The organism is Serratia sp. DD3 (assembly GCF_000496755.2).
The window spans coordinates 1-230,686 of the sequence record NZ_AYKS02000071.1 but is presented as its reverse complement, the minus strand read 5'-3'; the positions used below and the strand labels follow the sequence as shown (position 1 = coordinate 230,686).

At 48.2% G+C, this 230,686-nt stretch carries 207 protein-coding genes, 1 rRNA gene, 12 pseudogenes and 1 other annotated feature (1 of these 221 cut by a window edge); of the genes and pseudogenes, 117 read left to right on the top strand and 103 right to left on the bottom strand.

Going from position 1 to position 230,686, the window contains the following annotated elements; all coding sequences use genetic code 11:
• The 8 genes from pheT to IO95_RS13460 all read right to left on the bottom strand — a co-directional run.
• Positions 1–1,009: the beginning of a phenylalanine--tRNA ligase subunit beta gene (gene pheT, locus IO95_RS13495; RefSeq protein WP_023490321.1), read on the bottom strand. The gene continues 1,379 nt to the left of window position 1, outside the view; only the first 1,009 of its 2,388 coding nucleotides appear in the window; it begins with the start codon at positions 1,007–1,009; the stop codon falls past the left edge of the window.
• Positions 1,010–1,023: 14 nt separating this feature from the next.
• The gene (gene pheS / locus IO95_RS13490; RefSeq protein ID WP_023490322.1) at positions 1,024–2,007 is read right to left on the bottom strand and encodes a phenylalanine--tRNA ligase subunit alpha; all 984 of its coding nucleotides are present in this window, start codon (positions 2,005–2,007) and stop codon (positions 1,024–1,026) included.
• Between the two features lie 67 nt (positions 2,008–2,074).
• Positions 2,075–2,199 (bottom strand) — a sequence feature (Phe leader region).
• Between the two features lie 107 nt (positions 2,200–2,306).
• The gene (rplT, locus tag IO95_RS13485) at positions 2,307–2,663 is read right to left on the bottom strand and encodes a 50S ribosomal protein L20 (protein WP_004963673.1); all 357 of its coding nucleotides are present in this window, start codon (positions 2,661–2,663) and stop codon (positions 2,307–2,309) included.
• 44 nt (positions 2,664–2,707) lie between these two features.
• Positions 2,708–2,905 carry a 50S ribosomal protein L35 gene (gene rpmI / locus IO95_RS13480; RefSeq protein ID WP_023490323.1) on the bottom strand — a complete coding sequence of 66 codons (198 nt, stop codon included), beginning with the start codon at positions 2,903–2,905 and terminating at the stop codon, positions 2,708–2,710.
• A 98-nt stretch (positions 2,906–3,003) separates the two neighbouring features.
• Positions 3,004–3,555, bottom strand: coding sequence for a translation initiation factor IF-3 (gene infC / locus IO95_RS24180; protein WP_072011676.1), 552 nt, complete (start codon positions 3,553–3,555; stop codon positions 3,004–3,006).
• Between the two features lie 3 nt (positions 3,556–3,558).
• Complete coding sequence (gene thrS / locus IO95_RS13470) at positions 3,559–5,487, bottom strand: threonine--tRNA ligase (RefSeq protein ID WP_023490325.1); 1,929 nt, start codon at positions 5,485–5,487, stop codon at positions 3,559–3,561.
• A gap of 349 nt (positions 5,488–5,836) precedes the next feature.
• A complete protein-coding gene (locus IO95_RS13465) occupies positions 5,837–6,721 on the bottom strand; it encodes a PHP domain-containing protein (protein ID WP_023490326.1) in 885 nt (294 codons plus the stop codon).
• A gap of 70 nt (positions 6,722–6,791) precedes the next feature.
• On the bottom strand, positions 6,792–7,448 hold the full coding sequence (locus tag IO95_RS13460; RefSeq protein ID WP_023490327.1) for a transglycosylase SLT domain-containing protein: 657 nt from the start codon (positions 7,446–7,448) through the stop codon (positions 6,792–6,794).
• A gap of 712 nt (positions 7,449–8,160) precedes the next feature.
• Between IO95_RS13460 and IO95_RS13455 the strand changes: the two genes are divergently transcribed.
• Complete coding sequence (locus IO95_RS13455) at positions 8,161–9,030, top strand: fructosamine kinase family protein (RefSeq protein WP_023489301.1); 870 nt, start codon at positions 8,161–8,163, stop codon at positions 9,028–9,030.
• Between the two features lie 91 nt (positions 9,031–9,121).
• Here the strand turns inward: IO95_RS13455 and IO95_RS13450 are convergent, their stop codons facing one another.
• Complete coding sequence (locus IO95_RS13450) at positions 9,122–9,682, bottom strand: YniB family protein (RefSeq protein ID WP_023489302.1); 561 nt, start codon at positions 9,680–9,682, stop codon at positions 9,122–9,124.
• Between the two features lie 326 nt (positions 9,683–10,008).
• Here IO95_RS13450 and hxpB point away from each other — a divergent pair, with 326 nt between their 5' ends.
• From hxpB to IO95_RS13430, 4 genes are all read left to right on the top strand, one after another.
• Entirely contained in the window at positions 10,009–10,674 is a 666-nt protein-coding gene (gene hxpB, locus IO95_RS13445; RefSeq protein ID WP_023489303.1) for a hexitol phosphatase HxpB, read from the top strand.
• Between the two features lie 212 nt (positions 10,675–10,886).
• Complete coding sequence (locus IO95_RS13440) at positions 10,887–11,435, top strand: metal-dependent hydrolase (protein ID WP_023489304.1); 549 nt, start codon at positions 10,887–10,889, stop codon at positions 11,433–11,435.
• 370 nt (positions 11,436–11,805) lie between these two features.
• Entirely contained in the window at positions 11,806–13,197 is a 1,392-nt protein-coding gene (locus IO95_RS13435) for an L-cystine transporter (RefSeq protein WP_037385762.1), read from the top strand.
• 707 nt (positions 13,198–13,904) lie between these two features.
• Entirely contained in the window at positions 13,905–15,605 is a 1,701-nt protein-coding gene (locus IO95_RS13430) for an alpha-keto acid decarboxylase family protein (RefSeq protein WP_037385642.1), read from the top strand.
• A 131-nt stretch (positions 15,606–15,736) separates the two neighbouring features.
• On the opposite strand, the gene kdgR is transcribed toward IO95_RS13430, so the two are convergent.
• Positions 15,737–16,528: a DNA-binding transcriptional regulator KdgR gene (gene kdgR / locus IO95_RS13425; RefSeq protein ID WP_023492755.1), complete on the bottom strand. Its 792-nt coding sequence runs from the start codon at positions 16,526–16,528 to the stop codon at positions 15,737–15,739.
• A gap of 366 nt (positions 16,529–16,894) precedes the next feature.
• Between kdgR and IO95_RS13420 the strand changes: the two genes are divergently transcribed.
• The gene (locus IO95_RS13420; RefSeq protein WP_037385759.1) at positions 16,895–18,283 is read left to right on the top strand and encodes an MFS transporter; all 1,389 of its coding nucleotides are present in this window, start codon (positions 16,895–16,897) and stop codon (positions 18,281–18,283) included.
• Between the two features lie 135 nt (positions 18,284–18,418).
• Here the strand turns inward: IO95_RS13420 and htpX are convergent, their stop codons facing one another.
• From htpX to IO95_RS13400, 4 genes are all read right to left on the bottom strand, one after another.
• A complete protein-coding gene (htpX, locus tag IO95_RS13415; protein ID WP_023489683.1) occupies positions 18,419–19,297 on the bottom strand; it encodes a protease HtpX in 879 nt (292 codons plus the stop codon).
• Between the two features lie 428 nt (positions 19,298–19,725).
• On the bottom strand, positions 19,726–21,774 hold the full coding sequence (gene prc / locus IO95_RS13410) for a carboxy terminal-processing peptidase (RefSeq protein WP_023489682.1): 2,049 nt from the start codon (positions 21,772–21,774) through the stop codon (positions 19,726–19,728).
• Between the two features lie 19 nt (positions 21,775–21,793).
• Entirely contained in the window at positions 21,794–22,552 is a 759-nt protein-coding gene (gene proQ / locus IO95_RS13405) for an RNA chaperone ProQ (RefSeq protein WP_023489681.1), read from the bottom strand.
• A 109-nt stretch (positions 22,553–22,661) separates the two neighbouring features.
• Positions 22,662–23,159, bottom strand: a complete 498-nt coding sequence (locus tag IO95_RS13400) for a GAF domain-containing protein (RefSeq protein WP_023489680.1) — start codon at positions 23,157–23,159, stop codon at positions 22,662–22,664.
• 141 nt (positions 23,160–23,300) lie between these two features.
• Here IO95_RS13400 and rsmF point away from each other — a divergent pair, with 141 nt between their 5' ends.
• Positions 23,301–24,737: a 16S rRNA (cytosine(1407)-C(5))-methyltransferase RsmF gene (rsmF, locus tag IO95_RS13395; protein WP_023489679.1), complete on the top strand. Its 1,437-nt coding sequence runs from the start codon at positions 23,301–23,303 to the stop codon at positions 24,735–24,737.
• Between the two features lie 50 nt (positions 24,738–24,787).
• Here rsmF and IO95_RS13390 read toward each other — a convergent pair whose 3' ends face one another.
• From IO95_RS13390 to IO95_RS13380, 3 genes are all read right to left on the bottom strand, one after another.
• Positions 24,788–25,174 carry an ASCH domain-containing protein gene (locus IO95_RS13390; RefSeq protein ID WP_023489678.1) on the bottom strand — a complete coding sequence of 129 codons (387 nt, stop codon included), beginning with the start codon at positions 25,172–25,174 and terminating at the stop codon, positions 24,788–24,790.
• A gap of 157 nt (positions 25,175–25,331) precedes the next feature.
• On the bottom strand, positions 25,332–25,916 hold the full coding sequence (locus tag IO95_RS13385; protein WP_023489677.1) for a HutD family protein: 585 nt from the start codon (positions 25,914–25,916) through the stop codon (positions 25,332–25,334).
• Complete coding sequence (locus tag IO95_RS13380; protein ID WP_023489676.1) at positions 25,916–27,283, bottom strand: formimidoylglutamate deiminase; 1,368 nt, start codon at positions 27,281–27,283, stop codon at positions 25,916–25,918. The genes IO95_RS13385 and IO95_RS13380 overlap by 1 nt, the downstream gene beginning before the upstream one ends.
• Before the next feature lie 176 nt (positions 27,284–27,459).
• Between IO95_RS13380 and hutC the strand changes: the two genes are divergently transcribed.
• The 3 genes from hutC (at position 27,460) to hutG (ending at position 30,391) form a co-directional block, all read left to right on the top strand.
• Positions 27,460–28,215, top strand: a complete 756-nt coding sequence (gene hutC / locus IO95_RS13375; protein WP_023489675.1) for a histidine utilization repressor — start codon at positions 27,460–27,462, stop codon at positions 28,213–28,215.
• Positions 28,216–28,364: 149 nt separating this feature from the next.
• Positions 28,365–29,585 carry an imidazolonepropionase gene (gene hutI, locus IO95_RS13370; RefSeq protein WP_023489674.1) on the top strand — a complete coding sequence of 407 codons (1,221 nt, stop codon included), beginning with the start codon at positions 28,365–28,367 and terminating at the stop codon, positions 29,583–29,585.
• Positions 29,582–30,391: an N-formylglutamate deformylase gene (hutG, locus tag IO95_RS13365; protein WP_023489673.1), complete on the top strand. Its 810-nt coding sequence runs from the start codon at positions 29,582–29,584 to the stop codon at positions 30,389–30,391. Before hutI ends, hutG begins: the two co-directional genes overlap by 4 nt.
• A 91-nt stretch (positions 30,392–30,482) precedes the next feature.
• On the opposite strand, the gene yddG is transcribed toward hutG, so the two are convergent.
• The 4 genes from yddG to IO95_RS26490 form a co-directional block, all read right to left on the bottom strand.
• Positions 30,483–31,379 (bottom strand): aromatic amino acid DMT transporter YddG, encoded by an 897-nt coding sequence (gene yddG, locus IO95_RS13360; protein WP_235186769.1) that lies wholly within the window; start codon positions 31,377–31,379, stop codon positions 30,483–30,485.
• A gap of 397 nt (positions 31,380–31,776) precedes the next feature.
• Positions 31,777–33,744 (bottom strand): gamma-glutamyltransferase family protein, encoded by a 1,968-nt coding sequence (locus tag IO95_RS13355; protein WP_023489671.1) that lies wholly within the window; start codon positions 33,742–33,744, stop codon positions 31,777–31,779.
• Positions 33,745–33,794: 50 nt separating this feature from the next.
• The gene (locus IO95_RS26495) at positions 33,795–33,950 is read right to left on the bottom strand and encodes a phage holin family protein (protein WP_369794354.1); all 156 of its coding nucleotides are present in this window, start codon (positions 33,948–33,950) and stop codon (positions 33,795–33,797) included.
• Positions 33,941–34,195, bottom strand: a complete 255-nt coding sequence (locus IO95_RS26490) for a putative holin (protein WP_072011675.1) — start codon at positions 34,193–34,195, stop codon at positions 33,941–33,943. The genes IO95_RS26495 and IO95_RS26490 overlap by 10 nt, the downstream gene beginning before the upstream one ends.
• 959 nt (positions 34,196–35,154) lie before the next feature.
• On the opposite strand from IO95_RS26490, the gene IO95_RS13345 reads away from it, so the two are divergent.
• The 3 genes from IO95_RS13345 (at position 35,155) to IO95_RS13340 (ending at position 37,917) form a co-directional block, all read left to right on the top strand.
• Positions 35,155–36,438, top strand: coding sequence for a hypothetical protein (locus IO95_RS13345; protein WP_037385637.1), 1,284 nt, complete (start codon positions 35,155–35,157; stop codon positions 36,436–36,438).
• 10 nt (positions 36,439–36,448) lie between these two features.
• On the top strand, positions 36,449–36,586 hold the full coding sequence (locus tag IO95_RS25630) for a hypothetical protein (protein WP_023492884.1): 138 nt from the start codon (positions 36,449–36,451) through the stop codon (positions 36,584–36,586).
• Between the two features lie 326 nt (positions 36,587–36,912).
• On the top strand, positions 36,913–37,917 hold the full coding sequence (locus IO95_RS13340; protein WP_037385634.1) for a hypothetical protein: 1,005 nt from the start codon (positions 36,913–36,915) through the stop codon (positions 37,915–37,917).
• Positions 37,918–38,127: 210 nt separating this feature from the next.
• On the opposite strand, the gene IO95_RS13335 is transcribed toward IO95_RS13340, so the two are convergent.
• The 3 genes and pseudogenes from IO95_RS13335 to IO95_RS13325 form a co-directional block, all read right to left on the bottom strand.
• Positions 38,128–38,490, bottom strand: a complete 363-nt coding sequence (locus IO95_RS13335; RefSeq protein WP_023492476.1) for an antiterminator Q family protein — start codon at positions 38,488–38,490, stop codon at positions 38,128–38,130.
• On the bottom strand, positions 38,487–38,774 hold the full coding sequence (locus tag IO95_RS13330; protein WP_037385750.1) for a DUF1364 domain-containing protein: 288 nt from the start codon (positions 38,772–38,774) through the stop codon (positions 38,487–38,489). Before IO95_RS13330 ends, IO95_RS13335 begins: the two co-directional genes overlap by 4 nt.
• A pseudogene (locus IO95_RS13325) lies at positions 38,774–38,995 on the bottom strand (DUF1367 family protein); the annotation flags it as partial. The gene IO95_RS13330 and the pseudogene IO95_RS13325, both read right to left, overlap by 1 nt.
• Positions 38,996–39,095: 100 nt before the next feature.
• On the opposite strand from IO95_RS13325, the gene IO95_RS26485 reads away from it, so the two are divergent.
• Entirely contained in the window at positions 39,096–39,344 is a 249-nt protein-coding gene (locus IO95_RS26485; RefSeq protein WP_023492473.1) for a tyrosine-type recombinase/integrase, read from the top strand.
• A gap of 146 nt (positions 39,345–39,490) precedes the next feature.
• Here IO95_RS26485 and icd read toward each other — a convergent pair whose 3' ends face one another.
• Complete coding sequence (icd, locus tag IO95_RS13315) at positions 39,491–40,744, bottom strand: NADP-dependent isocitrate dehydrogenase (protein ID WP_023492472.1); 1,254 nt, start codon at positions 40,742–40,744, stop codon at positions 39,491–39,493.
• A 277-nt stretch (positions 40,745–41,021) separates the two neighbouring features.
• Between icd and IO95_RS13310 the strand changes: the two genes are divergently transcribed.
• The 4 genes from IO95_RS13310 (at position 41,022) to purB (ending at position 44,704) form a co-directional block, all read left to right on the top strand.
• Positions 41,022–41,468, top strand: a complete 447-nt coding sequence (locus tag IO95_RS13310) for an NUDIX hydrolase (protein WP_023492471.1) — start codon at positions 41,022–41,024, stop codon at positions 41,466–41,468.
• A gap of 111 nt (positions 41,469–41,579) precedes the next feature.
• The gene (gene mnmA / locus IO95_RS13305; protein ID WP_023492470.1) at positions 41,580–42,683 is read left to right on the top strand and encodes a tRNA 2-thiouridine(34) synthase MnmA; all 1,104 of its coding nucleotides are present in this window, start codon (positions 41,580–41,582) and stop codon (positions 42,681–42,683) included.
• A 2-nt stretch (positions 42,684–42,685) separates the two neighbouring features.
• Complete coding sequence (gene hflD, locus IO95_RS13300) at positions 42,686–43,312, top strand: high frequency lysogenization protein HflD (RefSeq protein WP_023492469.1); 627 nt, start codon at positions 42,686–42,688, stop codon at positions 43,310–43,312.
• A gap of 21 nt (positions 43,313–43,333) precedes the next feature.
• Positions 43,334–44,704, top strand: a complete 1,371-nt coding sequence (gene purB / locus IO95_RS13295) for an adenylosuccinate lyase (RefSeq protein ID WP_023492468.1) — start codon at positions 43,334–43,336, stop codon at positions 44,702–44,704.
• Between the two features lie 186 nt (positions 44,705–44,890).
• Here the strand turns inward: purB and IO95_RS13290 are convergent, their stop codons facing one another.
• On the bottom strand, positions 44,891–45,598 hold the full coding sequence (locus tag IO95_RS13290) for a GNAT family N-acetyltransferase (RefSeq protein WP_023492466.1): 708 nt from the start codon (positions 45,596–45,598) through the stop codon (positions 44,891–44,893).
• A gap of 254 nt (positions 45,599–45,852) precedes the next feature.
• On the opposite strand from IO95_RS13290, the gene IO95_RS13285 reads away from it, so the two are divergent.
• The gene (locus IO95_RS13285; RefSeq protein WP_023492464.1) at positions 45,853–46,974 is read left to right on the top strand and encodes a cupin domain-containing protein; all 1,122 of its coding nucleotides are present in this window, start codon (positions 45,853–45,855) and stop codon (positions 46,972–46,974) included.
• 57 nt (positions 46,975–47,031) lie between these two features.
• Here the strand turns inward: IO95_RS13285 and pepT are convergent, their stop codons facing one another.
• Complete coding sequence (pepT, locus tag IO95_RS13280; protein WP_023492462.1) at positions 47,032–48,264, bottom strand: peptidase T; 1,233 nt, start codon at positions 48,262–48,264, stop codon at positions 47,032–47,034.
• Between the two features lie 609 nt (positions 48,265–48,873).
• Here pepT and IO95_RS13275 point away from each other — a divergent pair.
• The 6 genes and pseudogenes from IO95_RS13275 (at position 48,874) to IO95_RS13250 (ending at position 53,377) form a co-directional block, all read left to right on the top strand.
• Positions 48,874–49,185, top strand: a complete 312-nt coding sequence (locus IO95_RS13275) for a hypothetical protein (protein ID WP_023492460.1) — start codon at positions 48,874–48,876, stop codon at positions 49,183–49,185.
• 81 nt (positions 49,186–49,266) lie between these two features.
• Positions 49,267–49,548, top strand: a complete 282-nt coding sequence (locus tag IO95_RS13270; protein ID WP_023492905.1) for a hypothetical protein — start codon at positions 49,267–49,269, stop codon at positions 49,546–49,548.
• Positions 49,542–49,877 (top strand): IS66 family insertion sequence element accessory protein TnpB, encoded by a 336-nt coding sequence (gene tnpB / locus IO95_RS13265; RefSeq protein WP_023492906.1) that lies wholly within the window; start codon positions 49,542–49,544, stop codon positions 49,875–49,877. Before IO95_RS13270 ends, tnpB begins: the two co-directional genes overlap by 7 nt.
• Before the next feature lie 54 nt (positions 49,878–49,931).
• Complete coding sequence (locus tag IO95_RS13260) at positions 49,932–51,425, top strand: IS66 family transposase (RefSeq protein ID WP_051791232.1); 1,494 nt, start codon at positions 49,932–49,934, stop codon at positions 51,423–51,425.
• Positions 51,426–51,487: 62 nt separating this feature from the next.
• Positions 51,488–52,114: pseudogene (locus IO95_RS13255) on the top strand (phospholipase D-like domain-containing protein); the annotation flags it as partial.
• A 282-nt stretch (positions 52,115–52,396) separates the two neighbouring features.
• Positions 52,397–53,377: a toll/interleukin-1 receptor domain-containing protein gene (locus tag IO95_RS13250; protein ID WP_023492581.1), complete on the top strand. Its 981-nt coding sequence runs from the start codon at positions 52,397–52,399 to the stop codon at positions 53,375–53,377.
• A 254-nt stretch (positions 53,378–53,631) separates the two neighbouring features.
• Here IO95_RS13250 and IO95_RS13245 read toward each other — a convergent pair whose 3' ends face one another.
• Positions 53,632–54,129 carry a hypothetical protein gene (locus IO95_RS13245; RefSeq protein WP_037384781.1) on the bottom strand — a complete coding sequence of 166 codons (498 nt, stop codon included), beginning with the start codon at positions 54,127–54,129 and terminating at the stop codon, positions 53,632–53,634.
• 9 nt (positions 54,130–54,138) lie between these two features.
• On the opposite strand from IO95_RS13245, the pseudogene IO95_RS24165 reads away from it, so the two are divergent.
• The 3 genes and pseudogenes from IO95_RS24165 to IO95_RS13235 all read left to right on the top strand — a co-directional run.
• A pseudogene (locus IO95_RS24165) lies at positions 54,139–54,285 on the top strand (TA system toxin CbtA family protein); the annotation flags it as partial.
• Positions 54,282–54,647 carry a DUF5983 family protein gene (locus tag IO95_RS26330; protein ID WP_037384783.1) on the top strand — a complete coding sequence of 122 codons (366 nt, stop codon included), beginning with the start codon at positions 54,282–54,284 and terminating at the stop codon, positions 54,645–54,647. The pseudogene IO95_RS24165 and the gene IO95_RS26330, both read left to right, overlap by 4 nt.
• A gap of 83 nt (positions 54,648–54,730) precedes the next feature.
• Positions 54,731–55,582 (top strand): annotated as a pseudogene (locus IO95_RS13235) (DUF4942 domain-containing protein).
• A 157-nt stretch (positions 55,583–55,739) separates the two neighbouring features.
• Here IO95_RS13235 and IO95_RS25225 read toward each other — a convergent pair.
• From IO95_RS25225 to IO95_RS13205, 7 genes and pseudogenes are all read right to left on the bottom strand, one after another.
• Positions 55,740–55,868, bottom strand: a pseudogene (locus IO95_RS25225) (IS630 family transposase); the annotation flags it as partial.
• Positions 55,869–55,930: 62 nt separating this feature from the next.
• Complete coding sequence (gene zinT, locus IO95_RS13225; RefSeq protein WP_037384785.1) at positions 55,931–56,578, bottom strand: metal-binding protein ZinT; 648 nt, start codon at positions 56,576–56,578, stop codon at positions 55,931–55,933.
• 204 nt (positions 56,579–56,782) lie between these two features.
• On the bottom strand, positions 56,783–58,006 hold the full coding sequence (gene zigA / locus IO95_RS13220) for a zinc metallochaperone GTPase ZigA (RefSeq protein WP_023492827.1): 1,224 nt from the start codon (positions 58,004–58,006) through the stop codon (positions 56,783–56,785).
• A 266-nt stretch (positions 58,007–58,272) separates the two neighbouring features.
• Positions 58,273–58,493: pseudogene (locus IO95_RS24155) on the bottom strand (transposase); the annotation flags it as partial.
• 295 nt (positions 58,494–58,788) lie between these two features.
• On the bottom strand, positions 58,789–59,505 hold the full coding sequence (locus IO95_RS13215; protein ID WP_037384788.1) for a hypothetical protein: 717 nt from the start codon (positions 59,503–59,505) through the stop codon (positions 58,789–58,791).
• 240 nt (positions 59,506–59,745) lie between these two features.
• The gene (locus IO95_RS13210; protein WP_369794339.1) at positions 59,746–61,740 is read right to left on the bottom strand and encodes a TonB-dependent receptor domain-containing protein; all 1,995 of its coding nucleotides are present in this window, start codon (positions 61,738–61,740) and stop codon (positions 59,746–59,748) included.
• Between the two features lie 290 nt (positions 61,741–62,030).
• Positions 62,031–62,519 carry a DUF2946 domain-containing protein gene (locus IO95_RS13205; RefSeq protein ID WP_152554915.1) on the bottom strand — a complete coding sequence of 163 codons (489 nt, stop codon included), beginning with the start codon at positions 62,517–62,519 and terminating at the stop codon, positions 62,031–62,033.
• A gap of 270 nt (positions 62,520–62,789) precedes the next feature.
• Between IO95_RS13205 and IO95_RS13200 the strand changes: the two genes are divergently transcribed.
• A complete protein-coding gene (locus IO95_RS13200) occupies positions 62,790–63,806 on the top strand; it encodes a nickel/cobalt transporter (protein ID WP_037384791.1) in 1,017 nt (338 codons plus the stop codon).
• 63 nt (positions 63,807–63,869) lie between these two features.
• Here the strand turns inward: IO95_RS13200 and IO95_RS26480 are convergent.
• Positions 63,870–64,031: pseudogene (locus IO95_RS26480) on the bottom strand (transposase domain-containing protein); the annotation flags it as partial.
• A 414-nt stretch (positions 64,032–64,445) separates the two neighbouring features.
• On the opposite strand from IO95_RS26480, the gene IO95_RS13190 reads away from it, so the two are divergent.
• The 3 genes from IO95_RS13190 (at position 64,446) to IO95_RS13180 (ending at position 66,477) form a co-directional block, all read left to right on the top strand.
• Positions 64,446–64,694: an AbrB/MazE/SpoVT family DNA-binding domain-containing protein gene (locus IO95_RS13190; RefSeq protein WP_023492664.1), complete on the top strand. Its 249-nt coding sequence runs from the start codon at positions 64,446–64,448 to the stop codon at positions 64,692–64,694.
• Complete coding sequence (gene mazF / locus IO95_RS13185) at positions 64,695–65,027, top strand: endoribonuclease MazF (RefSeq protein ID WP_023492663.1); 333 nt, start codon at positions 64,695–64,697, stop codon at positions 65,025–65,027.
• A 415-nt stretch (positions 65,028–65,442) separates the two neighbouring features.
• On the top strand, positions 65,443–66,477 hold the full coding sequence (locus IO95_RS13180) for a virulence RhuM family protein (protein WP_023492662.1): 1,035 nt from the start codon (positions 65,443–65,445) through the stop codon (positions 66,475–66,477).
• 442 nt (positions 66,478–66,919) lie between these two features.
• Here IO95_RS13180 and IO95_RS13175 read toward each other — a convergent pair whose 3' ends face one another.
• Complete coding sequence (locus IO95_RS13175; protein WP_023492661.1) at positions 66,920–67,387, bottom strand: DUF6795 domain-containing protein; 468 nt, start codon at positions 67,385–67,387, stop codon at positions 66,920–66,922.
• Between the two features lie 65 nt (positions 67,388–67,452).
• On the opposite strand from IO95_RS13175, the gene IO95_RS26475 reads away from it, so the two are divergent.
• The 6 genes from IO95_RS26475 to IO95_RS13145 all read left to right on the top strand — a co-directional run bounded on the left by IO95_RS26475 (position 67,453) and on the right by IO95_RS13145 (position 81,478).
• Positions 67,453–67,632, top strand: a complete 180-nt coding sequence (locus tag IO95_RS26475) for a hypothetical protein (RefSeq protein ID WP_037384798.1) — start codon at positions 67,453–67,455, stop codon at positions 67,630–67,632.
• A 153-nt stretch (positions 67,633–67,785) separates the two neighbouring features.
• A complete protein-coding gene (locus IO95_RS13165) occupies positions 67,786–77,142 on the top strand; it encodes an autotransporter outer membrane beta-barrel domain-containing protein (RefSeq protein ID WP_037384801.1) in 9,357 nt (3,118 codons plus the stop codon).
• A gap of 491 nt (positions 77,143–77,633) precedes the next feature.
• Complete coding sequence (locus tag IO95_RS13160) at positions 77,634–78,566, top strand: ABC transporter substrate-binding protein (protein ID WP_023491190.1); 933 nt, start codon at positions 77,634–77,636, stop codon at positions 78,564–78,566.
• A gap of 46 nt (positions 78,567–78,612) precedes the next feature.
• Positions 78,613–79,773, top strand: a complete 1,161-nt coding sequence (locus tag IO95_RS13155) for an ABC transporter permease (RefSeq protein WP_023491191.1) — start codon at positions 78,613–78,615, stop codon at positions 79,771–79,773.
• Positions 79,770–80,705 carry an ABC transporter ATP-binding protein gene (locus IO95_RS13150; protein ID WP_037384803.1) on the top strand — a complete coding sequence of 312 codons (936 nt, stop codon included), beginning with the start codon at positions 79,770–79,772 and terminating at the stop codon, positions 80,703–80,705. The genes IO95_RS13155 and IO95_RS13150 overlap by 4 nt, the downstream gene beginning before the upstream one ends.
• The gene (locus tag IO95_RS13145; protein WP_023491890.1) at positions 80,702–81,478 is read left to right on the top strand and encodes an ABC transporter permease; all 777 of its coding nucleotides are present in this window, start codon (positions 80,702–80,704) and stop codon (positions 81,476–81,478) included. Before IO95_RS13150 ends, IO95_RS13145 begins: the two co-directional genes overlap by 4 nt.
• A gap of 129 nt (positions 81,479–81,607) precedes the next feature.
• Here the strand turns inward: IO95_RS13145 and IO95_RS13140 are convergent, their stop codons facing one another.
• Positions 81,608–83,053 (bottom strand): DASS family sodium-coupled anion symporter, encoded by a 1,446-nt coding sequence (locus IO95_RS13140; RefSeq protein ID WP_037384806.1) that lies wholly within the window; start codon positions 83,051–83,053, stop codon positions 81,608–81,610.
• A 574-nt stretch (positions 83,054–83,627) separates the two neighbouring features.
• On the opposite strand from IO95_RS13140, the gene IO95_RS13135 reads away from it, so the two are divergent.
• The 5 genes and pseudogenes from IO95_RS13135 to IO95_RS13120 all read left to right on the top strand — a co-directional run bounded on the left by IO95_RS13135 (position 83,628) and on the right by IO95_RS13120 (position 87,496).
• Positions 83,628–84,167 carry a DUF2058 domain-containing protein gene (locus IO95_RS13135; protein ID WP_023492844.1) on the top strand — a complete coding sequence of 180 codons (540 nt, stop codon included), beginning with the start codon at positions 83,628–83,630 and terminating at the stop codon, positions 84,165–84,167.
• Between the two features lie 594 nt (positions 84,168–84,761).
• Positions 84,762–84,938 carry a hypothetical protein gene (locus IO95_RS25625; protein ID WP_023492934.1) on the top strand — a complete coding sequence of 59 codons (177 nt, stop codon included), beginning with the start codon at positions 84,762–84,764 and terminating at the stop codon, positions 84,936–84,938.
• 138 nt (positions 84,939–85,076) lie between these two features.
• Positions 85,077–86,582, top strand: coding sequence for an anti-phage dCTP deaminase (locus IO95_RS13130; protein ID WP_023492933.1), 1,506 nt, complete (start codon positions 85,077–85,079; stop codon positions 86,580–86,582).
• A 362-nt stretch (positions 86,583–86,944) separates the two neighbouring features.
• Positions 86,945–87,200 (top strand): annotated as a pseudogene (locus IO95_RS13125) (type II toxin-antitoxin system RelB/DinJ family antitoxin).
• Positions 87,201–87,238: 38 nt separating this feature from the next.
• Positions 87,239–87,496, top strand: coding sequence for an antitoxin (locus tag IO95_RS13120; protein ID WP_037384810.1), 258 nt, complete (start codon positions 87,239–87,241; stop codon positions 87,494–87,496).
• 124 nt (positions 87,497–87,620) lie between these two features.
• On the opposite strand, the gene phnX is transcribed toward IO95_RS13120, so the two are convergent.
• The 3 genes from phnX to phnW are packed head-to-tail and all read right to left on the bottom strand — an operon-like array spanning position 87,621 to position 90,956.
• Positions 87,621–88,430 carry a phosphonoacetaldehyde hydrolase gene (phnX, locus tag IO95_RS13115; RefSeq protein ID WP_023492341.1) on the bottom strand — a complete coding sequence of 270 codons (810 nt, stop codon included), beginning with the start codon at positions 88,428–88,430 and terminating at the stop codon, positions 87,621–87,623.
• On the bottom strand, positions 88,423–89,817 hold the full coding sequence (locus IO95_RS13110) for an aspartate aminotransferase family protein (protein ID WP_023492342.1): 1,395 nt from the start codon (positions 89,815–89,817) through the stop codon (positions 88,423–88,425). The genes phnX and IO95_RS13110 overlap by 8 nt, the downstream gene beginning before the upstream one ends.
• Complete coding sequence (gene phnW, locus IO95_RS13105) at positions 89,814–90,956, bottom strand: 2-aminoethylphosphonate--pyruvate transaminase (RefSeq protein WP_037384979.1); 1,143 nt, start codon at positions 90,954–90,956, stop codon at positions 89,814–89,816. Before phnW ends, IO95_RS13110 begins: the two co-directional genes overlap by 4 nt.
• A gap of 178 nt (positions 90,957–91,134) precedes the next feature.
• Here phnW and phnR point away from each other — a divergent pair, with 178 nt between their 5' ends.
• The 5 genes from phnR to IO95_RS13080 all read left to right on the top strand — a co-directional run bounded on the left by phnR (position 91,135) and on the right by IO95_RS13080 (position 97,015).
• Positions 91,135–91,842 (top strand): phosphonate utilization transcriptional regulator PhnR, encoded by a 708-nt coding sequence (gene phnR / locus IO95_RS13100; RefSeq protein ID WP_023492344.1) that lies wholly within the window; start codon positions 91,135–91,137, stop codon positions 91,840–91,842.
• 99 nt (positions 91,843–91,941) lie between these two features.
• On the top strand, positions 91,942–92,961 hold the full coding sequence (locus IO95_RS13095) for a putative 2-aminoethylphosphonate ABC transporter substrate-binding protein (protein WP_023492346.1): 1,020 nt from the start codon (positions 91,942–91,944) through the stop codon (positions 92,959–92,961).
• A 156-nt stretch (positions 92,962–93,117) separates the two neighbouring features.
• Positions 93,118–94,182, top strand: coding sequence for a putative 2-aminoethylphosphonate ABC transporter ATP-binding protein (locus IO95_RS13090; protein WP_023492348.1), 1,065 nt, complete (start codon positions 93,118–93,120; stop codon positions 94,180–94,182).
• On the top strand, positions 94,179–95,897 hold the full coding sequence (locus IO95_RS13085; RefSeq protein WP_023492350.1) for a putative 2-aminoethylphosphonate ABC transporter permease subunit: 1,719 nt from the start codon (positions 94,179–94,181) through the stop codon (positions 95,895–95,897). Before IO95_RS13090 ends, IO95_RS13085 begins: the two co-directional genes overlap by 4 nt.
• Positions 95,898–96,184: 287 nt before the next feature.
• Positions 96,185–97,015: an alpha/beta hydrolase gene (locus IO95_RS13080; RefSeq protein WP_037384812.1), complete on the top strand. Its 831-nt coding sequence runs from the start codon at positions 96,185–96,187 to the stop codon at positions 97,013–97,015.
• A 124-nt stretch (positions 97,016–97,139) separates the two neighbouring features.
• Here IO95_RS13080 and cpxP read toward each other — a convergent pair whose 3' ends face one another.
• Entirely contained in the window at positions 97,140–97,601 is a 462-nt protein-coding gene (cpxP, locus tag IO95_RS13075) for a cell-envelope stress modulator CpxP (RefSeq protein WP_023491255.1), read from the bottom strand.
• A 148-nt stretch (positions 97,602–97,749) separates the two neighbouring features.
• Here cpxP and cpxR point away from each other — a divergent pair, with 148 nt between their 5' ends.
• The 3 genes from cpxR to trmL are packed head-to-tail and all read left to right on the top strand — an operon-like array spanning position 97,750 to position 100,346.
• Complete coding sequence (gene cpxR / locus IO95_RS13070) at positions 97,750–98,448, top strand: envelope stress response regulator transcription factor CpxR (RefSeq protein WP_023491254.1); 699 nt, start codon at positions 97,750–97,752, stop codon at positions 98,446–98,448.
• Positions 98,445–99,815: an envelope stress sensor histidine kinase CpxA gene (gene cpxA, locus IO95_RS13065; RefSeq protein ID WP_023491253.1), complete on the top strand. Its 1,371-nt coding sequence runs from the start codon at positions 98,445–98,447 to the stop codon at positions 99,813–99,815. The genes cpxR and cpxA overlap by 4 nt, the downstream gene beginning before the upstream one ends.
• Positions 99,816–99,872: 57 nt before the next feature.
• Positions 99,873–100,346 carry a tRNA (uridine(34)/cytosine(34)/5-carboxymethylaminomethyluridine(34)-2'-O)-methyltransferase TrmL gene (gene trmL / locus IO95_RS13060; protein ID WP_023491252.1) on the top strand — a complete coding sequence of 158 codons (474 nt, stop codon included), beginning with the start codon at positions 99,873–99,875 and terminating at the stop codon, positions 100,344–100,346.
• Between the two features lie 254 nt (positions 100,347–100,600).
• Here the strand turns inward: trmL and cysE are convergent, their stop codons facing one another.
• From cysE to IO95_RS13040, 4 genes are all read right to left on the bottom strand, one after another.
• Positions 100,601–101,422: a serine O-acetyltransferase gene (gene cysE / locus IO95_RS13055; protein ID WP_023491251.1), complete on the bottom strand. Its 822-nt coding sequence runs from the start codon at positions 101,420–101,422 to the stop codon at positions 100,601–100,603.
• A gap of 68 nt (positions 101,423–101,490) precedes the next feature.
• On the bottom strand, positions 101,491–102,510 hold the full coding sequence (gene gpsA, locus IO95_RS13050) for an NAD(P)H-dependent glycerol-3-phosphate dehydrogenase (RefSeq protein ID WP_023491250.1): 1,020 nt from the start codon (positions 102,508–102,510) through the stop codon (positions 101,491–101,493).
• Complete coding sequence (secB, locus tag IO95_RS13045) at positions 102,510–102,992, bottom strand: protein-export chaperone SecB (RefSeq protein WP_037384815.1); 483 nt, start codon at positions 102,990–102,992, stop codon at positions 102,510–102,512. Before secB ends, gpsA begins: the two co-directional genes overlap by 1 nt.
• 112 nt (positions 102,993–103,104) lie before the next feature.
• Complete coding sequence (locus IO95_RS13040) at positions 103,105–103,539, bottom strand: rhodanese-like domain-containing protein (RefSeq protein WP_023490537.1); 435 nt, start codon at positions 103,537–103,539, stop codon at positions 103,105–103,107.
• 356 nt (positions 103,540–103,895) lie between these two features.
• On the opposite strand from IO95_RS13040, the gene gpmM reads away from it, so the two are divergent.
• From gpmM to IO95_RS13025, 3 genes are all read left to right on the top strand, one after another.
• Positions 103,896–105,440: a 2,3-bisphosphoglycerate-independent phosphoglycerate mutase gene (gene gpmM, locus IO95_RS13035; protein WP_023490538.1), complete on the top strand. Its 1,545-nt coding sequence runs from the start codon at positions 103,896–103,898 to the stop codon at positions 105,438–105,440.
• Between the two features lie 9 nt (positions 105,441–105,449).
• Entirely contained in the window at positions 105,450–106,781 is a 1,332-nt protein-coding gene (envC, locus tag IO95_RS13030) for a murein hydrolase activator EnvC (RefSeq protein ID WP_023490539.1), read from the top strand.
• 155 nt (positions 106,782–106,936) lie between these two features.
• On the top strand, positions 106,937–107,872 hold the full coding sequence (locus tag IO95_RS13025; RefSeq protein ID WP_023490540.1) for a divergent polysaccharide deacetylase family protein: 936 nt from the start codon (positions 106,937–106,939) through the stop codon (positions 107,870–107,872).
• A 33-nt stretch (positions 107,873–107,905) separates the two neighbouring features.
• Here the strand turns inward: IO95_RS13025 and tdh are convergent, their stop codons facing one another.
• Both tdh and IO95_RS13015 read right to left on the bottom strand, forming a co-directional pair.
• Entirely contained in the window at positions 107,906–108,931 is a 1,026-nt protein-coding gene (gene tdh / locus IO95_RS13020) for an L-threonine 3-dehydrogenase (RefSeq protein ID WP_023490541.1), read from the bottom strand.
• A 9-nt stretch (positions 108,932–108,940) separates the two neighbouring features.
• The gene (locus IO95_RS13015) at positions 108,941–110,137 is read right to left on the bottom strand and encodes a glycine C-acetyltransferase (RefSeq protein WP_023490542.1); all 1,197 of its coding nucleotides are present in this window, start codon (positions 110,135–110,137) and stop codon (positions 108,941–108,943) included.
• Between the two features lie 239 nt (positions 110,138–110,376).
• Between IO95_RS13015 and rfaD the strand changes: the two genes are divergently transcribed.
• From rfaD to IO95_RS12985, 6 genes are read left to right on the top strand one after another with little or no spacing between them, the layout of a single operon-like run.
• On the top strand, positions 110,377–111,309 hold the full coding sequence (gene rfaD, locus IO95_RS13010) for an ADP-glyceromanno-heptose 6-epimerase (RefSeq protein WP_037384818.1): 933 nt from the start codon (positions 110,377–110,379) through the stop codon (positions 111,307–111,309).
• Positions 111,310–111,331: 22 nt separating this feature from the next.
• Positions 111,332–112,378: an ADP-heptose--LPS heptosyltransferase RfaF gene (gene rfaF, locus IO95_RS13005; protein WP_023488971.1), complete on the top strand. Its 1,047-nt coding sequence runs from the start codon at positions 111,332–111,334 to the stop codon at positions 112,376–112,378.
• A 2-nt stretch (positions 112,379–112,380) separates the two neighbouring features.
• Positions 112,381–113,343, top strand: a complete 963-nt coding sequence (rfaC, locus tag IO95_RS13000) for a lipopolysaccharide heptosyltransferase RfaC (protein WP_023488970.1) — start codon at positions 112,381–112,383, stop codon at positions 113,341–113,343.
• Positions 113,343–114,512 carry a glycosyltransferase gene (locus IO95_RS12995; protein ID WP_037384821.1) on the top strand — a complete coding sequence of 390 codons (1,170 nt, stop codon included), beginning with the start codon at positions 113,343–113,345 and terminating at the stop codon, positions 114,510–114,512. The genes rfaC and IO95_RS12995 overlap by 1 nt, the downstream gene beginning before the upstream one ends.
• Before the next feature lie 21 nt (positions 114,513–114,533).
• Positions 114,534–115,766: an O-antigen ligase gene (locus tag IO95_RS12990; RefSeq protein WP_037384823.1), complete on the top strand. Its 1,233-nt coding sequence runs from the start codon at positions 114,534–114,536 to the stop codon at positions 115,764–115,766.
• Positions 115,763–116,761: a glycosyltransferase family 2 protein gene (locus tag IO95_RS12985; protein ID WP_037384826.1), complete on the top strand. Its 999-nt coding sequence runs from the start codon at positions 115,763–115,765 to the stop codon at positions 116,759–116,761. Before IO95_RS12990 ends, IO95_RS12985 begins: the two co-directional genes overlap by 4 nt.
• Before the next feature lie 7 nt (positions 116,762–116,768).
• Here IO95_RS12985 and IO95_RS12980 read toward each other — a convergent pair whose 3' ends face one another.
• Both IO95_RS12980 and IO95_RS12975 read right to left on the bottom strand, forming a co-directional pair.
• Positions 116,769–117,866 (bottom strand): glycosyltransferase family 9 protein, encoded by a 1,098-nt coding sequence (locus tag IO95_RS12980; RefSeq protein ID WP_037384828.1) that lies wholly within the window; start codon positions 117,864–117,866, stop codon positions 116,769–116,771.
• Between the two features lies 1 nt (position 117,867).
• Complete coding sequence (locus IO95_RS12975; protein WP_037384831.1) at positions 117,868–118,824, bottom strand: polysaccharide deacetylase family protein; 957 nt, start codon at positions 118,822–118,824, stop codon at positions 117,868–117,870.
• 214 nt (positions 118,825–119,038) lie between these two features.
• Between IO95_RS12975 and rfaQ the strand changes: the two genes are divergently transcribed.
• The 3 genes from rfaQ to IO95_RS12960 are packed head-to-tail and all read left to right on the top strand — an operon-like array spanning position 119,039 to position 122,345.
• Entirely contained in the window at positions 119,039–120,121 is a 1,083-nt protein-coding gene (rfaQ, locus tag IO95_RS12970) for a putative lipopolysaccharide heptosyltransferase III (protein ID WP_023492585.1), read from the top strand.
• On the top strand, positions 120,118–121,245 hold the full coding sequence (locus tag IO95_RS12965; protein ID WP_023492584.1) for a glycosyltransferase family 4 protein: 1,128 nt from the start codon (positions 120,118–120,120) through the stop codon (positions 121,243–121,245). The genes rfaQ and IO95_RS12965 overlap by 4 nt, the downstream gene beginning before the upstream one ends.
• Before the next feature lie 2 nt (positions 121,246–121,247).
• Positions 121,248–122,345 (top strand): glycosyltransferase, encoded by a 1,098-nt coding sequence (locus tag IO95_RS12960; RefSeq protein WP_023492583.1) that lies wholly within the window; start codon positions 121,248–121,250, stop codon positions 122,343–122,345.
• 33 nt (positions 122,346–122,378) lie between these two features.
• Here IO95_RS12960 and IO95_RS12955 read toward each other — a convergent pair whose 3' ends face one another.
• Positions 122,379–123,395, bottom strand: coding sequence for a glycosyltransferase family 9 protein (locus tag IO95_RS12955; protein ID WP_037384833.1), 1,017 nt, complete (start codon positions 123,393–123,395; stop codon positions 122,379–122,381).
• Positions 123,396–123,518: 123 nt separating this feature from the next.
• Here IO95_RS12955 and waaA point away from each other — a divergent pair, with 123 nt between their 5' ends.
• The 3 genes from waaA (at position 123,519) to coaD (ending at position 126,115) form a co-directional block, all read left to right on the top strand.
• Positions 123,519–124,796: a lipid IV(A) 3-deoxy-D-manno-octulosonic acid transferase gene (gene waaA / locus IO95_RS12950; RefSeq protein ID WP_023490035.1), complete on the top strand. Its 1,278-nt coding sequence runs from the start codon at positions 123,519–123,521 to the stop codon at positions 124,794–124,796.
• On the top strand, positions 124,797–125,567 hold the full coding sequence (locus IO95_RS12945) for a glycosyltransferase family 2 protein (protein ID WP_023490034.1): 771 nt from the start codon (positions 124,797–124,799) through the stop codon (positions 125,565–125,567).
• Positions 125,568–125,629: 62 nt separating this feature from the next.
• A complete protein-coding gene (gene coaD, locus IO95_RS12940; protein ID WP_023490033.1) occupies positions 125,630–126,115 on the top strand; it encodes a pantetheine-phosphate adenylyltransferase in 486 nt (161 codons plus the stop codon).
• Here the strand turns inward: coaD and mutM are convergent, their stop codons facing one another.
• The 4 genes from mutM to radC form a co-directional block, all read right to left on the bottom strand.
• On the bottom strand, positions 126,116–126,925 hold the full coding sequence (gene mutM, locus IO95_RS12935) for a bifunctional DNA-formamidopyrimidine glycosylase/DNA-(apurinic or apyrimidinic site) lyase (RefSeq protein WP_023490032.1): 810 nt from the start codon (positions 126,923–126,925) through the stop codon (positions 126,116–126,118).
• Positions 126,926–127,052: 127 nt separating this feature from the next.
• Positions 127,053–127,220, bottom strand: coding sequence for a 50S ribosomal protein L33 (rpmG, locus tag IO95_RS12930; RefSeq protein ID WP_002208990.1), 168 nt, complete (start codon positions 127,218–127,220; stop codon positions 127,053–127,055).
• An 11-nt stretch (positions 127,221–127,231) separates the two neighbouring features.
• Positions 127,232–127,468: a 50S ribosomal protein L28 gene (rpmB, locus tag IO95_RS12925; protein WP_004931195.1), complete on the bottom strand. Its 237-nt coding sequence runs from the start codon at positions 127,466–127,468 to the stop codon at positions 127,232–127,234.
• A 262-nt stretch (positions 127,469–127,730) separates the two neighbouring features.
• Positions 127,731–128,399, bottom strand: a complete 669-nt coding sequence (radC, locus tag IO95_RS12920; protein WP_200874164.1) for a DNA repair protein RadC — start codon at positions 128,397–128,399, stop codon at positions 127,731–127,733.
• Positions 128,400–128,595: 196 nt separating this feature from the next.
• Here radC and coaBC point away from each other — a divergent pair, with 196 nt between their 5' ends.
• The 3 genes from coaBC to slmA all read left to right on the top strand — a co-directional run bounded on the left by coaBC (position 128,596) and on the right by slmA (position 131,065).
• Positions 128,596–129,813, top strand: a complete 1,218-nt coding sequence (gene coaBC / locus IO95_RS12915) for a bifunctional phosphopantothenoylcysteine decarboxylase/phosphopantothenate--cysteine ligase CoaBC (protein ID WP_023490030.1) — start codon at positions 128,596–128,598, stop codon at positions 129,811–129,813.
• Positions 129,791–130,249: a dUTP diphosphatase gene (gene dut, locus IO95_RS12910; RefSeq protein ID WP_023490029.1), complete on the top strand. Its 459-nt coding sequence runs from the start codon at positions 129,791–129,793 to the stop codon at positions 130,247–130,249. The genes coaBC and dut overlap by 23 nt, the downstream gene beginning before the upstream one ends.
• Positions 130,250–130,468: 219 nt before the next feature.
• On the top strand, positions 130,469–131,065 hold the full coding sequence (gene slmA, locus IO95_RS12905) for a nucleoid occlusion factor SlmA (protein ID WP_023490028.1): 597 nt from the start codon (positions 130,469–130,471) through the stop codon (positions 131,063–131,065).
• Positions 131,066–131,130: 65 nt separating this feature from the next.
• Here slmA and pyrE read toward each other — a convergent pair whose 3' ends face one another.
• Positions 131,131–131,772 (bottom strand): orotate phosphoribosyltransferase, encoded by a 642-nt coding sequence (gene pyrE / locus IO95_RS12900; RefSeq protein ID WP_023490027.1) that lies wholly within the window; start codon positions 131,770–131,772, stop codon positions 131,131–131,133.
• Between the two features lie 88 nt (positions 131,773–131,860).
• On the bottom strand, positions 131,861–132,577 hold the full coding sequence (gene rph / locus IO95_RS12895) for a ribonuclease PH (RefSeq protein WP_023490026.1): 717 nt from the start codon (positions 132,575–132,577) through the stop codon (positions 131,861–131,863).
• 130 nt (positions 132,578–132,707) lie between these two features.
• On the opposite strand from rph, the gene IO95_RS12890 reads away from it, so the two are divergent.
• Positions 132,708–133,571, top strand: a complete 864-nt coding sequence (locus tag IO95_RS12890) for a YicC/YloC family endoribonuclease (protein WP_023490025.1) — start codon at positions 132,708–132,710, stop codon at positions 133,569–133,571.
• 249 nt (positions 133,572–133,820) lie between these two features.
• On the opposite strand, the gene IO95_RS25220 is transcribed toward IO95_RS12890, so the two are convergent.
• Positions 133,821–134,084, bottom strand: a complete 264-nt coding sequence (locus IO95_RS25220; RefSeq protein ID WP_152554916.1) for a hypothetical protein — start codon at positions 134,082–134,084, stop codon at positions 133,821–133,823.
• A gap of 304 nt (positions 134,085–134,388) precedes the next feature.
• On the opposite strand from IO95_RS25220, the gene IO95_RS12880 reads away from it, so the two are divergent.
• Both IO95_RS12880 and dinD read left to right on the top strand, forming a co-directional pair.
• On the top strand, positions 134,389–136,422 hold the full coding sequence (locus tag IO95_RS12880) for an RNA-binding domain-containing protein (protein ID WP_051791157.1): 2,034 nt from the start codon (positions 134,389–134,391) through the stop codon (positions 136,420–136,422).
• Positions 136,423–136,703: 281 nt separating this feature from the next.
• Positions 136,704–136,799, top strand: a pseudogene (gene dinD, locus IO95_RS26080) (DNA damage-inducible protein D); the annotation flags it as partial.
• 1 nt (position 136,800) lies between these two features.
• Here dinD and IO95_RS12875 read toward each other — a convergent pair.
• From IO95_RS12875 to glyQ, 8 genes are all read right to left on the bottom strand, one after another.
• Positions 136,801–137,358 carry an MltR family transcriptional regulator gene (locus IO95_RS12875; protein WP_023491294.1) on the bottom strand — a complete coding sequence of 186 codons (558 nt, stop codon included), beginning with the start codon at positions 137,356–137,358 and terminating at the stop codon, positions 136,801–136,803.
• Positions 137,359–137,501: 143 nt separating this feature from the next.
• The gene (locus IO95_RS12870) at positions 137,502–138,656 is read right to left on the bottom strand and encodes a mannitol-1-phosphate 5-dehydrogenase (RefSeq protein ID WP_023491295.1); all 1,155 of its coding nucleotides are present in this window, start codon (positions 138,654–138,656) and stop codon (positions 137,502–137,504) included.
• A gap of 65 nt (positions 138,657–138,721) precedes the next feature.
• A complete protein-coding gene (locus IO95_RS12865; protein ID WP_037384843.1) occupies positions 138,722–140,638 on the bottom strand; it encodes a PTS mannitol transporter subunit IICBA in 1,917 nt (638 codons plus the stop codon).
• Positions 140,639–140,812: 174 nt separating this feature from the next.
• Complete coding sequence (locus tag IO95_RS12860; RefSeq protein WP_037384846.1) at positions 140,813–141,079, bottom strand: hypothetical protein; 267 nt, start codon at positions 141,077–141,079, stop codon at positions 140,813–140,815.
• Positions 141,063–141,974: a cation transporter gene (locus tag IO95_RS12855; protein ID WP_037384984.1), complete on the bottom strand. Its 912-nt coding sequence runs from the start codon at positions 141,972–141,974 to the stop codon at positions 141,063–141,065. The genes IO95_RS12860 and IO95_RS12855 overlap by 17 nt, the downstream gene beginning before the upstream one ends.
• A 293-nt stretch (positions 141,975–142,267) precedes the next feature.
• A complete protein-coding gene (locus IO95_RS12850; protein ID WP_037384849.1) occupies positions 142,268–142,987 on the bottom strand; it encodes a DUF3053 domain-containing protein in 720 nt (239 codons plus the stop codon).
• A 189-nt stretch (positions 142,988–143,176) separates the two neighbouring features.
• Positions 143,177–145,246 (bottom strand): glycine--tRNA ligase subunit beta, encoded by a 2,070-nt coding sequence (gene glyS, locus IO95_RS12845; RefSeq protein ID WP_023491269.1) that lies wholly within the window; start codon positions 145,244–145,246, stop codon positions 143,177–143,179.
• A gap of 9 nt (positions 145,247–145,255) precedes the next feature.
• Entirely contained in the window at positions 145,256–146,164 is a 909-nt protein-coding gene (gene glyQ, locus IO95_RS12840) for a glycine--tRNA ligase subunit alpha (RefSeq protein ID WP_023491270.1), read from the bottom strand.
• Between the two features lie 366 nt (positions 146,165–146,530).
• Between glyQ and IO95_RS12830 the strand changes: the two genes are divergently transcribed.
• The 5 genes from IO95_RS12830 to IO95_RS12810 all read left to right on the top strand — a co-directional run bounded on the left by IO95_RS12830 (position 146,531) and on the right by IO95_RS12810 (position 151,718).
• Positions 146,531–147,292 (top strand): LuxR family transcriptional regulator, encoded by a 762-nt coding sequence (locus tag IO95_RS12830; RefSeq protein WP_051791159.1) that lies wholly within the window; start codon positions 146,531–146,533, stop codon positions 147,290–147,292.
• A gap of 498 nt (positions 147,293–147,790) precedes the next feature.
• Positions 147,791–148,390, top strand: coding sequence for a DNA-3-methyladenine glycosylase I (locus tag IO95_RS12825; RefSeq protein WP_023492868.1), 600 nt, complete (start codon positions 147,791–147,793; stop codon positions 148,388–148,390).
• Positions 148,359–148,790 (top strand): N-acetyltransferase, encoded by a 432-nt coding sequence (locus IO95_RS12820; RefSeq protein ID WP_037384854.1) that lies wholly within the window; start codon positions 148,359–148,361, stop codon positions 148,788–148,790. Before IO95_RS12825 ends, IO95_RS12820 begins: the two co-directional genes overlap by 32 nt.
• Positions 148,791–149,280: 490 nt before the next feature.
• Positions 149,281–150,264, top strand: a complete 984-nt coding sequence (ghrB, locus tag IO95_RS12815) for a glyoxylate/hydroxypyruvate reductase GhrB (RefSeq protein ID WP_023489186.1) — start codon at positions 149,281–149,283, stop codon at positions 150,262–150,264.
• 200 nt (positions 150,265–150,464) lie between these two features.
• A complete protein-coding gene (locus tag IO95_RS12810; RefSeq protein WP_023489187.1) occupies positions 150,465–151,718 on the top strand; it encodes a valine--pyruvate transaminase in 1,254 nt (417 codons plus the stop codon).
• Between the two features lie 75 nt (positions 151,719–151,793).
• On the opposite strand, the gene IO95_RS12805 is transcribed toward IO95_RS12810, so the two are convergent.
• From IO95_RS12805 to ibpA, 3 genes are all read right to left on the bottom strand, one after another.
• Entirely contained in the window at positions 151,794–153,452 is a 1,659-nt protein-coding gene (locus IO95_RS12805; RefSeq protein WP_023489188.1) for a putative transporter, read from the bottom strand.
• 186 nt (positions 153,453–153,638) lie between these two features.
• Positions 153,639–154,067 carry a small heat shock chaperone IbpB gene (gene ibpB, locus IO95_RS12800; protein ID WP_023489189.1) on the bottom strand — a complete coding sequence of 143 codons (429 nt, stop codon included), beginning with the start codon at positions 154,065–154,067 and terminating at the stop codon, positions 153,639–153,641.
• Between the two features lie 92 nt (positions 154,068–154,159).
• Positions 154,160–154,573, bottom strand: a complete 414-nt coding sequence (ibpA, locus tag IO95_RS12795) for a small heat shock chaperone IbpA (protein ID WP_023489190.1) — start codon at positions 154,571–154,573, stop codon at positions 154,160–154,162.
• Between the two features lie 338 nt (positions 154,574–154,911).
• Here ibpA and IO95_RS12790 point away from each other — a divergent pair, with 338 nt between their 5' ends.
• Genes IO95_RS12790 through IO95_RS12780 form a run of 3 tightly spaced genes read left to right on the top strand, consistent with a single transcriptional unit; the run spans position 154,912 to position 157,198 of the window.
• Complete coding sequence (locus IO95_RS12790; RefSeq protein WP_023489191.1) at positions 154,912–155,271, top strand: YceK/YidQ family lipoprotein; 360 nt, start codon at positions 154,912–154,914, stop codon at positions 155,269–155,271.
• Positions 155,272–155,304: 33 nt separating this feature from the next.
• Complete coding sequence (locus IO95_RS12785) at positions 155,305–156,270, top strand: threonine/serine dehydratase (protein ID WP_023489192.1); 966 nt, start codon at positions 155,305–155,307, stop codon at positions 156,268–156,270.
• A complete protein-coding gene (locus tag IO95_RS12780) occupies positions 156,257–157,198 on the top strand; it encodes an ornithine cyclodeaminase family protein (protein WP_023489193.1) in 942 nt (313 codons plus the stop codon). Before IO95_RS12785 ends, IO95_RS12780 begins: the two co-directional genes overlap by 14 nt.
• On the opposite strand, the gene yidA is transcribed toward IO95_RS12780, so the two are convergent.
• The 5 genes from yidA to dnaA all read right to left on the bottom strand — a co-directional run bounded on the left by yidA (position 157,193) and on the right by dnaA (position 164,337).
• Positions 157,193–158,002 carry a sugar-phosphatase gene (gene yidA, locus IO95_RS12775; RefSeq protein ID WP_023489194.1) on the bottom strand — a complete coding sequence of 270 codons (810 nt, stop codon included), beginning with the start codon at positions 158,000–158,002 and terminating at the stop codon, positions 157,193–157,195. The genes IO95_RS12780 and yidA overlap by 6 nt on opposite strands.
• Positions 158,003–158,161: 159 nt before the next feature.
• A complete protein-coding gene (gene gyrB, locus IO95_RS12770) occupies positions 158,162–160,576 on the bottom strand; it encodes a DNA topoisomerase (ATP-hydrolyzing) subunit B (protein WP_023489195.1) in 2,415 nt (804 codons plus the stop codon).
• A gap of 18 nt (positions 160,577–160,594) precedes the next feature.
• Entirely contained in the window at positions 160,595–161,680 is a 1,086-nt protein-coding gene (recF, locus tag IO95_RS12765) for a DNA replication/repair protein RecF (RefSeq protein ID WP_023489196.1), read from the bottom strand.
• A 156-nt stretch (positions 161,681–161,836) separates the two neighbouring features.
• Positions 161,837–162,937, bottom strand: a complete 1,101-nt coding sequence (gene dnaN / locus IO95_RS12760) for a DNA polymerase III subunit beta (RefSeq protein ID WP_023489197.1) — start codon at positions 162,935–162,937, stop codon at positions 161,837–161,839.
• A gap of 5 nt (positions 162,938–162,942) precedes the next feature.
• Positions 162,943–164,337 (bottom strand): chromosomal replication initiator protein DnaA, encoded by a 1,395-nt coding sequence (dnaA, locus tag IO95_RS12755; RefSeq protein ID WP_023489198.1) that lies wholly within the window; start codon positions 164,335–164,337, stop codon positions 162,943–162,945.
• A gap of 852 nt (positions 164,338–165,189) precedes the next feature.
• Between dnaA and rpmH the strand changes: the two genes are divergently transcribed.
• The 9 genes from rpmH to IO95_RS12710 all read left to right on the top strand — a co-directional run bounded on the left by rpmH (position 165,190) and on the right by IO95_RS12710 (position 171,835).
• Positions 165,190–165,330, top strand: a complete 141-nt coding sequence (gene rpmH / locus IO95_RS12750) for a 50S ribosomal protein L34 (RefSeq protein WP_004093983.1) — start codon at positions 165,190–165,192, stop codon at positions 165,328–165,330.
• A gap of 18 nt (positions 165,331–165,348) precedes the next feature.
• Positions 165,349–165,708: a ribonuclease P protein component gene (gene rnpA, locus IO95_RS12745; protein ID WP_072011659.1), complete on the top strand. Its 360-nt coding sequence runs from the start codon at positions 165,349–165,351 to the stop codon at positions 165,706–165,708.
• Positions 165,672–165,929, top strand: a complete 258-nt coding sequence (gene yidD, locus IO95_RS24145) for a membrane protein insertion efficiency factor YidD (protein ID WP_023492504.1) — start codon at positions 165,672–165,674, stop codon at positions 165,927–165,929. The genes rnpA and yidD overlap by 37 nt, the downstream gene beginning before the upstream one ends.
• A 2-nt stretch (positions 165,930–165,931) precedes the next feature.
• Complete coding sequence (gene yidC, locus IO95_RS12740) at positions 165,932–167,569, top strand: membrane protein insertase YidC (protein WP_023492505.1); 1,638 nt, start codon at positions 165,932–165,934, stop codon at positions 167,567–167,569.
• Between the two features lie 139 nt (positions 167,570–167,708).
• A complete protein-coding gene (mnmE, locus tag IO95_RS12735; protein ID WP_023492506.1) occupies positions 167,709–169,073 on the top strand; it encodes a tRNA uridine-5-carboxymethylaminomethyl(34) synthesis GTPase MnmE in 1,365 nt (454 codons plus the stop codon).
• A 406-nt stretch (positions 169,074–169,479) separates the two neighbouring features.
• Positions 169,480–170,478 carry a type IV toxin-antitoxin system AbiEi family antitoxin gene (locus IO95_RS12730; RefSeq protein ID WP_023492507.1) on the top strand — a complete coding sequence of 333 codons (999 nt, stop codon included), beginning with the start codon at positions 169,480–169,482 and terminating at the stop codon, positions 170,476–170,478.
• A 135-nt stretch (positions 170,479–170,613) separates the two neighbouring features.
• Entirely contained in the window at positions 170,614–171,054 is a 441-nt protein-coding gene (locus IO95_RS24140; protein WP_235186755.1) for a hypothetical protein, read from the top strand.
• 215 nt (positions 171,055–171,269) lie between these two features.
• Positions 171,270–171,521 carry an antitoxin ParD gene (locus IO95_RS12715; RefSeq protein WP_023491419.1) on the top strand — a complete coding sequence of 84 codons (252 nt, stop codon included), beginning with the start codon at positions 171,270–171,272 and terminating at the stop codon, positions 171,519–171,521.
• Entirely contained in the window at positions 171,518–171,835 is a 318-nt protein-coding gene (locus IO95_RS12710; protein ID WP_023491418.1) for a type II toxin-antitoxin system RelE/ParE family toxin, read from the top strand. The genes IO95_RS12715 and IO95_RS12710 overlap by 4 nt, the downstream gene beginning before the upstream one ends.
• A 513-nt stretch (positions 171,836–172,348) precedes the next feature.
• Here the strand turns inward: IO95_RS12710 and IO95_RS12705 are convergent.
• Complete coding sequence (locus IO95_RS12705; protein WP_023491416.1) at positions 172,349–172,897, bottom strand: GNAT family N-acetyltransferase; 549 nt, start codon at positions 172,895–172,897, stop codon at positions 172,349–172,351.
• A 74-nt stretch (positions 172,898–172,971) separates the two neighbouring features.
• Between IO95_RS12705 and IO95_RS26075 the strand changes: the two genes are divergently transcribed.
• The 3 genes from IO95_RS26075 to IO95_RS12695 all read left to right on the top strand — a co-directional run bounded on the left by IO95_RS26075 (position 172,972) and on the right by IO95_RS12695 (position 176,004).
• The gene (locus IO95_RS26075; RefSeq protein WP_235186756.1) at positions 172,972–173,184 is read left to right on the top strand and encodes a hypothetical protein; all 213 of its coding nucleotides are present in this window, start codon (positions 172,972–172,974) and stop codon (positions 173,182–173,184) included.
• A gap of 272 nt (positions 173,185–173,456) precedes the next feature.
• Entirely contained in the window at positions 173,457–174,491 is a 1,035-nt protein-coding gene (locus IO95_RS12700) for a virulence RhuM family protein (protein ID WP_023489080.1), read from the top strand.
• 460 nt (positions 174,492–174,951) lie between these two features.
• Complete coding sequence (locus IO95_RS12695; RefSeq protein WP_037384997.1) at positions 174,952–176,004, top strand: hypothetical protein; 1,053 nt, start codon at positions 174,952–174,954, stop codon at positions 176,002–176,004.
• A gap of 79 nt (positions 176,005–176,083) precedes the next feature.
• Here the strand turns inward: IO95_RS12695 and IO95_RS12690 are convergent, their stop codons facing one another.
• Positions 176,084–177,421, bottom strand: a complete 1,338-nt coding sequence (locus IO95_RS12690) for an NCS2 family permease (RefSeq protein WP_023489082.1) — start codon at positions 177,419–177,421, stop codon at positions 176,084–176,086.
• Positions 177,422–177,694: 273 nt separating this feature from the next.
• On the opposite strand from IO95_RS12690, the gene yieH reads away from it, so the two are divergent.
• A complete protein-coding gene (gene yieH / locus IO95_RS12685) occupies positions 177,695–178,360 on the top strand; it encodes a 6-phosphogluconate phosphatase (protein ID WP_023489083.1) in 666 nt (221 codons plus the stop codon).
• Here the strand turns inward: yieH and IO95_RS12680 are convergent.
• Positions 178,350–179,252, bottom strand: coding sequence for a LysR substrate-binding domain-containing protein (locus tag IO95_RS12680; RefSeq protein ID WP_023489084.1), 903 nt, complete (start codon positions 179,250–179,252; stop codon positions 178,350–178,352). The two genes, yieH and IO95_RS12680, sit on opposite strands and share 11 nt — an antisense overlap.
• Before the next feature lie 347 nt (positions 179,253–179,599).
• Here IO95_RS12680 and IO95_RS12675 point away from each other — a divergent pair, with 347 nt between their 5' ends.
• The 4 genes from IO95_RS12675 to IO95_RS12660 are packed head-to-tail and all read left to right on the top strand — an operon-like array spanning position 179,600 to position 183,992.
• Positions 179,600–180,961: an MFS transporter gene (locus tag IO95_RS12675; RefSeq protein WP_023491296.1), complete on the top strand. Its 1,362-nt coding sequence runs from the start codon at positions 179,600–179,602 to the stop codon at positions 180,959–180,961.
• Positions 180,962–180,989: 28 nt separating this feature from the next.
• Positions 180,990–181,493: a formaldehyde-activating enzyme gene (fae, locus tag IO95_RS12670; RefSeq protein WP_023491297.1), complete on the top strand. Its 504-nt coding sequence runs from the start codon at positions 180,990–180,992 to the stop codon at positions 181,491–181,493.
• Between the two features lie 10 nt (positions 181,494–181,503).
• Complete coding sequence (locus IO95_RS12665; RefSeq protein ID WP_023491298.1) at positions 181,504–182,550, top strand: aldo/keto reductase; 1,047 nt, start codon at positions 181,504–181,506, stop codon at positions 182,548–182,550.
• Positions 182,547–183,992 carry an NAD-dependent succinate-semialdehyde dehydrogenase gene (locus tag IO95_RS12660; protein ID WP_023491300.1) on the top strand — a complete coding sequence of 482 codons (1,446 nt, stop codon included), beginning with the start codon at positions 182,547–182,549 and terminating at the stop codon, positions 183,990–183,992. Before IO95_RS12665 ends, IO95_RS12660 begins: the two co-directional genes overlap by 4 nt.
• A gap of 80 nt (positions 183,993–184,072) precedes the next feature.
• On the opposite strand, the gene phoU is transcribed toward IO95_RS12660, so the two are convergent.
• The 5 genes from phoU to pstS form a co-directional block, all read right to left on the bottom strand.
• On the bottom strand, positions 184,073–184,804 hold the full coding sequence (phoU, locus tag IO95_RS12655; protein ID WP_023491302.1) for a phosphate signaling complex protein PhoU: 732 nt from the start codon (positions 184,802–184,804) through the stop codon (positions 184,073–184,075).
• A 12-nt stretch (positions 184,805–184,816) separates the two neighbouring features.
• Positions 184,817–185,587, bottom strand: coding sequence for a phosphate ABC transporter ATP-binding protein PstB (gene pstB / locus IO95_RS12650; protein ID WP_369794340.1), 771 nt, complete (start codon positions 185,585–185,587; stop codon positions 184,817–184,819).
• A gap of 53 nt (positions 185,588–185,640) precedes the next feature.
• Complete coding sequence (gene pstA / locus IO95_RS12645) at positions 185,641–186,516, bottom strand: phosphate ABC transporter permease PstA (RefSeq protein WP_037385002.1); 876 nt, start codon at positions 186,514–186,516, stop codon at positions 185,641–185,643.
• Between the two features lie 7 nt (positions 186,517–186,523).
• Positions 186,524–187,480 carry a phosphate ABC transporter permease PstC gene (gene pstC / locus IO95_RS12640; protein ID WP_023490510.1) on the bottom strand — a complete coding sequence of 319 codons (957 nt, stop codon included), beginning with the start codon at positions 187,478–187,480 and terminating at the stop codon, positions 186,524–186,526.
• Positions 187,481–187,568: 88 nt separating this feature from the next.
• A complete protein-coding gene (pstS, locus tag IO95_RS12635) occupies positions 187,569–188,609 on the bottom strand; it encodes a phosphate ABC transporter substrate-binding protein PstS (RefSeq protein ID WP_023490509.1) in 1,041 nt (346 codons plus the stop codon).
• 303 nt (positions 188,610–188,912) lie between these two features.
• Here pstS and IO95_RS12630 point away from each other — a divergent pair.
• A pseudogene (locus IO95_RS12630) lies at positions 188,913–190,010 on the top strand (ISAs1 family transposase).
• A 188-nt stretch (positions 190,011–190,198) separates the two neighbouring features.
• Here IO95_RS12630 and dld read toward each other — a convergent pair.
• The 3 genes and pseudogenes from dld to IO95_RS12620 all read right to left on the bottom strand — a co-directional run bounded on the left by dld (position 190,199) and on the right by IO95_RS12620 (position 193,430).
• Positions 190,199–191,893: a D-lactate dehydrogenase gene (dld, locus tag IO95_RS12625; protein WP_037384866.1), complete on the bottom strand. Its 1,695-nt coding sequence runs from the start codon at positions 191,891–191,893 to the stop codon at positions 190,199–190,201.
• A gap of 200 nt (positions 191,894–192,093) precedes the next feature.
• A complete protein-coding gene (locus IO95_RS25620) occupies positions 192,094–192,267 on the bottom strand; it encodes a hypothetical protein (protein ID WP_160165614.1) in 174 nt (57 codons plus the stop codon).
• A 332-nt stretch (positions 192,268–192,599) separates the two neighbouring features.
• Positions 192,600–193,430: pseudogene (locus tag IO95_RS12620) on the bottom strand (IS982 family transposase).
• Between the two features lie 133 nt (positions 193,431–193,563).
• On the opposite strand from IO95_RS12620, the gene IO95_RS12615 reads away from it, so the two are divergent.
• The 8 genes from IO95_RS12615 (at position 193,564) to IO95_RS12580 (ending at position 201,704) form a co-directional block, all read left to right on the top strand.
• Positions 193,564–194,325: an IS5 family transposase gene (locus tag IO95_RS12615; protein ID WP_037384869.1), complete on the top strand. Its 762-nt coding sequence runs from the start codon at positions 193,564–193,566 to the stop codon at positions 194,323–194,325.
• Positions 194,326–194,565: 240 nt separating this feature from the next.
• A complete protein-coding gene (locus IO95_RS12610) occupies positions 194,566–195,168 on the top strand; it encodes a CDP-alcohol phosphatidyltransferase family protein (RefSeq protein ID WP_023491148.1) in 603 nt (200 codons plus the stop codon).
• On the top strand, positions 195,168–196,082 hold the full coding sequence (locus IO95_RS12605; protein WP_023491147.1) for a phosphatidate cytidylyltransferase: 915 nt from the start codon (positions 195,168–195,170) through the stop codon (positions 196,080–196,082). The genes IO95_RS12610 and IO95_RS12605 overlap by 1 nt, the downstream gene beginning before the upstream one ends.
• A 4-nt stretch (positions 196,083–196,086) precedes the next feature.
• Complete coding sequence (locus IO95_RS12600; protein WP_023491146.1) at positions 196,087–196,728, top strand: 1-acyl-sn-glycerol-3-phosphate acyltransferase; 642 nt, start codon at positions 196,087–196,089, stop codon at positions 196,726–196,728.
• Positions 196,721–198,475, top strand: a complete 1,755-nt coding sequence (locus tag IO95_RS12595; RefSeq protein WP_037384872.1) for a bifunctional alpha/beta hydrolase/class I SAM-dependent methyltransferase — start codon at positions 196,721–196,723, stop codon at positions 198,473–198,475. Before IO95_RS12600 ends, IO95_RS12595 begins: the two co-directional genes overlap by 8 nt.
• A 2-nt stretch (positions 198,476–198,477) precedes the next feature.
• Positions 198,478–199,773 carry a phosphatase PAP2/dual specificity phosphatase family protein gene (locus IO95_RS12590; protein ID WP_023491144.1) on the top strand — a complete coding sequence of 432 codons (1,296 nt, stop codon included), beginning with the start codon at positions 198,478–198,480 and terminating at the stop codon, positions 199,771–199,773.
• Complete coding sequence (locus IO95_RS12585; RefSeq protein WP_037384875.1) at positions 199,749–200,156, top strand: hypothetical protein; 408 nt, start codon at positions 199,749–199,751, stop codon at positions 200,154–200,156. The genes IO95_RS12590 and IO95_RS12585 overlap by 25 nt, the downstream gene beginning before the upstream one ends.
• A gap of 210 nt (positions 200,157–200,366) precedes the next feature.
• Positions 200,367–201,704, top strand: a complete 1,338-nt coding sequence (locus tag IO95_RS12580; RefSeq protein ID WP_037384878.1) for an FKBP-type peptidyl-prolyl cis-trans isomerase N-terminal domain-containing protein — start codon at positions 200,367–200,369, stop codon at positions 201,702–201,704.
• 99 nt (positions 201,705–201,803) lie between these two features.
• Here IO95_RS12580 and IO95_RS12575 read toward each other — a convergent pair whose 3' ends face one another.
• The 17 genes from IO95_RS12575 to asnC form a co-directional block, all read right to left on the bottom strand.
• Positions 201,804–202,106 (bottom strand): monooxygenase, encoded by a 303-nt coding sequence (locus IO95_RS12575; RefSeq protein WP_023492580.1) that lies wholly within the window; start codon positions 202,104–202,106, stop codon positions 201,804–201,806.
• A gap of 152 nt (positions 202,107–202,258) precedes the next feature.
• Positions 202,259–204,088, bottom strand: coding sequence for a glutamine--fructose-6-phosphate transaminase (isomerizing) (gene glmS, locus IO95_RS12570; protein WP_023492579.1), 1,830 nt, complete (start codon positions 204,086–204,088; stop codon positions 202,259–202,261).
• Between the two features lie 252 nt (positions 204,089–204,340).
• On the bottom strand, positions 204,341–205,711 hold the full coding sequence (gene glmU, locus IO95_RS12565; RefSeq protein WP_037384881.1) for a bifunctional UDP-N-acetylglucosamine diphosphorylase/glucosamine-1-phosphate N-acetyltransferase GlmU: 1,371 nt from the start codon (positions 205,709–205,711) through the stop codon (positions 204,341–204,343).
• 287 nt (positions 205,712–205,998) lie between these two features.
• Entirely contained in the window at positions 205,999–206,418 is a 420-nt protein-coding gene (locus tag IO95_RS12560) for a F0F1 ATP synthase subunit epsilon (protein WP_023488961.1), read from the bottom strand.
• A gap of 20 nt (positions 206,419–206,438) precedes the next feature.
• Positions 206,439–207,821: a F0F1 ATP synthase subunit beta gene (gene atpD, locus IO95_RS12555; protein ID WP_023488960.1), complete on the bottom strand. Its 1,383-nt coding sequence runs from the start codon at positions 207,819–207,821 to the stop codon at positions 206,439–206,441.
• 31 nt (positions 207,822–207,852) lie between these two features.
• Positions 207,853–208,716, bottom strand: coding sequence for a F0F1 ATP synthase subunit gamma (atpG, locus tag IO95_RS12550; RefSeq protein ID WP_023488959.1), 864 nt, complete (start codon positions 208,714–208,716; stop codon positions 207,853–207,855).
• Between the two features lie 57 nt (positions 208,717–208,773).
• Complete coding sequence (atpA, locus tag IO95_RS12545; protein WP_023488958.1) at positions 208,774–210,315, bottom strand: F0F1 ATP synthase subunit alpha; 1,542 nt, start codon at positions 210,313–210,315, stop codon at positions 208,774–208,776.
• Positions 210,316–210,327: 12 nt separating this feature from the next.
• On the bottom strand, positions 210,328–210,861 hold the full coding sequence (gene atpH / locus IO95_RS12540) for a F0F1 ATP synthase subunit delta (RefSeq protein WP_023488957.1): 534 nt from the start codon (positions 210,859–210,861) through the stop codon (positions 210,328–210,330).
• A 14-nt stretch (positions 210,862–210,875) separates the two neighbouring features.
• Entirely contained in the window at positions 210,876–211,346 is a 471-nt protein-coding gene (gene atpF, locus IO95_RS12535) for a F0F1 ATP synthase subunit B (RefSeq protein WP_023488956.1), read from the bottom strand.
• Positions 211,347–211,404: 58 nt separating this feature from the next.
• On the bottom strand, positions 211,405–211,644 hold the full coding sequence (atpE, locus tag IO95_RS12530; RefSeq protein ID WP_000429386.1) for a F0F1 ATP synthase subunit C: 240 nt from the start codon (positions 211,642–211,644) through the stop codon (positions 211,405–211,407).
• 51 nt (positions 211,645–211,695) lie between these two features.
• Entirely contained in the window at positions 211,696–212,469 is a 774-nt protein-coding gene (gene atpB, locus IO95_RS12525; protein ID WP_037384894.1) for a F0F1 ATP synthase subunit A, read from the bottom strand.
• A 22-nt stretch (positions 212,470–212,491) separates the two neighbouring features.
• Positions 212,492–212,875: a F0F1 ATP synthase subunit I gene (gene atpI / locus IO95_RS12520; RefSeq protein WP_037384896.1), complete on the bottom strand. Its 384-nt coding sequence runs from the start codon at positions 212,873–212,875 to the stop codon at positions 212,492–212,494.
• Between the two features lie 634 nt (positions 212,876–213,509).
• Positions 213,510–214,457 carry a glycosyltransferase family 9 protein gene (locus IO95_RS12515; RefSeq protein ID WP_235186757.1) on the bottom strand — a complete coding sequence of 316 codons (948 nt, stop codon included), beginning with the start codon at positions 214,455–214,457 and terminating at the stop codon, positions 213,510–213,512.
• 120 nt (positions 214,458–214,577) lie between these two features.
• Positions 214,578–215,201, bottom strand: a complete 624-nt coding sequence (gene rsmG, locus IO95_RS12510; RefSeq protein ID WP_037385004.1) for a 16S rRNA (guanine(527)-N(7))-methyltransferase RsmG — start codon at positions 215,199–215,201, stop codon at positions 214,578–214,580.
• A gap of 134 nt (positions 215,202–215,335) precedes the next feature.
• Complete coding sequence (gene mnmG / locus IO95_RS12505) at positions 215,336–217,225, bottom strand: tRNA uridine-5-carboxymethylaminomethyl(34) synthesis enzyme MnmG (RefSeq protein WP_037384900.1); 1,890 nt, start codon at positions 217,223–217,225, stop codon at positions 215,336–215,338.
• Positions 217,226–217,606: 381 nt separating this feature from the next.
• Positions 217,607–218,047, bottom strand: coding sequence for an FMN-binding protein MioC (mioC, locus tag IO95_RS12500; protein WP_037384903.1), 441 nt, complete (start codon positions 218,045–218,047; stop codon positions 217,607–217,609).
• Positions 218,048–218,193: 146 nt separating this feature from the next.
• Positions 218,194–218,655, bottom strand: a complete 462-nt coding sequence (gene asnC, locus IO95_RS12495; protein ID WP_037384906.1) for a transcriptional regulator AsnC — start codon at positions 218,653–218,655, stop codon at positions 218,194–218,196.
• A 155-nt stretch (positions 218,656–218,810) separates the two neighbouring features.
• On the opposite strand from asnC, the gene asnA reads away from it, so the two are divergent.
• The 10 genes and pseudogenes from asnA to rbsR all read left to right on the top strand — a co-directional run bounded on the left by asnA (position 218,811) and on the right by rbsR (position 229,266).
• On the top strand, positions 218,811–219,803 hold the full coding sequence (asnA, locus tag IO95_RS12490) for an aspartate--ammonia ligase (protein ID WP_037384909.1): 993 nt from the start codon (positions 218,811–218,813) through the stop codon (positions 219,801–219,803).
• Between the two features lie 4 nt (positions 219,804–219,807).
• A pseudogene (locus IO95_RS24130) lies at positions 219,808–220,098 on the top strand (zinc ribbon domain-containing protein); the annotation flags it as partial.
• A gap of 59 nt (positions 220,099–220,157) precedes the next feature.
• Positions 220,158–221,183: an ATP-binding protein gene (locus IO95_RS12485; protein ID WP_023492807.1), complete on the top strand. Its 1,026-nt coding sequence runs from the start codon at positions 220,158–220,160 to the stop codon at positions 221,181–221,183.
• 189 nt (positions 221,184–221,372) lie between these two features.
• Positions 221,373–223,241: a low affinity potassium transporter Kup gene (gene kup, locus IO95_RS12480; protein ID WP_037384911.1), complete on the top strand. Its 1,869-nt coding sequence runs from the start codon at positions 221,373–221,375 to the stop codon at positions 223,239–223,241.
• A 208-nt stretch (positions 223,242–223,449) separates the two neighbouring features.
• Complete coding sequence (gene rbsD / locus IO95_RS12475) at positions 223,450–223,869, top strand: D-ribose pyranase (RefSeq protein WP_023490699.1); 420 nt, start codon at positions 223,450–223,452, stop codon at positions 223,867–223,869.
• 7 nt (positions 223,870–223,876) lie between these two features.
• On the top strand, positions 223,877–225,382 hold the full coding sequence (gene rbsA, locus IO95_RS12470) for a ribose ABC transporter ATP-binding protein RbsA (RefSeq protein WP_023490700.1): 1,506 nt from the start codon (positions 223,877–223,879) through the stop codon (positions 225,380–225,382).
• Positions 225,383–225,388: 6 nt separating this feature from the next.
• Positions 225,389–226,357, top strand: a complete 969-nt coding sequence (gene rbsC, locus IO95_RS12465) for a ribose ABC transporter permease (RefSeq protein WP_023490701.1) — start codon at positions 225,389–225,391, stop codon at positions 226,355–226,357.
• A 25-nt stretch (positions 226,358–226,382) separates the two neighbouring features.
• Positions 226,383–227,270: a ribose ABC transporter substrate-binding protein RbsB gene (rbsB, locus tag IO95_RS12460; protein WP_037384913.1), complete on the top strand. Its 888-nt coding sequence runs from the start codon at positions 226,383–226,385 to the stop codon at positions 227,268–227,270.
• A 61-nt stretch (positions 227,271–227,331) separates the two neighbouring features.
• The gene (gene rbsK / locus IO95_RS12455) at positions 227,332–228,261 is read left to right on the top strand and encodes a ribokinase (protein WP_023489579.1); all 930 of its coding nucleotides are present in this window, start codon (positions 227,332–227,334) and stop codon (positions 228,259–228,261) included.
• Positions 228,262–228,264: 3 nt separating this feature from the next.
• Positions 228,265–229,266 carry a ribose operon transcriptional repressor RbsR gene (gene rbsR / locus IO95_RS12450; protein ID WP_037384916.1) on the top strand — a complete coding sequence of 334 codons (1,002 nt, stop codon included), beginning with the start codon at positions 228,265–228,267 and terminating at the stop codon, positions 229,264–229,266.
• Between the two features lie 83 nt (positions 229,267–229,349).
• Here rbsR and IO95_RS12445 read toward each other — a convergent pair whose 3' ends face one another.
• A complete protein-coding gene (locus IO95_RS12445; protein WP_023489581.1) occupies positions 229,350–230,039 on the bottom strand; it encodes a FadR/GntR family transcriptional regulator in 690 nt (229 codons plus the stop codon).
• A 499-nt stretch (positions 230,040–230,538) separates the two neighbouring features.
• Between IO95_RS12445 and IO95_RS12440 the strand changes: the two genes are divergently transcribed.
• Positions 230,539–230,686: ribosomal RNA gene (locus tag IO95_RS12440) — 16S ribosomal RNA — on the top strand; the annotation flags it as partial.

Genomic DNA, 230,686 nt, shown 5'->3' with positions numbered 1-230,686 from the left:
AAGCACACTCCAGCAATACATCCTGCGTTTCATCATTCACACCAGAATGTTCGCCACCAAAGATACCGCCCATTGCCAGGGCTTTTTGATGATCGGCAATCACTAAGGTATCTGCGCTTAATTTGGCCTCGTTACCATCCAGCAGGCGCAAGGTTTCCCCAACACTTGCCATACGCACCACAATGCCACCTTCAATGCGATTCAAATCGAAGGCGTGCATCGGCTGACCTAACTCCATCAGTACATAGTTGGTAACATCCACCACTGCATCAATAGAACGAATACCACTGCGGCGCAGTTTTTCACGCATCCAAAGCGGTGAAGGTGCCTTTACGTTGATGCCCTTCACTACTCGACCGAGATAACGTGGACACGCCTGTGGCGCTTCTACACGGATTGGCAGCGTATCAGAAATTGTCGCAACCACCGGGCTCATCTCTGGCTCATTCAGCGGCAGTTGGTTCAATACGGCAACATCCCGCGCGACACCAATAATACCCAGGCAATCGGCACGATTTGGCGTCACACTGATTTCGATTGCGTTGTCATTCAGCTTTAAGTAATCACGAATATCCGTACCAATTGGCGCATCTTGCGGCAATTCAATGATGCCATCATGATCATCGGAGATCGCTAATTCGGAAAATGAACACAACATACCTTCAGACGGTTCGCCCCGTAACTTGGCGGCCTTGATTTTGAAATCACCTGGCAGCACCGCGCCCACGGTAGCCACCGCGACTTTAAGGCCAGTACGGCAATTAGGTGCCCCACAAACGATATCCAGCAGGCGTTCACCCCCGACATCCACTTTAGTGACACGCAGTTTATCGGCATTAGGATGCTGCCCGCACTCCACGACATGCCCCACCACCACACCATCAAAAACACCGGCAACGGCTTCAACGCCATCTACCTCAAGGCCTGCCATGGTGATCTGAGTGGATAATGCTTCGCTGCTGATGGCTGGGTTTACCCACTCACGCAACCAGAGTTCACTGAATTTCATGTGATATTCCCGCCTTACTTAAACTGTTTGAGGAAACGCAGGTCATTTTCGAAAAATGCACGCAAATCGGTGACACCGTAACGCAACATAGTCAAGCGCTCCATGCCCATACCGAAGGCGAAGCCAGAATAGATCTCTGGATCGATGCCAACATTACGTAGCACGTTCGGGTGCACCATGCCGCAACCTAACACTTCCAGCCATTTGCCATTTTTCCCCATCACATCCACTTCCGCTGAAGGTTCGGTAAACGGGAAATAAGAAGGACGGAAGCGGATCTGCAAATGTTCTTCAAAGAAGTTATTAAGGAATTCGTGCAGCGTTCCTTTCAGATTGGTAAAGCTGATATTTTTGTCAACGATCAAGCCTTCCATCTGATGGAACATTGGCGTATGTGTCTGATCGTAGTCATTGCGGTACACACGACCCGGCGCAATAATACGAATTGGCGGTTGCTGGTTCTTCATGGTGCGGATCTGCACACCGGAAGTCTGAGTACGCAGCAGGCGTGTCGCATCAAACCAGAAGGTGTCATGGTCGGCCCGTGCCGGGTGGTGCCCTGGAATATTCAAGGCATCAAAGTTGTGATAGTCATCTTCAATTTCAGGCCCAGTTTCTACTGAAAAGCCCAGCTCACCAAAAAAGGTTTCAATACGTTCAATGGTGCGGCTAACCGGATGCAAACCACCATTCTCCAGGCGACGACCAGGCAAAGAGACATCGATGGTCTCTGCGGCCAAGCGCGCATTCAATACGGCTGATTCCAACGCATTCTTACGTGTATTCAGTGCATCCTGAACATCCTGTTTAGCCTGGTTAATTACTGCACCAGCGGCCGGGCGCTCATCTGCGGGGACATCCCGTAGTGACTGCATCTGCAAGGTAAAATGACCTTTTTTGCCTAAATATTCGACGCGTACCAAATCCAACGCGGCAACATCCTGGGCATCTTCTATGGCTGCTATTGCCTTAGCAACCAGCTCTGCGAGATGTGGCATTATGTTCCTCTTCCTCTGGCCGATATGGCCCTAAGTCATGACTGATAATTTATGTTCTATGACCAAAAGCAAAAAAGCCTCCATGAGGGAGGCTTGAGCGCTATTTTTCGTTTCTTTTCTTACGCGCAAAGCCCCCTGTAATCAGGCGCTAAAGGAAAAAAAGAAACGGAACATAGCAGTGTGCATACTTGCATTACCTTGTTAAATAAAAATCGGCCTGTCTTATGCTACGGCCAACAAATGTCAATTTACTCTCTGAAACAAGGATAAAAGAGGGAGCAAGCTCCCTCTTCTTATTCTTACGCCAGAGCTGCTTTCGCTTTTTCAACTAGTGCGCCAAAGGCCACTTTGTCAAATACAGCGATATCAGCCAGGATCTTACGGTCAATTTCAATAGAGGCTTTTTTCAGGCCATTAATGAACTTGCTGTAAGACAGGCCGTTCTGACGAGCAGCTGCGTTAATACGTGCAATCCACAGCTGACGGAATTGACGCTTACGTTGACGACGGTCACGGTAAGCATACTGTCCTGCTTTGATTACTGCCTGGAAGGCAACACGATATACGCGCGAACGGGCACCGTAGTAACCTTTCGCCTGCTTTAAAATCTTCTTGTGACGTGCGCGTGCAATTACACCACGTTTTACGCGAGCCATATGCTCTCTCCTAAAGTCTTATTCTTGATTCAAAAAAAAGCGGCTTATGCGTACGGCAAGCACGCAATTACCAGGACCAGATCGTTCTTAGACACCATGCCTTTCGGACGCAGATGACGTTTACGCTTGGTTGATTTTTTGGTCAGAATATGACGCAGGTTAGCATGTTTACGCTTAAAACCACCGCTCCCGGTTTTTTTGAAGCGCTTGGCTGCACCACGTACAGTTTTAATCTTTGGCATGTTAATTAAATCCACTTCGCATTGTTAAACAACGAATCAATAAGGCGAATAAAACCTGCACAACGCAAGCGCAGCGCAGGTTAAATTACTTGGAAGCCTTACTGTTTCTTCTTAGGTGCGAGCACCATGATCATCTGACGGCCTTCGATCTTCGTAGGGAAGGATTCGACCACTGCCAGATCAATATCATCACACAGGTCTTTACGGACGCGGTTAAGCACTTCCATACCGATCTGCTGGTGCGCCATTTCACGCCCACGGAAACGCAGGGTGATTTTGGCTTTATCGCCATCTTCCAGAAAGCGAATCAGGTTGCGTAGTTTGACCTGATAGTCGCCATCATCGGTACCAGGACGGAATTTGATTTCCTTCACCTGGATAACTTTTTGTTTCTTCTTCTGTTCTTTAGTCGACTTACTCTTCTCGTAAAGGAACTTGCCGTAATCCATGATTCGGCAAACTGGCGGTTCGGCATTTGGGCTGATTTCTACTAAATCAACACCTGCTTCCTCAGCTTTTTCAAGAGCTTCATTCAGACTGACAATACCAATCTGCTCGCCATCGACGCCTGTTAGGCGAACTTCTTGCGCGCGAATCTCTCTGTTAATCCGATTTGGACGCGCCGGTTGAACTCGTTTTCCGCCTTTAATACTTTATTCCTCCAGTTGATGAAGACTACGGCTGCGGATCTCTTTTTGCAGCTTGTCTATAACGTCACTCACATCCAGGCTTCCCAGGTCTTTGCCGCGGCGAGTACGAACGGCAACTTTGCCTGTTTCGACTTCTTTATCACCGCACACCAACATGTAAGGAACCCGACGTAAAGTATGTTCGCGAATTTTAAAGCCAATCTTCTCGTTTCTCAAGTCCGCTTTTGCTCTAATGCCTGCATCTTGCAGTTTTTTTGTCAATTGCTGGACATAATCAGACTGACTATCGGTGATATTCATCACCACTACCTGCACTGGAGCAATCCAGGTTGGGTAGAAACCGGCATATTCTTCGGTAAGGATACCAATGAAACGTTCCATGGAACCCAAGATAGCACGGTGAATCATTACCGGAACCAGACGTTCGTTGTTTTCGCCGACATACGATGCGCCTAAACGGCCTGGTAAGAAGAAATCGAGTTGCACGGTACCACATTGCCATGCGCGATCCAAACAATCATGCAAGGTAAATTCAATTTTTGGTCCGTAAAAGGCCCCTTCACCTGGCTGAAACTCAAACGGAATACCGTTTTCAGTCAGCGCAGCGGCCAGATCGTCCTCAGCGCGGGTCCACATCTCATCCGTACCGATACGTTTCTCTGGACGCGTAGAGAGTTTCACTGCGATTTTTTCAAAACCGAAGGTACCGTACATATCATAGACCATCTTGATACAGTCATTCACCTCTGAACGAACCTGATCTTCGGTACAAAAGATATGAGCATCATCCTGAGTGAAACCACGGACACGCATCAAGCCATGCAGCGAACCGGATGGTTCATTACGATGGCAACTACCAAACTCACCCATACGCAGCGGCAAATCACGGTAAGACTTCAACCCTTGATTAAAGATTTGCACATGACCCGGGCAGTTCATCGGTTTAATGCAATATTCACGGTTTTCTGACGATGTGGTAAACATCGCTTCTTTATAGTTTTCCCAGTGCCCAGTTTTCTCCCAAAGGACACGGTCCATCATAAACGGCCCTTTCACTTCCTGATACTGGTACTCTTTAAGCTTCATACGGACAAAAGCTTCCAGCTCACGGAAAATGGTCCAGCCATCGTTATGCCAAAACACCATACCCGGTGCTTCTTCCTGCATATGGTAAAGGTCGAGCTGTTTACCAATTTTGCGGTGGTCACGTTTAGCGGCTTCTTCCAGGCGCTGCAAATAGGCGTTCAACTGCTTTTTATCTGCCCAGGCAGTACCATAAATACGTTGCAGCATTTTGTTCTTGCTGTCACCACGCCAGTAAGCCCCTGAGGTCTTCTGCAGTTTGAAATGGTGGCAAAAGCGCATATTCGGCACGTGCGGACCACGGCACATGTCGATATATTCTTCATGATGATAAAGGCCCGGATGGTCATCACGGCTGACATTCTCATCCAAAATCGCCACTTTATAGCTTTCACCACGGGCAGCAAAAGTGTCACGCGCTTCCTGCCAACTCACCTTTTTCTTGATGACGTCATAATCTTTGTCAGCCAATTCATGCATCCGCTTTTCCAGCAGATCAATATCTTCCTGCGTCAGAGTATGGTCGAGATCAACGTCATAATAAAAACCATTATCGATCACTGGCCCAATGGCCATTTTAGTATTTGGCCACAGTTGTTTGATGGCATGACCCAGCAAATGCGCACAAGAGTGACGCATGATTTCTACGCCTTCATCATCTTTTATCGTGATGATAGCCAACTGAGCATCGGATTCGATCAAATCGCTGGCATCGGTCAATTCACCATTTACGCGGCCAGCAATACAGGCTTTAGCCAGACCAGGACCAATATCACGAGCAACATCCATTGGAGAAACGGCATGATCATAATGACGCTGACTTCCGTCAGGAAGAGTAATAACGGGCATTAATAATTCCTTATCTACAGTGGTGACCCTCACGACAGATCACATGTAGTACAGATATTTGATTAGTAATTAATAAGTTATATGTCATATCTCGCCCACAATTGCCAGATTGGCACATAACCTGGTAGGCCGCTAACGGCAGGCTTTCAATAATTAATAAAAGCAGCATGAATAATAACACTAAATTTGTCTACGCGTCACAGAACAACTTAGCCGAATACAGGCAACATCGGTTCATTCCGATGAGGTTCTCATCAAGAGTTTTGGGAGGCTTAACAAGCTATTGATATCAGATAATGACGGTACTGTTCTTAAGCGCTTTTATTGTACCGAGCCGAACAGAAGGGATTCATGCGCTGGCAGCAGAAACAAAACGTTTTATTTCAGCAAGATGCTGCGGGCCATAGGCACATTGTCCAACTTCGATTTTAGGTTTGTTACGCCCGTGGAAATCACTGCCACAAGTTACAAATGCCGAGCGGCCAACAGTAAATTGATACAGTTGCTCCGCCAACTCTGGTGAATGATAACTTGAGAATACCTCCACCCCCATCACCCCGATCTTGAGCACATCGTCAATCACCTGGCTATGGTGGGATTTAACGTTAGCACCAATATGTGCCAAAATCGGTATCCCGCCATTGTGACGGATCACCTCCACCATCGTGCTCATTGCAGGATAAGTCACCGGAAGATAACACACCTTTCCTGGACCAAAAAAATCCCAGTAGAAGTTGATCAGCGGCATATCCGACCTGCTGCCACCGGCACGGTAAGGTAATAACAGAGGGTGATCCGCATTGCGCTGATCCTCCAGGATCACCTCCCCCATCTGTTCCTCTTGTGGGATTGCACCGCCACAGACCTGTTCCAGCCGTTGCTCATCAAGATAAAAATTTAATTCACGCAGTTTTTCAAACTTTTTGGGCGTCTGTTCCCGTTGGATACCATTAAAATGCTTATGGATCGTGACGAAGTCGTCACTGGGAGTAAACCCATATCCCAACAGATGGAAGTTACGACCTTCAAAGGTACAATCGATCTCAATGCCGGAGAGTATATTCAGACTGGGGGAAGCAAATGTTTTGGCTTTCAGCACCGAGTAAGCGCTATTGTGGTCGGTTATCGCTAACGTACTGATGCCATTGGCTTGGCAGCGAGCGATAACGGTTTCAACCGGAAAATCTGCATCATCACTGTAGCTGGAGTGCATATGTAGGTCGATCTTGTCCATCAATAGTCACTCCCCAGTCTGCTAAAACAAAACTGGCCACTTAATCGTGACCAGTTATGTTAATAGGTAGTTACTCTACCATCGTCTTATAAGCCGTGGTCACTTTCCATAAATAACGCTGTGCTTGCGGTGCCGGGTGTCTCTTCTGGATATGCTGGTAAAATTCATCCGGACTCATCTGATTGATGCGGTTTACTGCCACACGTTTATCCTGCGAAAACGTCCGTAACATTGCGCCAGCACCGTTAACATAAGAGACAATAGTGGCATAGTGCAGCGTTTGCGGATTGGTGATCCCGGCAAGTTGTTGGCTTTGAATAATATTGATATAGGCTGTTCCCAGATCAATATTGACTGCCGGGTCCTTCAACTCACGTGAACTTGGCTGCCCATCTTTCCCCTTCAAACGATAGACATCGCGCCCAGCAGTTGACGATTTTAGTTGCATTAACCCCACGGCATTAGAAGTACTGACCGCATTCGGGTTAAACCCAGATTCTACCTTAATGATCGCCTTAATTAACGCCTCATCCACGCCGTAATTGCTGGCAGCCTGGCGAATATAATCGTTATAAGCGACCGGTGTTCCTGTTCGATTATTGGGCATCTGCGTAGGAGGCTTCAACCAACCACCGGGACTGCTTGTTATGTTGCTGGTTGTTTGCGGTGTTTTTGCGCAACCGACCAATAATATGATCGCCGTTAGGCAGGCAATTTTTGTTTTCACAGAAAGAATCCCCCACTCCTTGTAATAAGTTGCTTCGTAGATACAACTGGTTAAGGATGCTTGGTTCTATTATCAGGGTACCCATATACCAAGAGGTGATTGATGAGTCAATCTTAAAGCTCACATTTCGTGCAGGTATTCAACCTATCCAAATGGATAATTGGCCATAGCTAGGACATCAATACCAATAGCTATTCCTTAATAATTTTATCAATGCCGCCAATATACAAAGGGCTTGTTGAGGTCTTAAATTCACATCAAAAATTAAATATAATATATAAATCAACAGGATAATTGACAGTATCACTAAAGAGAATCGGTGATTGATAAAGCTAAAATCTGAGGTAATACCCTTGGACTACTATGACGATTATAACGATATAACGCGGTTACATATTGATACATAAAAACTTACCACTACAAGTCGGTACTATTATTTCCAGTGCCTATGCTTACTTGCCCTATTTTGCTCTGATTACCCTTAATAACATTGATATTGTTAATTATTATTTGAGTAAATAACATTATCCCTCTCCCTGACTCATGTTGTTGCCAACCTACTGTAGTCGCTGGCATGCCGATGGTATATAGTCTGTTAAACATATGATGATATTTACGCCAGCAGAGTGAGTTGCTGTGCGCCACATCGTGTTTTCACAGCAGAAAAAGCGTTAAGCTAATGAAATCGTAGGTAACACAAAAGGGGATTACTATGTGGCAAGCCGTTAGCCGTCTATTAAGTGAACACCTTGGTAACGCAGAAATCCGCGAAAAGAAAGAACTACCTGGAGGAGAAATTCATCCGGCATGGTACCTACGCTTTGGTAATAACGACGTGTTTGTAAAATGCGATACCCGTGAAATGTTACCCATATTCAGCGCAGAAGCTGACCAGCTAACGCTACTGGCTCGCAGTAAAACTGTGCGGGTACCCGAAGTCTATGGTGTTGGTAGTGATCGTAATAACAGTTTTTTACTACTCGAATACCAACCACTAAAAATGCTCGATGCTCATGGGGCCTATTGTCTAGGTCAACAACTCGCCCGTCTACACCAATGGAGCGAACAGCCTCAGTTTGGTCTCGACTTTGATAACGAGCTCTCCACCACGCCACAACCCAATACCTGGCGACGCCGTTGGGGTGAGTTCTTTGCTGAACAACGCATCGGCTGGCAGTTACAATTGGCGGCAGAGAAAGGCATCACTTTCGGTGATATCGACATCATTATTGACCTCGTCTACCAGCGGCTACAACATCATCAGCCACAACCTTCTCTGTTACATGGCGATCTCTGGCCAGCTAACTGTGCACAAGCTGTCGATGGGCCAATTATGTTTGACCCTGCCTGCTATTGGGGTGATCGGGAGTGTGATTTGTCGATGCTACCGCTTTACCCTGAATTACCCCCGCAAATTTATGATGGCTACCAAAGCGTATGGCCTTTGGAAGCCGGTTTTATTGAACGCCAACCCCTGTATCAACTTTACTATCTGCTTAACCGCTGCAACCTGTTTGGTGGTCAGCATCTGGTTACCGCGCAACGAGCGGTGGAAGCGTTGTTACAATCAAAAAAACCATAAACCATCAGGCAAAAACACCATAAACCATCAGGCAAAAAAACCATAAACCATCAGGGCGCCCACCGCGCCCGATTTCCTATCCTGTAAGGTATTAAGACGCCCCTGCCATTTGCCCCAATAACTTGAATAGAAAGTAAGCCACCACCGCAATCATTATTGGTAAAATATACAACGGGAAATACTGCAAAAAAATGGTATGGTGCGGCAAAATGACCTTCGCCTCTAACTGTTCCCGAGTCTGCCCTTCGTCTCCCTTAGCGCGTTCTAAAATCATCTGATCTTCAAGACCTTCACGGATAAACTTCACCTGCCGCGACATCCTCGCACCCGAGGCTTGCAATGCCAGACCGACAAAGATCAGAAAGTAGATAATGATAAACATCAAGTTTGCACCAGCAAACAAGCTGTTAGCCGCATCAGGAACTGGCGAGTTGTACCAAAAGACATTTAAAAATGGTGAGTTCAGCCGTGCCATATCCAACATAACATGCGCAAAATCCAACATAACGGCATTAAGTCCTGCGGATTTTTCACTGTGCTGATAGACAAAATTCAATAAAGAAATCAGTGTCGAAACCAACGCGGGGATAAAAATAACCCATCCAAAAATACGCTTAAGTATGGCAACGCGCCCGGCCTGTTGATACGTCATGAGTTCCCCTTATAAGGACGTAACTATTCATTGCGCTATACCCATCACCGATAAACGACAACCTTGTTGCATCAATGGAGGATTGACCCTCCTAGGATATGGCTACATTTGAATAAACTTGATTACCAGTTTACCCGCAGTTCATCAAACTCGCCCACCGTTTTCTTACCTGTCGTTATCCAGCGATACCGAGATTGGCCATATGCGATGTTCACATAGCTTGCTCTGCCACTTGATGCTGTGCAAGCCGCCGATGAGTAAAAATGGTAGAGTGATGAAAACATCAAACTATGGGTATCTACCAGCACTGTAGGAGTGAATATTTAATGGCATATTTTCAACCAATAACAACGGCTATCTTCGACATGGATGGTTTACTGATCGACTCCGAGCCATTGTGGCTTCAGGCGGAACTGGATATTTTTGGCGCATTGGGTCTGGATCTGTCAGATCGCCATAATTTGCCAGATACACTGGGGTTAAGGATCGATCAAGTAGTCAGAATGTGGTATCAGGCCATGCCGTGGCAAGGTGTTTCCCAAGAGGAAGTTGCCCAGCGCATTATTGAACGGGCCATCGAACTGGTACAAGAAAAGCGCCCACTGTTACCCGGGGTACAACAATCACTGGAGCTTTGCCGGTCCCTTGATTTAAACATTGGCCTGGCTTCTGCCTCCCCGCTGCACATGCAGCAACAAGTGTTGAAAATGTTTAATCTGGAAAGTTATTTTGACCAACTGGTTTCCGCCGAATACTTACCTTACAGTAAACCCCACCCGGAAGTTTATTTGATCGCCGCTGAGCGTCTGAACAGTGATCCACAATGCTGCATTACCTTGGAAGATTCCATCAATGGCATGATTGCTACCAAAGCAGCCCGTATGCGCTCAATAGTTATCCCCCCGGCAGAATATCGCCAAGACCCCCGTTGGGCCTTAGCTGACTATCAACTGCAAAGTCTGAAACAATTAACCTCAGAACACCTTAGCTGACCTGCTAGCACTGGCTTGTGCCAGTGCCCATTCTTACTCTGCCCATCACCATTGATGCGGTTGGACTGCTGGCAACACTCGCTGTAAACCCGAATGCACTTAAAGTATGAAAGAGCAATACTAACAAATAGTTACACTGAAAGCGCTTTCCTGACAGTCAGAAAATCAATATACTGGATAAATTAACAGTAAATTGCACAGGATGTAAAAGTATGACCGCGGAAGGCCACCTCATCTTCTCCGTTGCTTGTATCATTTTCGCCAAGAAAACAGCGGTAACAGACACACTTGCCCATGGTGACTGGTGGCACATCATTCCCGCCGCCCTGCTGACTTCATTATTACCTGATATTGATCATCCCAAGTCATTATTGGGTCAGCGTCTGCGCTGGATTGCGATCCCTATCGCACGCATTTTTGGTCACCGGGGTTTTACTCATAGCCTGCTGGCTATCGTCGGCGGTATGTTGTTATTACAATTAGATGTGTATGGACGTTGGCTCATTCCTGCCGATGTATTGCATGCCATGATTATTGGTTATTTTAGTCACCTGCTAGCAGATGCCCTTACCCCGGCGGGCGTCCCCTTGCTGTGGCCCTGCCGCTGGCGTTTCTGCCTGCCATTACTCAATTCCCAAAAGGGCAACCAGTTAGAACGGGTTCTGTGCCTGTGCCTAGTGGCATTTTCCCTTTACTGGCCAGGCAATGACAGCATGCCTATAGGGTCATATTGGCAACAAATTAAAAATTTCCGCTTATAGCCATTGGGTCTGAGCAACGTGAAATTGCCCTAGGCAGGTACAGCTCCGTTGTGGTTCGCGTCACAGGGTTATGGCGTACCACAGAGGTAAACTTGGCTAGATATCCTTTTTGCTGGCAATAAAGCCACTGATTCTGTATAAAAAGTTATATCAAATTCTACTTGGGTATAAGTGAGTTGATTAGCAAACTGTTACGATATTTGCCTTGTTGTCAGCCAGTTCCGTTGAATTGTACACAGGTAATAACCGCGCAAAGCCTGACGATGGCCGAGTCACCAAACCGCCCCATGCAACTTGAATAGGCATGGGGGTGCCTGTCTGTGCGTAACCACTTTTACAACCAAAAAAGATAATTGGAGAAATAATGGGGATGAACCTACCTCTCGTAATAAACGTGATGGTTTTTGCCGCCCTTCTATTGCTGTTGGCACAATCCCGCCATAAGCAATGGAGTCTGGCTAAAAAAGTGTTGGCTGGCCTGGTACTTGGGGTCGTATTTGGGTTAGGGCTGCAACTGGTTTACGGCTCAGATAATCCGCTGCTGAAAGAGTCTATCAGTTGGTTTAACATCGTTGGTAATGGTTATGTGCAATTGCTGCAAATGATCATCATGCCATTGGTTTTCGTTTCTATTCTCAGTGCAGTGGCAAAACTGCATAATGCCGCTGCTTTAGGCACTATCAGTTTACTGACAATTGGTACCCTATTGTTCACCACCTTGATTGCCGCATTGGTGGGTGTGTTCATCACCAATCTGTTTGGTTTGACGGCATCAGGTTTGGTGCAAGGTGCCCAGGAAACGGCACGTTTGTCCGCTATCGAAACCAACTATGCCGGCAAAGTGGCTGATCTTAGCGTCCCACAGTTGATTTTGTCATTTATACCGAAAAATCCGTTTGCTGACCTGACGGGAGCCAACCCTACATCCATCATCAGTGTGGTTATTTTCGCCGCCTTCTTGGGTGTAGCATCGTTACAGTTGCTGAAAGATGATCATTCCAAGGGGGTTAGTGTTCTGGCAGCAATCGATACTTTGCAAGCCTGGGTAATGAAGTTGGTGCGTTTAGTGATGAAACTCACCCCTTACGGTGTCTTGGCATTGATGACCAAAGTGGTTGCTGGGTCCAATTTCCATGACATCGTTAAGTTAGGCAGTTTTGTCGTCGCCTCTTACATTGGCTTGGCTATTATGTTTGTGGTTCATGGCCTACTGCTAAGTTTTACCGGTGTGAACCCACTGAAATTCTTTCGTAAAGTATGGCCAGTGCTCACTTTTGCCTTTACCAGTCGCTCAAGTGCAGCCACTATTCCGCTCAACGTGGAAGCACAGACTCGCCGTCTGGGTGTACCAGAATCAATCGCCAGTTTTTCTGCCTCCTTTGGTGCCACCATCGGTCAAAACGGCTGTGCAGGCCTCTACCCGGCAATGCTGGCCGTGATGGTTGCCCCAACGGTGGGAATCAATCCGCTAGACCCTCTGTGGATAGCTACGCTAGTTGGCATCGTTACCATCAGTTCCGCAGGTGTGGCTGGTGTGGGTGGTGGTGCAACTTTTGCTGCACTGATCGTTCTGCCTGCAATGGGCTTACCTGTTACCCTGGTAGCCTTATTGATTTCGGTTGAACCGCTGATCGATATGGGAAGAACGGCACTGAATGTCAGTGGCTCCATGACGGCGGGAACGGTGACCAGTCAATTAATGAAACAAACAGACAAAGGCATTATGGATAGTGAAGATGAGAAAGAATTAACCCAACAATAGGGTATTTTGATCATTGTACGACATGACTATCGTTAGAAGGCCACAACGGTCTAATGGTGATAGATAGACAAACTCTGCTGTCTGAATGGCGACAGAGTTTGTTACATATTAAGCTTAATTTCAACCAGATATAGCCAATACCCTGAGCAGGATACCCTAAATAACTAGAGTTGCTCGAAACTTTTGTTGAGTTCAAGATACCCGGGGCAATCGCCCAGATGATCGTTCCTGTGCTTCACGCTGTTCTGCCCCCTTCAGCACGCTTCCCTCATAACAGGTTTGCTCGAGTGTCTTCAAGTACTCGGATATATACCCGTCATACTTAGTATAAAATTTAATCACTGTAACGAATTTTAACAATTTATACGGCTACCATGAGGATTAGTGAGCCTCACTAGAATGATATATTAGTAAGTGCTGTTAATGATTTAAGTTGCTTGATAAAACGCACAGCGTTTCCAACAACGCTGAACCCAAAGGAGCGAGGTCCAAATGGCCGAGTCACGCGGCAAGCTGTGGACACCCTTGGATCATAGACAGCTATGTGACTGGGGTGACAAGTCTGCTTAGAGTGGATTTGAACGCTGCTTGCAGCGATCCTACAGGGATGAGGCAAGTAGCCATAGCCAATACTCAAGTAACTTGAAGTATAACACGCATATGCAAATGAAATTTTGTACAATTAAATAGTTTAAAAGGAAAAAAACATGGAAATGGCAATTGGAGAGTTCCTTATTCGGCGTTTGGCAGAGTGTGGCATTGATAAAATGTTTGGTGTGCCGGGTGACTTTAATCTTTCCCTCCTGAATCAAGTCACACAGCAGAAAGAGATAACTTGGATTGGCAATTGCAATGAGTTGAATGCAGCCTATGCGGCAGATGGTTATGCACGGATGCACGGCATGGGGGCAATCTTAACAACATATGCCGTCGGTGATCTTAGTGCACTGAATGGCATTGCGGGTTGTTATGCAGAATATGTTCCAGTTGTGCATGTTTCCGGTGCCTTGCCTATCCATGCACAGTATAATCGGACTATGACACATCACACTTTACTTGATGGTGGAGTACGTAACATACAACGTGCAGTCTCTGAGTTTACAGTAGCTCAAGCAGAGTTAACGCCAGAGAATGCAGTGCGTGAAATTGATAGAGTTTTATTGGAGTGTTACCAACAACTTAAGCCCGTACATATTTTTATACCCTCTGATATAACGCATTTAAAAATTGAAGTGCCGGAAGAAAAAATCAAACTGAGTAAACCCTATCAGAATGTCGAAATGCTTCAAGCGGCAACTGCACATATTGCTGCTTGTATTGATAAAGCAAAGAACCCCGCTATATTGATTGATTTGCCTGCGTTACGTTGGAATGCTATTAATACAATTTTAGCTTGTGCAGAAAAACATAATATTCCTGTTGCATATACAACGGCAGTTGCTGGAAATATTCTTAATGATCATCCGATGGTGGTGGGCCTTTATTGTGGTAGTTGGGGTGATAATGGTGTACAGGAAATAATTGAAAGCTCAGATTGTTTACTCGGTTTTGGCCTACGTAACTCAGATGATACGACTGGTTATTTTAGCGGTCAACTGCCACCAGTTACAAAACAAATTCAGATCCAACCCTTCTGGGTTCGTTGTGGCAATCCTGGAGGTAAGGTATTCAATGCAACCCATATGGTGGACTTGATGCAAGCCTTAACATCAGCATCTATCAGTCGGAAGTCATTTACCAAACCATTACCAACAGTTAAGCAAACTCTGTCAGCAGATCCGGCCTCACATATTTTTGAGGCGGCATTATGGCAAAGAATTGAAGGTATGTTGCGCCAAGGTGACATATTGGTTGCAGAAACAGGCACATCAAACGCCAATCTAAGTAGTATCACCTTTCCTAAAAATACCACTTATGTGACTCAGTTACATTGGGGTTCAATTGGCTATGCCTTACCGGCTGCTCTGGGATGTGCTTTAGGTGCACCAGACCGGCATGTTATCCTATCGCAGGGCGATGGCTCACATCAGTTAACAGCCCAAGAGTTAAGTACCATCATGCGAAATAAAGTGAATATGACCATGTTCCTGCTGAATAATAATGGTTATACCATTGAACGTTCAATTATGGGTGCGACCTGTGAATATAATGACGTTAATGACTGGGATTATGCTGGCTTGACGAAAGTGTTAGATAAAAATAATGGCGGAACAGGTGTTGTAGTAGAAACCATAGCAGAATTGGATGCTGCTATTGAAAAAGCACGTACTATAAAAGGTCTATTTTTGATTGAAGTGAAATTAAAAGAAACAGATATGAGTGAAGGTATGGTTCGTTCAGGCCGTGCAACAATGAATTTTGATTATGGTGTTGTTCATCCTTCAAATGATTTAGTTGTTAAGCATTAGTAACGTCATCGCAAAGTACCCATCGACAACCTTAATCGCTACCTCGGCAGCGATTAAGGTTCCCGACCATTAGCCTATATCATGGGGTACTCTGGATTTAACGGATACCCCCTCCTGATTAGCTAATGGGTTTAAAATGGATAATCGTGATAGCCCATCTGTACTGAAATCAACCGGGCTGCGGTATGTAACTGTTGTACATAAGTATCTTTAGCGTCTTCGGAGAAACGGATCGTCGGGAACGAGATACTCAGCCCCGCAATAACCACACCAAAGCGGTCAAACACTGGCACCGCGATGCAGCGCAGCCCCTCTTCCTGCTCTTCAATATCCTCGCCAAAACCCTGTTCACGCACTTTATCCAGCAATGGCAACAAATCTGCAGCACAACTGATGGTGTAAGGAGTACTACGCGTAAATTCAATCTGGGAGAGGATCTCAGCAACTTCTGTACGATCACGCCATGCCAATAGCACCTTACCGATAGCAGTACTGTGTAACGGGTTACGGCGGCCAATACGCGAATACATCCGTAAATTATACATTGAGTCAATCTTGTGAATGTAAACAATGCTGTCCTCATCCAATGCACCCAAGTGGATGGTTTCACGGGTTTGCTTTGATAATTCACGCATCTGAACATCGGCACTGCGGATTAAATCAACGTGTTGAAGTGATTTAGCCCCCAGTTCAAACAGTTTTATCGTGAGTGAATATTTCTCAGACTCCCCTTCCTGGGATACGTATCCCAGTGATTTCATGGTCTGTAAAAAACGATAAACCGTGCTTTTTGACATCATTACCCGCTGAGAAAGCTCGGTAATACCAATCTCACGTTCATCACCCAGTGCCTGCAGGATACCAAACACCTTTAATACTGATGAAACCGAGTCTGGTTGCTTGTCTAGATCGATACTAGCCATAGTAAATACCTTACTTAGCTGCTTTTGTTTTAGGAAATTTGAATAAGAGTTTCAATATACTCTATCTGAAGGTAGTGAGTATAAGCGGAACAATTTATTCCATGCAATGAAAGTTGCCGAAAAATAGCCAGCAATGAAGCAATTATACCCAAAATAGTCCGATTTTCTTGTAGGCAGCAAGTCCGAGAGTCACCAGGAGCATAGATTGGTATGAACGGATGCCGCTAACACCCAAGCAACTTGAAGTATGAAGGGTACAGCACCATTTCCTCACCATTTTTACAATTAGCACAGAAACTGAGGGTGCATTCAGTATCGAATATGATTAGCATGTTAATACTTCCTAAGTTGATTAACAGCCTGGCTATGACGCACTCCGATTCCGACGGTTTACCCATTCCACAACGCTATGGTGCGATCCTGGCTATTGCCCTCGGCATCACCGTTTCTGTGCTTGATGGTGCCATCGCCAATGTGGCTTTGCCCACTATCGCCACCGACCTGCAGGCTAGCCCTGCCAGTTCGATCTGGATCGTCAACGCCTATCAATTGGCCATCACCATTTCATTGCTGTCTCTGGCTTCACTGGGTGACCTGATTGGTTATCGCCGTGTTTATCAGGCTGGGTTATTGCTATTCAGTATTACTTCCTTGTTCTGTGCACTTGCTGATTCGCTGTTAACCCTGACTATCGCCCGCGTGCTGCAAGGGTTTGGGGCTGCAGCCATTATGAGCGTCAATACGGCATTGATCCGTATCATCTATCCACAACGGATCCTGGGGCGAGGTATCGGTATCAACTCATTGATTGTTGCTTTCTCTTCAGCAGCTGGCCCTACCGTTGCCGCCGCGATTCTATCAGTCGCCTCTTGGCAATGGCTTTTTGCCATTAACTTACCTATCGGCATCGTCGCGCTACTCTTGGGAATGAAATTTCTCCCCGCCAATAGTCAGAAAAGTAACAACCAGCGTTTTGACCTACTCAGTGCTCTGATGAATGCGTTAACCTTCGGTCTATTGATCATCAGTATCAGTGGCTTTGCTCAAGGGCAAAGCCTGCCATTGATTGCTGCAGAGGTTGCCGCCCTGCTGGTAATCGGTTATTTCTTTGTCCGCCGTCAGTTACATCAAGAATCACCACTATTGCCGGTAGACCTGTTACGCATCCCTATTTTCGCCTTGTCGATGGGCACCTCTGTCTGCTCCTTTGCCGCTCAGATGCTGGCCATGGTATCACTCCCCTTCTTTCTGCAGACTCATTTAGGGCGTGATGTAGTCGCCACCGGATTGCTATTAACCCCCTGGCCGTTAGCCATCATCGTGATGGCCCCCATTGCAGGTCGACTGGTGGAGCGTATTCATGCGGGTTTACTGGGGGGAATTGGCCTCGCTATCTTCGCGCTGGGGTTATTTTTGCTGGCATTACTCCCCAGCGACCCGACCGACCTCGATATTATCTGGCGTATGGTGCTTTGTGGCGCCGGGTTTGGGTTATTCCAATCCCCGAATAACCACACTATTATCTCATCTGCGCCTCGGCACCGCAGTGGTGGGGCCAGTGGTATGCTGGGCACAGCTCGTCTGTTAGGGCAAACCACCGGGGCTGCGCTGGTGGCATTGATGTTTAACTGGTTCCCGTCTAACGGAACGCATATCTCATTAGTGCTGGCGGGATCATTTGCCAGTCTGGCTGCCTTAGTCAGTTGCCTGCGTATGACGCAGCCACGCTTAGTCACCGCTGATAAAAACCAATAGCTCACTTCACAAACAACAAGCCCCGGATTATTACCGGGGCTTGTTGTTGCAAAGATACTACAAACTTCTAAACGCCTTTACCTGAACACGAAATGCACTACAGCAGCTCAGGATGATAGGGTTATCATCTGATCTTTACTTCAGATATTGCCCAGCACGCAATGCTTCAATCCGCTTGTCTAGCGGTGGGTGCGACATAAACAGTTCGCTGAGTGATTTGGATTTGCCATTGATGCAAAACGCCATCATGCTGCCAGCTTCCTGTGGTTCATAGCTGGTTTTCAATCGTTGCAGTGCAGCAATCATCTTCTCACGGCCCACCAATTTGGCAGACCCTGCATCAGCATGGAACTCACGATGGCGCGAAAACCACATGGTGATAATGCTGGCCAAGATGCCAAAGACCAATTCCAACACCATGGACACCCCAAAATAAATCATCGGGTTACCATTACCTTCCCCTTCACCATCACGGTTTCCGAGGAAGCCAGCAGCCGCCTGTGCAATCAAACGCGATATAAAGATCACAAAGGTATTTACTACCCCCTGAACCAACGTCATGGTGACCATATCACCATTGGCAACGTGACTGATTTCATGAGCGATAACGGCTTCAGCTTCATCACGGCTCATGTTTTGCAGCAGGCCTGTACTCACCGCCACCAGTGAGGCATTACGACGGGCCCCGGTGGCAAAAGCATTAATGTCTGGAGCATGGTAAATAGCCACCTGTGGCATGGCAATACCTACTTGCTGTGACTGACGCTTGACGGTTTCCAGTAGCCAACGCTCGGTTTCATTACGCGGTTGTTCGATCACTTCCCCGCCGACGGAACGCAGCGCCATCCATTTCGACATCAGCAGCGAAACAAACGCACCACCAAAACCAAACAGACCCGCCATCAACATCAAGCCTTGAACGCTACTAGACTGAATCCCTGTCAGGCTAAGTACTAACCCGAAAACTAACATCACCGCCAGGTTGGTGAGCAGAAACAGAGCTATACGCATCATAAAATGTTTACTTCCTCATTAGTGTTAACACAAAACGATCTCAGATAGCCAAATCGTATGGGCATAAGTTGTAGTTTCAAGCGTTGCGAATCATTAACCTACTAAAAATACGAAACTTTACAATACAGAGTACACACAACAATCTTACAAAAGATAAACACTTTTTATTATAGCGGGGGAGTTGTAAAAGTTAAGAAATTCGGTTCACCCCAACTCTGTGATAAACCAGATAACCTCACAACACATCTTTTCGTAGACGTTAAATCGTTGGAGAAACTTAGTCCCCACACCCGTTAAAATGGTTAAATTTTATACTCATCACTTATTATAGCTAACGCCCTATTGCTACCCTGATACCGCTCAACTCATTGACTATTTAGACAAAAAAAGCGCCCTAAAAGGACGCTTTCTGTTTTATACCCGCTGACTTACTTGGTGCCAGTCATCTGTTGTGAGGGTTTCTGTTTTTCCAGATTGGCAAGATCAAGAGCAATCCTCACCGCTTCATCCAGATAGGGATCGGGATCTTTGTAATCCTTCGGTAGGTCTTCCAAAGATTTCAACGGCTTCTTACCTTCACGCTGCAAGCGCTCATTAATACGCTGAAGGCGGATGGCATCATCGTCATGGTTCTCTTTCTCACGGGTGGCCAGATTAAGAGAGATGATATTGCGTTTTTCCTTCAATGCCTTGTAACGAGCAATGTCCTGGGCAATATATTGGAAATCAGCATCCTTGGCGATACGCTGAGCATGGCCTTTCAGCAACTCGCCTTCTAGCGGTTTCATATTGCCAGTTTTAGTATAATTGGCCGCATTGATGCTATCCCATGGCATAGCATTATCTTCAAAGCTCTCGCCGGTTTCTGCCGGGTCAACGCCGGTAGGCATCAGAATATCAGGGGTCACCCCTTTGCGCTGAGTACTGCCCCCATCAACACGATAGAACTTCTGAATGGTGTACTGTACCGAACCCAACGCTGGCCATTCCGGGCGCAGCATCTGATCGTAAATACGATTCAACGAGCGATATTGCTGAACTGTACCTTTGCCGAAGGTAGGTTCGCCAACAATCAATGCGCGCCCATAATCCTGCATCGCTGCAGCAAAAATTTCAGAAGCGGAGGCACTGAAGCGGTCAACCAGCACCACTAGCGGGCCTTTATAGTAAATAACATCATCGCCATCCGCATCTTCACGGATCTTGCCGTTATTATCACGTACCTGCACCACTGGGCCGCTTGGAATAAACAAGCCAGAAAGCGACACCGCTTCGGTCAGTGCACCGCCGCCATTAGAACGCAGATCAATAATCAGGCTATCTACATTCAGTTTGGCCATTTTCTGCAATTGAACTTTAACATCGTCAGTCAGGCCGACATAAAAGCCCGGAATATCCATCACAGCAACCTTCTGGTTGCCAACGGTTTTGATGGTCATCTTCACCGCGCGATCTTCCAGGCGGATACGCTCACGGGTTAATGTAACAATACGGGTTTTTGTCCCCTTACCGGCAGGCAGGATCTCCAGGCGCACCTTGCTGCCCTTCGGCCCTTTAATCTGCGAAACGACATCATCCAGACGCCAGCCAATAACATCGACCATCGGCTTGCCGGTCTGCCCAACACCAACAATACGGTCACCCACGGTAATCGCTTTGCTCTTGGCTGCAGGGCCACCCGGTACCATGGAGTTAATGACGGTATAATCATCATCCATCTGCAATACGGCACCGATCCCTTCCAAAGAGAGGCTCATTTCGGTATTGAACTGTTCAGTATTGCGTGGAGAGAGGTAATTAGTGTGGGGATCAATCTCGCGCGCGAAAGCGGTCATGATCAGTGAGAATACGTCGTCACTATTGGTTTGCGTCAGGCGCTTAATCGCAAGCTGATAACGTTTGGTCAGCGTATTGCGGATCTCCTGGTCGGTTTTACCCGCCAGCTTGAGGCTCAACTGATCATATTTAACCTTGGCATCCCACAAGCGATCCAGTTCAGCTTTATCTTTCGCCCAAGCAGCCTTGCTACGATCAAGCTCAATCGTATCATTACCCGTAAAGTTCATCGGCTTATCCAGTAGCGATAATGCATACTGGAAGCGCTCAAAACGACGTTTCTGCGCTAGATTGAATAGCGCATAGGGGGTCACTAAGTTGCCGGATTTTAATTCATTCCCCAAGGTACTGCGCTTATCGGCGAATTGTGCCACGTCGGAAGCCAGTAACACATTGTGGCTATAATCCAACAAATTCAGATAACGATCAAAGACCTTGCCTGAAAAGTCCGCATCCAAAGCAAACTGGCGATAATGAGAACGTAAAAACCGCGAAGTGACACGCTCACTGACGGTAGTATGCTGCACTTCCTGCTCGAGCTGCGGTAACTGATCGATGCGAATGTTGGCAGTATCCGCACCATAACTGACACCCGCCCACAACAACATCACTGCGGCGGTGAATCTGAAAAATTTGTTCATGCCTTGGTTGGCCTCCGTATCAGAACTGCAGGTGTTCTGCGCGTACAATCATTGCTAAGCCAGATGATAGCTGCACACGCACACCATCTTTAGCAATCTCCAGTACTGTCGCATCCATCGCACTCTGACCTGCCCTGACTTTGATTCCCTGGCCGATTTGCAGCTTGGAAATATCGGTAACTGGCACAGCACGCGGTTGGGTTGCCTCTTTTACTGCTTGAGGCTCACGCTCTTTCTGTGGGCGTGTTCTTTGTGGACCAGAGGTTGGTGAACCAGAGCTTTGAGGACCAGCAGTTTGTGGACGTGGTCTACGATTCTCTGAGGCGGTGCCATTTTCACGGCGAACCTGTGGTTTTTTGCCTGCAGGACGTGGACGACGAGGTTCAGTAGCTGCCGCTTCACCCTCAGTTTCACGCTTTTTGGCATTTTTCTCAGCTCGCTGTGCCTGAACACGCGCCTTGGCTTCAACAAGCTGTTGGCGAGCATGGTCGACATGTTGCTGCTCCAGTTCACCGCAAGGGTTACCATCCAGGTCAACACGCTGCGCACCAACTTTAATACCATATAAGTAACGCCAGCTTGAGGTATACAGGCGTAAAGCGGAACGTAATTGCGTTTTGCTGAGGTTTTCTTCCCCTTGCATACGCTCTGCCAGATCCTGAAAAATACCGATTTTCAGTGGACGAGCTTCACCTTCGGCACTAAAGCAGAGCGGGAAACGCTCGGCAAGAAAAGCAATGACTTCTTTGACTGTGTTCAACTTGGGTTGATTTTCCATGAAATTTCCTGATTACAACGGGTCGCCAACGAGCGGTTGCCAACAAGCCGCGGGCATGAACAGGCGATATTATAATGACGTCATCGCTAAATGCCACGTTAACCTTAGCTCAACTTAACGTTATGGTGGTATATTTTGCATAATCACACTGTTCCAATCGCTCGCAAAGCCCCGCCACCACGGCCTTAAGGCCAATTTCATCTTGATGATCGAAACGATGATAAACTGTACTGTCAATATCCAAAACGCCAATGATATGACCGTTTATCTCTAACGGCAGCACGATCTCTGCATTGCTAGCAGCATCACAGGCAATATGCCCTGGAAACGCATGCACATCCCCAACACGCTGTACCTGCTTTTCTGTAACGGCGGTACCACAAACGCCCTTACCCAACGGAATACGCACACAGGCAACCTTGCCCTGGAATGGGCCTAACGTCAGTTGATTATCCTCCATCAGATAGAAGCCTACCCAATTGATATTATCCAAACGTTCATTGAGCAATGCGCTGGCATTGGATAAGGCAGCAATGAAATGAGTTTCGCCCGCCAATAATGCACACAAATCGCGTTTTAATTCTGTATAAAAATGTTCTTGAGTCATGTAGTAACCATTTCTATTCTTGTCACTGGTACAATTAGCGAAGTACCACCTTCACTGACCATCCGATAGGTACTGTATTCCCAGCAGCCCACTCTATGCTAGACTAGCCCCTTCGGTTTTTTTTAGCCCTGAGAGTTCCCCTTGGCCAAACCTGCCACGCCATTTTTGCCTGCTGCTTTTCTTGACGCAACTCGCGCCATTATGCCAGACCATTTATCAATGGATGACTTTATCAATATTTGCCAACAACCTTTGCGGCGTAGCCTGCGGGTCAATACCCTGAAAATCAGCGTCGCAGATTTTCAGGCATTGGTAAAGGACTATGGCTGGCAATTACAACCCATCCCTTGGTGCCATGAAGGTTTCTGGATCGAACGTATCGATGAAACCTTGCGTCTGGGTAGCGCGGCTGAACATTTAACCGGCCTGTTCTATATTCAGGAAGCCAGTTCCATGTTACCGGTAAGTGCCCTTTTTGCTTATGGTTCTCCGCCACATCGGGTACTGGATATGGCCGCGGCCCCCGGCTCCAAGACCACCCAAATTGCTGCATTGATGGTGAACCAAGGCATTATCGTCGCGAATGAATATTCTGCCAGCCGGGTTAAAGTACTACATGCCAATGTTAGCCGTTGTGGTGTCAAAAATGTGGCGCTGACGCATTTTGATGGCCGAGTGTTTGGTCGTGCATTGCCAGAAAGCTTTGATGCCATTTTGCTGGATGCCCCCTGCTCAGGTGAAGGCGTGGTGCGCAAAGATCCCGATGCCATGAGCAACTGGTCAACGGAAAGCGTTGCCAGCATCGCCCAAACTCAGCGTGAATTGATAGAAAGTGCCTTTCATGCCTTAGCCCCGGGCGGGGTAATGGTTTATTCCACTTGCACCTTGAATGCCCAAGAAAACCAGCAAGTCATCAACCATCTATTGGCTACCTATGGGGATGCGGTCAGTATTGAACCTTTAGGGGGCTTATTCCCCGGGGCAGAAAAAGCCTTAACCGCCGAAGGCTTTTTGCATGTTTTTCCACAGATTTACGACAGTGAGGGATTTTTTGTTGCTCGCCTACGTAAAAACCACAGTATCGCGCCATTAAGCCAACCCGACTATAAAGTTGGCAAATTCCCTTTCACCCCCTTGGCAGCTAAAGATGCCGCTCCGGTGATACAAGCAGCCAAAGCTTGTGGATTGGTGTGGGATGAAACCAGCCGATTATGGGGGAGAGATAACGAGGTCTGGCTATTTCCTACTGAAGTGGAAAGCTTTATCGGCAAAGTGCGTTTTTCACGCATCGGCCTAAAATTAGCCGAGCGCTTCTCTAAAGGAATGCGTTGGCAGCATGAGGCCGTCATTGCTTTAGCCGGTAGCAATAACCCGCAGGCATTTGAGCTTGATGCAGAATTAGCCCAGCAATGGTTTCAAGGGCGCGATATCTACCCGCCACAGCCACCACAAAATAACGATTGTATTCTCACCTATCAGCATCAACCGCTGGGATTGGCGAAACGCATAGGCAACCGGATTAAAAACAGTTTACCCCGTGAGCTGGTACGGGATGGCATTCTGGATTTTCATCAGTAAGGTTCTTGTTCCCGTTGCCGCTCTATTTATCCGTGGCAACGGGAGAGCACTCAAAATTTTTCGGTAACTTTAAAGTGCATCAAGATTAGCGTCATATCTGGCGAGAACAGATCGTACTCGGCAAAAAAGCGTTGATGCTCGTTACGCCAATAAGCCAGTGTCCGGTCCCCTTCCCCTTCGGCTAAAGCATGAGCTTCGTCAACCTGATCAAAACTGCTGATATTGACTGAGGTCAGTTCTATGGCACAAACCGGCTCATTCTTCCCCCCCACCACCACAAAAATATCACCGGGCCGTGGGATACCTTCACCATCAAGGTTGGCACAGGTGGCGGTCTTTACCCCGGTAAGCACCAATCTGGCCAGTTCACCGGCCTGTTGCTCAGTATCACCAAATGCCCAGCGTTCTACATGTTCATACTTCTCAGGAATCACCATGACTGTACCCTACTTATTGTGCTATCACTGTGCGTCGAATAATACCCGGTATTTGCGCCGTCGTCATGCAGGCTACAGGGGGTAGTGCCCTACTGGCAGCTGATCACCGCTATCTCTGCCCGCTATGATCTCAGCTCGCCATTATCTTTGCACACCATTATCTTTGCACGCCATTATCTTTGCACGCCATTATCTTTGCACACAATACCAAGCTACCGTTCTTTTGTACTGTCAACTGTTGTGGGCCGTCTCCTGGCAACCACCAGCATCCCTGCCGGGGGGTTAACAGGCTCCCATCAGGCAACTGCCACTCACCACGCAATATATAGAGCACTCCGGCATGCTGTGGTGCCAGCTCCGTAGTGGTTACCATGGGCTGTACCTGTGCCGAATGCTCACCACGTCGCGTCATGATATTAAAATCATGGCTGCTGCCCCCCAGTAATTTGGCTTCCAATGGGCAATCCCCGGAAAAGGCAAACGGCTCACCGATACGCTGTAACCGGTGATCAATCTGCCCTGGGCTGTACAAATGCACCCCATCCCCCTCCAATAGGGTAATGATGCGGTCAATGCCGTTGAATGCCGAAAAAGGGCCATCCTGTGCAATGGTAGCGATACTGACTCGCCAATCAAATAAGGTTTCACCCGGTGGTTGGCTGGTGATTTCACGGGTTTCACCGCCCCCATTGCGCCATGAGCTAACCGGGAGTTGGTCAAAACAAAAGCGATGCAGATTCATTAAACCTCCTGCAAAGTTTTCAGTACTTGCAGAAACTCAGCACTACTTTGCTGTTGTAATGCGTGACACCACTGCTCAATCACTTGATTCCCAGCAACATATACGTCACGGATCTGCTGGCTACCCCCAGCAAATAGCCAACGGTTCAGAATAGACGCATCAGGTGCTGCCGCCAGATAAGGATCATCCCCATCCAATACCAACCAGTCTGCCCGGTAACCTGCTGCCAACTTGCCAATCTTGCTACCACAGGCTTGCGCGCCCCCTTGTAAGGCCTGTTGATAAAGGACATCACCCACGGAAGGTTGTTCTGGCGTCGTCAAACGGTTACGACGCTGATCACGCAACCGCTGCCCATATTCGAACCAACGTAACTCCTCCACCACACTGAGCGAGACATGGCTGTCGGAGCCAATACCCCAGCGCCCCTGATGATGCAGGTAGCTATCGCCAGGGAAGATACCATCCCCCAGGTTGGCCTCTGTCGTCAGGCACAAACCTGCCACCGCTTTGCTGTTCGCTAGCTGTTGCAACTCGTCGCGGTCCAGATGGGTGGCGTGTACCAGACACCAGCGTTGATCCACTGGTAAATGTTCAAATAACCAAGCCACGGGACGTTGCCCACTCCATGCCAGGCAGTCATTAACTTCTTTTTGCTGCTCGGCAATATGAATATGTACGGGCAACGATGGAACACTGGCAGCCAGGATCTGCTGCATCTGTTGCAGTTCAACCGCTCGCAGTGAATGGAAACATAGCCCATGGTTTTGTAACGGCTGGTCGACCAATTGCCGGGCAACCACCTGCTGCTGTTGAAGATAACTGTCTACATTCTGAATAAAGCGTTTTTGCCCGGCTTGCGCCGGCTGAGCACCAAACCCGGCATAACTGTAAAGTACCGGTAATAGCGTCATCCCTATCCCGGCCTGTTGTGCCGCCAGGCTAAGGCGACCGGTCATTTCTCCCCCATCAGCATAAGGTTTCCCTTCTGGTGAGTGATGAAGATAATGGAACTCTGCCACTTGTGTGTAGCCACCTTTGAGCATTTCAATATACAGTTGACGCGCTATCACCCCCATTTGCTCAGGGGTTACACGTTGTACCAGACGATACATCAAATCACGCCAGGTCCAGAAGCTGTCTTGCGATTTACCGGCAACCTCCGCCAACCCAGCCATCGCACGCTGGAAAGCATGAGAATGCAAGTTTGGCATACCCGGTACCACAGCACCGTGCAGATGATGAGCGCCAGCAGAATCAGCATTGGGTATCACTTGGGTCAATTGACCTTGTGCGTTAACATCAAGCCGTACATTGTGCGCCCAACCAGAGGGAAGCAGTGCACGGGAAGCAAAATAAGCAGGCATAGCAGTATTCCAAAGTCGAGGTTACGAATCAGTACACGCGACAGGCGCGCAGGTAAAAAAAATGTGAAACAATGTCATTGAATTGGTGAAACAGACTTACTTGTATATACATATATATTCTGCAACATCAACTTTAATCTGATGTTATTATTTTTTTATTTGACGAGGTTAACGTCGTGGCCGATCAACAAACCCTGTTACAGCTGTCTGCAGCAATGAACGATGCTCCTGCACCTATTTATCAACGCGTCAAGCAGGCAATAGTCAGTCAGATCCGTACAGGTCACTGGCAGCCACATCAACGTATTCCCTCCGAAAGCGAACTGGTATGCGAATTGGGCGTAAGCCGCATGACCATCAACCGTGCATTGCGGGAGCTTACCGGCGAAGGTTTTCTGATCCGCATGCAAGGTGTTGGTACCTTTGTTGCCGAGGCCAAAGCACATAGCGCCTTGTTGGAAGTACATAATATTGCCGATGAAATTGTTGCCCGAGGCCACCAGCACAGTAGCAAAATCATGCAGTTAATCACGCGCGCCGCCAGTGAGGAAGAAGCCACCGCCTTAGGCCTTCAGCCTGGACAGCAATTGTTCTATTCGCAAATTGTGCATTATGAAGATAATGTGCCGGTGCAATTGGAAGACCGCTGTATCAATCCCCTGGCCGCCCCTGACTATATCAAGCAAAATTTCGATCAGGTCACGCCCTATACTTATCTAACACAATCTGCCCCCCTGACCGCCGTTGAGCATATTGTTGAAGCGGTGATCCCCACGCAACTCGAACGGGAGTTACTGCAATTGGCGGAAAATGAACCCGGCTTATTGATCCGCCGCCGCACCTGGTCAGGCAAAATGGCAGTCACCGCCGCGCGTTTACTCTATCCTGGCAGCCGTTACCAGTTATTTGGGCGCTTTAGCACCCAGAGTTGATTGCTACAACGGGTGGCTGCTTGCACCCGGCTTTTTCCTCTTTAATCACATCTTGGTAACAAATTCGCACACCTTCACTTGTCGCCAGTAGCCGAATGCGCTAGGTTACTTTTTAATTGTCTATACAAGTATGCAGGAGCAAAAATACCATGACGTCAGTGATCCACTGCGACAGCCTGTGGCAAGGTGCCGATATTGTCACCATGCGTGATGGCAAATATCACACGATTCACCAAGGTGCTATCGCCGTGCGTAATGGCGAAATTGTCTGGATAGGTGAACAAGCCTCAATGCCAGCGATCTCCGCATCAAATATCGTGACATTTGATGGCGGCATCATTACCCCCGGGTTGATTGACTGCCATACCCATTTGGTCTTTGGTGGTGATCGTAGCGGTGAGTTTGAACAGCGGTTGAACGGTGTCAGCTATGCAGAGATAGCCGCTCAGGGCGGTGGTATCATTTCCACAGTCAACGCCACCCGCGATACATCAGAAGCGCAACTCCTGGAGCAAGCCCTATTCCGCCTGCAACCGTTACTGGCAGAAGGCGTAACCTGTGTAGAAATCAAATCAGGCTACGGGTTAACGCCACAAAGTGAACTGAAAATGCTGCGCGTCGCCCGTCAGTTAGCTGAATTACTGGCTATTGAGGTGAAAACCACTTGTCTGGCCGCCCATGCCCTGCCGCCAGAATACCGTGGCCGTAGCGATGACTACATCCAACTGGTTTGCGATACCATTATCCCGCAAGCGGCAGAGGCAGGGTTGGCCGATGCGGTAGATGCCTTTTGCGAGCATCTGGCATTTTCCCCTGAGCAGGTTGAGCGGGTTTTTGTCGCGGCAAAAGCGGCCGGTCTACCGGTTAAACTGCATGCCGAACAGCTTTCCCCCCTTGCGGGCAGTAGCTTGGCTGCGCGCTATCAGGCGCTTTCCGCCGACCATCTTGAATATGCCACGGAAGCGGATGCCATCGCCATGAGCCGTGCCGGTACCGTGGCGGTGCTGTTACCCGGTGCCTATTACCTATTGCGTGAAACCCAATGCCCGCCGGTTGAGTTCTTCCGTAAACACGGTGTACCGATGGCTATTGCCAGTGATGCAAACCCAGGAACGTCACCGGCCCTGTCATTACGTTTAATGATCAATATGGCCTGTACTTTGTTCCATCTCACCCCAGAAGAGGCGCTAGCGGGCGTTACGTTACATGCTGCCCAGGCATTGGGCCTGCGAGAGAGCCATGGCTCACTGGAAACCGGTAAAAAGGCTGATTTTGTTCATTGGCCCCTATCACGCCCCGCTGAGCTGGCTTACTGGTTAGGCGGGCAACTGCCTTGCACTATCATCTTCCGAGGAGAAGTCCGCCAATGACCCTTCGTGACCCTTTTGAGTTCCAGGCAGGTGAACTGCCGCTGCTGATCAGCATCCCCCACGCAGGAACCCGCTTGACCCCTGCGGTAGAGCAAGGGCTAAGTGATGATGCCCGGCCGTTATCCGATACTGACTGGCATATTCCGCAGTTATACGATTTCACCAGGTCCATGGGCGCCAGCATTCTGATTGCCAACTATTCCCGCTTGGTGATCGACCTTAACCGCCCAGCCGATGATAAGCCGCTCTATACCACCGCCACCACCGGGTTGTTCCCTGATGTGCTGTTTGATGGCCGCCCAAGTTTTCGCCCTGGTGCCGCCCCTGACGACCAAGAGCGTGCGGGCTATTTGCAAGCTCTCTGGCACCCCTATCATCTACAGTTACAACATGAACTGGCACGCTTAACCGCTAAATTTGGCTATGCCCTGTTGTTTGATGCCCACTCAATTGCTTCGGTGATACCTCGCTTGTTCAGCGGCAAACTGCCTGACCTTAATTTCGGCACCAATAGTGGTGAAAGTTGTGCGCAGGCGCTCAGTGACCAATTGGTCAACTGTTGCCAACAGCAACAACAATTTACCCATATACTCAATGGGCGCTTTAAAGGGGGATATATCACACGGGCTTATGGTCGGCCGGATAAGCATCACCATGCGGTGCAGTTGGAGTTGGCACAAGTGAATTATATGTCTGAGCAATACCCCTTTGCTTTTGATGCCACTCGCGCCGCCCCTTTGCAGCAACTGTTACGGCAACTGCTTAGCACGATGCTGGCATGGGGTGAGCAACAGGCTGGTCGCTGAGCTGCCCACAGCTAAAGAGTAAAATTTCAATAACCTAGGCTGCCATACAAAAACGTAATCAGGCCCAGAAATGGGCCTATTCCAGTAGGTGTTAATCCACCCGTGTCGCTCGCCAGCAAATCAATGACCCCAGCGTGACCATAATGACACCTTGCCAAAAATGCAGGGTCAGGGATGTGCTCAATACAATAGCGGCAAACACCGCCGACAGCACTGGCGTGAAATAAGAGGCGGTCGCCAGCAGCGTCATATTGCCATGCATGATCCCCACATTCCATGCGGCATACCCGGCCCCCATGGCGATCCCCACACACAATAACGCCACAGTCACCGGCAAGCTAAAGTGCATGGCTGTTTCATCGGTAAAAAGATAGAGCACCCAGAGTGCCAGTGAGGTCAACGAAATAAATAACACCACGCCATTTTTACCCTGAGCAATCCTCTTGGTGACATTACAATAAACCGCCCAGATCACCGCCCCGCTGAACGACAAACCATAACTTAATGGATTGCTACGCACGTTATCCAACATTTGCGCCAATGACCAACCACCAGAACCACTCATGATCCAACCAATGCCCACTAATGAAAGCAGCAAACCAGGCAGCACCCACCATTTGGCCCGTTGACCATTAAACGCAATCGCCATTAACACCGTAAAACAGGGCCACAGATAATTGATCATACCCAACTCAATCGCCTGCATTCGGTTACTGGCATACCCCAAAGAGAGTGATAGGCAGATTTCATAGAGCACAAACAACACACTGCCAACCACCAGATAGACACGGGGGAACTCACTCAACTTGGGTATTCCCATCAACAGCAGCAGGAACAGCGTGCCAATACTGTAAATCATTGCCGCCCCCCCAACAGGCCCCAAACCCTCACTGACACTGCGGATCAACCCCACCACGCTGCTCCATAGCACAATGGCCAGCAAACCAAGCAGCGTCGATTTATGAGAAGCGGACAACGATAACGTCACAGCCATATCCAATTATTTATTTTTTATCGGATTTTTACTCTACTGCGCCACGGGGTAAAAATAAAGGTGGGTGAACATCAGGGAGGATGATCGCGATAATTTGTTATCAGCCAAGCGATTGGCTTTTCTCTGCTGCTCATTCACCCCCGACAGCACGATGCAGGGTACTTCTACCGTACAACGGCAAGGATTAACGGCTAAGAACCTCTGCCAATAGACACTATTGGCAGAGGTAGTTTGGCCCCAGACAACACACAAAAGCTGCGGCGTACAGCGAGTGCGCGCGAATTTCGAGCACTGCCTGGGTTCAAAATGACCTGTGAAGTGTGACGGGTATAATACTGATGGAGTCGGCTCAAACTGTGTGACCACCCCACCCGTCTACCCGTATCACAGGTTAGTAAGCAATTGAATAACAGTCACGGCGTGGATCTGCCCCGGCAAAACGGTTACCCGAATTGGGATCGATCAGCACCGAGGTTGCACATCCTGACATCCCAAACGTGCGCAAGCGGCTAACATCATGTCCGCGCGCTTTTAGCTCGTTATACACCTCATCAGGCACTGTCGCCTCAACTGCCAGCTTGTTGAACCCAGCAGCATGCGGCCAGAATGACCCGTACAGGTGCGATGTTTGCACTCGCGGCATCTCAAAGGCTTTGTTCAGATTCGGGTACCAATCCTCCCAGCGATCTATGGTACTCAGCATCGCCTGGAGAATAGTCTGCTCCTGGTTGTCACCGCCCGGCGAACCTAGCGCCATAAAGGGTTTCCCATCTTTGAAGATAAGGCTGGGGGTCAATGTGTAGCGTGGCCGAGCATGAGGACGAACCTGATTAGCGTGTTGCTTGTCCAACCAAAACTGTTCGCCGCGCACGCTCATGGCAATCCCGGTATCGCCAAGGATCACCGCACCAGGTATCCAAGCACCACTGGGTGTAGCATCAAACAGGTTGCCGTCTTTATCGACGATCGCCATGTGGGTCGTATCTTTTGAAATCCCGGCCGAATCACGGCCCAAGGAAGCCAACATGATCGGTTCAGACAACAGTGCCGCAGATTGCCCCTTGCGGTTCACATCCTGAACATTGATAACCGCATACGGCCACTCTTTGACGCGGCTATCAAATTTAAGCGGATTACCTGCGACATATTGAGTCGAGGCATGTTTGGGATTAATCAGTGCAGCACGCTCCTTGGCATAGGCTTTGGACAATAACCCTTCTGCAGGAACGTTCACAAAGGCAGGATCCGCGTAATAGGTATCGCGATCAGCATAGGCCAATTTCAACGCTTCAACGATCGTGTGCAGATAGTCAGCACTACCATACCCCATCGCTTTTAAATCAAACTGTTCAAGGATATTGAGGGTTTGCAAAAGCACCGGACCTTGGCTGCCAAAACCCTGCTTATAGATGGTGTAACCGCGATAAGTGGTGCTGGTGGGCTCTTCGATACGGGCATAAAATTCGGCAAAATCACTCTCATCAAATGGCGCATCGTTCTGGCGCAGAAAAGCGACCATCTCTTTGGCAATATCACCTTTATAGAAGCGATCGCGTGCTGCCACAATACCTGCTTCACGCCCCTGCGCTTTGGCAGTGCGTTCTGCTTCCACCATACGCCGCAAGGTCTTTGCCGTTGCGGGCAGAGTGATAGTCTCACCTACTTTATACGGGGTGCCATCCGCTTTGTACCAATAGGTTTTATTGCCTGGCCAACGTTCAAACAGTTTGGACTGAGCGGCAATTGCTCGTGCGGTACTTATGCGCATTGGGAAACCTTTTTCCGCATAATCGATAGCGGGCGCCGATACCTGCTCAAAACTCATGGTTCCCCAACGTTCCAACACCGTCAGCGCCGCATGCAACGCACCGGGAACCACGGCGGGGTCAAGCCCTTCTCCTTGCAGCGTTTTATCTCGAGAAATATACCAATCAACGTCCACCGCTTTCGGTGCCCACCCCTGCCCGACGATGGAAGTCACTTTTGCGTCTGCAACAGGGTACACCAGCACCAGCGCCTCGCCCCCTAGGCTGTAGAGATCCTGCTCAAGCACACCACCCGCGATCAATGCAGCGACACCCGCATCAAAAGCATTACCACCTTGCAGGAGGATACGTGTCGCTACTGCTGTGACCAGTGGATCCCCAGTTGAAACTGCGGCAGTAGGGCCCATAATCGCTGGCCGCAGCCCCATATTCGCCGGTTGTTGATCCTGTTTAGGCACCTGCCCCTGAACATTGCTCGCCGCTGGGGTCTGCGCAAAAGCCCCCTGCAGCGATACCATTACAACAGCAGACACCAGAAATCGGCGCGCTAATACCCAACATTTTTTTTGTAAATATGCCTTTATTTTCATCATTGACCATCCTGTTGTCATCAAACGATTCGTTTTGACGATAGCAGTATTTGCTAAATGCGCAAATACAGGCTTCCCCGGTTAGAACGCAAAATTAGGTTATTTTTTCTCCCCGATACCGAGCCAGCCGCCACTGTAATCAGGTATGCAGCAATCGATATCAATGGCCTATATGTTGACCCTTCGCGGCTATAGAACATCAAGCGCAATGCCAATAAGCCACGGTCGATGGAGTTGATAATAAGTAGAAAATGATTAGCGCCGCAGTTACATTCTCTGGCGTGACCGAGGTAATAATCGAGGCAACAAAGTCCGAACCGAGCACGCCCACTATCATTGAAACCACAGATCGCTGCGCCTTTATTGGCAGCGAGTAATCCGTCGCAGAGATAACAAACAGAATAGAACCGGCAAATGCCCCAATAACAGCCCCTACATCTGTACCTAATAACAATCAGATAAAAGTGACACTGGTGACTACTGTAGTTGCCGCGCCGGTACTAATCGGCTCTGACATGTATACCTCCTGTTGTTCGCTTCGCGCAGCGAACGCCGGGCGGTAGAAATGAAAAAGGCCACGTATGGCGCGGCCTGTGGTCATGATGTTAATTACTTATTAAAGAATTAACATTGTTTGTTACCCTGTTGAACTACGTTTCCATTTTCGTTATAAATCTTCCACCAAATATTTGTGCCTTGACCAGCATCACAAATGCTGCGAATGGTAGAATCTATCTCCATGCGACATAACGACTCAGAGGAATACCACTCCTGCCCATGATTAACGAGCACGAGATAAGTCTCACCCTCAATCTCGCCATATTCAAATCTATATTGCATGCTCCCATCCTTATCTAACCATTGGAAAGAATATATTAACATTCATCCCAATAAAAAACCCGCGCATCGGCAGGCTTCTATTCGAGTATTGGTCGAGGTTGCTTTACGCAATACGTTGTCAGTCATGTCGTTTACCAAAGTAAGATGCGATTTTCAGGATATTTGTAATAACCTATCCATTAATAGTCATTACCATCTGCTTAAAATCGAATTTAGGGAGCACTGTTACTTGCTTCATACGTATTTCCTTTCAGAAATGAACCCTTGTCGCCCAGGAAACCAGCCCAAGAAGGTACGCCTACCACTACTGACATCCTCAAAGGCTCATTTCTGAACAGGTTCTTGGTTTGGTTTAAGCACCGGCGCGGTGCGGATACAACAAAGCCCCAAAAGACTTGGGGCCAAAGACGACAAAGCCCCACCGAAGTGGGGCCTGTTTGACTCAAGAAGATACTGACTGAGTAACTACCCTTATCACATTAGCGCAATTTTTGCGTACGCGTTAGTTATAGTCTACATTGTATTCATCACCCCAAATATGTAAGTATGGATATTATTCACATGGAGAGGTAAATGACTGCAGAAATTGCTGTTTATAACAAGTCTGCTGTTGCTCTAGCAGCAGACTCAGCCGTTACAATCTCAGGGGGTGGTACTCAAAAAATTTATAATGGAGCCGAAAAACTCTTTGCCCTAACAAAACATCACCCCGTTGGTTTGATGGTATATGGAAGTGGTGACCTATGTACTGCTCCCTGGGAATTAGTTATAAAAGCATACAGAAAACAGCTAGGTGGTGCTCATTTCGATAAATTAGAAGAATACTCGAAGAGCTTTTTCGAGTTTTTAGAAAAATCAAATAGCATTATTACAGATGGAATGCGATCAGATCACCTGTATCAGCATCTATCAGAGAGTGTTTTCAGTAAATTAGTTGAAAAATTTTTTGCAACAAAAGATACCCTGTACTTGAACCAATTCTCATACCAAACCTTTTTCGCAGATTTAGAGGCGTACTGTGACTCACTACTTGAAAGATTATCAGATACTGATTTTCTTGATGGCTTCTCAGGTGATGACGTGGATAATGCCACCCAATTTTGTAAAGAGGTTACATTACGAATTGTAACTGAAAAATTTTCTGACTTACCACTAGAAGAGATCCCTCCAAGATTAATATCCGTTCTTACGAACGTTTTCGCAGCCATGATTTGCAAAAAAAGTGATGTTGGTAACATTTCTGGGATTGTAATAGCTGGTTATGGTAACGAGGATTACTATCCTAAAGTTTTGTCTTATGATGTCTGTGGTTTTTATAACGGGAAAATTCGCAAATATATTAATGAAGAAAAATGTTCGGGCAACGGCGAGGGAGGAGTAACTCCATTCGCTCAAGATGATGAAGTTAGTGCATTTATGCAAGGCTGCAGTGAAAACTTGATCCAAAAACTTCACAGCGAATACCAGAACTCGATCGTTAACCTACTTGAAGGAATAGATTGTGTCATCACTAAGCAGGTACCAGAAGAGCATTTGAACGGTCTAAGATCTGCTATTGTTAAGATCGTAGAAAACACCGTCACTGATTGTGATGAACGTATCGGGCTATTTGTACATGAAAACTATGTTAGCAAAGTAGTTAATATGATAAAATTCCTACCAAAACAGGATCTTGCCTACATGGCGGAATCTTTAGTCAACCTGACAGCGTTTAAGCGCAAAGTTTCTGATGATAGTGAAACTGTAGGTGGACCGATTGACGTCGCTGTGATATCAAAGGCTGATGGATTCATTTGGGTTAAAAGAAAGCATTACTTTGATAAAGAATTAAACCATCATTACTTTACAAGGAGTTAGGAGGGCAAAAATGACAATGAAACAATCATATCAACAATCACAACCTAAGAATGTTAATGATTTTTTTGCAAAAAAAACAAAAGAACAAAACCCTAAAGAAGAAACAATTCTTCATAATTTACTGAAAAAACACATGATACCTTCATGAGTATTAAAGCCCGCAATTGCGGGCTTTAATACAATGATTGTCATTACTTTGTGCGATATCTATCTAAGGTATTTTACTCTATATCTAGCCTTGCATTTAGCAACGCAACCGCGTATAAACCCCTCTGCCGTCTGCATTTCCTTCCTGATTATTCCATCTGCACACTTGCGCTTCTTGTCTTATGTGGCGCAGCGACAAGCCGTAGAAGTTGTGTAGAAAAAAACCATGAAACGTTAAACATTGCTACTAGATTGTCTTTTTATGGCTGACGTATCTACTCACAATTATTACTATAAGGGAGTTTCCGATTATGTATGAGAGAGTCAATGATGTCGTTACCTGATTATCAAGGAAAATTAATAGCTTATCTTGACCATAACATATTAGATATATTCGTAAAAAACGGCTTGGATAAATTTGGAGAATATCTTGCCCGTGATTTTCAAGTCGTTTATTCAGATGAAACCCTAAAAGAGATAAAAAGATCTGTTGGTTACGAGAAACAGTTTTTAGATGTTCTAAATGAACTAAAAGCATTTCATTTAAAAATTTTGCTAGATGAAACCTATCAATCAACAGGAAAGGCCACTATTACCAATATAGACTGCCACAAAGCCTTTCATGAGTACAATACTAATGATCCTATATTCGATATTGTTAATGACTCAATGATGATTGATATTAAAAAAATTTTCGGAGGTGCCAAAGAAAAAACTTTCTACGATATTAAGAATGAAAAGATAGCAGCATTTGAAGAGCTGCTAAAAGTCCCTGAAATTACTTTTCATGAATTTCCTGCGTTAGCATCACTCTTTGAAATACAAGCAAATGACATGAAGGAAAAATTCGAAAATGCATCTTCTGAATTATTAAAGCATTTCTCAAAAAACATTCAAAATCCTATAGGCTGGTCTGGCATAAAAGACTTTCGAGAACATTTAGGGATTGGTCCAATTCAATTAAACAACATAGAACCACCAAATGTAATTCAGCAGATTTGGAATATTTGTCGAGAAAGCCTCCCTCATGGAGTGCATATGTCCTTAGAAGACTTCTTCGGCATAGCCAGGAATCCAATCCACCCGTCATCAAATTATTTTAATTATCAGAAAGTCGCCTCTATTTATATTATTCTAAACATGTTAGGCTATTATCCGGATTCTCACATTCATAAAGATCGCCGTTTTAATTCAGCTATCAGTGATCAAAGTCATGCTAGCATGGCAACATTTTCAGACATGTTGTTTTCTAGGGACCAATATTTTATTAAAAAAGTTGAAGCTTGTTATGAGTTCTTAGGCATCAATACTGAAATACGGTATGTTGAATAAAATACGCCCAATTGATTTTAAGGTACTTAAAAAATATTATTATTAGGGTAAATAAGGCTGGTAGGACTGCTGGGGACTCAGCATCTATATAACAGCTATTTAGTCCTTTAGGCGGGCTCACCAATCCGTCAATATAAGAATATGGTCCCGTCTCTTTCTATCAATAAAATAAGGTAGCTATTAACTATAATATTTTTGAGTCACCCATACCTAATATTCTACATCAAGTTGAACATCAAGCATAGCCAAGCACTCCCCTATAAACCCTTCTGCTGTCTGCATTTCCTTCCTGACTGTTCCATCAGAGCACTTGCGCTTTTTGGCTATGTAGCGTAACGATAGACCGTAGAAATGATGCAACACAACTATGTCGTACTCTTCCGGCTTGTACTTCTTCAGCCTTGCAATACATCCATCAATCATCAGGCCATCATCATCAGAGCATGATTGTTTGCCACTGGATTTTGGCGGCAGTAGTCCTTTAAACCCGGCTGCTATGGGTGGGTAATCAATGTTGCTATCCTCACGGGCCCAAACGCCCCAACGGGACAAAACATCGTACATATCTCTCATAGCTTACCCTCTCCCCTCAAAATCACCTGCGTCCGCAGCCCCCCCTCAGCATGAGCCAAACGCAATTCTTCACGCGTATATTCAGATTTAACGCGACCATCGATCACATCATGGCAGCAGCTACATGACCACGCGGCTTGCGAATCATCGGGTTTGATGCCGGTACCACAGGTGCCAGCCATTCGATAATGCGCAAGAACGGTGGTTTCAGGATTGAAGTTGCACACACCTGGTAAGCGGATCTGGCAATCACGCCCTTGGGCCTCTTTGCGTAAATTTGCCATCATGCATACTCCAGCAGTTGTGCAGCGATGTTCTCAGCCTCTTCAATGGACTGGAATTTGCGGAACAAGATCCAGTTCCAAAGAACGTTTAATGCTGCTTTGTACAGCTGCTGGAACACGTCTTCATCCATACGGACAAAGCTGATTGCTTTGGCTCGGTGGTTTTTACTGCCATCAGGATAGACGTACTCAGTGTAGTAACCGACTTGGACGGTTACCCATCCACTGCAATGCAATTGGCATGACCCTTGCGCAGGTCATTACGCAATGCCGAAATAACATCGTCAACAATACCTTGTTCATTACACTCACAATGCAGCTATGGCTCGTCGTGGCGCCATGGTGAAAGCCAACACAATCAGCAGTAGTTTCAAAAAAATTAGGGATCTATCTGGCTTAACTTGGGATAAAGGAACTCCACCCGGATTTCACGAAATTCGCTCACTGGCTGAACGGCTATATAGGGAGCAAAAAGTAAATACCAAGGATTTGCTAGGGCACAAATCCCAGCGGCAAACTGACCGTTATAACGATGATCGGGGGAAGAATTGGAAGGTTGTAGGGGAATGAAAATCGCTCATTTTTCATACCGTTTTGCAGAAGAGTTTTGCAGGGGTTTTGCAGGGGTTTTGCAGGAGTTTTGCAGAAGAATTTTTTGAGGGAGAAAAACAGACGGGAGCCATAAGCTCCCGTAATCATTTAGCGTTAAAACAATCTTACATATGCTTAACGATAGCGTCGCCAAACTCTGAACATTTCAGTAGCTTAGCGCCTTCCATCAGGCGTTCAAAGTCATAGGTCACAGTCTTGGCAGCAATCGCCCCTTCCATTCCCTTAACGATTAAGTCAGCCGCTTCAAACCAGCCCATATGGCGCAGCATCATCTCAGCAGAAAGGATTACTGAACCTGGGTTCACTTTATCCTGACCAGCGTACTTAGGTGCAGTACCGTGGGTGGCTTCAAACAATGCACATTCAGCACCAATGTTGGCACCCGGTGCAATACCGATACCGCCAACCTGTGCGGCGAGTGCATCAGAAATATAGTCACCATTAAGGTTCATACAGGCGATAACGTCGTATTCTGCTGGGCGCAACAGAATTTGCTGCAGGAAGGCGTCAGCGATAACGTCCTTGACCACAATCTCTTTACCGGTTTTCGGGTTCTTGATCTTCAACCATGGGCCACCATCGATCAGTTCGCCACCGAACTCTTCACGAGCCAGTTCGTAACCCCAATCTTTGAAGGCACCTTCGGTGAACTTCATGATATTGCCTTTGTGAACCAAGGTCACCGAGTCACGATCATTGTCAATGGCGTATTCGAGCGCCGCGCGAACCAAGCGCTTGGTCCCTTCTTCTGAGCATGGCTTCACACCAATACCACATTGCTCAGGGAAACGGATTTTCTTCACGCCCATTTCTTCACGCAGGAATTTGATCACTTTATCGGCTTCGGCAGAGCCGGCTTTCCATTCAATACCGGCATAAATGTCTTCCGCATTTTCACGGAAAATCACCATATCCGTCAGCTCAGGCTGTTTTACCGGGCTTGGCGTGCCTTGATAGTAACGTACTGGGCGCAGACAGACGTAAAGGTCAAGTTGTTGGCGCAGAGCAACGTTCAGGGAGCGAATACCGCCACCCACTGGAGTTGTCAGTGGCCCTTTGATGGCAACACGATACTCACGGATCAGATCCAGGGTTTCATCTGGCAACCAGACATCTTTGCCGTACACATGAGTGGATTTTTCACCGGTGTAGATCTCCATCCAGGAAATTTTCCGCTCACCGTGGTAGGCCTTTTTAACTGCGGCATCAACCACGTTGATCATGGCTGGGGTAACATCTACACCGATACCGTCACCTTCAATGAATGGGATGATCGGGTTATTAGGAACAACCAATTTACCTTGGGCGTCGACCGTGATCTTTTTACCATCTGCCGGAACAACAACTTTGCTTTCCATCAACCTCTCCTTCTTCAAACGCAATTTTTGTTAATGCTTTGTAAGATACGTGTCAATACTACTTGAATATTCAATCCGCGCCAATCTCAAAACAACGCTGCTATAATGCACTTATCATTAATTAGTTCAAAGATTGTTAGTTAAAAATCACAGCGTTAACCGATTCAGCCACAATAAATTTGTGGTAAATAACGTGTGATAGCGGCATTTATGCATGATGTAATTCTATTAATTTACCGATAAAAATAGGCTGCAAGCCACCAAGGATAAATAATCTATGTTTAAACCACACGTCACTGTCGCTTGTGTTGTTCATGCCGCCGGTAAATTTTTAATCGTTGAAGAAACCATTAACAATAAAGCACTCTGGAATCAGCCCGCCGGTCATCTCGAAGCAGATGAAACCCTGGTTCAGGCTGCAGAGCGTGAACTCTGGGAAGAAACCGGGATCCATGCCACACCACACACGTTTCTACGTATGCACCAATGGCTGGCTCCAGATGGCACGCCATTTTTGCGTTTCTGTTTTGTGATTGAGCTAGATTCCCCCTGCGAAACCACCCCCCATGACGATGATATTGATCGCTGCCTGTGGCTAACCGCCGAGCAGATTTTTAGCGCCGATAACCTGCGCTCGCCGTTGGTAAGCGAAAGCATCCGCTGTTATCAGCAAGCGGAGCGTTATCCGTTATCCCTTATTGCCAGCTTTAATTGGCCCTTTTAAGCCACACTCAGTAAGGCTCCTTCCTGGGGCTTAAAATAACGACCGTGCGCACTGACGCCCAACGTGGTAAAATCCTGCGCTCATTTTTATTGCTCAGTTCGTGAGATCACCATGTCAGACAACAGCCAGAAAAAAGTGATCGTCGGAATGTCCGGCGGCGTCGACTCATCCGTTACTGCTTATCTGTTACAGCAACAGGGATATCAGGTCGCTGGGCTGTTTATGAAAAACTGGGAAGAGGACGACAACGAAGAGTATTGCTCAGCCGCCACCGACCTGGCCGACGCACAAGCGGTTTGCGACAAGCTGGGCATCGAGTTGCATACGGTCAATTTCGCTGCAGAATACTGGGATAACGTATTCGAACTGTTCCTTGCCGAGTATCAGGCTGGCCGCACACCCAACCCCGATATCCTGTGCAATAAAGAGATTAAATTTAAAGCATTCCTTGAGTTTGCCGCAGAAGATCTGGGGGCAGATTATATTGCTACCGGCCACTATGTCCGCCGGCAGGATGTTGACGGTAAAAGCCGTCTGCTGCGCGGTGTTGATGGCAACAAAGACCAAAGTTATTTCCTGTATACCCTGAGTCATGAGCAGATTGCGCAAAGCCTGTTCCCGGTTGGTGAGCTGGAAAAACCGCAAGTGCGCCGTATTGCAGAACAACTGGAGCTGGTGACCGCCAAGAAGAAAGACTCAACCGGTATCTGTTTTATCGGTGAACGTAAATTCCGTGATTTCCTGGCGCGCTATCTCCCCGCACAACCCGGTGACATTATCACGGTAGATGGGCAAACCCTGGGGCAGCACCAAGGTTTGATGTACCACACCCTGGGGCAACGTAAAGGGCTGGGGATTGGCGGTATCAAGGATGGTGCAGAAGACCCTTGGTACGTGGTAGACAAAGACGTCGCCAACAATATATTGATTGTGGCCCAAGGGCACGAGCACCCACGCCTGATGTCCACTGGCCTGGTAGCACAACAACTGCATTGGGTTGATCGTTTACCCTTGACGCAACCGCTACGATGCACAGTAAAAACACGTTACCGCCAGCAAGATGTCCCTTGCCTGGTGACCCCTCTTGATGCCGACCGTATTGAAGTGCATTTCGATGAACCCGTTGCCGCCGTCACCCCAGGGCAGTCGGCGGTCTTTTATCTGGGTGATATCTGCCTGGGCGGTGGCATTATCGAACAACGGATACAGGAGTAGTTGTGGCGAAGAATTATTACGACATTACACTGGCGATGGCCGGGGTCAGTCAATCAGCCCGTTTGGTACAGCAATTGGCACATGACGGGCAAATGGACAACGAAGCGTTCCATACCTCGCTCAACAGCCTGTTGCAGATGGATCCCCCCTCCACACTGGCGGTATTTGGTGGTGAGGAGCGTAACTTGAAGATGGGCCTGGAAACCTTGATCGCTGTGCTCAATGCCAATAATAAAGGGCTAGGTGCCGAGTTGACACGCTATACGCTTAGCTTAATGGTGCTGGAGCGCAAGTTAAACGCCAACAAAGAAGCAATGAATACCCTCGGCGAGCGGTTAAGTCAGTTAGAGCGCCAATTAGCGCACTTTGAACTGGGATCGGATACCATCGTTAGTTCGCTGGCAGGTATTTATGTTGACGTTATCGCCCCACTCGGGCCGCGTATCCAGGTTGCTGGTTCACCCGCTATCCTGCAGAACACGCAGGTTCAAGCCAAAGTTCGTGCCATTCTGCTCGCCGGTATCCGTGCCGCTGTGCTATGGCAACAGGTTGGCGGTAGCCGCCTGCAATTAATGTTTTCCCGTAGTCGTCTGCTCAAGCAGGCACAAGATATCCTTGCTCATTGTTAACCTTCCCAGGAGTTGCTACCGATGGAATTATCCTCACTGACCGCCATTTCCCCCGTTGATGGACGCTATGGTGAAAAAGTCAGCGTACTGCGCACCATTTTCAGCGAGTACGGCTTACTAAAATTCCGCGTTCAAGTTGAAGTACGTTGGCTGCAAAAACTGGCCGCTTGCGCTGAAATTGCCGAAGTTCCTGCATTTGCCGCTGACGCAAACGCTTACCTTGATAAAATCGTTGCCGAATTCAGTGAAGAAGATGCTCAGCGCATCAAGACGATCGAGCGGACCACTAACCACGATGTAAAAGCCGTGGAATACTTCCTGAAAGAGAAAGTCGCCACCGTACCTGCGCTGCATGCAGTATCAGAGTTTATCCACTTTGCTTGTACCTCTGAAGACATCAACAACCTGTCACATGCCCTGATGCTGCAAACCGCACGTCAGGAGGTGTTGCTCCCCTATTGGCGTAAAATCATCGATGCCATCAAGCAGTTGGCACAGGCGTACCGCGATATTCCGCTGCTGTCACGTACCCACGGTCAGCCCGCGACACCCTCTACGGTAGGGAAAGAACTGGCGAATGTGGTCTACCGGATGGAACGCCAATATCGCCAGTTAGAGCAAGTGGAAGTCCTTGGTAAAATCAATGGGGCTGTGGGTAACTACAACGCCCACATTGCGGCCTATCCGCAAGTTGATTGGCACCGTTTCAGTGAAGAGTTTGTCACTTCACTTGGCGTTAACTGGAACCCCTATACCACACAAATTGAACCCCATGACTATATTGCCGAGCTGTTCGATTGTGTTGCCCGTTTCAATACGATTCTGATCGACTTCGACCGCGATATTTGGGGTTACATTGCTCTGAATCACTTCAAGCAAAAAACCGTTGCTGGTGAGATTGGTTCTTCCACCATGCCCCATAAGGTCAACCCTATCGACTTCGAAAACTCCGAGGGTAATCTTGGCTTGGCCAATGCAGTTATGGGCCACTTGTCCAGTAAGTTGCCGGTATCCCGTTGGCAGCGTGACCTGACCGACTCCACCGTGCTGCGCAACCTGGGTGTGGGTATCGGTTATGCCTTAATTGCTTATCAGTCCTCGCTGAAAGGCATCAGTAAGCTCGAAGTCAATCAGGCGCACCTGCTGGATGAACTGGACCATAACTGGGAAGTGTTAGCAGAGCCGATCCAGACCGTTATGCGCCGCTATGGCATCGAAAAGCCGTATGAAAAACTCAAAGAGTTAACCCGTGGCAAACGGGTAGATGCAGCAGGTATGCAGGCCTTTATCGACAGCCTGGCCCTGCCGGAAGAGGAAAAAACACGTCTGAAAGCCATGACACCAGCCAATTATATTGGTCGCGCTATTACCATGGTTGATGAGTTGAAATAACTGTTTCTGCAAACCATGCTCAAGTGACGAGTTGATAACCACTAAAGTGAATCAACCAGAAACGGAGCATGCTGTTCCCCCACAGGTCGAGCCACCCTAGGCGGTTCACCCTGTGGGGATTATCCAAGCCTGAGCGCTCTGTTCTCTTTTTCGCTATTTGTACTAGCGATAGGAAAATCTGGCCCACTATAACTGTGGCATAAACTCCTGTAGCCGCTGTAACTGCTGGCCCGAGGCATCAAAATTGCGCCTATCCAGCCACTGTTCTAAGGCCGAGCGAACTGCAGGCCAGCGGTCATCCGTTAACGCAAACCAGTCGGTATCCCGGTTACGTCCCTTGGTAACAATTGCCTTAAGGAACCGCCCCTCATAGTTGAAACCAAAACGCTGGGCTGCACGTTTTGAAGGGGCATTCAAACTGTCGCATTTCCATTCACAGCGGCGATACCCCAACTCATCGAAGGTATGGCGCAACATCAGGTAAATCGCTTCGGTTGCAATAGCGCGCTGTTGCATCAATGGTGACCAGCAGATATGGCCAATCTCCAGCACGCCACTTTTTTCTTCAATGCGCATAAACGCCACGGTGCCTACGGGCAGTTGGCTTGCCACATCAAACACCGTTAAATTCACCAGTGAAGAGTCAGCTTGCAGTTTTTCCAAGTGTTCTAATAACTGCTGAGGGGTGTCTGGTCGCTCTCTTGATAAATAAGTCCAGTCACAGCCATCTGGCGCCTGCTGATAGGCAGCAAACAATGCAGAGTAATCCCGTTGGCAGTCTAACGATGCCAGGTGGCAAAACCGCCCCTTGAGCACCACGTTGTTTGGTCTGGCACAAGCTTGCCATTGCGGCAATGGATCACCCACCGGCTGACCATATTGATTGATTCGCATAAATTGATACCGCTATAAAAACCAGCCTGAACGATGCCAACAGAATACGCCACCTTGGTCATCTAGCCTATACCTGCATGGTGGTGACTTTTGCCCGCCAGCATGGCCGCCACCACTATGATTAAATTCAGCTATTGTGGCCTCACCATTGGCTGACTGCCGGTAACTCGAGTAAACTTCTCTGATACCGTCGCACGCCCCAGCAGCTTGAATAACTGCCGGCTTTAGGCCCCCTTCTATCCTGGAATAACACTATGGAATACCACTTGGATTTGGACTGGAACGATTTTTTGCAACGCTATTGGCAAAAACGACCCGTTATTATCAAGCATGGCTTTAAAAATTTTATCGACCCGATCTCCCCCGATGAATTGGCCGGGTTGGCGATGGAAAGTGAAGTGGACAGCCGCTTGGTCAGCCACCAAGAAGGGCGTTGGCAGGTAGCTCATGGCCCCTTCGTCAGCTACGACCATCTGGATGAGAATAACTGGTCGCTGCTGGTGCAGGCCGTTGATCACTGGCATGCCCCTTCCAGTGCCTTGATGCGGCCATTCCGGAAACTCCCCGACTGGCGGATAGATGATCTGATGATCTCCTTTTCGGTACCGGGAGGCGGCGTTGGGCCACATCTTGACCAATATGACGTGTTTATTATTCAAGGTACAGGCAGCCGCCGCTGGCGTGTTGGCGAAAAAGTATTGATGAAACAGTTTTGCCCGCACCCTGATTTGCTACAGGTTGCCCCCTTTGACGCCATTATTGATAGCGAAATGGAACCAGGGGATATTCTTTATATTCCACCCGGCTTTCCCCATGAAGGTTATTCACTGGAAAACTCCCTGAATTACTCGGTAGGGCTGCGGGCACCCAATGGCCGTGAACTGCTCAATGGCTATGCAGACTATGTTTTGGCCCAAGAGTTAGGTCACCAACGCTATAGCGACCCGGACATCGCACTACGTGAGCACCCGGCTGAAGTTTTGCCACAGGAAGCGGCGATACTGCATCAAATGGTATTGGAACTGGTTCAACAACCTGAACATTTCCAAAGCTGGCTGGGGGAGTTTATTTCTCAATCACGCCATGAATTGGATATTGCACCGCCAGAGCCCCCTTATCAGGCGGGGGAAATTTATGACCTGTTGCAACAAGGGGAATGTTTGCAGCGCTTGGGGGGGCTGCGGGTACTGCGGATTGGTGAGCAATGTTTCGTTAATGGTGAGCTAATCAGTACGGAGCATCTGCAAGCTGCCGACGCACTTTGCCAACACTTCGAGGTTAATGCAGACATGCTGGGAGAGGCCTTGAACGACCCGGCTTTCCTCTCCTTGCTGACAGCGCTGATCAACAGTGGTTACTGGTATTTTAACGACTGAACCTTGATGGGCGCGCACCCGATAGTGGGGCAATCACTGCCCCCTATCTGTCAGCGGCTATTTTTTGGCGCGGTCGGCGGTCAGCGACGCGATACGCATAATCACCGCTACCGCCTTCTCCATCCCTTCCAGCGTGATAAACTCATGTTTGCCGTGGAAGTTATACCCCCCAGTAAACAGGTTCGGGCAAGGTAAACCTTTAAATGACAATTGGGCACCATCGGTGCCGCCACGAATCGGCTTTATCACCGGCTCGATATCGCAATCACGCATGGCCTGTTGCGCCAACGCAATAATATGAGGATGCTCAGCCACCTGCTCACGCATGTTGTAATAACTGTCCTCAATGGCCACTTCAATATAACAATCCCGTGGTAACCCTCTACCCACCTGCTGCGCCACCTCTATCATCTTGCGCTTGCGTGCCTCAAAGCCTTCACGCTCAAAATCACGTAACAGGTAGTGCATCTCGGCACGCTCTACATTCCCCTTAATGGCAGAGAGATGGTAGAACCCTTGGTAACCTTCGGTATTTTCTGGTGCTTCATCCGCAGGTAAGGCTTGATGAATGCGGCTTGCCAATGATAACGCGTTGACCATCACCCCTTTGGCGGTTCCCGGGTGAACATTATTACCAACAATTTTCACCGTCACCGATGCCGCATTGAAGTTTTCACACTCCAACTCACCCACCCCACCGCCATCAACGGTATACGCCCATTCGGCATTAAACGCCTCGACATCGAAGAAACGCGCTCCCTTACCCACTTCTTCATCCGGGGTGAAGGCGATACGAATATCACCATGGGGAATTTTCCGCAGCGTCAAGCGCACCATGGCCGTCAGGATCTCAGCAATGCCCGCTTTATCATCGGCACCCAGCAAGGTTTTACCGTCGGTGGTGATCAGTGTTTGCCCCAACATTTGATGCAGGATTGGGAACATCACTGGCGACAGCACTTCATCGCCGATCCCCAGAGCAATATCGCCACCACGGTAGTTTTCCACAATCTGTGGAGCCACATTACGGCCAGAAAAATCCGGGGCGGTATCAAGATGAGAAATAAATCCGATGGTCGGAACCGACCAGGCCACATTAGAAGGCAATGTTCCCATCACACAGCCATGCTCACTAAGGGATACCTGCTCAAAACCGAGCGCAATCATCTCCTGTTGCAAGGCCCGCGCCAATTTCAACTGCCCATCGGTACTGGGTACATTTTTTACATTCGCTTTAGCCTGCGTATCAAAAGAGACATAACTAAAAAATCGATCAAGTAATTTATCCATGGTTCCACCCTCAACATTGCTTATTTCATTATGCGGAACCGATCTGGATAAAATATTGAGACAGGTCATTAATAGTCAGATTGAGTCATAATCATTAAGTTCGGTAATGATCAATATCATAGGTTAGGCCATTCAGATTGCAGACTGGTGCGACTTGAATAACAACCGGGAAGGTTATCCCGCCTATCGTAAAACGGTGCCCTTCAAACTATTGGTTACTGTTGCCAACAAACGCTTGAAAGAATGAACCGCAAATTGTTGCCAGGCCAACATCAACTATCACCCTGAGATTTTGTTGCCACATGATTAATGGTTAATATTTCAACTAATTGATTAACGAAGTTAACCATGGCATCTTTTCCCGTTAAGGCGTAACCATCCTGAAGTGTTTTCAGAACGTTATCGAAATCGACCGGTTAGGCCAGCTATCATTGTTTTTTTGATACTCTGCTGAAATAACAAACAATTTACACCTCATCCTAATCCTTTGTACAGGGTGTCTTTCTGTATCCCTGCCTTGATAATGAAACTATTCTTCAAGTATTCTTCGCTTGGCTTATTGAGCCCCAAGTGAACAACCGTCAACTTTATATGGAATTAAGGTAAACAATGACAAATGAACGTGTTTTTTCAATGAGTAAAAAAATCGTATGGATGACCGCTTTAGGTGTTTTTTGCGGTTTTTTCCTCTCCGCTATCTTTACCGGTCGTGGTATACCCCTTATTGGTGTTATTGGTACCACCATTGGGATATGCATTGTCATGTTTTGGATGAAACTTAAAGTCACGCCAGAAATGCTTTCGCAGGGAAAGAAAAAGTTCCGCTTTAGTGAAGGTACTGTTGTTTTCGAAAAAGTTTCACCACTGATGTCATGGTTTATGTTTTTCAAAGGAAATGGTGAAGCCATCGTTTTCAAGTAAACATCCGGGCAACTCACCTTGCTGCAGCTAATAACTCCTTTCATTATTCTCGATATTGAATAACAAGCCTGAGAATAGACCATGCAATACAGTAAAGAGGAAAAACAGCAGCATCTTGATAACTGGAGAAACAGTGGACTCTCCCAATCCGCTTACTGCCGTGAAAATAGCGTGAAGTTAGCCACTTTTCATTATTGGAAAATGCAGGCTGATAAAGCGGTTAAAAGCCCGGTGACTCCTTTTATTCCCACAACCGTGAAAGCGTCATCGGGCATCATCTCGGTTAATACACCTGGCGGGTTATCTATTTCCTGCCAACTGCACCAGTTGCCCCAAGTTCTTCAGGCACTCCAGACATGTTGATCCCTGAACACGTCTGGATTGCTCGCCAGCCCGTAGATATGCGGTGTGGGGTGGATAAGTTAACCCAATATGTTGCCGAACATCTCGGTCAGACCTGGCAAAGTGAAGCCGCGTTTATTTTCTGTAATAAAGCACGCACTCGCATCAAGTTGTTGCGCTGGGATAAGCACGGGGTCTGGTTGGCGGTACGTCGATTACATCGCGGTCATTTTGTCTGGCCTCGAGAAGGTGACACCACCTGGACACTGACCACCGAGCAATTTTCGTGGTTGATAAAAGGCATTGACTGGCAACAGGTCGAAGGCCAAATTTTGACGAAGTGGCAATAAAAATAACCACATAATCATTTGATTTAAATGATGATATTTAATCAATGTGGTAATATGATTGCCATGATGACATTGCCGTCCGACCTGACTAATGACCAATTACGCACGCTGGTGATAAAACTCCAGCGTGAGAATACTCGTCTGGCTGAGTTGCTGGCTCAGGCACGTCAAGCCCGGTTTGGACGCAAGGCAGAAAACTTCTCACCCGCTCAGCTCAGCCTGTTGGATGAGGACAGTGAAACTGATATTAGTGCGCTGGAAGCTGAACTGGAAAAAACCTTGCCCGCAGCACCACTGGCTACGGTAAATAAACCCAAGCGCCAGGCATTACCCGCTCACTTGCCACGTGAAGAAATCAGGCTAGAGCCGGAGAGCGCAAACTGCCCACAGTGCGGTGATCCACTGCGTTTTCTCCGTGATGAAATCAACGAGACACTGGATTATATTCCGGCACAATTTATTGTCAGAAAAACGGTGCGTCCACAATACAGTTGCCCGTGCTGCCAGACGGTACACAGTGCCGAGTTACCGGCGCAGGTGATTGATAAAGGTCAGGCTGCCCCCGGTTTATTGGCACATATCACCATCAATAAATGTGTTGACCATCTTCCGCTGTATCGGCAAAGCCAAATCTTCGCTCGCGATGGAATAACACTACCAATCAGTACATTGTCTGACTGGATGGGTAAAGTGGGTGTTGCACTCAAACCCCTTGTCGAACGGTTGCATGCGTTACTCTGTGAGCAGAAGGTATTGCACGCTGATGAAACGCCACTCACCCTGCTGGCAGGTAAAAAAGGCACCACACAGCGTGGTTATCTCTGGGCGTATGCTTCTCCGGCAGCGGCAGAGCAGCGTATGGTGATGTTTGATTGCCAACCTGGACGCAATGGGGGCTATGCACAGACTTTTTTGACCGGTTTTACCGGTACGTTGGTTGTTGATGACTATGCTGGCTATAAATCACTCTTTGCTTCTGGCGCAATAAAAGAAGCCGGGTGCCTTGCCCACGTCAGACGTAAGTTCTTTGAGCAATACAAAGTTAACCATCACCCACTGGCCAAACGCGTACTGGACGGCATCCGCGAGTTGTACAAGTTAGAGCGGTTGATAAAAACGCGAACAACCCAAAATCGGCAACGATGGCGAAACCGTTATGCCAAACCGCATCTGGCTACGCTGCATGCCCTGTTATTAGCACAACAACATCAAGTTCCTGGTAACTCGGGGATCCACAAAGCTATCCTGCATGCCTTGAAACGCTGGCCAGCCTTGCTCTGTTATCTGGATGATGGCGCGATCCCCATTGACAACAACCATATTGAAAACTGCATCCGTCCTGTGGCATTGGGTAGAAAAAATTGGCTCTTTGCAGGTTCACTGCTGGCCGGGCAGCGCATGGCCGGTATCATGAGTCTGCTACAAACCGCCAAACTCAATGGTATAGAACCCTTTACCTGGTTGAGCTTCGTTCTTACTCATATACCGACATGGAAAAATAGCCAACTGGACGAGCTGCTACCCTTCGCAAAAAACACCTTCGCCTAATTAGTACGAACAGAATAACCAATAAGGTTATTTACGCAAGGTGAGACCACCGGATGCTTACACTGGTCTTCGGCGATATGGATCTGTTTGAGATCCAACCCGGCTCTTCGCCGCGAGGATTGTTGGCAAAATACCTGTTTGCTTCAGACAACAACGCATTGCACTTTGAGTATCAGGAACGTAAAGATTTAAGCGGGGCACAGACACAAATCTCGACACTGCACGGTGTAGCACAGCATGATGCGTTTCTGAACCAGACCTTCGGCACTATTGGGAAGAACATTACCATCGTCTCTCCTTGGTTGACCTGGCAAAAGCTGGAACAAACAGGCTTTCTGACGTCGATGATCCAAGCGCGCTCGCGCGGCATTGATATCACCGTGGTTACGGACAAGAATTACAATACTGAACACGCCGATTACGAAAAGCGCAAAGAGAAGCAGCAGCGTCTTCACGCTGCGCTGGAAAAACTGAACGAGATAGGCATCGCGACGAAGCTGGTCAATCGTGTTCACAGTAAAATTATTATAGGGGACGAGGGGCTATTGTGTGTCGGGTCGTTTAACTGGTTCAGCGCCGCGCGAGAGGAGAAGTATCAACGGTACGATACGTCGATGGTGTACCGTGGCGAGAGCTTAAAAAGTGAAATCAAAACGATTTATACCAGCTTGGAACAGCGTCAGTTGTAAGATTGAAGCTAGTAATTTTGGACGGTATCGGTGTTCGGCGTACCAAAGTTAAAGCCAATGCGATGAATCACCATATTCATTGGAACCCGGTGCCAAGTAGTAGGGTTAGACTCTTGGTTACAAACGGGGAGATTACGCTTCTGCTTGGCTATGTTGTAACGCTTTGCAGATGAAAGGTTGATTTCAGGGGTAATCACTTACAGTAAACGGGGATTACTCTTTCACGTTTATGGCGTAAAATGACGGTATTTACGTTTTTATCTATCGGGGTTTCTTGCATCTATGACTACTCTCGTTTTCTCCTATTCCCATGCGGATGAAGCATTACGCAATGAGCTTGAAAAACATCTGTCGCCCTTGAAGCGGATGGGAAAGATCACCACGTGGCATGATCGCCGCATCGTTCCAGGGCAGGAGTTTGAACACCAGATTGACCAGTATTTTTCCGAGGCTGATATTATTCTGCTGCTGATCAGTAGCGATTTCATCGCGTCTGATTACTGCTATCAGGTTGAGATGGCTAACGCGCTAGAGCGTCATCAGCGGGGCGAGGCAGTAGTCATCCCGGTGATATTAAGAGATTGCGCCTGGCATCGGTTGCCATTTGGTAGCATTATGGCGGCGACAATCGACGGTAAGCCCATAACTAAATTTGCCAGCCACGATGAAGGTTATGTTCAGGTTGTTGATGCGGTATCTCGTGCCATTGCAGAAATGGAGACGAAAAAGCCTCAGCAGAGTGTAAATGTTCATTCTCCTGCTTCAATCCACCCAGGTCTTCAGGCGACAAATACTATATTTACGCCGCGATCTAGCAACCTTTCTCTTTCAAAGAGTTTTACCGATCTCGATAAAGATCGGGCCTGCCGTGAGGGTTTCGAATATGTTGCCCGTTTTTTCGAAAATTCATTGGCCGAACTCAAAAAGCGCCATGCGGGGTTAGAAGTTGATTTTTACCAACGTGACGCTGATTCCTTCAATTGTGCTGTTTATATAAATGGTAGCAAAGTTGGTCAGTGTGGTATTTGGCGCGGCAGTCGAAATATGGGATTGGGTGATATTTGCTACAGTCAGAATGGCGTGAGCCACAATAGTTGTAATGAAAGTCTGAGAGTTGCTGATAATGGGCAAATTCTTGGTTTCCGTCCAATGATGGGTTTTTTGGGTTCTAGGGGCTCGCAGGATTCACTGCTTACCAATGAAGGAATGGCTGAGCATCTCTGGGATATGTTTTTTAACTCAATTCAGCAGCGTTCCCGCTAAACACTCACTTACCAGACGTTGGTACAGGGTAGGGATTGCAGGAACTTTGAAGTCACGTATTCAGAATGTAGCGTTTGTGATGGGTGACTGTTGTCATAGCCACAAGCAAAAGCACTGCTAACAAAAATTTTTGTACTTTATGCTGCTGAAAATGCTCGTAGACCTGATTAAACAAATCTGCCACATCTATTGTGAACTGCACCACATCTCCACCAGCATCCTTGCCGTAGTGGCGCAGTTCACCCGGTAACGCGTTACGCTTTTTTGCGCATCTTATCGACCCATTCGTTCATCATTTCTGCTTCGTAGAGAGAGGTTTCCGTCCAATCACTCTGTGAGCGTAAATAATAGACATAGGGCTGTGTGTCGAATGCGTGTTGCCCTTCAGGCAACGCCAATGGGAAGAATTGATCCACATAGGTCATGCATATCAACCACCATTCCAACTGCTTAAGCATATCGTTATCGCCTTGTTGCACGAAAAGGCAGCCAGGATACTGATACTCGGTTTGCACACGGGTATTTGCATGGTAACAGCCATCACCTTTTGTCACCGTGTTTTGCCAGTATTCACCGATGTGTTTCGCCAGTATCGGCCCGGTGTCAGGATCTTCGGTAGGGAAGAAAAACGTGCCATGCAGGTAATAGCCTTTTTGATGGCCATATTCAAGATACCAATATGCCCCCACGCAATGCTCAAATTCCGGTATGCTGCGCAATTCGCTTAAAAGTTGTTGGCGATCCTGCAGCATCCGTTCCAGTGGAGTATCCGCGAACAATCACCGTTTATTACGCCTATCGATATTCTCCGGGCCAGACAGGCAACGGGGTTGATGAAACGCCGGGGTTACAAGGCCATCACCCATATCACCAATGGTAAAAATCAACGACAGGTGACACATCCGTGAAAATCGACCTGAATATTGAAGCCGACAGTATCCTCGTACTGGGATTGAACATGGGGAGGATAGCCGTTGATGTTGATAGTATCGAGCTGGCTGAATTGATGAAGGCGGTCAATAACCACGGTTATTCGCTGCAGAAAACCAGTGGATCCGAATACGCCAGTGTGACTTCGCCTTGCTCATTACCCCTTGCAGAAGGGCTACAAATCCTCATTGACTGGTTGCAGGACAATATTGATTGTCACTCAACGCTCATCTTCGATAACGATGAAAAGATGACCGACTCCAGCAAACTGTTGCCTTGTGTGGAACAGGCCTTGAACATGGTTCTCAACCTTCAGTCCATGGCAAATCAGTCAACGTAATAACCGCCATAACGTATTCCCCCTAAACAAGCATCAACGCTACCCACTGGGTGGCGTTTTGCTTAAATAAAGGAAACTAAATCATGTCAGCATTCACCCACACTGAACCAGAAGTGTTAACCGGCCATACCGAAGTTATCTGTTCCACCAGCATTGAACGTATCGTTACTGGTCGTAATGCCGCGCTGGAACAGATCAAAGCCCTTATTCACCAGCTTGAGAGTATCTAGGCCATCACCAGCAGTATTGGCGGTGGAGTGGCAAGAGATTGGGCCATGCGACAAGACTTCCGCTGCGGTTGCTGGCTTATGGAAAAAGCAGAAACGGCCATGAAAGTGATCACCCGCAATCTTGATCGCGTTATATGGCGGGATCTGATGAAGCGCTCCGGCATGCTGAGTTTGATGGACGCTCAAGCCCGTGACCAGTGGTACAGAAACCTAGAGGGGGATACTATTCCTGCCATCAGCGAAGCCAGCATACTCAGTACCTTTGAGCACCTGCATCAGAACAAAGATGAAGTATTCGAGCGAGGGGTGATCAACGTCTTCAAATCGCTCTCCTGGGATTACAAAAGCAACCATCCCTGCAAATTTGGCAAGAAAGTGATCGTCAACGGTTTGGTAAGTTACAACCAATGGGGGTTTACGCTGAACCACAGTTACCGGCGGGACCAATTAGCGGATCTTGAACGAATGTTGTTCCTGTTGGAGGGCAAAGCGATACCGGATAATCGGAGGGATGTCACCGCTCGGCTGTATGATCATATCAGTGCCCACCGACTGAGGGCGGAGGTTTATGAAGATGAGTATTTTACAATCAAATATTTCATGAAGGGGTCAGCGCATCTGACATTTAGAAAGCCTGAGTTGATGGACAAGATGAACGATATTATTGCCAAACATTACCCTGGCGTGCTGCCGGAACGGGTATAAGCCAACGGTACATGTGAGATTGCATTGGCTGTAACTTTATCTAAGGGTGCCCTCTGGTAGGGCACTATTAAATCTGGCTGCCGGTTAAGTTCCAAAAGCAAACGCTTATAAAGGGAAATACGCGATCATTGCAGGGATTATACCCGATTAACTTGAACATCACAGAACTCCAGCCTTCAGAAGCAAGAGGGACAGCTTTTATGCGATCACAAACGAGCTTATCCTTACTGGAATCATGTAGGCGTTCGAGTTCGATTTTCTGTTCTGCGGTGATAAATATCATCATGGCAAAAAGCCATGATCCTCGTAGCGAACAAAATCAAGCATTTTCAATGATCAAGGGGTAAATTAATGGGCCAGCATTTCATGGACAATTTGTTCTTTACTTAAGGAATATGGATAATAAGTAGGCCAGTTATTCATCTCTTTCAGTAAAATATCCTGAGACTTATCACCAGTATAAATATGAAAGTGCTGAGATTTTCGTGGTCCGATAATATGGTCGCTAAATTGAACATATTTAGGTGCTTTGGACTGACTGTCTTGGCATTCAAACAGATAACGCACGCCCTTTTTACCAGAAGGGTAATTCAATATTTTAAATCCTGAGTATGCGTACTTACATGAATTAACGGCATCACCCTTATGAAAATCAATGACATTGTTCTCGATGCCTATCATATCAACATCTGTCGCATAGCCCTCTTTATAATAAGCTTTGTACTCTTCCTGCGTTTTATCGCCTTTTTTCGCTTTTTGAGCTAAAACAGGATCTAAATCCCCATTTAGTAAATAAGAATTTAACGACTGCCAAACGCCATCCCAATCGCTCAGCTTTCTGTCTTTTACTTCTTTATCCTCAAAAATACCTTCACTGGCTTTTTGTTCCACTTCGGTTAGCGGTATTCCATGACTATGGGCGTTGGCAAATGATGGAATGCCAGTCAGTAATATTGCTAAGCCGAGTAGGTGGGTAGGGATAATATTCGGTGTCATCAATTACTCCTGATTAGTTAATTATAATGTATCCTTCATACTTCAAGTTGCTTGGGTGTTGGCTGCATTACTTGGCCCACAAAGTGCGGGGCTGCTGCAAGCAGATTTGTCACTTACCCTGCTGGTCAGCGCTTGCCGCCTACAAACAACGCGAATTATTTCAAGTATATACCTTTGATATCCGGTTGAGTTGGATACGTAATATCACTCTTCATACCAAGGCTCGATAGGGTCTGGATAGGTGCGCCACTTCTCGGGCCCTTCCGCCATTTCCTGGTCCGTGAGTAGCGCGGCATCAAGTCGGATGCGTAATACGTTTTCATTCATTTCCATCCCGATAAAAACCAGCTCCTGACGAGCATCTCCTACGTTATCAACCCAATGGGAGGCGATAAAGTTGCGGGATTCTGTATCCGTTGGCCACTCCTCTTGCGGAACGCTTACCCACCACATTCCCCCAAGCCCCTGATGTGCTACACCCCCTGCCTGTGACCATGTACCGGCATATTCCGGGCGGCTGGCGAGCCAGAAATATCCTTTTGACCTGATGACACCGGCCAACTCATTTTCCATGATCTGCCAGAATCGGGTGGGGTGAAAGGGACGACGAGCCCGGAATACAAAGCTGGATATACCGTATTCCTCAGTTTCAGGCAGATGTTCACCACGTAATTCTTTCAACCAACCGGGGGCCTGTGCCGCCTTATCGAAATCAAACAGACCCGTGTTAAGTACCTGATCCAGTGGAACCACGCTATATTGCGCGTTGATGATTTTTGCCACGGGATTAAGAGAGCGGATAATGGCGACGAGTCGCTCTTTCTGAGCCTGATCTATCAGATCGGTTTTGTTGAGGATAAGCACGTCACAGAACTCAATTTGCTCAATAAGCAGGTCTACAACGCAGCGTTCGTCCTCTTCCCCTAAAGATTCACCGCGTGATTGAATACTGTCTTCAGATTCATAATCGTTTAAAAAATTCCAGGCATCTACAACCGTTACCATGGTGTCCAGTTTGGCAACCTGCGACAGACTTTCTCCATCATCACCGGCAAAGGTAAAGGTTTCAGCAATCGGTAAAGGTTCCGAAATCCCGGTTGATTCGATCACCAACTGGTCGAAACGCCCCTCTTTGGCCATCCGGTTCACTTCCAGTAACAGATCTTCGCGTAGCGTGCAGCAGATGCAGCCGTTGGTCATCTCTACAAGCTTTTCTTCTGTCCGGGAAAGTTCTGCACCACCATTTCTGACCAAGGCCGCATCGATGTTCACTTCAGACATATCGTTAACGATAACTGCAATGCGCCTGCCTTCACGGTTATTTAAGATATGATTGAGCAGCGTGGTCTTTCCTGCTCCCAAGAAGCCAGATAAAACGGTAACGGGTAGTCGGCTATCTTTTTTCATCTCTACTGAAACGTCTGACATCGCTTACGGTTCTCCTACCATATTATTGACAGATTTTAACCAGCCCATCTGTCACGTCTGCTGGTTGAGATAAATCTCCCCAGACGTTTGAGAAGCATCAATTTTTGCTTTATTTGTTATGTTATAACGTTATAAATGTAATTACCAGTTCGACAGTGACAATTTATCCGGGGCCTTGGGTTGTCAACGCCAAGATTTATGACCAGTACTGTGCACACGATTATCGTGCCATCCAGCGCCAGTTAGGCATGAAGACGAAGGGTAGTCGGTGATGATGAAGATTCGACTGTTGCCGGAAGGCGGCGTGATATACGGCCTTCATCCTGCCAAAGCCGTAGCCATTTGAAGATAACGTTATCATTGACGCCGTTTTCACGGGCAATCTGAGCAACGCAAGCTCCGGGACGGGAAGCCAGTTCAACCATACGGAGCTTGAAGTCATTCGAATAATTCTTACGGGGATCTTTCGCCAGGATTGGGATCCCATACTTAGATGTCCGTCTGTACAGATGGACGTCTAAGTTACCAGTACTGGCTTAATGACTACGCACGGCGCTGGGTTTACGCTTACGCATTCTGAGAATGCATATCCAACTGATTTTAAATGGAATATTTAAAAAACCTGAACCATTCACCAAATGACATTGTAAACAAAAAGATACGGTGTGGCGTATAAGAACCGCCGTATTAAGAGGCGCATTTGACGCGTTTCGATGATCATACTGGTCGACTGAGGCTTTCTTTCCAACATGTCTTCCATCAAGAAGACATGTTGGATTGTATTAACGTCGTAATACCCCCTTGATATTGCGTTTTATAGCAAGAAAGGTCAGGAGCATCCCCGAAAGTGTAAAAAATAGCGCTACGATGGCCGATATGCGCAACAAAATGCCATTAAAGCTCTCACCGTCACGGTAATCCATTATATGCAAACGCCAGAAAAAATCGTAAAGAGCCCAGAAGTTATTACGTGCCGATAAATATTCCCCCGTCCTGCCATCGAAATAGAGGCGAGTACCATAGTCATCATCGAACTGGACTTGCCAGACCCCCTTCTTTCCGTACATCTCATCAACAATACCTAAGCGGTATTCTGTGCTATCAAGGCGCTTTATCCGCTGAATTTTCCCCTCCCCCTGGTGCAGTGTTTTTGCAAATTGTGAAACCTGTTCCTCTGTTACTTGCGGGAAAGATTGGCCATCAATGGTCATGGTGAGAACATTTCCTGATGCTTGCTGAAGTCGATAAGCAGGACCAATGGCGCTGACGAAAGTTGTGATGTTAGTTATATCTTCACTGCCTAAGGTTGATAGATGCTTTTGCCAGCCTGTAGGGAGTATCACCGTTGGCTTGACCAAAACGTTCCCACTTTTAGTGATTTCATTAAAAGGAATAACGGAGAAAACAACCCCACCTAGTATCCATAAAAAAAGCTGAATGAACATAAGGTAAGAAAGATAGCGATGAAGTTTTAAAGCGAATTTTTTCCAGTTTTTCATGATGATATAGTTATTAGTGTTAAGGTTGAACTGAACATACTAGTCGCGCTAGAACCATTTTTTAAGTGAGCAGTCGAGACGCTAAAAAATAAAATATGACGTAATAACAAGGCATTATCCCCATGAGAATATGAAGGACTGACTATCAACGATATTCGAAGCAATCCAAAACTAAAAACCCATTGATTATCAAAAAAATTGATCGCCTTGGCGGCGACCGCCAAGGCGAGATCACAAGGGTTAGAACTTCACGTTAACTTTTGCCCACAAGGTGCGCCCCGGTTCATTAACAGACGTATTCGCGGAATAGCCGAAACTGCTGTTTCCAGCAAGGTTCAGGTGTTCGCTGTAATCCTTGTTGAACAGGTTATCGACACCCGTGCTGACTTTGACGTACTGATTGACTTTGTACGCCGCATTCGCAGAAAAGACCGCAAAACCCGGGCTGGCGGCAAAATCCTTGCCAACGACATTTCCTTCATTCTCGGCGATCCGGTTCTGGCTGCTGACCAGACGCAACAAACCGGCACTGCTCCAGTCCCCTTTTTCCCATGACAGCCCTAGGCGGGCTTCCAGCGGTGGGATTTGTGGCAATGGTCTGCTGTCACGGGTATTTTCAGCCCACGAATAAGCAAGGCTGGTCTCGGTTTTCCAACTGTCCGTCAGTTTATAACTGAAGCCAGTCTCTCCCCCCGTAATACGGGCATTAACGTTATCGGCTTCGCTAACGCGCGCATTGTTGGGATCATAACGGAACAGAATAAAGTCGTTAACATGCCCAACGTAGGCGGACACCCACCCGTTCAGTTTCTTGGTGCTGTACTGTGCACCTATATCCAACTGAGTGGTTTTCTCCGCTTTTACACTATTAAAGGAGCTGGTATTGCCACCAGGCCCATAGGTTGGAGAGAACAGTTCCCAATAATCAGGGAAACGCTCGGTATAACCCACACCGGCATACAGCATCAGTGGCATGTCTGCCAGCGAGTGTTCTATGCGGGCAAACCCGGCATGTAACACATCGTTACGTCCTGCAAGGCCGGTGTCGGTAAAGTTATCTACCAACACACGATCCAGACGCGCACCGCTAACGACTTTATCCTGATCGGTGGCTGTCCAGGTCAACTCACTAAAAACGCCATAATTACGGAAGCGAGCATCTTTCACCCAGCTATCGCTTTCTTTATTACGGTGCGTGTTCTGTTGCATGTCTGCGCCGCTTTCAAGTTTGATATCGCTCCACAGCCAAGTTCCCATCATGCGGCCACCGACGGTCCGGCGATCAAGTTGCATAGCCATGGGCATGCTCATATTCATGCTCGAACTGCTCGCCGTGTTCATTGAGGATGACATGTCCATAGCCGATGACGTCCCCATGCTCATTGATGAACTGTCGTGCATGGCGCCCATGGACGAACCCATGCCGCCCATTAACATACTGCCGGGTGATCTCAACGAAAAATTGTCCATGATATGGTCGGCATAATTGTAATAAGTGCTGGCTTCAAATTTGTCGAACATGTCCCCGATGTTGGACTTTTCAAAGCGCATCCCTAGGCTTTCGCGTTTGAATTGCGAACCATCCATACTGCGCCCGGCATAACGCGCTTCGCCATCGCCTTGCCCTGCGGTCAGCTCCAGCCAGGTGTCTTTATCCGGCGTCCACCCCAGTGCCATATCCGCGTTCCACTTATCCCACTGAGAAGGAACTCGCTGGTTGTTACCATCCTTGTAGTCGTCAGAACGTGATTTGTTGCCGATCAGGCGCAGGTAACCTTGCTCATTCCCCAGACTGAGATCCGCATTTTGATCCCAACGATTATTTGATGCCCCGAGCAGGCTGGCATCCCCCTGAATACCGGCTTTCTCAAAAGAAGGTCGCTCACGTTCGAAATGCACGGTTCCTGCAGAGTTACCCGGCCCCCAAAGCACCGTTTGTGGCCCCTTGGTCAGCGTCAGCAGATCAAAACTTTCCGGTGAAATATAGGAGCTCGGTGCATCCATACGCGCGGGACAGGCTCCGAGCATTTCACTGCCGTTGGTCAAAAGGCGCAAACGCGAACCGAACATACCGCGAAAAACCGGATCGCCATTGGTTCCGCCGTTACGGATTTGAGAAAACCCCGGAATGGTTTTCAGATAATCAGACCCGTCACTGGCCGGAACCGGCTGGCGCGGTGTTTTAGGTGAAGTCACGATCGTCAGTGGAGAAATGGCTGGTGCAGTAACCACCATTACCGATGCATCATCTGGGGTAGCCGCGCTATTCTGATGTCCTTCATGGCCGTCTTCAGCCTGAACAAACGCGGGTAAGGTGAACATCAAGGCCATCATCGTTGCCAGCGGTGATAAAGAGAATCGAGTATTTTTCATGGTTAAAGCCTGTTTTTATCGGCCTGCCTTTCCCAAGCAGGCACTCGCTGACCACCATATGGAATGGCCAACATAGAGCGTCGCAAAACGGTGAGCCTGTATCCGGCTCTGTTTCGCGATCGGTAAATTATTGTCTTGCTGAACGGCAAAACTTAATGCAGTGAAAACAGGCTAGGCGGTGCTCGGGGCTGGTATTCGGAGTAACAAGCGGACAGTAACGGAGCAACAATGACAGGCAAAAACGGTGCCTGTGAAACAAGCCGTATCAGCCAGATAAAAGGAATGAAAACAGTCTGAATCAGCGGTAAGTGAATGAGGAGCTGACAATAGCCGCAGGCGATGTCCTCCATCGGTGAACTGCCCGGCTTTGAAGCCAGGTGGTGGGACATGCTCTGGGAGACAGCGCAGGCACTGTCCAAAGAAGCATGGAGCTCATGCTCCATACCTGGCATGGCGTGATGCATGGCCGCCATATCAGGCATATTATTGTGTGTGCTGGCGATCGCTGCCGAACAAGGCTGACTGGCACGCTGGTGATCCAGCGATTTCGAAATCACTGGAGCCACGAACAACATCAGTATTGCCAGCAACGCCAGATAAATGGGGGACTGGCGGCGAGAAAGTGAAAAAAGCGATAGCACCCGAACAACCGCACTTTAAAAAAATGTTGCGCTATAGTACCGAATGAGAAAGGGGATTGTTACAAAAACTCTATTCATCTATCAAAATAAAGAAGTTGATCATGGTTCAATACGAAATCCCATCTCCAATCCTACACAAATCCGAAGGATCACCAGATGCTGTATCTGACACTAAAAGTGGCAGAAAACCAAGGTGCCCTATGCGCAACTTGTAGATCCTGTCGTTCAGGTTATGCTTTACAAGATAACATAACGCAAACTTGACAAGTCATGAGAACACAATCGGTAAACATAACGCTGAAAAGCACTATTGGCATCGGAATGGTAGGAATACTACTCGTTGTATCGTTGTGTTTAGTTATTCATCACTGGGCTGATTTCGTGCAGTTTTGCATCAATATGCAGATTTACATGCACCGTTCTCTGATAACTTACCTTTTGCAACAACGGGAACATCAATACCGCGGTGGAGTGATGCTGGCATTGGGTAGTTTTGCCTATGGATTTCTTCACTCGATTGGGCCAGGACACGGTAAGTTTGTCATCACTACCTATCTGGCCACTCATCGACAACAGTTGCCGCGTAGTCTTTTGATTACTCTACTCGGTAGCCTGTTGCAAGGCTTGATGGCTATCCTATTCGTTCTGATATTAGCGATTACCCTCAATTTTTCAATGGGCGATCTTAGCCTTAGTCGCTATTGGGTAGAGAAAGGGAGCGCTGTGTTCATAGCCTGTTTTGGTCTGATACTTTTATGCCGTGCCAGCGGAATGCAGTCGCATAGATCATCTACGAAAAGACCATCGGCATTCCGTATATTACAGGGATCATCCGTATTACCCTCTGCTATAGCCTCACGAGGATACAGTCACAATGGACAGTGCGATTGCGGACATCGGCATTTACCTAGTGTCAGTGAACTGACGGGTGACTGGCGCCATACTCTTTGGGTAATTGCCGCCATCGGTATACGCCCTTGTAGTGGTGCAATTATGATCCTGGTTTTTGCCAATGCAGTTGGCATATTTACCTGGGGAGTGATTTCCGCCATGAGTATGGCGTTGGGCACCGCGCTCTCGATTATGATCTTGGCAACACTTGTGCACCATCTGCGGGAGCGTTTCATTATTAATACCAGTAGTGCCGTCTTGAATGCTTATCTTCCGCAGGTTGCACGAGTAGTCATGATGACGGGGGGGATCATTCTACTGTTGTTTGCGTTGGTCTTATTCAACTCCGTGATCCCAGTCAGCTTCAATGGTGATTTTATTTCTGCAGGTTGCTAAGAGTGCATGTGTACCATTGCTAACTGGTAGCGATGCCAGTTCACTCTCATCGGCAAGGGTCAGCAGTTGGGTAAACACCTGTATCAGGTAGTCAAAGGGAACAAGCCCATTGGCTTTTGCCGTTTCAACAAGACTATACGACCGCGAACCGCTGCGCGTGTTTGACAGCATCCAATTTTTTCTGCCAATGACAAATGGCTTGATGGCACGCTCCAGCCGTTTATCTTGTGGTGTGCTGTCGAGTGCCAATCGTTTTTTGGCATTGAAAAAAGCACTGCGTGTGATGTTGTGTCGTTTGCAGAACTTAGATTGATTGAGCCCGGAGCGTTGCTGTGCGTTGAATAATTCACACTACACCTCGGGAGTTCAAGGGTTCTTCTTTGCCATATTGCCTCTCATCTTCTGTGAATTTGAAAGACAAGAGCATGATATCTCATCGCATTAAACGGAAGGTGTGGTACTAGCCACGCTTACAGATGAACGATATTTTCGCCAAACATTAACCGCATATCCAAACCCACTGACATCCCCAACCGTACTCTCGGCAGTTCAGAAACTCCTGATGTATTAATTATTACAGTTGTAGATACATTGTGTATCCTATACAGTGTATATACTTGCTTAAGAGAGGTAATGAAAATGGCTACTGTAACGTTAAAGAAATGGGGTAACAGCCCATCAATCAGGATACCGGCCAGCATCATGCAAGCGGCAGCATTGCATGTTGAAGACAAACTTGATTTGAAAATAAACGAGGAGGGGCAGATCGTTTTGATCCCGGTAAAAACGCAAGAATATTCCCTCGAGTCGCTGTTATCCGGCATCACACCAGAGAACCTTCACGAAAAGGTAACTTTCGGTGTACCCGTTGGAAAGGAATTACTCTAAATGGTTTCACGCTTTGTTCCCACTTGCGGGGATCTGATCTGGATTGATTTTGATCCAGTAGAAGGCCACGAACAGGGAGGTTACCGCCCAGCCGTTGTGCTTAGCCCTTTTTCCTATAATAATCCCGTTGGCCTGCTGCTTTGTGTTCCCTGCACCACGAAGGTTAAAGGTTACCCCTTTGAGGTAGAATTATCGGGCAGCCGCGAAAGCGTAGCCCTTGCTGACCAAGTGACCTGTGTTGACTGGAGAGCGAGGAAGATAACTAAAAAAGGCACAGTGACGCCTGCTGAACTGGCAGAGATTAGAGCTAAAGCCAAGGCGCTAATCGGATGATGGATACGCGCCGGAAGATAACTGATGCTTGATATGGGGCCGTGTTTTGGAACCACCCTGAACCACATTTAATACTCTGACAGGAGAAAACAGTATCGAACCTATTCCCTTTTTGATGCCAAACCATCCGGGTGCCCTATTGGTGGCCCCTTGAATTATCGAAAAATAATATCTTTAAATAACATAGGCCTTATTGGTTTATTCCGAGTCCGCATCGATATTCTGTATTTATGTTTCCCATCGCTCCCAAATATAGTGTAAAGCTCCCACCAACGTCCGCTTTGCACTACTGCTGCCATGCGCAACCGATGATAAAAATGTGTACTCTTATCCAGGCACGCAATGAGCTTCAACGTGGATCTCTGGCATACTACGCGGATACAGCATTGTAAGTCGGATCAAAGCGGAGGGCGGCATGACAGATAAACACTTAACCCAATCCCCTGCAGGTGAATTTGTTATGTTCGCCAGCGATGACGGTGAAGTACGCGTTGAATGCCGCTTTGAACAAGAAACACTATGGCTACCTCAAGCGACTATTGCGAACCTTTACCAGGTCACTCCCCAAGCCATCACACAACACATTAAAGCGATCTACGAAGGTGAACTTGAGCAAAACGCAACCTGTAAGTCTTACTTACAAGTTCAACAGGAAGGGAGCCGTCAGGTAAATCGTAATATGCTTCACTACAGCCTGCCCGTCATTCTTGCTGTTGGCTACCGCGTTCGTTCACCTAGAGGTACCCAATTCCGCCAGTGGGCAACCCAAACGCTCCAGGAATACCTGATCAAAGGTTTTGTGATGGACGATGAGCGGCTGAAAAATCCGCCCGTGGGTTCCTCTGCCGTGCCTGACTATTTTGACGAGATGTTGGAACGCATCCGCGATATTCGTGCCAGCGAGCGGCGGGTTTATTTGCGGGTTCGGGAGATTTTTGCGTTAGCCGCCGACTACCAACCTTCACTCAAAGAAACAACGCTGTTTTTTCAAACCATCCAGAACAAACTGCATTTTGCCTGTACCGGTCATACTGCTGCCGAACTGATCCACCAACGTGCTGATGCCAGCCAGCCCCATATGGGCTTGAGTAGCTATAAAGGTGAAGAGGTGCGTAAAAGCGATGTGACGGTGGCGAAAAACTACCTCAATCAAGACGAAGTCAGCGAACTTAACCGCGTGGTCAACATGTGGCTGGATTTTGCCGAAGATCAGGCCAGGCGTCGCCAGCAGGTGTTCCTGCGTGACTGGCAGGAAAAGCTGGATCAGTTCCTGCAATTTAATGACCGCGAGGTTCTACAAGGAACAGGCACGGTAAGTAAGAAAACGGCAGATGAAAAAGCGCAGGCTGAATACGTCCAGTTTGCTGAGCAGCAACGCCGCTTAAAAGAAGTTGAGGGGGAAAAGGATATCGCCGGTTTACTGCGGTGGAAAACCGATACCAAAAAATAGCTTCAATGCCCCCAGTTTCCACAAGCAAAATTTTTTGGGGGCATTATAGGGGGCACCAACCAAAATCCAACACGATAAAATTAAGTAAATTCAATAGCACTAGCGATCAAATGCGACTCCTGTGATCTCCGCCAAATATTCACCGCCCCCGTTAAATCAAAAAATCTCAATAAAAAAATCATTACGATATTTCCACCGAAAGATCGGGATACCATCCCCCTAAATAGATGTTCCTAATACCGCTACACTTGATCTTTTTGGTAGCTGGGAGTGATCAGGAACGCCGGCACGCAGTAAACCTCTCCCTGGGGGCTTGTATCGCGCGTCCATGCGCGCCAAGGTCGACTAACTTGCCTCACTCCCACCTGTCGCACTATTACGCGTAGTTATTTAGATTTCACCCGCATCTCGGCTGTTCCTAAGCAACCGCATCACCTGGTAATTACGGGTCGTTAACGGGAATGGGTTCGCAGAATAGAGTGCTTTCCTGGCTTCGACTCTTCTCGCCTGCTGGTGATAGTTCGCAGTTCAGTTTCACTCGGTCGTTTCTTGAATAGCCCGAGAAAACCCCGCCAAGGCGCTGACTGGTGTAAATGCTAATTTCTTGTCCCTGATGGTCAGTTGTTGTCAGCGACCAGTGACTCAGGCGGTCTTGTGGCCCTACGGGAATAAACACATGCCAATTACCCTTTGGTGCCATTGAAAAATGCCCGTTGCTGTCGGTTTGTGCCGTGGCGATTTGGCGGTCGAATTCAGTTAACGAAACCGCTACCCCGGCCAGTGGCTTTCCAGCGTTAGTCAACGTGCCCTCAATCTGCGGGGTGGGGTAATCATGGTAAACGCAGCCGCTGAGCAACCATGGCAGAGCAAAGATGGCCAGGCTTGTGATGCGGAATGTGGTAACTGACATGGCGCGAATCCTTTTGCGTTCTGATATTTTCCTGTTGCGTGGTAGCAGTATACGCGGGCGACACAATGCACGAAGCAGACTCATGCGGCGATGGAAAAGTGCCCGTTGAGTACCGTTTTGAACAAGAAACGCTGTGGCTTCCCCAAGCGACTATGGCGAACCTTTACGATTTTCTGCAGGATACGCTTAATGAACAAGTCTATCTGACCAGCTCGTTATTCATTAAAAACATAGCGTTAATTTAATATTCAGCATCTCTCCTCTTGGTTGAAATATAAAAAAAAGAGTCTACGCTTTAATAGAGATTTTCTTTTATTTGCGTTATGCCTCGTTTTAATGCCACATGGTGATTTTTTTAAAAACAATGGGTTGCCAGAATATCAGTAGAGGGATTAAACATGAATAAGTCCTACAGAGTCATATGGAGTGCAGCATTACAGGTTTGGGTTGTTGTCAGTGAGCTTACCAAGAGTCAACAGAAAACAGCCAACCACAGTAGTTGCTCTCATCAAAGTAATAAAAAAAGGACTCAATCTAATAACTTATTCAGAAATAGCGCTATCGCGTTATCACTTTTTTCCTCTCTGGCCATCTATCAAAACGCCTATGCCATCACAGCGATTCAATGCTCGGCAGATCCGAATTGCGTTGAGGTAGGTACCGTTTTGGCATTAACGAATGCAATCAATAATAGTGCGACAAATGCGCCAACGACAGTACTTATCACCGCTCCCTTGGTCATTCCTTCATCTATTCCTGTTTTGTTAAATAATACTAATAATCGACATAACCTGGTTATTGATGGTGGGGGAAATAATTTTACCTTTAATGCAGCTGAGGCATTCACTGGTGCGGCAACGGATTCTGGCAATCTGACTTTTCAAAATTTTGGTAATATTAGCTCCAATAATGGCGGTCCTATATTTTACTCGGTCACTAATACCACAACAGCCGTTACAGTGAGTCTTGATAATTTTGGAACTATACCAAATGGCAAAATAGTTTCTCTTGGTGATGATAGTGGGACATCTTTGCCTGCCAATAATAACAGTGTGTTGCGACTGGTTAATTTTAATGGAAGTATCACTTATGCTGCTTTTATCCAGTTGGCTTTAGCGACTACGGTGGAATTCACCGGCACAAGTACTGTTGCTGGGTTGGGTAGTGGTGGATATCCAGCCATATTTTGGGGTATGGGTAATGCGGCTAATAGTTTGATGCATTTTTATGGGACTTCCAACGTAACAGCCACAGGCCGTGTTTTTACTAATGGACCTGCTGACAAAGGAGGAACAGGAAAAACCTACAGTTACCAGATTGATGATGGTGCCATTGTTAATATGGCATTTTCTGCGCAAAACCCATTAGGGGTGGCTAATAACGGTGTGCAGATAGGCTCTTATAATACTGGAGCAGGGACATTTGGTACCGGTGCTACTCTTATTATGAATAATCTGGCGGGGGATGTGATCAGTAATGCATCCAGCACTGTCGGTTCCAAGATTGATAATGGCCCTACCTCTCCGGGTGATGTGATTTATAACCTAGGGGCGGGATCCAGTCTTATTGTCGCCTCAGGCGCTAGCAACAACGGTATTTATGTCAGCAAAACGGGTGCGGGTGGAACGGGTAATATCTATATCCGTTCTAATGGACTGATTTCTTCGGATGGTACTGGTGTTGGTGCCCCTAGCGCAGGTACTGGGATTAATGTCAGTGAAACCGCAACAGGCTCAGCGGGCAATGTTGTGGTTATGAATGACAGTGCGGGCAATATTGTCAAAGCCACGGGCATCAACGTGACGGATAATGCTTCTGCGGGCACCGTGAATATCACCAATGCGGGCACGATCACCAGTAATATTTCGGGCATCACCCTCACGTCAACACTGGCCGCTGGTAAAACCATGAATGTGATTGGCACGGGGGGTATTATTAATGCTATCGCGGGCAACGGTATTACGCTCAGTGATGCCAATACCATCCTCAATCTAACCGGCGGTACTATTGCGACCACCAATGCCGCTAACGGCATTAATTTCTCTTCCACTACAGGTGCTCGAACCCATTCTATTGACGGAACAACCTTTAATATCAATGGCACAGGACAAGCGATTGTTAAAGCGAGTGGTGCCGCGACAGTAAATCTCAGCAATACCACGATTAATAACAACGGTGCTGGCCCTGTGTTCACGTTCGCGGGGGGGGCGGGGGGTTATAATTTTAACGCCGGAACCAACATCATCAATCTTACGGATCCTGCCAGTATTGGTTTTCGCACAACCGCAGCACTGGATTTAACCAATTTTTATCTCACCATTGATTCAATCGCGGGTGGCAGTAAAGGTATCTCCACCACAGGCACGCTTGCTGGTTCGGAAAGCGTAATTGTCGGCCCTAATACCTCTCTTATTGGAATCACTGCCATCAGTTACGATAATGGCGCTCTAGCGCAAACCTTAACCAATAATGGCCTTGTCAGTGGTAGCGTTGCAATGGGGGGAATCGGTAACACCATTACCAATAATGGAACATTAGCAGCCCTCACCAGTGGCGCGGGTAATGATGTGTTAACGCTTAACACGGGTTCAGTAAGCAATGATGTGATTGATTTAGGTAATGGTATTAATACCGTTAATATTTATCAAGGCGCTACCGTTGCGGATATTCAAACCGGGACAGACAATGATCTTTTCAATATTTATAATTCAAGCCTCGTGAGTCCAATAGAACTGGGGTTACTGAATGCAGGCACGGGAATTAACACGCTGAGTTTAATTAATTCTGTTATTGCATTGGCTCCCACCACGTCATTACAAAATTTCTCTGCGATTAACTTGGATACTGCCTCTCAGCTAATCTTGAGTGATACTAATAATGTCACTTCCGGCACCATTAATTTGTCAGGCATTGGTACAAATCAACTGGTATTTGGCGCTGATTATAATGGTGATTTCAGCGCTGTGATTGGCGGGGTTGGTAATACTGAGTTATTAAATGGTGCTAACGTAACCTTAACCGGTGCTAATACTTTTGTGGGTACATGGAATGTTGAACTCGGTAGCACATTAAATGCGAGTGACTACAGTGTTCTTTCGCCGGGCAACCAGTTAGGTAGTGCTGCTATTGAGTTAAATGGTGTTTTGAATTTAACCAACGCTGGCACCTTCAATAATGCACTGACAGGTAACGGTATCCTTAATATTGATAATGCGGGTACAGGTTTTAGTGCGGGTGCTGGCGTAGGTAACGCCTTTGCTGGAACCGCCAATATTTCGAATACCATTTTGGATTTAACACCCATTAATAGTGCCGTATTACAGAATGCAACATTAAGTGATAACTCGGGCAGTGTGATTACCATGTCCGCCGGTAATTACAATATTGGTAATTTAAACTTTGGTGGCGGGGCGCTGCGTTTTACCACCGGCGCTCTTATTACTACGAACACATTAAGTACCACGGGTAATTCTACCATTCAAGCTGACCCACAATTGTTAACCTCAGGCAACCTGTTAGACCTCGATACTGGGGTATTAATGGATCTGGTAAGTAGCCAAAATTCACTGACTCCAGCCCAGTTGGCTAATTTTACCCTGACGGACCTTAGCGGTGCGACTCTTGCTCCAGGCAGAGATGTCGCTTATTTCCAAGGGGGTAATAATGTTGCTTTAAATACCTTCAGTTTTTCTTTGGTCAGTAATCTGGGATTAAGTATTTATGAACAATTATCTGTATCGCAAATTTTGGACGGGCAAACCCTCACATTAACGTCAGCAGGAGCCACTGACACAGGGCTAAGCGCGCAACTCACAGGTACAGGTAACTTAGCTATTGATGCCACTGGTGGCCCCATTACCTTGAATAATGGTGCGAATAATTATCAAGGTACTACTAGCGTAGATTCAGGCACATTGAATGTTGGCGCTGATGGTGCATTGGGCAATACGTCATCATTAATCACATTAGCAGGCACGATCGTTAACCTCGGCGGTTTCACGCAAACAGTAGGCTCTTTGACGAATGCAGGCATCCTTGATCTTGTTGGTGGTACGTTAACTCTTACTAACGGCGGTACTTCATCCAGCGTTAACGGATTAGTAGGCACAGGTAACTTAAATGTTCAAAATGGTCTTTTTACCGTTTCAGCGGCGAATAATGGCTACACGGCACAAACGAACATTAATACAGGCGCTGCTGTTACCTTAAGTGCCGCGGACGCTTTGGGCTCAGGGGGGATTAGTGTTGCTGGCACCTTGAATCTCAATGCCGCTGACGCTAACTTCGATAATGTGTTGTCAGGCGCGGGCGCTGTTAATGCCAACGCTGCCATTACGTTGGCCGCTGATAACACCGGATTTACTGGTTTCTATAATGTGACTTCACCCGGTAGCCTGACCGCCATTCAAGCTAACAATTTAGGTACGAGTACTGTTGATTTGCTCAATAGTGGCGCTCAACTGATCTTGAATGGCTTTAATGATTCATTAACGGCGGCACTTGTGGGCGTAACGGGCTCATCCGTGGAGGTTATCAATAGCGCCAATACGGTATTAAGCACCGATAACTCAGGTTTTGCAGGATTATTTAATATTGACGGCACCAGCACCCTGACTGCCAGCGACAGCATGCATTTAGGTGGAAGTTCAGTAGCCATTGCCAGTGGCGGGCAGCTGATTTTTGATGGTTACAATAGTGGCATTTTATCAACGCTGAATAACACGTTAACTGGCGCAGGGAATTGGATATTAACCAATAGTAGTATCGATTTGTCGGATAATACGACCCGCGTTTCTGGCCTCACTGGCGACATCGTTCTTAATAACGGGGCGGTGTTAACCATGAATCAGGTTACGACCTTGGATGCTGGAACAGCGCTCAATCTTGCTAATAGCAACAGCGTGCTCAATATTAACACCACGGGTGCCTTCACACTTGGCAATGAATTGCTCGGTACAGGTACGGTTAACGTCAATACCGCCAATGGCGCTTTTGATTTTGCTAATACCGTTGGTACGGGTTTTGCTGGCACAGTGACTTTACAAGATACTCAATTCTCTTTGGCTGATACCAACGCAGCTACTTTAGCTGGAGCTTCACTAACCCTTAACTCGGGCAGTGTAACTACAGTGGGCGTGCCTAGTGTATCCAGTAATCCCAGCATACAGAATCTGGAAATCAACAATGACGCTGTTCTGACCTTTACCGCTGGCGCGCCCTTAGCCGAAGCAGAAAGTGTGTTAAATGTAAGTACATTTACGGCTAATGGTGGCGCTATTAATCTCAATACCGGGCTCGGATGGGATAACGTCAATCCTGTACCGACAGGCCTTTCCATTCTCGATCAAAACCGCGGTGTGGTGGGCTCTAAGCTAATCAATGCTACTAGTCCTTCGGTAGGTGCAGGTAACCTCACCTTACAGATCAATGGGGTTGCCATTGATTCGAGTACTGCGGTGACGGCGAACATTACTCAGGGAGCAGATACCGTTGCCATCGCAACCTATAACTACGCCTTGACGGACAGTGACACTTCCGGTGCCGCAGGGCTTTATCTGAATTACGGCTTAACCGAGTTGAATTTAGTATTCAATGGCGCCAATGCCTTGAAAGTTGCCACAGGCACTGACCCTACGTCTAATCGGGAACTCACAGCTTTGATTACCGGCACGGGTGACATCTTTTTTGATGCCACTAACGGCCCTTTAACGGTTTCCAATAACGACAATGATTATTCGGGAGCGACAACCATCAGTGCTGGCAACCTGATCTCTGGCGCTGATAATGTGCTTGGTGGCACGTCAACCTTGACCGTGAATACCGGGGCTACCTGGAATCTTGATAGGCACAGTCAAAATCTTAAAGTATTGGCGAATTCGGGAACCATTGACCTCGCACAAGGTGTGCTGAACATAAGCAATGGCGGTACTTCCGATTCCGTGGGTGGATTAACGGGTGCCGGTACCCTGAATGTCACCGGAGGCACACTGACCTTATCTGCTGATAATAATACGTTATCCGCCGCGACCAATATTGCTTCTGGGGCCACAGTCACACTCAACAGTACGGGTAATCTTGGCGTCAGCAGCCTGGTGGATGTAGGGGGTACCTTAAATTTCAACGGTGCGAATACCTTTGCCAATCAGTTTAGAGGTGCTGGCGTCATCAATACTAACGCCGCGGTGCAATTGTCTGGCGCGAGTACTTTTTCAGGTACTCATAACGTTAATGCTGACGGTGCATTGACGGTAACGGCTGCCAATAATTTGGGTGATGCGGCGGCTACAGTGAACTTGCTGACGAACACTTCACAGCTAATTTTCAGCGGAGTGACAGATACGGTTGCCAACATGTTGACCGGAGTGACTGATTCCACCGTGTTGATTAATAACTCGGCCAATATGGCGCTCTCTGGTAATAACAGCGGGTTAAATGGCCTGATCAATATTGTCGGTACCAGCACCTTGAGTGTCAGTGACAACCAAAATCTGGGGGCGAGTGCGGTTGATATCGAAACGGGTAGCACCTTAATCTTTAATCAATTAACCGGCACATTAAATAATGTTCTCAGTGGTGCAGGGACGTGGGCGTTATCAGGCAGTAACGTGGATTTAATTAATACTAATGCCAATACTTTCCTCGGCACGGTCAGTATCAACAACAGCTCAACACTCAATATCGATAGCGCTAACTTGCTTAATACTGCCACCATCGTCGATATCGTGACGGGCAGCGACACCTTGAATATCAACAATAATGGTAATTTTATTTTTGATAATCAGCTAATTGGTACAGGCGTGATGAATGTTACCACGAACAATAACCAATTTAGTTTTGGTGCGAATATCGGCAATGGCTTTACGGGTACGGTCAACCTGTTCAATACCCAGTTCCTGCTTTCTGGTGATAACACCACAGGCAATACCAGCACTACGCTGAACTTAGATACAGGCAGCACCACCACGGTGGGAACAGGAACGCAATCCATCGGCGCGTTAACCTTTAATGGGGGCACCCTGATTTATGACCAAATCATTGAAAACAATGGGCAATTGACTGCAGCTGGCACCATCAATGCAACCTCAATTAATACCACAGGTGGCGGTACGGTGAGCGTGGCATTACCGGCAAATGTGCAGCCTGATATTACCGGTCTTGGCGTATTAAGCCTGGATACCGGGGCGATCGTAGTGGGTTTAATCCAAGGTACTGCAACTGGAACGGGTCAAGAGTTGACCTTAACTGATGGCACCAATACACCCATTACCTCCACTTATAAGCAAGGAATTCTCAATCCCAATAGCACCACAGTTGCAGCAACAGGCACCTTTGGTTTTGGTTTGACCACGGGAGAAGCGCTGGATGGGTTGTATATGAATTATGGCTTGTCTGTCTTGGATCTTTTGACAACGACTAACGACGCTTTAGTACTGACAGGAGCTTTGGCGGATAACGGCACGGCGGCTAATGAACTCACTGCACAAATTATCGGTACGGGTGATTTGGCGGTGAACTCGCCTAACGATGGTTCCATCGTCGTGTTGTCTAATGACACCAACAGCTACACAGGCGCTACCTTGGTGCGTTCAGGTATTTTACAGCTAGGGTCTAATTCCGCGCTGGGTAATACCGGCAACTTAAGTATTAGCAATGGCGCAACAGTTGATTTAAGTACCTACACACAAAGTGTCGGCACACTGAACACAGAAGCCAACGCGCTGCTGGATATGGGCGAAGGTACTCTAACCGTTGGCAATGGCGGATTAAGTAACGGCATGTTGACTGGCAAGGGTGGCTTAGTACTCACGGGTGGAATATTAACACTGACGAGCAACAGCCCTGATTATCGCGGTATCACCGATATTAACGCAGGTGCTACAGCGTTATTGAAAGAAACCAAAGCGCTGGGTATTGGTGCGATTATTGTCGATGGCACTTTAAATCTCGATGATGCCGTTGGTGGTTTATATAACCCGCTATCCGGTTCTGGCAATACGCTACTGACCAATAACTCTGATGTTCTGTTAATGAATGATAACAGTAATTATAGCGGTACTTTCACGCTGGAATCAGACAATGCGATGACGGCAACCGAAGCTAAAAACTTTGGTGCGGCGTCGGTGAACAATAACGGCAATCTCATACTGAGCAATACGAGCTACTGGAATTTGACTACGCCGATTAGCGGCACGGGCGTGGTGACCAAGCAAGGTAACGGCATGGTATATATCGGTAGCAGCACTGTGACTGCCAATGCCACCGTGGTGCAGGCAGGGTCTTTGATCATTGGCACTGAGCCAGCTCTCATGAGCGCAGTCTTACCTGCGGCAAGTGGCCCGGTGGTATTAAATAGCGATGTCTTTGTACAGACCTATGGCACCTTCGGTGGTGATGGCACCGTAACTGGTAACCTTACCAATGAGGGGAATGTTCTGGTAGGCCGCAGTGCTAATGGCGTTGATTACGGCACCCTCACCGTTAATGGTGATTATATTGGTCAAGGCGGTAACCTGACCTTTGATAGCGTCCTGGCCGGCGATAACTCACCCACCGATAAACTAGTGATAGCGGGCGACACGTCGGGAACGGGGACCGTGGCGGTGAATAATATCGGCGGTCAAGGGGCACAAAACACGAACGGCATTGAAATCATCAGTGTTGGCGGCACCTCTGCCGCTACCTTTACCCTCAATGGCCGTGCGGTAGCTGGAGCTTTGGAATATTTCCTCTATCAAGGCACGACGGCTGACCCGACCAATGGCAACTGGTATCTGCGCTCGAACTATGTCCAACCGACTTATCGTCCAGAAGCGGGAGGCTATATCGCCAATATTGCGGCGGCCAATACTCTGTTTAACAGCCGCCTGGAAGACATGAGCGCCAGCAGTACCGCCAATGGCACGGACGATATGGATACCAGCCTGTGGTTACGTCAATCTATCTCACGCAACAAATTCAAGGATGCCAGCGGGCAGCTCTCCAATACCAGCAGTCGCTTTGTGACCCAGTTGGGTGGCGAAGTGTGGGATGGCCAGTTGACGGGTAAGGATTACGTGGGTGTAGGCGTGATGGCCGGTTATGCACGCTCTACCGGTACCACCGACGCCACGTCACTGACCTATAAGGCGGATAACAGCCTGACGGGTTACAGTATCGGTGTCTACGGCACCTGGTATCAGAATGCCGTCAAACATAACAGCCCTTATGTCCACACTTGGCTGCAGTACGAGTGGTTTGAAGGTTCAGTGAACGGTGATCTGCTCTCCAGTGAAAAATACCACCTGCGTGGTGTGAGCATGTCGGTGGAGGGGGGCTATCCGTTCCAGGTCTATCAGGTGGCTGACAACAGTGGCTATATCACGCCGCAAGCCCAGCTCACTCTCAACGGTGCGAAGATGAGTGATCTCACCGAGGACAACGGCACGTTGGTACAGCAGAGTGGACAGAATAATCTGCAAACGCGTTTGGGTGCCAAGTTCTCTAACGATACGCAATTAGGAGCGGATAAAGCGCATCCACAGATCCTGACCAGCTATCTGGAACTGAACTGGATCCACAACACCCGTCTGGCGGGTGTGACGATGGATGGCATGGAGATGCAACAGACTGGCAGCCGTCATCTGGTTGAAGTGAAACTCGGTGTCGAAGGTAAGGTCAACAACAACCTGAGTGTCTGGGGTAGCCTGACCAACCAGATTGGGCAACAGAGTTATGATGACAAAGCGGCGATGCTGGGGGTGAGGTATAAATTCTAAGGGCTTGATCTGTTTTCTTTAATGTCTTGATGTGATGGCAGGTGTGCGGGGAACCGCACACCTGTTATGACCTGATGAGGTGATACAGCAACCCATCCAGCACATGGGGAGACTCCCTGACCCGGCTGATCATTTTGGTATAAAATGGGCTGTATTAGTCTGATATATCCGTCATACTTGCCAGTTGCATGTGTGTCGGCTTTCCTCGCTCAGAAAGTATTATCTGCCAAATGACGCAGGATGATACGCAAGATAGTACATCTTACACGCCAACCAGGAATATCCTGACACTGAAGGCCAGAGATGTTGATGCTTTGAGGATGTAGGTTCAGAGATAAAACAATAAGGTCGCCCTGCTGTGAGCATACCGGGTATTCTGTCCAAAGGTACTGGTCGACGGAAACATTTATAGTGCGATGGACGCGCGCTTCTCAAGATTTTTCAATCGTTCTGGCCAAATAGCTGGACAATACACAACAAGAGGAAAAAGTATGGTAATCGCCCCTTCACGTGGTCGTGTCTTTGCTCTGGCGCTGGGTTTGCTTGCCGCGAGCGTTGGTATGGCGCAAGCAGCCGATACGGTGCGCGTTGGCTCTAAAATTGATACCGAAGGCTCATTGCTCGGTAACATCATCGTACAGGTGCTGGAATCTAACGGCATTAAAACCACCAATAAGTTACAGCTTGGCACCACCAAAGTGTTGCGCGGCGCGATCACTGCCGGTGAAATTGACATCTATCCGGAATACACCGGCAACGGTGCGTTTTTCTTTTCTGATGAAAAAGACCCTGCATGGAGAAATGCTCAGGCCGGTTTTGAGAAAGTGAAAAAGCTGGATTATGACAAGAACAAAATTGTCTGGTTGGATGCCGCGCCGGCCAATAACACCTGGACCATTGCTATCCGTCAGGACCTGGCGGATGCCAATCATCTGAAAACAATGGCCGATCTGGGCAAGTGGATCAACGCTGGCGGCAAGTTCAAGCTGGCGGCGTCAGCTGAATTCATCGAGCGTTCGGATGCCCTACCCGCGTTCCAGGATGCCTACGGCTTTAAGCTGAACCAGGATCAGTTGCTGTCGTTGGCCGGTGGTGATACTGCGGTGACCATCAAGGCGGCGGCGGAGCAAACCTCCGGTGTGAACGCGGCGATGGCCTACGGGACCGACGGCCCGGTAGCAGCGCTGGGGCTGCAAACGCTGGAAGATCCAAAGGGAGTGCAGCCGATTTACGCGCCAGCACCGATTATTCGTGAAGCAACGCTTAAACAGCATGCCAACATCGCTGAATTACTAAAACCGGTATTCGCTTCACTGGACGGTCCGACGCTGCAAAAACTCAATGCGCAGATCGCGGTGGAAGGTCAGGACGCCAAACAGGTTGCGGCGGCTTACCTTAAAGAGAAAGGTTTGGTGAAGGGATAACATCTCTGGCCCCCAATGGGGGCCGACATGGAGCCGGAGAGTTTCTTTGATTATTGCCGTAAAAAACCGCGTATTACTGACACTGTTTATTCTGTTGCTGCTGGCTGCATTTGGGCTGCCGTTTCTCAGTTATGCCCCCAATCGCCTGTTATCGGGCACGAGTATTTCCCTGATGTCCCTATTGCACGGTCCGCCGCTGTGGCTGTTGGCGCCCCTGTTGCTACTGGCGGCTCTCAGCCTATTGGCACCGCTCAGGCGCAATGCGTTATTAACCGTGCTGGCGGCTTCGACGCTGCTGACGCTCACACTGTGGATAAGCGGCCATGCCGCCCTGCAGTTGGCACAACAAGGTTCCAAACTGGCGCGCACTTCCTTGGGGAGCGGTTGTTGGCTGATGCTAGCGCTGAGCCTGCTGATGGCTGCCGACGCCATCACTCGCATTACCTCCTCGCATTTATGGCGCATGCTCAGCAACCTGTTGGTGATATTGCCTGCACTGGTGCTGTTGTTCAGCCATCAGTTGGATCAACTCTCATTGTTGAAAGAGTATTACAATCGGCAAGATGTGTTTGATGCCGCGCTGTTACAGCACCTGACTATCCTATTGGCGACGCTGGTGCCGACATTATTGATTGGTGTGCCGCTCGGGGTGTTGTGTTTTCGCTCTGCACGCTGGCAGAGGCCTATATTCTCCACACTGAATATTATCCAGACAGTTCCGTCGATTGCCTTGTTTGGCCTGTTGATCGCGCCTTTGGCGGGTTTGGCGAAAGCATTTCCTTGGCTGGCAGAACATGGCGTCAGTGGCATTGGTATGGCACCGGCAATTTTTGCGTTGGTGCTGTACGCCCTGTTGCCGCTGGTACGCAGTGTTGTCGCTGGGTTGCAAACTGTGCCAGCCAGCGTGATCGAATCCGCCTGTGGCATGGGGATGACGCGTGGGCAGGTTTTCTTCTGCGTACAGTTACCGCTGGCGTTGCCGTTGTTCCTGACCGGCGTGCGTATTCTTGCGGTGCAGACCGTCGGCATGGCGGTGGTCGCGGCGCTGATTGGTGCCGGAGGTTTTGGCGCTATTGTGTTCCAGGGCCTGCTCAGTAGCGCACTGGATTTGGTGCTGCTGGGGGTTATTCCGGTGATCGTGATGGCGGTAATCGTCGATTCACTGTTCAAGTTTATGGTTTCAATTTTGGAAGTGTCACGCCGATGATTCAGTTTAATCAGGTCAGCAAGATTTTTCAGGGTAAGCCCGCGGTGGACGATCTTACATTGCAGATTGCCAAGGGTGAATTTGCCGTACTGATCGGCACCTCTGGTTCAGGCAAGTCCACAACGTTAAAAATGATCAACCGACTGATCGAACACGATCAGGGAAAAATTTTCTTTGCCGGTGAAGAGATTCAGAAATTTAAACCGCAGGATCTGCGCCGCCGAATGGGTTATGCGATCCAGTCGGTTGGTCTGTTTCCGCATTGGACAGTGGAGGAAAATATTGCCACGGTGCCACAACTGCTGAAATGGCCACGCGCACGAATTCGCGATCGGGTGACTGAATTACTGGAGCTGTTACATCTGGAAGCGGATTTGTTCCGTCATCGTTATCCGTACCAGCTTTCCGGTGGGCAGCAGCAGCGGGTTGGGGTTGCACGCGCATTGGCTGCTGACCCAGAGGTGTTGTTGATGGATGAACCCTTTGGTGCACTTGATCCGGTGACACGTGCGGCGTTGCAAACTGAGATTTCACGTATTCATCATCTCTCCGGGCGCACCATTGTGTTAGTGACGCATGACATTGACGAAGCATTGGCCCTGGCGGACCGTATCGTGTTGCTCGACCAGGGCCGCATCGTGCAGCAGGGCACACCGCTGGAGCTATTAACCGTACCGGCCAACGATTTTGTGCGTGATTTCTTTGGCCGCAGCGATCGCGGTATCAAACTCTTGTCGTTAAGCACCGTGGCTAAGCGGGTACGCCCTGGCCATGCGGAAGGGGAACCCATCACCGCCGCCATGAGTCTGCGCGAAGCACTGTCGGTGTTTGTGGCCCGGGGCTGTGAATGCTTACCGGTGATTGGCGAACAAGGCGAGGCGCTTGGCGTGTTGTATTTCAGTGATTTGATTAGCCAAAAGGCATTGTCATGAACCTGTCATCGGTCTTGCGCTGGCTACGCGATCCACTGCCCTGGACCTTTGCCCTGCTGCTGGCATTGGTGTTTGGCATGAATCATCTACAGGGTCTGTTTGCCGCCTGGTTCCCGGATCTGGATCGGCCTGTATATCAGCAAGACAGTTTTATCTCACTGGTATGGGCACACCTGTTGTTAGTGGCGGTCTCCAGCATGATTGCTGTGGTGATTGGTGTGGCCGCTGGGGTTGGCGTGACACGCCGTGCAGGTAAAGAGTTCCGTTCGCTGGTGGAGACCGTTGTGGCGGTTGGCCAGACCTTTCCGCCGATTGCGGTGTTAGCGGTCGCGGTACCGGTTATGGGGTTTAGCGAAAAACCGGCAATTATTGCGCTGGTACTGTACGGTTTGTTGCCAATCCTGCAGGGTACGTTGGCGGGCATTGAATCGGTACCCAGTGCCATCCGCGAAATTGCGCAAGGAGTCGGGATGAGTGCTAGGCAGATCCTGTGGCGTGTTGAACTCCCCCTGGCGGCTTCGGTGATTGTTGCCGGTATCCGCACTTCGGTGATCATTAATATCGGCACGGCGGCGATCGCCTCCACCGTTGGCACTAAAACGCTTGGTTCGCCGATTATTATTGGCCTTAGCGGCTTTAATACTGCCTATGTGATCCAGGGTGCCGTGGTGGTAGCCCTGTTGGCGATCATCACCGATATGCTGTTTGAGCGCTGGGTGCGGCATCTCACCGCCTGGAGTCAACAGACTCTAACGGTTTCTGCTGCCGAGTAAGGAAAACATGATGCAGGTATCTTTGCCAATGTACGCAGGGTTCCACCAGGTGCTGGTACGGTCAGTAAGGTCAACAGACAGGCTCCCCCTCATTCAAGGAGGAGAAGCCATAGATTATCAATAATCTCGTTAGTAAAGGCCCAAGAACTTCCACCATGCCAGACCGACAGTTAACAACACCAGCTGATTGACCACGCTACAGACAAACCCGGTACTCCACCAGGTGGCGGTGGGAACATAGCCAGGGGCAAATAAAATGGGCCCGCGTGCATGGGTGTATTGTGTCAAAGAGCATGAGAAGCTACTGGAAAATGCCAACATCAGAGCCATTGGCATACTTGGGATCCCCAGTTGGATACCTAATGTGAGGAAAACTGAGTATAGCGCGACAATTTGCGCATTCCCGCTAGCAAAGAAATAGTGCGCATACAGATACACTGCATTCAATACTACCAATAGCACTATCCAATTACTGTTACCTGCCAGGCCGCTCACTTCCTGGCCGACCGTGTTGCCAAACCATGACATAAAGCCCAAGTCTTTCAATTGATCTGCCATCATTAATAGTGCAGCAAACCAAATCAACGTATCCCAAGCCCCTTTTTCGGAAATCACATCTTTCCAGCTTAATACACCACTCAGTAACAGCAGAGATAAACCAATAAATGCCCCAGTGGTTGGGTCGATGTTTAACACTTTGTAAAAAATCCACAGAACAAGCAGCACAACAACCGTGCCTGCCATCATCCACTCTGGTTTTGACATTCCCCCCATTTCTGCCAGCTGTTGTTTTGCCAACTTTGGAGCATCAGGCGTGTGTTTGATTTCGGGTCTGGCAGTAAAAAAGTAGATAACCAGCGGGATAAGGATAAAAGAAACCAGGCAAGGGACCACCGCAGCCACTAACCAACCGGTCCAGGTCAAAGTAATATTTTCATTCGCGGCTAGTTTTACAATCAATAAGTTACCGGTAAAGGCTGTCATAAACATGGCGGAAGTAACATCGTTGATATTCCCCATGCAAGTCACCAGAAAAGTGCCTATTTTTTTACGTGAAGCATCATCTGGCCGGGATTCAAAGCTACGTGCCAATGAGTCTGCGACGGGATAAAGAACCCCACCACAACGAGCCGTATTACTCGGCATAGCAGGAGCCAGAATCAAGTCAGCTAATGCCAAACCATAAGCTAAGCCTAAGGTTCTTTTCCCTAACAGGGTAATCAGTATCAGGGAAATTCTACGCCCCAGGCCGGTTTTAATGAATCCTCGCGCGATAAGAAACGCCACAACAATCAACCAGATTGTTGAGTTATTCATATTTCTTAAGCCGGTTTTAATCGCATCGGCGGCGGTGGCATCTCCACCGGCATTGAGGACAACATAAACGGTGATCGCAATGATGCCAACAGCACCAATCGGTAGCACATTAATAACAATGCTGATGATCGTAGCAACAAATAATACCAGAGAATGCCAGGCGGCCAACTTCAGCCCTTCAGGTGGCGCGATATTCCAGAATATTAATGCCAGAACGATGATGATAGTTAAAGGCAACCATTTAACATTACTTACCATAATAACACTCCTATTTGTTACAATAGCGCAGCATTTGTTTTTTTACTCAGTTAATAACCTAGCAAGTATGACTTGCGGCAGGAAATAATATAAAAATATATATGGTTCTATTTTTTGATTTTATTATTTTATACCCGTCATATATCAAGGCTCTTAACAAAGAGAATAAACCGGAGGGCGATCTTATGCTTTCTTCTCATCTCTGCTGTCAGATAGCAACTTGTCCAGAATATCACTTTTCGATCACCAGCTGGGCCAGTTCACCATTCTGGTTGTGCATTGCAGTGATGGCATCGGTCAGTTGAGGGAAGCCAGGGTTCGGTAAAGCAAAAGGTAAATGCTTTGCTTGCCCTGGTGCGGAAAGCGTTGCTGCATGTAGGTGACGTGGTCAAGCTGTGGTCAAATCCGTTCCTGACCAGCTTGCGCTTCCCTCGCCACCTAACTCCATTCGTCAGAGCCCCGCTCCTTGGGGTAAACCGTAGGCACTGTTCAAAACGCCATGCGTTTTGTCCTGCAACTTCATTGAGCTTGGGTATATAATCGCACAAATTATTCAACGAATTTGGAAACCAAGATGACAAAGCTCACCTTACAAGAGCAGTTGCTAAAAGCGGGATTAGTGACCAGCAAAAAAGTGGCCAAAGTTCAAAGAACGGCTAAAAAGTCACGAGTTCAAGCTCGTGAGGCAAGAGAAGCGGTAGAAGAAAACAAAAAAGCACAACTTGAGCGTGATAAACAGCTTAGCGAACAACAAAAACAAGCTGCGTTGTCGAAAGAATATAAAGCTCAGGTGAAGCAACTGATTGAAATGAACAGAATCGTTATTTCAAAAGGCGATATTGATTTCAACTTCACAGATAATAATTTGATTAAAAAAGTGGCAGTGGATAAGCCAACCCAAGCTCAGTTGATCAATGGCCGCCTCGCCATTGCTCGTTTGGTGGTTGATAGCAGTGGTGGCAGTGAATACGCCATCATCCCCGCCAGCGTCGCTGATAAAATTGCGCAACGAGATGCCAACAGTATTGTATTAAACAGTGCGCTGAGTCAGGAAGAGCAAGATGAAGACGATCCGTATGCCGATTTTAAAGTACCCGACGATTTAATGTGGTAATTAATTTTTCGGATGTGAATGGTGAAAAGCCCCAAGGGGCTTTTCATTAAGGTTTTATCTTCACTCAGGGCATATGGAAAAACGCACGCTGGTAGTTGCTAGTGCCGTTACTATCAGGCTGATTGGGTTGTGTTTTTTGCTTCGTGATTTTTTCATCTCTACTACACTAATTATTATCCAGTGTGAACTATCTAGTGTAGTAAGTACCAGTCAGCATAAAGTCTAGCGGTTCGACATAAGAAAAGTCGCGGGAAGCGAGTATGCATAGATATAATGCACTTGCTTAGTCTATCTCATCCAGGACTTGTATGGATTCAAGCCATTCATGCAAAAAAATCAACCATAGGGAAGCTTGTAATATATTGTTTTTATTATAAAAAATCTCACATAACATGACGAAATTTTTATATGAAAATCATGTATATAGTAGAGAATACAACAATCTATACTAAATATAGTATTACCCTAGAATTAAGCCTTACAAACTTGATAAAGTTTCATTTTTAGCGTATATGAACAGTATACTCATTGAAAAAAAATGAGATGTAAGTATAATCGCTCGGTTTTTATGTGACGAAATGTTAAGGAAAAATAATGATTTACTTATTAAAGATGACTGAACAACAAAAAAAAATAGTGGACCGAAATGAGTCTACTGATAACACTACATCTTTAAATAATGTTGAAAGTTTAGTTGAACGCAGAAAGGCCATTTCTCAAAGTAAAGCTAGAGAAAAAGTGTTGTTAGCATCGTCAAAAATCACTTGGTAATATATTAAAATTAGTAAATTTTTATTTTTATTTTTATTTTTATTTTTATAAAATGATTTATATCATTCACCTGATTGCAACCTTATCAATAGATGTTATATATAAACTCAATCAATTATTTATATCTGGAGTGAATACATGGCACATTCAGCTGAGAATATTATTCCTGTTCAATTGAAAGAAAGACATAATTCTGATAGCATTAATGATATCAAAGGACGGCGCTCCCAAGAGCTTATTATTGGCCTATGTGGAGCAATTGGCTCTGGAATAAAAACTCTTAAAGAGCAAGTCATTTTTTGCCTCAAACAAAATGGTTATCATGTAGAGCACATCAGGATAAGTGATTTAATATCTGAGTTCACGAAGGTTAGCACATCAAGGCTAAATAACTTCGAGCGATATAATAAATTGCAAGATCTTGGTGACACACTTAGAGAAGAAAATAAAAATTTCATTTGTGCTGAACTTGCAATCCTGCGGATTCAAGAATTGCGTGAAGAAGTATATGGTAAAGATACTCGAGAACTAACAAAAAACACAAAGAAAACAGCTTATATAATCGACCAAATAAAACATCCTTCAGAAGTAGAACTTCTAAATCAAGTATATAAAAATAATTTCTATCTTGTTGGATTATTACGAACTGTAGCCGAGCGTGTACAGAATTTAAAAGACGAAGGAATTAGTGAAGATAACGTCCAGAAAATTATAGAAAGGGATAGGAAATCCTCAGAAAAATTTGGCCAACAAGTAGAGGAAACTTTACAGTTAGCAGATTTTTTTATTAAAAACCTTGACACTGAGGTAATGAAAAAGTCGGTTCAACGTTTTATTGATTTAATACATAGCGCAAATAATCTTACCCCGACCAAAGATGAATCAGGAATGTATGCTGCATATTCGGCATCTTTGGGATCAGCATGTTTATCACGTCAAGTAGGTGCATCTATAATGGATGTGTCTGGAAGTATAATTGCTACAGGTAGAAATGATGTTCCAGAATACGGTGGCGGGCTTTATACATCAGAGAGTAAAAAAGATAGGCGGTGCTTTAATAAAAATGGTTGTCATAATGATAAACATAAAGCCCTTTTAAAAATGGAAATCACAAATATTTTAAAAAGATGTAAACAACAAGACGCTGAGCAACTTGCTGAAGAAATAATGAAAGAAACCAAAGCGAAGTATTTAATAGAGTACTCACGAGCTGTTCATGCAGAAATGGATGCTATTGTTTCTCTGGCTAGAAATACAAGCATGGGAACAACTGGGAATACTTTATATTGTACTACTTATCCTTGCCATGTCTGTGCTCGTCATATTGTCGCAGCAGGCTTGCTGCGTGTTGTATATATCGAACCATATGAAAAAAGCCTAGCCTTGCAGTTGCATGATGATACGATTTGTCAGTCAGATCAGACTCCATCACCTGATAAAGTTTTGTTTGAAAACTTTGAAGGTGTAGCTCCCAAGAGATATGCGAAATTTTTCGGCTACAATAGGAAAAGAAAAGATAGCCAAGGTAAGCCAATTACATATAGTGTTGAGGAATCTTATCATGTTGACACACAATATCTTGATAGCTATTCTGATTACGAGTCTAAAGTAATCAATAATGTCAAAGCTAAATTTGATTTGTAATTATATCTAGCGCTACTATTCTTTCGACATATAAGTTAATGGAAATTAATTCATGACAAGGATCATTAAAAAATTTAATAATGATCCTTGTTTTCAATTTATTAATCAAAGGGAATTATACCTCAATACATATATCATTCCAAATACGAATGAGTTAACTTGATTTTTATTAGTATTTAGGGCTGGATTCACTTTATAATCCTAGTAACATAATAGGTCATCGGGATTACCTGTTTTCCGCCTATAAGAAAATATAATTATTTCGGATGAAGTTATACATTTTTATTTAATTAATCACAATGATTGCACTACAAATGTAATGCATTATGGTGTGTTACATCTGTAATGGCAGAGGAATACAAATGAGCACCATACAAATCCGTGTAGATGAGGAATTATAAAGGAATGCATATTATGCGTCTTGAAAAACTTAATCTTTCCCCATCCGATGTATTACGGTTATTTCTGCGTTATGTCGCTGAGCATGAAAAGCTGCCGTTTGCTGAGGTGTCTGTGATAGTGGGCGAGCAAGATGAAGATGCCGATATTCTGGCGGTGGTTCGTGAACGCTTGAAAACTCCAACCAAACGGATAAGGGTAGATCTTGATGATATTTAATATTGAGTTTTACGCATGTGCATTAAAGGAGGCAAATTATACACACCACTCGTCTGAAAAAGGTTGCCGATTCAGTCATGCTGACGGTGCCACCAGCGCGGCTCAATGCCCTTTCGTTGGGCTCAGGTAGCGAAGTAGGCCTGATCATTGATAATGGCTGGCTGATTGTTGAACCGCTCAGGTCTCCGCAGGATGCTCTCACTGAACGGCTAGCGCAGTGTGACCCACCAGTTGAACTCAGTGCAGAAGAGCGTGAATGGATTGATGCACCTGCCGCTGGCGGTGAGGTAATCTGACATGGAAAGAGGTGAAATCCGACCTTACAGGTTCAATACCGAGGGAGACGCCATATAAGCGGCAATATGCTTATCTCCCTCTAACGCCAAAATCATCACTCCCTGATATTAATAAAAGCCTTGCTTAAGGCCGCTCACCTTTTTGCAAGCGACTATTGATATCGGCAATCACTGGTAAAATATCTGCCAAGGTGTCGATAACATAGTGTGCGCCTGCTTGTTGCAGCTTCGCCTTAGCTGGTTCTCGCCGGGCGGTGATCGCCTGTTCACTCATGGCCTGATATTCCTCCCAGGTGGCACCAAACTCATTGCCGGAAACCGCCAGCCCTACGGTCCACATACCGGCGTTGAGCCCTTCGGTAATACCCGGTACCGAATCATCCACCTTGATGCAACGATGCACGCCATCAATACCCAACTCAATCACGTTGGCAAGTGCCATCCAGGGGCCAGGGCGACCGCCTGCTTTCAGGTCGTCGCTTGCCACCCAATAATCTGGCGTATATCCCTGTTCTGCGGCAGCAGGGACCAGAGCCTCCATCACTTGGCGCGGGTAGCCAGAGCAAGAACCGATGCGCATCCCCTGTTGTTGCAACATCGCCAGCACCGGTAATACCCCAGCAATAGGCGTGGCAAAATTGGTCACTGCCTCAATTTGCAGCGGCATAAAGGTGCGATAGAGGTGCTCCACCTCTTGGTCACTCATCGGGTGACCAAAACGTTCCTGCCAGCGGCTATCTACCGATGGCAAACGCCCTAAAGCGGTAATATGAGCGCGTTTTGCTAGCCCCATCGGCTGACGGGCTTCATCCAGGCTCACCGGGAAATCATAGGCACGGGAGAAGGCTTCAACAAAGATGGAGGTTGGGGCAAAGGAACCGAAATCGACCACGGTGCCCGCCCAATCCAGGATCAGTGCTTGTACATCAGACATGGGAATACTCCTGTTCAACGGTGGTTTCAACCTGGCTCAATGCCAGATCAAGAATAGCAATGGCACGCGCAAGTTCGGCGCGGCTAATGGTGAGCGGTGGTGACAGTTGGATCACATTGCCCTGCGAGACTTTGAAACTGAGCCCAAGTGACAAGCAACGATAGAGCAGTTGTTCTGCCTCTTTGGTTGCTCGTTCACGGCTTTGGTGGTTACGCACCAGATCAAGCGCCCACAGCAGGCCGGTCCCCCGTACTTGACCGATCAGCGGGTGACGGTGAGCCAACTTGGCTAACTCATCCGCCATAAAGTCCCCATCGGCAACCACCTTGGCGAGAAGCTGTTCCTCGCGGATCACCTCAATGGTGGCCAAGGCCGCAGCACAACCGATGGGGCTTTTCTCATGGGTATAGTGACCCAGGGAAATCGCCGCCGCCTGATTGAAACGATCACGGGTGATCAAGGCAGCAAAGGGCACGATGCCCCCGCCTAATCCCTTCCCCAGGCAGATGATATCAGGCTCAATACCAAAGTGTTCGAAGCTGAACCAGTGCCCGGTGCGCCCCAGGGCGTTGGGGATCTCATCAACAATCAACAACACACCATGGCGATCGCAAATCTCGCGGATGCGTTGCCAATACGCCTTGGAGGGCACCTGTACATCGGTATTGCGGATAGGTTCGGCAATAAAGGCACCGATCCCGCCCTCTTTTTCAATCACATATTCAAGGTAATCGGCGTAGTGCAGGTCTTCCCCTTCGCCACGATACCAAACCCCGCGATAGCGAGTCGGCGGTGGAATACGCTCCACTCCCGCCATCAGCGGCCCCATGCCAGCACGGAAGCAGGCCTCTCCGCCGACGGCAATAGCATCAAGGGAGGCACCGTGGAACGCATCCCACAAAGAAACCACTTTGCTGTTGCCGGTAATAAAGCGGGCCAGTTTGAGGGCTATCCCCACCACTTCGCTGCCACCAGGGGCAAACAGCACCCGGTTAAGGTCACCAGGGGCCAATTCAGCGAGGGTGCGGGCGCACTCGATAGCGATAGGGTGAGTATAACGCCGTGGCACAAATGGCAGTGATGCCAGTTGCTGTTGTACCCGTTTCACCACCTTGGGGTGGCCGTGCCCAAGTTGGTGCACGTTGTTACCATGAAAATCAAGATATTGCTTACCTGACTGGCTGGTGAGGAGCGCGCCTTCAGCAGCCGTCAGCACATCAAGGCAGGGCGTTGATAGCGCCTGATGGAGAAAGTAGCGGCTATCTTCAGCCAGGGACTCTTGAGTGGCTGCGCTTTGTTCGGCCCACCACTGCTCCCGGGCCGCACTTTGGTTGATATCCCCTTCCGTGTCCGCCCCACCAGCGGGTAGTATCAACGGGTGTTTCATGCGTTGGCTTCCAGCCAGTAGCTGGCTTGCTGTATCGCCGCCAATAACTGCTGAATTTGCTGTGGGGTGACATTGCCGATATTGCCGATGCGAAAACAATCCGCTTTCGAGACTTTGCCTGGATAGATCACAAACCCCTGTGCTTTGAGGCGCTGGTAAAAATCGACAAAACGGTAATCGGGATGAGTCGGGGAATAGAAGGCGGTGATAATCGGAGATTGCCACTCCTTGGGCAACAACGGTTCAAAACCGAGCGCCTGCATTCCGGCTACCAACGTGTGTTGGTTTTCCTGATAACGTTGATAGCGTGCGCTGACGCCGCCTTCTTCATCCAACTCGCGCAACGCCTGGGCAAAGGCTAATACTGTATGGGTCGGGGAGGTAAAACGCCATTTCCCCCCCTGTTGTTCCATGGTTTGCCACTGGGCATGAAGGTCAAGAGAGACTGAACGGGCTTTACCGGCACAAGCGGCCAAGGCGGCGCGACGGGCAATAACAAAACCAAAACCCGGTACGCCCTGAATGCACTTGTTGGCTGAGCTGATAAGAAACTCGACACCAAGCTGGCCGATATCAAAAGGAATGCCGCCAAAGCTGCTCATTGCATCGAGGATCAGGCGGATCCCATGGCGTTGACAGAGGCTGGCAACCTGTTCCAAGGGGTTCAACATACCGGTGGTGGTTTCGCAGTGAACCATGGCCAGATGGCTGATTTCAGGGTGCCTTATCAACAGTTCTTCCAGATCCTGCACCTCTGGGCGGGCGGTTTCACCACAATCCAGCACCCGATGGTTCAGCCCCAGACATTGAGCCATCTCCACCATCCGGGCACCGTAGGCTCCGTTGTTGACAATCAGCACGCAGTCATCAGCACCCAATGCGGACCCCAGTACGCTCTCTACCACATAGCTGCCACTGCCTTGCAGTAATACCGCGCTGTAATCGTTGGCAAATTCCGGGCTGGTTGCCAGGCGCACCAGTTCACGGCGGATGGGTTCCACCACGCCAAGATTATAATCAGCATCCCAGGTACAGCTGTCTTGTAACATCGCCGCTCGCACGGAAGCCGTGGTGGACAGAGGGCCCGGGGTCAACAATAGATAATCGACAGCCTCTTGTGTAGGGGGAATATGGGTCATCATTACGCTCTCTTTTGGTATAGACCAGAATAAAGCCATTGTGAGCAACTTATTCGACCAGGTCAAAGGGGGTGCCTATCGTGCAACAAAAAATTCATGTTTCACGCCCTTGATGAGATAAGCTCTCTGTTCCGGCTTTATTGGTTATTACTGGTCTTGACCAACACCAAGGTTCATCATGACGAAACCGCAATACCTGCAAATCAAAGATGCTCTTATCACCCAGATTCAGGCCGGGGGATTGGTAGCCAATGACCGCCTCCCCTCCGAGCGGTTGTTGTGCGAACTCTATGGCACCACCCGGGTGACCATCCGCGAAGCATTAGTCCAGTTGGAGGCTAATGGCCTTATTTATCGGGAAGATCGCCGGGGCTGGTTCGTCACGCCGCCGCGCTTTCAACTCAAACCACGGCATACCTCCAATTTTCACCAGATAGTGCGTGAACAGGGCGGTGAACCGCGCACCGAATTGCTGGAAAAGGGCCGTAAAGCTGTTCCACCGTTTCTGCTTAATCGGCTGTTACTCAAGCCATTTGACAGTATCTTCCTGCTCAAGCGGCTGCGTTTTGCCAATGAGCGGGCAATCTGTTATTGCGAGAACTACTGCCTGCCTGAACGCGTACCGGGCCTGTTAGATCTCAATCTCAATGGCAGCTTGACTGAGCTTTACCAGAGCCATTACGGGTTACATTACGCCCGTATGCAGGTGACCTTTTACCCCACGGCGCTACCGGATGAGGTTGCCAGCCATTTAGGGGCCACGGCGGGGCTACCGGCACTTCGCTTGGAGAGACTTAACTTCGATCAGCATGGGCAGGTACTGGATTTTGACCTGGAGTATTGGCGTCACGACAGCCTGGAAATTGAAGTGGATACCCAAGATTAAACGCATCAAGTTGTCATATTGACGTCACGGGGGTGTCATAAAGATCCCCTAATCTTTCTCCCATATCATCTGGTTTATACCAATTTTGCTGGAGAAAACATGAAACCGATAACTTCTTTGCTCATCACCTCGCTGATTGCCGGTATCGCTGCACCGGCAGTGGCTAATACCGATCTGACTGTCTATACCGCCTTCGAGCCCGAGCAACTGGCTGAATTAAAAAGCGCTTTCGAACAGCAACACCCGGATATAAATATTAAGTGGGTGCGCGATTCTACTGGGGTGGTTACGGCGCGCTTGTTGGCAGAAAAAGCGCAACCTAAAGCCGACGCAGTATGGGGGCTGGCCGCCACCAGCCTGATGCAACTCGATCAACAGCAAATGCTGGCAGGGTATGCCCCTAAAGGGTTGGAGAAACTGGATAGCCGTTTCCGTGACGACAAGGCACAACCTCACTGGATTGGGCTGGATGCCTTTTTCAGCGCCATTTGCTTTAACGAGGTAGAGGCTAAAAAACAAGGGATCCCTGCCCCAGAAAGTTGGGCTGACCTCACTAAGCCTATCTACAAGGGTAAAGTGATCATGCCTAATCCCAGCTCTTCGGGTACTGGCTTCCTGAGCGTCGCAGGTTGGTTACAGACCATGGGGGAACAGCAAGGCTGGCAGTTTATGAATGACCTGCACCAGAATATCAGCCGTTATACCCATTCAGGTTCAGCACCTTGTAAACTGGCGGCCAGCGGTGAAACGGTGGTCGGTATCTCGTTTGATTTCCCTGCTGCGAGCCTTAAGGCTAAAGGCGCCCCCATTGAAGTGATCTTCCCCAAAGAAGGCTCCGGTTGGGATATGGAAGCCGCCGCTATCATCAAAGGCACCAGCAAGTTGCAAGCCGCGCAGCAGTTGCTGGATTTCGCGGCAACAGAACAGGCTAACAGGCTGTATAACAAGTCGTTCGCTGTGGTTGCCATCCCACAGGTGGCACAAGCTCGGCCAGGTTACCCGGCTGATATCAACAGCCAGATGATCAAGAATGATTTTGCCTGGGCGGCCCGTGAGCGTGACAATATACTGACCCGCTGGAACTCTAACTTCTCTGGCAAGACTGAAGCTAAAAAATAAGCGGGTTGTTACCGCACAGGCTGACCATCGTCGGTCTGTGCTGGTTGTCTTCCCCTTGGTTAGTCGCGCCTTAATCAGCTTGTCACTGTTTATTCATGGCATCGTCATATTTCAACGCTAAATTGGTATAGACCAAAAATAGCCGCGAGCCTTGTCATGACCCAGCCCTATCTGGATATCAAACACCTTAACAAACACTTCAAGGCCTTTCAGGCACTCAAAGATATCTCCCTGACCGTAAAGAAAGGGGAGTTTGTCTGTTTTCTCGGCCCCTCCGGGTGTGGAAAAACCACCTTATTACGGGCTATCGCCGGGCTTGATCTGCCAGACAGCGGTGAAATCTGGCAAGGGGGGTGCGATATTTCACAGCTCCCTCCGCAGAGACGGGATTTTGGCATTGTATTCCAGTCTTATGCCCTGTTCCCTAATCTAACAGTGGCGGAGAACATTGCGTTTGGGTTGCGAAATCAAGGGCTCGATAGTCAGGTAGTAAAAGAGCGGGTGGAGCATTGGCTCGCCTTGATTGGCCTTGGTGCGCAGTCGAATAAATATCCAAGCCAAATCTCAGGTGGCCAACAACAGCGAGTGGCTTTAGCCAGGGCTTTGGCTTTATCCCCGGGGTTATTGCTACTGGATGAACCCCTAAGTGCCCTCGATGCGCTGGTACGTACTCATCTGCGTAGTGAAATTCGTGCCCTGCAACAACGGTTGGGGATCACCACAATTATGGTGACTCACGATCAGGAAGAAGCGCTCACTATGGCAGACCGCATTGTGGTGATGGAACATGGCACCATTGTGCAAGTCGGGACGCCGCAGGAGATCTACCACCATCCCGCAAGCCGTTTTGTTGCCAGCTTTGTTGGCAGTATGAACTTTCTCGATACGCAGGTACTCAATGCTCAGCAGGTGCGTCTTAACGAGCAGCCGCTGCCGCTGACCAATCATGCCGCTGCAGGCAGTACGTTGCAGGTGGCTATCCGCCCTGAAGCTATCAGCCTGGCCCCACCAGCGCAGCAAGGGCTACAAGCCAGGATTGAGCAAGTGGAGTTTCTCGGTTCTGCCCAGCGGTTGATCTGCCTGGCCGATACGCTAATGGGCCCCCAGCGGCTGCTGGTACAACTCTCTAACGATGAAGGTCAAGACTGGCGCAGTGGCATGGCGTGCTCTCTGCACTGGCCCACCAGTGCTATGCAACCTTTTTATGGGAAAGCCGCATGACACAGCATCTTGTTACCACCGTTCCTCGTTATTCAATCTGGCAACGGTTATGGGGTAGTTGGAGCCGCGATAAGGGCCTACAGTTGATTCTGTTGCTACTGGGGATTGCCTTGTTCGCAGGTGGGCTGCTGTTCCCGGTGCTCGCCATGCTGCAAAAAAGCCTGCAAGACAGTGACGGTAGCTGGGTCGGCTTTGCCAACTTCCGTCATTATCTTTCCACCCCATCGCTGGGGCGTACCATCAGTAATACCCTTTCGCTTGGCTTGAGCATTACGCTATTGGTGGTCACTGTCGCCTTTGGTTATGCCTATGCGCTGACCCGTACTTGCATGCCCGGGAAATCCCTGTTCCGCTTGATTGCTCTTATTCCTCTCCTGATGCCCTCATTGTTACCGGCTATCAGTCTGGTTTACTGGTTTGGTAACCAGGGGATTGCCAAAGGGTTACTGGGTGATGCGAGCATCTATGGCCCCATTGGTATCGTGATGGGCCTCAGTTTTTGGTGCTTTCCTCATGCCTTGATGATTCTTATTACCGCTCTCAGTCATAGTGATGCACGCCTTTACGAGGCGGCCAAGGTGCTCGGTAGCCCTGCCTGGCGAACCTTTTTCACCGTGACGTTGCCCGCTGCTCGCTATGGTTTGCTCAGTGCGGCGATTGCCGTTTTCACGCTCACTATCTGTGACTTCGGGGTGGCGAAAGTTATCGGCGGGCAGTTTAGTGTGTTGGCGACGGATATCTATATCCAGGTTGTCGGGCTGCAAAACTTTTCACTGGGTGCGGTGACCAGCGTCATCCTTTTGCTGCCAGCGCTATTGAGCTTTGCCCTGGAGCACCGGGTGCGCAGTAAGATGCAGGAACAAAGTAATAGCCGGTCAGTTCCCTATCAACCAGCACCACATCGCTTGCGGGACTTACTGGCTCTGCTTTGGTGCAGCCTGTGGGCGCTGCTGTTTTTCGCCCTGGTGGGGATGGCCATCTATGGATCGCTGGTACAGTTCTGGCCTTATAAACTCAATTTGACGTTAGATCACTACGCCTTTAACAGTAATAGTGTTTATGGCTGGCAACCCTTTATCAATACGCTAAAACTGGGGGCGCTCACGGCCATCAGTGGAACGGTTATCATCATGGTCATCGCCTGGGTGCAAGAGAAAGGGCAGTATTTCGCCCCGTTGCGCCACCTCATCCACCTGCTTGCCATGCTTTCGCTGGCAGTACCCGGGCTGGTGCTGGGGTTGGGCTATATCTTCTTTTTTAACCGTGCTGACAGTTTGCTAAGTGCTCTATACGGTACTTTGCCGTTGATGGTGCTCTCTTGTGTGATCCACTACTACACAGTGGGCCATATGACCGCGCTGACCAGCCTGAAGCAGTTACCGAAAGAGCTGGAGCTGGTTGCCATCTCTTTGCGTATTTCGCAGTGGAAAACATTCTGGCGGATCACCCTGCCAGCCTCACTGCCTGCTTTATTGGAGATCTTCATCTACTTGTTTGTTAACGCCATGACCACCACCTCGGCGGTGATCTTCCTCTACTCCAGCGACACGGTGTTGGCTTCGGTTGCGGTGCTGAATATGGAGGATTCCGGGGATACCGCCACCGCGGCCGCCATGGCAACGTTGATCTTGCTGGCAGCGGCTACGGTTAAGCTTATTCAGCTTGGCCTCAGCCGCGCACTGTTGGAAAGAACTCAGCGCTGGCGCCAGAGTTAAGAGATAAAAGATAAGAGTTAAGAGATAAGAGATCCGCGAGAGTGAGGTTCCCCTCTCGCGGCATCGGCGGGAAAGGCATCAACGGTAAGACTAAACTAACCTCCTTTATCGGGTAATACGCGCAATAAAGCACACATTATGCTTAACCAATAAAAAACGGCAGTGGTAGGCTTGGCACGTGTTTTTAGCAAAACCCGAATAACCCGACTTCAGCGGTAGAAACGTTTGAGCATCGCCAAGATTTTCGCAGCTTGATTGGCGACGGGTATAGATAAGGAATATTTAAGATGAAAGAAGTATACAAAGGAATGACTCGCGAGCAATTAGATGCTGCATACAATAATACTAAAGCCGTTAAAAACTTTGCCGAGCTACTAGGTGAGTTTCAGGCCAGAAGCAAAAAATTATATTCAGAAAAGAGCTCACAAAGAAACATACCTTATCACTCATCCCCAAGAACCACCTTCGACTACTTCCCTGCCGACAAAAAAGGGTGCCCTACCTTTATTTTTATCCACGGCGGCTATTGGCAGAACTGTAACAAAGAGGATTTTGCCTTTATTGCCAACGGCATTTTAAATGCAGGGATTAATGTTATTCTCGCCGAATACACTTTAGCGCCCGATGCATCAATGACACAAATAGTTAGCGAGATTGGCCTACTCTTAGATTACCTCCATCAGCATCGTGCTGAATTTAATATTACCCAAGGTAAAGTCTGTCTTGGTGGCCATTCCGCTGGCGGCCATTTAACCGCTATTCACCGCAGCCACCCGCTGATTTCACATTCCATGCCAATCAGCGCGTTGATTGATTTACAACCTATCAGCCTATGCTGGTTGAATGAGAAACTAGCATTAACCGGTGAAGAGATAGAGAAATACAGCCCCATCAATAAACTCACCCAAGGTGGACCAACCGCTGTTCATGTTGGTGGTGGGGAGTTACCTGAGCTGATAAGGCATTCTCAAGAGCTCTATGACGGGCTTAAGGCTATTGGGTGTGATGTCACCTATCAAGAAGTGGGTCACGATGACCATTTTACTCAGTTGTATGAATTTGAACGCGCGGATGGTCTGTTGGTTAACTCATTGCAGGCGTTGTTCGAAAAAGCCTGACCGATGATTTTATTAAATAAATAGGAATATTGACTGACGCCGGATAAAAAAAGCCCCGCCATTACGACGGGGAAAATAGGGATGGTATTATGGCAAGGAAAAACAGGGTTTACTCAGTCGTACTCTACTTCTGGGCAGAAGTTCCTTGTAAACCAGAAATATGCTGCATACGTTGCTGATGTTTCTGGTCTAAAACATTTTTTTGCTCTGGTGTCAGCAGGTTATACATTTGGTTGCGTATCCGGGCCAATTCGACCTGGTGTTTTACCTGCTGATGAACCATTTTTTCCGCCTGGTCGTGCACGGCGGCTTCATCAAATTTATTTGCCGTCACCAGTTTATACATGGTGTCTATTTCTACTACATTAACCCCTGGCGGGTCGTCATGACCCTGGCGCATTAAGTCGCGCATTTGCTGGCGTTGCTGTTCAGTAAGGTCAACGCCATCAAATATGTGATTCTGACCTGAGGTTCCAAGTAAAAAGTCATCAACATAAGGCAGGTCAGTTTTCGGTGCAGCAAAAGCAGGAGTGCTAGAACCTATCACTAGCATTGATGCCATAACCACTGCGCCTACCTTAAACATTTGAGCTCCTCGCGCTTTCTGACTTTGCGAATCAACGAAGAGCAGTGTATCGCCGTACCTGCAAACATGCGTCAGTGCATGTAAAACTACGTAAAGTCATGGAATGCCAGCAGTTGATAGCGTATTTTGCCTTTGGAGGTAAAGCACAATGAATAAAATTCTGTTAGTTGACGACGACCGCGAGTTAACCTCGCTACTGAAAGAACTGCTCGAAATGGAAGGGTTTAACATTGTCGTCGCTTACGACGGTGAACAGGCGTTGTCGCTGCTAGACAGCTCCATCGATCTGCTGTTGCTCGATATCATGATGCCGAAGAAAAACGGTATCGATACCTTGAAAGAGCTGCGCCAGAATCACCAGACGCCCGTGATCATGCTGACAGCACGCGGTAGTGAACTGGATCGGGTTCTTGGCCTGGAACTGGGGGCGGATGACTATCTGCCGAAACCGTTTAATGACCGCGAACTGCTTGCTCGTATCCGGGCTATTCTGCGCCGTTCCAACTGGAACGAACAGCAGCAGACTATGGATAACGGTGCCCCTACGCTGGATGTAGATGGCCTGCAACTCAACCCAGGTCGCCAAGAAGCCAGTTTTGATGGGCATGAGTTGGAGCTGACGGGTACCGAATTTACCTTACTCTATTTGCTGGCAAAGCATCTTGGGCAGGTGGTTTCCCGCGAGTTACTCAGCCAGGAAGTGCTGGGTAAACGTTTGACACCCTTTGATCGCGCGATTGATATGCACATCTCCAACTTACGGCGTAAATTGCCGAACCGTAAAGATGGTCATCCTTGGTTCAAAACCTTGCGTGGTCGCGGTTATTTGATGGTATCTGCTACATGATTAATAGTTTGACGGCACGCATCTTCGCTATTTTCTGGTTCACATTAGCGTTGGTGCTGATGCTGGTGTTGATGGTGCCCAAACTTGATTCACGCCAAATGACCTCATTGCTAGACAGCGAACAGCGGCAAGGGGTGATGCTGGAGCAGCACGTCGAGGCTGAGCTGCAAAACGATCCGCCCAATGACTTGATGTGGTGGCGGCGGCTGTTTCGTGCCATCGAGAAATGGGCTCCACCGGGCCAGCGCCTGCTGCTGGTCACCAGCGAAGGGCGAGTGATTGGCGCACAGCGTAATGAGATGCAGGTGGTGCGCAATTTCATCGGTCAATCAGATAACTCAGACCAACCGAAAAAGAAAAAGTATGGCCGAGTAGAGTTAGTCGGTCCTTTCTCGATTAGTGATGGTGAAGATAATTACCAGTTGTACTTGATCAGGCCCGCCAACAGCCCGCAATCAGATTTTATTAATCTGCTGTTTGATAGGCCATTAATGATGCTGATTTTCACCATGCTGATCAGCGCCCCGCTATTGCTCTGGTTGTCTTGGAGCCTGGCTAAACCTGCGCGCAAGTTGAAAAATGCTGCCGATGATGTGGCTCACGGCAACCTGAAGCAGCACCCGGAACTGGAGTCCGGGCCACAAGAGTTCCTGGCCACCGGCGCCAGTTTTAACCAGATGGTGAGCGCGCTCGAAAGAATGATGACTGCCCAGCAACGGCTGATTTCTGATATTTCCCACGAATTGCGCACCCCATTAACCCGTCTACAGTTGGCAACCGCGTTAATGCGTCGCCGCCACGGTGAAGGGCATGAGCTTGCACGGATTGAAATGGAAGCCCAACGCCTGGATTCAATGATTAACGATTTACTGCAGTTATCTCGTGGGCAGCAAAAGAGCGAACTGGCACGCGAACTAGTGAAAGCCAATCAATTGTGGGCCGAGGTGCTGGATAACGCCGGTTTTGAAGCCGAACAGATGGGGAAACAACTGGCTGTCACCGCGCCCCCAGGCCCCTGGACCCTCTATGGTAACCCTGCGGCGCTGGATAGTGCATTGGAAAATATTATCCGCAATGCCTTACGTTATTCTCATACGCAGATCGCCGTGGCATTTAGTGTTGATAATCAGGGCATTACTATCGTGGTCGATGATGATGGCCCCGGTGTCAGCCCGGAAGAGCGCGAACAGATTTTCCGGCCATTTTACCGCACCGATGAAGCCCGTGACCGTCAATCCGGTGGATCTGGTCTCGGTTTGGCCATTGTGGAAGCCGCCGTCAATCAGCATCGTGGCTGGATCAAAGCAGAAGACAGTCCGTTGGGTGGGTTACGCTTGGTATTATGGCTGCCATTACATCAGCGTTAATCGCCAGCGTTACAAGATTTTGTTATTCTGCTCGCCTCGTCGTGAGAGGCTTTTGACATGCTGAATATCGTTTTATTTGAACCCGAAATTCCACCTAATACCGGCAATATTATCCGTCTGTGTGCTAATACCGGTTTCCAACTGCATCTGATCGAGCCGATGGGGTTCCCTTGGGATGATAAACGCCTACGCCGAGCCGGGCTGGATTACCATGAGTTTGTCAGCATCAAGCGCCATGCCGATTATGCGACTTTCCTCGCCAGCGAAAACCCCCAGCGGCTATTCGCTCTGACCACTAAAGGCACACCAGCACACAGTGCGGTCAGCTACCAGGCTGGGGATTATCTGCTATTTGGCCCAGAAACCCGCGGCCTGCCCGCCAGTATTCTGGATGAGCTACCTGCACAACAGAAAATTCGTATCCCCATGCTGGCCCAGAGCCGTAGTATGAACCTGTCAAACGCTGTCTCGGTGGTGGTTTATGAAGCCTGGCGCCAATTGGACTACGCAGGTGCACTAATCAAAGAGTAGCGCGTACAGTTGATATTACGCGAGAGTGGTGTTCAAAAGTGCACCGTGCTTTTATCCGGCAACTTGATTTCACTGGGGTATATACCCAAGTTCAAAGAAATTGCAGGTAGACGGCAAGCGCTGGTCCGCAGGGTGAACCTCATGGAAGAGGTTTATTAACCCCGATAAGCTTACATGGGTAAGTGATTCGGGTGAGCGAGCGTAGCCAACGCAGCGCCGCGCTGCCAACAACTCGAATTATTTAGTGTATAGCGCTAGATCCCGTCGCCATATTCAAATCCGTTATTGTCGCCGTTGAAGTACTGATCCATATCCATGGAAGGAGTATCACTTTCCGGGCGACCAACAATACGCGCGGGAACGCCAGCAGCGGTGGTATGTGGCGGAACCGACTGTAATACCACCGAACCTGCACCAATTTTTGCCCCTTTGCCCACTTCAATATTGCCGAGGATTTTAGCCCCCGCGCCAATCATCACCCCTTCACGGATTTTCGGATGGCGATCCCCCCCGGTTTTGCCTGTCCCACCCAGCGTCACCGACTGCAGAATAGAGACGTTATTCTCCACCACGGCGGTTTCACCGATCACAATACCGGTGGCATGGTCGAGCATAATGCCGCAACCAATGTTGGCGGCCGGGTGTATATCGACACAAAAAGCGACGGAGATTTGGTTTTGCAGATAAATAGCCAAAGCCTGACGGCCTTGCTTCCATAGCCAATGACCAATACGGTAAGCCTGCAAGGCATGGAAACCTTTCAGATAGAGCAATGGCGTTGAGTATTTATCCACAGCAGGGTCACGCAAGCGTACCGCCAGAATATCGCGGGCGGCGGAAACAATCATCTGTGCATCAGAACGGTAGGCATCTTCCACCACTTCACGCACGGCAATCGCTGGCATGATGGGGTTAGCCAATTTATTGGCCAGAATATAACTCAGTGCACTGCCCAGATTTTCATGCTTGAGCAAGGTCGCATGAAAAAAGCTGGCCAACATCGGTTCACATTCAGCCAATGCCCTCGCTTCTGATTTAATATTGTTCCACACCTGTGCTAACTCTTCTGACGACATCCCTTTTTCTCCGCCTCAAAAAAACAGCCTTTCGCCATCACTCCAGCACCCGAGCAATACCTCGGGGATCAAACACTGCGCTTTTCGTCTTTCTTGGTACGCCCAAGCAGGCTCAATGCTGCCTCACGGGCATTTTTATCACAATACAGCACTTGATAAACCTGCTCAGTAATGGGCATTTCCACCCCAAAACGCTGCGCCAGTGCCAATACTTCCTTGGTATTGCGGTAGCCCTCTACCACTTGACCAATTGCCTCTTGGGCTTCCTTTACTCCCATACCTTGCCCCAGCATAATACCGAAACGCCGGTTGCGAGACTGATTATCAGTACAGGTCAATACCAGATCACCCAGCCCAGCCATCCCCATAAAAGTGGCCGGATCGGCACCCAATGCTGAACCCAGGCGGCTCATTTCCGCCAAGCCACGGGTAATCAATGCGGTACGGGCGTTAGCACCAAAACCAATTCCGTCTGACATCCCGGCACCAATTGCAATCACGTTTTTAACCGCGCCCCCTAACTGCACGCCGATAAAATCCGGATTACTGTACACGCGGAAACTTTTGCCACAATGCAACAATTGCTGCAGGTCATCGGCAAACTGTTGGTCCGTGGCTGCTAGCGCGATAGCCGTAGGCAGCCCTGCCGCCAACTCTTTGGCAAACGTGGGCCCAGACAGCACCGCCAGTGGGATATCCGGCCCAAGCGCATCCCGTGCTACATCTTGCAGCAGGCGGCCGGTTTCGGTTTCTAGCCCTTTGGTGGCCCAGACAATACGAGCATCCTGACGCAGATGGGGCTTCAACTGGCGCAGTACATCGCCAAAAACATGGCTGGGAACGACCACCAGCACATCTCGGCTGGCGGCCAGCGCACGAGCCAAATCGGTTTCAAGCAACAAAGTATCGGGGAAGGGGACATCAGGCAGAAACGCCTGATTGCAGCGATCACGCTGCATAATTTGGATCTGTTCGGGGTTATGCCCCCAGAGCACGACCGGATAACCGTTACGTGCCAGTGTAATAGCCAATGCGGTGCCGTACGAGCCGGCACCGATGACAGTCATTGAAGCATTGACGCTACTCATCAGGCATCCTGACGCGGTTCAGCACCTTCCGTTCCCGCTGTTTCCGCCGCTTGCTGCTGCAAATAGCTCATGAACAGTGCGTCAAAATTGACAGGGGCCAGATTCAACTGTGGGAATGTACCGCGAGAAACCAGGTTGGTGATGCACTCACGCGCATAAGGGAACAAAATGTTCGGGCAGTATGCACCCAGGCAATGTGCCAACTGTGTACCTTCGATACCAGATACAGAGAAAATCCCTGCCTGTTGAACTTCACACAGGAAAGCAGTTTCTTCACCCAGAGAAGCGGTTACGGTAACACGCAGTACCACTTCGTACACCTCATCTGCCAGCAGAGTCGAGGCCGTGTCCAGATCGAGTTTCACTTCTGGTTGCCACTCTTGCTGGAATACCTGCGGAGCCTGTGGTGCTTCGAATGAGATATCTTTGGTATAAATACGTTGGATCTGGAAAGCCATCTCTGCGCTATTTTGTTCTGACATGTGTGTAATATCCTTGTTTAACGATGTTTATTGTTTAACTATGTTTATTGTTTAACTATCTTTATTGACACTCTGTGACTGGGATACCCCGTCAGCCAGAGCGAATAAAAACTTACTTGCCGCGAGCCAATGGCAGGTTTTCACCACTCCAGCCCGTAATGCCGTCTTTCAGAGTATAAACGTTTTCAAACCCGGCTTTGCTCAGGTTTTCTGCTGACGCGCGAGAAGTCGTACCATTGGCGCAAACCACAATCACAGGTTGAGCTTTGTGCTTTTCCAACTCGCCAAAGCTGCCACTTTTTATTTCGCTTGCCGTCAGGTTGATAGCGTTGGCGATATGGCCTTTACGGAAATCATCACGGCTGCGGATATCGACAATAACCGCGTCTTCTTTGTTAATCATTAGGGTAGCCTGACCTCGACCGATCTCTTTCACCTTAGAGAAACGGCTCTTGAAGGTCATGACGATCACAGCAATCAGTAAAGCGACCCAAGCCAGGCTCAGTATGGTGTTCCTACTAACAAATAGCATAATTTCTTGCAGCATGGGGGGTAACAACTCCCGTCAGTTAAGGGAAAATAAGTCAAGGCTTCAGAGTATACCTGCCGAATGCGGCAAATACAGCCAATAAGCAAGACCGGAATGCAGAAACTGCGGAGTAAATTGGAAAAATACCCTGATGAGAGCCAGAAATGCACCATCGTTAAGTGCATATTTGATCTCTCTGGGTTCTTTTTAGCCAGCTACGTTGTAGAATTACCCGGTTTGGGAGAGTGAATAGCCATCACTCCTGTGGGCTGATGGCTATTCACAACTTGTATACCTATCATCCTTCAAGTGACAAGCCGTTAATAGCTACTTGAAAGATGACACGTATAGCGATCATAAAAGAGGTTATTGCAATGTCGAGCACGAAAAAGCCCATGGTACTGGTGATCCTGGACGGTTACGGCTACCGGGAAGAGCAACAGGATAATGCGATCCTGAATGCCAACACACCCGTGATGGATCAACTGTGGCAGCAACAGCCACATACCCTGATTGCCGCTTCAGGCCTGGATGTCGGCTTACCCGATGGCCAGATGGGTAACTCGGAAGTGGGCCACGTTAACTTGGGGGCCGGGCGTATCGTGTATCAGGATCTGACCCGTCTGGACAAAGAGATTAAAGAGGGTGATTTCTTCACCAACTCAATACTGACCAACGCTGTCGATAACGCAGTAAAAGCGGGTAAAGCGGTCCATATTATGGGTTTGATGTCCCCAGGAGGCGTACATAGCCATGAAGACCATATTCTGGCCATGGTCCAACTGGCAGCACAACGGGGAGCCAAAGCGGTTTACCTGCATGCCTTCCTGGATGGTCGTGATACACCACCGCGCAGTGCTGAAAATACACTGAAACGTTTCAATGACCAATTTACCCAACTGGGTTGTGGTCGCATCGCATCGGTGGTGGGCCGTTACTATGCCATGGACCGTGATAACCGTTGGGATCGGGTGCAATTGGCCTATGATCTAATGACTCAGGCAAAGGGCGAATATACTGCAGATAACGCAGTCAGCGCACTGCAAGCGGCTTACGCTCGTGATGAGAACGACGAATTCGTCAAACCCACCGTGATTCAGGCCGCAGGTGAAGCCTCTGCCGCCATGAATGATGGTGATGCACTTATCTTTATGAACTTCCGTGCTGACCGTGCGCGTCAAATCACCCGTGCCTTTGTGAATGCCGATTTCGATGGTTTCCCACGGAGCAAAGTGGTCAAATTCTGTGATTTCGTGATGTTGACCGAGTACGCAGCCGATATTCAGACGGCCAGTGCCTACCCGCCAGAGTCACTGACCAATACCTTCGGTGAGTGGCTGATGAAACACAATAAAACCCAGCTACGCATCTCCGAAACCGAAAAATACGCTCATGTCACCTTCTTCTATAACGGCGGTGTCGAAGAGCCATTTAAAGGTGAAGATCGTCTGCTGATCAACTCGCCCAAAGTCGCCACCTACGATCTGCAACCAGAAATGAGTTCAGCAGAACTCACCAAAGAACTGCTGGCTGCGATCAACAGCGGTAAATATGACACCATTATCTGTAACTACCCGAATGGCGACATGGTAGGTCATACCGGCATTTACGAAGCCGCTGTCAAGGCGGTAGAAACTCTGGATAACTGCATCGCGCAGGTGGTTGATGCCGTGAAAGCCGTTGATGGCCAACTGTTGATCACCGCCGATCATGGCAACGCAGAACAAATGCGCGATCCCGCAACTGGTCAGGCGCACACCGCACACACCAGCTTGCCGGTACCGTTGATTTATGTGGGTAAAGCGGCCAAAGCAGTAGAAGGTGGCAAACTGTCAGATATCGCCCCCACCATGCTGTCATTGATGGGAATGGAAATCCCGCAAGAGATGACTGGTAAGCCGCTGTTCATCGTGGAATAATCCTTCTCCATGAAGGAGAAGGCCACTTTTGTATTATCAAAGGCAACGCCAAACGCATATTCAGGCAAGCTATCACGGCCTGAATATGCTGGGTGGTCGTTTGCTACCCTCTGCGCCAGTGTTTTTTTTGCTGGCGCATTGTTGTGGCCATTAACCAGCCACAGTGCAGAAGATAACAACTCCCAACTCAAAGACATCCAGCAGAGCATCGCAGAAAAAGAGCAGGCAGTTAAACGGCAGCAGCAGAAACGCAGTTCCTTGCAGGATCAGCTCAAGCAGCAAGAAAAAAGCATCGCACAAGCTAGCCGCGCGTTACATGGTACCCAGGGAACACTCACGGTACTGGGCAAAGATATTTCTGGCCTTAATACCTCAATCGCCAAACTGGAAAAACAACAAGCCACCCAGCAAGAAATCCTCGCCAAGCAACTTGATGCAGCGTTTCGACAAGGGCAGCATGGCGCATTGCAGCTTATTCTCAGTGGTGAAGAAAGCCAACGTAGCGAACGTATTCTCGCCTATTTCGGTTACCTCAATGAAGCACGCCAGCAATCCATAGAACAACTCAAGCAGACTCGCCGTCAATTGGCGGAACAGAAACGTTCGCTGGTGGCTAAACAAGGTCAACAAAAATCTCTACTTAACGAACAGCAAAGCCAGCAACAAAAGTTGGAGCAGGCGCGCAGTGCACGTAAAAAAACCTTGGTGTCATTAGAAGCCTCGTTGGAAAAAGATCAACAGCGGCTAGTGGAATTACGCCAGAACGAAACCCGTCTACGTGACCAAATCGCCCGGGCAGAACGTGAAGCTAGAGCCCGCGCCGAACGGGAAGCGCGTGAAGCGACTAAAGTACGTGAACAAGTGAAGGTCAAAGAACAGCAGGCGAAAAAAACCGGCACCAGCTATAAACCCAGTGAAAGCGAACGTTCATTGATGGCACGAACCGGCGGTTTGGGTCAGCCATCTGGGCAAGCGATGTGGCCAGTGCGAGGTCGCGTCCAACATAATTTTGGCGAACAACTGCAGGGTGAGTTACGCTGGAAAGGGATTGTGATCGAAGCTCGAGAAGGCAGCGAAGTAAAAGCCATTGCCGATGGCCGGGTTCTGCTGGCTGACTGGCTGCAAGGTTACGGCCTGGTGATCGTCGTTGACCACGGCCAGGGTGATATGAGTCTGTACGGTTACAATCAGAGTGCGTTGGTTAACGTCGATGCACAAGTGCGTGCTGGCCAACCCATTGCCTTGGTGGGTACCAGTGGTGGGCAGGGTACACCGTCGCTGTACTTTGAAATTCGTCGCCAAGGCCGAGCGGTCAACCCGGTGCCATGGTTAGGAAGGTAGCTTTGTACTATACCCGTTATACTTCAAGTTTCTTGGGTGTTAGCTGCGCTCAATCACCCCAGTCACATAGTTTTCTATGCTCCTGGGGATTCCATCGCTGCCATGCCTACAAGCAACTCGAATTATTTTGTGTATATACCAAAACAGGTATCGCCATGTTGCTGGGGGCGCTACTGCTCGCTAGCACTGTGCAGGCAGGAAAGTTGTCGATTGTAATCGATGATATGGGTTATCTGCCACGTGAAGACCATGCCATACTGCAAATGCCGGTAGCCATTTCTGTGGCCATCCTGCCTAATTCCCCTCATGCCCACCAAATCGCCACCCAAGCGCACAATCAGGGCCGCGAAATACTCATCCATATACCCATGGCTCCGCTCAGCAAACAGTCGCTAGAGCGTGATACGCTGCAACCCTCCATGAGCAGTGAAGAGGTTCAGCGCATTATTCGTGATGCCGTCAATAATGTGCCCTATGCGGTAGGGATAAATAACCATATGGGCAGCGCCATGACCTCCAGCCTACCGGGGATGCAAAAGGTGATGCAGGCGCTGGCCGGCTACCAGCTCTATTTTCTGGACAGCATGACCATTGGAAATAGTCAGGCCACACGCGCTGCCACGGGCACCGGGATAACGGTGATCAAACGCAAGGTGTTCCTTGATGATAGCGCCAACCCGAATGATATCCGCCAGCAGTTTAATCGGGCCGTTGATGTAGCACGCCGTCATGGTTCGGCTATCGCCATCGGCCATCCTCGCCCCGCCACAATAAAAGTGCTGCAACAGATGTTGCCGACCTTGCCCGGTGATATCGTCCTGGTGAAACCCAGCGCACTGCTTAATGAACCACAGCAAAGTCATGGCAGCGATACACCGCAACGGCAACCACACATCCTAACGCCGAAGTCACCATTTAGCGGCACCATCAAGCAGTGCAAGGTTAAGCTGCCGAAACAGGGGGTCAACACAGGTGACGCCTTGAAGGTGATTGGGGAAGGAGTGGCGCAATCACCCATCGTGGTATTAATTAAACGCCATTGGCAGAACTGGGCCGGTTCAACGCAAAACCTACAAAACCAACAAGATTAGCGGAGGAGCACGCCGTGGGCTCCTCCTGGCCGCTTAATCCCAGCTCAAGACGACTTTCCCGGATTGCCCGGAACACATGACATCAAACCCCTGCTGAAACTCGTCGATCGAGAAACGGTGGGTGATAATCGGTGTCAGATCAAGACCTGATTGAATCAATGCCGCCATCTTGTACCAGGTTTCAAACATTTCACGGCCATAAATCCCTTTGATAAACAGCCCTTTGAAAATGACTTGATTCCAATCGATAGACATATCCGAAGGTGGGATCCCCAGTAGCGCAATGCGCCCACCATGATTCATCGCATTGAGTAACGAACGGAATGCCGGTGGTGCGCCGGACATCTCGAGCCCCACATCAAAGCCCTCCGTCATGCCCAACTCGGCCATCACCGCCGTCAGGTCCTCTTTAGCCACGTTCACCGCACGGGTGACACCCATTTTGCGCGCCAGGTCGAGACGATACTCATTGACGTCGGTAATCACCACATGACGAGCGCCGACATGCTTACATACCGCAGCAGCCATAATGCCAATTGGGCCAGCACCGGAGACCAGCACATCCTCACCCACCAGATCGAAAGAGAGAGCGGTGTGTACAGCATTGCCGAAGGGGTCAAAAATAGCGGCCAGCTCATCGGAAATATTATCCGGAATTTTGAAGGCATTAAACGCTGGGATCACCAGATATTCAGCAAAAGCACCAGGGCGATTAACCCCCACTCCGGTGGTGTTACGACACAGATGAGTACGGCCACCCCGGCAGTTACGGCAATGCCCACAGGTAATGTGCCCTTCACCAGAAACACGATCCCCGATATTGAATCCTTTGACCTCTTGGCCAATAGCCACCACTTCCCCCACATACTCATGGCCAACCACCATGGGTACCGGGATGGTTTTCTGCGACCATTCATCCCACTTGTAGATATGAACATCAGTACCGCAGATGGCCGTTTTGCGGATTTTAATCATCACATCATTGTGACCCAGCTCTGGCTGAGGCACATCAGTCATCCAAATACCGGGTTCCGCTTTTAGTTTTGATAATGCTTTCATAGAAGTACCTTATGCAATAACACCCAGTGTCTTACCGATACGGATAAATGCCTCAACCGCATGTTCGATCTGCTCTGGTGTGTGATCAGCAGACATCTGGGTACGGATACGTGCCTGGCCTTGTGGTACCACCGGATAGAAGAAACCGGTGACGTAGATACCTTCTTTCAGCAAAGCGTTGGCAAAATCCTGCGCCAATTTGGCCTCACCTAGCATCACCGGAATAATCGCATGGTCAGCCCCGGCAAGCGTAAAACCGGCAGCGGTCATTTTTTCACGGAACAGCCGGGCATTACTCCACAAGCGTTCACGCAGTGCATCCCCTTGTTCCAATAGCTCCAGCACTTTGATCGACGCAGCCACAATCGCCGGGGCCAGCGAATTGGAGAACAGATAAGGGCGTGAGCGCTGGCGTAACCACTCCACCACCTCTTTTTTCCCTGCGGTATAGCCACCGGAAGCACCACCCAACGCCTTACCCAAGGTGCCGGTAATAATATCAACCCGGCCCATCACTTCGCAGTATTCATGTGTCCCGCGCCCATGGGCACCGACAAAACCCACCGCGTGGGAATCATCCACCATCACCAGTGCGTTGTATTGATCTGCCAGGTCACACACCCCTTTCAGATTGGCAATCACCCCATCCATCGAGAACACACCGTCGGTGGCGATCATGATGTGACGCGCACCATCCGCCTTGGCCTGCTTGAGTTGCTCCGCTAATTGATTCATATCGTTATTGGCATAGCGGTAGCGTTTAGCCTTGCACAAACGCACGCCATCGATGATGGAAGCATGATTCAAGGCATCAGAAATAATGGCATCTTCCGGGCCAAGCAAGGTTTCAAACAAACCGCCATTGGCATCAAAACAGGAGGAGTAGAGGATGGCATCTTCCATCCCCAGGAAACCCGCCAGTTTCTGCTCCAATTGTTTATGGCTATCTTGCGTACCACAGATAAAACGTACTGAAGCCATACCAAAACCATGGCTATCCATGCCCGCCTTGGCAGCAGCGATCAATGCCGGGTGGTTAGCTAGCCCAAGATAGTTATTGGCACAAAAATTGATAACATGGCGGCCATCGGCAACGGCGATATCTGCCTGCTGGGCGGAAGTGATGATACGTTCTTCCTTGAATAGCCCTTCGGCACGAGTGGTAGCAAGTTGTTGTTCTAACTGCTGATAAAAGGATGCGGACATTTAGTCATCTCCAAAATAGGGATATTTTGGGATATTTTACTGATTTATAACTAAGCTGACGACAATACACGACAGAGAAAATTAAAATTGCAGCAGATATCACGGCAAATGGCAGCGTCAATTAAGCGAATAGGATATTAACCATACCGCCGATGCTCCTGATGCAATGAAATGCTATTATAGGCGGCATATCAGAGTGAGCATGGTGCATCACCAAACAGAATATAGGGGTAAACCCAATGATTATCGTCACTGGCGGCGCTGGCATGATTGGCAGCAACATCATTAAGGCACTGAATGATCAAGGATATCGTGACATTCTGGTCGTCGACAACCTAAAAGATGGCACCAAATTCGTCAACCTGGTAGACCTTGATATCGCTGACTATATGGATAAAGAAGAGTTTCTCGTCAGCATTATGGCGGGTGACGATCTGGGTGATATCGAGGCTGTTTTCCACCAAGGTGCCTGCTCTTCCACCACCGAGTGGGATGGCAAATACATGATGGATAACAACTATCAGTATTCCAAGGATCTCCTGCATTTCTGTCTGGACCGCCAAATCCCCTTCCTGTATGCCTCTTCTGCTGCCACTTACGGTGGTCGCACCGATAACTTTATTGAAGAACGGCAGTATGAGCAGCCGCTGAATGTCTACGGTTACTCAAAATTCCTGTTCGACCAATACGTGCGTGAAATCTTGCCAGAGGCGGATTCGCAGGTATGCGCTTTCCGTTATTTTAATGTGTATGGCCCCCGTGAAGGGCACAAAGGCAGTATGGCCAGTGTGGCATTCCACCTGAACAACCAGATCCAGCGCGGTGAAAACCCCAAATTGTTCGCCGGTAGTGAAAACTTCAAGCGTGACTTTATTTATGTCGGCGACGTGGCGGCAGTGAATCTGTGGTTCTGGCAAAACGGCGTATCCGGTATTTTTAACTGCGGTACTGGCCGGGCGGAAACCTTCCAGGCGGTGGCGGATGCCGTGGTGGATTATCATCAATCAGGTGCCGTGGAATATATTGAGTTCCCGGAAAAACTGAAAGGCCGCTATCAGGCCTACACGCAAGCGGATCAAACCAAATTGCGCGCAGCCGGTTATAGCGCACCATTCAAAACCGTCGCCGAAGGCGTTAAAGAGTACATGGCCTGGTTGGATCGTACCGCTTAAGCTGAAGGAACGAATTTACGGTATGAAAATTCTGGTTATCGGCCCTTCGTGGGTTGGCGATATGATGATGTCGCAAAGCCTCTATCGCACCTTGAAGGCCGAGTATCCCTCAGCAGAAATCGACGTGATGGCCCCTGCCTGGTGCCGTCCTCTGCTGGCTCGTATGCCAGAAGTGAATCAGGCATTAGCCATGCCACTGGGCCATGGCGCCCTGGGGCTGGGTGAGCGCCGTCGTCTTGGTCATGCTCTGCGCTCGCAGGGTTATCAGCGTGCCTATGTGCTACCCAACTCGTTCAAATCTGCCCTGGTTCCCTTCTTTGCCAAGGTACCTTTGCGTATCGGTTGGCGCGGTGAGATGCGTTACGGTTTACTCAATGACCTGCGTGTGTTGGATAAAGCGGCGTTCCCCTTGATGGTGCAGCGCTATGTCGCCTTGGCTTACGATAAACAACGTATACACCGGGCGGAAGATCTGCCCCAGCCGCTACTCTGCCCACAATTGCAGGTCAGCGCCGGGGAAATCGCCGAAACCACAGCGGCATTTAACCTCACCGAGCAGCGGCCGATTATCGGTTTTTGCCCAGGTGCCGAGTTTGGCCCAGCCAAGCGTTGGCCGCACTATCATTACGCCACCTTGGCACAAGCGCTGATCAATCAAGGTTATCAAATTGTCCTGTTTGGTTCGGCCAAAGACAGTGAAGCGGGGGAACAGATCCGTGCCGCACTGGAAGAAAACAGCCGTGATTTCTGCCTTAATCTGGCCGGGAAAACACAGCTCGAACAAGCCGTCGTGCTGCTGGCTTCCTGCCAGGCAGTTGTCAGCAATGATTCCGGTTTGATGCATATTGCCGCGGCCCTGAATAAACCACTCATCGCACTGTATGGCCCAAGTAGCCCGGACTTCACTCCTCCGTTATCTCAGCAGGCCAGGGTGATCCGTTTGATTGATGGGTATCACAAAATCCGTAAAGGCGATGCTGATCAGGGTTATCACCAAAGCCTGATCGACATACAGCCCCAGCAGGTGTTAGACACGCTGATGCCACTACTTGCCGCCAGCGAGGAATAACCATGCAGGTACTGATCGTTAAAACCTCCTCAATGGGGGATGTACTTCATACCCTGCCTGCACTGACCGATGCCGTGCAGGCTATCCCTGGTATTGGTTTCGATTGGGTGGTGGAGGAAGGATTCAGCCAAATCCCCAGTTGGCACCCGGCGGTGGACCGCGTGATCCCGGTGGCACTTCGCCGTTGGCGTAAAAATTGGTTTGCTAAAGAGACCCGGCAGCAGCGCAACGATTTCAAACAGCAGGTACAACAACGCCAGTATGATATTGTCATTGATGCGCAGGGGTTAATTAAGAGCGCTGCGTTGGTGACGCGCCTTGCTCGCGGCAGCAAACATGGTCTGGATTGGCACAGCGCACGGGAACCACTAGCCAGTTGCTTTTATCAGCATCGTCATCCTGTGGATAAACAGCAACACGCAGTAGAACGTATACGCGAACTATTTGCCAAAAGCTTGGGTTATGAAAAACCGCATAATACCGGGGATTACGCCATTGCCGCGCGTTTTCTTAGCCATCCCCTTGCAGATGGCGGGAAATATCTGGTTTTCCTGCACGCAACCACGCGTGATGAAAAACATTGGCCAGAGCAGCATTGGCGTCAACTGATTGAATTACTTGCCCCTAGCGGGTTAAAGATCAAGCTCCCCTGGGGGGCCGAGCATGAACACCAGCGAGCTTTACGCTTGGCAGACGGGTTTGGGCATGTTGAAGTGTTACCCAAGCTGACTCTTGAGCAGGTAGCCGCCGTGTTGGCAGGCGCTAAAGCGGTGGTTTCAGTCGATACCGGGCTGAGTCATCTGGCTGCCGCCCTGGACCGCCCGAATATCACCCTGTATGGTCCAACAGACCCGGGGTTGATTGGGGGGTATGGGTTGAATCAGAATTCATTGATTGCGCCGAGAAAAAATATGCTAGAAATCACCGCTAACGCTGTCCGGACAGAACTACAAAAGGCCATCTAATGAAGAAACTGCATATTATTAATTTAGGGAAAATGGGTGGTGTTGAACGCCTGTTTTTGCAGTATATCAACGATACCACTGATAACAGTAACGAAGTAATTTGCATCAGCAGTGAGGTCGCTAAAGAAATTCGCCAACAGATGCCAAACCAGGCCGTGACGTTTGCCAATCGATTAATCAATTCACTCTCGCTGCGCTGCCCGCAATTTTTACGAAAATACCTGCTAACAAGAAAAATAGAAAGGGCCAATGCCGATGTGATCATCGTATGGGATCTGATTCCCGGTCTAGCAGCAAAACCTAAACGCGGCAAATTGATTTATTACGATCATGGCTGCTCCTGGCGTTATCCCAAAAATCATAAGACTCTGGGTTTCTTCGCTATGCTGGATGGTGTTATTTCTGCATCCCATGCGTCGAAACGCGTGATGGAATTACGTTTTAATTTACCCTGCCCAAACCCAGTAGTAATCAACCGTATCAAAACGCCAACAGGGCTTAACGATACCCCCAAGTTACTATCGCAACCAGTCAAGATCGGTACTGCTTCTCGACTAGTAAGTCTTAAAGGAATCAGCGTTTCCCTGCTGATGATGCAAGAGTTATTGCGTCGTGGACATCATGTTTCTTTAGAAATTGCAGGCAAAGGTCTAGACAGAGCAGCCTTTGAAGCTCTGGCTGAACGGCTACAACTCGGTGATCACGTCATATTCAGCGGTTTTCAAGATAATGTCGCAGACTTCTTTAACCGTATCGATATTTATATGAGTACACCGATTACCGAACCGTTCGGTTTGTCCTGTATGGAATCACTCTATTTTGGTGTGCCTGTAATATTCCCACTAATCGATGGTCAACCAGAGGCAGTGAAGGATGGTTATTGTGGTATTGGGCTAACACCGTCTATCACTATTGAACAGCATCAACATCTAACCGGCATAAAAGTTGATTTCCCGCATGATGTTTACGATCCACTCAGTGATTCACTCGTTAAGCCAAAATTATTGTCACATATCGATTGCGCAGATGCTGTGGAGAAACTGTTGGTGACAGATACTTACCAATTTCTCAGCAAAAATGCCCGTAATTACCCAATGACACATTTCAATTATGCAATGTTCAAGACTGATTTTGACCAGACTCTACTATCCTTGGCCACCCAGAATTAACCTAGTTGGAAAAACAGAACCATGCTGACAGAAAAGGCCCCCCATCCAGCATTTAGCTATCTTATTTATTTAGGGTGTGCTGTTGCTTTTTTTACCATTCCTTTCGGTTCCAACATTGGGCGTGATTTTTTTTATATCTCCAGTTACCTCTCATTGATTGTTATTTTCCTGCACGCAAAGTACTTCTTCAGAAACAAGATGAACCTAATTTTACCTATGCTTTTTTTCTGCGTAGGGATAGGATCCATTCTCTGGATGAGCGATTTTAAGCAACCAGGTGACTATATCAATATTTACCGCTCATACTTATCAACCGGAAAGTTACAAATAGCTACCGCATTTCTTTTACTGTTCGCACTGAATGAACGCCTTTGTATGCAGCGTGCATTTATTGTCGTGGCTTTAAGTTGCGGTTTGGCTGTCAATGGCTACGCACTTTATCAGGGATTGATATTAAATATTCCACGTATTGAACTCAACTTTGATCGCGCCACTGTCGTTGCCTATATTATGACCGCCATCAGTCTGGTCATGATGCAAGCCATTCTGATGTTACAAACTCGTTACCGCCTGATTTTATATGTTTTGGCTTTCTTGCTCACGTTCTCCAGTATCATCCTAACCGGAACAAGAGCTGCCATGTTGGTCTATCCTCTTGCGTCCATCTTATCGCTACTAGCAACAACAGAGTTAATATCTAGAAAACGCAAAATCCAGTTGGTAATCTCAATCCCTTTATTACTGCTAGTGAGTGGTGTTGTCTTCAAAACACAGATAGAAAAACGTATTAGTGATTTTAAAACCGACATACAAAGGATTGACCAACCCAAAGTGGAGAATTCAATTATTTCCAGGCTAAGTATGCAGGTCGTGGCTATACATGCTGGATCAGATGCACTATGGGGCCAATCCGCAGAGTTACGTGGCGAAAAAATCCGTACCATTGTCGCGCAAGAGCCCCAGCTATATGGAGCCATGCCCTATATCAATGTCCATCTACATAACGAATTACTGGAAACCTTTTCTCTTAAAGGTCTCTGGGGGGCGCTATGTTTACTGGCACTCTATATTGGTCTGTTTGTCTCGTCGCTGAGACCTCACCGCAATGCATTACTGCTAGGAATAAGTTTCAGTCTATTTGCTTACGGACTCAGCGATGTCGTTTTCTTCAGTAAGGAAGGCACCGTTATATTCTGTCTAGCGATTATTGCCAGTGTACTTTCCGTGAAAAAAAGTCGGGAGCCAACAGCATGAACCTGACATCACCTCTGCTTAGTATTATTGTTCCATTCTACAATAATGAGGATTTTATCATCGATAGTTTGGGGTCATTATTTGATCAAATTCGTGATGATATTGAAGTAGTAATTATTGATGATGGCTCGACAGATTCATCCTTTGTATTGGTCAACGAGTTTCTACTAAAAAAACAACATCCCTTAGTAAAATTTATTTCTCAGACAAACGGTGGTATTGCCAATGCCCGCAACGTCGGGTTACAAAATGCCGGTGGGCGCTATGTCACTTTTCTGGACGGAGATGACATGCTATGTACTGATTATCTGGCAGTTTTATACCCATTACTGCTCGAAGACCACGAGGATTTGATTGATTTCAACTATCAGAAATTCACCGTTTCTCCCTCTGTTTTACCCACAAATCAGCAGGTCAAACACATCGTGTACGACTTTCAACATCAAGGGCTGGATTGTCTAAAACCGCTATTTGCCAACTCGATGTGGCATCTTTGGAGTCGGGTTTATCGGCGTACATTGCTAGCAGGAGATACTTTTGAAAATGGGCGGCGCTATGAAGATGTTATCTTCACACCTTTCCAATATTTCAAAACCCGAAAAATTGCCCATATTGACCATGCGCTCTATCTATATCGCGATAATAACCAAGGGATCACCCGCAATATCAAGGCTAAAGATATTGAAGACATGCTGTTTGCGATGAAAAAAATGCTGCAATTTGTGGCACAACACCAAGGTGATGAACCGCTACGACAATTGGCTGCATTGATGCTCGCCAACTGTTTCTCCGAGGTGAAGTCCATGTCAAAAATAGTTTACGGCTATTATCACTATGAACCAGAGACCCTAAATACTCTTCGTCAGGCGGCCATGATATGCCAAGATAGTGACGTCCCGGGAAAAAAAGTCCGCCAAATGCGTTATGCACGAGTGGATACTTTTCTATCGAAAATGCGTTGGTGGCTACGCACCATCATACCAAGACGTTTCTAGCTTCTTATCAAGAGTTCAAAGACATATGAGCCACAATCTCATCATAAACACGCTGTGGCTGAATAACCCCCACCGGTCCATCAACCTCCAATGGCATGGTATAACCCGTTCGAGAAAGATGAATAATTCGGTGCAACTCTACATCCTGAATTGGTCCGGTAGACCGAGGATCAGCCGTCACAAATAAACTTATCGTCTTGGTTTTCAATGCAATCGCCAAATGCAAAGGCCCCGTGTCCCCAGATACCAGTAGATCGAGGCTATCAATTAATGTCAACGTTCCCTGTAGCCCAGTCTTACCTATCTTATTATCAACACAAGTCCGAGTATCAGGATGAATAAGCTGCAGGAACTCTTGTGCTTTCTTTTCATCTTTTTGCCCTGCACCAATCAACACAAAGCGCACATTTTGATATTGGACAGCCAACATATCCGCCAACTTGGCAAAGTGACCAACCGGCCAACAACGAGACTCTGTAGAAGCCCCAAGTTGAAATCCAATTGAGCAAAATTCGATGTTTCTAATGCCTGGCTTATAGGGGACAGGAATTTCCATAGTCGGATCGTCACAACGACACCCTAAAATGGAAATCAACTCCAGTTTTCGGCGGATAAAGTGCCCATAATAATGAAATACATAGTTGGTCAACCAAGGTTCCAACCCACATATCCCTGAACTATAGTTATCTCTGATGACATATTTTGCACCGGCCATAATGGCACTGATAACGTCATAAGGTAGGTGTGAATGCAGGATCAGAGCCAGGTCCGGCTGATGTTGCCGCAATGATTTCAACAGAGGGCCGATGGTCTTTATTTTACTGTTCCAGTAAATCACCCGATCATAATAGCGACCATTTTCTACTAACTCGCTATTTTTTTCATGTACTACCAGTGTGATATGTGCGGCAGGATAACGTTCACGCATCGCTCTCAACACCGGGGTATTGAACATGAAATCCCCTAAAGCTGTCGTGGAATAAATAACGATATTCTCGAACTGCATTTTGCTGTCAAAGGTCGCTTTATCCTGGAAACGACCATACTTCGCGGTATAACGTCGCAAGAACCAATCAGCAGCCTTGATTTTCCACTTTTTCGACATGTTAATTCACTTTAACCTGATAATATTCAGCCAACGTCATACCCACCGTGCGTTGCTGTAGCCAATCAAATAACTGTTCTAAATCCCGATACAAGGCTTCAATATCCTGCTCGTTTTTAAAGGTCGGGCTACCACCGGGCATAAACTCGGAAGAGTGAAGCATAAACTCAACATAATCATGCCCTTGTGCCAGCGAATTTTCCGCCACTCGCTTCATTTTTGCCAGATTATGACCGGATGGCCGCAGCCAATCTACTGATGGTGAGCGTTTTTTACCGCGAAAACGATCATAACCTTGCTTGAGCAAATTCATCAACGCAGAGTGTTTATACTGAATACTCATAGGAACTTCCAGCAACATCGAGTTACCGGGTTTGGCAATATTGGCTGGGTCAATAAAATAAGCCTGAGAGGGAAAATGGCGATAATCAGTTCCGCCGTTACCTTGGGGATTGCCCGGTGAATACTGCCAGTTAACCCGTGGAGTGACCGAACAATCTACCTGATAGCCATATTCCAGCAAAAGTGACGCATAAAACTCATTAAACGCCCAGCGCCCGGCACGGTGGCTGCGCATCTTGGTTTGAAAGGTATCTTCCAGCAACTTAGTCATATGATCGACTTTGGCACGGATCTGATTAGCGGGATATTCAATCAGATAAGGCTTATGGCGCCAGTCATTGTCAGTCAGTGGCTCAAGTGGGGGGCTGTTCCAGGCATGCAGATGCATACCCACTTCGGCGGTGCCGCGGGCAATCACATCACGGGCAAATTCGATATAGTGCGCATCCACTGCCATCTCATAATTGGTTAGATAAACTGGCTTGAACCCATATTTTTCACACAGCGCTTGAAATCGCGGCAAAAAACGGCTGTTCTCGGTCAAAATACGATCATGATTTTGCCAAAGGTTATCGCCTTCAGTATCAATGGTAATAAGAAACGCTGGTACGCTCATAAAGATACCTGTTGTTGTGCAAGCAGCGGGCTGATACTCATAAGGCATACATGTTACGCAGCTGATTTCTTCAGGGCAAACAACTTTGTCATCAGACTGTCCGAGGCTTTGATCGTCAGGGGAGATTTTCGTTATCGGTAAGAAAACTTGGCAATAGTAGCAACATACGATTAGGTCATTTAGAATCACACTTTGGTTTCACTGAAAGCGACTTATGATGAACGACGCGTTAGCCTCGGCTTCTGCCACGCCAATACAGCATATTCTGATCATTAAACTGCGCCATCACGGCGATATGCTGCTGACTACCCCAGTCATCAATACTTTGCGACAGAACTACCCCCAAGCCCAGATAGACATATTACTATATCAAGAAACGCAAGATATGCTGGCCAGCAACCCGGCACTATCACAGATATTTGTTATCGATCGCCAATGGAAAAAGCAGGGCCTCAAAGCTCATCTCAGCCATGAGTGGCGTTTGATCCGTCAGCTCCGAGCCCAACGATACGATCTGGTGATCAATCTTGCCGATCAGTGGCGCAGCGCGCTACTTTCACGTTTAACGGGGGCGCGCATCCGCCTGGGGTTCGATTTTCCCAAACGCCGAGGTTTTCTGTGGCGCCATTGCCATAGTCGATTGGTCTCGGTGGCTGAACATCAGCATCTGCACACTGTTGAGCAGAACCTTTCATTGCTGCAACCGCTCGGTTTACCGAATCTCAGCCAGCAAGTCACCATGAGTTACAGCGCGCAAGACTGGCAAGCCAGCCAACAACTTTTACGCCAGCATGGCATCAAGGATAGCTATATTGTGGTACAACCCACGTCACGCTGGTTCTTTAAATGTTGGAGTGAAGAAAAAATGGCCGCTACCATCAGCGCACTACAGGCTGATGGACACCAATTAGTGATAACCTCCGGGCCCGATACCAAAGAGCAGCAGATGGTCAAGCAAATACTGGAGCTGTGCCCACAGCCAGGTATCGTTTCCCTGGCAGGGCAACTGACGCTGCGGCAGTTGGCTGCACTGATTGATCACGCCAAACTGTTTATGGGTGTCGACTCTGTCCCTATGCATATGGCAGCAGCATTACAGACGCCTTGCGTGGCGCTTTTCGGGCCATCAAAATTGACATTCTGGCGCCCTTGGCAAGTCATCGGCCAGGTAATTTGGGCGGGGAACTATGGCGAACTGCCAGACCCTGATGCGGTTAATACCCGCACTGATGAGCGTTACCTCAACATTATTCCTACAGACGTGGTGATTGCAGCCGCGCGGAGCACCCTGGCATGAAAGCATTTCGTTTGGCGATTGTTCGCCAAAAATACCGCCCAGATGGCGGGGCAGAACGTTTTGTTTCCCGGGCACTGGAGGCTCTCGAGCAACAGGATCTGGATCTGAACGTTATCACCCGAGAATGGCAAGGTGATGCCAATCCGCAATGGCATATCCATCTGTGCAATCCGATGAAATTTGGCCGTATCAGCCGCGAGCGTGGTTTTGCGCAGGCCGCTAGAGCCTTGTGGCAAAAAGAGCATTTCGATCTGGTACAAAGTCATGAGCGCATCCCTGGCTGCGATATTTATCGTGCGGGTGATGGTGTACACCGCCGCTGGCTGTTGCAGCGAGCACGCCTGCTGCCGGAATGGCGGCGCAAATGGTTATTCTCTAACCGTTACCATCGTTATGTCATGTGCGCTGAACGCGCCATGTATGCCGCACCTGAGTTAAAAGCGGTGATTTGTAATGCCGAAATGATCAAGCAAGAAATTATCGACGACTTTAGCGTCCCTGCGGATAAAATCAGCGTGATCTACAACGCTATTGATAACCAGAAATTTTTACCTGCGGGTGAACAGCAACGGCAACAACTGCGCGCGCAATTTCAACTTCCCCAACAAGCACACTGCCTGGTCTTTGTCGGTTCCGGTTTTGAACGTAAAGGTCTGGCAGCAGCCATCCGTGCGGTAGCCGCAACAGAGAGTTATCTATTGGTCGTGGGTAAAGACAAAGCCGAGCAACGTTACCGAGCACTGGCGCAGTCACTGGGTTGTGGCCACCGAGTGCGCTTTATGGGCGTGCAGCAACAAACCCTGCCGTTCTACCAAGCTGCAGATGCTCTGCTGCTGCCAACCTTATACGACCCCTTCCCCAATGTAATCCTGGAAGCGATGTCATGTGGATTACCGGTGATCACCAGTACCACCTGCGGTGGAGCCGAGTTTATCACCCCAGGTGCAAATGGATTTGTCAGCGATGCACTGGATATTCGCGCGCTGACCGAAGCAATTGATGCATTACCTCGGCAAGCGTTGGGGTCCGCCATGGGAGAAACGGCAAGGCAGCGTATTATGTCGGCAACACCGACACAACTCTCAGAACAACTTATTGCACTCTATAACCGACTGCTGGATTAACTATGCGTATTCTGATGATTATCGACGGTCTGCCTGGTGGCGGGGCAGAAAAGGTAGTACTGACGTTATGCCAAGGCATGCAGCAAGCAGGGCATGACATCAGCCTGATTTCACTGCGTGATATCTGTAACTATCCCATCCCTGCTGGGATTAATTATCAAGTGATTCCCGACACCTGCAGGACACCCTGGCGCAAATTGACTGAGCTGTCACGTCGTGCTGCCATGCTGGACCGAACAATTAGTACCAATGAACAGCAAAAGGGCCGTTATGACCTGGTGTTCTCTAACCTGCATAAGACGGATCGTATTGTCAGCCGTAGTAAAGTGATTGATCAGCAACGTCTCTGGTTCTGCATACACGGTATTCTTTCCACTTCCTATCTGGGCCACCGAGCTGGGCTGGATCGCTGGTTAAAGCGCCGCAAGATAGCAAGTATCTATCAGCACAAAAATATTGTTGCCGTCTCACAGGCGGTAGGCCATGACCTGCATCAAAATTTAAGAATTGAGCCCAATCGATTGGAAATAATCAACAATCCTTTCGATATCAAAGCAATAGAACAAGAAGCCGCCGAGCCCTGCATGTTAGCAGGCAAAGATTATCTGATACATGTAGGCCGTTTCCATCCACACAAGCGCCATGACCGCTTGCTGAAAGCCTATGCGCTCTCCGGTATTAAAGCCCCTTTGGTATTACTGGGTGGCGGAGAAGAAAAAATAGTCGAAGAGACAAAACAGTTAGCGCAAGAGTTGGGGATCCATGAACAAGTACAATTTCTTGGTTTTCAGGCCAACCCCTTCCCATTTATCAAACACGCGCGCATGTTGGTGCTTAGTTCAGACAATGAAGGTTTCGGCAACGTACTGGTTGAGGCATTGCTGTGTGCGACTCCAGTGGTTAGCACGCGTTGTCCCGGTGGGCCGCAGGAAATCCTGGAAAAAGCAGGTATGAGCAATGCACTGGCCGAATTAAATGAAAAATCTCTAGCGGAAAAGATGGCAAACATTTATGCCAACCCTCCCGAAATTAATCATCAACAATTATTAAGTTATGGTCTAAAACCTATTTGTGAACAATATATTGCATTAAAAAAATAAACATAGGCAGGGTTGGCCTGCCTTTGCTTAAAACTATTTTAACTGTTGCATTTTTTGCCAAACCTCTTCAACCGGAATATCAGCACAGTTACCACTCGTAGCCTGTATTATCTGATAATCATCCGACCAAGGATGCCATTCTTCCGGTTTGGTCTCACCAAAAAATACCACCTGCTTTTTATTCAATGCCGCAGCCAAGTGCATTTGACCACCATCACTGCACAACACCAGATCGCACAAATCAAATGCGGCTAGCAACTCACGTACCGAGGCGGTGGGATACAGCGCCACTCGCGGATTTTGACACTGCATCAACAACTGTTCAGCGCGTTTATCATCACCAATATCATCTGGAGCCAACGTACCCGGCGGTGACCAAAAAATCAGTACCGAGGCATGATGATCCGTCGTTAAGTGACGAATAATCTCAGCATAGCGCTCCAGTGGCCAACTACTCTTTACTCTGCGGTTACTGAAATGCACAGCATAGAGATGCCCACTGCTGGCAGGTAACAATGCCTTTAAACGTTGCCTGGCGATATGACGCTCTTCATCGGTTAGATAGACACGCACAGGTGGAATCGGAATAACCTTATCCGTTATTGCCGACAAATAGCTAAAGGTACGTTCTACCTGATGTTTACCATGAAAATTAGCTGATTTAAAAGGATGATGAATGTCGCTGGTGCCTAAATCAGCACCGATAATCTTTTTAGCCCCAATCATTTTTGCCATGCGTAAGCTATACTTGCAAGGCTCTGGATTAGCGAGGATCACTGCATCAAATTTTATTTTTCTTAACTGCCAGAGCATCATTAACCGTTGAAAATAGACACCCAGTGTTGTCTCATTCTTGGCTTTATGTTTCGCCTTTTTATACACGAATACCTTTTCAAGGTGGGGGTTATGCTTCACCACGTCTTGGCTGACTTTATTGATCAACAGATACAGTTTTGCATCAGGGTAGGCAATTTTCACTCCTTCAATCAATGGAGTGGTACAAACCAAATCACCAATATTGTCACGGCGTATAATTAAAATATTCTTCATTCCAAACCTATCAGCCAAATCTTGTGTCAGTCGTCGCCAGCGCTCTTCAAACCACCAAACTAGCACCTTTCCGTGCTGGATATGATACTATTCAGAATAACGCATATAAATGAAATTGATAGCATGCTGCTTCGTGTATATCAGGTACTACTCTACCTTATCCAACCTCTGATCTGGCTCCGTTTGCTATGGCGTAGCCGCAAAGCGCCTGCCTATCGTAAACGCTGGGCTGAACGCTACGGTTTCTGCGCCGGAAAAGTGGTGCCGGGCGGTATTATGTTGCATTCAGTTTCCGTTGGCGAAACCCTGGCCGCAATCCCGTTAGTTCGAGCGCTGCGTCACCGTTATCCCTACCTGCCGATTACCGTCACCACCATGACACCAACCGGCTCTGAGCGTGTGCAATCCGCCTTTGGTAAAGATGTTCACCACGTCTATCTCCCTTATGACTTGCCGGGTTCCATACGCCGTTTTCTCAAGCAGGTTGAGCCTAAGCTGGTGATCATCATGGAGACCGAACTTTGGCCAAACCTAATCAATGGGCTGTATCAACGCCAAATCCCGTTGGTCATCGCCAATGCTCGCCTTTCTGCACGCTCCGCAGCAGGCTATAAAAAAATTGGCGGATTTATTCAAGATATCCTGCAGCATATTACCTTGATTGCCGCTCAAAATCATGAGGATGGTGAGCGCTTTCTTGCCCTTGGCTTAAAACGCTCTCAACTGGCTATCACCGGTAGCCTTAAGTTCGATATCTCGGTGACACCAGAACTTGCCGCGCGGGCCATTACGCTACGCCGCCAATGGGCACCACGCCGTCCGGTGTGGATCGCCACCAGCACGCATGAGGGTGAAGAAACCTTGTTGCTCGAGGCTCACCGCAGGTTATTGATCACCTACCCGAACTTATTACTGATTTTGGTACCACGCCATCCAGAACGCTTCCCTACCGCTAAGGCACTGGCACAAAAAGCGGGTTTTAGCTATATCACTCGTAGCAGTGGTGAGATCCCCTCCGGTAGTACGCAGGTGGTGATTGGCGATACCATGGGGGAGTTGATGCTGCTGTATGGCATTGCCGATTTGGCTTTTGTTGGTGGCAGCCTGGTGGAACGTGGGGGGCATAATCCCTTGGAGGCTGCTGCGCATGCCATTCCGGTCCTGATGGGGCCGCATACCTTCAACTTCAAAGATATCTGTGCCAAGCTCACCGAAGCGGGGGGACTTATCACGGTCAATGATGTCGATGCTCTGGTAAAAGAAGTAGCGACATTACTGACTGATGAAGATTACCGCCATTACTATGGCCGTCATGCCGTTGAGGTGTTGTATCAGAATCAGGGAGCACTGCAGCATCTGCTACAATTGCTGCAACCCTATCTGCCGCCACGGAGTCACTAAATGAGCGACCGTAAACGTCTTTCGGTTGTGATGATCGCTAAAAACGAAGCCGAGCTGTTGCCTGAGTGTCTGCAATCGGTCTCTTGGGCTGATGAAATCATCGTTCTCGATTCCGGCAGTACAGACGGTTCTGTCGCCTTGGCGGAAAGCCTCGGTGCTAAAGTATTTATGCATACCGAGTGGCAAGGTTTTGGCAAGCAACGCCAAAAAGCGCAAAGCTACGCCACCCATGATTACATTCTGATGATCGACGCCGATGAGCGTGTCACGCCAGAACTACGCCAATCGATTGAACAAGCGCTGGTAACTGCAGAAGACAACGTGGTCTACAGCCTTGGGCGCCGCAACCTGTTCCTTGGCCGCTTTATGCGCCATAGTGGTTGGTACCCAGATCGGGTCAATCGGTTGTATGCCAACGCCCATTATCGTTACAACGATGATTTAGTTCACGAGTCACTCAATACGGCGGGCGCCAAAATTGTGCCATTAAAAGGTGATTTGCTACACCTGACCTGCCGCGACTTTTTTGCTTTTCAGCGCAAACAACTGCATTACGCCGAACAGTGGGCTGCCCAGCGCCATCAGGCAGGTAAACGCTGTGGTTACTTGTCGATCCTTACCCACACCTTGGGAGCCTTCTGCAAAACCTGGTTGCTACGGGCTGGTTTTCTTGACGGTAAACAAGGCTTGCTGTTAGCCATGGTCAACGCGCAATATACTTTCAATAAATATGCCGCACTGTGGGCATTGGGACGTAACGTTACCCAATAACCCTCAAGATACAGCCATGCTGCTTCTTGAAGGTCGTTAGGTCTATTCAGAGAATATGAGTGATGAGCAGCAAAGCAATCTATCCTGGCACTTTCGATCCCATGACCAATGGTCATCTGGATTTAGTCACGCGCGCCTCAAAGATGTTTGATCACATCATCTTGGCTATTGCCGCCAGCTCGAGCAAAAAACCTCTGTTTACGCTGGAAGAGCGCGTAGCCTTGGCTACACAGGTAACCGCGCATCTGGATAATGTTGAAGTACAGGGTTTCAGTGAGCTGATGGCACACTTTGCCGCCCATCAGAATGCCAATATTCTGGTACGTGGCCTGCGCGCCGTGTCTGATTTTGAATATGAATTACAGTTGGCAAATATGAATCGCCACCTGATGCCACAGCTTGAAAGCGTCTTTTTGATGCCATCGGAACAGTGGTCATTCATCTCTTCAACACTGGTGAAAGAAGTCGCTCGCCATGGCGGTGATATCACCGCCTTTCTGCCTGATGTCGTTGCCAAGGCATTAATGGAAAAACTCGCCAAACAGTAATCAATGCTGGCAGTTGCGGCAGAAAAAGGTGCTGCGCTGCCCGTGTTTTGTGCTATCAATCAAGGTACCACAGACGCGGCAGGGCTCTCCTGCTCGGCCGTAAACCTGCAGTTGTTGCGCAAAATACCCAGGTTTGCCATCTGATTGCAGAAAATCACGCAATGTCGTGCCGCCTTGTTTAATGGATTGTAGTAAAACCGCCTTGATGGTTGCTGCCAACAACTCTGCCTCTGCTTGGCTTAATGACCCTGCTTGACGACCCGGCAAGATCCCCGCACTGAACAGTGATTCACTGGCATAGATATTACCCACCCCAACCACCAGTTTGTTATCCATCAACCAAGGCTTAATCAATGTGCGTTTGTCGCGGGATTTCTGGTAGAGATAAGTACCATTGAAAGTTTCGCTCAACGGCTCCGGGCCAAGATGAGCTAACACCGAGCTCTGCGCAAGATCTGCACACCACAGCCAGGCACCAAAACGGCGCGGATCGGTATAACGCAGGATCATGCCATTGCTCATCACCAGATCAACATGATCATGCTTACCGGCTTCAGTCTCCTCTGTCAGCATGCGCAAACTGCCAGACATGCCTAAGTGAACAATAATCCAGCCATCATCTAACTCAATCAGCAAGTATTTAGCACGGCGTTGCACACTACGTACCAACCGATCACTCAATGACAGGATCTGTTCTGAAACCGGCCAACGCAGGCGAGAATTACGTACCACCGCATACTGAATGTGGTGACCAACAAGATAAGGCTCAATGCCACGGCGGCTGGTTTCGACTTCAGGTAATTCAGGCATACCAGGCTCCTTCTCTGCTTTTGTTACTCCAAGCTACAAGGGATATCGGCGACAACAACTTGGCTTACTGAGTGATACAACGAAAAAAACCCGGCCTAGACCGGGTTTTTATTATAATCCACTAAAATTATTTAATTTTAGCTTCTTTGTAGAGCACGTGTTGACGGACAACTGGATCGAATTTCTTCAGTTCCAATTTTTCCGGCTTAGTACGCTTGTTCTTCGTAGTGGTATAGAAGTGACCAGTACCAGCAGAAGAAACCAGCTTGATCTTCTCGCGAACACCTTTAGCCATGATTCAGTTCCTTAATACTTCTCACCACGGGCACGTAGATCGGCCAAAACCGTCTCAATACCCTTCTTATCAATAACACGCATACCTTTAGCAGATACACGCAGAGTGACAAAGCGCTTCTCAGCCTCAACCCAAAAACGGTGTGAGTGCAGGTTAGGCAGAAAACGGCGTTTAGTCGCGTTCATTGCGTGGGAACGGTTGTTACCGCTCACCGGGCGCTTGCCAGTAACTTGGCAGACTCGGGACATGTCTATTCTCCAAAAATCAAATCAGCTCGAGCTCAAAGGGGTATGGCCGCCTCGTCAGGCTTTTAGAGCCCATCTCAGCAAACTTCATACTGAGGAGACTCTCGTCATCAGGTCAGAAACCACACATCAGGTCAGAAACCTGCTGAGATAGGCTCTTAACGCCAAACCCAAGATTCTCAAAGGTGGCGTAGTATACGCTCTGAAGCGTAAGTGCTCAAGTCCCGAACAAATAAAGATCCCACAAGGATCGCGAAAAAGTGACTTAAAGCCATCCACGCTCAGCAAAAGAGACGCATTCTCCCCGGCCAATCACCACATGATCGAGCACTCGGATCTCCAATAATCGGCAGGCATTGACCACTTGCTCGGTTATTGAACGGTCAGCGTGGCTAGGTTCCGCCTTACCCGATGGGTGATTATGCGCCAAAATGATGGCCGCTGCATTAGCCTTCAACGCTTCACGCACAATTTCTCTTGGGTGCACGACGACACTATTAATGGTACCAGCAAACATCTCCTGATGGCGAATCACCCGGTGTTGATTATCCAAAAAAAGCACTAAAAAAACCTCCCGTTCGTGATGAGCCAGCAAACTATGCAAATAATGCTGGGTAATTTTCGGATTGAGTAGAGCATTCTCCAACAGATGGGGGCCAGAAAATAACCGGAAAGCCAATTCAGAAATCGCCTGTAGCTGTGTATACGTCGCTATCCCTAACCCTTTCTGGCTGCAAAATTGTTGGTAATCAGCCGAAATAAGGTGATACAGCGAGCCAAAATGTGCCAATAACTGTTCAGCACGTTGTGAAACATGCACGCCTGGTGAACCTGTTCGTAAAAAAATTGCCAACAACTCGATGTCAGACAGCGCCGCCGCACCATCACGCATCAGTTTCTCTCTGGGCGCCAGAGCCCCTGGCCATATAGACATATCTTGACTACTCATCGCCTCCTCCCTGCAAGCCACAGAGTATGCCTCGAGGGATTTTGGACTGCGACAGGTGCTTGATAACATTGCGATGCATAGCGAAAACCACCATGCAACTGGCTGCATACACAGCAGAATCGCGCTCCCTGGCAGTGGTTATGCTAATATGCTGCATCTTTAGATTTTCAATCGGACAATCATGATGACGGGACTTTCCGGTAAACATATTGTGCTGGGTATCAGTGGCGGTATCGCTGCTTACAAATGCCCAGAGTTGGTACGGCGACTGCGCGACAGGGGGGCAGAGGTACGGGTGGTAATGACCACCGCCGCCAAAGCATTTATTACCCCACTGACACTGCAAGCGGTTTCCGGCCACCCGGTTTCCGACGATCTCCTCGACCCTGCGGCGGAAGCTGCCATGGGACATATCGAATTAGGTAAATGGGCTGATTTGGTGATCCTGGCTCCCGCCACCGCTGATCTGCTGGCTCGTATCACCGCCGGTATGGCTAACGATTTGTTAACCACCGTCTGCTTGGCAACCGATGCCCCCATCGCCGCAGCCCCGGCCATGAACCAGCAAATGTATCGCGCAACCGCCACCCAAGCGAATCTGCAAACCTTGCAAGCCCGTGGTTTGCTATTATGGGGGCCAGATTGTGGCAGCCAGGCTTGTGGCGACGTTGGGCCTGGGCGCATGTTGGACCCTCTGCAGATCATTGAACTGGCAGAGAGCTATTTTTCTGCGCCACAAGATCTGAAACAATTAAAAATTATGATTACCGCGGGTCCTACTCGCGAGGCGCTGGACCCAGTGCGCTTTATCAGCAACCACAGCTCCGGCAAAATGGGCTTTGCCATCGCCCATGCTGCTGCTGCTCGTGGTGCACAAGTGACGTTAGTGGCCGGGCCGGTAAACCTGCCAACGCCCCCTGGCGTAACTCGTGTGGATGTCATCAGTGCACTGGAAATGGAACAAGCAGTAAAGCAACAGGTCGAACAACAAGATATTTTTATTGCCTGTGCCGCCGTCGCTGACTATCGGGCAGAGCAGGTTGCCAATGAAAAAATCAAAAAACAGGGTGATACCATCACCCTTAAAATGGTAAAAAATCCCGACATCGTTGCGGGTGTTGCCCTGATGAACAAAAATCGACCTTTTGTCGTCGGGTTTGCGGCAGAAACCCAGAATGTGGAAGAATACGCCCGGCAAAAACTGGCGCGTAAAAAACTGGATTTAATCTGCGCTAACAATGTATCGCTTGCAGAGCATGGTTTTAATAGTGATACCAATGCACTGCATCTTTTTTGGCAAGATGGAGAAAAACGCCTCGCCCATAGTGACAAGGCATCCCTTGGCCAACGTTTAATAGACGAGATAATCAGCCGTTATGATGAAAAAAATCGACGTTAAGATCCTCGACCCACGTATCGGTCAAGATTTCCCATTACCGACCTATGCTACCCCAGGCTCTGCTGGTCTTGATCTGCGCGCCTGTCTGGACAGTGCTGTCGAGTTGGCACCCGGCGAAACCACTTTACTCCCCACCGGTCTGGCGATTCATATTGCCGATACCGGTCTTGCCGCAGTGATCCTGCCGCGCTCGGGTCTGGGCCATAAGCATGGGGTGGTACTCGGCAATCTGGTTGGCTTGATCGATTCCGATTACCAAGGCCAATTAATGGTGTCGGTATGGAACCGTGGCCAGAAATCTTTCACCATTGAACCCGGTGAACGCATCGCACAAATGGTGTTTGTGCCAGTTGTACAAGCGGAGTTCAATCTGGTGACTGAGTTTGATAGTAGCGAGCGTGGAGCCGGTGGTTTCGGCCATTCGGGACGCCAATAGGGTTGCTCTATCTTAAGATGATCACTGAAAACCTTGCTGCCCAAAAGAGGAAGACATCTCTATGGCAAGGTTTACCCGACAATAAAATACCGAATACCAGGTCACACGCAGAATCATTGTCGGAGAAACTTTTGGCTTATATCCAGGTTGATTCAAATTGCCCGACAGCAGTTTGAAAGACGGTGGGTGTCGGCTGTTTTAGCAAGGGTCTTATTACACATGGCAGAAAAAGAAAATACCAAAAGGAATCGGCGCGAGGACATACTGCAGGCGTTAGCCCAGATGCTGGAATCCAGCGATGGCAGCCAGCGTATCACCACAGCCAAGCTTGCCGCGAACGTAGGTGTCTCTGAGGCAGCCCTTTACCGGCACTTCCCTAGCAAGACACGAATGTTTGATAGCCTGATCGAGTTTATTGAAGACACCCTGATAACGCGCATCAATTTGATCCTGCAGGATGAAAAAGAGACACTCAACCGTCTGCGCCTAATTATGCTACTCCTACTTGGGTTTGCTGAGCGCAATCCAGGCCTGACACGTATCATCACCGGGCATGCACTGATGTTTGAGCAAGATCGCCTGCAGGGTAGGATCAACCAGTTGTTTGAACGTATTGAAGCACAGCTGCGTCAGGTGCTGAAGGAACGTAAACTGCGTGAAGGGAAAGGCTTTAACGTTGATGAAACGTTGCTGGCCAGCCAATTATTGGCATTTTGCGAAGGGCTATTTTCACGCTATATCCGGTCTGAATTCCGCTACAGTCCAACACAGGATTTCGATGCCCGCTGGCCACTCCTGGCAGCACAGTTGCAATAATCTTTTGAAGTAGCGCTACTTAAATAGTGATGAATGAGGTGCCGGGGTTAACCCGGCATCACTCTTTATACTCCGTACTGTTCGCGATACGCCCGCACCGCTGCCAAATGTTCAGCCATCTCCGGTTTCTCTTCCAGATAAGCAATCAGCTCCTTGAGCGTAATAATTGAGATCACTTTACAGTGATAATCGCGCTCTACTTCCTGAATTGCCGAAACATCAGCACGGCCGCGCTCTTGGCGATCAAGGGAGATCAGCACCCCAGCCAAAGTGGCATGATGAGCCTGGATAATCTCCATTGACTCACGAATCGCCGTCCCTGCGGTGATCACATCATCCACCAGCATCACCCGCCCTTGCAGTGGACTCCCCACCAAAGTGCCACCTTCGCCATGATCCTTGGCCTCTTTACGGTTAAAGCAATAAGGCATATCTCGGTCATGATGTTCCGCCAGTGCGACCGCGGTGGTCGTAGCAATGGGAATGCCCTTATAGGCTGGGCCAAACAGCAGATCAAAATCAATACCAGAATCCACCAAGGCTTCAGCATAGAAACGCCCTAATAACGCCAGATCGCGCCCGGTATTAAACAGGCCAGCATTAAAAAAATAAGGGCTGGTACGTCCCGATTTCAAGGTGAACTCACCGAATTTCAGTACCTGTTTGCTAAGCGCGAATTCAATAAACTGGCGCTGATAGGCTTTCATGACTCACTTTCCTCGTCTGAACTGTAATGTTTATGCTGTGGTTGCAAATTTAAGTTGTAAAAAAGGCGACTTCGTCGCCTTTGAAAAATTATTCTGCCAACGCCGCTTTCTGCGCTTGAAAGATGGTTTCGATACCCCCACGGGCCAATGCCAGCAAGGCCAGCAACTCATCATGGTTGAACGGCTCACCTTCAGCGGTCCCCTGCACCTCGATCATGCGGCCATCTTCCATCATCACCACATTCATGTCGGTTTCTGCTGCAGAATCTTCAACATATTCCAGGTCGCATAACGCTTCACCATTAACGATGCCCACCGAAACTGCCGCCACCAAGCCTTTCATCGGGTTGGTTTTCAATTTCCCTGCAGCAACCAACGCATTCAGCGCATCGGCCAGGGCCACACAGGCACCTGAAATTGAAGCGGTACGGGTGCCACCATCGGCTTGCAATACGTCGCAGTCCAAAGTAATGGTGAATTCACCGAGTTTTTTCAGATCGACAGCAGCCCGTAGTGAACGTGCAATCAGGCGCTGAATTTCCAACGTGCGCCCACCTTGTTTTCCTTTCGCTGCTTCGCGCGCATTACGGCTATGGGTAGAACGCGGTAACATACCGTATTCAGCGGTCACCCACCCTTGCCCCTGACCTTTCAGGAAGCGTGGAACGCCCTCTTCGACGGTGGCGGTGCACAAAACTTTGGTATCGCCAAACTCGACCAGCACTGAACCTTCAGCGTGTTTGGTGTAGTGACGGGTCATTGTCAGGGGGCGAATTTGTTGTGGTGCTCTGCCTGCAGGACGCATGGGCTGTTTTCTCCGGCTTCTTATCAACAATTTGAGGCGTATTATACGAGCTTCGTGACGTTATGCCTATCCTGCCCTCAGGTGCAACGCTATAATCAACGCATCTTTAGCTATTACAGGGTAAGCAACAATGATCCGCAGTATGACCGCCTATGCCCGGCGTGAAATCAAGGGCGAATGGGGTAGTGCAGCCTGGGAGCTACGCTCTGTTAACCAGCGCTACCTTGAAACCTATATCCGCTTGCCGGAACAATTCCGTAGCCTTGAGCCGGTGATCCGCGATCGTATCCGTGGCCGCCTGACTCGTGGCAAAGTGGAATGTAACCTACGTTTCGAACTCGACCCAAGTGCACAGAGCTCGATGATCCTGAACGAAAAGCTGGCAAAACAACTGGTTGAAGCCGCCAACTGGGTGAAAATGCAAAGCGATGAAGGGGAGATAGACCCCATCGATGTATTGCGTTGGCCTGGTGTCATGTCCGCAGAAGAACAGGATCTGGATGTCATCAGTGAAGAGCTGATGCAGTTACTGGAAAATACGCTCGACGATTTTATTACGGCACGCGAAAGCGAAGGTAGTGCACTGAAAGGCATGATCGAACAGCGGCTGGAGGGCGTAAACACTGAAGTGGCAAAAGTACGCACCCAGATGCCCAATATCCTGCAATGGCAACGTGAACGGCTGGTCAGTAAGCTGGAAGAAGCGCAAGTGCAATTAGAAAACACACGTCTTGAGCAAGAACTGGTGCTAATGGCACAACGCATTGACGTTGCAGAAGAGCTGGACCGTCTGGAAGCGCACGTCAAAGAGACGTTCAATATCCTGAAGAAAAAAGAAGCGGTGGGCCGCCGTCTCGACTTTATGATGCAAGAATTCAATCGTGAAGCGAATACCTTGGCCTCAAAATCAATCAATGCGGAGGTCACAGCCTCAGCCATTGAACTAAAGGTATTGATTGAGCAAATGCGTGAGCAAATCCAGAATATCGAGTAATCATTCAGGAAGCATCAACAAGCCGCATAAATCCAGAATGCCCGCATAACAGCGGGCTTTTTTGTTATCATGAGCTAGCATAAAGAAGCAAGAAAGCACACTATTGCCATGTACCTCGCTTTGCCCCTCAAAAATTGGTCGAGATCGCCTTAAAATGAGTTTGGCCTGATGACTTGAACCAGCCTTGGCAAGATGTATCAATTTACCAGGCAATTCGTGACGGTATGGATCTTGCCCCATATCGGAGTTTTATTCTGTAAAATGACCATGGCCACGGCGAGTCGATAACAAAAAACTCTGAGAGGTGGTATCGATGCGAAAGAATCGGCGTGAAAAGGCTGCGCAGCACACGGCAACGATTACCGGCACAATCGCCAACACACCCAGGCGCATAAAGACACGAATGGGCCGAGTTATGGCCGCCGCCACAGTGCTGGTGGAGTCGGACAAGCCCAACCCGTACCCGATGCAGGTAATCGGCTTTGTCTGTTGGCGCTGGGATTGATGATCCACCGGCGGAGTTAACGGTTATCAGATAACGGTGCATACAGCTTCTCCGTCAAGAGTTTCCTACTCTAATGAACTCCACCAATCTCATAACGGATAAGGAACAATTGATCACGGATAGGCTTAACGTCATAACGGATTGTAGATCACTCGCCTTCTTACCACACAAGGCTACCCACTTAAAAAACTGTTCAAACATACAGTTATATTTTTAATTTGGCGTTTTAATGATCCTTCCTGGACTTTCTTATCACTTAAACTAGGGTAAGATACGACCAATTTATACCCACAATACTCACATGGAGGTACAGTGTTCCGGATATCTGATCTGACAGATCTGCGTGCACTATCTGAATCCTCAGAGCTGGAGTTTAAATTGGCTCAAGGGAAAGATGGTAGAGGCAAGTTGCCGGATGACTTCTGGCCAACTTATAGCGCCATGGCAAATTGTCGCGGTGGATATGTTGTTTTAGGTATTCGTGAAAAGAAAGGTGAGTTCACTGTTGCGGGTATTCCGGATGTTAATACCGTCAAAAAGCAGCTCTTTGACCTTGCAGGCAGCAAGAAAAAGGTAAACGTTAATCTTCTTACTGATCAGCTTGTTCAAACTGTCAAATTAGACGGCAAAGAGATACTTGTCATTGAGGTACCGATTGCAAGACGTGAGCAAAAACCAGTCTATTTAAACAATCAACCAATAACAGAAACATGGTTCAGAATGCATGAAGGTGACCATCGTTGTTCTGAAGAACAAGTTCGCAGGATGATGGCTGAACAAGTTGAAGAAAGCCGTGATAACCGCATTGTCCAGAACTTCGATATGAACGATATAAACCTAGAGAGTCTTCTGGCCTATCGAAACCTTCTTTCAGCCTCTAATCCAGTCCATCCCGCGTTAGAGCTAGACAATTTTGCATTCTTACGCAGCATCGGCGGATATAGAAAAGATCGCCAAACAGGTACTGAAGGTATGACTTTGGCAGGCATCCTCATGTTTGGAACATGGGAGGCCATACAAGACGTAGCTCCAAACTATTTCGTAGATTACCAAGAACGACCAGAAGCGAGAACAGAGAGAAGGTGGGTTGATAGACTCTGCCCTGATGGAACGTGGTCGGGTAACGTATTCGATTTCTACAGGCGTACATACCGAAAACTAATAGCCGACTTGAAAGTGCCTTTTGAACTAAAAGAAGGTATCAGGCAAGACGATACACAAATACATACCGCTCTGCGTGAAGCGCTGGTAAACACCTTGGTACATGCGGACTATACAGGCCGGATTTCAATCATGGTCGTAAAAAGACCTGATTTATTCGGCTTTCGCAATCCTGGGCTCATGCGTGTACCTCTTGAACAAGCGATAAAAGGTTACGAGAGCGATTGCCGTAATCGTCTTATGCACCAGATGTTTTTGATTATCGGTGCTGGGGAGCGCTCAGGCTCAGGGATTCCCAAAATATTTAGTGGTTGGAAGTTGGCCAACTGGCGTCTCCCCCGGTTGTATGAAAAAACAGAACCGGAACAAACACTGCTTGAACTCTCTATTGGTAACCTTGTCTCGGAAGAAACAGCGGCTCTTCTGCATTCCAAATTCGGAGACAAAGTTGATCACCTAAGCGAGCTTGAACGCAGTATCGTAATTACAGCAGCGGTAGAAAAATGGATAGATCATGAACGGGCTTGCCAACTCACCAGCTTGCATTCTCGTGAAGTTACTCTTACGCTTCCTCGCCTCGTAACTGGCGGTTTTTTGATTCCACACGGTGAAAAAAGAAACAAATCATACACATTACCAGGGCAAGAGCTCCCCTCTCCTGAAGATGTTTTTGGTGTTAATCCGTTATCAACAAGCACACCCGATTCCCTACACGGCCAAATCATCACGGATAATACCTCTTTGATCACGGATAGCAGCTACTTGATCACGGATAACGACGAGATAATAACGGATAACGAGCAAGAACGAGACGATCTGGGCCGTTTTGTTACAGACAAACTTCCTTATCCTTATATCGACAACCTCGATCACCTTTCTTTGTCGCTAAGGCAGCAACTAGAAGCAGCATCAGCATTAGCAAGAGAGAAAAAAAGACTCTCAAATGAAGTTATGGATGAAATTATCCTTGCGCTTTGCGCAGGCCATTACATGCCGCTTAGTATTATTTCTAAACTGATGTCCCGCACCCCACAAAACTTGCGAGAGAAACAACTAGTTCCTTTAGTAAGGATGGGAAAAATTCGTTTAGCCTTTCCTCATGCAAGAAGACATAAACGGCAGGGCTACATAGCTTGTGAAGTGGTGAATACCAGCATGTGTACAAAAAACAGCCCGAAAAGGTGAGCATTCCTTTTTACCGTGTACACAAGGGTGTACACAATAGAAAAGCGCATTATAAGAAATCCAGTAATCAAAAGGATTTTAAGCCGACACTCAATGTATAAATCCAATATCGAGTAACCATTCAGGAAGCATCAACAAGCCGCATAAATCCAGAATTCCCGCATAACAGCGGGATTTTTGCTTGTTATGGAGCAGTATAAGGCAGCAATAAAACGCAACGTTTACATGAGATTGTCGGATGAGTGCGCATTTACCTGATGGCAGCCACGAAGCAAAACCGGAATGTATCGGATCATTTCGTTGAAGCCACCTAAAAGGTCACTCTTGGTTCTGGGGCTCAACGCGAATTAGATGATATTCATCTATCTCGGTATGCTACTACGATTTTTGCTCACCCAGTGGCGAGAGCCTGGACGGTTGTTTAGCACCAATGCCAGCCAGTAGTTCGGTAAGCGATAACACCATGGTGGAACGTACCATCTGTTGATAGCGCTGGTGTTGCATGGCAATCAACGACTCATCCGCTTCACTCGGCTGTAAAAAGGTGGGTACTGGGGGGAGTTCACTCACACAGTGCAGTTCACCAAAGGGCCCCAGGATTTCATCATCAATAAAGCGATATTCAGTGCCATCATGATTCAACTCTTCGCGCATTGCCATCAGCAACTCGGCATCTTCATATTCATGCCGTGAAATAACCCCCAGGCCATACATCAGTTTAAGGCGAACTGAGAGTTCACCAAGCGGGCCAGCACCAGACAATAGGGGTTCGACGGCATACTTCACCGCATAATCGTCTTTACGAAATACCTGCACCACTAATACGTTCAGTGCTTCGGCTAACAACTCGACCGCTGCGATCAGAAAGCTACGTACCGTTTTGCCAGCATTCAGTTTTTCCAATACTTTGTTTTCAAATGCCTTTGTGTCAATCATCGTCACTTTTCGAACAGCATTAGGGGTGCCCTTTCTTAGCGGAAATCAATATAGGCCAGGGCAAAAAAATTTGCCCTGCATCCTAACCGTTATCCGTGAAGTAAGGGAGTGTTTATTGACACCGATTTATTGCGCCATGGAATTTACTGCGACTGCATGGTGTTATACGCAGCCACCGCCTCTTCCACCACCTTGCTGTCAGCCGGTAAGCCAGAAATTTGTATCAGTGCCGCTTTTGGCCCCAGTTTTTCCAGCAATTCTACCAACTCTTTGGCCTGCGGGTCTTGTTCACTGCGGTAACTCATGGCGGCCGCAATCCCTTTTATCAGGTTGCCATGTGGCAAATCGTATTCCAATGTTCCCAACAATGGCTTAATCAAGCGGTCGCCTGCACTGAGTTTACGCAGTGGCTGGCGCCCAACACGCTCAACATCATCATGCAGATAGGGGTTTTCAAAGCGAGAGAGGATTTTGTTGATATAAGCGGCATGTTTATCCGCATCAAAGCCATAACGCTTGATCAACACCGCACCACTCTCTTCCATCGCCCCTCGTACCACCTGACGAACTTGTGGGTCGAGAATAGCATCACGAATCGTCAGTAAGTTGGCGCGCTGCCCCAGATAAGCCGTGATTGCATGGCCAGTATTAAGAGTGAACAACTTGCGTTCAACGAACGCCATCAGGTTGTCAGTCAACTCCATACCCGCAATAGCAGGCGGGGGCCCCTTGAACTGAGTCTGATCCACAATCCATTCGCTGAACGTTTCCACGGTAACTTCCAGCGGATCGCTGCTGTTGGCTTCCGCGGGTGGCACGATACGGTCTACGGCAGAATCCACAAACCCGACATGCTGCTCAACCCAAGCCTGCTCATCCTGCGGCAATACGTCGAAAACAGAGTGCTTGAGCTGGCTGGTGCCGCGCACCATATTTTCACAAGCAATGATATTGAGTGGCTGGGTGTTTCCTTGTTGATGGCGTTTAATCAACCCCTTGGCAATAGTCCCGGCGATTTTAGCCAAGACCTGTGGGCCAACTGCTGTTGTCACAATATCCGCCTCAGCAATCAAATCCACCGCCTGCTCACTGCCGCTGTTAACCGCACTGACATTATTCACTTGTTCAATACGTGATTCATCACCTACCACGTGTACCTGGTAGCTTTTACGTTGGTTCAGTTCATCCAACAACGTCTGGTTAACGTCAGCAAAAGTCAGTTCGGCATGAGCATCAGCCAGTAACTTGCCGATGAACCCACGGCCGATATTACCCGCGCCGAAGTGTAATGCTTTCATAGTTCTACCTTTGTTAATATCGAAGGGTGCACACCCGGTGCACCCTTTAAAACAGTGCTGTGATATTAGCTCTTCTTACTACCAAGTAGTTCCAAAACTTCTTGGACGCTTGCCGTATTAGCTAACCGCTCAATAACCGTTTCATCATCCAATGCATTGGTTAGACAAGTAATCACCTGAATATGCTCATTATTACGGGCTGCAATACCAATCACCAGACGGGCAACCTCATCCTCACCGTCACCAAAACGCACGCCTTGCGGATATTGACAGAACACCACGCCAGTACGCAGTACGCGATCTTTCGCTTCGATGGTGCCATGTGGTACGGCAATCGACTCTCCCAAGTAGGTAGAAGTGAGCTTTTCACGCTCCAGCATCGCCTCTACGTATTCAGGTTCCACATAGCCGCCCTTCACCAATTGCTCACCAGCAAAGCGAATTGCCTGCTGTTTGTCGCTAGCCTGTAGACCGAGGAACACATTATTTTCACTCAATTTAAACAGGTTCTTTTCGCTAGCTTCAAAGCTGTCATCCAACGTTGAAATCACTTTCTGTTCTGTTTCGCTGGTTTTGTGAGCGGCTAGCAGGCGTGCGGTCAAATCACTGTATAACTGACTGTCCAGGAAATTGGTTAATGAAATATGCTGTGCTTGTGGTGCATGACGCATGGCACGTTCCGTCAAATCACGGTGGGTAATCACCAGATCGACATCTTCCGGCAAACTGTTGATCGCGCAATTGGTAACAGAGATATTTTTCAGTCCTGCATCTGTCACTTTCTTACGCAGAACACCCGCCCCCATCGCACTGGAACCCATACCCGCATCACAAGCCACAATAATTTTACGCACGGTACTCAGATCACCATCTACCGCTCCATTAGGCGCTTTAGCTCCTTTGGATTGCGCCTTCATCTCCTGCATACGACGGGTGGCTTGTTCCAGACCCTCTTCCTCTTTAACTTTCGACGTTTTCAGCAGGAAAGAAGAAACCAGGAAGGAGACCAGGAAAGCAGCGAAGATGGCAGCCAAATTGGCGAAATAGGCCCCTTTTGGCGTCATTGCCAATACGGCCAGAATCGACCCTGGGGAAGCCGGCGATACCAGACCCCCATTCAACACCGTCAGCGTGAATACGCCTGTCATACCACCCAGAATCACCGCCAGCAGCAGGCGTGGATTCATCAGTACATAAGGGAAGTAAATTTCATGGATACCACCCAGGAAGTGGATGATAGCGGCACCACCAGCAGACTGTTTGGCACTACCACGGCCAAAGAACATATAAGCCATCAAGACTCCCATACCTGGGCCCGGGTTGGCTTCAATCAGGAAGAAGATAGACTTGCCAGCCTCTGAGGCTTGCTGAATACCCAGCGGCGAGAAGATACCGTGGTTGATGGCGTTGTTCAGGAACAGAATTTTTGCTGGTTCAACAAAGATCGAGGTCAATGGCAGCAGGTTATTAACCACCATGACATGTACACCCGCCGCCAGAATTTTGGAGAGCGCTTCGACCAATGGCCCAATCCCCATAAAGGAGATAAGTGCCAGCAGCATACCGATGATACCGGCGGAGAAGTTGTTCACCAACATCTCAAAACCACTTTTGATCTTGCCATCTACCCAGCGGTCAAAATGCTTAATCGCCCAACCACCCAGCGGACCCGCGATCATGGCACCGAGGAACATCGGGATATCAGCACCCACCACGACACCCATGGTGGTAATTGCACCAACCACACCACCACGATCGCCACCCACCAATTTACCGCCGGTATAACCGATCAACAGTGGCAACAGATAGGTGATCATTGGCCCAACCAGCTTGGCCAATGTCTCATTTGGCACCCAACCGGTAGGGATAAATAATGCGGTGATAATACCCCAGGCGATAAATGCGCCGATGTTGGGCATAACCATATTGCTTAGGAAACGGCCAAAGTTTTGCACTTTAACCTTGATATCTGGTGAAAACATAAAACACCCCCCTATTGCTACGCGCTGACAATAAGAGCGCGCATTCATTGTTGTCATATCCAGCCGTGTTGCTGCTGTTTGCGAAATGGACTCTACCACGCTCCTCTGACTACGCGAACCTCACCCAAGAAACGTGATTAAAATCACACAACAGAGGGGGTTAACCCAGTGGATTTAGTGATTGAAATCACAATTACTTTCGATATTAGAAATAATAGACACCAATAAAGCGTCACCGCCAGCCAATAACGTGATTAAAATCACGTTATTGGCCGAAGGGTTTGTTCTTAAATTGATACATTGATCACGATTTATTTTACGCACCACAAGCGAACCGCGCTCTTGAATGGGATCTTCCCTGCGGCACCCACTCTGCCAGAGAGCTGACCAGGCAAACTCAGCGACCCACATCTCTGGCTGACACTCAAAGCCATTTTTCATGCCGGCAAAAAGAAACACTGATCCACAAATCCAATTCTGGATCCTTTATAACCTGGACAATACGCTCACGAATCAAATCCAACTGGCTGATGCCGATATGTTCCATGCTTTCTGGCAGAACGACATAGATCTCCAAGAATAATCCGCGACCTATACGTGTTTCATAGTGGGAATATTTGATGAAGCCGTATTCACGGCTAAGTTGTTGCATTAACTCTTCCACCTTTTTATCCAATGCTGCAGGTGTCATCATCAGAACTTCTTTTATGGCATTAAAGATTATTTTGGCCGGCATTGGCATGACAAACAGGATCAGGACTGCCAGTATCATCGAATCCACATAGGGGACCAGATAGGCAAAGCGCGTGTCTTGTAAAAACCAGGCGAGGATAAAAGCGACAAAGATCGCGGCACTGATCGCTGTGGAGATCATCCAGCCCCGCACGTCCAACTCGACCAGTGGGGAAGATATCCCTTTGTTAGCGTTTTTTTGTTTCAAAAATATCGCAAAACAAATGACGGTGATACTAAAGGCATAGGCTATCGCCCACCCTAACTCAAAATGATTTCCCCCTCCCAAAAGACTTTGAATCGCGTTAATAAAAGCATACAGACAGAGTAACAACAGTAGGCTGCCGTTAAATACCAGAACCAAGGGTTCTACGTGCCAAAAACCGTATTGAAAACGGCGACTGCTCGGGTTTTGCCCGATTAGCCGTAATACGAATAACGCCAAGCCGGATAGGGTCGCATCCAATATGGCGTACATACCATCAAACATGATCGATCTTGAGCCGGTAATAAAACCGAAGGTGATACTCAAACAAGATATCCCAAGAGCACCATAAATTGAGCGCCTTAAAAGCTGTTGTTCACGTTGAGTACTGGGCACGATAATGACCTCCAACTGACCGAATGGCTCTGTTCCCGTATTTTACGGCGCTGTTGAATATACCCATCGTCAAACAAGTCGCCGGGGTATTCAAAAAGCCAGATGTTTTATCCTGCAAGTTAATTGAACTTGGCCATAGTTATGCTTCGACCACGCGTTTTCGGCCCGATAACTGAAGTGTAGTATAGAGATCAGGGTACGGAAGGATGACAAGGCGTTGAAAAAAGGGGAACCCATACTCAGGTACATTCAAACTACAGCCTGAAAGCCGCTCGAATGTACCTGGATAGTTTTGCTTACTGCATCACTGCCTGCACCGTTTTCTGTGCATTGAGCCAATCCTGCTGCTTAGCCACCAGATTGGACATCATGGTGTTGTACTGCGCCACCTGCTGCTGAGTACGGAACTGTACACCGCCATTATTGAAACTCACCTGATTACCCTGAGCCTGCAAGAAATCCCCAACTAGCACCAGTTCCTGAACAAAACTGCTGGTGGTTGGGATCACTGGCATCAAGCTATTGCTTGGTGTGGTAACAATCTTGTCATACACCTGGCTATACACCGCTTTCAAATCATCAGGTTGCTTCAACGCGGCACGGGCGCTATCCGCCTGTAACTTCGCTGACTGTATCTGTTGACCCAACAGGTTCAATGCACCCAACGATTGCTGCAAGGTATCGCGCTTAGCGATATAGTCTTGTGCGGTGCGAATTTGATTAATCTGTTCCAGTGCTGGTGTCAGACTTGCCTCAACCGATTTCGACAATTGCTGAGAAAAACCCACCAGAATGGCGTAATCACTCACATAAGTGCCAAATTTCTGTTTTTGGTCTTCACTCAACGTTGGAATGTGTACACCGCTACGCATCACCGTATTATGTAAATAATCAATAAACGCTTTACGCTGTTCTGGCTCTTTATCGCCGCAGGCGGTCAGTTGCATCACGACCAACAATGCAAATACCGGTGCCAACCAACGCGAAAAGCCTCTGCTTTGGATCCCTACCGCCATGTGACATAACTCCCGTTATTAATGTCTCTTTTATCTGGCTCCATGCCTTATGTTGCACTCCGTTGCAGATAAGAATAGATCAACTCCCTGCTATAGGATACGTGATTCAACGTTCAGCCCAGAATAACCGACGGATTCTCATGATGATGAAAAAGCGCCCTCAGGCGCCTTTTCATTAATACTTTACCCTTACTGCAACACCGAAATATCCGCTACTTGCAGGAACAGCTCACGCAACTTACTCAGCAACGTCAAGCGATTCACCCGCACCGCATCATCTTCAGCCATCACCATCACACTGTCGAAGAACGCATCAACCGTCTCACGCAACGCCGCCAGTTCAACCAATGCTTCCTGATAACGACCTGCAGCAAACAAAGGTTCCAGCTTGTCACGCAACACCACCAGATGAGTGGCTAATTTCAGCTCTGTCGGCTCTTTCAATACCGAGGCTTGAACCTGATCCAGCAATACATCGTTGGATTTGGCTAAGATATTGGAAACACGCTTGTTAGCCGCAGCCAACGCGGTGGCCTCAGCCAAGGTACGGAAATGTGTTACCGCCTTCACCCGTGCATCAAAGTCTGCCGGCCGGGTTGGGCGACGCGCCAATACCGCCTGGATAGTATCCACTGCATGGCCTGCTTCCTGATACCAGGTACGGAAACGCCCCAACATAAAGTCGATGACATCATCCACCACCTTGGCATTGGTCAGCTTGCTGCCATACAGGCGCGCAGCCTCTTCGGTCAGGGTTTGCAAATCCAGTGACAGGTTTTTCTCAACGATGATACGCAGCACGCCCAACGCAGCACGGCGTAAAGCAAACGGGTCTTTATCACCTTTTGGATGCTGGCCAATACCAAAAATACCGACCAGCGTGTCCATTTTGTCAGCGATTGCCAACGAGCAAGCCACCAGCGATTGAGGCAGTTCATCACCCGCAAAGCGTGGCTGATACTGCTCGTTAAGCGCAACAGCTACGTCCTCGGCTTCACCATCATGGCGTGCGTAGTGCATCCCCATCACACCCTGAGTATCGGTGAATTCGAACACCATATTGGTCATCAGGTCGCACTTCGACAGCAGCCCGGCACGCGTTGCGTGATTAACATCAGCACCAATCTGGCCCGCAATCCAGCCGGCCATGGCTTGAATACGGTCAGTCTTATCACGCAGGGTACCCAACTGCTGCTGAAACAGTACCGTTTCCAGGCGCGGTAAATGATCTTCCAGACGCTTCTTGCGGTCAGTATTAAAGAAGAATTCAGCATCCGCCAAACGAGGACGCACCACTTTCTCATTACCAGAGATGATTTGCTGCGGGTCTCGGGACTCAATATTGGCGACGAAGATAAAATTCGGTAACAGTTTGCCAGCGGCATCGTAGACCGGAAAATATTTCTGGTCACCCTTCATGGTATAAACCAACGCTTCAGCAGGCACTGCCAGGAATTTCTCTTCAAATTTTGCCGTCAGCACCACCGGCCACTCAACCAATGAAGTCACTTCCTCCAGCAGGCTCTCACTCAGATCGGCTTTTCCACCAATCTTCTGTGCTGCCAGTTCAGCATCACGTTTAATCAACGCCTTGCGGGTTGCGTAATCGGCGATCACTTTACCGCGCTCCTGCAGGATTTGCGGATACTGATCGGCGTTCTCAATAGTAAACTCTGGCTCACCCATAAAACGGTGACCACGAATGGTGCGAGCCGAATCGATGCCCAGCACGGTGCCTGGGATCAGTTCTGCCCCTAGCAGCATGGTCACCGTATGTACCGGACGCACGAACTGGGTTTCTTTATCACCCCAACGCATCAATTTGGGAATCGGCAGCTTTGACAGTGCCGTGCTCACCATACCGGCCAACAGTTGCTGTGCGGATTGGCCTTTAACATGGGCGCGATACAGTAACCATTCACCTTTATCGGTCACCAGGCGTTCAGCTTGATCAACGGTAATGCCGCAACCACGCGCCCAGCCCTCAGCGGCCTTACTGGGCTGACCGCTGGCATCGAATGCCTGAGCGATGGCCGGGCCACGTTTTTCAATTTCACGGTCAGCCTGTGCCGCGCTGAGTTTAGCCACTTTTAATGCTAGGCGACGCGGAGCAGCAAACCAGCTCACTTCGCCATGTGCCAAGCCGGCATTATCAAGTTCAGCCGTAAAATCTGCAGCAAAAGCTTCTGCCAGTGAGCGAAGAGCCTTCGGCGGCAGCTCTTCGGTGCCGATTTCCACCAGGAAAGTCTGTTGAGTCATAGCTGCCTCTTACTTCTTATTACACATCGGGAAGCCTAACGCTTCGCGGGAAGCGTAGTAGGCCTCGGCAACGGCTTTGGTCAGCGTGCGGATACGCAAAATATAACGTTGACGTTCGGTGACCGAGATCGCCTTACGCGCATCCAGCAAATTGAAGGTATGGGCCGCTTTGAGAATACGTTCATACGCAGGTAATGGCAGGGGGTTTTCCAACGCCAATAGGGTTTGCGCTTCCTTTTCGTATTGCTCAAAACAGGAAAACAGGAAATCTACATCCGCATACTCAAAGTTGTAGGTGGATTGCTCCACTTCGTTTTGATGGAACACATCGCCATAGGTGGTGATACCCAATGGCCCGTTGCTCCAAATCAAATCGTAGACGCTATCCACACCCTGGATATACATCGCCAGGCGTTCCAGACCGTAAGTGATCTCGCCGGTGACCGGTTTACATTCCAAACCACCAACCTGTTGAAAATAGGTGAACTGGGTCACTTCCATCCCGTTCAACCACACTTCCCAACCTAATCCCCAGGCCCCTAGTGTCGGGTTTTCCCAGTTATCTTCAACAAAACGGATATCGTGAATAGCAGGATCCAACCCCAGTTCTTTCAATGAACCCAGGTACAGTTCCTGAATATTTTCCGGTGAGGGTTTAATCACTACCTGGAATTGATAATAGTGTTGCAGGCGGTTGGGGTTTTCCCCATAACGGCCATCGGTCGGGCGACGTGAAGGTTGCACATAGGCCGCAGCCATTGGCTCCGGGCCAAGAGCACGCAAGCAGGTCATCGGGTGAGATGTTCCTGCGCCAACTTCCATGTCCAAAGGTTGAACAATAGTGCAACCCTGGCGCGCCCAATAGTCCTGCAGTGTCAGGATCAGACCCTGAAAGGTCTTGGTATCAAACTTTTGCATGTTGAATTCGCACGCGATACAAGTGGATTTAATAGAGGGGCTCAGTATACCTGTTGACCGTAAGATATACAGCCAGAATCCAGCAACAAGTCACAATCCCCCGATAAAAACCGTGGTGTGATATGCAAAAAGCCGGTTCAGCACGATACCCTAGTTCATTCAGCTTACCCCATGAGGCCCGAATAGCGACAGCAACAGGTTCAAGGTTGACGAGGCATCAAGGGAGTTTGCAAAATGCGGCACTTTAAACTCAGCGTTTTTGGGAGCATAGCCCACGCTATAAGTGAAGTGATATAGCGTAGCCAACACAAGTAACTTCAAGGATAATGTGTCAAACATTTTAAAATTCATTATGGACAGCTAAGTATGATAGAAGGCCTTGATAAAGATTGTCATTTATTATCAGAGAGTAAACCTAACGAACTCATTAATTCATCTATCAAAAGCTATCTAGAAAAAAAACTAAAAGAGTTTAATAATATAAAGTACGCTTATGCCATAATGAATAAAAAGAACCCTGCTGATTTTTCAGTGATTTCAAATAGAACTGAATGGTTTGATTTTTATGTCAATAACAACTTTCAGTATATCGACCCGGTTTTAGTGACTGCATCACATCGAGTTACCCCATTTTTTTGGGATAAAAACATCATGATTAACTCGGGAATTAAACTGCCAAAAATATTTAATATGGCGAAAAGTTATGATGTTACTCATGGTTATACCTTCGTGTTGCATGACCATCTTCATCATCTGGCGGTTTTATCTATTATCATAGATAGCCATTGTGATAATAGTGTTGAACCGCTGATTAGAGATAAGCAAGATAGTTTACAGCTATTGTTGATGAAAACGCATGAAAAACTCATTAACACTTCTCAAGAACTGAATAATGCTAACTACTTTGAGAAAATAAACCAGAGAAATTTCTTTTCCCCTCGCGAGAATGAAATTATTTATTGGGCAAGCATGGGGAAATCCTATCAGGAAATTGCACTTATCTTAGGAATTAAACTCACCACAGTAAAATTTCATATTGGAAATGCAGTTAAAAAGTTAGGCGTTAACAATGCCAAGCATGCCATAAGGCTCAGTGTTGAATTGCAGCTAATCAGGTCGGTTCGCTAATGTAGCCAAACTTTCAGATAAAATTGCTCAAAAACCATTTGACTAAAAAAAATAAAAAGGAAGAGGGTAAAATGCATAAAAATATACTCTCACCCCTTCTTTGATTGGGTGAGAGAAACTGTTGACAGGCACTCTATGATTTACAATAATGTTTAAGAATTTTCCCTGGTGTTGGCCAATTTGGCACCTGATCCTTTAATCGGGATCAGTTTTTTTTGCTTAAAATTCTTGTTATTGTTGTTACGCACTAACGATAAAGTTTTTTGTTACTGAATGATAGTTATACTAAAGTACAGTCACCCACTATACTTTTTCGGTAACAGGCCCGCATCAGGCACCGTACCAGCGTTTGTGGCACCCTATGCCGACTTCAAACTACCAGGTAGTCCTTATCTATGGTGCCTTCCCGCTAAGCCAATCATCAGAAATGGTGCACTAACGCTATATACTCGGGTCACTGCGTCAGTAAAAAACGAAATAAGAATAAGGAGTATCGGCATGGATAATCAACGTTGCGGTTGGGTTACCGCTGACCCATTATATCTTGAGTACCACGATAAAGAATGGGGCACCCCAACCACGGATGCACGCGAACTGTTCGAAATGTTGTGTCTGGAAGGGCAACAGGCTGGCCTCTCTTGGATCACGGTGCTGAAAAAACGTGAAAACTACCGCCGTGCTTTCCACAATTTTGACCCAACACGTATCGCTGCCATGAACGAACAAGATGTGGCGTTATTGCTGCAAGACAGCGGGATTATCCGCCATCGCGGCAAGATTGAAGCCATCATTGCCAATGCCAAAGCTTATCAAGCCATGGAACTAGCGGGGGAAAATTTTTCTACCTTTATCTGGCAATTTGTCGGAGGTAAACCGCAACTGAACCACTGGCAAGCCCTAAACGAAGTGCCCGCTCAAACAGAGATTTCTGTTGCCATGTCCAAGGCATTGAAAAAGCGCGGCTTCAAATTTATCGGTTCAACCATCTGCTATGCCTTTATGCAGGCCTGCGGCTTGGTAAACGACCATGTTACTGGTTGTTTTTGCCACCCGGAGAATACCAAAGATGATACGCACCGCAACGTCCGCCGACCTTGACGTGCTGATGGTGCTCTGGCTAGAAAGCACCACCCGTGCTCATCCCTTTGTGCCATCTGACTATTGGCAGCAAAGTGCTCAACTGGTACGGGATAACTATTTGCCCCGGGCTAAAACTTGGGTGTATCTGCATAACCAGCAAATTGTCGCTTTTATCAGCATATTGGATGAGCGCTTTATTGGCGCTCTGTTTGTTGACCATCACTTTCATGGCAAAGGGGTGGGGGCAGCATTAATGGCCTGCGTACAACATCATTATCGTTGGCTTAGCCTGGAAGTGTATGAGGATAACCAACGAGCTTGCGCCTTCTACTACAAACAAGGGTTCCGCGAAATGCAGCGTCTGTTTAACCAAGAAACTCAAGCCCATACGCTGATCATGAATTGGCCTGCTACTTAATTTCAATAAACTGGCATGGGTCGGTCCGTAGATTGATCGATTAGGATAGGATGAACTTGAATGAACTGAGCTGGCAGAGGTTGATCACTCCCGTAAAACAACCCGCTATTCTTCCCGTTTTGTGATTGATATCATATTTTTCTCTTCTGTCACTTTTTAATGGGATCGGTTCCATTTATGGTGGCGATACTGATAACAGTGGCAATATTTCCAGCTTAATCTCAAAAACTCACAGGCAATCTGTAAGTTACAACAGTGTTTAATCATTTTCCCTGGTGTTGGCCAATTTGGCACCTGATCCTTTAATCGGGATCAGTTTTTTTGCTCCTAAGCAATGATAGTAAAAGCTAAACTGAATGATGTTATCAGTCGCCACTCCGCTCCCCCTATATATTCATCGCCATTCAAGTCGCAACGGTACCCGGGTACCCTGGTTCACACTAATTAATTGATTTATTATAGCTATATCGTTCTCTCGTTGGAGTTTTTAATGAAGCCTTCAGTCATATTGTATCGGAGTATTCCTGCCGACCTGCATCAGCGGCTGGACAAGCACTTCACGGTACATGCTTTCGATGATTTACCCCCAGATAATACCCCTGCGTTTGAGACTGCATTACAACAAGCTGAAGGGATTATCGGTTCTGGCGGCAAAATTGATGAAGCCTTTCTGCAACGGGCACCTAAACTACGTGCTGCTTCAACGATTACAGTAGGTTACGATAACTTTGACCTCGAAGCGCTTAATGCCCACCAAGTATTATTGATGCATACCCCGAGCGTATTAACAGAAACCGTGGCCGATACCATCATGGCCTTGATGTTGGCCACGGCACGTCGCGTGGTTGAAGTCGCCGAGCGAGTGAAAGCGGGTGAGTGGCAAAATAACATTGGGCCCGAGTGGTATGGTGTTGATGTTCATCATAAAACTATTGGCATCCTCGGTATGGGGCGCATCGGGCTGGCATTGGCACAACGGGCACACTTAGGCTTTAACATGCCAGTGTTATATAACGCCCGCCGCACCCATCAACAGGCCGAACAAAATTTCAACGCCCGCCGTTGCGATCTTGATACTCTGCTGGCTGAGTCAGATTTTCTCTGCATCACACTCCCGTTAACTAGCGAAACCTTCCATATGATCGGCCATGAACAGTTGGCGAAAATGAAGAAAAGCAGCATTTTGATCAATGCAGGGCGAGGGCCGGTGGTTGATGAGCAAGCGCTTATCGAGGCCTTGCAGAACGGTACTATTCACGCTGCCGGGTTGGATGTTTTTGAGCAAGAACCGTTATCGGTGAATTCACCACTACTGCAATTGCCCAATGTGGTTGCTGTGCCCCATATCGGTTCTGCCACTCATGAAACCCGCTATGGCATGGCTGAATGTGCTGTGGATAACCTGATTGCCGCACTCACAGGCCAGGTAACAAAAAATTGCGTTAATCCCCATTTACTGATTAACCCCTATTAACGACTTGACCTCTATTCACTACAAAGGTGATAGATACCCGTGTTACTCTTTTAGCTGTAAAAATTAATTAGCGTTTTATGCTATAAAAAGTACATATCATGATACTTCACGTCGCCAGATAAAATATCTGCTTAATTGCACCTGCTTTTATCTGGCGGTATGGTGGAGCCCTACTGACCAATAACAATTCTGCGGCACCTATGACTTTTTCTCTTTTCGGCGATAAATTTACCCGTTATGCCGGTATCACCCGCTTAATGGACGACCTGAATGATGGTCTGCGCACCCCAGGCGCCATCATGCTCGGCGGTGGAAACCCTGCAAAAATTCCAGAAATGGAAAGTTACTTCAAGCAACTGTGCCAAGATATGCTCGAAAATGGCAAATTGACTGAAGCACTATGTAACTACGATGGCCCACAAGGCAAAGACCTCTTACTGTCAGCACTGGCTAATCTGCTACAGAAAGAGTTTGATTGGCCCATCGGGCCACAAAATATTGCGCTAACAAACGGCAGTCAAAGCGCATTTTTCTACTTATTCAATTTGTTCGCAGGCCGCTACGCAGAAGGGAAACGCCGCCGCGTGTTATTCCCACTGGCTCCCGAGTACATCGGTTATGCTGATGCCGGGTTGGATGAAGGGGTATTTGTCTCCGCCAAACCCAATATAGAGTTCCTGCCAGACGGCCAATTTAAATATCACATCGATTTTGAGCATTTAACGATCGGTGACGATATTGGCATGATCTGCGTTTCACGCCCGACCAACCCGACAGGTAATGTGATCACCGACGAGGAACTGAACAAACTCGATCTATTGGCACAGCAGCACGATATACCTTTGGTGATTGATAACGCTTATGGCGTACCTTTCCCGGGCATTATTTTCAGCGACGCAACGCCATTATGGAACCCCAATATCATTCTGTGCATGAGCCTGTCTAAACTCGGCCTGCCAGGTTCACGTTGTGGCATCGTTATAGCCAATGAACGGGTAATTACCGCCCTGACCAATATGAATGGCATTATCAGCCTGTCGCCAGGAAGCATCGGCCCAGCGCTGGCGGCAGAAATGATTGAGCGTGGTGATCTGTTACGTCTGTCTAATGAAGTGATCGGCCCGTTCTACAAACAGCGTGTTGAACAGACCATTGGCATTATTCGCCGTTATCTGTCACCAGAACGTTGCCTGATCCACAAACCGGAAGGGGCTATTTTTCTCTGGTTATGGTTTAAGGATCTGCCCATCACCACAGAATTACTCTACCAACGCCTGAAGAAACGTGGGGTCCTGATGGTGCCAGGCCACTATTTCTTCCCAGGACTGGAACAGGAATGGCCACATACCCACCAATGTATGCGTATGAACTATATCCCTGACCCAGCAAGCATTGAACAGGGTGTGATGATCTTGGCAGAAGAGGTTGAACGAGCACATCAAGAAGCGGGTTAAAGAACCAAGGGGCTCTGAAGAGCCCCTGAATCTACCACCTTGAAAAACATCACTACATGATCTTGAAAAACACCATTACATGGCCCAAAACAGCACGGCCAACAATTGCGGAGACATAATACGCAGGAACATTGCCAACGGATAAACCGTGGCATAAGAGAGTGCCGCTGCACCACTGGTGGGATGCAGGCCATTGGCAAAGGCCAGGGCAGGTGGATCAGTCATCGACCCTGCCAACATGCCAGATAGTGTCAGGTAGTTCATTTTGCCCATCACCCGGGCTAATATACCCACGGTGATTAAGGGAATGGCAGTGATCAACGCACCATAGCCAATCCAGGCTAACCCTTCACCATGGATCAGGGTGTTAATAAAGTTACCGCCCGACTTCAACCCCACCACCGCCAGGAACAATACAATACCCAACTCACGCAACGCCAGGTTAGCACTGGGGGGCATAAACCAGTAAAGTTTGCCGATACTGCCAATACGCCCCAGGATCAAAGCCACCACCAGTGGCCCGCCAGCCAACCCCAACCGCAACGCCGCCGGGAAGCCAGGAATAAACAACGGAATAGAACCCAGCAGCACCCCTAACCCGATGCCAATAAACACTGGCAACATTTGTACCTGTTGCAACTTCTGCTTGGCGTTACCAACAATCGCCGCCACGACCTCGATAGATTCTGGCCGCCCTACCAGGTTGAGAATATCCCCGAACTGCAGCGTGACATTACTGCCTGCCACCAGCTCAACACCAGCACGGTTAAGGCGCGAAATCACCACGTCATATTTCTGCTTAAAATTCAGATCGCGAACTTTTTTACCCAAGACCTTTTCGTTGGTCACCACGGCACGAACCACCTGCAGAGCAGTACCCTTGGTAGAAAGTGACACATCCACTTCCTCACCGATCACCAAGCGCGCGTTCTCCAACTCTTCACGCTTACCCACCAGGTGAAGAAAATCCCCTAACTCCAACATTTCTTGCGGTGATGGCACCATCAACAGGTCGCCCCGCTTCAGGCGCGAGCAGATGATGTCATCGCTGTTAAGTAATGGCACATTTTTGATGGCCAGACCTTGCAGGTTAGGGTTACGTACCGCCACATTCATGGTCTGCAGCAGTTCGCGATTGTTGCCCATGCTGTTTTCAAACTCTTTCGCTTCTTGTTCAATATTGATACGAAAGAACAGCCGGATAAGCCACATCACCAGTAGAATGCCACAGATACCAAATGGATAGGCCATGGCATACCCCATCCCCATACGATCAACCAGTGCTGGATCCGACCCTAAATCGGTCAGTATCTGTTGCCCGGCACCCAGTGCTGGCGTATTGGTCACCGCACCCGAGAACACCCCAAGAATAATCGGTAATGGTACCGCAAACAGTTTGTGGACTGCCGCTGCGACCACCCCGCCCATAAGCACCAGCAAAATGGCAAAGCCATTTAACCGGAGACCAGAGACGCGCAGGGAAGAGAAGAAACCAGGCCCAACCTGGATACCGATGGTGTAAACAAACAGGATCAGCCCAAACTCCTGAATAAAGTGCAACATATCGCCGTTGAGGTCTATCTGATAAGTCTGTGCAAAGTGCCCGACAATGATACCGCCAAACAAGACGCCACCTATCCCTAAACCCACGCCATACACTTTCCAGTTGCCAATCCATAACCCGAGAATAGCCACTAACGCCAGCATACTGACGGTCAGGGCGATATCACTCATACGTCACATCCTTAACAAAAGTTTAATAACCAATATGTGGTAAAAATCACAATTTAAAACGCAACCTAACTAGGTTAGAGGGATTCTGGCATAAACTTTGAGGGGGTAATGTGGGGTATTCCACATTAATGTGACAGGGGAGGCCATTCAGACCTCCCCACCATGATTTTCTTTTTATTCAGCCAGTTACTTGACTTCTAGCTCTGGAGTGCTACTGATGCTGATCCGTTGTGGCTGTAAGGCTTCCGATACATGGCGCACCAGCTCAATATGCAGCAGGCCATTTTCAAATTTGGCCTCGGAAACCTGCATGTGTTCCGCCAAGGTAAAAGTCAAAGTGAATTCTTTGCACTCCCATCCTTGATGCAGATATTCCACCTGTTTTTCTGGTGGCGTGGGTTTACCGCGTATCGATAAACGTGGACCTTCCACTTCAATATCCAACTCACTCTGTTTGAACCCGGCCAACGCCAGAGAAATGCGGTAGTGGTTATCGTCACTCTTCTCTATGTTGTAGGGGGGAAACCCTTGGGGTTCCTGCCCACCCATTGAGCTGGCCAGCTTGTCAAAACCGATCCATTGACGCAAAAGTGGGGATAAATCGTAGTTACGCATGGTATTAACTCCTTCCAAGAAGCGAGATAGGTATTAATTTGCCCCCGAACTATCAGCAGGCAAGGTGGTGTTTCACCCACAGTGAAACGGAATTATTTAATTTCGATCCGACGCGGTTTTAATGTTTCCGGCACGATGCGCTGCAGATCGATATACAGCAAACCGTTTTCCAGCTTAGCCCCTTTAATTTGAATATGTTCGGCCAACTGAAATTTACGTTCAAAATTACGCTCGGCAATACCTTGGTATAAATAGGTTTTTTCAACGGCCTGATTATGGCGAGCACCACGCACAATCAGCAGATTGTCCTGGGTGATAATCTCCAGTTCCGGCTCGGCAAACCCGGCCACCGCGATGGCGATACGATAATTATTCTCATCAACCAGCTCAACGTTATACGGCGGATAGCCACCATTACCTTGATTTTGCCCGGTTTGCAGAGCATTAAACAGGCGATCAAAACCAATAGCAGAACGGTATAGTGGGGAAAGATCAAAATTGCTCATAAAACTGCCTCCTAAAACACTTCAGCGAGGTGGGTAATAACGTCTTCCATTATGGACAGACTCAAATGTGGACAAGCTCAACGCCAGAGTCCCTTTTCAGCGAACTCTTAAATTGGCGTTACCAAGAAAATGGGGCTGGGTTCACTTATTTCAACTCACCGGGTTAAAAAAATCGTCAAACATAAAGACGATAATTTGCCCATCACATACAATAAAGTGAGATAACCGCCACAGAGCTAAATTTTATATCTTTCAATCTATTCGTGAGCTGGTAAAAATTGATTTAACTTAATCATAAATCAGCAAATTTCGGCAGAAATCCACCTCAGGATGAGTCAATGAAATCAGTAAAGAGACTAACCACCAGCGGCCTGTGCTTACTCATCAGTGGCTGCTCCAGCGTGATGAGCCACACCGGTGGCGATCAGGGTTACTATCCTGGCACCCGTGCCAGCATAGATACGATGAAAAAAGAGGACACCAGTTGGGCCATGATGCCCCTGTTAGCCATCGATCTACCCTTCTCGGCAGTGATGGATACCATTTTGCTACCTTATGATTACCTCCGTTCGGATGATGATAAAACCACCCTGTCCCCCAAAGCACGTATCGAACGTGACGAGGCAAAAAATCTGTCTGAGAGCGGTAATCTAGGGCAGGGGATGCCAACGCCACCCCCCCCGAAGACCCAGAAATAGTTCCATGCCATTTAAAATCCTAAAGAGAACAGTATGAGCCTATTTGATGACATTGTTTCCGCCCATCAACAATTGCGCCCACAAGTCCGCGTCACCCCGTTGGAACACAGCGTGCTGCTTTCACAGCAATTAGGCTGCGAGCTCTATCTCAAGTGCGATCATTTACAACATACCGGCTCATTTAAGTTTCGTGGCGCCAGCAACAAACTACGGTTACTGAGTGAACAACAACGTCAACAAGGCGTGATTACCGCATCAACCGGTAACCATGGTCAAGCCGTTGCACTCGCGGGTAAATTAATGGGCGTCAATGTCACCGTCTATGCACCTGAAAGTGCCGCTACCATCAAGCTCGATACCATCCGTGCCTTAGGTGGCAAGGTGGAATTGGTCCCGGGTGACCCATTGAATGCCGAGTTGGCTGCGGAAAAGGCCGCACGCCAACAGCATAAAACCTATATTTCCCCTTATAACGATGCCGACGTAATTGCAGGCCAAGGCACCTGTGGGATGGAAATCATCGAACAGCAGCCAGAACTGGATGCGGTATTTGTTGCGGTGGGTGGCGGCGGCTATATTGCGGGAATGGGTACCGTTCTAAAAAAATTGTCGCCAAAAACACAACTTATTGCCTGCTGGCCAGAAAATGCCACCAGCATGTACAGCGCACTGGAGGCGGGGCATATCTACCCAGTGGAAGAACAAGAGACTCTCTCTGACGGTACTGCGGGGGGAGTGGAACCGGGTGCTATCACCTTCCCCCTGTGCCAACAGGTCATTGACCGTAAAGTATTGGTCAGCGAAGAGGAAATCAAACAGGCAATGCGCCTGGTTGCCAGTAGCGACCGTTGGATTATCGAAGGTGCTGCCGGCGTGGCCTTAGCCGCAGCCTGCAAATTGGCACCCGAGTTGCTAGGCAAAAAAGTGGCCGTGGTGTTATGTGGTAAAAATATTGTGCTGGAAAAATATTTGCAGGCAGTCAGCCATGAAAGTCATTAATAAAACACAAATTCTTGCTGCTTTTGATGCCGACAGCATCACCCAACTGCTAAAAACCGGTTTTATCGCCTACTCTGCGCGCCAGGTACAGATGCCACCAGTGCAACACTTTCGGTTTGAAGCTGCGGCAGGTGACTGTTGTATTAAATCCGCATGGCTGGAAAGGGAAGAATACTTTGTGGTGAAAGTGTCTTCTGGGTTTTACCACAATCCACAACAAGGGCTGCCTAGCAACCAAGGCTTAATGATGGCCTTTTCTGCGCAAACTGGCAAACCACAGGTGCTACTGTTGGATGAAGGCTGGCTGACAGCATTACGTACTGCCCTGGCTGGGCGCATCGCTGCGGAATTATGCGCACCGCAAAACGTGCAGGCCATTGGTATCGTGGGCACAGGAATGCAGGCATGGCTACAATTGCAACACCTTAAAACGGTCACCGACTGTCGCCAAGTGTGGCTTTGGGGTCGCAGCCCACATCACCTTGCTGACTATTGTCAACGGGCTGAAGCGGAAGGTTTTCAGGTAAATACCACCCAAAATGCCGCTGAACTGGCGGCACATTGCAATCTGATTGTGACCACCACGCCAAGCCGTGAACCCCTGCTGCAAGCAGAGGATATCCGCCCAGGAACACATATCACCGCCGTAGGGTCAGACGCTGAGGGAAAACAGGAGTTAGCAACGGCGTTGGTCGCCAAAGCTGACACCATCCTGGTGGATGCACTCAGTCAATGCAGTCAGTATGGTGAAATTGCTCGTGCCTATCAGCAAAATTTACTGGCGTCAGTAGCTGTGGTTGAGTTCGGAGAAATACTGGCTCGTGGCGAGCGGGTTAGAAAGAATGAACAACAGATCACCTTGGCCGACCTCACCGGGTTAGCCATTCAGGATGCTCAGATTGTGAAAGGAATTCTGGCAAAACTATAATACGAACTTCTCAATAGCGCGTGCCACGCCGTCTTCGGTGTTGGTACTCGTTACAAACTGGGCAATCTCTTTCAGTTCCGCGATCGCATTGCCCATCGCTACGCCAACACCAGCATATTCAATCATCGCAATATCGTTACCCTGATCCCCCAGCGCCATCACGTTTTGCTGTTTGATACCCAGATGATCCGCCAGCATTTTCACCCCAGCGCCTTTATCAACCCGCTGGTGCAAGATTTCCAGGTAAAAGGGGGCGCTTTTCATAATGGTGTAACGCTCGCCGGCTTCCGCTGGCAAATGAGCGATGGCATGCTCTAACAATTCAGGCTCATCAATCATCATCACTTTCGGGAAACGTAGGGTACGATCCATCTCCTCTACGCTACGGTATTTCAACGGAATACCGGTAATTCCCGCTTCACGAATGGTATATTTGCCAATGTTTTTATTCGGGGTATACAGGGTATCGAAATCAAATGCGTGATAATGCACCCCAAGCTGCCGCGCTAACTGCTCAAAATAGAGATAATCGTCAAAACTGAGGGTTTCTTGCAGAATGCAGGTTCCATCGGCGGCTTTAAGCACCAATGCACCGTTATAGGTAATACAGAAATCATCAGCGCCTTGCATATCCAACTGACATAGATAATCCTGCACCCCCACATAGGGCCGCCCTGTAGCCAGCACCACCTTCACCCCTTGAGCGCGCGCCGCACTAATCGCTTGCTTCACCGCTGGCGTGATCTGGTGTTGAGGGTTGAGTAACGTGCCATCCATATCAATTGCTATCAGTTCAATCGCCATACGAATTTCTCTTGGTAAGTTTCCTTGGTAGGTATCAGGTTGGTGCAAGGTGTTGGTAGACGATAACCTAGCCTGGCTAGAATTCAGCGAGACTAAAACGCAGCGATAAAAAATCCGCGCGGGAGCACCGGCGCGGATTTTCTGTTGCTGATTAACGCATTAAATATCGATGTTCGCCGCTTTCAGGGCGTTCTCTTCGATAAAGGCACGGCGTGGTTCAACTGCATCGCCCATCAGGGTGGTGAACAGTTGATCTGCGGCAATAGCATCTTTCACCGTCACTCGCAGCATACGGCGTTGTTCTGGGTCCATGGTGGTTTCCCACAATTGGTCTGGGTTCATTTCACCCAAGCCCTTATAACGCTGCACCGACAGACCACGGCGAGATTCTTTCACCAGCCATTCCAACGCTTGCTCGAAACCATTTACCGGCTGACGACGTTCGCCACGTTCAATAAATGCATCCTCTTCCAGCAAACCACGCAGTTTTTCACCCAATGTACAGATCTTGCGATATTCACCACCGTGGATGAAATCGAAGTCCAGAGGATAATCAGTATCGACGCCGTGAGTACGAACGCGCAGCACTGGCTCCAACATCTGACGTTCTGGGTTGTCAACCATGACAAAATCATAGCTGCTGCCATGCTGTTCGTTATCGTTGAGCAATTTCACCAGTGACTCGATCCAGGTTTTCACTTTAGCTTGGTCACTCAGATCATCTTCGCTCAAGGTAGGTTGATAGATTAGGTTGTTGAGTAAGGCACGCGGATAACGACGCTCCATTCGGCCAATCAGCTTTTGTACGCTGTAATGCTCAGCCACCAGTTTCTCCAACGGTTCCCCGGCCAATGGCGGTGCGACCTCATTGGTATGCAAGGTTGCCCCATCAAGCGCAATGGAAATCAGGTACTGGTCCATGGCCTCGTCGTCTTTAATATACTGTTCCTGCTTGCCTTTCTTCACCTTGTATAGCGGCGGTTGTGCAATAAACACATGACCACGCTCGATGATTTCCGGCATCTGGCGATAAAAGAAAGTCAGTAACAATGTACGGATATGCGAACCATCGACGTCAGCATCGGTCATGATGATGATGCTGTGATAACGAAGTTTATCTGGGTTGTATTCGTCGCGGCCAATGCCACAGCCCAGCGCAGTGATCAAGGTAGCCACTTCCTGCGAAGAGAGCATCTTGTCAAAACGCGCTTTCTCAACGTTAAGGATTTTACCTTTCAGTGGCAAAATCGCCTGGTTTTTGCGGTTACGCCCCTGTTTTGCCGAGCCCCCCGCAGAGTCCCCTTCCACCAGGTACAGTTCAGACAACGCCGGATCGCGCTCTTGGCAGTCCGCCAATTTGCCTGGCAAGCCAGCCAAATCCAGTGCACCTTTACGGCGTGTCATTTCACGCGCTTTACGTGCTGCTTCACGCGCTCGGGCCGCATCAATGATTTTACCAACAACGATTTTGGCGTCTGATGGGTTTTCCATCAGGTAATCCACCAGCTTCTCGTTCATCAGTGACTCAACTGCCGTTTTCACTTCCGAAGAGACCAGTTTATCTTTGGTCTGTGAAGAGAACTTCGGATCCGGCACTTTCACCGAAACGACGGCAATCAAACCTTCACGGGCATCATCACCGGTGGCACTGATCTTGGATTTTTTACTGTAGCCTTCTTTATCCATATAGCTGTTAAGGGTACGCGTCATCGCGGCACGAAAACCGACCAGGTGAGTCCCCCCATCACGCTGTGGGATGTTGTTGGTAAAACAGTAGATATTTTCCTGGAAACCATCGTTCCACTGTAGTGCCACTTCCACACCGATTTCATCTTTTACCGTTGAGAAGTAGAACACCGTTGGATGGATTGGCGTTTTGTTCTTGTTCAGATACTCAACGAACGCCTTGATCCCGCCCTCATAGTGGAAGTGGTCTTCTTTGTCGTTACGTTTATCTTTCAGACGAATAGAAACACCCGAGTTAAGGAACGACAGTTCCCGCAGGCGCTTGGCCAGAATATCGTATTCAAATTCGATGTTATTGGTAAAAGTCTGGTAACTCGGCCAAAAACGTACTGTGGTGCCGGTTTGGGTGGTCTCACCCACCACTTTCAGTGGCCCTTGTGGCTCACCGTGTTTATAGGTTTGCTCGTGCACTTTGCCTTCACGGCGGATCACCAGCTCAAGTTTCTCTGACAAGGCGTTAACGACGGAAACCCCCACGCCATGCAAGCCACCGGAAACTTTATAGGAGTTATCGTCAAACTTACCGCCGGCATGAAGAACAGTCATGATGACCTGTGCCGCAGAAACCCCTTCTTCTTCGTGAATACCGGTGGGAATACCGCGGCCATCATCCTGCACCGACACCGAGTTGTCAGCATGGATGGTCACCTGAATGTCATTACAGTGGCCAGCGAGGGCTTCGTCGATAGCGTTATCCACAACCTCAAACACCATGTGGTGCAGACCGGTGCCGTCATCAGTATCGCCGATATACATGCCTGGACGCTTACGCACAGCATCCAGCCCTTTTAATACCTTGATACTTGAAGAGTCATAAGAATTCGACATCAACGTTTCTCGCTTATTTTAATCCTGTGGTTGAACTTCTATTTTACCCTGTTCCACACGGAACATCCTGCCCTTTTCACCGATCATGTCAGTAACTTGTTCAGCACTTACCGCGCTGACAAAAACCTGAGCCTGAGTGGCTTTCAGACGTTCAGCCAGCAACCGGCGACGGCCAGTGTCCAGCTCGGAGGCAAAATCATCAATCAGATACAGGCAACGCCGCCCGCTCTGCCGGGTGAGAAACTCACCCTGCGCCAAGCGCAATGCACACATCAGCAATTTAAGCTGACCGCGTGATAATAAATCTTCTACCGGTGTGCCTTCGGCACGAATACGGAAATCTGCTTTATGTGGCCCAACCGAGGTATAGGTTAATGCCCTGTCGCGCTCAAACTGCCGCTCCAACAGCTCTCCATAGTCACTCTCTTTATCCCAACCGCGCTGAAAAGAGAAATTTAACGCAAATTCAGGCAAAAATTGTGCACAGGTCGCAGTAATATCGGCGGCAATGGCCTCACTGTATGCCGCCCGCCACTCGCTGATGCGTTCAGCCAGTGGAACCAACTGCTGATCCCAGGCGCGCAATTGCGCATAACGACTGACTTGGCGCAAGCCAGCATTACGTTGCTTCAGTAACCGTTTCAGGTTGCTCCAGGCGGTGAAAAAACCGGGTACATCATGGAAGCATCCCCAATCCACAAACGCGCGCCGATATTTTGGCCCGCCATTGAGCAGAGTAAAACCTTCGGGAGTAATCAACTGCATGGGCAATAGTTGGGCGAGTTCCGCCACTTTATGACCATCGCTGCCATCAATACGTACTTTGCTGTCACCTTGCCGGCTTCGGCTTAGTCCTACTGATAACTCACGTTCCGCCCCTTCAATCCGGCCATGCAGTACAAATTCCGGCTGATCATGACGGATCACTCGGCCAGCCTGCAAGCTGCGAAAAGCACGCCCATGACCAAGGGTATAAACCGCCTCTAATACGCTGGTTTTACCACTGCCATTGGCCCCAACCAGGAAGTTAAACCCAGGTGCGGGAGCCAGATCCGCCGCTTCAATATTGCGGAAATCTTTAATCAGTAAACGCGTTAACGCCATGCGGCAGTTATCTTAATCATCGAACAACCCTGGGCGTTATCGTCGCAAGCCATTTGCGTGCCGTAAAACCCCCAGCAACCGATGCGTACACAGAGTACGTCAGGATTGCGAGTACGGCCCAATCACAAAGGAGCAAGTAAGATAGCCCGATAATTTCTACAAACGCATTGGCATAACAACATAGGCCGCCGCCTGACTGGCCGCGTCCTCAATCTGCACGCTGGAGACCGAATCAGTCAGCAGTAGACGCACATCCTCGCACTTGAGCGAGTTTAATACATCCAGCACGTAGCTGACGTTAAACCCAATTTCCATCTCGCTGCCATCATAGCTGACATCAAGGATCTCTTCTGCCTCTTCCTGCTCCGGATTATTGGCAGTGATCTTGAGTTGATTTTGACTGACGTACAGGCGGACACCGCGAAACTTCTCATTCGACAAAATGGCCGCACGGGCAAAGGCCTGCTTAAGCAAGTCACACCCGGCTTCTAAGGTCTTGTCAGGGTTCTTCGGCAATACACGACGATAATCAGGGAAACGGCCATCAACCAACTTGGAGGTAAAGATAAAATCCCCCACATGGGCGCGAATATTATTGCTGCCGATCTGTACACGGAGTGGCGTATCACCAGCATCCAGCAGACGCACCAGCTCCATCACCCCTTTACGTGGCACAATCACCGAATGTGTCGGTAAGGATTGACCAATCGGCATGGCGCATACCGCCAGACGGTGACCATCAGTCGCCACAGTGCGGAGCTCTTCCCCTTCGGTCTCAAACAACATGCCGTTGAGGTAATAGCGCACATCCTGATGCGCCATCGAGAACTGGGTCGCATCGATCAGGCGCTTTAAGGTCGCCTGCGGTAGCGTGAACTCCACTTCACTCTGCCAATCATCCAGATTCGGAAAGTCTACCGCCGGTAGCGTGGATAATGAAAAACGACTACGGCCAGAACGCACCAACATGCGCTCACTTTCAAGCGTGACGGTAATCTCGGCACCTTCCGGTAAACCCCGGCAGATATCAAAAAATTTACGTGCAGGGACGGTGGTCGCCCCCACTTCATAGGGCTGGGAGAGAGAGACGCGTGCCACCATCTCCATTTCCAGATCGGTTCCCGTCAACAATAGAGAACCTTCCGTTACCTGCAATAACAGGTTACCCAGAATTGGCAACGTTGGGCGGCCACCCAGTGGGCTACTCACCTGTTGCAGCGGTTTTAGCAGATGCTCACGTTCAACGATAAATTTCATATGCGCTATGACGACAATGTTCTGATTAAATTGGAAAAATCTTCTTTGATGTCGTGACTTTCTTCACGCAGCTGCTCAATTTTCCGGCAGGCGTGCAACACCGTGGTATGGTCGCGGCCACCAAACGCATCGCCGATTTCTGGCAAGCTGTGGTTGGTGAGTTCCTTTGACAATGCCATCGCCATCTGGCGCGGGCGAGCAACGGAACGGGAACGCCGCTTCGACAGCAGATCCGCTACTTTTATTTTATAATACTCTGCCACCGTCTTTTGAATATTATCGATAGTGACCAGCTTTTCCTGCAACGCCAGTAGATCGCGCAACGCTTCACGCACGAAATCAATGGTAATGGCGCGGCCAGTAAAATTAGCATTGGCAATCACCCGGTTCAACGCCCCTTCCAGTTCACGCACGTTGGAACGTAGACGTTTAGCGATAAAGAACGCCACTTCACCCGGCAAACGAATATTGTTTTCATCTGCCTTTTTCATCAGGATCGCCACGCGGGTTTCCAGCTCTGGTGGTTCAATTGCCACCGTCAGGCCCCAACCAAAGCGAGACTTCAAACGATCTTCCACCCCGTTAATCTCTTTAGGATAACGGTCAGAAGTGAGGATGATCTGTTGGTTGCCTTCCAACAACGCGTTAAAAGTATGGAAAAACTCTTCCTGCGAACGCTCTTTATTGGCAAAAAACTGAATGTCATCGATCAGCAACGCATCCACCGAACGGTAGTAGCGCTTGAATTCTTCAATCGCGTTATTCTGCAACGCCTTAACCATATCCTGCACAAAACGTTCCGAGTGCATATAAACCACTTTGGCATTGGCTTTACGCGCCATGATGCCATTGCCCACCGCATGCAACAGGTGAGTTTTACCCAAGCCGGTTCCACCATACAGGAAGAGTGGGTTATAAGCCCCACCAGGGTTATCTGCCACTTGCCGAGCCGCAGCGCGCGCCAGTTGGTTCGACTTACCTTCAACGAAGTTATCGAAAGTATGTTTGGGGTTAACATTGGAACGGTAAGAAAGCTCGGGTGGCGGTGCGGCATTATCCCAACTGTGACGAGAAGGTGCCGCAGTACGGGCCACTGGGGCTGCCGGTGCATTGTTGACGCTGGCCGTAGCCGCCTGACTTATCGTTCGTGTCAGAGGTTTACTGCCCACCTCAAAACGCAATAGTGGCACATCAGTCCCACAAAAATCATTAAGCAGCCCATTGATATTGTTTAAGTACTTATCGCGCACCCAATCCAGCACAAAACGATTGGGCGCATACAGCGCCAGAGTATTGTCACTCAGTTCCGCCTGTAATGGGCGTATCCACATACTAAATTCTGTGGCTGGTAACTCATCCTGCAATCGGGCAAGGCACTGCTGCCAAAGCGAAAGTGACACGGCGGACTCCACTCGAACAAGATCAAAAATAAAAAGAAAAGGATCAGGTTACTTTTTTATCACTCATGATGATGCCCACAGGCCTTCATCGGCTGAAAACCGCTAGAAGCATGTGGAACACCTTGGTAGCATAACCTGATGATCCCTGTTTAGGATCGGGATCCGAATGACGGATCATAGCGCAATCCGAGCAAGAGATCCTCTCCTTCATCACAGATTAGATCCATTTTATCCACAGCCAAGAGCGTGTGGTGATATTTTAACCAACAGAAAGCAACCGCTGCAATCACGGTAGTCGATCGCCTTCTTTTTCACACCATAAGCCCGTTGTACTGGGTTATCCACCAGGATCCTGGCGAAAAATGCCGAGGATCGCACGGAGATCCTTGTGATTTACCCTTGAGTCCGTATAATCTTCGCCCACGTGTGATACTTGGTTCTGATTGGTCGGGTTATTTACCAGACAGGATCCTGCGGTGATTATGGGCCAAGACCGTGCTTTACTTGGCTAACAACCAAGTAGACTACCCCCATCAATTTCAAATGACAGGCAGCAAAACTGCGGCCTGAAAGATGAAAGGGGCGCGATGTGAATTGACTCAGGGCTGTACAATTATTACAATCCCGCCTCTTTATATTGCGATTGAGGCGTCGGTCATCTTCACGCCGAGTAGTCAAACGCATTTGACTTATACTCTACATAATTCGAGTGGGATGTAGGCAGCAAGGTCGAGAGTCGCCAGAAGCATAGAAAATGATGCGACTGAGGCTAGTGGACACAAGCCAACACCCCGGTCACTTGAAGTATGATGACTATATTAGTAATTCATTTAAGTTTAGGTAGAAATCGCTATGAAACGCACTTTCCAACCGTCCGTACTGAAGCGTAACCGTAGCCACGGTTTCCGTGCTCGTATGGCCACTAAAAATGGTCGTCAAGTTCTGGCCCGCCGTCGTGCAAAAGGCCGTACTCGTCTGACTGTTTCTAAGTAATAAAAGCTAACCCCCTGAGTGGTTAAGCTCGCTTTTCCCAGGGAGTTACGTTTGTTAACTCCCACTCATTTCACTTTCGTCTTCCAGCAGCCACAAAGAGCTGGCACGCCGCAAATCACCATCCTCGGCCGCCAAAACCTGCTGGGGCATCCCCGCATCGGTCTTACTGTCGCCAAAAAACACGTCAAGCGTGCGCATGAACGTAACCGGATCAAACGCCTGACACGCGAAAGTTTCCGTTTACGCCAGCACCAATTACCAGCGATGGATTTTGTCGTGGTTGCCAAAAAGGGGATAGCTGAGTTGGATAACCGTGCACTGACGGAAGTTTTGGAAAAATTATGGCGTCGCCATTGTCGCTTGGCTCCCGCATCTTGATTGGGGTGGTACGGGGTTATCAACTCGTATTGAGCCCACTGCTTGGGCCACGCTGTCGCTTCCAGCCGACATGTTCTCATTACGCAATTGAGGCATTAAGCAGGTTTGGGATGTTAAAAGGCAGTTGGTTGACATTGAAACGCGTATTAAAATGCCATCCTTTGAACCCAGGTGGCGATGATCCCGTACCACCGAAAACCAACGATAACAGAGAACACTAACGATGGATTCGCAACGCAATCTTCTTCTCATCGCTTTTCTGTTCGTGTCTTTTCTGATTTGGGATGCTTGGCAAAAGGATAACAGTCCGCAGCCAGCACCCCAGACCACGCAACAGACAACGAACCCTACAAGCGGTGATACCGCAAGCCAGGCTGTGCCAGCCAGTGGCCAAGGTAAATTGATTACCGTTAATACAGATGTGCTGTCGTTGACCATCAATACTCGTGGTGGTGACATTGAGCAGGCTAAACTGCTGGCCTACCCAGAGTCCCTGGGGTCAGTGACGCCATTCGAATTGCTGGAAACTACGCCAGGATTTGTTTATCAGGCGCAAAGTGGCCTGACCGGCAGAGACGGGCCAGATAATCCTGCCAACGGTGAGCGTCCTCTCTTCACAGCCGCACAAGATACTTTCACCTTAGCTGATGGTCAGGATGAGCTGCGGATCCCACTGACCTTTACCGGTAAAGACGGCTCGTTGTTCACCAAAACCTTTGTGCTCAAGCGTAACCATTATGCCATTGGTGTGGATTACTCCATTGTTAACAAAAGTGCGTCTCCACTTGAATTGACGCTATTTGGTCAACTGAAGCAAACCACACAGTTGCCGCAACACCGCGATACTGGCAGCAGTAATTTTGCACTGCACACCTTCCGTGGCGCGGCTTACTCTTCCAGTGACAACAAATACCAAAAGTATGCGTTTGATAAAGAAGAGAACCTGAATATCACCACCCAGGGTGGTTGGGTTGCCATGTTGCAGCAATATTTTGCTACAGCCTGGATACCTCAGACGGAAGGTCAAAATACCTTCTATACCGCCAAACCAGGCGATAATCTGTCTACCATCGGCTTCAAAGCAACGCCGGTTGTGGTAGCGCCAGGTGCTGAGAAACAACTGAATGCCACCTTATGGGTAGGCCCGGAACTGCAAGATAAAATGGCCACGCTGGCACCCCATCTGGATTTGACGGTGGATTACGGCTGGTTGTGGTTTTTGTCTCAACCACTGTTCAAATTGCTGAAGTTCATCAACGGATTTATCGGCAACTGGGGTTTCTCAATCATCATCATCACCTTTATCGTACGTGGCATCATGTACCCGCTAACCAAAGCGCAGTACACATCGATGGCCAAAATGCGCATGCTGCAGCCAAAACTGCAGGCAATGCGTGAGCGTATTGGTGATGACAAGCAGCGTATGAGCCAAGAGATGATGGCGCTGTACAAAGCGGAAAAAGTAAACCCTCTGGGGGGTTGCTTGCCGCTGCTCATCCAGATGCCAATCTTCCTGGCGCTGTACTACATGCTGATGAGCTCGGTTGAACTGCGCCATGCGCCGTTTATCTTGTGGATTCATGACTTATCAGCACAGGATCCGTACTACATCCTGCCGTTGCTGATGGGTGTGACGATGTTCTTCATCCAGAAGATGTCGCCTACTACTGTGACTGACCCAATGCAGCAGAAAATCATGACCTTTATGCCGGTGATCTTCACAGTGTTCTTCCTGTGGTTCCCGTCTGGTCTGGTGCTGTACTATACCGTCAGTAACTTGGTGACCATCATCCAGCAGCAGTTGATTTATCGCGGGCTGGAAAAACGTGGCCTGCATAGCCGCGATAACAAAAAGGCATAATACAGCTTTATCCCTGAGTTCATCCAAGCTGTAGCCAGTAACACCGCTGCAGCTTTATTGACGAAGGGCATAACAAGCCAATGTAAGGCGGTCATCTAGGCCGCCTTTTTACATGCATATTATTGAGAGATAACCGGCAATGAACAACTCTGATACCATCACGGCCATTGCCACACCACCTGGGCGTGGCGGTGTAGGCATTCTGCGCATCTCAGGCCATGACGCCAAAGAGGTGGCTCTGGCGCTGCTTGGCAAACTGCCCAAACCACGTCATGCCGATTATCTGCCATTCCGCGATGCCGATGGCAGTACCCTGGATCAGGGTATTGCGCTGTGGTTCCCGGCCCCCAATTCCTTTACCGGTGAAGATGTCCTGGAACTTCAGGGGCACGGTGGGCCGGTTATTCTCGATTTGTTGCTAAAACGTGTGCTGGCGTTACCCCGTGTACGCATTGCCCGCCCGGGTGAATTCTCAGAGCGCGCGTTCCTCAATGACAAACTGGATCTGGCCCAGGCCGAGGCCATTGCCGACTTGATCGATGCCAGCTCAGAGCAAGCGGCACGCTCGGCGATGAACTCGTTACAAGGGGCGTTTTCTAGCCGTATCCACCAACTGGTGGAAGCACTCACTCACCTGCGTATCTACGTAGAAGCGGCAATCGACTTTCCTGATGAGGAAATTGACTTTCTTTCAGATGGCAAAATCGAAGCGCAGCTTAATCGTGTTATCGCCGACCTGGATAACGTGCGGGCAGAAGCACGCCAGGGCAGCTTATTGCGTGAAGGGATGAAAGTCGTGATTGCCGGGCGGCCCAATGCCGGGAAATCCAGCCTGTTGAATGCGTTAGCAGGGCGTGAAGCCGCCATTGTGACCGATATTGCCGGTACCACCCGTGATGTACTGCGTGAACATATTCATATCGACGGTATGCCACTACATATTATCGATACTGCAGGCCTGCGGGATGCCATGGACGAAGTGGAGCGTATTGGTATCGAACGTGCGTGGAATGAGATCGAGCAAGCAGACCGCGTGCTGTTTATGGTGGATGGCACCACCACCAGCGCGACCGAGCCTAGCGAGATTTGGCCTGAGTTTATGGCACGCCTGCCAACCCGCTTGCCGATCACCGTGGTGCGCAACAAAGCGGATATTACGGGTGAAGAACTGGGCATGAGTGAAGTGAATGGTCACTCACTTATACGTCTTTCCGCCCGTACCGGTGAAGGGCTCGAGCTGTTACGTAACCACCTCAAGCAGAGCATGGGCTTTACCAACAATACCGAAGGTGGCTTCCTGGCCCGCCGCCGCCATTTGCAGGCATTGGAACAAGCAGACGAACATCTCGCTCAGGGGAAAGAACAGTTAGTGAGTGCTTACGCGGGGGAGTTACTTGCCGAAGAACTGCGCCTGGCACAACGAGCATTAAGCGAAATCACCGGTGAATTTACCTCTGATGACCTGCTCGGGCGTATCTTTTCCAGCTTTTGCATTGGTAAGTGATTACTTATCCATACTGCTCCATAAATGTTCACTAACCCGCATTAACTGCCTGTTAATGCGGGTTTTTACTGCCTACTCACTTCCTAAATGGCCCCAACAACGGGAAAAGCGTTCGCCAAACGCTGGCAAAGTAAGCATGCCGGAATGGGCCTAATTTACGGGCTGATTACAGATTCTCAATGCTTATCAGAAAACATAGGGTTTAGAACATCTGCAACTACACCCCATCAGTGCATACCAGGGGATTCAGCAGTTGAGCGGCAGATGAAGTAGAAAACACCGTACGAATGGTTGATCGAGTAACATCCCTGACTTGTGTTTTTTTTAAACTTGCGTTGCTTCCCTCCCCGATTGTTCATAATATTATCTTGTTCATGATTCATGAACAAGATAAAGGTCTGAACAAATGAAAGAAGAACAGCTTCTGTCTGATGCTGTAGAAAACCTGCCAAAAGGCTTCCTATTGCAGTATGAAATTGGCAACAAACATGACATACATGACGGCTGGGGCAGGCTGATAGGGCTAGGAGGAGAGATGGCGAATTTTTCCCTGGAAGTAAAGCATATCCATCGCAAAGAGTCGCTGATCGCTATCCGTAAAATGTCCCCTCTCTTATCTGAGGGTTTTCCTATATTACTGGTGTGCAACCGGCTGACGTCCGCACTGGTGGAATATTGCGTGGATAACCAGATTAATTTTATCGATACCGCCGGGAATGCCCGTATCCAGGTTCCGGGGTTATATCTGTTTATTGATGGTCGATATGAAAAGAAACCTGTAGCTGTCAGTAGTCATTTTGCTGAAGGAGTAATGAAGCTGCTTTTTGTGCTGTTATCCTGCCCGGAAAGCCTCAACGATACTTACCGCAGCTTGGCGCAGAAAGCGGGTATCTCTTTGGGAATGGTCAGCAAAGCTTTCAATTTCCTTGAGGCGCGTCGCTATTTCCGCAAATCACAGCAGGGGCGCCGCTTAATGAATGAAGGCGAATTACAGGTTTTGTGGCTAAAAGACTATGCCACCGCCCTGCGCCCGAAGCTGGATTTTCTTTCCCTACCTACGCCTGCTTCATGGGATAAGATAACACTTGCGGCCGATGAATACTGGAGCGGCGAGATTGCAGCCGCAGAACTGAGCGGTGGATACCTGCTACCAGAAAACGGCGTGATTTTTACGCCTCACCCATTGTTACAAAGACGAAAGGAACTAGGACTAAAACCTGTTCCTGGTGGGAAACTGCAACTGATTTCCTGTTTCTGGGGGAACTTTACCCTGAACCATCAAGCAGAAGCGATGTTGTGTGTGGCCGAACTACTGGCAAGCGGCGATGATAGAAACCGGGAAGCAGCAAGGATAATCAATGACAAATATCTTCACCTTAGTGAATCCGATCTTTTCAGCTACTGAAGCCCTGTTCACCCAGATAAAGCGAATTTGCGCAGCTCAGGAGATCCCGTTTTTTATTGCGGGAGCGACGGCGCGTGAAATTCTGCTCCATCATGTTCACGGCAGGAGCATTGGCCGCTGAAACGTGAAATCATTATGTCAGTGGATGGATTTAGTGAGGCATTTTCTCATACTGTAACCGTGCAACTGACGAATGGAGAAAAGCTGCCGTTTTGCTCCCTGCCGGGGTTAGCGCTGTTAAAACTTTTTGCCTGGCGCGATCGCGGGCATGGTAGTGCTAAAGACGCAACCGATCTCTATAAAATTATTCGTGAATATAGCGCTATAGAAGATGAGCGTATCTATTCCTCCGCCGTTGAAGGTGAAAACTTGGACTGGAATCCGGTACGTATGGGAGCTGTTCTGCTGGGCAAAGATATCGCGGCGATTAGTGAGCACTCATCTTTGGCAGAGTTGATAAGTCTCGATAGAGAACGTCTGACTGACGCTATCGCGCGACAATCTGATGTGGACGATATGGCTGAGATTGAGCTGATCATGAATGACTTCTGGAACAGTATAATAAGCCATGGCTAAAACTGGCTGTTAGTACGCATTACTGTCCACCCCCTAAAACATCCATACACATCCACCATTTTTATGTCCATTGTTCGTGGGTAAGATCAAACAGACTGATCTAACATACTGAGCTGATTTTATTGATGCGCAGATTGTGGAAGGACGTAAGGTGATTAGCCACAAACCCACATATGTGCTAATGTGGGTTTGTGTATTTTAAAGGAGATGATCCTATGAGCCGCCTGACAATAGACATAACAGACCAACAGCACCAAAGCCTGAAGGCGCTGGCAGCCCTACAAGGTAAAACCATCAAGCAATACGCTCTCGAACGTTTGTTCCCCGGCGATACAGATGCTGATCAGGCATGGAAGGAACTGAAAAACCTGCTAGGAAACCGCATCAACGACGGGCTAGCGGGGAAGGTGTCCACCAAAGACATCGGCGAAATTCTTGATGAAGAACTTGACGGGGATCATACTTGAAAACCTACCTCCTCACGGTAGAGGCGGAAGCAGATCTACGCGGCATCATCCGCTACACACGTAAGCAGTGGGGTACCACGCAGGTACGCAACTATATCGCTAGGCTGGAACATGGCATTGCCAACCTAGCAGCCGGGCGCGGCGCTTTCAAAGATATGAGTGAACTCTTTCCTGAGTTACGGATGGCACATTGTGAACATCACTATGTCTTCTGCCTGCCACGCGGCAGTGCGCCCGCATTGGTCGTAGCGATTTTTCATGAACGCATGGACCTCATGACTCGACAGGCAGAGAGGTTCAGCAAAGAAAGTTAACGATTGCTAGCCCGATGAATAGGTATGATTCACCGGAGTTCTGATCACTATCCCGATAAAAAACAGTTTTTCTCCTAATGCTGCCGAAAAATAAATTGGGGATTAAGGTTGGGTGTCACTCGCCTTTAAACTCAAAGGGATTACATAATAACGGCTGCCGCATTTCCGCTAGAAGCCGAAGGTCAATCTCCATGATTCTGCCTTTCGGAAAGTGTCAGAATGAGCAAAAATATCTGCTAAAGGAATTAACAATGTCTCATTCATCATCAAGAGCAAAAGTTTTGGATACAACAAGCCCCTTGGCACACCGAGCTTCCCACGCACGAAGTTGTGCTAACCATGTGGCGAACAAGTTGGGGATTACCCGCCGTCAGCTTTTGATAAAAGTCGAGAAGGATTCCGGGGCAAGTTTGGTATCACCACTCACTGAACAAGAACTGATGAAAGCGTTCCACTATATGGAGAACCTTTAGTTTTAGGCCACTATGAACGAAAAGCGGCCATCATATCCTGTTAACTTGAGTGATAGGCATTCCACTCATCACGAGTAATCTCCCACAACTGTGAGTCCAGAAGCCCGCTGACAAACTGTCTCTTTTCCGTTTTGATTAGTCGCATGCCGCTACTGGCTGAAATGTGCAGAGAACGTGTATTCTCAGTCGCTTTCGGAGCACGCAATACTGGCCTGTTCAACGTATTAAACCAGTAATCTGTCGCCGCCATACTGGCTTCGCGCATTAATCCCTGCCCCTGATACTCAGGTGCCAACCAGAAACCACGATTATTATTTTCCGCATCGTCTAGGCAGATAACGCCGATTAAATTGTCAGGATTATCCTGATGCCGTATGGTCCAAACCCAGGCGAGTCCTTTTGCCATAGCTGGCAGCGCGACGTTATTAACGTAATGGGCTGCACCATCGTCAGGATAGGGCCAGGGAACCGATGACACCATATAGCGGACAATTTCCCAGCGTGGATAGAGCTCCTGAATCTGAGGTGCATCTTCGGCAACTAATGGCTTTAACAGCAAACGTTCTGTTTTTAACGTGGGTATCTGCATGTGCTCTTTCCCTTACTGATTAACGTGTCCTTTGCTACTTTTTACTCGTTCAATAGTTACTGTAATTCATTGGGATGTACATAAAACATTCAGGTAATCGGGTAGTTAACCAGATAGTTAGCGTCATATCAAAGGCCAAAACCGCTAGTGAAATCAGCGGTCATGCCATTGCAGACCATTTTGCCGACGTCGGGAAAATGGTCGAGCTAGGTTCAGGCAGCCAACGAGAAATCGACGATGTGATGCTTACTCGTTACGCCTGCTATCTGGTCGCACACAACAGATGACCCGCGAGCAGCAAATATCTATCGAGCATGTAACCAATAACGATGCTGTACGCCAAACACTATTAAGCCGAGGTATACGACCAGAACATTTACCACCTTCAGAAGATGTGAAAAAGGTCGAACGACAATTAGCATCCGCGGACAAAAAGTCACTGAAAAACCCGGACACACTCAGTGATGGGGATACAAACAATGAATAACTTGAACTAGCTCATACTCTTCGAGATAGTAGCAATCAGGTGCCGCGAACACCCCAACTAAGAGGTGATTCAATGACAGATAACACCCCACAAGCTCCGCATGGCGAATTTGTCCTGTTTACAATTGCTGACGGCCAAACACGCGTCGAGTGCCGATTTGAATCTGATACATTGTGGCTTTCTCAGGCTGCAATGGCTGAGCTTTATGATAAAGATGTTCGCACAATTAATGAACATCTAATCAATATCTACAACGAGGGTGAGCTTGTACAAAACGCAACTATCCGGAAATTCCGGATAGTTCGATTGGAAGGAACTCGTCAAGTTTCTCGCGAAATCGATCACTACAATCTCGATGCAATTTTGGCTGTTGGCTACAGGGTTCGTTCTCAACGAGGTACGCAGTTCCGCCAATGGGCAACGCAAGTCCTGAAAGAATACCTAATAAAGGGATTCGCTATGGATGACGAGCGCCTGAAAAATCCCCCCGTTGGTCATTCTGCGGTACCAGATTACTTTGATGAAATGCTGGAACGCATTCGCGATATCCGAGCGAGTGAGCGTCGTGTTTATCTGCGAGTCAAAGAAATCTTTACTATGGCTGCCGATTACGAGCCATCCAACCAAGAGACCAACCGCTTCTTCCAGATCATCCAGAACAAGTTGCATTATGCCTGTACGCATATGACGGCCGCTGAGCTTATCGCGAGCCGTGTGGATGCCAATAAGCCGGACATAGGCTTAACCAGCTATAAAGGCGATGAAGTGCGTAAGACCGATGTCACCATCGCGAAAAACTATCTGCGTGAAGACGAAATCAAAGAGCTTAATCGCATCGTCAACATGTGGCTCGACTTTGCCGAGGACCAAGCACTACGCCGCAAACAAGTGTTCTTGCAAGATTGGGCCGATAAGCTGGATCAGTTTTTAAATTTTAATGATCGGGACGTATTAAGCGGAGCGGGAAAAATCTCCAAAAAGGATGCTGATGACAAGGCGAAATTGGAGTTTGACCGCTTTGCAGAACAACGTCGCCGTTTAAAAGAAGCCGAAGGCGCACTTGCCAATATCGCGGCCCTCAAGGCAATCGTTAAAAAAGACAAATAACACTGCCTAGGTTGAACAAGCCATGGAACCGACATCAATATCGGTTCCATCGTTCTCGGTTTTGACATTTATCCTGCCAATACCTTCAATCTTACCAACCAATTATGCCGCTATGGGTGTTCGCACCCGATCACATTTTTACTCATTCGCTTGGTTATTATTACAATGATATGTTTTTATAAAACAATAAATTAACCAAGCTGTCGATATTTTGCACTGTTTTTTGGGCAAATTTTACAAAACAAATTTACTATTGGTATGGCACAATCTTGACGTAGGAGTTATCGATATCCGTCATTATTCAAGCCGCAAGTGAGTGTCGGTTGCATAACTCGACCCTTTAGGGGATCTCGCTCGATGGCTGACAACCTCAGCCTGAATAAAGGGGAGTATCAACCCAATGTGCCGATTTTTAATCACTATTAGAATTAATGTTCTTAATAAACAAAGCAATAATATTATGCATGCTGTTATTTTTACTCTATTGCTATTTTTTATCACCAGTCCATTACTTGCCAGCGAAATGCGCTATCCCCCCGGGGAAGAACCGCTGAACCTGCCAGCCAATAGCTCACTGATGATGCCATTGCCGCGATCTGTCCATAGCCTGGAGGACAAAAAAGCAGAAACGATGCCATTGTATCTGTCACTGATACACGAAGATAAACGCAATGTCTGGGTTCCTTTTCAATTGGCCGCTACCTCTGCACAAAAAGGCCAAACAGAACTGGCGGAACACTATTTGCAACTCAGTGCCAAACGGGGATTGTGGTATTACTATAATCTGCTGGAAAACAACGCATTCAATAGCCTTCAGCAAAGTGAGACTTATCGTTCCATCCTCGCTGAGGCCAAAACACGCTATCAGCTATATGCTTCGCCGTTTGAGGGTAAAGCACAGTATTCTGTCCCGAATGGCTCACCTCCTGCCACCGGTTGGCCAACCGTTATCTACCTGCACCCTTATGGCAGAGCCGCTAATATCACCCCTAAAGATCGATTGCTTTTTGCTGAAGCAGGTGTTGCCTATATTGAGTTAAACGGTACTCAAATGCTTGCCGAGAATAGCTTCCGCTGGTCTATCGATAGCGAAGAGAGCACCCATAGCGCGATTCAACGTACCCTGCAGGAGCTCACCCCTAAACTGAAGCTTAACCCTCATCAGGTCTACCTTACCGCTCGCGGCCAAGGCGCGCTGCACGCGGGTAATCTGATGGCAAAATACCCGCAATTTTACGCCGGCGCTTTACTGATTACACCACAAGGGAAAATCCCGCCAGCATCATATTCATTAGCAGAGAATAAACGCATTATGATCGCCTATTATGGCCATCAAAACTTTAATGGCAAAGCTCTGGCTCTGCATTTTACCAACCTGTTCAGTAATCAGAATCTGACCAAGACGGCAAGTTTTAACCTGAGAGAAGATACACAAGGAAACTGGCCGCTACACTTCCAGCAACCATTGCGTTGGGTGATGGGCAAAAGCGCCGATGCATCACCGGGAGCCTGATAGAAAAACGGGGATACTTACTGCTGCAATGATTGACGACTTGAACCAGCGGTGCTCAAGCACCGCTTATTCTTTTTGATCAATGCCCATCAACAAACACGATTTTGAGCACAAACAACAGCGCCACGACAATCACACAAGGGCTGATTTCACGCCAACGACCAGTACCCAGCTTCATCACACAATAAGAGATAAAGCCCAGCGCAATCCCTTCAGTAATCGAGAAGCTAAAAGGCATCATAGCGGCGGTAACAAAGGCAGGAACCGCTTCAGTCATATCTTCCCATTTTACGCGTGCCAAGCTGGAGGTCATCAGAACCCCAACATAGATCAAAGCACCCGCAGCAGCATAAGCCGGCACCATCGAAGCTAATGGCGACAGGAAAATCACCAACAGGAACAACAGCCCGACTATCACGGCGGTCAGACCGGTGCGACCACCGATAGCGACACCAGAAGAACTTTCAATATAAGCCGTGACTGAAGAAGTACCAATAAATGCCCCTGCTACGGAGCTGATACTATCAACATACAGCGCCTGCTTCATACGTGGGAATTTACCGTTTTCATCGGTTAGCCCCGCCTTGTCGGTCACCCCAATCAGGGTACCGGATGAGTCAAACAGGTTAACCAGCATAAAGGCAAAAATCACCCCAGCCAAGCCAAGATCCAGTGCCCCGGTAATATTCACCTGACCGACAACGGTAGTGATATCTGGCGGCATAGAGAATATGCCAGCATACTGTACATCACCCAATAGCCAACCGATCAAGGTGGTGACCACGATGGAAACCAGCACCGCGGCATGAATATTACGCGAGGCCAGAACGGCGATGATAAAAAACCCCAGCGCACCCAGCAGAACACTGTGAGAAGTCAGGTTCCCTACCGCCACCAGCGTATCAGGATTAGCGACCACGATACCGGCATTTTTCAACCCCATCATGGCAATGAACAAGCCAATACCACTGGTGATCCCCACGCGCAGGCTAAGTGGGATATTGGCTACCATCCAGTAACGGATACGGAATACCGTCAGTAAAAAGAAACCGACAGCCCCCCAAAAAATAGCGCCCATCGCAACCTGCCATGAAATGCCCATCGCACCCACCACCACAAACGCGAAGAAAGCATTCAAGCCCATTGCTGGTGCCAAAGCTACCGGCAAGTTAGCCAATAGACCCATAAAAATGCTGCCAAAAGCAGCGATCAGGCAGGTAGTGACAAATACCGCTCGAGTATCCATACCCGCCGCCCCCAAGATCTGCGGGTTGACGAACACGATATAGACCATGGTTAAAAAAGTGGTGATTCCGGCAATCGTTTCCGTGCGTACCGTGGTTCCATGCTGCTTGAGTTTAAAAACGCGCTCAAGCAAGCCTTGATTAGCATCAAGGCTGATGTCTTGTTTGCTCATTATCAGTATTCCGAACAGGGGGATGAAGTGTCGGTTGCTATCCTATAACAAAAAATAGGGTTTTTGATCTCACCCATCGCTTTTTTTCGCCATCTGTACGGCTAAAAAATTCAACAGATTGTATTTATTCATATTCATCAGCCATAACCGTTAGCGGTAAATGACACTGGGCGGCAACCGCTAAAACATTCCCCTTCAGCTTGCATGATGACGGAGATAAATAATCCAGTTAAAGTGACAGCCATCATCAGTTAGCCGAAGGCAGATATTCCAATGAGTCAGGTTGAATGTGTTTTATTTGATTGTGATGGCACGCTAGTAGACAGTGAAGTGTTGTGCAGTAAGGCTTATGTGCATATGTTTGCCCATTATGATATTGAGGTTTCGCTAGAAGAAATATTTAAAAAATACAAAGGGGTAAAACTCAACGAAATCATCGAAAAAATCAGTGCCGAACAGGGCGTGACTCTGCCGCAAACACAATTAGAACCGATCTATCGCCAAGAGGTTGCACGCCTGTTCGATGCCGAGCTGCAACCCATTGCCGGTGCGCAAGCATTATTGGCACAAATGAAAGCCCCTATATGTACTGTATCCAACGGGCCCGTCAGCAAAATGCAACATTCGCTGGGGCTGACCCAGATGCTTTCCTATTTCGATGACCGATTATTCAGCGGTTACGATATCCAACGCTGGAAACCCGATCCGGCCATCGTTTTCCATGCTGCCCAGCAAATGCAGGTGGCGGTTGAGCGCTGCATTCTGGTGGACGATTCTGCCGCGGGTGCACAGGCGGGTATTGCTGCAGGGATCCCGGTGTTCTACTTCTGTGCCGATCCACACAATAAACCCATCGACCATCCTCTGGTGACCATGTTTGACCATCTGTCACAGTTACCCCTTCTGTGGCAACAACGTGGTTGGCAACTTACCCATTAACGACCAATGCTCTAGCCGGTTCTGCCCGGCTAATTTCCGACCATAGCCAATCGCGAAAATAACCCACCCGTGGTAATTCCCGCTTACCAGGAGGGATCTCCAACCAATAGCCATGGGTACTCTTAACTGCCAATGGTGAAAACAACATCAGCAAGCCACCATGCAGTTCATTATGGATCATCATTTTATCCAATACGGCATAGCCAGCCCCGGTGATACAGGCGTTGATGACCTGATCCTGTGTACTAAACTCCAATCCCCCACGATCTTGTACTTCACTGCGACCCGCTGCATCCAACCAGCGTTGCCAAGTGTCCATCCGGCTATCACCATCAAGAATATGTAATTGCGGCTGACTATTGAGCGGCGGAAACACGCCATTGATCATCAATAATGGGCTTCCCACCAGCACTAACTGTTCATGGCATAACCATTCCCCATTAATGCTGTCGGTCAATCGACCAAAGCGCACTGCACAATCAAAATCACAATATTTTTGTCGAGCCTCACTGATTAACGCAATTTGTAACTGGGTGTTGTGTTGACGCAACTCGACTAGCCGTGGAGCCAACCAACGGGTAGCAAAAGTAGGCGCGACTTGTAACCTTAAGTGCTGCAATGGATTGTGTAATCGCACATGACATATCCCTTCTTCCAGAATATCCAGCGCTTGCCGCACTACGGGCAATAACAACATGGCATCCTGCGTGAGTGACAAACCGTAATGACTACGTACAAACAGTAACTTACCGAGAAACTCTTCAAACTGTTTCATTTGTCGGCTGGCTGCACTCTGAGTAATGAATAGTGCTTCAGCCGCCTTACTGAAACTTAATGTCCGACAAGTTTCCTCAAAAACACGCAACATGCTGAGTGATGGGAGCTTTCTCACAATCCATTTACCTCGCCAACAGACATCGCTTTGTTAATTACATGTTATTAATTTGATGCATGTTTTTATCCCTTGCAGCGTTTATTTCCATAAAACCAGAGGTGAGTCACATGCATTCTCTGCTGAGGGGTATGACTAAAACGCACTCGCCTATCGCTTCCTTTATGCTCACATTAGCAACCAAATAAAAACAAAAAAATAACATCAAGGCATTTCACATTGCCAATTGATGACTCGCTCCTCTCATCTTTGGCACTCATAAAGGTCAATGCATGGGAGTAGGAAAAATCAATTAGCAATACCGACCAACGGTATACCCGTACCGTTCCCAACAGGAGGACAGGTAAATGCAAACTTTAACCCAACAATCCATCCGTATGGATGATGTGCCGTTAAATCGGTTCCATATCAAAATCGCCGGGCTAACCTTTGGTGCACATTTTACGGATGGCTATGTACTCGGTGTTATCGGCTTCGCCTTGGCACAAATCAAACCACAAATGGGCCTCACCCCTTTTTGGGAGGGGTTGCTTGGTAGTTCTGCACTGATTGGGCTATTTATCGGCAGTTTGGTCCTCGGCTGGATCTCTGATTATATTGGCCGCCAGAAAATCTTCAGTTTCAGCTTTGTGGTTATCACGCTGGCCTCTGCCCTGCAGTTCTTCGCCACCACACCGGAACAACTGTTTCTGTTACGAGTGATGGTAGGCATTGGGTTAGGAGGGGATTTTTCAGTAGGACACACCATGCTGGCCGAGTTCGCCCCCCGTAAGCATCGAGGTGTATTACTCGGTTCATTCAGTGTGATCTGGACCTTTGGCTATGTTGCCGCGGGCTTTGCTGGCCATTTTCTAACGGCATTAGGGCCCGATGCCTGGCGCTGGTTGCTCTCCTCTTCTGCCATACCCGCCCTGCTAATTCTGTTAATGCGTATCGGTACACCGGAGTCACCGCGCTGGTTGATGGGGAAAGGACAACGGGAACAAGCCATGGCGATAGTACATAAATACTTCGGCCCCCATGTCCTGTTGATTGATGAAGCCCCCGTGATATCAAAACAACGCTTTTTGTCACTATTTGGGCCTAAATACCGTCGCCGTACCGCGTTCAACAGCCTGTTCTTTGTTTGTCTGGTGATCCCTTACTTTGCCATCTATACCTTCTTGCCCTCTATTTTGCAGGTGATGGGGCTAGACAATAACTTCTCCACTGACCTGCTGCTTAACGGCTTGTTGATCGTCGGAGCCTTGCTGGGAATTGTTCTGACGGTGATTTGCTCACGCCGTGGTTTCCTGATTGGTTCGTTTATCTTCCTCGCAGCCTGCCTGGTGATGCTAAGTATTCTTCCTGGTAGCCAAACAACCTGGCTGATCGCCATTTTTGCCGCCTTTACATTAGTCATGTCAGCAGTCAGTAATCTGGTAGGCGTTTTCCCCGCTGAAAGCTTCCCTACCGAAGTCCGCTCCATGGGCGTGGGGTTTTCAACCTCCATGAGTCGATTAGGCTCCGCCATTGGCACAGGCCTGTTGCCTCTGTCTATCGTGCATTTCGGCATGCCGACGACTACCGCCATTCTGGCCTTTATCTTGATGATTGGCGCCGTTGTTTCCATTGCCTGGGCACCAGAAACCAAGGGACTGACCCTGGTGGATGCCGCCCAGGGCTCGCAACCTCAAACAGAGAACACGTTAGCCACAGTGGCTAAATAACATTATGTTAAAAACAGGAGATCTTTAAGTGGAAATGTATATCGGAGAAGGGTTTGCAGGTAACGGCGTAAATGCCTCGCATATCAATATCATGATCGGACCGCGTAATGGTGTCGTCGGCCAGGCTTTCTCTTCCAGCTTGGCATCCCCCAGCCAGGGTCACTGCCCATTTATGGTGGTAATTAAACCTAACGTACCGGCTAAACCCATGACGCTGTATGTCAATAAAGCGGAAATTAGCGGTGAATTACACGGCAATTCAACTTGGGGAGCCTCACAAGCCGCTATCGCTAAGGCGGTGACTGAAGCACTACTGTCAGGAACCCTACCCGCAGAGGCTGAAGATGAATGGTGTATTGTCACCGCTAACTGGGTCAACCCCAGTTGCAACAATATTGACGAGGTCTATCACAACAACTACCTCGCCTGTACCCAAGCTATTCAGGCGGCAATGGAAAAACTGCCGACCCGCCACCAATTGACTGAAGCCCTGCCACAGTTGGGCAATCCGTTCTACACCCCAAAAGCCTGAGGAGGGAAGCATGCAGTACATTAATCTGGGTCAATGTGGTTTGAAAGTTTCTCGTTTGTGCTTGGGTACCATGAATATGGGCAGTAAACAGTGGAAACCGTGGATTTTCGATGAGGCACAAAGTGAACCGCTGATCCGCCATGCTTTGGAAAACGGGATTAACTTTATTGATCTAGCGGATTTTTACTCCAGTGGTGCGGGTGAAGAAGTGGTGGGCCGGGTGATCAAGCGCATTGCCAATCGTGATGAACTGGTGCTGACCACCAAAGTAGGCTACCCGATTGGCGCGGGGTTCAACAACCAGGGACATTCACGTAAACATATCATGGCCAGTATCGATGCCAGTTTGCAGCGTTTGGGCACCGATTACGTCGATATCTATATGTTGCATTACTTCGATGTGAATACCCCCATTGAAGAAACCTGGGCAGCGATGAATGATATCGTCCATTCTGGCAAGGCTCGCTATGTTGGGGTATCGACCATGTATACCTGGCAGTTAGCCAAAATCCTATGGTATTGCGAGCGTAATGGCTATACCAAACCCATTAATATGCAACTGCAACTCAACTGTGCTTACCGTGAGGAAGAGCGTGAAATGATACCGTTTTGCCGTGATCAGGGGTTGGGTATTTCAGTCTTCAGCCCATTGGCTCGCGGGCTATTAAGTTGCGATTTCAACTCTGTGCGCAACAAGACCGATTTTTTTACCCAAGAAATGTATGCTGATGCGACTTCGCTTAACATAGCGCAGTCGGTTAGCCGGGTGGCTGAGCAACGAGGTATACCACCAGCACAGGTCGCTCAAGCCTGGGTACTTAACCACCCAGGTGTAGATTGTATGTTAGTTGGTGCCGACTCGATACAACAGATCAACAGTGCCATTGCCGCACTAGATACCCAGCTCAATGACGAAGAACAGCATGAGCTGGAGCGTAATTACACCCCTTGCGATGTCATTAATGACTACACCGCGGGCAAGCGTATTCTGCGTGACAGCCGCCCAGCACGCGGTTTTTTTGCAGTGGATAACCTAGAAACAAGGAATATTGCATGACAGCTTATGCCTCCTTACTGCGTACCGGTTGGTATTGCAATGGCCAGTGGCAAACGACCCCACAAACGTATCCCGTCGATAATCCCGCCAGTGGTGAAAAAATTGCTGATGTTGCCCTGGCTGGCCGTGCAGAAACTGAAGCTGCCATTGCCGCAGCAGCGGCGGCGCTACCGGCCTGGCGTGCTCAAACCGCCAAAGCACGGTCAGAAATTTTGCGACGCTGGTTCCAGTTGATCATGCAGCATCAACAAGCACTGGCTGAGTTGATGGTGACCGAACAAGGTAAAGTCCTCAGCGAAGCCATCGGCGAAGTGGCTTACGCCGCCAGCTTTATTGAATGGTTTTCCGAAGAGGCTAAACGTGCCTATGGCAAAACCATCCCGGCAACCAAAAATGGCAATCAGATCCTCACCTTTAAAGAGCCGGTGGGTGTTATTGCGGCCATTACGCCATGGAACTTTCCATTAGCCATGCTGACACGCAAATTGGGCCCGGCACTGGCGGCTGGTTGTACTGCGGTGATTAAGCCAGCCAATGAAACTCCGCTCAGCGCTTTCGCGTTGATTGTATTAGCCCAACAAGCCGGGGTTCCAGCCGGGGTGATTAATGCGGTTTCCGGCGATACCGTCGCCATTGGTGAAACACTGATGGCGAGCCCGCTAGTGCGTAAAATTTCTTTCACTGGTTCAACGCCGGTGGGTAAGTTATTAATGCGCCAAGCAGCAGATACAGTGAAAAAGCTGTCTCTGGAACTGGGCGGTAATGCACCTTTTATCGTGTTTGATGATGCCGATCTTGATGTAGCCATTGCCGGCGCAATGGCCGCCAAATTCCGCAACAGCGGGCAGACTTGCATATGTGTTAACCGTTTCTACATTCAGGACGGTATTTATGACCGCTTTGTCCAGAAACTGACGGATGCCGCAAAAGCGTTAAAGGTTGCTTCAGGTATGACGCCAGGAGCACAACAAGGGCCGCTAATCCATATCAAAGCAGTAGAAAAAGTGGAGGCACACCTACAGGACGCCCTGAAGTTAGGTGCGAAGCTGATGTGCGGCGGTAAGCGCGCCGACTTAGGGGGATCATTCTTCCAACCTACGGTGTTGGCTAACGCCACAGAGCAGATGCGGTTAGCGCAGGAAGAGACCTTTGGCCCGCTGGCTGCCTGTTTCCGCTTTACCGATGAGGATGAAGTCATCACCCGAGCTAACGCAACCCCCTTTGGGTTAGCGGCTTATCTGTATACCCGTGATTTGGCGCGCGCCTTGCGTGTTACCAAAGCATTGGAAAGCGGCATGGTAGGTATTAATGAAGGGATTATTTCTACTGAGGTCGCCCCTTTTGGTGGGGTGAAAGAGTCAGGCCTGGGGCGCGAAGGGGCGGATATCGGCCTGGATGAATATCAGGAAACCAAATACGTCAATATCGGCCAACTGCTGTAAATTCGATAAACTGTTGTGAATTCGATAAACAAAAGAAAGGCGCTGTTTCCAGCGCCATTAACAGTAATTTTTTAATAAAATTACTCTTTTTTCTCGCCTTTACTTTCTGCCAGTAATTTGTCCAGTGCATCCCCACCGATATGGCGGAAATCCTGGCCCTTGACGAAATAGAAGATAAATTCACAAATGTTCTGGCAACGATCACCGATACGTTCGATAGAACGGGCACAGAATAACGCCGTCAATACACTGGGAATGGTACGCGAATCTTCCATCATGTAGGTCATCAACTGGCGCACGATACCCTCATACTCCTGATCGACCTTCTTGTCTTCACGGTAAATACGGATCGCTTCATCCAGATCCATACGCGCAAAGGCATCCAGCACATCATGCAGCATCTGAACGGTATGGCGCCCCAAAGACTCCAGGCTGACCAACAGCGGTTGATGCTGGTGAGAAAATTTCTCCAGTGCCGTACGGCAGATTTTATCTGCAACGTCACCGATACGTTCCAGTTCAGAAATGGTCTTGATAATCGCCATCACCAAGCGTAAATCGCTGGCGGTTGGCTGGCGCTTGGCAATGATACGCACACAGGCTTCATCAATGGCTACTTCCATCATATTGACCTTGGCATCACCCTCGATCACCCGTTTAGCCAGCTCACCATCCTGGTTATGCATCGCCGTGATAGCATCACTCAGTTGCTGTTCAACCAGCCCACCCATCGTCAACACCTGGGTGCGGATATACTCAAGCTCTGCGTTGAACTGGCCAGAAATATGTTTGTTTAAATTCAGATTGTCCATGATGCACCCTTATCAACCATAACGGCCAGTAATGTAATCTTCAGTCTGCTTTTTCTGCGGTGCAGTAAACAAGGTGTCAGTATCACTGAACTCGATCAACTCCCCCAGATACATAAATGCGGTGGAGTCAGAACAACGTGCCGCCTGCTGCATATTATGGGTCACAATAACCACGGTATACTCAGACTTCAGTTCACTGATTAACTCTTCAATTTTACCAGTTGAAATAGGGTCAAGTGCCGAACACGGCTCATCCAGCAATAACACTTCTGGCCGAATGGCAATACCACGCGCAATACACAAACGCTGCTGTTGACCACCAGACAAGCTATAACCGCTCTGGTGCAACTTATCCTTGGTTTCATTCCACAGTGCCGCCTTGGTCAGCGCCCACTGAACACGCTCATCCATATCTGCACGGGACAGCTTTTCAAACAGACGTACACCGAAAGCAATATTGTCATAAATCGACATCGGGAACGGTGTTGGCTTTTGAAACACCATGCCCACCTTGGCACGCAGTAAGGCGATATCCTGGTTATCCGTCAGAATATTTTGCCCATCCAATATAATATCGCCTTCGGCATGTTGCTCTGGATATAGCTGATACATCTTGTTGAAAGTACGTAACAACGTTGATTTACCGCAACCCGATGGGCCGATAAAGGCCGTTACCTTATTCTCGGCAATATCCAGGGTGATGTTTTTCAGCGCATGGAATTTGCCATAGTAAAAGTTCAGATCGCGTACCTGAATTTTGCTGCTGGGAGCGTCAGTAACCATACTCATCAAGACTTCTCTCTTTTCACCGCGCCGAACCAACGGCGCTTAAATTTTTATGAATGCTTTTTCTTGGCAAAAATCACACGCGCCAGGATATTCAGTAACAGTACGCACAGGGTGATCAACAATACGCCTGCCCAAGCCAATTGCTGCCATTCGGCAAACGGGCTCATGGCAAACTTGAAGATGGTCACTGGCAGGTTGGCAATCGGCTGCATCAGGTCGGTATTCCAGAACTGATTTGACAGCGAGGTAAACAGCAATGGCGCTGTTTCACCTGCAATACGTGCTATAGCCAGTAATACACCGGTAATGATACCGGAGATAGAAGCTTTCAAGGTAATGGCAGAAATAATACGCCATTTGGGTGTTCCCAGTGCATGAGCGGCCTCACGCAACGTATCGGGCACCAGTCTGAGCATGTTCTCGGTGGTGCGGATCACAATCGGGATCTGCAGCAAAGCCAAGGCAATAATCCCCGCCCATCCAGAGAAGTGCTCCATTTTAGCCACCACCACGGTGTAAACAAACAACCCCACCACGATTGACGGCGCAGACAGCAAAATATCGTTAATAAAGCGGATCACCTCAGCCAACCAGGATTTACGGCCATATTCCGCCAGATAAACGCCTGCCATGATGCCCAACGGTGTACCGAAGACGGTCGCCCACAGAATCAGCAAACCACTACCGGCAATGGCGTTAGCCAAACCGCCGCCGGCCGTATTGGGTGGTGGCGTCATTTCGGTGAATAACGCCAGCGACATACCATCGATGCCCTTGGTAATGGTAGAAAACAGAATCCACACCAACCAGAACAGACCAAAGGCCATCGTCGCCAGTGACAAGAACAGTGCAATGCGGTTTTTCTGGCGGCGCCAAGCCTGCATTTTACGGCGGCTTTCCGCCAGCTCTACAGAATCCAACATGGTCACTTTAACGCCCCTCATTTTTAGCCAAGCGCATAACCATCAGTTTTGACAGCGCAAGGACGATAAAAGTGATAACAAACAGGATCAGCCCCAGTTGCATTAATGCTGAGGTGTGCAGCCCCGACTCCGCTTCAGCGAATTCATTGGCCAATGCTGAGGTAATACTGTTGCCAGGCATAAACAGTGAGAAACTGTCGAGTTGGTAGGTGTTACCGATAATGAAGGTGACTGCCATGGTTTCCCCCAAAGCTCGCCCCAGACCCAGCATAATACCGCCAATCACCCCATTTTTAGTAAACGGTAAGACAATACGCGAAATCACTTCCCAGGTAGTACAACCAATACCGTAGGCGGACTCTTTCATCATTACCGGGGTTTGTTCGAATACATCACGCATAACTGCGGCAATGTAAGGAATAATCATAATAGCCAGGATCACCCCGGCAGCCAGAATACCGATACCGAAAGCCGGGCCAGAAAATAATTCACCAACAATCGGAATACCAGAAAGGACATTGCCCACCGGAGTCTGGAAATATTGGGCGAACAGTGGAGCAAACACGAACAGACCCCACATACCGTAAACAATACTTGGGATCGCCGCTAACAGTTCAATGGCGATACCTAACGGGCGCTTAAGCCAATTAGGGGCGAGTTCCGTCAGGAACAGCGCAATACCAAAACTGACCGGGACCGCAATGATCAAGGCAATCAGAGAGGTGACTAACGTCCCGTAAATAGGGACTAAGGCACCGAACTGCTCAGCGGGTGCATCCCACTCTTTGGTCCACAGAAAAGCGAAACCAAACGCCTGCATACTTGGCCAGGAGGCAATAATCAGCGAAACAATAATGCCGCCCAGCAGCAATAAGGTAATCAGCGCGGCCAGTCTAACCAGCGCGCTGAAGATAATGTCACCGTTTTTACTCGGTGCTTTAATGGTCGGTTTAGGCCCAGCCATAGATTACTCTTCTGTTATAAAGCTTAAAGGGCTCAGCTTACTGAGCCCCGACACATCAGGCAAGGTGTATACCACACCTCTTGTGTTTTTAGAATAATGCTTTACCAGAACTGTCTTTGATATTGGTCTTCCAAGCTGCACGGACTTGCTCAACTACCTCATCTGGCAGTATAGCGTAGTCCAGTTCAAGAGCCTGTTTAGCACCCTGGTTATAGGCCCAATCAAAGAACTTCAGTACTTCTGTACCTTGCTCTGGTTTCTTCTGCTCTTTGTGCATCAGAATAAAGGTAGTGGAAGTAATTGGCCAAGCATTATTACCTTTTTGGTTGGTCAAGTCCTGAGCGAAGGTTTTACTCCAGTCGGCACCTTTGGCTGCAGCGCTAAAGCTCTCTTTGGTTGGGCTCACTGGCTCACCATCAGCAGAGACTAATTTAGTGTAGGCCAGATTATTCTGTTTGGCATAAGCGTATTCTACATAACCGATAGAACCAGGTAAACGTTGGACAAATGCAGCAATACCGTCATTGCCCTTACCACCTAAACCGGTTGGCCACTTAACCGTTGAACCGGTACCCACTTTCTCTTTCCACTGAGGATTAACCTTAGACAGATAGCTGGTGAAGACGAAAGAAGTACCAGAACCGTCTGCACGGCGTACCACGGCAATATTCTGATCTGGCAACTTAACGCCTGGGTTCAGTTTAGTGATCGCTGGGTCATTCCATTTTGTGATATTACCCAAGTAGATATCACCCAGGGTTTGACCATCGAGAGTCAGTTCACCGGATTTGATGCCTGGGATGTTGACAGCCAGTACCACACCGCCAATCACGGTTGGGAACTGAAACAGGCCATCGGCAGCCAGCTTATCGTCAGACAGAGGAGCATCGGAAGCACCAAAGTCAACGGTGTTAGCAATAATTTGCTTCACACCACCAGAGGAACCAATCCCCTGATAGTTAACTTTATTGCCAGTCTCTTTCTGATAAGAATCTGCCCACTTGGCATAAACCGGAGCGGGAAATGTCGCACCTGCACCGGTCAAGCTCGCAGCAGCGAATGCAGATACAGAGACCAAGGAGATAGTCGCTGCGACAATGCTGGCGACAGTGGTACGCATCAGTTTCATGATCCCTCCTAATGGGATATTTAAAAATCGACTTCGGGCTGTTTGAGTCAAATAAAGTATTGCTGATTGAAGGAAAATAGGACAGTTTCATGACAGTAAAATGTATAAAATATTACAGTTATATGACAATGATTGGATTTTTTGTTTTTTGTTTTATTATCAATATATTAAAAAACATCATGCAAAATATCAGCTGAGTAAAACCCTACCGATCCTCCAGGGCGGGATCGCACTTTGTTAATGAAGCTTGAACGGGCAGATCGTCTGTGATCTAATCACGTCTCCATATAGGAGGCACGCTCGATGACGTTGATTGAACACCTTACCCTTGTTGAAGAAACCCGCTCTGACATCAATCGTAAACATGACCTTGTTGACGTCATGTTTCTTGTCATCAGCGCCATCATGAGTGGTGCCGAAGGCTGGCGGGACATAGAGACCTATGGCAATTCAAAGGCCGATTGGCTCCGTCAGTATCGACCTTTTGCCAACGGCATCCCGCGCCGTCACACCATTGCCCGCATTTTGCGCTGCATTGTCATCGATACCCTGCTTGAAGCGTTGCTTTGCTGGGTCAATGAACAGCGCACCCATCAGGGCAAACCCATCATTGCCTTTGACGGCAAGGTGTTGCGCGGTTCCTACCGCGGAAATGCCGCCGAAGCTCTGCAACTGGTCACAGCCTACGATACCGAAAATGGTTTGGTTTTAAGCCAGAAAACAACCCCAAATAAGAAAGGGGAACTCGAAACGGTCAAAGAAATGCTGGAAATTCTTGAGCTTAAAGGCGCCGTTGTGACGCTTGATGCCTTGCATTGTCAGCGTGAGACGCTGGAGAAAATCAGCGAGAAGAAGGCACATGTGGTGGTTCAGGTAAAGAAGAACCAACCGAAGCTGTATCAAGCCGTTCAATCGCAATTTCAGGCACTCTTTGACGCACAGAAAGAGAAGATAATCGTCGAGCACAAAGAGAATGGTCATGGCCGCCAAGAAGAGCGCTATGTCTTTCAATTAAAATCAAAATTACCGCCCGAGCTGGCGGAGAAATGGCCGACAATCCGCAGCATCATCGCCGTTGAGCGTCACCGCAGCGCCAACGGAAAAGGAACGGTAGAGACCGCCTACTATGTCAGCTCGTTATCCCCCAAACACAAGCTGCTCGGGCACTATATTCGTCAACACTGGCGGATCGAGAACAGCCAGCATTACATTCTTGATGTGGTGTTCAATGAAGATGCCTCCAGAATAGCGATGGAGGATGCGGTCGAGAATATGGCGCTATTCCGGCGGTTTGTTCTGAATATCATAAAGTAGAGCAATTGTGGTGCGCCGAGTCAGAGAAACAAGCTAAAAAAGGCAGGTTGGGATGACAATTATCGGGCTCAGTTATTCTTTGGTTAAATAACAAGCAAAGTATGCTCCCGCCCTGACCGATCCTCACTCAAGTTCTGTACACGTCGATATTCAAGCTGCAGTCATGTCGTCTGGCCACCAGGAATATTCCCAGTAGAGCAGTTCATCCTTGAACTGCTTAAAAATCAATTCATTGCTACTTAACCCTTTTCCTGTAATGGAACAGTATCTTGTTTTTATCCCCAATATTTCTGTTTACTGGTTTTACCAATACCAGGGTTAAAACTGTTGGTCGGATCGGCTTCTTGGTAAAATACTTGCAAATCGGCTTTGGCCTGATACATATGCCCGACATTGTGCTCGGCAGGATACTCCGCACCTCTTTGGTCAATGAGCGCCAACATTTCTTCTTTTAATGCCTTGCTGTCTACTCCTTTTTTCACCAGGTAATCATTATGAAAAACGTGACACATAAAGTGGCCGCAATATAGTTTCTTAAGGAGCTTGTTGTCGATCTCTGGTGGCAAGGTTTCAAACCATTCGGAATCGTTGCGACGTAACGCGATATCCAGCGCCAAAATCTCCTGTACCTGATCGGCATGCACCGCCTGGTAGCGCACGGCAGCCCCCGCTGCAGCAAAGCGATGCAAAAATGCTTTTTTGCCTTCTTCTTCGGTGCAAACAAAGAAGTCACCGTCAGCCTGGGTAAAGTAATGCTGTAGATAATTCTGTGCTTCTGCTACCCCTGGGCCTGACATTTTGAGCATAAGATGATGTTCGAAGCGTTCGCGGTACTCTTTTAGGCTTATTGGCAAATGGTTGGGGGATAAACCACTTATTTTCTGCATCATGCGGTCGACAAGATTACGGGGCAGAAATGGCACTTTATTCAGATAGGTATCCATACGCCCTTTCAGGGTAAAGAAACGAGGCATCTGTTCGGTGCCAAACTTATCTATCATCATAAATGTATCTTTGCCATAACGCTCAGCAACATCAAAAATGTCGCGGTGCATATACTCACCCGCTACTGGCAGGTTTTCAAATTTACTGAGTATATGGCGCCGCAATTCGGTGAACACCGCCGTATTGTTGGTGCCGATATAGAACACCTGTTCAATACCCTCTTTGGCGAAAGTATCTAAGCGCACAGCAAATACCGCCAGTTTGCCAGCACAACCAGAGGCGCCATATAAACGGCGTTTGTCTGCATTAAAACGAGAAGGCGTATCTGCATCAACATCACGTACCCGACTAACATATTCATTGTCTGACGCTCTTAGCGTGCCATACTCTATATCTTCTGGTTGGTAATTCTGTTGTTCTAATCGAGTAAGGATTTCTTCCGGCGTATTGCCTAGTTTAATCCCTAACTCATTGACTAACTGCAGTTGACCATCAGCGCCTAACTTGGCGTACAACGCCATTTCAGTATAGGCTGGGCCACGTTTTACTAACGAACCTCCTGAACTGTTACAGATACCACCCACCACCGAAGCACCGATGCATGAAGATCCGATCACAGAATGAGGTTCGCGATCGTAAGGCTTGAGTTTTTTTTCCAACCCGGCAAGTGTACTTCCAGGGAAGCAGACAACCTGCTTACCATGATCCAATAGATGCAGATGGTCGAGCCGCAGCGTATTAATAACCACCACTTCACGATCATAATCATCGCCAAACGGTGTTGAGCCGCCAGTCAGGCCGGTATTTGCTGCCTGCATAATCACAACTGTATCGGCAGCAACACATAATTGTAAAATCTGCCAGAGTTGCAACAAACCGCTGGGAAATACCACTGCCAGAGCTTTGCCCTCGCCGGTGCGGAATCCTCTGCGATAACGAGCGGTACTGTTTTCACTGGTGAGCAGTTGAGAACTACCGACAATATTTTTTAGCTGATTGATAAACTCCTGATTTGTGTATGACATCATGTCACTCCTCTTCCTGTTCATAGAAATTTAAGTGTTTGTTGCATTAATGTAAGCAAGCCAGTCTAAGTTACGTTGTCTGACAACAAACAACAAATGGTAAAAATTATTAATGAGTCGTAGCGTCATGCAAATTACTCAGTGGTGAGGTGTTCGGCGTTGGAGCATTAATTTTGGTTTGATGATAAATATACCCAAAATCATGCGAATTGATTGTAGGCGGTAAGCGATATCATCCCCAGCATAATGCCATCGAAACCATCAAGGTTGTTACCGACAGTAAACAGGGAAATCTCCATACCGATGGCAACATCCAGCGTGGTTTTATACCCGTCGCCAATGAAGCTGCAGCGGTGTTGACTACACTCGTTCACCCGAATCACTTACCCATGTAAGATCATCGGGATTCTCTCGTTTGCCTCCTACCTGCAACTTCATTGAACTTGGATATAGACACATCAATTCCCACACAGAGTGGATTTGGCAGACTCATTATTACCCCATTGCTTATACGAAATGAGGTCGGACAGGACAACTGTTCAGGGTTCAAATGCGTTGCTCAATTGATCAGCTATCAGTCGGGGAACGGGCTTTAAACCCAAGGAGCAAACAAACACATAAACTGTGCCAAAACTAGGGGCTGTTGATCTTTCGTGGTGGATTATTAGGCGGCATGAAGGACTGGTATAATTAACCTGAGATCTGGTTAAGCCGTCATCAGCACCATCATTTCGGGATGGCTCAACTTGATTGATGGCTTATCTTCTTTGAAACAGTACGCGACCAGTCCGCATACCATATTCAGCATAAAACCATGCAAACTCCTGTGTCGTGTATGCTCTATTTGTGAGATGTTTTTTAGTTGGTCATTGATAGTCTCAATGATAAAGCGCTTTGATAACATTGCCTTATCCCACGCGGATTGCGCTTTCGCTTTCATATTGTTACGTACACCCGTGATAAAATTTACACCTTCAGAAGCTAATTCTGCCGCCAAAGCCTGGCTAATATAGCCCTTGTCTCCATACAATTGGCCCGTTAAGCCTTCCGCCAATTCCTTCACAGGGACCCGGTCGTCAACGTTGGCTGTGGTCAGCTTGGCGGCCACCATTTCACCTAAGTAGTTGACAATAATGTGTAATTTGAAACCGTAAAACCAACCCATCGTCCCTTTTCCCCGTTTGGCTACTCCATCGAAGACCTTATTGCGTGGGATACGAATGTTGTGACAAACCTTGATGCTGGTCGAGTCGATAAATTCAATCCCCGTCGGTTGTCCTTTAATCGATGTAAAATAGCTACATAAGGGCACCATGACCGATGACATGACGCCTAAAAAGCGGGTGTAACTGAGGAGTTCCGGAAAATCCTGACGGTGGTACATTCAAATGATCCCCAGATAAAAACTCTTGAAATTCCTGTGGTTTGACATATGAAAAGCAATAAGGATGGTCATTATCTCGCTGGGACTCATGCGGGAAGAACGCCGCCGTTTGCGACTACCGTTCTCCAGGCACTGCTGTTCCCATAATGGGATGAAGACCCTGCAAAAATCATCGACATCACAGAAGAGTTCTACTAGGGGCTGTTGATCTTTCGTGGTGGATTATTAGGCGGCATGAAGGACTGGTATAATTACTTTCGCCAAAAACTAACCACGACAGCCCAACATGCCAAGAACGATATTAACAGATGAATACTGGTCAAAGCTAATCCGCTTAATGCTGAGAACGGGTCGCGTCTATGACAAGCCAGAACATAGAAATACTTTAGAAGGGATTTTGTATCAAATGCGGGTTGGCTGCCCTTGGCGTGATGTTCCAGCCGCTTTTGGACATTGGAGTGCCATCTACCGGCGGTTTAACTTGTGGTCAAAGAAAGGCATTCTTATGCAACTCTTTGTCGAGCTTAGGCAATTGGCTGATTTAGAATGGGAATTTATAGAAGGTAGCATTGTTAAAGCCCATCAACATGCGACAGGCGCTTGCTCTGAGGGCAAAGAGTCTATAGGAAAAAGCCGTGGTGGCAACACGACGAAAATCCATATGGCTGTTGATAGTTGTGGCTTACCGATAGATTTCATTGTCACGGGCGGTGAAGTTCATGACAGTAAAGCTACTCCGGAATTACTTGATAGGTTGCCAGATGCAGAGCATGTTATTGCAGATCGGGGGTATGACAGTGAGAAAATCCGTGAGCAGGTTCGGCAGAAAAGGGGAATACCGACCATACCCCGCAAACGGAACTCAAAGATTGGGAATGGCGATATTGACTGGTGTTTGTACAAATATCGCCACCTTGTAGAGAATGCCTTTGCCAGGTTAAAGCATTACCGCTCAGTAGCCACAAGATACGATAAGTTAGCCCGAAATTACGCAAGTACAGTAGCTTTGGCTTGTTGCCTCATGTGGCTGCCAATGTGGGTTGGCTGAATGATGAACAGCAAAGATCAACAAGCCCTAATTAACTTCATATTTCCCCTGTTTTAAGATAAAAAGAGTATAGATAACCATGTGATAGATAACTATGTGACTGGTGCGTTCAAGTCCGCCTGAAGCAGACTTGAACGCTGTTTTCAGTTGCCCTGATACGGGCACAAGCCTCCTGAATGAGGCGTGTAACTATAGCCAACACCCAAGTAGTATGAAGGGTATCAATACCAGGGAATGATAATGACACTCTATAGGATTAAGCCTGCCTTTCAGGCCTTGTTACGTCCAATAATGTATTGTCTGGAAAAACATCATGTAACAGCCAACCAGGTCACACTGGCCGCGATGGTGCTCTCATTTCTGGTTGGCGGAATACTGATGCTATTTCCGCAACCTGGTCTGTTTTATCTGCTTCCGATTGTGTTATTTATCCGTATGGCGCTCAATGCACTGGATGGCATGTTAGCCCGGGAGTGCAACCAGAAAAGCCGCCTCGGGGCGATACTGAATGAAATAGGTGATGTCCTTTCTGATGTTGCCTTATATCTGCCTTTTATCTTTCTCGCAAACAGTAACGCACCGCTGGTACTGGTGATGTTATTCATCATGGTGTTAACCGAATTTTGTGGAATTCTGGTACAAACCATTAACGGGACACGTAACTATGCTGGGCCACTGGGTAAAAGTGACCGGGCGTTGATGTTTGGTTCCTGGGGTTTGGTGCTGGCTATCTGGCCGCAACTGGTTAGCTGGAACAATCTGGTGTGGGGCATAGCAACGTTATTACTGGTCTGGACGGTCATCAATCGCTGCCGTAGCGCCTTGGTAGAGGAGCCGCAATAATGTTGCTGGAAAAATCCCTGGCCGTTATTTTTGCCCTGTTACTGATCGCTACCCTCATTAATGGGCTGTTGGTCTGGTTGCGCCCAGAGAAAAACTGGCGTGAATTAACGCTGCGCATCCGTACCTGGTGGGTCATTATCATCTTGTTTTCCCTGGCGATGATCAGCCCCCACTGGCTGGCATTGACTTTTTTCGCGCTGGTCAGTTTTATAGCGTTGAAGGAATATTTGACCCTGATTCCCTCCCGATATTCTGACCGGATGCCCATATTGTGGATGTTTATCGCCATTCCCATCAACTATTGGCTGATTGGCGCTAACTGGTATGGCATGTTCATTGTGTTTATTCCGGTCTATGTCTTTTTATTCCTTCCCGCTCGCATGGTGATTTCTGGCGATACGCATAGCTTTCTAAGCAGTGTGTCGCAGTTACACTGGGGCCTGATGACTACGGTCTTTGCCTTCAGTCATGTGGCCTTTTTGCTGGTTCTCCCTGCCAATGGCCAGCAAACAGGGGCCCTTTTGGTGCTATTTCTGGTCGGTCTGACAGAATTTAACGACATTACACAGTATCTGTGGGGCAAATCTCTGGGGCGGATTAAAGTCACGCCGAAAGTCAGCCCAAATAAAACCCTGGCTGGCTTGCTCGGTGGCATCGCCAGCACCACGTTGGCGGCGGTATTGCTTGGCCCGCTACTCACCCCATTAAGCTGGAATATGGCGCTGCTGGCCGGGTTGATTATTGGTGTGACGGGGTTCTGCGGTGATATTGTGATGTCAGCAATCAAACGCGATATCGGTGTAAAAGATAGCGGAACACTGCTCCCTGGCCATGGCGGTATTCTTGACCGCTTGGACTCCCTGATCTTCACCGCCCCGGTTTTCTTCCACTTTATTCGTTACTTCTATTACTGACATTATGGTGAAAAAACTTCTCAAAACACTATTTTCACTCTGTATCGTCTGGCCGGTAATTTGGTTATGGCTTGGGCTACGAGTAAAACACCCACAACGACTGCCCAAACAAGGGCCGGCGATTATCGTGGCAAATCATAACAGCCATATGGATGCGTTTACGCTGTTATCACTGTTCTCAATTCATCAACAACACAATGTCCACCCGGTGGCCGCTGCAGACTATTTTCTGCGTAACCGCTGGTTGGCGTGGTTTACGCTTAATATTCTCAATATTATCCCGGTCTCGCGCCAAGGAGGGGAAACCAATCCACTGGCACTTTGTGAACAAGCATTACGCGACAATAAGATTCTGATCTTGTTTCCTGAAGGTAGCCGTGGTGAACCAGGAAAATTGGCACCACTAAAATCAGGGCTGTGGCATCTTAGCCAAAGTCTGCCGGAGGTACCGATTATCCCCATCTGGCTGAAAGGGACAGAACAGGTTATGGCAAAAGGCAACCGCATTCCTTTGCCGTTGTTTATTGATGTCAATGTAGGTGAGCCACTGTACTCTCACCCGGATAAGAGCCAGTTTAAGGAAGCGCTATTACAGCGTTTATTACAACTCCGGCAGGAGACTCAAGGAAATGAATCCCATGATTAATACCCGTACGCCAGACGAAAAGTGTTTTCTGACCAGCGACCAGACTGAACTGTTTTATCGCCACTGGCCAGCGCAGGAAAACGGCGAAATAAATAAAATCATCGTTTTGTTCCATCGCGGCCATGAGCACTCTGGGCGTATGCAACACATTGTTGATGAATTAGCTATGCCGGATAGCGCATTCTATGCTTGGGATGCACGGGGACATGGGCGTTCGCCAGGTCAACGCGGTTACAGCCCATCGCTGACCCGCTCAGTACAGGATATGGATGAATTTGTTCGCTTTGTTGCTACCGAAAATAATGTGCCCCTGGAGAATATTACCGTGGTAGCACAAAGCGTTGGGGCGGTACTGGCTGCGACCTGGGTACACGACTATGCGCCAGCCATTCGCGGCTTGGTGCTGGCATCACCCGCGTTTAAGGTTAAGTTGTATGTACCGTTTGCACGTAGCGGGCTGGCACTTTTGCACCGTTTGCGCGGGTTGTTTTTCGTCAACTCTTACGTCAAAGGCAAATACCTGACACACGACCCCGAGCGGGTAGCCAGCTTTGATCATGATCCTTTAGTTACCCGGCCAATCGCCGTCAATATATTGCTTGATCTCTACCGTACTGCGGAACGCGTAGTACGCGACGCCGCTGCAATTACCCTACCAGTACAGTTACTGATTTCCGGCAATGACCATGTTGTCCACCGCAAGCCGCAATTGGATTTCTACCAGGGGTTACGCAGCCAATTAAAAGAATTGCACATCCTCCCTGGTTTTTATCATGACACGCTCGGTGAGCGGGATCGCCACATCGCATTCGACAAAATGCGCAGTTTTATCGACACCCTGTACGCCTTGCCACCGCAACGCTTCGATTACAGTAATGAAGACCGCTGGAGCCCAAGTGCTGATACTTGGCGAATGCTCAGTGGCGGCCCGGTTCCCTATTCTCTCGATGATGTGGCTTATCGCGCAATGCGTTATGGCATGAAAATGCTGGGTACCCAGTCAACTGGCGTGAAGTTAGGGTTTGAGACTGGTTTTGATTCCGGTAGCACCCTGGATTATGTCTATCGTAACCAACCACAAGGAAGTAACTGGCTAGGTCGGCAAATCGATAAGAACTACCTCAATAGCATTGGTTGGCAAGGGATCCGTCAGCGTAAACTTCATCTGCAGCAACTTATCCAACAAGCAGTAGCGCAGTTGGCCACACAAGGGACGCCAGTGCGTGTAGTGGATGTTGCCGCCGGGCATGGTCGCTATGTGTTGGATGCGTTGGCGAGTGAACCCCTCGTCAGTCATATTCTCCTGCGTGATTACAGTGAACTGAATGTCGAGAAAGGACAGGAAATGATCGCTTCACGCGGCATGGAAGATAAGGCCCATTTTGAACGTGGTGACGCTTTTAACCGCGATGAACTGGCTGCATTAACGCCACGCCCAACGCTGGGTATCGTTTCTGGGCTTTACGAGCTATTTCCTGAAAATACACTGGTACGTAATTCGTTAGCTGGGTTGGCAGAGGCCATTGAACCCGGGGGGATATTGATCTACACCGGGCAACCGTGGCATCCGCAGTTAAAAACCATCGCCTGGTCCCTCACCAGCCATAAAGATGGTAAGGCGTGGGTAATGCGTGTACGTACCCAAGGGGAAATGGATGCCTTGGTGCAAGAAGCCGGTTTTGATAAATGTGCCCAGTTAATTGATCAGTGGGGGATTTTTACTGTTTCACTGGCGGTGCGTCGCTAAGCATGAGCAGTTCTGTAACTCGCCGTACTATTATTATTCACGGGATAGGCTGGCTGCTGTTGCTGGCCCCCCTTTTTTTCCTCACCTATGGTCAGGTAAACCAGTTTACCGCTGGCAGGGGTGATGTGGGCAGCCTGGTGTTTGACTGGGAGAAGCATATTCCCTTTATTCCGCTGACCATAATTCCCTATTGGAGCCTTGATATATTCTACGGGTTGTCGCTATTTATCTGTACAACACTCAGTGAACAGCGACGCTTGGTCTACCGGTTAGCATTAGCCCCTCTGGTGGCCTGTATCGGTTTTTTACTCTTTCCGCTGAAATTTTCCTTCACCAGACCGCCAATTTCTGGTGCTGCCGGTTGGTTGTTCGAACAATTGGAGCAATTTGATTTACCCTATAATCAATCACCTTCTCTGCATATTATTTTTTGCTGGTTACTCTGGCGCCACTTCAGCCGCCACCTTGGCGGCCACGGGCACCGGATTTTTACCGCATGGTTTCTGCTTATCGCACTCTCCGTTGTGACGACTTGGCAGCACCATTTCATCGACGTTATCACTGGGTTGATCGCGGGTATGGTGATTGACTGGCTGGTACCAGAACAGGGGCAATGGCGTTGGCAGCGCCCAGATAGCCGCCGCTGGAAATTAACCAGACGCTATTTGTTCGGTTCACTCATAGCCATAGCAGCAAGTTTTTATCTGCCGTGGCTGTGGTGGCCAGCCATAGCGTTGATGATTGTCACGCTGGGATATGCCGGGTTTGGCGTCACCGTGTTGCAAAAAAATGAACAAGGAAAACTCACCCCTGCCGCCTACTGGTTACTGATGCCCTGGCGGTTGGGGATGTTTATTTCTCTACGCTATTACACCCGCCGTTTGCCTGCGGTTAGCCCGCTCACGGATGAGGTGTTCCTGGGCTCTTACCCCCGTAACCAGCCATTACAACGGGCAGTGTTGGATGTTACCAGTGAGTTTCCCCGAGCGCGCAACATAACCGGAGTCGCCTATTATTGTGTACCGATGTTGGATTTGGTCAACCCGCAAGCGAGCCAACTCCGTGAGGCGGTTCTCATGCTGGAACAGTTGCAGCGTACACAAGGTAGCGTGCTTATCCATTGTGCATTAGGCTTGTCACGCAGTGCTTTAGTGGCAGCCGCCTGGCTACTCTATAAACAACCGTCACTCACGGTAATGGAAGCCGTCGCCTATATTCGGCAGAAGCGGCCGCAGGTAGTCTTAAACGCTCAACATCTGGAGCTGTTAGAACAATGGCGAATGAACATCAGGAAATAACAGCAACCGAACAACTAACCACCGTGTTGCTTGAACGAACTCTGCTGAGCTGGCGTTTTTTGCTGTTGATGGTGGTACCACCATTACTATGGGTTATTTTTGCTGCATCACCCGGATTGATGCGGGCAGGGGTGTCGTTGCTGAGTGGTGTATGTATTTATGGCTGCTGGCGCCTATGGTTGGATGTCGGTTATTTAACACAGTTCAACGAGGCGCAGAATCAACAAGCCGGGAAAGCGCTGGCATTGATTTGGCAACGGCAACGGTTAACCCAACTGACATTCCCGCAACGTCAACATGGTGCGTTATGCCAACTCAAGCGCACCATGTTAATCACGGCGTTATTGTGGGTTCTCTGGTTGTTCGCTTTGATTCTCTACTGAACGTTGGCTAAGTAGTGAACCCTGTAAGCATTGCTGGGTGAATCTATTAACCATAGGCAACAACAGACAACTACAGGCCTTAAATAATCGGCTGTTGCCTAACGTTTCTCTGTGATAACAAAGATTAATTTTTACCCGGTGCTTTTATAAAAAATTTTCACCCGCTATTCTGTTAATCATTACTCATTTAGACAAGCCAAAGGTATTCCTATGTCTTTTCGTCTCACGACCCAAAAGGTGCTGTTTGCGAGTTCGCTGATTATGTCAGGTTATGTACTCACCGCCAACGCAGAAGATCCGGCAACCACAGTACAAACACCTCCCTCAGTACCATCAGCAACGCTGCCAGCATCGACAGACGGAGCTCCCTCTGCACAAACAACAAACAACACTAAAGCAGCAGAGGCAGAACCCGCAGCCACCCCCACGTCAACAGGCCCAAGCCTAACTGAACAGCCTAAAATGTCGAATGAAAAAGAGACAGATGAAAAAGAGACAAAACAAGAGGTAAAAGAGAACCTGGCGACTTCAACTAATGTGAATGCGGCGACACCAGAAAGTACGACCACGCCAGAAAATATCACTACGCCGAAAAATATAACTTCACCAGAAAATATAACTACGCCACAACAAAAAGAGACAGTGGCTGTTCCAACCGAAACAACAGCAACCGAAACAACGACAGCAGAAACAACAGAAGACACCAAAACACCCGATGTAGCGCCTGCGGCAAAGCCATCACCCGCCTTTCCATCCATAACTGAGCAACCAAAAGAGTTGGATAAAAAAGAGATACAAGCGGGTGAAGCCGCTGCAACTAGCGCGAGTTCGGCAACAGCAGAAAGTACATCCGTGTCTGAGAATATTGCGACAGCAGAAAAAAAAGAGGCCGTGACGACTACGCCAACAGTAGCAAAAGAATTTAAATTAGATAGCGAAGAGCAAAAACGTGCTTATGCCAGTGGTATCGCATTAGGGCACTATATTGAAGCGCAAATTGCTCAACAAAAAGAACTCCATATAACGCTTGATAAAAATATAATGTTAGCGGGTGTCGCTGATGCCTTCAACAATCAGGAAAAAATGAGTGAGAAAGAAGTACGCGACACGTTACTCATTCTTGACGAGCAGATAAACGTCTTAGCAGAAGATAAAAATAATAAAAGAATTGCTGCAGATAAAACCTGGATGGAGCAATTTGCACAGCGTGAAGGGGTCAAGAAAAACAAACAAGGGTTGCTTTACTTGATAATCAATAAAGGGAGCGGTCCAGCACTGCAAAGTACCGATGTTGTTGAGTTAAGTTTTAAAGGTACCTTGATTGATGGCACTGTGGTTGATGGCCCTAAAGTTGATAACTCGTACCAAGTATTTAAAGTAGATAATATACCGCCACTGCTGCGTGATAGCGTGAAACTTATTCGTAAAGGGGGAGAGATTCAGGTCGCGATCCCACCTTCAGCGATAAAAGTTCCGGATGGATCTAAAAAACCTGAGTTTGTGGTTATCTACACTATTTCTGTTATTGATGTAAATAAACCGCAATAGCGATTTATCCCCCAGCAGTTATTCGAACTGCTGGGGTTAGTGATTACCAGATTCTGCGCGATCCCTACGTTTTAATCTTCAAGTTCACGCAACTGTTATTCAAATTGGAGCACGATCGATCTGCGTCAAAGCTTGGTTAATGGCAAATATCTTTCCATTAACCTGGGGAATACCAAAATTGCGAAGCCGCTCGCTATGCATCGCCAGATAGGCCTCAGCACTGGAAATATTGGCGAACAAGTAGATGCCACCCGCTTCTTGGGTGGCCTGGTTTTCAGTCCAGATCTTCCAAATCAACCCCGGTTCTTCGGCAATAGAGTGGGCTAACCCCTCCATCGCTTGCGCCATTTCCTGCCCCCAAGGGCCATGGTAGGGAAAATCAACTTGCAGTATGTAGCTCATAAAAAACTCCTTTTTCATTGCATTATCAGTGAAGAATAATGCGTTCTGATAAACATCACTTGAGCTTAATCATAAAAAAATCCGGTTTGCCTTTGGGGCATAACCGGATTTATTCAGTTCACAACTTTATGGTCATCCTGCAACTAAAATGATTACTCAACAGTAACCGATTTCGCCAGGTTGCGCGGCTGATCCACATCTGTACCTTTAATCAATGCCACATGATAGGACAACAGTTGTAGCGGAACCGTGTAGAAGATTGGCGCGACAATTTCTTCAACATGAGGCAATGGGATAATGGTCATGCCTTCACTACTGACAAAACCGGCATCCTGATCGGCGAACACATAAAGCTGACCGCCACGCGCACGGACCTCTTCAATGTTGGATTTGAGTTTTTCCAGCAATTCATTGTTTGGCGCCACCACAATCACAGGCATATCCGCATCGATCAACGCTAATGGACCGTGCTTCAGTTCACCGGCAGCATAGGCTTCCGCATGAATATAGGAGATCTCTTTCAGCTTAAGCGCACCCTCCATGGCGATCGGGTATTGATCACCACGGCCTAAAAACAGGGCGTGATTTTTGTCAGAGAAACCTTCTGCCAATGCCTCAATTTTTTTGTCCAGCGACAGCATCTGTTCTATACGCGCAGGCAACGCTTGCAAACCATGCACAATCTCATGCTCTACGCTCTCTGGCATCCCCTTCAGATGGCCAATACGCGCCACCAGCATCAACAACACCGCAAGCTGGGTGGTAAAGGCTTTGGTGGATGCCACACCGATTTCAACGCCTGCTTTCGTCATCAGCGCCAGATCGGATTCACGAACCAGAGAAGAACCTGCCACATTACACACCGCCAAAGAACCCAGATATCCCAGTTCTTTAGACAGGCGTAGAGCCGCCAATGTATCAGCGGTTTCACCGGATTGGGACAGGGTAATCAGTAAGCTACCTGGGCGCACCGCAGATTTGCGGTAGCGGAATTCGGAGGCGATCTCTACATCGCAAGAGACACCGGCCAGCGACTCGAACCAATAACGCGCTACCATACCCGAATGATAAGAAGTGCCACAGGCAATAATCTGTACATGCTGTACTTTTGCCAGCAATTCATCACTCTTTGGCCCTAATTCACTCAGATTGATCTGCCCATGGCTAAAACGCCCTTCCAGGGTGTTTTTCAATGCCATTGGCTGCTCAAAAATCTCTTTCTGCATGTAATGACGATATATGCCTTTGTCACCGGCATCGTATTGCACCTGAGATTCAATCTCCGGGCGCTTAATTTCATCACCTTGTTTATCAAAAATAGTGACAGTACGGCGAGTCACAGCCACTACATCTCCCTCTTCCAGGAAGATAAAACGGCGGGTTACCGGTAGCAATGCCAGTTGGTCGGAAGCAATAAAGTTCTCGCCAACACCAAGGCCAATGACCAATGGGCTACCAGAACGGGCAGCAATCAACTCGCTGGGGTCACGGCTATCCATCACCACCATGCCATAAGCACCACGCAACTGTGGGATCACCCGCTGAACCACTTCACATAGTGTCCCACCCAGTTTCTGCTCCCAATGAACCAAGTGAGTAATCACTTCAGTATCGGTTTCAGAGCTGAAATGGTAACCACGCTCAATCAATAATTCACGCAACGGTTCGTGGTTTTCAATAATGCCGTTATGCACTACGGTGATGTAATCTGATACATGAGGATGCGCATTCGCTTCTGATGGTTCACCGTGGGTAGCCCAACGGGTGTGAGCAATACCGGTTCCCCCATGCAGAGGATGTTGGTTTGCTGCTTCCGCCAGTTTTTGTACTTTGCCGACACGACGCAAACGGCTGACATGACCTTCGCTATCCACTACCGCCAAGCCAGCAGAGTCATATCCACGGTATTCCAAACGACGTAAACCTTCTAACAGAATTTCTGCTATATCGCGCTGCGCTACTGCACCTACAATTCCACACATATTTTGTATTCCTGATTAAGTGCCTTTCAGGGCACTTGCGATGCCTTGACCTGATTTTGCCGGTTTTTTACCGTGCGCCCCGAGCCTGTAGATGGTGGGGTTATTATGTTTTGTACTGACCTCTGTAGAAGAGCCCAATACAAAACACACTGGTTAATCGGTACTGATTTATCCACTCAGTCACACTCGCCTGAATGCTAACAATATAAGGTTGGCATTCAGGCGCGAGGTAGCCAGAAAAATAATGGTAAATTACTTTTTCTTCACCGGGCGTTGCCACCCTTGAATATGCACCTGTTTGACACGGCTGAGGACCAGTTCATCATCGGCGATATCACGAGTAACCGTAGTACCTGCAGCAATAGTGGCTCTTTTACCCACACAAACCGGCGCAACCAGTTGAGTATCCGACCCGACAAAAACACCATCACCAATGATAGTTTTATGCTTGTTAGCCCCGTCGTAATTACAGGTAATCGTTCCGGCGCCAATATTCACATCATCACCGATTTCGGCATCGCCCAAATAGCTCAAATGACCCGCTTTAGAACCTTTACCCAAGCGTGCTTTTTTTATTTCCACAAAGTTGCCAACATGAGCACCTTCAGCCAATTGTGCACCTGGGCGCAGTCGAGCAAATGGGCCAACCGTGCAAGCCGCTTTAAGCTCAGCATCTTCCAACACACTGTAAGGGCTGATTTCACAATCATCATCGATAACACAGTTTTTCAGCACACAACCACTACCAATTTTTACCCGATTACCCAGTTTGACCTTACCTTCAATAATCACATTGGTATCAATGGTAATATCACGGCCATGCTCCAACTCACCACGCAGATCAAAACGCGCGGGATCCAACAGCATTACACCCGCCAGCAACAGTTTTTCCGCTTGCTCAGCTTGATAGACACGTTCCAATTGTGACAATTGCAAACGGTTATTCACCCCTTCTACTTCACTCAGGCGGGCAGGGTGCACCGCTTCAATTTTGTTGCCCTCAGCATGCGCCAAAGCGATGATATCGGTGATATAGAACTCACCCTGAGCATTGTTGTTATTCAACATACCCAACCAGCGCTTAAGATCACCACCGCTAGCCACCAGAATCCCGGTGTTAATTTCATTAATCTGACGTTGTTGTTCGCTGGCATCTTTATGTTCAACAATACCAACGACTTCACCATTTTCACGCATGATACGGCCATATCCGCTAGGATCCTCAAGCTTCACGGTCAGCAATCCAATCCCCCCTTGAGGTTTGGCTGCCAACAGGCGCGTCAAGGTTTCCACTGCAATCAGCGGTACATCGCCATACAACATCAACACATCTTCATCATCAGCAAAATGCGGTGCCGCTTGCTGCATGGCATGGCCAGTTCCTAACTGTTCTGCTTGTAACACCCAATTTAGTGCATCGTTTTTTAAGGTGCTTTTCAGCAATTCACCACCGTGGCCATAAACCAGATGGACGTTTTTTGCGCCCAACTTCATGGCAGCATCAATAACATGCTGCACCATAGGTTTACCCGCCAACGGATGTAATACTTTGGGAAGGTCAGAATACATGCGTGTTCCTTTGCCTGCGGCAAGGATAACCACGCTCATTGCGCTGTTAGACATAAGTAACCTGATAACTCCATTTCGATGGACAAAAGTAAAACCGTTTACTGGCGGAATTACTACATATTTCTCTACAAAAATCTGAACGCTGTCAGAAGGCCTCTGACCTGACGCTAATTAAACCAAACCTATTTTACAACGAAAAAACTGTCGGCGATCAGAGACGTTTTTATTCCTCTGTAAGTAGCGATAGATAGCAATATCAGCCTGATTGAGCCGCTTATTTTAATACAAAAAAAAAGCGACCATAAAGGCCGCTTTCTGATTTCTGGATGTGGTGTACACCATTACATCGCTTTTCTGGTGAGCTCGATAACACGCAATTTTGCAATCGCTTTCGCCAGTTCAGCGGAGGCCTGAGCATAGTCGACATCACCATGAGAAGTACGGATGTGCTCTTCAGCTCTGCGCTTAGCTTCCAGCGCTCTCGCTTCGTCAAGATCCGATCCACGGATGGCTGTGTCTACCAGCACGGTGACCATACTTGGCTGTACCTCAAGGATACCGCCAGATAAGTAGATAAACTCTTCTTCACCGAACTGTTTAACAATACGCACCATACCAGGCTTGATGGCAGTCAGCAGCGGCGCATGACCAGGGTAAATCCCCAGCTCACCTTCGCTACCAGTCACCTGGATTTTCTGTACCAGCCCGGAAAACATCTCTCTTTCCGCACTGACCACATCCAGATGGTAAGTCATAGCCATATCAACCTCCTCTCAAGGCATTACAGTTTCTTGGCTTTTTCCACTGCTTCTTCAATGGTGCCAACCATGTAGAACGCCTGCTCCGGCAGGTGGTCGTAGTCACCAGCCATAATGCCTTTGAAACCACGAATGGTATCTTTCAGCGATACGAACTTGCCCGGTGAACCGGTGAAGACTTCTGCCACGAAGAACGGCTGAGAAAGGAAACGTTGGATTTTACGCGCACGGGATACCACCAGCTTGTCATCTTCTGACAGCTCGTCCATCCCCAGAATGGCGATAATATCTTTCAGTTCCTGATAGCGTTGCAATATAGACTGCACGCCACGCGCAACATCGTAATGCTCTTGGCCTACTACCAAAGGATCAAGCTGACGGCTGGTAGAATCCAGCGGATCAACAGCCGGGTAGATACCCAGAGAAGCAATGTTACGGCTCAGTACCACAGTCGCATCCAAGTGAGCAAACGTGGTGGCTGGTGATGGGTCAGTCAAGTCATCCGCAGGAACGTAAACCGCCTGTACGGAAGTGATAGAACCGGTCTTGGTAGAGGTGATACGTTCTTGCAGAACACCCATCTCTTCCGCCAGTGTTGGCTGATAACCTACCGCCGATGGCATACGGCCCAGAAGTGCAGACACTTCGGTACCGGCCAGGGTATAACGATAAATGTTATCGACGAACAGCAGTACGTCACGGCCTTCATCACGGAACTTCTCCGCCATGGTCAACCCGGTCAGCGCAACGCGCAGACGGTTACCTGGTGGCTCGTTCATCTGGCCGTAAACCAGAGAAACTTTATCCAGTACGTTGGAGTCGGTCATTTCGTGGTAGAAGTCGTTACCCTCACGAGTACGTTCACCCACGCCCGCAAACACCGAATAACCAGAGTGTTCGATGGCGATGTTACGAATCAGCTCCATCATGTTTACGGTTTTACCCACACCCGCACCACCGAACAGACCTACTTTCCCGCCTTTAGCAAATGGGCAGATCAGGTCCATAACCTTGATACCGGTTTCCAGCAGTTCCTGAGAGTTGGACAACTCTTCGTAGCTAGGTGCCGGGCGATGGATAGCCCAACGCTCTTCTTCACCAATGTCACCCTTCATATCGATAGGCTGACCTAACACGTTCATGATACGGCCCAAAGTAGCTTTACCTACCGGGACTTCAATCGGGTGTTGCAGGTCAGTGACCTGAAGGCCACGGCGTAAACCATCAGAGGTTCCCATGGCGATACAACGGACGACACCACCACCCAATTGTTGTTGAACTTCCAGCACCAGTTTCTCGGTACCGTTTTCAACCTCAAGAGCATCGTACACTTTTGGTACGGCATCCTGAGGGAATTCGACGTCCACTACGGCGCCGATTACCTGGATAATCTTTCCAGTAGCCATCTTGAATCCTCTACGTAATTCGTAAACCTGGTTAAACCGCGGAGGCTCCCGAAACGATTTCGGTGAGTTCCTGAGTGATGCTGGCCTGACGCGCCTTGTTGTATACCAACTGCAGCTCTTTGATCAGGCTACCGCCGTTATCCGTTGCGGCTTTCATTGCAACCATTCGGGCGGCCTGCTCACTGGCCAGGTTTTCCACGACACCCTGATAAACCTGTGATTCCACATAGCGGCGCAGCAACGTATCAAGCAGCACCTTAGGATCGGGTTCATACAGGTAATCCCAGGATTTCCGCTTCAACTCATCGTCTTCGCAAGGCGGTAACGGGAGTAGTTGAACAATTTGAGGTTCCTGAGACATCGTATTAACAAATTTGTTGCTGACAATATACAGCTTGTCTAAACGACCTTCGTCGTAGGCTTGCAGCATCACTTTCACTGGACCGATCAAATCTGACAATGTCGGGTTATCCCCCATGCCAGTGACCTGGGCAACCACCTTACCGCCCACAGAACCGAAGAAAGAAGTGGCTTTGGAGCCAACTAACGCCAAATCAGCTTCGACGCCTTTTTCAGACCAGCCTTTCATTTCTGTCAGCAGCTTCTTGAACAGGTTAATATTCAAGCCGCCGCACAAACCACGGTCAGTTGACACCACCAGATACCCTACGCGCTTAACATCACGCTCATCCAGGTACGGGTGTTTATATTCCAGATTCCCTAACGCCAGGTGACCAATCACCGCACGCATGGTCTCTGCATAAGGACGGCTGGCCGCCATGCGATCCTGCGATTTACGCATTTTGGAGGCGGCGACCATCTCCATCGCTTTGGTGATCTTCTGCGTGTTTTGCACGCTGCCGATCTTACTACGTATCTCTTTTGCGCCGGCCATCTCTGATTCTCCTCATTGCCAGCAACCTGCCATCATTCAACGACAGGTTGCTACGCGTTACCAGGACTGGGTTGCTTTAAAGGTATCGAGGATGCCTTTCAGCTTTCCTTCGATTTCGTCGTTATAAGCACCAGTTTGGTTGATGTGGTTCAGTAGTTCGGCATGCTCACGATCAGCATAAGCAACCAGAGCCTCTTCGAAGCTCACAACTTTCGCGACTTCAACATCGTTCAGGTAGCCACGCTCGGCAGCAAACAACACCAGAGACTGCTGGGCAACAGACATTGGCGCATACTGTTTCTGCTTCAGCAACTCAGTAACTTTCTGGCCATGGCTGAGTTGTTTGCGTGTTGCGTCGTCCAGATCGGAAGCAAACTGAGAGAACGCAGCCAGTTCACGATACTGTGCCAGTGCGGTACGAATACCACCGGACAGTTTTTTAATGATCTTGGTCTGTGCTGCACCACCCACACGGGATACTGAGATCCCCGGGTTAACTGCCGGACGAATACCGGAGTTAAACAGGTTGGATTCCAGGAAGATCTGACCATCGGTAATCGAAATTACGTTAGTCGGAACGAATGCAGAAACGTCACCCGCCTGAGTTTCAATAATAGGCAGCGCAGTCAGTGAACCGGTTTTCCCTTTAACTTCACCTTTGGTGAAAGCTTCAACGTATTCCGCATTAACACGAGCTGCACGCTCCAACAAACGGGAGTGGAGGTAGAAAACATCACCAGGGTATGCTTCACGACCAGGTGGACGACGAAGCAACAAGGAAATCTGGCGGTAAGCAACAGCTTGTTTAGACAAATCATCATAAACAATCAGTGCATCTTCACCACGGTCACGGAAATACTCACCCATTGCACAACCGGCATACGGCGCCAAATATTGCAATGCGGCTGATTCAGATGCCGTAGCAACCACCACAATGGTGTTAGCCAGTGCACCGTGCTCTTCCAGTTTGCGTACCACGTTAGAAATGGTAGATGCTTTCTGACCAATCGCCACGTAAACACATTTGATACCAGAATCGCGCTGGTTGATGATGGCATCAATAGCCAGTGCAGTTTTACCGGTTTGACGGTCACCGATCACCAACTCACGCTGACCGCGACCAATTGGAATCATGGCATCGACTGATTTATAACCAGTCTGTACCGGCTGATCAACCGACTGACGTTCGATAACGCCAGGGGCAATGGTTTCAACGGGAGAGAAGCCATCATTATCAACCGGGCCTTTACCATCAATAGGTTCGCCCAGGGTGTTAACTACACGCCCCAGCAAACCACGACCTACTGGCACTTCCAGGATACGACCGGTACATTTTACTTTCATGCCTTCGGCCAGATCCGTGTATGGCCCCATGACCACCGCACCCACAGAGTCGCGCTCCAGGTTCAATGCAATGGCATAACGGTTACCCGGCAGTGCGATCATTTCGCCCTGCATAACTTCGGCCAAACCGTGTACACGGATGATCCCGTCACTGACGGAAACGATAGTACCTTCATTGTGAGCTTCGCTCACTACATTAAACTGAGCAATGCGCTGCTTGATCAGTTCGCTGATTTCGGTGGAATTCAGTTGCATGCTCCAGTCCCCTTAAGACTGCAAGACGTCTGCCAGGCGTTCAAGACGACCGCGAACGCTGCCATCAATCACCATATCACCGGCACGGATAATGACACCGGCCAGTACAGACTTGTCAATTTTGCAATTCAGCTTAACTTTGCGTGATAAACGTTTTTCCATCGCAGCGGCAATCTTGGCCTGCTGTTCATCGTTCAGTGCGCTCGCAGAGAGCACGTCGACTTCGACGGTTGATTCCAGTGTGGCACGTAATGCAATAAACTGTTGCAGTACCGCAGGAAGAACCTGTAAACGCCTATTTTCGGCCATTACACGGATAAAGTTCTGGCCATGCTCATCGAACTCGTCACCACAAACCGCTATAAATGTTTTAGATAGCGTATCGGGTGCGATATCACCGGAAAGCAGTTCTGCCATCTGTTCATTACCAGTAACAGCAGCAGCAAACGTCAGCATTTTCTGCCAGCGTTCTATGCTTTGGTTCTCAACGGCAAAGTCAAAAGCTGCTTTGGCGTAGGGGCGAGCTACAGTAATAAATTCAGACATCAGCCCCTCCCTCCTTACAGTTCAGCGACCAGTTTATCAACGATGTCGCTGTTAGCAGCTTCATCCACGGAACGTTCGATTATTTTCTCGGCGCCTGCAATGGCCAACATCGCCACCTGCTTACGCAACTCTTCACGAGCGCGCTTACGTTCGGCATCGATCTCAGCCTGGGCCTGCGCCACGATTTTGTTGCGTTCCAGCTCGGCTTCCGCTTTGGCGTCGTCCACGATCTGAGCTTTGCGTTTGTTTGCCTGCTCAATGATTTTCTGGGCTTCCGCTTTGGCAGTTTTCAACTGCTCGGTCGCATGGGCTTGCGCTAAGTCCAAATCTTTTTTGCCACGCTCTGCAGAAGCGAGGCCATCAGCAATTTCTTTCTGACGCTTCTCGATGGCAGCCATAATTGGCGGCCATACATACTTCATGCAGAACCAGACAAACAGGATGAACGCGATAGCCTGGCCGAGGATTGTAGCATTAAGATTCACAGCACAATGCCTCTATAAAAGTTTAAAATGTGGTTTCTTCGCAGCGAGTGAACTCTGCTTACGCAACAGCAAACATTACGTATAGACCCAGACCCACAGCAATCATCGGGATGGCGTCAACCAAGCCCATAACGATAAAGAACTGTGTACGCAGTAAAGGGATCAAGTCAGGCTGACGTGCAGCACCTTCCAAGAATTTACCCCCCAGGATGCCGATACCGATCGCAGCACCGATTGCCGCTAAACCCATCATCACAGCGGCAGCCATGTACAGCAGATCCATATTCAGGTTTTCCATGACAGTCTCCAGTTTATTTCAGTTTATAAAAGTGCAAGTGTTTTAAGAAAATCAGTGCTCTTCAGACGCCATCGACAGATAGACAATCGTCAGAACCATGAAAATAAAGGCTTGAAGCGTAATGATCAGAATGTGGAAGATTGCCCAAGGCAAGCTCAGAACCCACTGTGACCACCACGGCAACAGACCAGCAATAAGGATGAAGATCAACTCACCCGCATACATGTTGCCAAACAGTCGCAACCCGAGAGAAACAGGCTTGGACAGCAGGCTGACACCTTCAAGGATCAGGTTGATAGGTATAAACACCGGATGGTTGAATGGCTGCATGGTCAACTCTTTAGCGAATCCACCAATACCTTTCATTTTGATGCTATAGAACAGAATCAGGATAAATACGGCCAGTGCCATCGATAAGGTGATATTGACATCTGCCGTAGGCACAACACGCAGTGCAGGAAGGCCTGCCATTGTCGCAATGTGCGGCAGAAAATCGACCGGAAGCAGATCCATCAGGTTCATCAAAAATACCCAGATAAATACTGTCAACGCTAACGGTGCAATCACCTTGCTCTTACCGTGGTACATATCCTTGACGTTGTTATCGACAAAACCGACGATCATCTCAACCGCAGTTTGCAACTTACCCGGGACACCACTGGTAGCATGTTTAGCCACTTTGCGGAAAATCGCCAAGAAAACAACCCCGAGGACAACAGAGAAAAACATCGAGTCGACATTAATCGACCAAAAACCCGTCCCGACCTGAAGATGCGTCAGGTGGTGACTGATATACTCCTGCGGAGTTAAGACTTCTGCAGACATGATGCCTCTACCCTTTGTATAGTTAATTTCGGTAACTGTTAATCACGGCAGGTGCCACTATCTGCACCACTAACACCGCTAAATAGGTCAGGGCTAACGGCATAAATGCCACTTTGAACACCCCAAGTGCCACAATCAACAAAATGATGGTGATCACGACCTTCAACCCCTCACCAATAGCAAACGACCAAGCAACCCGACCAGGTGCTGGTGTCTGCACCTGATGGCGCAAGGCAAACAGCATAAACATAGCATTGGGTAACCAGGCAGCAAGGCCTCCGGCCAATGCTGAAACACCCCATTCCAGGCTTTTCAACCCGAAACCCATGCTGATCAGAACAAAAGTCATTAACTGCAGAAACAGCAATTTGCGTGCTACTCTTCCATTGTAAAGGAACACAGACATGACGTTTGTTCTCTCCGTACCCCGAAGGGTAAACTGAGTGGCATATTCCTGTAAAACCCGCGTCATTGCCGTCTAGTTGCAACTTGCATGAACATGGGTAATGAAACAGCCTTCAATGCTATGAGTCAAGTAGCAAAAACCGTGCAAATTATACGGGCCACTCCAACGAATTCAATCAATAAGTAGCAAAAAGGTGAACAATTATTTAAATTTTCCCCTTTGAGACACATTTCAATAGAAACCGCCCTTTGCTCTATCACACTTACTGGCCTAGTTACTAGGCTATTGCATCAGTAAATGTGCTGTCTATCACAGTAAATTTTAGCGCTAATTTATAATCCAATTTAACGCCCATTGTCTTTAGCTAATCGAGCTATAAAAAAGATTACAAATCAAAGTATTGTAAGTAAACTTTTAAAAAACAATCGTAATACCATGCAAAAACATTTTACTGACATTTATAACCAGGTTAATTCAAGTTGCTGCCCACTGTTTACCATTTGAGTAACAATTACCATTTGAGTAACAATGGGGTCAGGCAAATAACATAAACACGTCGTTAAAGGTGTGACCAGATAGGTTTATCAAAAACCGCATACTATCTGACAGCAGTTACCTTCAAAAAAATTACAACTTATTGAAATTTAATAATATCAGTTCTCAAATCCACGAATTTATCATAGACACTGTCGACAGATAAGCTCTTCACATCATTATCCATTGACTCCAGAACCCGTGATGGTACTTGCCAAGGGCCCCAAAATGAGGAGTCATGACCTGCAAACAACGCAACGACCGGTTTACCTACCCCCACAGCGATATGTAATGCGCCGCCATCACTGGTGACAATTTGATCACATAAAGCCATACCTGCCATCAATTCACGAAGGTTGTTGGTTCTGTAAGGGATCAAATCTATGTCACGGCAGCCCTCTACCACTAAATCTGCTTTTTCATCATCACCAGGGTGAGTCGGATTATTACTCGAACCAGGGGACCAAAAAAGCATGATTTTACAGGGTTCACGCTCGGCTAATCGGTGAGCAAGTTCAATAAAATGGTTAACTGACCATCTCTGATTGATTTTTCTAGAACTGATCTGCAGACCATATAGCGGTATCTTGTCATTTTTAGATACTTTTTCTTCCGCTTTTTTTATCTCATCTGCTGTTACATACAGTTCTGCTTTCCCCGGGGTTTGATAACAACCGAGCGGTTTTGCCAGGAGCGATAACTCTTCTACGATATGATGACTTGTCCCTTGTACATACGGAATTTTGTCGGTGACAATATCAGGCGCATCGTCACCAATGGTAATAATTCGTTTAGCACCAGAGAGTTTTGCCCACATCACCGCCCGTTTGTTCCACTGCCCAGCAACGATAGCGGCATCATAACCAGCTCGACGGATACGATAGGTGGTCTGCAAACGATGCATAAAGGCACCCATTTTAGCCTTGAGCGATCGTTCATGGTGCGACTTGGTGTAGTAATAAATGTTGGCGACATTAGGATTACCATCGAGTACTGACATGTTATAAGAGTTAACCAACACATCAACTTGGTGATCTTTTGCTAGCATCGAGATAAGCGGGGTGGTCAAAATCAGGTCACCGATATTTTCTCGCCTGATCAGTAATATTTTCATTAATGAATCCCTTTATAAAACAAGCAGCATATCTCTTTTAAACGATGCCAATATTTATTCAATGGTTGATAGTACAACTAAATGGCGTTCCCCCGCCAACTCTGGCACCTGCAGACGGACCACAGACTCCAAAGAAACGCCCGCTGGCAATGGTGCCAGTTCATTTTCGGGATAGACTCCCTTCAATGCATAGAAACGCCCTTGGCCTGGTGTTGGCAAGTGGTGACACCAAACCAGCATATCTTGTAATGACGCAAAAGCACGGCTGATTACACCATCAAATGTCGGATCCGCAATGAACTCCTCCACACGGCTTTGTACTGGCTCGATATTTTTCAGACCCAGTTCATGCTGCACCTGGCGTAAGAAACGGACACGCTTGCCCAAGCTATCAAGCAGAGTGAAATGCGCATCAGGCCGTACAATAGCCAACGGAATACCAGGCAAACCAGGGCCAGTACCTACATCGATAAAGCGTGAACCGGTCAGATGGGAATTAACCACGATGCTATCCATGATATGGCGAACCAGCATTTGTTGTGGATCACGGACTGAAGTGAGATTGTAAGCTTTATTCCACTTGTCGAGCATATCGACATAAGCCAGTAATTGGCTTTTTTGCTGATCGGGAAGCGCAATTCCTGCCGCAGAAAGCAATGAATCCAGTTTTTTTTGCACCACTAATGTCCTCTGACAGATGCAGAACAGCAGACCAATCAGGAACTGCCTCTTAAGACAATCAATAATAATTCAGACATGCAAAGATGTCAGTGGCCGTTTCTCAGTAGAAACGAAACGACCATAGAACAGTATTAGGCACTATGCCGCAATAACCCTTGTTTTTTTAACCAGATCAATAAAATAGAGATCGCCGCCGGGGTAATGCCTGAAATACGAGAAGCCTGACCGATCGAGTTAGGTTTATGATCGTTAAGTTTGGCAATCACTTCATTCGATAAACCTGAAACCTGGCGATAATCAAGATCCAGCGGCAATACGGTATTCTCATGACGCTGGTGTTTTTCGATCTCATCTTGTTGACGGGCAATATATCCTTCGTATTTAACCTGAATTTCTACTTGTTCGGCAGCTTGTAAATCAGTGAGTGCCGGAGCGAAAACAGCCACGGAGGTTAATAGGCGATAATCGACCTCTGGGCGGCGCAAAAGCTCTTCGCCGTTAGTTTCTCGCGATAATGGCGATTTCAACAGAACATTAACCAGTTCCACATGCTCTGAATGCGGATGGACCAGGATATTACGCAAGCGCTGACGTTCTTGCTCAATGCGCTCCAACTTCTCACAGTAACGCTGCCAACGTACATCATCAACCAATCCCAATTCACGGCCTTTTTCTGTCAGGCGCAAATCTGCGTTATCTTCACGTAGCATCAGACGATACTCAGCGCGCGAGGTAAACATACGGTATGGTTCTTTGGTGCCTAATGTACTGAGATCATCCACCAGCACACCAAGATAAGCCTGATCGCGGCGTGGTGACCACCCTTCCTGTTCCGTAGCATGGAGTGCAGCATTCAAGCCAGCCAACAAACCTTGTGCGGCAGCTTCTTCATAACCGGTGGTCCCATTTATCTGGCCAGCAAAGAACAGCCCCTGGATAAATTTGCTTTCCAACGTTGGTTTTAAGTCCCGAGGATCAAAGAAGTCATATTCAATAGCATAACCAGGGCGAACAATACGGGCATTCTGCATTCCTTTCATTGAACGAACAATTTGCATCTGTACGTCAAAAGGCAGACTGGTAGAAATACCGTTGGGATAAATTTCGTTACTGGTTAAACCTTCCGGTTCAAGGAAGATCTGGTGTGCATTACGATCAGCAAAGCGCATGACTTTGTCTTCGATCGATGGGCAATAACGTGGCCCGATCCCTTCGATGATCCCGGCATACATTGGACTACGATCAAGGTTGCTACGGATCACTTCATGCGTTTTTTCATTGGTATAGGTGATATAGCAAGGTAGCTGTTGCGGATGCTGGTTAGCATTCCCTAAAAAAGAGAACACTGGGAGTGGGGTATCCCCAAACTGTGGTTCTAACAGATTAAAATCAATTGTTCGCGCATCAATACGGGGTGGTGTGCCCGTTTTTAGACGATTGACACGCAACGGCAGCTCACGCAGACGTCGTGATAAAGAGATCGATGGCGGATCTCCTGCTCGGCCACCACTGTAGTTTTCCAACCCGATATGGATCTTGCCATCAAGGAAGGTTCCCACCGTCAGGACGACCGCTTTGGCGCGGAATTTTAATCCCATCTGGGTAACCGCACCAACAACACGATCATTTTCGACAATCAAGTCTTCAACCGCTTGTTGAAAGACCATCAAATTAGGTTGGTTTTCTAACGCTGTGCGAATTGCTTGGCGATACAGCACACGATCTGCCTGAGCGCGGGTGGCTCTGACAGCCGGTCCTTTACTGGCGTTTAGTATTCTAAACTGGATCCCAGCCTGATCGATCGCCGTCGCCATTAAGCCGCCAAGTGCATCAATTTCTTTAACCAGATGCCCTTTACCAATACCACCAATCGCCGGGTTACAGGACATTTGTCCAAGCGTATCGATATTGTGAGTCAGTAATAACGTTTGACGCCCCATACGCGCAGCAGCCATGGCTGCTTCAGTGCCAGCATGGCCACCACCGATAATAATGACGTCAAATTGCTCTGGATAAAACATGGAACAGCACCTCAAAAGAACTGGCGAACAATCATTGTTTGTCCTGGGGGAGGGATTCTACTCAAGTTTAGACGATCGACCAAGTGGTCAGGATCGACGGGTAATAAAAAGAAGATCTTTTTATTTAAAGATCTCTTTATTAGATCTCTTATTAGGATCACGATCTTCTGTGCATAACTCAACATTCTCTATTTATATCATTAAATTAAAGAGGATCATTTACTGTGAATGATCGGTGATCCTGGTCAGTATAAGCTGGGATCTAAAAGGCATGTTATACACAGGCCTAGCCGAGTACCTAAGTTATTATAGGGATAACTACGGGTTTTCCCCTGCTTTAAAGCCTAGTTATACACAATCGTTCGCTTATTATTTAATCAATTAGAGCAAAATAATCCAATCACTGAGCCATTTTTCGGCGGGATCTTCGGGGATCTCATGTTGGGTGACGTCGATCTCAAGACGTGAACCGATCCTTTTTGCGCCATTTTCTTGCAGAAGCTCATCAAGCTGTTTGATCGCCCCGCAGAAAGTATCGTACTCAGAACTACCTAACCCCACGGCGCCAAACTTCACCAAGGATAAATCCGGTTGTTGTTGTTTAATCTGTTCCACCAGGGATTGCAGGTTTTCTGGTAAATCGCCGGCTCCATGAGTAGAAGATATCACCAACCATAAGCCAGATAACGTCAGTTCATCCAATTCCGGACCATGCAATATTTCGGTTGAGAAACCCGCTGCTTCGAGCTGTTCGGCTAAGTGTTCTGCAACATATTCTGCACTGCCAAGCGTACTGCCACTGATTAGAGTAATGTCTGCCATGAATGATCCTAACCTTGCTGAAGAGGAGCTATTGTACGCTGTGAATTAGTTGGGATCTAGCAGTGGATAATATGTGTATGTTTTAGCATTTATCCAAGCTGTAGGCGGGTTGGACGCAACTTGGATAAATGTGGATAGAATCAGTACTAAGGTGTGATGGTACGCATAATGGGATTCTGCAGCGAGATCAGGGTTTCTGTTGACTGGATCTCGTCGATAGTCTGGATCTTATTGATAAGGACCTGCTGCAATGCGTCTATCGAACGACACATAACCTTGATGAATACACTATAGTGGCCAGTGGTATAGTAGGCTTCAACCACCTCTTCCAGATTTTCCAGTTTTTTTAGGGCTGAAGGGTAATCCTTGGCACTCTTTAAGATAATGCCGATAAAGCAGCAGACATCATAACCCAGTTGTTTAGGATCGATATCAACTCGGGTACCGGTAATGATCCCCGCCTGTTTCATTTTCTCAACCCGTACATGAATGGTGCCCGGGCTAACACTAAAGTTTTTTGCCAGTTCAGCATAAGGTGTTCTGGCATTTTCCATTAAGGCGTTCAGAATGCCGCGATCGAGATTATCGATCTGATAAATTTCTGCCATTAAAACCCTCTTTAATTGATGATTATTGAATTATTACGGATTAAAAATGAACGATTAAAAAGAAAAAGGCAATATTTATTGATGGATATTGAATTCAAGTATCATTCTGTTGCTTAATCGTTGGCAACTAAACAGGTTATTAAAGAGATACCGTAATGAAAAAGCAGTATATTCAAAAACAGCAACAGATCAGCTTTGTGAAATCCTTCTTTTCCAACCAACTGGAACAACAGCTTGGTTTGATTGAAGTTCAGGCTCCAATCCTCAGTCGACTCGGTGATGGCACTCAAGACAACCTTTCCGGTAGTGAGAAAGCGGTTCAAGTAAAGGTGAAAAGCTTGCCTGCATCTACGTTTGAAGTAGTGCATTCATTGGCTAAATGGAAACGTAAAACACTGGGTAGCTACGATTTCAGTGCTGGTGAGGGTCTGTATACCCATATGAAAGCGCTGCGTCCGGACGAAGATCGTCTGACCCCGATTCATTCAGTGTATGTGGATCAATGGGACTGGGAACGCGTCATGGGTGATGGTGAGCGTGACCTGGCTTATCTGAAAAAGACGGTTAAGCAGATCTATGCTGCAATAAAGGATACGGAACTCGCGGTTAGCCAGAAATATGGTTTAGTACCGTTCCTGCCAGAGCAGATCCACTTTGTTCACAGCGAAACCCTACTGCAACGTTATCCAGAACTGGATGCCAAAGGCCGTGAGCGTGCTATTGCCAAAGAATTGGGCGCGGTATTCCTGATTGGTATTGGTGGTAAGCTTTCTCATGGTAAATCCCATGATGTACGAGCACCGGATTATGATGACTGGACCACGGCAGATAGTGAAAATGGTGCTGGGTTAAATGGCGATATTTTGGTGTGGAACCCAGTATTGCAAGACGCATTTGAGCTTTCGTCGATGGGGATCCGGGTTGATGCTGAAGCCCTGCAACGTCAACTGACCTTGACTGACGATTTGGATCGTCTGAAGTTGGAATGGCACCAATCATTATTGCGTGGCGAAATGCCACAGACCATTGGTGGTGGTATTGGGCAATCTCGTCTGGTGATGCTGTTACTGCAATTGCCACATATTGGTCAGGTGCAGTGCGGTGTATGGGCGCCAGAAGTGCGTGAAACTGTAGAAGGGTTGTTATAAGTATCAGCGCCGCCAGCTTGAGTACAAGCAGTGCTGGTGGGGTGGTCATGTGCTGGCGATTAATCCGGCCTACACCAGCCAGCAATGCGCTTGCTGTGGTCATACAAGGAAAGAAAACCGCCAGTCACAAAGTCAGTTCAGGTGTATGGAATGTGGATATACAGAAAACGCTGATATAAACGGCGCGCGTAATATTTTAGCGGCGGGGCACGCCGCGTTAGTCTGTGGAGAGAGGGCAGCTTTAGGCCGCTCGATGAGGCAGGAACCCGCCGAGTCGAGTCAGACTTCAGTCTGAATGTTGTAGGGGTCTTCGCCCTTTAGGGCGGAGAGGATGTCAACCCTGTCTATTTTGTAATGAGAACGGATGATAATGGTTCGTATTCATTCAGTTCGCTATCGCACAGTGGCTTCCTGATATACGTTATCCACTTTAGCAAACCGCTTAACGCCTTTCCTGTTGGCAAGGTCGAGCAATACAATTTACGCCCACTTACCTTCCAAGAATTTATTTATGCCTCAAAAGAATCGGCGTTGATCAAGGCATTCGATACGCAAGCTAGTACTCCCGCAGCGCATAGCAAATTGATGGATAAGCTGACGGATTACTTTTTTACTGGTGGCATGCCGGAAGCGGTTGTCGCTTGGTACCAATTCAAAGAGTTGGGCATTTTAGAGCGCGTTGCAAAGGTCGCTAAAATTCATGCTGATTTAGTCGCAGGCTACCAACGTGATTTTGCTAAATACGCCGGTAAGGTTGATGCAACATTGATTGAGTCAGTGTTCAATAGCATACCCGCGCAGCTTTCCCTGGTTTTAGATGAATCGGTTAAACGCTTTAAGTTTAAAAACGTCCATAACCGTAAATATCGCTATAGCGATTTTGAAACCGCTATCCATTGGTTAAGATGCTGCCGTTTGGCGCTGGCTAACTACCCCATTGAAGGTACGCCCAAAGCCCCACTTGCTGCCTACAAAAAAGAAAATAAGGTTAAATTATTTCTGTTTGATGTGGGCTTGCTTAACCATATGTTGGGCAGCAGTTATAAAGAAATTAAACAGCAACACTATGAGTACAAAGGTTATATAGCTGAAAATTTTGTACAACAAGAGCTTGCTGCCATTGGCGTTGACCCTAGCTATTCGTGGAATGATGCTCGCGCAGAAATCGAATTCATTATCTCAAATAATGAGGGCAATATTGTCCCAATAGAAGTAAAAAGCGGCAAAAGGACACGCGCTAAATCGCTGGCCTCCTATATAGAAAAGTGCGCACCAAGAAAAACATTTAAATTAACTGGTACGCAAGGTTCTTCACCATTAGAGCAAACCAACATGGTGATGCCTTTGTATTATATCCAGTATTTACCTTCAAAGTGGTAACTGCTCCATCAAGGTAGGAGCCCACAGGGTTATTCATATTTTGTTTATTTTTATCATCAGTGATAAGCATAGGTATGCAGGTTAAATGATGCATACAGTGTGTCCCTAGTGTTTGCGGATTTTTACGTAACGTGAAACAACTGGGGTATTTTTTGGTAGGGATAGTTGGTTGAGCTAGCAAAAAAAATTATGAATACTGAACACAAGCAGCCGTTATCGGCAGTCACTCTGGCAGCAATTGGGGTGGTTTATGGTGATATAGGGACCAGCCCGCTCTATACCTTAAGAGAGTGTTTTTCTGGGCACTATGGTTTTGAGGTCCGTCCTGATGTGGTATTCGGGTTTTTATCTCTTATTTTTTGGATGTTGATTGTTATCGTTTCTTTGAAGTACCTCACTTACGTTATGCGTGCAGATAATGCGGGTGAAGGGGGTATTCTGACCTTGATGTCGTTGGCCGGGCGCAATACATCGGCACGTACCACGTCATTATTGGTTATTCTGGGTTTGGTTGGTGGCAGCTTCTTTTATGGCGAGGTGGTAATTACCCCGGCGATATCGGTTATGTCGGCAATTGAAGGGTTGGGAATCGCCGCACCTTCACTCGAACCCTATATCGTTCCTTTGTCCATTCTGGTTTTGACTCTATTATTTGCTATCCAAAAGCATGGTACCGGCAGCGTCGGCAAACTTTTTGCGCCAGTAATGTTGCTGTGGTTCATCGCGTTGGCGTTACTCGGTGTGCGCAGTATTATTGCTAATCCTGAAGTGTTGCAGGCCCTCAACCCTAAGTGGGCATTCAACTTCTTTGTTGAATATAAGACAGTCTCCTTTTTTGCCATGGGAGCGGTGGTTCTTGCAATTACCGGAGTGGAAGCCTTGTATGCCGATATGGGCCACTTTGGTAAATTTCCAATCCGTTTGGCTTGGTTTGCGGTGGTGTTACCTTCATTGGTACTCAATTATTTCGGTCAAGGGGCGTTGTTGCTGAAATCACCCGAGGCCATCAAAAACCCGTTCTTCTTGCTTGCTCCTGACTGGGCGCTGATTCCTTTGCTGATTCTTGCCACATTGGCTACTGTTATCGCTTCTCAGGCAGTCATTTCCGGCGTGTTTTCATTGACTCGTCAGGCGGTGCGTCTGGGGTATTTGTCGCCGATGCGTATTATTCATACCTCGGAGATGGAGTCTGGCCAGATTTATATCCCGGTGATTAACTGGACACTCTATCTTGCTGTCATCTTGGTGATTGTCGGTTTTGAACACTCCAGTAATCTGGCAGCGGCTTACGGTATCGCTGTTACTGGCACCATGGTGTTGACCAGTATTCTTATTACTTGCGTTGCGATTAAAAATTGGCATTGGAACCGCTATTTTGTACTGAGTATTTTACTGATATTGCTGATTATTGATGTTCCTATGTTCTTAGCCAATGCGATGAAACTCTTTTCCGGCGGTTGGCTGCCACTGGTGATGGCATTGATGATGTTCATTATCATGACAACTTGGAAAAGTGAACGTTTTCGCTTGTTGCGTCAGATGCACGAACACGGTAACTCTCTTGAAGCAATGATAGCTTCATTGGAGAAATCTCCCCCGGTTCGCGTTCCTGGAACGGCGGTGTTTATGTCGCGTGCGATTAATGTCATTCCATTTGCGTTACTACATAACTTAAAGCACAACAAAGTATTACATGAACGTGTTGTCCTGCTTACCTTGCGTACCGAAGATGCCCCCTATGTGCCTAATGTCCAACGGGTGACAATTGAACAGTTATCGCCGACTTTCTGGCGTGTTGTCGCTCGCTATGGTTGGCGTGAAAGACCTAATGTTGAGGATATTTTTCACCGTTGCGGATTGGAAGGGTTACCTTGCCGAATGATGGAAACATCGTTTTTTATGTCCCATGAGTCACTGATACTGAGTAAACGCCCCTGGTATTTGCTACTGAGGGGGAAATTGTTTATTGCATTAAGCCGTAACGCGCTGAGGGCTGCCGATCAGTTTGAGATCCCACCTAATCGAGTTCTAGAACTGGGTACCCAAGTGGAGATATAACAATCTGAATTTATTAATTAAATCAAATTTTCTCATCGAATCATTCAAGTTACAGAGGTAGGTAAACGGTAGCTTGAATGAAATTAACCAGGTAAGCGAAACGTTTCGATGGCGATCACATTTTTTCGATTATTGAGTTGTCTTTCTCAGAAATTTTTCTAAACTCTATGGTGAGCGAAACGTTTCGCTGTTGGAGTTAATCTAAAAAATGAAAAAAGGCGTACTACTGAATTGTGATGTTTCTGCGGTTGTATCTCGCCTCGGACATACTGATCAGATCACGATTTGCGATGCGGGACTGCCGATTCCGGCGACAACGCAGCGTATTGACTTGGCTCTGACTCAAGGTGTGCCGACATTCTTACAGGTTGTCGGCGTGGTCACGCAGGAAATGCAGGTAGAAAGCGCTATTCTGGCGGAAGAGATTGTTAAAAATAATCCGTCGCTCCATGAAATGTTACTGGCTCAACTAAAACAAATTGGCCAACTCCAGGGAAACACCATCAGTGTAAGCTATATCAGCCATAGTGCTTTTAAAGTGCAAACTGAACATAGCCGGGCGGTGATACGCAGTGGAGAATGTTCGCCTTATGCGAATGTGATCCTCTGCGCCGGCGTAACATTCTGAGGCATTTATGCAACCTTTACTGGAACTTAAAGGGATTGATAAAGCCTTTCCCGGCGTGAAAGCACTTTCTGGCGCTGCCCTCAGCGTTTACCCAGGTAGGGTAATGGCGTTGGTGGGGGAAAACGGTGCCGGAAAGTCAACCATGATGAAAGTGCTTACTGGTATTTACAGCAAAGATGCTGGCAGTCAGTACTATCTTGGTAAAGAAGTGACCTTCAATGGGCCGAAGGATTCGCAGGAGGCGGGCATCGGCATCATTCATCAGGAACTGAACCTGATCCCACAGCTAACCATTGCTGAAAATATCTTTTTGGGGCGTGAATTTGTCAATCGGTTTGGCCGCATTGACTGGAAACGTATGTATGCCGAAGCGGACAAACTGCTGGCACGCCTCAACCTGCGTTATAGCAGCCACCGTCTGGTCGGGGAATTGTCGATTGGTGATCAGCAAATGGTGGAAATCGCCAAAGTGTTGAGCTTTGAATCTAAAGTTATCATCATGGATGAACCTACCGATGCGCTGACCGACACTGAAACTGCCTCTCTGTTCAATGTGATCAATGAGCTGAAAGCCGAAGGGTGTGGCATTGTTTATATTTCCCATCGACTGAAAGAGATCTTTGAAATCTGCGACGATGTGACCATTTTCCGTGATGGGCAGTTTATTGCTGAACAGCCGGTTGTTCAATTGCAGGAAGATACGCTGATTGAAATGATGGTTGGGCGCAAATTGGAAGAGCAATATCCACGCCTGAACTTGCCTCGAGGTGAAAAACGTCTGCAAGTTAGCCATGTTTCCGGCCCGGGTGTTAATGATGTCAGCTTTACTCTGTACAGCGGTGAGATTTTGGGTGTTGCTGGCTTGATGGGTGCTGGCCGTACCGAGTTAATGAAAATCCTATATGGCGCTGCACCACGCAAAAGTGGCACAGTGAATCTGGATGGTCATGATGTGATCACCCACTCTCCCCAAGATGGTCTGGCAAACGGCATCGTCTATATTTCTGAAGACCGTAAGCGTGATGGCCTGGTACTGGGGATGTCAGTAAAGGAAAATATGTCGCTTACTGCCCTGCGTTATTTCAGCCGTGCTGGTGGTAGCTTGAAGCATTCAGATGAACAAGTCGCCGTGAGTGATTTTATCCGTTTGTTCAATATAAAAACCCCTTCAATGGAACAGCCTATTGGGTTACTTTCCGGCGGAAATCAGCAAAAGGTGGCGATAGCTCGCGGTTTGATGACTCGGCCAAAAGTGTTGATCCTTGATGAACCTACTCGTGGTGTCGATGTCGGGGCGAAGAAAGAGATTTATCAGTTAATTAATCAGTTTAAGCAGGAAGGGTTGAGCATCATTCTGGTCTCTTCGGAAATGCCTGAAGTACTGGGAATGAGTGATCGCATTTTGGTTATGCATGAAGGTCATCTCACCGGAGAGTTCCCAATTGAACAGGCTACCCAGGAAGTGCTGATGGCTGCCGCTGTCGGCAAGCAATACGGCGTAAAGCAGGAGTAATCAGATATGAGTTCACAGACTGTCGCGGCTAAGCGCTGGTTTAGTAAAGAGTGGCTGTTGGAGCAAAAATCACTGATAGCGCTGCTGGTGCTGATTGCCGTGGTTTCTTCAATGAGCCCGAATTTTTTCACTGTCAATAACCTGTTCAATATCCTACAGCAGACATCAGTGAACGCCATTATGGCGGTCGGGATGACGTTGGTGATCCTCACTTCTGGTATTGATCTCTCAGTAGGCTCATTACTGGCGCTGACTGGTGCGATAGCTGCCTCTATGGTAGGGCTTGAAATCAATGCCGTCGCTGCGGTTGCTGCTGCGCTGGCATTAGGTGCTCTTGTAGGCGCCGGTACCGGGTTTATTGTAGCCAAAGGTAAAGTTCAGGCATTTATTGCAACCTTGGTGATGATGCTGTTACTCCGTGGTGTCACCATGGTGTACACCAATGGCAGCCCGATCAACACCGGTTTTACTGATGTTGCTGATGCCTTTGGCTGGTTTGGTATTGGCCGCCCGTTGGGGGTGCCTACGCCAATTTGGATCATGGCTATCGTGTTTATTGCTGCATGGTATATGCTGCACCATACCCGCCTGGGCCGTTATATCTATGCTTTGGGGGGCAATGAAGCCGCAACTCGTCTTTCCGGCATTAATATCGATAGAGTGAAAATCATCGTTTACTCACTGTGCGGGTTGTTAGCTGCCCTGGCGGGAGTGATAGAAGTAGCACGCTTATCCTCGGCACAACCCACGGCAGGTACCGGTTATGAACTGGATGCCATTGCTGCGGTCGTTTTGGGGGGAACCAGCCTGGCGGGTGGTAAAGGGCGGATCGTTGGTACACTGATCGGGGCGCTGATCCTTGGCTTCTTGAGCAATGGTTTGAATTTGTTGGGTGTTTCTTCTTACTACCAAATGATCGTCAAGGCAGTGGTTATTTTGCTGGCGGTTTTGGTAGATGACAAAAGTAGCAAGTAACCTCTCCATTACAGGAATATCGACCATGAAAATGAAAAAACTGGCAACTTTAGTTTCAGCTTTTGCGTTGACTGCAACCTTGAGTGTTAATGCTTTGGCAAAAGATACTATTGCTCTGGTAGTGTCTACCCTTAATAACCCCTTCTTTGTTGCCATGAAAGAGGGTGCACAAAAAGAAGCTGACAAACTGGGCTACAACCTGGTGGTGTTGGATTCTCAGAACAACCCTGCTAAAGAACTGGGAAACGTACAAGATCTGGTGGTACAGAGCCCAAAACTATTACTGATTAACCCGACAGATTCTGATGCGGTAGGTAATGCCATCAAGATGGCTAATATGAACAAGATCCCGGTTATTACATTGGACCGTATGGCATCTAAAGGTGATGTTGTTAGTCATATCGCCTCTGATAACCGTGCTGGCGGTAAAATGGCAGGTGATTTTATTGCTAAGAAAGTGGGTGCTGATGCCAAAGTTATCCAATTGGAAGGTATCGCAGGGACTTCTGCAGCACGTGAGCGTGGCGAAGGTTTCAAACAAGCACTGGAGCAACACAAATTTAAGTTACTGGCTAGCCAACCTGCAGACTTTGATCGCACTAAAGGCCTGAACGTTATGCAAAACCTGCTAACAGCTCATCCAGATGTGCAGGCTGTATTTGCTCAAAACGATGAGATGGCGCTGGGTGCATTACGTGCATTGCAAACTGCCGGTAAAACGGATGTTGTGGTAGTGGGTTTTGATGGTACTGATGATGGGGTGAAAGCGGTAGAGGGCGGTAAAATGGCTGCAACCGTGGCGCAACGTCCAGAGCAGATTGGTGCTATGGGTGTTGAAACTGCCAACAAAGTACTGAAAGGCGAGAAGGTTCCAGCCACTATTCCGGTTGACTTGAAACTGATCACTAAATAAGTCATCTCTGCGCCATCAATGTGGTTATCACGATGGCGCGTAATTTTCTGGAATCAATGCGATGCAAACTGGCAAGTTGGTGGTGTTAGGCAGTATCAACGCCGACCATATCCTCAATGTAAAACAATTTCCTTTGCCGGGCGAAACGGTGATAGGCAAGCAGTATAAAGTTGCTTTTGGTGGCAAAGGAGCTAATCAGGCGGTCGCTGCTGGGCGTAGTGGGGCTGATATTACCTTTATTGCCTGTGTTGGCGCTGATGATATTGGTGAACGTATTCGCCAACAACTGGTTACTGATCGCATTGATACCCAACCAATAGAAGCTATTCCTGGTAACACCACTGGTGTCGCCCTGATTTTTGTCAATGAAGACGGTGAAAATGTTATTGGGATTGATGCGGGAGCCAATGCTGCCGTGACCCCTGATTATCTCCGTCGCTATCAACAAACAGTGATTGATGCTGATGCGCTATTGATGCAGCTTGAGTCACCACTTGAAACGGTGATAGCCGCAGCCAAACTGGCAAAACAGCACCAGACTCAGGTTATTCTTAACCCCGCGCCTGCCTGTGAATTACCTGATGATTTGCTGGCGATGGTCGATATGATCACCCCAAATGAAACAGAAGCACAGCGACTCACGGGTATTGCCATCAATAATGATGACGATGCCGCCCGAGCTGCCAAGGTATTACATGATAAAGGCATTAGCCGTGTGATTATTACCCTTGGTAGCCGAGGTGTGTGGTTAAGTGAACAGGGTGATGGTGGCAAACTGGTTCCCGGTTTTAAGGTTAAAGCAGTGGACACCATAGCGGCTGGTGATACGTTCAATGGTGCATTGGTTACCGCTTTACTTGAAGGCAAAGCAATCAGTGAGGCGGTGCGATTTGCCCATGCGGCAGCAGCGATAGCGGTTACTCGCCCAGGCGCTCAACCCTCAGTACCATGGCGAGAAGAGATAGACACCTTCCTGCAGCACCAGGGGTAAATTTTGGCTACCATGAAAGATGTCGCCCGCTTGGCGGGTGTTTCAACCTCGACAGTGTCACATGTGATTAATAATAATCGCTTTGTCAGTGATAGTGTGCGCGCCAAAGTCATGGTGGCGATAGAACAACTTAATTATGCTCCCTCCGCTTTGGCCCGCAGCCTGAAACTTAACACCACGCATACTATTGGTATGTTGGTGACATCCAGTAATAACCCTTTCTATGCCGAAGTAGTCCGTGGTGTTGAACGAAGCTGTTACGAACGTGGTTATAGCTTGATCTTGTGTAATACCGAAGAAGACCTGGAGCGAATGAACCACAGTATTGAAACACTGCTGCAAAAGCGTGTTGATGGTTTGTTGGTTATGTGTACTGAGAATCATCGAACTTCACAAGATGCGTTTAGCCGTTACCCCTCTTTACCTATCGTGATGATGGATTGGTCCCCATTCGATGGAGCCAACGATATTATTAAGGATAACTCGTTATTGGGGGGCGAAATGGCAACCGATCATCTGATTGCCAGGGGCTACCGCCAAATAGCGTGTATTGCTGGGCCGCAGGATAAAATGACCGCGGGCCATCGTTTGGAAGGTTATCGCCGTGCCATGCAACGTGCTGGGCTCGAAATTTTGCTAGGCTATGAAGTACATTGCGATTTTGAGTTTGCTGGTGGAGTCAACGCCATGAAACAACTCTTGGCACTGGATAATCCGCCACATGCGGTATTTGCAGGGAATGATGCCATTGCTGTGGGGGTTTATCAGGCACTATATCAGGCGGGGCTTGTGGTACCGAGGGATATGGCAGTCATTGGATATGACGATATTGAGCTTGCACAGTATCTGGTTCCCCCACTAAGCACTATTCATCAACCGAAAGACTCCTTGGGAGAACTGGCGATCGACGCATTAATCAATCGATTGCAGGATCCTGAGCGTGATGCTCAACTTCTGGTGCTGACACCTGAATTGATGCAACGAGCTTCCGTTGGTCAGCGTTAACTCAACAGATGTCAAACTAAGTGACCAGCCAACCCCTTGCAAGGTTCAACATCGCCGCCATCTAGGGTTATCCCCATCTTCATTTAAGTGTTGTCTTGTAACAATATCTGACAGGCAGTCAATGCCGAGATACTGTCACCCGCTATGATGGCATCAACAATGGCTTGATGTTGTTGTAGCTTGATGACTTCATTGTCGGTAATAGCTTGAAAATAGTTTCGATAAACCGAGCTGAAAAGGTTGGCAAATGAAATCAGAAACGGATTATCGCTGGCTTGGTATATAAGCTGATGGTAGCGGGTATCGATATCAATCCAGTGGTCACGGTCAAAATTAATGTGCAGTGCTTTCATTTCTGCCATCAAGAGAGTTAATTGCGTTTTCTGATGTGGTGTCGCTTGAGTTGCGGCCAGTGAGCATGCTTGGGGTTCCAGAGAAGCCCGCAGGATAAGAAAATGCTGCATAATCTGGTCGAAGTTCTCCTTTGTCATCCACCAGGTCAATAAATCTTGATCGAGAAAATTCCATTGGTTTTGTGGCATGACGCGAGTACCAATTCGTGGACGTGGCAACAGCATCCCTTTGGCTGCCAGTATTTTTACCGCTTCACGTACTGCGGTGCGACTAACTCCAAATTTTTCTCCCAACTCCATCTCGCCAGGAAGAATAGAGCCAGCCTGATATTCACCAGCCAGAATTTTTCGGCCAAGCTTTTCCGCAAGCAAATAGGAAAGATTACGCTGTGCGGCCTGTTGTTGAATATTAAATTGCATGACAACTATTTCCTTTGACTGCATCGTTATCCGTCAGTTTACGTCAGAGCGAGCCTGGTTTATGGCTATTTTCCGAATAAAAAGAGATAAAAAGATGAATAAAAGCGCGCTTTGCCGAAAAAAGACGCGGTTGAAATGTTTTTTGAATTTAGGGGTTGCGGTGAACTGAGAACTCCCTATAATGCGCCTCCACTGCTCGGGAACAACGGCTGACAAGTCGCCCAGGCAGGAAGAAGCAACCCGGTGAAAACACCGTCTCTTGTAGAGAAAAAGGTTGACTCTTCAGCGGGAAAGCGTATTATCTGCCTCCCGCGTTACCAGGAAGTTTTGGTAACCATGCTCTTTAACAATTTATCAGACAATCTGTGTGGGCACTCACAAAGACGATATCCAGTTGCTTCGGCAACAAAAAAATATCAAGTCTTAAAGAGTGACTCATGTAAGTAAAATTCATGCAGTAATCTTTGAGCATCGCTATTAACTTAGCAAATCAAGCTTTTAATTGAAGAGTTTGATCATGGCTCAGATTGAACGCTGGCGGCAGGCTTAACACATGCAAGTCGAGCGGTAGCACAGGGGAGCTTGCTCCCTGGGTGACGAGCGGCGGACGGGTGAGTAATGTCTGGGAAACTGCCTGATGGAGGGGG

Coding starts and splice junctions, on each gene's coding strand:
- pheS (WP_023490322.1), bottom strand. CDS start 2,007: ATGCCACATCTCGCAGAGCTGGTTGCTAAGGCAATAGCAGCCATAGAA.
- rplT (WP_004963673.1), bottom strand. CDS start 2,663: ATGGCTCGCGTAAAACGTGGTGTAATTGCACGCGCACGTCACAAGAAG.
- rpmI (WP_023490323.1), bottom strand. CDS start 2,905: ATGCCAAAGATTAAAACTGTACGTGGTGCAGCCAAGCGCTTCAAAAAA.
- thrS (WP_023490325.1), bottom strand. CDS start 5,487: ATGCCCGTTATTACTCTTCCTGACGGAAGTCAGCGTCATTATGATCAT.
- IO95_RS13465 (WP_023490326.1), bottom strand. CDS start 6,721: ATGGACAAGATCGACCTACATATGCACTCCAGCTACAGTGATGATGCA.
- IO95_RS13455 (WP_023489301.1), top strand. CDS start 8,161: ATGTGGCAAGCCGTTAGCCGTCTATTAAGTGAACACCTTGGTAACGCA.
- IO95_RS13450 (WP_023489302.1), bottom strand. CDS start 9,682: ATGACGTATCAACAGGCCGGGCGCGTTGCCATACTTAAGCGTATTTTT.
- hxpB (WP_023489303.1), top strand. CDS start 10,009: ATGGCATATTTTCAACCAATAACAACGGCTATCTTCGACATGGATGGT.
- IO95_RS13440 (WP_023489304.1), top strand. CDS start 10,887: ATGACCGCGGAAGGCCACCTCATCTTCTCCGTTGCTTGTATCATTTTC.
- IO95_RS13435 (WP_037385762.1), top strand. CDS start 11,806: ATGAACCTACCTCTCGTAATAAACGTGATGGTTTTTGCCGCCCTTCTA.
- IO95_RS13430 (WP_037385642.1), top strand. CDS start 13,905: ATGGAAATGGCAATTGGAGAGTTCCTTATTCGGCGTTTGGCAGAGTGT.
- kdgR (WP_023492755.1), bottom strand. CDS start 16,528: ATGGCTAGTATCGATCTAGACAAGCAACCAGACTCGGTTTCATCAGTA.
- IO95_RS13420 (WP_037385759.1), top strand. CDS start 16,895: ATGACGCACTCCGATTCCGACGGTTTACCCATTCCACAACGCTATGGT.
- htpX (WP_023489683.1), bottom strand. CDS start 19,297: ATGATGCGTATAGCTCTGTTTCTGCTCACCAACCTGGCGGTGATGTTA.
- prc (WP_023489682.1), bottom strand. CDS start 21,774: ATGAACAAATTTTTCAGATTCACCGCCGCAGTGATGTTGTTGTGGGCG.
- proQ (WP_023489681.1), bottom strand. CDS start 22,552: ATGGAAAATCAACCCAAGTTGAACACAGTCAAAGAAGTCATTGCTTTT.
- IO95_RS13400 (WP_023489680.1), bottom strand. CDS start 23,159: ATGACTCAAGAACATTTTTATACAGAATTAAAACGCGATTTGTGTGCA.
- IO95_RS13390 (WP_023489678.1), bottom strand. CDS start 25,174: ATGGTGATTCCTGAGAAGTATGAACATGTAGAACGCTGGGCATTTGGT.
- IO95_RS13385 (WP_023489677.1), bottom strand. CDS start 25,916: ATGAATCTGCATCGCTTTTGTTTTGACCAACTCCCGGTTAGCTCATGG.
- IO95_RS13380 (WP_023489676.1), bottom strand. CDS start 27,283: ATGCCTGCTTATTTTGCTTCCCGTGCACTGCTTCCCTCTGGTTGGGCG.
- hutI (WP_023489674.1), top strand. CDS start 28,365: ATGACGTCAGTGATCCACTGCGACAGCCTGTGGCAAGGTGCCGATATT.
- hutG (WP_023489673.1), top strand. CDS start 29,582: ATGACCCTTCGTGACCCTTTTGAGTTCCAGGCAGGTGAACTGCCGCTG.
- IO95_RS13355 (WP_023489671.1), bottom strand. CDS start 33,744: ATGATGAAAATAAAGGCATATTTACAAAAAAAATGTTGGGTATTAGCG.
- IO95_RS13345 (WP_037385637.1), top strand. CDS start 35,155: ATGACTGCAGAAATTGCTGTTTATAACAAGTCTGCTGTTGCTCTAGCA.
- IO95_RS25630 (WP_023492884.1), top strand. CDS start 36,449: ATGACAATGAAACAATCATATCAACAATCACAACCTAAGAATGTTAAT.
- IO95_RS13340 (WP_037385634.1), top strand. CDS start 36,913: ATGATGTCGTTACCTGATTATCAAGGAAAATTAATAGCTTATCTTGAC.
- IO95_RS13335 (WP_023492476.1), bottom strand. CDS start 38,490: ATGAGAGATATGTACGATGTTTTGTCCCGTTGGGGCGTTTGGGCCCGT.
- IO95_RS13330 (WP_037385750.1), bottom strand. CDS start 38,774: ATGGCAAATTTACGCAAAGAGGCCCAAGGGCGTGATTGCCAGATCCGC.
- IO95_RS26485 (WP_023492473.1), top strand. CDS start 39,096: ATGGCTCGTCGTGGCGCCATGGTGAAAGCCAACACAATCAGCAGTAGT.
- icd (WP_023492472.1), bottom strand. CDS start 40,744: ATGGAAAGCAAAGTTGTTGTTCCGGCAGATGGTAAAAAGATCACGGTC.
- IO95_RS13310 (WP_023492471.1), top strand. CDS start 41,022: ATGTTTAAACCACACGTCACTGTCGCTTGTGTTGTTCATGCCGCCGGT.
- mnmA (WP_023492470.1), top strand. CDS start 41,580: ATGTCAGACAACAGCCAGAAAAAAGTGATCGTCGGAATGTCCGGCGGC.
- purB (WP_023492468.1), top strand. CDS start 43,334: ATGGAATTATCCTCACTGACCGCCATTTCCCCCGTTGATGGACGCTAT.
- IO95_RS13290 (WP_023492466.1), bottom strand. CDS start 45,598: ATGCGAATCAATCAATATGGTCAGCCGGTGGGTGATCCATTGCCGCAA.
- IO95_RS13285 (WP_023492464.1), top strand. CDS start 45,853: ATGGAATACCACTTGGATTTGGACTGGAACGATTTTTTGCAACGCTAT.
- pepT (WP_023492462.1), bottom strand. CDS start 48,264: ATGGATAAATTACTTGATCGATTTTTTAGTTATGTCTCTTTTGATACG.
- IO95_RS13275 (WP_023492460.1), top strand. CDS start 48,874: ATGACAAATGAACGTGTTTTTTCAATGAGTAAAAAAATCGTATGGATG.
- IO95_RS13270 (WP_023492905.1), top strand. CDS start 49,267: ATGCAATACAGTAAAGAGGAAAAACAGCAGCATCTTGATAACTGGAGA.
- tnpB (WP_023492906.1), top strand. CDS start 49,542: ATGTTGATCCCTGAACACGTCTGGATTGCTCGCCAGCCCGTAGATATG.
- IO95_RS13260 (WP_051791232.1), top strand. CDS start 49,932: ATGATTGCCATGATGACATTGCCGTCCGACCTGACTAATGACCAATTA.
- IO95_RS13250 (WP_023492581.1), top strand. CDS start 52,397: ATGACTACTCTCGTTTTCTCCTATTCCCATGCGGATGAAGCATTACGC.
- IO95_RS13245 (WP_037384781.1), bottom strand. CDS start 54,129: ATGCTGCAGGATCGCCAACAACTTTTAAGCGAATTGCGCAGCATACCG.
- zinT (WP_037384785.1), bottom strand. CDS start 56,578: ATGACACCGAATATTATCCCTACCCACCTACTCGGCTTAGCAATATTA.
- zigA (WP_023492827.1), bottom strand. CDS start 58,006: ATGTCAGACGTTTCAGTAGAGATGAAAAAAGATAGCCGACTACCCGTT.
- IO95_RS13215 (WP_037384788.1), bottom strand. CDS start 59,505: ATGAAAAACTGGAAAAAATTCGCTTTAAAACTTCATCGCTATCTTTCT.
- IO95_RS13210 (WP_369794339.1), bottom strand. CDS start 61,740: ATGGTGGTTACTGCACCAGCCATTTCTCCACTGACGATCGTGACTTCA.
- IO95_RS13200 (WP_037384791.1), top strand. CDS start 62,790: ATGAGAACACAATCGGTAAACATAACGCTGAAAAGCACTATTGGCATC.
- IO95_RS13190 (WP_023492664.1), top strand. CDS start 64,446: ATGGCTACTGTAACGTTAAAGAAATGGGGTAACAGCCCATCAATCAGG.
- mazF (WP_023492663.1), top strand. CDS start 64,695: ATGGTTTCACGCTTTGTTCCCACTTGCGGGGATCTGATCTGGATTGAT.
- IO95_RS13180 (WP_023492662.1), top strand. CDS start 65,443: ATGACAGATAAACACTTAACCCAATCCCCTGCAGGTGAATTTGTTATG.
- IO95_RS13175 (WP_023492661.1), bottom strand. CDS start 67,387: ATGTCAGTTACCACATTCCGCATCACAAGCCTGGCCATCTTTGCTCTG.
- IO95_RS26475 (WP_037384798.1), top strand. CDS start 67,453: ATGCACGAAGCAGACTCATGCGGCGATGGAAAAGTGCCCGTTGAGTAC.
- IO95_RS13165 (WP_037384801.1), top strand. CDS start 67,786: ATGAATAAGTCCTACAGAGTCATATGGAGTGCAGCATTACAGGTTTGG.
- IO95_RS13160 (WP_023491190.1), top strand. CDS start 77,634: ATGGTAATCGCCCCTTCACGTGGTCGTGTCTTTGCTCTGGCGCTGGGT.
- IO95_RS13150 (WP_037384803.1), top strand. CDS start 79,770: ATGATTCAGTTTAATCAGGTCAGCAAGATTTTTCAGGGTAAGCCCGCG.
- IO95_RS13145 (WP_023491890.1), top strand. CDS start 80,702: ATGAACCTGTCATCGGTCTTGCGCTGGCTACGCGATCCACTGCCCTGG.
- IO95_RS13140 (WP_037384806.1), bottom strand. CDS start 83,053: ATGGTAAGTAATGTTAAATGGTTGCCTTTAACTATCATCATCGTTCTG.
- IO95_RS13135 (WP_023492844.1), top strand. CDS start 83,628: ATGACAAAGCTCACCTTACAAGAGCAGTTGCTAAAAGCGGGATTAGTG.
- IO95_RS25625 (WP_023492934.1), top strand. CDS start 84,762: ATGATTTACTTATTAAAGATGACTGAACAACAAAAAAAAATAGTGGAC.
- IO95_RS13130 (WP_023492933.1), top strand. CDS start 85,077: ATGGCACATTCAGCTGAGAATATTATTCCTGTTCAATTGAAAGAAAGA.
- phnX (WP_023492341.1), bottom strand. CDS start 88,430: ATGTCTGATGTACAAGCACTGATCCTGGATTGGGCGGGCACCGTGGTC.
- IO95_RS13110 (WP_023492342.1), bottom strand. CDS start 89,817: ATGAAACACCCGTTGATACTACCCGCTGGTGGGGCGGACACGGAAGGG.
- phnW (WP_037384979.1), bottom strand. CDS start 90,956: ATGACCCATATTCCCCCTACACAAGAGGCTGTCGATTATCTATTGTTG.
- phnR (WP_023492344.1), top strand. CDS start 91,135: ATGACGAAACCGCAATACCTGCAAATCAAAGATGCTCTTATCACCCAG.
- IO95_RS13095 (WP_023492346.1), top strand. CDS start 91,942: ATGAAACCGATAACTTCTTTGCTCATCACCTCGCTGATTGCCGGTATC.
- IO95_RS13090 (WP_023492348.1), top strand. CDS start 93,118: ATGACCCAGCCCTATCTGGATATCAAACACCTTAACAAACACTTCAAG.
- IO95_RS13085 (WP_023492350.1), top strand. CDS start 94,179: ATGACACAGCATCTTGTTACCACCGTTCCTCGTTATTCAATCTGGCAA.
- IO95_RS13080 (WP_037384812.1), top strand. CDS start 96,185: ATGAAAGAAGTATACAAAGGAATGACTCGCGAGCAATTAGATGCTGCA.
- cpxP (WP_023491255.1), bottom strand. CDS start 97,601: ATGTTTAAGGTAGGCGCAGTGGTTATGGCATCAATGCTAGTGATAGGT.
- cpxR (WP_023491254.1), top strand. CDS start 97,750: ATGAATAAAATTCTGTTAGTTGACGACGACCGCGAGTTAACCTCGCTA.
- cpxA (WP_023491253.1), top strand. CDS start 98,445: ATGATTAATAGTTTGACGGCACGCATCTTCGCTATTTTCTGGTTCACA.
- trmL (WP_023491252.1), top strand. CDS start 99,873: ATGCTGAATATCGTTTTATTTGAACCCGAAATTCCACCTAATACCGGC.
- cysE (WP_023491251.1), bottom strand. CDS start 101,422: ATGTCGTCAGAAGAGTTAGCACAGGTGTGGAACAATATTAAATCAGAA.
- gpsA (WP_023491250.1), bottom strand. CDS start 102,510: ATGAGTAGCGTCAATGCTTCAATGACTGTCATCGGTGCCGGCTCGTAC.
- secB (WP_037384815.1), bottom strand. CDS start 102,992: ATGTCAGAACAAAATAGCGCAGAGATGGCTTTCCAGATCCAACGTATT.
- IO95_RS13040 (WP_023490537.1), bottom strand. CDS start 103,539: ATGCTGCAAGAAATTATGCTATTTGTTAGTAGGAACACCATACTGAGC.
- gpmM (WP_023490538.1), top strand. CDS start 103,896: ATGTCGAGCACGAAAAAGCCCATGGTACTGGTGATCCTGGACGGTTAC.
- envC (WP_023490539.1), top strand. CDS start 105,450: ATGAAGGAGAAGGCCACTTTTGTATTATCAAAGGCAACGCCAAACGCA.
- IO95_RS13025 (WP_023490540.1), top strand. CDS start 106,937: ATGTTGCTGGGGGCGCTACTGCTCGCTAGCACTGTGCAGGCAGGAAAG.
- tdh (WP_023490541.1), bottom strand. CDS start 108,931: ATGAAAGCATTATCAAAACTAAAAGCGGAACCCGGTATTTGGATGACT.
- IO95_RS13015 (WP_023490542.1), bottom strand. CDS start 110,137: ATGTCCGCATCCTTTTATCAGCAGTTAGAACAACAACTTGCTACCACT.
- rfaD (WP_037384818.1), top strand. CDS start 110,377: ATGATTATCGTCACTGGCGGCGCTGGCATGATTGGCAGCAACATCATT.
- rfaF (WP_023488971.1), top strand. CDS start 111,332: ATGAAAATTCTGGTTATCGGCCCTTCGTGGGTTGGCGATATGATGATG.
- rfaC (WP_023488970.1), top strand. CDS start 112,381: ATGCAGGTACTGATCGTTAAAACCTCCTCAATGGGGGATGTACTTCAT.
- IO95_RS12995 (WP_037384821.1), top strand. CDS start 113,343: ATGAAGAAACTGCATATTATTAATTTAGGGAAAATGGGTGGTGTTGAA.
- IO95_RS12990 (WP_037384823.1), top strand. CDS start 114,534: ATGCTGACAGAAAAGGCCCCCCATCCAGCATTTAGCTATCTTATTTAT.
- IO95_RS12985 (WP_037384826.1), top strand. CDS start 115,763: ATGAACCTGACATCACCTCTGCTTAGTATTATTGTTCCATTCTACAAT.
- IO95_RS12980 (WP_037384828.1), bottom strand. CDS start 117,866: ATGTCGAAAAAGTGGAAAATCAAGGCTGCTGATTGGTTCTTGCGACGT.
- IO95_RS12975 (WP_037384831.1), bottom strand. CDS start 118,824: ATGAGCGTACCAGCGTTTCTTATTACCATTGATACTGAAGGCGATAAC.
- rfaQ (WP_023492585.1), top strand. CDS start 119,039: ATGATGAACGACGCGTTAGCCTCGGCTTCTGCCACGCCAATACAGCAT.
- IO95_RS12965 (WP_023492584.1), top strand. CDS start 120,118: ATGAAAGCATTTCGTTTGGCGATTGTTCGCCAAAAATACCGCCCAGAT.
- IO95_RS12960 (WP_023492583.1), top strand. CDS start 121,248: ATGCGTATTCTGATGATTATCGACGGTCTGCCTGGTGGCGGGGCAGAA.
- IO95_RS12955 (WP_037384833.1), bottom strand. CDS start 123,395: ATGAAGAATATTTTAATTATACGCCGTGACAATATTGGTGATTTGGTT.
- waaA (WP_023490035.1), top strand. CDS start 123,519: ATGCTGCTTCGTGTATATCAGGTACTACTCTACCTTATCCAACCTCTG.
- IO95_RS12945 (WP_023490034.1), top strand. CDS start 124,797: ATGAGCGACCGTAAACGTCTTTCGGTTGTGATGATCGCTAAAAACGAA.
- coaD (WP_023490033.1), top strand. CDS start 125,630: ATGAGCAGCAAAGCAATCTATCCTGGCACTTTCGATCCCATGACCAAT.
- mutM (WP_023490032.1), bottom strand. CDS start 126,925: ATGCCTGAATTACCTGAAGTCGAAACCAGCCGCCGTGGCATTGAGCCT.
- rpmG (WP_002208990.1), bottom strand. CDS start 127,220: ATGGCTAAAGGTGTTCGCGAGAAGATCAAGCTGGTTTCTTCTGCTGGT.
- rpmB (WP_004931195.1), bottom strand. CDS start 127,468: ATGTCCCGAGTCTGCCAAGTTACTGGCAAGCGCCCGGTGAGCGGTAAC.
- radC (WP_200874164.1), bottom strand. CDS start 128,399: ATGTCTATATGGCCAGGGGCTCTGGCGCCCAGAGAGAAACTGATGCGT.
- coaBC (WP_023490030.1), top strand. CDS start 128,596: ATGATGACGGGACTTTCCGGTAAACATATTGTGCTGGGTATCAGTGGC.
- dut (WP_023490029.1), top strand. CDS start 129,791: ATGATGAAAAAAATCGACGTTAAGATCCTCGACCCACGTATCGGTCAA.
- slmA (WP_023490028.1), top strand. CDS start 130,469: ATGGCAGAAAAAGAAAATACCAAAAGGAATCGGCGCGAGGACATACTG.
- pyrE (WP_023490027.1), bottom strand. CDS start 131,772: ATGAAAGCCTATCAGCGCCAGTTTATTGAATTCGCGCTTAGCAAACAG.
- rph (WP_023490026.1), bottom strand. CDS start 132,577: ATGCGTCCTGCAGGCAGAGCACCACAACAAATTCGCCCCCTGACAATG.
- IO95_RS12890 (WP_023490025.1), top strand. CDS start 132,708: ATGATCCGCAGTATGACCGCCTATGCCCGGCGTGAAATCAAGGGCGAA.
- IO95_RS12875 (WP_023491294.1), bottom strand. CDS start 137,358: ATGATTGACACAAAGGCATTTGAAAACAAAGTATTGGAAAAACTGAAT.
- IO95_RS12870 (WP_023491295.1), bottom strand. CDS start 138,656: ATGAAAGCATTACACTTCGGCGCGGGTAATATCGGCCGTGGGTTCATC.
- IO95_RS12865 (WP_037384843.1), bottom strand. CDS start 140,638: ATGTTTTCACCAGATATCAAGGTTAAAGTGCAAAACTTTGGCCGTTTC.
- IO95_RS12860 (WP_037384846.1), bottom strand. CDS start 141,079: ATGAAAAATGGCTTTGAGTGTCAGCCAGAGATGTGGGTCGCTGAGTTT.
- IO95_RS12850 (WP_037384849.1), bottom strand. CDS start 142,987: ATGGCGGTAGGGATCCAAAGCAGAGGCTTTTCGCGTTGGTTGGCACCG.
- glyS (WP_023491269.1), bottom strand. CDS start 145,246: ATGACTCAACAGACTTTCCTGGTGGAAATCGGCACCGAAGAGCTGCCG.
- glyQ (WP_023491270.1), bottom strand. CDS start 146,164: ATGCAAAAGTTTGATACCAAGACCTTTCAGGGTCTGATCCTGACACTG.
- IO95_RS12830 (WP_051791159.1), top strand. CDS start 146,531: ATGATAGAAGGCCTTGATAAAGATTGTCATTTATTATCAGAGAGTAAA.
- IO95_RS12825 (WP_023492868.1), top strand. CDS start 147,791: ATGGATAATCAACGTTGCGGTTGGGTTACCGCTGACCCATTATATCTT.
- IO95_RS12820 (WP_037384854.1), top strand. CDS start 148,359: ATGATACGCACCGCAACGTCCGCCGACCTTGACGTGCTGATGGTGCTC.
- ghrB (WP_023489186.1), top strand. CDS start 149,281: ATGAAGCCTTCAGTCATATTGTATCGGAGTATTCCTGCCGACCTGCAT.
- IO95_RS12810 (WP_023489187.1), top strand. CDS start 150,465: ATGACTTTTTCTCTTTTCGGCGATAAATTTACCCGTTATGCCGGTATC.
- IO95_RS12805 (WP_023489188.1), bottom strand. CDS start 153,452: ATGAGTGATATCGCCCTGACCGTCAGTATGCTGGCGTTAGTGGCTATT.
- ibpB (WP_023489189.1), bottom strand. CDS start 154,067: ATGCGTAACTACGATTTATCCCCACTTTTGCGTCAATGGATCGGTTTT.
- ibpA (WP_023489190.1), bottom strand. CDS start 154,573: ATGAGCAATTTTGATCTTTCCCCACTATACCGTTCTGCTATTGGTTTT.
- IO95_RS12790 (WP_023489191.1), top strand. CDS start 154,912: ATGAAATCAGTAAAGAGACTAACCACCAGCGGCCTGTGCTTACTCATC.
- IO95_RS12785 (WP_023489192.1), top strand. CDS start 155,305: ATGAGCCTATTTGATGACATTGTTTCCGCCCATCAACAATTGCGCCCA.
- IO95_RS12780 (WP_023489193.1), top strand. CDS start 156,257: ATGAAAGTCATTAATAAAACACAAATTCTTGCTGCTTTTGATGCCGAC.
- yidA (WP_023489194.1), bottom strand. CDS start 158,002: ATGGCGATTGAACTGATAGCAATTGATATGGATGGCACGTTACTCAAC.
- gyrB (WP_023489195.1), bottom strand. CDS start 160,576: ATGTCGAATTCTTATGACTCTTCAAGTATCAAGGTATTAAAAGGGCTG.
- recF (WP_023489196.1), bottom strand. CDS start 161,680: ATGGCGTTAACGCGTTTACTGATTAAAGATTTCCGCAATATTGAAGCG.
- dnaN (WP_023489197.1), bottom strand. CDS start 162,937: ATGAAATTTATCGTTGAACGTGAGCATCTGCTAAAACCGCTGCAACAG.
- rpmH (WP_004093983.1), top strand. CDS start 165,190: ATGAAACGCACTTTCCAACCGTCCGTACTGAAGCGTAACCGTAGCCAC.
- yidD (WP_023492504.1), top strand. CDS start 165,672: ATGGCGTCGCCATTGTCGCTTGGCTCCCGCATCTTGATTGGGGTGGTA.
- yidC (WP_023492505.1), top strand. CDS start 165,932: ATGGATTCGCAACGCAATCTTCTTCTCATCGCTTTTCTGTTCGTGTCT.
- mnmE (WP_023492506.1), top strand. CDS start 167,709: ATGAACAACTCTGATACCATCACGGCCATTGCCACACCACCTGGGCGT.
- IO95_RS12730 (WP_023492507.1), top strand. CDS start 169,480: ATGAAAGAAGAACAGCTTCTGTCTGATGCTGTAGAAAACCTGCCAAAA.
- IO95_RS24140 (WP_235186755.1), top strand. CDS start 170,614: ATGTCAGTGGATGGATTTAGTGAGGCATTTTCTCATACTGTAACCGTG.
- IO95_RS12715 (WP_023491419.1), top strand. CDS start 171,270: ATGAGCCGCCTGACAATAGACATAACAGACCAACAGCACCAAAGCCTG.
- IO95_RS12705 (WP_023491416.1), bottom strand. CDS start 172,897: ATGCAGATACCCACGTTAAAAACAGAACGTTTGCTGTTAAAGCCATTA.
- IO95_RS26075 (WP_235186756.1), top strand. CDS start 172,972: ATGTACATAAAACATTCAGGTAATCGGGTAGTTAACCAGATAGTTAGC.
- IO95_RS12700 (WP_023489080.1), top strand. CDS start 173,457: ATGACAGATAACACCCCACAAGCTCCGCATGGCGAATTTGTCCTGTTT.
- IO95_RS12695 (WP_037384997.1), top strand. CDS start 174,952: ATGCATGCTGTTATTTTTACTCTATTGCTATTTTTTATCACCAGTCCA.
- IO95_RS12690 (WP_023489082.1), bottom strand. CDS start 177,421: ATGAGCAAACAAGACATCAGCCTTGATGCTAATCAAGGCTTGCTTGAG.
- yieH (WP_023489083.1), top strand. CDS start 177,695: ATGAGTCAGGTTGAATGTGTTTTATTTGATTGTGATGGCACGCTAGTA.
- IO95_RS12675 (WP_023491296.1), top strand. CDS start 179,600: ATGCAAACTTTAACCCAACAATCCATCCGTATGGATGATGTGCCGTTA.
- IO95_RS12665 (WP_023491298.1), top strand. CDS start 181,504: ATGCAGTACATTAATCTGGGTCAATGTGGTTTGAAAGTTTCTCGTTTG.
- IO95_RS12660 (WP_023491300.1), top strand. CDS start 182,547: ATGACAGCTTATGCCTCCTTACTGCGTACCGGTTGGTATTGCAATGGC.
- phoU (WP_023491302.1), bottom strand. CDS start 184,804: ATGGACAATCTGAATTTAAACAAACATATTTCTGGCCAGTTCAACGCA.
- pstB (WP_369794340.1), bottom strand. CDS start 185,587: ATGGTTACTGACGCTCCCAGCAGCAAAATTCAGGTACGCGATCTGAAC.
- pstA (WP_037385002.1), bottom strand. CDS start 186,516: ATGTTGGATTCTGTAGAGCTGGCGGAAAGCCGCCGTAAAATGCAGGCT.
- pstC (WP_023490510.1), bottom strand. CDS start 187,480: ATGGCTGGGCCTAAACCGACCATTAAAGCACCGAGTAAAAACGGTGAC.
- pstS (WP_023490509.1), bottom strand. CDS start 188,609: ATGAAACTGATGCGTACCACTGTCGCCAGCATTGTCGCAGCGACTATC.
- dld (WP_037384866.1), bottom strand. CDS start 191,893: ATGTCATACACAAATCAGGAGTTTATCAATCAGCTAAAAAATATTGTC.
- IO95_RS12615 (WP_037384869.1), top strand. CDS start 193,564: ATGCCAAGAACGATATTAACAGATGAATACTGGTCAAAGCTAATCCGC.
- IO95_RS12610 (WP_023491148.1), top strand. CDS start 194,566: ATGACACTCTATAGGATTAAGCCTGCCTTTCAGGCCTTGTTACGTCCA.
- IO95_RS12605 (WP_023491147.1), top strand. CDS start 195,168: ATGTTGCTGGAAAAATCCCTGGCCGTTATTTTTGCCCTGTTACTGATC.
- IO95_RS12600 (WP_023491146.1), top strand. CDS start 196,087: ATGGTGAAAAAACTTCTCAAAACACTATTTTCACTCTGTATCGTCTGG.
- IO95_RS12595 (WP_037384872.1), top strand. CDS start 196,721: ATGATTAATACCCGTACGCCAGACGAAAAGTGTTTTCTGACCAGCGAC.
- IO95_RS12590 (WP_023491144.1), top strand. CDS start 198,478: ATGAGCAGTTCTGTAACTCGCCGTACTATTATTATTCACGGGATAGGC.
- IO95_RS12585 (WP_037384875.1), top strand. CDS start 199,749: ATGGCGAATGAACATCAGGAAATAACAGCAACCGAACAACTAACCACC.
- IO95_RS12580 (WP_037384878.1), top strand. CDS start 200,367: ATGTCTTTTCGTCTCACGACCCAAAAGGTGCTGTTTGCGAGTTCGCTG.
- IO95_RS12575 (WP_023492580.1), bottom strand. CDS start 202,106: ATGAGCTACATACTGCAAGTTGATTTTCCCTACCATGGCCCTTGGGGG.
- glmS (WP_023492579.1), bottom strand. CDS start 204,088: ATGTGTGGAATTGTAGGTGCAGTAGCGCAGCGCGATATAGCAGAAATT.
- glmU (WP_037384881.1), bottom strand. CDS start 205,711: ATGTCTAACAGCGCAATGAGCGTGGTTATCCTTGCCGCAGGCAAAGGA.
- IO95_RS12560 (WP_023488961.1), bottom strand. CDS start 206,418: ATGGCTATGACTTACCATCTGGATGTGGTCAGTGCGGAAAGAGAGATG.
- atpD (WP_023488960.1), bottom strand. CDS start 207,821: ATGGCTACTGGAAAGATTATCCAGGTAATCGGCGCCGTAGTGGACGTC.
- atpG (WP_023488959.1), bottom strand. CDS start 208,716: ATGGCCGGCGCAAAAGAGATACGTAGTAAGATCGGCAGCGTGCAAAAC.
- atpA (WP_023488958.1), bottom strand. CDS start 210,315: ATGCAACTGAATTCCACCGAAATCAGCGAACTGATCAAGCAGCGCATT.
- atpH (WP_023488957.1), bottom strand. CDS start 210,861: ATGTCTGAATTTATTACTGTAGCTCGCCCCTACGCCAAAGCAGCTTTT.
- atpE (WP_000429386.1), bottom strand. CDS start 211,644: ATGGAAAACCTGAATATGGATCTGCTGTACATGGCTGCCGCTGTGATG.
- atpB (WP_037384894.1), bottom strand. CDS start 212,469: ATGTCTGCAGAAGTCTTAACTCCGCAGGAGTATATCAGTCACCACCTG.
- atpI (WP_037384896.1), bottom strand. CDS start 212,875: ATGTCTGTGTTCCTTTACAATGGAAGAGTAGCACGCAAATTGCTGTTT.
- IO95_RS12515 (WP_235186757.1), bottom strand. CDS start 214,457: ATGCTAGCAAAAGATCACCAAGTTGATGTGTTGGTTAACTCTTATAAC.
- mnmG (WP_037384900.1), bottom strand. CDS start 217,225: ATGTTTTATCCAGAGCAATTTGACGTCATTATTATCGGTGGTGGCCAT.
- mioC (WP_037384903.1), bottom strand. CDS start 218,047: ATGGCAGACATTACTCTAATCAGTGGCAGTACGCTTGGCAGTGCAGAA.
- asnC (WP_037384906.1), bottom strand. CDS start 218,655: ATGGCAGAAATTTATCAGATCGATAATCTCGATCGCGGCATTCTGAAC.
- asnA (WP_037384909.1), top strand. CDS start 218,811: ATGAAAAAGCAGTATATTCAAAAACAGCAACAGATCAGCTTTGTGAAA.
- IO95_RS12485 (WP_023492807.1), top strand. CDS start 220,158: ATGAGAACGGATGATAATGGTTCGTATTCATTCAGTTCGCTATCGCAC.
- kup (WP_037384911.1), top strand. CDS start 221,373: ATGAATACTGAACACAAGCAGCCGTTATCGGCAGTCACTCTGGCAGCA.
- rbsD (WP_023490699.1), top strand. CDS start 223,450: ATGAAAAAAGGCGTACTACTGAATTGTGATGTTTCTGCGGTTGTATCT.
- rbsA (WP_023490700.1), top strand. CDS start 223,877: ATGCAACCTTTACTGGAACTTAAAGGGATTGATAAAGCCTTTCCCGGC.
- rbsC (WP_023490701.1), top strand. CDS start 225,389: ATGAGTTCACAGACTGTCGCGGCTAAGCGCTGGTTTAGTAAAGAGTGG.
- rbsB (WP_037384913.1), top strand. CDS start 226,383: ATGAAAATGAAAAAACTGGCAACTTTAGTTTCAGCTTTTGCGTTGACT.
- rbsK (WP_023489579.1), top strand. CDS start 227,332: ATGCAAACTGGCAAGTTGGTGGTGTTAGGCAGTATCAACGCCGACCAT.
- IO95_RS12445 (WP_023489581.1), bottom strand. CDS start 230,039: ATGCAATTTAATATTCAACAACAGGCCGCACAGCGTAATCTTTCCTAT.